Annotated in this window: 196 protein-coding genes and 1 tRNA gene (1 of these 197 cut by a window edge); 105 read left to right on the forward strand and 92 right to left on the reverse strand. The window is 35.9% G+C overall.

What is annotated here, in order from left to right:
• Positions 1-418: 418 nt before the first annotated feature.
• Positions 419-1,096 (forward strand): IS1 family transposase, encoded by a 678-nt coding sequence (locus RTX21_RS04005; protein WP_312765462.1) that lies wholly within the window; start codon positions 419-421, stop codon positions 1,094-1,096.
• A gap of 89 nt (positions 1,097-1,185) precedes the next feature.
• Here RTX21_RS04005 and RTX21_RS04010 read toward each other — a convergent pair whose 3' ends face one another.
• Entirely contained in the window at positions 1,186-1,536 is a 351-nt protein-coding gene (locus tag RTX21_RS04010; protein WP_312765464.1) for a hypothetical protein, read from the reverse strand.
• A 141-nt stretch (positions 1,537-1,677) separates the two neighbouring features.
• Here RTX21_RS04010 and RTX21_RS04015 point away from each other — a divergent pair, with 141 nt between their 5' ends.
• Positions 1,678-2,226, forward strand: coding sequence for a type 1 glutamine amidotransferase domain-containing protein (locus RTX21_RS04015; protein WP_312765465.1), 549 nt, complete (start codon positions 1,678-1,680; stop codon positions 2,224-2,226).
• Positions 2,227-2,304: 78 nt separating this feature from the next.
• Here RTX21_RS04015 and RTX21_RS04020 read toward each other — a convergent pair whose 3' ends face one another.
• Together RTX21_RS04020 and RTX21_RS04025 are read right to left on the reverse strand one after the other, a co-directional pair.
• The gene (locus RTX21_RS04020) at positions 2,305-2,679 is read right to left on the reverse strand and encodes a hypothetical protein (protein ID WP_312765466.1); all 375 of its coding nucleotides are present in this window, start codon (positions 2,677-2,679) and stop codon (positions 2,305-2,307) included.
• A gap of 119 nt (positions 2,680-2,798) precedes the next feature.
• Positions 2,799-3,263: an Lrp/AsnC family transcriptional regulator gene (locus RTX21_RS04025; RefSeq protein ID WP_312765468.1), complete on the reverse strand. Its 465-nt coding sequence runs from the start codon at positions 3,261-3,263 to the stop codon at positions 2,799-2,801.
• Positions 3,264-3,403: 140 nt separating this feature from the next.
• Here RTX21_RS04025 and RTX21_RS04030 point away from each other — a divergent pair, with 140 nt between their 5' ends.
• The 12 genes from RTX21_RS04030 (at position 3,404) to purH (ending at position 18,519) form a co-directional block, all read left to right on the forward strand.
• Positions 3,404-4,867, forward strand: a complete 1,464-nt coding sequence (locus RTX21_RS04030) for a CoA-acylating methylmalonate-semialdehyde dehydrogenase (protein ID WP_312765469.1) — start codon at positions 3,404-3,406, stop codon at positions 4,865-4,867.
• 39 nt (positions 4,868-4,906) lie between these two features.
• A complete protein-coding gene (locus RTX21_RS04035) occupies positions 4,907-6,256 on the forward strand; it encodes an aminotransferase class III-fold pyridoxal phosphate-dependent enzyme (protein WP_312765470.1) in 1,350 nt (449 codons plus the stop codon).
• A 19-nt stretch (positions 6,257-6,275) separates the two neighbouring features.
• A complete protein-coding gene (locus RTX21_RS04040; RefSeq protein WP_312765471.1) occupies positions 6,276-7,727 on the forward strand; it encodes an NCS1 family nucleobase:cation symporter-1 in 1,452 nt (483 codons plus the stop codon).
• A 36-nt stretch (positions 7,728-7,763) separates the two neighbouring features.
• Positions 7,764-9,143 (forward strand): dihydropyrimidinase, encoded by a 1,380-nt coding sequence (hydA, locus tag RTX21_RS04045; protein ID WP_312765472.1) that lies wholly within the window; start codon positions 7,764-7,766, stop codon positions 9,141-9,143.
• A gap of 27 nt (positions 9,144-9,170) precedes the next feature.
• On the forward strand, positions 9,171-10,037 hold the full coding sequence (locus tag RTX21_RS04050; protein ID WP_312765473.1) for a nitrilase-related carbon-nitrogen hydrolase: 867 nt from the start codon (positions 9,171-9,173) through the stop codon (positions 10,035-10,037).
• Positions 10,038-10,201: 164 nt separating this feature from the next.
• Positions 10,202-11,539 (forward strand): NAD(P)-dependent oxidoreductase, encoded by a 1,338-nt coding sequence (locus tag RTX21_RS04055; protein WP_312765474.1) that lies wholly within the window; start codon positions 10,202-10,204, stop codon positions 11,537-11,539.
• A 40-nt stretch (positions 11,540-11,579) separates the two neighbouring features.
• A complete protein-coding gene (gene preA / locus RTX21_RS04060; RefSeq protein WP_312765475.1) occupies positions 11,580-12,848 on the forward strand; it encodes an NAD-dependent dihydropyrimidine dehydrogenase subunit PreA in 1,269 nt (422 codons plus the stop codon).
• 174 nt (positions 12,849-13,022) lie between these two features.
• Complete coding sequence (locus tag RTX21_RS04065) at positions 13,023-14,267, forward strand: M20 family metallo-hydrolase (protein ID WP_312765476.1); 1,245 nt, start codon at positions 13,023-13,025, stop codon at positions 14,265-14,267.
• 65 nt (positions 14,268-14,332) lie between these two features.
• A complete protein-coding gene (locus RTX21_RS04070; RefSeq protein WP_312765477.1) occupies positions 14,333-14,869 on the forward strand; it encodes an NAD(P)H-dependent oxidoreductase in 537 nt (178 codons plus the stop codon).
• Between the two features lie 293 nt (positions 14,870-15,162).
• Positions 15,163-16,155: a phosphoribosylformylglycinamidine cyclo-ligase gene (gene purM / locus RTX21_RS04075; RefSeq protein ID WP_312765478.1), complete on the forward strand. Its 993-nt coding sequence runs from the start codon at positions 15,163-15,165 to the stop codon at positions 16,153-16,155.
• A 73-nt stretch (positions 16,156-16,228) separates the two neighbouring features.
• Positions 16,229-16,792, forward strand: a complete 564-nt coding sequence (purN, locus tag RTX21_RS04080; RefSeq protein ID WP_312765479.1) for a phosphoribosylglycinamide formyltransferase — start codon at positions 16,229-16,231, stop codon at positions 16,790-16,792.
• 209 nt (positions 16,793-17,001) lie between these two features.
• Positions 17,002-18,519, forward strand: a complete 1,518-nt coding sequence (gene purH, locus RTX21_RS04085) for a bifunctional phosphoribosylaminoimidazolecarboxamide formyltransferase/IMP cyclohydrolase (RefSeq protein WP_312765480.1) — start codon at positions 17,002-17,004, stop codon at positions 18,517-18,519.
• Between the two features lie 82 nt (positions 18,520-18,601).
• Here purH and RTX21_RS04090 read toward each other — a convergent pair whose 3' ends face one another.
• The 3 genes from RTX21_RS04090 to RTX21_RS04100 all read right to left on the reverse strand — a co-directional run bounded on the left by RTX21_RS04090 (position 18,602) and on the right by RTX21_RS04100 (position 24,310).
• Entirely contained in the window at positions 18,602-21,487 is a 2,886-nt protein-coding gene (locus RTX21_RS04090) for a T9SS-dependent choice-of-anchor J family protein (protein ID WP_312765481.1), read from the reverse strand.
• 109 nt (positions 21,488-21,596) lie between these two features.
• On the reverse strand, positions 21,597-22,736 hold the full coding sequence (locus RTX21_RS04095) for a tetratricopeptide repeat protein (protein WP_312765483.1): 1,140 nt from the start codon (positions 22,734-22,736) through the stop codon (positions 21,597-21,599).
• A 2-nt stretch (positions 22,737-22,738) separates the two neighbouring features.
• Complete coding sequence (locus tag RTX21_RS04100; RefSeq protein ID WP_312765484.1) at positions 22,739-24,310, reverse strand: helix-turn-helix transcriptional regulator; 1,572 nt, start codon at positions 24,308-24,310, stop codon at positions 22,739-22,741.
• 279 nt (positions 24,311-24,589) lie between these two features.
• Between RTX21_RS04100 and RTX21_RS04105 the strand changes: the two genes are divergently transcribed.
• Positions 24,590-25,753, forward strand: coding sequence for a proline dehydrogenase family protein (locus RTX21_RS04105; RefSeq protein WP_312765485.1), 1,164 nt, complete (start codon positions 24,590-24,592; stop codon positions 25,751-25,753).
• A gap of 45 nt (positions 25,754-25,798) precedes the next feature.
• Here RTX21_RS04105 and RTX21_RS04110 read toward each other — a convergent pair whose 3' ends face one another.
• Both RTX21_RS04110 and RTX21_RS04115 read right to left on the reverse strand, forming a co-directional pair.
• Positions 25,799-26,506 (reverse strand): hypothetical protein, encoded by a 708-nt coding sequence (locus RTX21_RS04110; protein WP_312765486.1) that lies wholly within the window; start codon positions 26,504-26,506, stop codon positions 25,799-25,801.
• A 17-nt stretch (positions 26,507-26,523) separates the two neighbouring features.
• Entirely contained in the window at positions 26,524-26,967 is a 444-nt protein-coding gene (locus RTX21_RS04115) for a nuclear transport factor 2 family protein (RefSeq protein ID WP_312765487.1), read from the reverse strand.
• Positions 26,968-27,057: 90 nt separating this feature from the next.
• On the opposite strand from RTX21_RS04115, the gene RTX21_RS04120 reads away from it, so the two are divergent.
• Positions 27,058-27,576: a YetF domain-containing protein gene (locus RTX21_RS04120; RefSeq protein ID WP_312765488.1), complete on the forward strand. Its 519-nt coding sequence runs from the start codon at positions 27,058-27,060 to the stop codon at positions 27,574-27,576.
• 21 nt (positions 27,577-27,597) lie between these two features.
• On the opposite strand, the gene RTX21_RS04125 is transcribed toward RTX21_RS04120, so the two are convergent.
• The 3 genes from RTX21_RS04125 to pruA all read right to left on the reverse strand — a co-directional run bounded on the left by RTX21_RS04125 (position 27,598) and on the right by pruA (position 30,599).
• A complete protein-coding gene (locus RTX21_RS04125) occupies positions 27,598-28,284 on the reverse strand; it encodes a hypothetical protein (protein WP_312765489.1) in 687 nt (228 codons plus the stop codon).
• Positions 28,284-28,889 carry a bifunctional nicotinamidase/pyrazinamidase gene (pncA, locus tag RTX21_RS04130; protein WP_312765491.1) on the reverse strand — a complete coding sequence of 202 codons (606 nt, stop codon included), beginning with the start codon at positions 28,887-28,889 and terminating at the stop codon, positions 28,284-28,286. Before pncA ends, RTX21_RS04125 begins: the two co-directional genes overlap by 1 nt.
• A gap of 84 nt (positions 28,890-28,973) precedes the next feature.
• Entirely contained in the window at positions 28,974-30,599 is a 1,626-nt protein-coding gene (pruA, locus tag RTX21_RS04135; RefSeq protein WP_312765492.1) for an L-glutamate gamma-semialdehyde dehydrogenase, read from the reverse strand.
• A 246-nt stretch (positions 30,600-30,845) separates the two neighbouring features.
• Here pruA and RTX21_RS04140 point away from each other — a divergent pair, with 246 nt between their 5' ends.
• The gene (locus tag RTX21_RS04140) at positions 30,846-31,754 is read left to right on the forward strand and encodes an AEC family transporter (protein WP_312765493.1); all 909 of its coding nucleotides are present in this window, start codon (positions 30,846-30,848) and stop codon (positions 31,752-31,754) included.
• Between the two features lie 74 nt (positions 31,755-31,828).
• On the opposite strand, the gene trhA is transcribed toward RTX21_RS04140, so the two are convergent.
• Entirely contained in the window at positions 31,829-32,464 is a 636-nt protein-coding gene (trhA, locus tag RTX21_RS04145) for a PAQR family membrane homeostasis protein TrhA (protein ID WP_312765494.1), read from the reverse strand.
• Between the two features lie 240 nt (positions 32,465-32,704).
• On the opposite strand from trhA, the gene dacB reads away from it, so the two are divergent.
• Both dacB and RTX21_RS04155 read left to right on the forward strand, forming a co-directional pair.
• Positions 32,705-34,078: a D-alanyl-D-alanine carboxypeptidase/D-alanyl-D-alanine-endopeptidase gene (dacB, locus tag RTX21_RS04150; protein WP_312765495.1), complete on the forward strand. Its 1,374-nt coding sequence runs from the start codon at positions 32,705-32,707 to the stop codon at positions 34,076-34,078.
• Between the two features lie 138 nt (positions 34,079-34,216).
• Positions 34,217-34,702 carry a DNA-deoxyinosine glycosylase gene (locus RTX21_RS04155; protein ID WP_312765497.1) on the forward strand — a complete coding sequence of 162 codons (486 nt, stop codon included), beginning with the start codon at positions 34,217-34,219 and terminating at the stop codon, positions 34,700-34,702.
• Between the two features lies 1 nt (position 34,703).
• Here the strand turns inward: RTX21_RS04155 and RTX21_RS04160 are convergent, their stop codons facing one another.
• The gene (locus RTX21_RS04160) at positions 34,704-35,429 is read right to left on the reverse strand and encodes a shikimate dehydrogenase (RefSeq protein ID WP_312765499.1); all 726 of its coding nucleotides are present in this window, start codon (positions 35,427-35,429) and stop codon (positions 34,704-34,706) included.
• A gap of 125 nt (positions 35,430-35,554) precedes the next feature.
• Between RTX21_RS04160 and RTX21_RS04165 the strand changes: the two genes are divergently transcribed.
• Positions 35,555-36,388, forward strand: a complete 834-nt coding sequence (locus RTX21_RS04165) for an aldo/keto reductase (RefSeq protein WP_312765501.1) — start codon at positions 35,555-35,557, stop codon at positions 36,386-36,388.
• A 191-nt stretch (positions 36,389-36,579) separates the two neighbouring features.
• Here the strand turns inward: RTX21_RS04165 and RTX21_RS04170 are convergent, their stop codons facing one another.
• From RTX21_RS04170 to RTX21_RS04185, 4 genes are read right to left on the reverse strand one after another with little or no spacing between them, the layout of a single operon-like run.
• Entirely contained in the window at positions 36,580-36,960 is a 381-nt protein-coding gene (locus RTX21_RS04170; protein WP_312765503.1) for a response regulator transcription factor, read from the reverse strand.
• A gap of 12 nt (positions 36,961-36,972) precedes the next feature.
• Entirely contained in the window at positions 36,973-38,829 is a 1,857-nt protein-coding gene (locus RTX21_RS04175) for an ATP-binding protein (RefSeq protein ID WP_312765505.1), read from the reverse strand.
• A gap of 34 nt (positions 38,830-38,863) precedes the next feature.
• Positions 38,864-39,181 carry a DUF962 domain-containing protein gene (locus RTX21_RS04180; RefSeq protein ID WP_312765507.1) on the reverse strand — a complete coding sequence of 106 codons (318 nt, stop codon included), beginning with the start codon at positions 39,179-39,181 and terminating at the stop codon, positions 38,864-38,866.
• Positions 39,168-40,853 carry an amino acid permease gene (locus tag RTX21_RS04185; protein ID WP_312765509.1) on the reverse strand — a complete coding sequence of 562 codons (1,686 nt, stop codon included), beginning with the start codon at positions 40,851-40,853 and terminating at the stop codon, positions 39,168-39,170. The genes RTX21_RS04180 and RTX21_RS04185 overlap by 14 nt, the downstream gene beginning before the upstream one ends.
• A gap of 338 nt (positions 40,854-41,191) precedes the next feature.
• Between RTX21_RS04185 and RTX21_RS04190 the strand changes: the two genes are divergently transcribed.
• From RTX21_RS04190 to RTX21_RS04220, 7 genes are all read left to right on the forward strand, one after another.
• Entirely contained in the window at positions 41,192-42,589 is a 1,398-nt protein-coding gene (locus tag RTX21_RS04190; RefSeq protein ID WP_312765512.1) for a DUF262 domain-containing protein, read from the forward strand.
• Positions 42,579-44,387 (forward strand): DUF262 domain-containing protein, encoded by a 1,809-nt coding sequence (locus tag RTX21_RS04195; protein ID WP_312765514.1) that lies wholly within the window; start codon positions 42,579-42,581, stop codon positions 44,385-44,387. The genes RTX21_RS04190 and RTX21_RS04195 overlap by 11 nt, the downstream gene beginning before the upstream one ends.
• A 214-nt stretch (positions 44,388-44,601) precedes the next feature.
• The gene (locus RTX21_RS04200; RefSeq protein ID WP_312765516.1) at positions 44,602-47,571 is read left to right on the forward strand and encodes a tetratricopeptide repeat protein; all 2,970 of its coding nucleotides are present in this window, start codon (positions 44,602-44,604) and stop codon (positions 47,569-47,571) included.
• A 195-nt stretch (positions 47,572-47,766) separates the two neighbouring features.
• Entirely contained in the window at positions 47,767-49,545 is a 1,779-nt protein-coding gene (locus RTX21_RS04205; protein ID WP_312765517.1) for a TonB-dependent receptor, read from the forward strand.
• A gap of 10 nt (positions 49,546-49,555) precedes the next feature.
• Positions 49,556-49,632, forward strand: a tRNA-Arg gene (locus RTX21_RS04210).
• Between the two features lie 410 nt (positions 49,633-50,042).
• Positions 50,043-50,549, forward strand: coding sequence for a nicotinamide-nucleotide amidohydrolase family protein (locus tag RTX21_RS04215; protein WP_312765518.1), 507 nt, complete (start codon positions 50,043-50,045; stop codon positions 50,547-50,549).
• A 69-nt stretch (positions 50,550-50,618) separates the two neighbouring features.
• A complete protein-coding gene (locus RTX21_RS04220; protein ID WP_312765519.1) occupies positions 50,619-51,170 on the forward strand; it encodes a ferritin-like domain-containing protein in 552 nt (183 codons plus the stop codon).
• 366 nt (positions 51,171-51,536) lie between these two features.
• Here RTX21_RS04220 and RTX21_RS04225 read toward each other — a convergent pair whose 3' ends face one another.
• A complete protein-coding gene (locus RTX21_RS04225; protein WP_312765521.1) occupies positions 51,537-51,989 on the reverse strand; it encodes a PA2169 family four-helix-bundle protein in 453 nt (150 codons plus the stop codon).
• Between the two features lie 86 nt (positions 51,990-52,075).
• On the opposite strand from RTX21_RS04225, the gene RTX21_RS04230 reads away from it, so the two are divergent.
• Positions 52,076-52,537: an SRPBCC family protein gene (locus RTX21_RS04230; RefSeq protein WP_312765523.1), complete on the forward strand. Its 462-nt coding sequence runs from the start codon at positions 52,076-52,078 to the stop codon at positions 52,535-52,537.
• Positions 52,538-52,641: 104 nt separating this feature from the next.
• Here RTX21_RS04230 and RTX21_RS04235 read toward each other — a convergent pair whose 3' ends face one another.
• Positions 52,642-53,505: an SDR family oxidoreductase gene (locus RTX21_RS04235; protein ID WP_312765525.1), complete on the reverse strand. Its 864-nt coding sequence runs from the start codon at positions 53,503-53,505 to the stop codon at positions 52,642-52,644.
• Between the two features lie 171 nt (positions 53,506-53,676).
• Between RTX21_RS04235 and RTX21_RS04240 the strand changes: the two genes are divergently transcribed.
• Positions 53,677-53,913, forward strand: a complete 237-nt coding sequence (locus tag RTX21_RS04240) for a DUF2911 domain-containing protein (RefSeq protein WP_312765527.1) — start codon at positions 53,677-53,679, stop codon at positions 53,911-53,913.
• Positions 53,914-54,199: 286 nt separating this feature from the next.
• A complete protein-coding gene (locus tag RTX21_RS04245; protein WP_312765529.1) occupies positions 54,200-54,796 on the forward strand; it encodes a Crp/Fnr family transcriptional regulator in 597 nt (198 codons plus the stop codon).
• Between the two features lie 11 nt (positions 54,797-54,807).
• On the opposite strand, the gene RTX21_RS04250 is transcribed toward RTX21_RS04245, so the two are convergent.
• The gene (locus tag RTX21_RS04250; protein WP_312765532.1) at positions 54,808-55,404 is read right to left on the reverse strand and encodes a Crp/Fnr family transcriptional regulator; all 597 of its coding nucleotides are present in this window, start codon (positions 55,402-55,404) and stop codon (positions 54,808-54,810) included.
• Positions 55,405-55,586: 182 nt separating this feature from the next.
• Between RTX21_RS04250 and RTX21_RS04255 the strand changes: the two genes are divergently transcribed.
• From RTX21_RS04255 to RTX21_RS04290, 8 genes are all read left to right on the forward strand, one after another.
• Entirely contained in the window at positions 55,587-55,949 is a 363-nt protein-coding gene (locus tag RTX21_RS04255; RefSeq protein WP_312765534.1) for a response regulator, read from the forward strand.
• A 356-nt stretch (positions 55,950-56,305) separates the two neighbouring features.
• Positions 56,306-56,536: a hypothetical protein gene (locus RTX21_RS04260; RefSeq protein WP_312765536.1), complete on the forward strand. Its 231-nt coding sequence runs from the start codon at positions 56,306-56,308 to the stop codon at positions 56,534-56,536.
• A 153-nt stretch (positions 56,537-56,689) separates the two neighbouring features.
• A complete protein-coding gene (locus tag RTX21_RS04265) occupies positions 56,690-58,159 on the forward strand; it encodes an ATP-binding protein (protein ID WP_312765538.1) in 1,470 nt (489 codons plus the stop codon).
• A gap of 4 nt (positions 58,160-58,163) precedes the next feature.
• Positions 58,164-61,772: a response regulator gene (locus RTX21_RS04270; protein ID WP_312765539.1), complete on the forward strand. Its 3,609-nt coding sequence runs from the start codon at positions 58,164-58,166 to the stop codon at positions 61,770-61,772.
• A gap of 11 nt (positions 61,773-61,783) precedes the next feature.
• Positions 61,784-62,149: a response regulator gene (locus tag RTX21_RS04275; protein ID WP_312765540.1), complete on the forward strand. Its 366-nt coding sequence runs from the start codon at positions 61,784-61,786 to the stop codon at positions 62,147-62,149.
• Complete coding sequence (locus RTX21_RS04280) at positions 62,149-62,979, forward strand: protein-glutamate O-methyltransferase CheR (protein ID WP_312765542.1); 831 nt, start codon at positions 62,149-62,151, stop codon at positions 62,977-62,979. Before RTX21_RS04275 ends, RTX21_RS04280 begins: the two co-directional genes overlap by 1 nt.
• Positions 62,980-63,552 carry a chemotaxis protein CheB gene (locus RTX21_RS04285; protein ID WP_312765544.1) on the forward strand — a complete coding sequence of 191 codons (573 nt, stop codon included), beginning with the start codon at positions 62,980-62,982 and terminating at the stop codon, positions 63,550-63,552.
• A gap of 23 nt (positions 63,553-63,575) precedes the next feature.
• On the forward strand, positions 63,576-63,941 hold the full coding sequence (locus RTX21_RS04290; RefSeq protein WP_312765545.1) for a response regulator: 366 nt from the start codon (positions 63,576-63,578) through the stop codon (positions 63,939-63,941).
• A 69-nt stretch (positions 63,942-64,010) separates the two neighbouring features.
• Here RTX21_RS04290 and RTX21_RS04295 read toward each other — a convergent pair whose 3' ends face one another.
• Positions 64,011-67,007 (reverse strand): LamG-like jellyroll fold domain-containing protein, encoded by a 2,997-nt coding sequence (locus tag RTX21_RS04295; protein ID WP_312765546.1) that lies wholly within the window; start codon positions 67,005-67,007, stop codon positions 64,011-64,013.
• A gap of 341 nt (positions 67,008-67,348) precedes the next feature.
• Between RTX21_RS04295 and RTX21_RS04300 the strand changes: the two genes are divergently transcribed.
• The 17 genes from RTX21_RS04300 to RTX21_RS04380 all read left to right on the forward strand — a co-directional run bounded on the left by RTX21_RS04300 (position 67,349) and on the right by RTX21_RS04380 (position 95,396).
• A complete protein-coding gene (locus RTX21_RS04300; protein ID WP_312765547.1) occupies positions 67,349-68,722 on the forward strand; it encodes a glycosyl hydrolase family 28 protein in 1,374 nt (457 codons plus the stop codon).
• Entirely contained in the window at positions 68,722-71,577 is a 2,856-nt protein-coding gene (locus RTX21_RS04305; RefSeq protein ID WP_312765548.1) for a glycoside hydrolase family 2 TIM barrel-domain containing protein, read from the forward strand. The genes RTX21_RS04300 and RTX21_RS04305 overlap by 1 nt, the downstream gene beginning before the upstream one ends.
• A gap of 2 nt (positions 71,578-71,579) precedes the next feature.
• On the forward strand, positions 71,580-72,902 hold the full coding sequence (locus RTX21_RS04310) for a rhamnogalacturonan acetylesterase (protein ID WP_312765549.1): 1,323 nt from the start codon (positions 71,580-71,582) through the stop codon (positions 72,900-72,902).
• 243 nt (positions 72,903-73,145) lie between these two features.
• Complete coding sequence (locus RTX21_RS04315; RefSeq protein WP_312765550.1) at positions 73,146-75,917, forward strand: glycosyl hydrolase; 2,772 nt, start codon at positions 73,146-73,148, stop codon at positions 75,915-75,917.
• Between the two features lie 128 nt (positions 75,918-76,045).
• Positions 76,046-76,849: a DUF4350 domain-containing protein gene (locus RTX21_RS04320; RefSeq protein ID WP_312765551.1), complete on the forward strand. Its 804-nt coding sequence runs from the start codon at positions 76,046-76,048 to the stop codon at positions 76,847-76,849.
• A gap of 279 nt (positions 76,850-77,128) precedes the next feature.
• A complete protein-coding gene (locus RTX21_RS04325) occupies positions 77,129-79,006 on the forward strand; it encodes a rhamnogalacturonan lyase (RefSeq protein WP_312765552.1) in 1,878 nt (625 codons plus the stop codon).
• A 42-nt stretch (positions 79,007-79,048) separates the two neighbouring features.
• Positions 79,049-80,206 (forward strand): glycoside hydrolase family 88 protein, encoded by a 1,158-nt coding sequence (locus RTX21_RS04330; RefSeq protein ID WP_312765554.1) that lies wholly within the window; start codon positions 79,049-79,051, stop codon positions 80,204-80,206.
• A gap of 190 nt (positions 80,207-80,396) precedes the next feature.
• Positions 80,397-80,855 (forward strand): hypothetical protein, encoded by a 459-nt coding sequence (locus tag RTX21_RS04335; protein WP_312765555.1) that lies wholly within the window; start codon positions 80,397-80,399, stop codon positions 80,853-80,855.
• A complete protein-coding gene (locus tag RTX21_RS04340; RefSeq protein WP_312765556.1) occupies positions 80,821-81,819 on the forward strand; it encodes a hypothetical protein in 999 nt (332 codons plus the stop codon). The genes RTX21_RS04335 and RTX21_RS04340 overlap by 35 nt, the downstream gene beginning before the upstream one ends.
• Positions 81,749-82,240, forward strand: coding sequence for a hypothetical protein (locus RTX21_RS04345; RefSeq protein ID WP_312765557.1), 492 nt, complete (start codon positions 81,749-81,751; stop codon positions 82,238-82,240). The genes RTX21_RS04340 and RTX21_RS04345 overlap by 71 nt, the downstream gene beginning before the upstream one ends.
• A 123-nt stretch (positions 82,241-82,363) precedes the next feature.
• A complete protein-coding gene (gene rhaT, locus RTX21_RS04350; RefSeq protein ID WP_312765558.1) occupies positions 82,364-83,452 on the forward strand; it encodes an L-rhamnose/proton symporter RhaT in 1,089 nt (362 codons plus the stop codon).
• A gap of 349 nt (positions 83,453-83,801) precedes the next feature.
• Positions 83,802-86,846, forward strand: a complete 3,045-nt coding sequence (locus RTX21_RS04355; RefSeq protein ID WP_312765559.1) for a TonB-dependent receptor — start codon at positions 83,802-83,804, stop codon at positions 86,844-86,846.
• A gap of 20 nt (positions 86,847-86,866) precedes the next feature.
• The gene (locus RTX21_RS04360) at positions 86,867-88,936 is read left to right on the forward strand and encodes a RagB/SusD family nutrient uptake outer membrane protein (RefSeq protein ID WP_312765560.1); all 2,070 of its coding nucleotides are present in this window, start codon (positions 86,867-86,869) and stop codon (positions 88,934-88,936) included.
• 162 nt (positions 88,937-89,098) lie between these two features.
• Positions 89,099-91,201, forward strand: a complete 2,103-nt coding sequence (locus tag RTX21_RS04365) for a bifunctional aldolase/short-chain dehydrogenase (RefSeq protein WP_312765561.1) — start codon at positions 89,099-89,101, stop codon at positions 91,199-91,201.
• Positions 91,202-91,285: 84 nt separating this feature from the next.
• The gene (locus RTX21_RS04370; RefSeq protein WP_312765563.1) at positions 91,286-92,566 is read left to right on the forward strand and encodes a sugar isomerase; all 1,281 of its coding nucleotides are present in this window, start codon (positions 91,286-91,288) and stop codon (positions 92,564-92,566) included.
• Between the two features lie 205 nt (positions 92,567-92,771).
• Positions 92,772-94,160 carry an FGGY family carbohydrate kinase gene (locus RTX21_RS04375; protein WP_312765564.1) on the forward strand — a complete coding sequence of 463 codons (1,389 nt, stop codon included), beginning with the start codon at positions 92,772-92,774 and terminating at the stop codon, positions 94,158-94,160.
• 84 nt (positions 94,161-94,244) lie between these two features.
• Complete coding sequence (locus tag RTX21_RS04380; protein ID WP_312765565.1) at positions 94,245-95,396, forward strand: alpha-hydroxy acid oxidase; 1,152 nt, start codon at positions 94,245-94,247, stop codon at positions 95,394-95,396.
• 168 nt (positions 95,397-95,564) lie between these two features.
• Here RTX21_RS04380 and RTX21_RS04385 read toward each other — a convergent pair whose 3' ends face one another.
• The 12 genes from RTX21_RS04385 to RTX21_RS04440 form a co-directional block, all read right to left on the reverse strand.
• Complete coding sequence (locus tag RTX21_RS04385) at positions 95,565-96,611, reverse strand: GntR family transcriptional regulator (RefSeq protein ID WP_312765567.1); 1,047 nt, start codon at positions 96,609-96,611, stop codon at positions 95,565-95,567.
• Positions 96,612-96,732: 121 nt separating this feature from the next.
• Positions 96,733-98,124 carry a hypothetical protein gene (locus tag RTX21_RS04390; protein WP_312765569.1) on the reverse strand — a complete coding sequence of 464 codons (1,392 nt, stop codon included), beginning with the start codon at positions 98,122-98,124 and terminating at the stop codon, positions 96,733-96,735.
• Between the two features lie 139 nt (positions 98,125-98,263).
• Positions 98,264-100,402 (reverse strand): hypothetical protein, encoded by a 2,139-nt coding sequence (locus RTX21_RS04395; RefSeq protein ID WP_312765571.1) that lies wholly within the window; start codon positions 100,400-100,402, stop codon positions 98,264-98,266.
• A gap of 91 nt (positions 100,403-100,493) precedes the next feature.
• A complete protein-coding gene (locus tag RTX21_RS04400; RefSeq protein ID WP_312765573.1) occupies positions 100,494-104,057 on the reverse strand; it encodes a DUF4450 domain-containing protein in 3,564 nt (1,187 codons plus the stop codon).
• Between the two features lie 209 nt (positions 104,058-104,266).
• On the reverse strand, positions 104,267-105,667 hold the full coding sequence (locus RTX21_RS04405; protein ID WP_312765575.1) for a glycoside hydrolase family 28 protein: 1,401 nt from the start codon (positions 105,665-105,667) through the stop codon (positions 104,267-104,269).
• 93 nt (positions 105,668-105,760) lie between these two features.
• Complete coding sequence (locus RTX21_RS04410) at positions 105,761-106,663, reverse strand: alpha/beta hydrolase (protein ID WP_312765577.1); 903 nt, start codon at positions 106,661-106,663, stop codon at positions 105,761-105,763.
• A 24-nt stretch (positions 106,664-106,687) separates the two neighbouring features.
• Positions 106,688-107,422, reverse strand: a complete 735-nt coding sequence (locus RTX21_RS04415) for a rhamnogalacturonan acetylesterase (protein WP_312765579.1) — start codon at positions 107,420-107,422, stop codon at positions 106,688-106,690.
• A 126-nt stretch (positions 107,423-107,548) separates the two neighbouring features.
• The gene (locus RTX21_RS04420) at positions 107,549-108,802 is read right to left on the reverse strand and encodes a glycoside hydrolase family 88 protein (protein ID WP_312765581.1); all 1,254 of its coding nucleotides are present in this window, start codon (positions 108,800-108,802) and stop codon (positions 107,549-107,551) included.
• Between the two features lie 257 nt (positions 108,803-109,059).
• Positions 109,060-109,713 carry a DUF1080 domain-containing protein gene (locus RTX21_RS04425; RefSeq protein ID WP_312765582.1) on the reverse strand — a complete coding sequence of 218 codons (654 nt, stop codon included), beginning with the start codon at positions 109,711-109,713 and terminating at the stop codon, positions 109,060-109,062.
• A 41-nt stretch (positions 109,714-109,754) separates the two neighbouring features.
• Positions 109,755-110,423, reverse strand: coding sequence for a DUF2461 domain-containing protein (locus tag RTX21_RS04430; RefSeq protein WP_312765584.1), 669 nt, complete (start codon positions 110,421-110,423; stop codon positions 109,755-109,757).
• A 62-nt stretch (positions 110,424-110,485) separates the two neighbouring features.
• A complete protein-coding gene (locus tag RTX21_RS04435) occupies positions 110,486-111,403 on the reverse strand; it encodes a T9SS type A sorting domain-containing protein (protein WP_312765586.1) in 918 nt (305 codons plus the stop codon).
• A gap of 89 nt (positions 111,404-111,492) precedes the next feature.
• Positions 111,493-112,224 (reverse strand): DNA-formamidopyrimidine glycosylase family protein, encoded by a 732-nt coding sequence (locus RTX21_RS04440; RefSeq protein ID WP_312765588.1) that lies wholly within the window; start codon positions 112,222-112,224, stop codon positions 111,493-111,495.
• Between the two features lie 72 nt (positions 112,225-112,296).
• On the opposite strand from RTX21_RS04440, the gene dgt reads away from it, so the two are divergent.
• Positions 112,297-113,652 (forward strand): dGTP triphosphohydrolase, encoded by a 1,356-nt coding sequence (gene dgt, locus RTX21_RS04445; protein ID WP_312765590.1) that lies wholly within the window; start codon positions 112,297-112,299, stop codon positions 113,650-113,652.
• 75 nt (positions 113,653-113,727) lie between these two features.
• Here dgt and lipB read toward each other — a convergent pair whose 3' ends face one another.
• From lipB to RTX21_RS04460, 3 genes are all read right to left on the reverse strand, one after another.
• A complete protein-coding gene (lipB, locus tag RTX21_RS04450) occupies positions 113,728-114,438 on the reverse strand; it encodes a lipoyl(octanoyl) transferase LipB (RefSeq protein WP_312765592.1) in 711 nt (236 codons plus the stop codon).
• A 109-nt stretch (positions 114,439-114,547) separates the two neighbouring features.
• A complete protein-coding gene (locus RTX21_RS04455) occupies positions 114,548-115,822 on the reverse strand; it encodes a T9SS type A sorting domain-containing protein (RefSeq protein ID WP_312765594.1) in 1,275 nt (424 codons plus the stop codon).
• 198 nt (positions 115,823-116,020) lie between these two features.
• The gene (locus RTX21_RS04460) at positions 116,021-116,812 is read right to left on the reverse strand and encodes a T9SS type A sorting domain-containing protein (RefSeq protein WP_312765596.1); all 792 of its coding nucleotides are present in this window, start codon (positions 116,810-116,812) and stop codon (positions 116,021-116,023) included.
• Positions 116,813-116,917: 105 nt separating this feature from the next.
• On the opposite strand from RTX21_RS04460, the gene RTX21_RS04465 reads away from it, so the two are divergent.
• From RTX21_RS04465 to RTX21_RS04500, 8 genes are all read left to right on the forward strand, one after another.
• Positions 116,918-119,053, forward strand: a complete 2,136-nt coding sequence (locus RTX21_RS04465) for a TonB-dependent receptor domain-containing protein (RefSeq protein ID WP_312765598.1) — start codon at positions 116,918-116,920, stop codon at positions 119,051-119,053.
• Between the two features lie 11 nt (positions 119,054-119,064).
• The gene (locus tag RTX21_RS04470) at positions 119,065-120,147 is read left to right on the forward strand and encodes an HmuY family protein (RefSeq protein WP_312765600.1); all 1,083 of its coding nucleotides are present in this window, start codon (positions 119,065-119,067) and stop codon (positions 120,145-120,147) included.
• An 18-nt stretch (positions 120,148-120,165) separates the two neighbouring features.
• Complete coding sequence (locus RTX21_RS04475; protein ID WP_312765602.1) at positions 120,166-121,047, forward strand: ABC transporter substrate-binding protein; 882 nt, start codon at positions 120,166-120,168, stop codon at positions 121,045-121,047.
• 92 nt (positions 121,048-121,139) lie between these two features.
• On the forward strand, positions 121,140-122,180 hold the full coding sequence (locus RTX21_RS04480; protein WP_312765603.1) for an iron ABC transporter permease: 1,041 nt from the start codon (positions 121,140-121,142) through the stop codon (positions 122,178-122,180).
• On the forward strand, positions 122,177-122,953 hold the full coding sequence (locus tag RTX21_RS04485; RefSeq protein WP_312765604.1) for a heme ABC transporter ATP-binding protein: 777 nt from the start codon (positions 122,177-122,179) through the stop codon (positions 122,951-122,953). The genes RTX21_RS04480 and RTX21_RS04485 overlap by 4 nt, the downstream gene beginning before the upstream one ends.
• 125 nt (positions 122,954-123,078) lie before the next feature.
• Positions 123,079-123,723, forward strand: coding sequence for a class I SAM-dependent methyltransferase (locus RTX21_RS04490; protein ID WP_312765605.1), 645 nt, complete (start codon positions 123,079-123,081; stop codon positions 123,721-123,723).
• Positions 123,724-123,835: 112 nt separating this feature from the next.
• The gene (locus tag RTX21_RS04495) at positions 123,836-124,858 is read left to right on the forward strand and encodes a ChuX/HutX family heme-like substrate-binding protein (protein WP_312765607.1); all 1,023 of its coding nucleotides are present in this window, start codon (positions 123,836-123,838) and stop codon (positions 124,856-124,858) included.
• A 79-nt stretch (positions 124,859-124,937) separates the two neighbouring features.
• Complete coding sequence (locus RTX21_RS04500) at positions 124,938-125,732, forward strand: ChaN family lipoprotein (protein WP_312765609.1); 795 nt, start codon at positions 124,938-124,940, stop codon at positions 125,730-125,732.
• A 123-nt stretch (positions 125,733-125,855) separates the two neighbouring features.
• Here RTX21_RS04500 and RTX21_RS04505 read toward each other — a convergent pair whose 3' ends face one another.
• A complete protein-coding gene (locus tag RTX21_RS04505; RefSeq protein ID WP_312765611.1) occupies positions 125,856-127,454 on the reverse strand; it encodes a S8/S53 family peptidase in 1,599 nt (532 codons plus the stop codon).
• Positions 127,455-127,586: 132 nt separating this feature from the next.
• On the opposite strand from RTX21_RS04505, the gene RTX21_RS04510 reads away from it, so the two are divergent.
• Positions 127,587-128,726 (forward strand): DegT/DnrJ/EryC1/StrS family aminotransferase, encoded by a 1,140-nt coding sequence (locus tag RTX21_RS04510; protein WP_312765613.1) that lies wholly within the window; start codon positions 127,587-127,589, stop codon positions 128,724-128,726.
• A gap of 8 nt (positions 128,727-128,734) precedes the next feature.
• A complete protein-coding gene (gene galE / locus RTX21_RS04515; protein ID WP_312765615.1) occupies positions 128,735-129,754 on the forward strand; it encodes a UDP-glucose 4-epimerase GalE in 1,020 nt (339 codons plus the stop codon).
• Positions 129,755-129,788: 34 nt separating this feature from the next.
• Here galE and RTX21_RS04520 read toward each other — a convergent pair whose 3' ends face one another.
• The 6 genes from RTX21_RS04520 to RTX21_RS04545 form a co-directional block, all read right to left on the reverse strand.
• Positions 129,789-130,445, reverse strand: a complete 657-nt coding sequence (locus tag RTX21_RS04520; protein WP_312765616.1) for an NAD(P)H-binding protein — start codon at positions 130,443-130,445, stop codon at positions 129,789-129,791.
• Positions 130,446-130,521: 76 nt separating this feature from the next.
• Positions 130,522-131,031: an isopentenyl-diphosphate Delta-isomerase gene (gene idi / locus RTX21_RS04525; protein WP_312765618.1), complete on the reverse strand. Its 510-nt coding sequence runs from the start codon at positions 131,029-131,031 to the stop codon at positions 130,522-130,524.
• 311 nt (positions 131,032-131,342) lie between these two features.
• Positions 131,343-132,119, reverse strand: a complete 777-nt coding sequence (gene rsmA / locus RTX21_RS04530; RefSeq protein WP_312765620.1) for a 16S rRNA (adenine(1518)-N(6)/adenine(1519)-N(6))-dimethyltransferase RsmA — start codon at positions 132,117-132,119, stop codon at positions 131,343-131,345.
• Between the two features lie 141 nt (positions 132,120-132,260).
• Complete coding sequence (locus RTX21_RS04535; protein WP_312765621.1) at positions 132,261-133,388, reverse strand: lactonase family protein; 1,128 nt, start codon at positions 133,386-133,388, stop codon at positions 132,261-132,263.
• Between the two features lie 64 nt (positions 133,389-133,452).
• Positions 133,453-135,768 carry a DUF5686 family protein gene (locus RTX21_RS04540; protein ID WP_312765623.1) on the reverse strand — a complete coding sequence of 772 codons (2,316 nt, stop codon included), beginning with the start codon at positions 135,766-135,768 and terminating at the stop codon, positions 133,453-133,455.
• A gap of 48 nt (positions 135,769-135,816) precedes the next feature.
• Positions 135,817-136,929 (reverse strand): lactonase family protein, encoded by a 1,113-nt coding sequence (locus tag RTX21_RS04545; RefSeq protein ID WP_312765625.1) that lies wholly within the window; start codon positions 136,927-136,929, stop codon positions 135,817-135,819.
• 167 nt (positions 136,930-137,096) lie between these two features.
• Here RTX21_RS04545 and RTX21_RS04550 point away from each other — a divergent pair, with 167 nt between their 5' ends.
• A complete protein-coding gene (locus RTX21_RS04550; RefSeq protein WP_312765626.1) occupies positions 137,097-137,741 on the forward strand; it encodes a uracil-DNA glycosylase in 645 nt (214 codons plus the stop codon).
• Between the two features lie 119 nt (positions 137,742-137,860).
• Here the strand turns inward: RTX21_RS04550 and RTX21_RS04555 are convergent, their stop codons facing one another.
• Entirely contained in the window at positions 137,861-138,280 is a 420-nt protein-coding gene (locus tag RTX21_RS04555; protein WP_312765628.1) for a hypothetical protein, read from the reverse strand.
• An 8-nt stretch (positions 138,281-138,288) separates the two neighbouring features.
• Positions 138,289-138,777 carry a DUF456 domain-containing protein gene (locus tag RTX21_RS04560; protein WP_312765630.1) on the reverse strand — a complete coding sequence of 163 codons (489 nt, stop codon included), beginning with the start codon at positions 138,775-138,777 and terminating at the stop codon, positions 138,289-138,291.
• An 87-nt stretch (positions 138,778-138,864) separates the two neighbouring features.
• Between RTX21_RS04560 and RTX21_RS04565 the strand changes: the two genes are divergently transcribed.
• The 4 genes from RTX21_RS04565 to RTX21_RS04580 all read left to right on the forward strand — a co-directional run bounded on the left by RTX21_RS04565 (position 138,865) and on the right by RTX21_RS04580 (position 142,735).
• Positions 138,865-140,124 (forward strand): mechanosensitive ion channel domain-containing protein, encoded by a 1,260-nt coding sequence (locus tag RTX21_RS04565; RefSeq protein WP_312765632.1) that lies wholly within the window; start codon positions 138,865-138,867, stop codon positions 140,122-140,124.
• 81 nt (positions 140,125-140,205) lie between these two features.
• Complete coding sequence (locus RTX21_RS04570) at positions 140,206-140,925, forward strand: pyridoxine 5'-phosphate synthase (protein ID WP_312765634.1); 720 nt, start codon at positions 140,206-140,208, stop codon at positions 140,923-140,925.
• Positions 140,926-140,941: 16 nt separating this feature from the next.
• Entirely contained in the window at positions 140,942-141,715 is a 774-nt protein-coding gene (locus tag RTX21_RS04575) for an alpha/beta fold hydrolase (protein ID WP_312765635.1), read from the forward strand.
• A gap of 78 nt (positions 141,716-141,793) precedes the next feature.
• A complete protein-coding gene (locus tag RTX21_RS04580) occupies positions 141,794-142,735 on the forward strand; it encodes an alpha/beta hydrolase (RefSeq protein WP_312765636.1) in 942 nt (313 codons plus the stop codon).
• A 96-nt stretch (positions 142,736-142,831) separates the two neighbouring features.
• Here the strand turns inward: RTX21_RS04580 and RTX21_RS04585 are convergent, their stop codons facing one another.
• Positions 142,832-142,963, reverse strand: coding sequence for a hypothetical protein (locus tag RTX21_RS04585; protein WP_312765637.1), 132 nt, complete (start codon positions 142,961-142,963; stop codon positions 142,832-142,834).
• Positions 142,964-143,038: 75 nt separating this feature from the next.
• Between RTX21_RS04585 and RTX21_RS04590 the strand changes: the two genes are divergently transcribed.
• From RTX21_RS04590 to RTX21_RS04605, 4 genes are all read left to right on the forward strand, one after another.
• On the forward strand, positions 143,039-144,043 hold the full coding sequence (locus tag RTX21_RS04590) for an NAD-dependent epimerase/dehydratase family protein (protein ID WP_312765638.1): 1,005 nt from the start codon (positions 143,039-143,041) through the stop codon (positions 144,041-144,043).
• Between the two features lie 9 nt (positions 144,044-144,052).
• On the forward strand, positions 144,053-145,819 hold the full coding sequence (locus RTX21_RS04595) for a long-chain fatty acid--CoA ligase (RefSeq protein WP_312765639.1): 1,767 nt from the start codon (positions 144,053-144,055) through the stop codon (positions 145,817-145,819).
• 103 nt (positions 145,820-145,922) lie between these two features.
• Positions 145,923-148,781 carry an aminomethyl-transferring glycine dehydrogenase gene (gcvP, locus tag RTX21_RS04600; protein WP_312765640.1) on the forward strand — a complete coding sequence of 953 codons (2,859 nt, stop codon included), beginning with the start codon at positions 145,923-145,925 and terminating at the stop codon, positions 148,779-148,781.
• A gap of 288 nt (positions 148,782-149,069) precedes the next feature.
• Positions 149,070-150,482, forward strand: coding sequence for an OmpA family protein (locus RTX21_RS04605; protein WP_312765641.1), 1,413 nt, complete (start codon positions 149,070-149,072; stop codon positions 150,480-150,482).
• A 55-nt stretch (positions 150,483-150,537) separates the two neighbouring features.
• On the opposite strand, the gene RTX21_RS04610 is transcribed toward RTX21_RS04605, so the two are convergent.
• The 5 genes from RTX21_RS04610 to RTX21_RS04630 all read right to left on the reverse strand — a co-directional run bounded on the left by RTX21_RS04610 (position 150,538) and on the right by RTX21_RS04630 (position 157,711).
• On the reverse strand, positions 150,538-151,305 hold the full coding sequence (locus tag RTX21_RS04610; RefSeq protein ID WP_312765642.1) for a hypothetical protein: 768 nt from the start codon (positions 151,303-151,305) through the stop codon (positions 150,538-150,540).
• A 98-nt stretch (positions 151,306-151,403) separates the two neighbouring features.
• Positions 151,404-151,841, reverse strand: coding sequence for a hypothetical protein (locus tag RTX21_RS04615; RefSeq protein WP_312765643.1), 438 nt, complete (start codon positions 151,839-151,841; stop codon positions 151,404-151,406).
• 110 nt (positions 151,842-151,951) lie between these two features.
• Entirely contained in the window at positions 151,952-152,530 is a 579-nt protein-coding gene (locus tag RTX21_RS04620; RefSeq protein WP_312765644.1) for a hypothetical protein, read from the reverse strand.
• Between the two features lie 99 nt (positions 152,531-152,629).
• Positions 152,630-155,542 (reverse strand): DUF11 domain-containing protein, encoded by a 2,913-nt coding sequence (locus RTX21_RS04625; protein ID WP_312765645.1) that lies wholly within the window; start codon positions 155,540-155,542, stop codon positions 152,630-152,632.
• A 555-nt stretch (positions 155,543-156,097) separates the two neighbouring features.
• Complete coding sequence (locus RTX21_RS04630; RefSeq protein WP_312765647.1) at positions 156,098-157,711, reverse strand: helix-turn-helix domain-containing protein; 1,614 nt, start codon at positions 157,709-157,711, stop codon at positions 156,098-156,100.
• Between the two features lie 582 nt (positions 157,712-158,293).
• On the opposite strand from RTX21_RS04630, the gene RTX21_RS04635 reads away from it, so the two are divergent.
• Positions 158,294-159,319 (forward strand): TerC/Alx family metal homeostasis membrane protein, encoded by a 1,026-nt coding sequence (locus RTX21_RS04635; protein ID WP_312765649.1) that lies wholly within the window; start codon positions 158,294-158,296, stop codon positions 159,317-159,319.
• 104 nt (positions 159,320-159,423) lie between these two features.
• Here RTX21_RS04635 and RTX21_RS04640 read toward each other — a convergent pair whose 3' ends face one another.
• Both RTX21_RS04640 and RTX21_RS04645 read right to left on the reverse strand, forming a co-directional pair.
• Positions 159,424-160,509, reverse strand: coding sequence for an MBL fold metallo-hydrolase (locus RTX21_RS04640; protein WP_312765650.1), 1,086 nt, complete (start codon positions 160,507-160,509; stop codon positions 159,424-159,426).
• Positions 160,506-160,868 (reverse strand): DUF2116 family Zn-ribbon domain-containing protein, encoded by a 363-nt coding sequence (locus RTX21_RS04645; RefSeq protein ID WP_312765651.1) that lies wholly within the window; start codon positions 160,866-160,868, stop codon positions 160,506-160,508. Before RTX21_RS04645 ends, RTX21_RS04640 begins: the two co-directional genes overlap by 4 nt.
• 180 nt (positions 160,869-161,048) lie before the next feature.
• Here RTX21_RS04645 and RTX21_RS04650 point away from each other — a divergent pair, with 180 nt between their 5' ends.
• The 3 genes from RTX21_RS04650 to RTX21_RS04660 all read left to right on the forward strand — a co-directional run bounded on the left by RTX21_RS04650 (position 161,049) and on the right by RTX21_RS04660 (position 164,499).
• The gene (locus tag RTX21_RS04650; protein ID WP_312765652.1) at positions 161,049-161,381 is read left to right on the forward strand and encodes a single-stranded DNA-binding protein; all 333 of its coding nucleotides are present in this window, start codon (positions 161,049-161,051) and stop codon (positions 161,379-161,381) included.
• A gap of 60 nt (positions 161,382-161,441) precedes the next feature.
• A complete protein-coding gene (locus tag RTX21_RS04655; protein WP_312765654.1) occupies positions 161,442-161,882 on the forward strand; it encodes an HRDC domain-containing protein in 441 nt (146 codons plus the stop codon).
• A 70-nt stretch (positions 161,883-161,952) separates the two neighbouring features.
• Positions 161,953-164,499 carry a phosphoenolpyruvate carboxylase gene (locus RTX21_RS04660; protein ID WP_312765656.1) on the forward strand — a complete coding sequence of 849 codons (2,547 nt, stop codon included), beginning with the start codon at positions 161,953-161,955 and terminating at the stop codon, positions 164,497-164,499.
• Positions 164,500-164,698: 199 nt separating this feature from the next.
• On the opposite strand, the gene RTX21_RS04665 is transcribed toward RTX21_RS04660, so the two are convergent.
• Positions 164,699-165,085 carry a hypothetical protein gene (locus RTX21_RS04665; protein WP_312765658.1) on the reverse strand — a complete coding sequence of 129 codons (387 nt, stop codon included), beginning with the start codon at positions 165,083-165,085 and terminating at the stop codon, positions 164,699-164,701.
• 34 nt (positions 165,086-165,119) lie between these two features.
• Positions 165,120-165,320, reverse strand: coding sequence for a hypothetical protein (locus RTX21_RS04670; RefSeq protein WP_312765660.1), 201 nt, complete (start codon positions 165,318-165,320; stop codon positions 165,120-165,122).
• 123 nt (positions 165,321-165,443) lie between these two features.
• On the opposite strand from RTX21_RS04670, the gene RTX21_RS04675 reads away from it, so the two are divergent.
• Both RTX21_RS04675 and RTX21_RS04680 read left to right on the forward strand, forming a co-directional pair.
• On the forward strand, positions 165,444-166,133 hold the full coding sequence (locus RTX21_RS04675) for a response regulator transcription factor (protein ID WP_312765662.1): 690 nt from the start codon (positions 165,444-165,446) through the stop codon (positions 166,131-166,133).
• Between the two features lie 34 nt (positions 166,134-166,167).
• Positions 166,168-167,532 carry an ATP-binding protein gene (locus tag RTX21_RS04680; RefSeq protein WP_312765664.1) on the forward strand — a complete coding sequence of 455 codons (1,365 nt, stop codon included), beginning with the start codon at positions 166,168-166,170 and terminating at the stop codon, positions 167,530-167,532.
• A gap of 5 nt (positions 167,533-167,537) precedes the next feature.
• On the opposite strand, the gene RTX21_RS04685 is transcribed toward RTX21_RS04680, so the two are convergent.
• Positions 167,538-168,377, reverse strand: a complete 840-nt coding sequence (locus RTX21_RS04685; protein WP_312765666.1) for a GLPGLI family protein — start codon at positions 168,375-168,377, stop codon at positions 167,538-167,540.
• A gap of 147 nt (positions 168,378-168,524) precedes the next feature.
• On the opposite strand from RTX21_RS04685, the gene RTX21_RS04690 reads away from it, so the two are divergent.
• The 5 genes from RTX21_RS04690 (at position 168,525) to RTX21_RS04710 (ending at position 175,735) form a co-directional block, all read left to right on the forward strand.
• Entirely contained in the window at positions 168,525-169,772 is a 1,248-nt protein-coding gene (locus RTX21_RS04690) for a TolC family protein (RefSeq protein WP_312765668.1), read from the forward strand.
• 17 nt (positions 169,773-169,789) lie between these two features.
• The gene (locus tag RTX21_RS04695; RefSeq protein WP_312765669.1) at positions 169,790-170,872 is read left to right on the forward strand and encodes an efflux RND transporter periplasmic adaptor subunit; all 1,083 of its coding nucleotides are present in this window, start codon (positions 169,790-169,792) and stop codon (positions 170,870-170,872) included.
• Between the two features lie 300 nt (positions 170,873-171,172).
• Positions 171,173-174,271: a CusA/CzcA family heavy metal efflux RND transporter gene (locus RTX21_RS04700; RefSeq protein WP_312765671.1), complete on the forward strand. Its 3,099-nt coding sequence runs from the start codon at positions 171,173-171,175 to the stop codon at positions 174,269-174,271.
• Positions 174,272-174,724: 453 nt separating this feature from the next.
• Positions 174,725-175,345, forward strand: a complete 621-nt coding sequence (locus tag RTX21_RS04705; protein ID WP_312765673.1) for a peptide deformylase — start codon at positions 174,725-174,727, stop codon at positions 175,343-175,345.
• Positions 175,346-175,393: 48 nt separating this feature from the next.
• Positions 175,394-175,735, forward strand: coding sequence for a phage holin family protein (locus RTX21_RS04710; protein WP_312765675.1), 342 nt, complete (start codon positions 175,394-175,396; stop codon positions 175,733-175,735).
• Positions 175,736-175,876: 141 nt separating this feature from the next.
• Here the strand turns inward: RTX21_RS04710 and RTX21_RS04715 are convergent, their stop codons facing one another.
• Positions 175,877-176,464 carry a Crp/Fnr family transcriptional regulator gene (locus RTX21_RS04715; protein ID WP_312765676.1) on the reverse strand — a complete coding sequence of 196 codons (588 nt, stop codon included), beginning with the start codon at positions 176,462-176,464 and terminating at the stop codon, positions 175,877-175,879.
• A gap of 134 nt (positions 176,465-176,598) precedes the next feature.
• Here RTX21_RS04715 and RTX21_RS04720 point away from each other — a divergent pair, with 134 nt between their 5' ends.
• Complete coding sequence (locus RTX21_RS04720) at positions 176,599-177,492, forward strand: SDR family oxidoreductase (protein ID WP_312765677.1); 894 nt, start codon at positions 176,599-176,601, stop codon at positions 177,490-177,492.
• 41 nt (positions 177,493-177,533) lie between these two features.
• Here the strand turns inward: RTX21_RS04720 and trpA are convergent, their stop codons facing one another.
• The 12 genes from trpA to RTX21_RS04780 form a co-directional block, all read right to left on the reverse strand.
• Positions 177,534-178,265: a tryptophan synthase subunit alpha gene (gene trpA / locus RTX21_RS04725; protein WP_312765678.1), complete on the reverse strand. Its 732-nt coding sequence runs from the start codon at positions 178,263-178,265 to the stop codon at positions 177,534-177,536.
• An 86-nt stretch (positions 178,266-178,351) separates the two neighbouring features.
• Entirely contained in the window at positions 178,352-179,530 is a 1,179-nt protein-coding gene (gene trpB, locus RTX21_RS04730; RefSeq protein WP_312765680.1) for a tryptophan synthase subunit beta, read from the reverse strand.
• Between the two features lie 24 nt (positions 179,531-179,554).
• Positions 179,555-180,088 (reverse strand): hypothetical protein, encoded by a 534-nt coding sequence (locus tag RTX21_RS04735; RefSeq protein WP_312765682.1) that lies wholly within the window; start codon positions 180,086-180,088, stop codon positions 179,555-179,557.
• Between the two features lie 8 nt (positions 180,089-180,096).
• Positions 180,097-180,564, reverse strand: coding sequence for an OsmC family protein (locus RTX21_RS04740; RefSeq protein ID WP_312765683.1), 468 nt, complete (start codon positions 180,562-180,564; stop codon positions 180,097-180,099).
• Positions 180,545-181,201, reverse strand: a complete 657-nt coding sequence (locus RTX21_RS04745) for a phosphoribosylanthranilate isomerase (protein ID WP_312765684.1) — start codon at positions 181,199-181,201, stop codon at positions 180,545-180,547. Before RTX21_RS04745 ends, RTX21_RS04740 begins: the two co-directional genes overlap by 20 nt.
• Positions 181,202-181,210: 9 nt before the next feature.
• Complete coding sequence (gene trpC, locus RTX21_RS04750) at positions 181,211-181,990, reverse strand: indole-3-glycerol phosphate synthase TrpC (protein WP_312765686.1); 780 nt, start codon at positions 181,988-181,990, stop codon at positions 181,211-181,213.
• Positions 181,991-182,049: 59 nt separating this feature from the next.
• Positions 182,050-183,036 carry an anthranilate phosphoribosyltransferase gene (gene trpD / locus RTX21_RS04755; RefSeq protein ID WP_312765687.1) on the reverse strand — a complete coding sequence of 329 codons (987 nt, stop codon included), beginning with the start codon at positions 183,034-183,036 and terminating at the stop codon, positions 182,050-182,052.
• A 4-nt stretch (positions 183,037-183,040) separates the two neighbouring features.
• Positions 183,041-184,438: a pyridoxal-dependent decarboxylase gene (locus RTX21_RS04760; RefSeq protein ID WP_312765688.1), complete on the reverse strand. Its 1,398-nt coding sequence runs from the start codon at positions 184,436-184,438 to the stop codon at positions 183,041-183,043.
• Between the two features lie 11 nt (positions 184,439-184,449).
• Positions 184,450-185,016: an aminodeoxychorismate/anthranilate synthase component II gene (locus RTX21_RS04765; RefSeq protein ID WP_312765690.1), complete on the reverse strand. Its 567-nt coding sequence runs from the start codon at positions 185,014-185,016 to the stop codon at positions 184,450-184,452.
• Positions 185,013-186,431, reverse strand: a complete 1,419-nt coding sequence (locus RTX21_RS04770) for an anthranilate synthase component I family protein (RefSeq protein ID WP_312765691.1) — start codon at positions 186,429-186,431, stop codon at positions 185,013-185,015. The genes RTX21_RS04765 and RTX21_RS04770 overlap by 4 nt, the downstream gene beginning before the upstream one ends.
• Positions 186,432-186,665: 234 nt before the next feature.
• Positions 186,666-188,216, reverse strand: a complete 1,551-nt coding sequence (locus RTX21_RS04775; protein WP_312765692.1) for a T9SS-dependent choice-of-anchor J family protein — start codon at positions 188,214-188,216, stop codon at positions 186,666-186,668.
• Positions 188,217-188,353: 137 nt separating this feature from the next.
• Positions 188,354-188,821: an acyl-CoA thioesterase gene (locus RTX21_RS04780; RefSeq protein WP_089769095.1), complete on the reverse strand. Its 468-nt coding sequence runs from the start codon at positions 188,819-188,821 to the stop codon at positions 188,354-188,356.
• Positions 188,822-188,957: 136 nt separating this feature from the next.
• Between RTX21_RS04780 and RTX21_RS04785 the strand changes: the two genes are divergently transcribed.
• The 4 genes from RTX21_RS04785 to RTX21_RS04800 all read left to right on the forward strand — a co-directional run bounded on the left by RTX21_RS04785 (position 188,958) and on the right by RTX21_RS04800 (position 191,976).
• Positions 188,958-189,308 (forward strand): ArsC/Spx/MgsR family protein, encoded by a 351-nt coding sequence (locus RTX21_RS04785; RefSeq protein WP_312765693.1) that lies wholly within the window; start codon positions 188,958-188,960, stop codon positions 189,306-189,308.
• A gap of 119 nt (positions 189,309-189,427) precedes the next feature.
• Positions 189,428-190,639 carry a DUF763 domain-containing protein gene (locus RTX21_RS04790; protein ID WP_312765694.1) on the forward strand — a complete coding sequence of 404 codons (1,212 nt, stop codon included), beginning with the start codon at positions 189,428-189,430 and terminating at the stop codon, positions 190,637-190,639.
• Between the two features lie 66 nt (positions 190,640-190,705).
• A complete protein-coding gene (locus RTX21_RS04795; RefSeq protein ID WP_312765695.1) occupies positions 190,706-191,566 on the forward strand; it encodes a hypothetical protein in 861 nt (286 codons plus the stop codon).
• On the forward strand, positions 191,566-191,976 hold the full coding sequence (locus RTX21_RS04800; protein WP_312765696.1) for a hypothetical protein: 411 nt from the start codon (positions 191,566-191,568) through the stop codon (positions 191,974-191,976). Before RTX21_RS04795 ends, RTX21_RS04800 begins: the two co-directional genes overlap by 1 nt.
• Before the next feature lie 59 nt (positions 191,977-192,035).
• On the opposite strand, the gene RTX21_RS04805 is transcribed toward RTX21_RS04800, so the two are convergent.
• The 10 genes from RTX21_RS04805 to RTX21_RS04850 all read right to left on the reverse strand — a co-directional run bounded on the left by RTX21_RS04805 (position 192,036) and on the right by RTX21_RS04850 (position 201,780).
• Positions 192,036-193,823, reverse strand: a complete 1,788-nt coding sequence (locus RTX21_RS04805) for an acyl-CoA dehydrogenase family protein (RefSeq protein WP_312765697.1) — start codon at positions 193,821-193,823, stop codon at positions 192,036-192,038.
• Positions 193,824-193,843: 20 nt separating this feature from the next.
• A complete protein-coding gene (locus RTX21_RS04810; RefSeq protein WP_312765698.1) occupies positions 193,844-195,019 on the reverse strand; it encodes an acetyl-CoA C-acyltransferase in 1,176 nt (391 codons plus the stop codon).
• 65 nt (positions 195,020-195,084) lie between these two features.
• On the reverse strand, positions 195,085-195,438 hold the full coding sequence (locus tag RTX21_RS04815; RefSeq protein WP_312765700.1) for a four helix bundle protein: 354 nt from the start codon (positions 195,436-195,438) through the stop codon (positions 195,085-195,087).
• A 37-nt stretch (positions 195,439-195,475) separates the two neighbouring features.
• On the reverse strand, positions 195,476-197,848 hold the full coding sequence (locus RTX21_RS04820; RefSeq protein ID WP_312765701.1) for a 3-hydroxyacyl-CoA dehydrogenase/enoyl-CoA hydratase family protein: 2,373 nt from the start codon (positions 197,846-197,848) through the stop codon (positions 195,476-195,478).
• Between the two features lie 165 nt (positions 197,849-198,013).
• A complete protein-coding gene (locus RTX21_RS04825) occupies positions 198,014-198,466 on the reverse strand; it encodes a MarR family transcriptional regulator (RefSeq protein WP_312765703.1) in 453 nt (150 codons plus the stop codon).
• A 144-nt stretch (positions 198,467-198,610) separates the two neighbouring features.
• Complete coding sequence (locus RTX21_RS04830; protein ID WP_312765704.1) at positions 198,611-199,558, reverse strand: ABC transporter ATP-binding protein; 948 nt, start codon at positions 199,556-199,558, stop codon at positions 198,611-198,613.
• A 77-nt stretch (positions 199,559-199,635) separates the two neighbouring features.
• Positions 199,636-199,722, reverse strand: coding sequence for a hypothetical protein (locus tag RTX21_RS04835; RefSeq protein ID WP_312766305.1), 87 nt, complete (start codon positions 199,720-199,722; stop codon positions 199,636-199,638).
• A gap of 38 nt (positions 199,723-199,760) precedes the next feature.
• The gene (locus RTX21_RS04840) at positions 199,761-200,012 is read right to left on the reverse strand and encodes a GxxExxY protein (RefSeq protein WP_312765705.1); all 252 of its coding nucleotides are present in this window, start codon (positions 200,010-200,012) and stop codon (positions 199,761-199,763) included.
• 86 nt (positions 200,013-200,098) lie between these two features.
• Positions 200,099-201,061 carry an iron chelate uptake ABC transporter family permease subunit gene (locus tag RTX21_RS04845; protein ID WP_312765706.1) on the reverse strand — a complete coding sequence of 321 codons (963 nt, stop codon included), beginning with the start codon at positions 201,059-201,061 and terminating at the stop codon, positions 200,099-200,101.
• A 14-nt stretch (positions 201,062-201,075) separates the two neighbouring features.
• Positions 201,076-201,780 carry a TlpA disulfide reductase family protein gene (locus RTX21_RS04850; RefSeq protein ID WP_312765707.1) on the reverse strand — a complete coding sequence of 235 codons (705 nt, stop codon included), beginning with the start codon at positions 201,778-201,780 and terminating at the stop codon, positions 201,076-201,078.
• A gap of 18 nt (positions 201,781-201,798) precedes the next feature.
• On the opposite strand from RTX21_RS04850, the gene RTX21_RS04855 reads away from it, so the two are divergent.
• The 9 genes from RTX21_RS04855 to RTX21_RS04895 all read left to right on the forward strand — a co-directional run bounded on the left by RTX21_RS04855 (position 201,799) and on the right by RTX21_RS04895 (position 208,668).
• Positions 201,799-202,929, forward strand: a complete 1,131-nt coding sequence (locus tag RTX21_RS04855) for a 2Fe-2S iron-sulfur cluster-binding protein (RefSeq protein WP_312765708.1) — start codon at positions 201,799-201,801, stop codon at positions 202,927-202,929.
• The gene (locus tag RTX21_RS04860; protein ID WP_312765710.1) at positions 202,929-203,552 is read left to right on the forward strand and encodes an ElyC/SanA/YdcF family protein; all 624 of its coding nucleotides are present in this window, start codon (positions 202,929-202,931) and stop codon (positions 203,550-203,552) included. Before RTX21_RS04855 ends, RTX21_RS04860 begins: the two co-directional genes overlap by 1 nt.
• A gap of 111 nt (positions 203,553-203,663) precedes the next feature.
• A complete protein-coding gene (locus RTX21_RS04865; RefSeq protein WP_312765712.1) occupies positions 203,664-204,167 on the forward strand; it encodes a hypothetical protein in 504 nt (167 codons plus the stop codon).
• 95 nt (positions 204,168-204,262) lie between these two features.
• Positions 204,263-204,880, forward strand: a complete 618-nt coding sequence (gene udk / locus RTX21_RS04870; protein ID WP_074234746.1) for a uridine kinase — start codon at positions 204,263-204,265, stop codon at positions 204,878-204,880.
• Between the two features lie 12 nt (positions 204,881-204,892).
• Positions 204,893-205,243 (forward strand): septum formation initiator family protein, encoded by a 351-nt coding sequence (locus RTX21_RS04875; protein WP_089873957.1) that lies wholly within the window; start codon positions 204,893-204,895, stop codon positions 205,241-205,243.
• 5 nt (positions 205,244-205,248) lie between these two features.
• Positions 205,249-206,415, forward strand: a complete 1,167-nt coding sequence (locus RTX21_RS04880) for a methylmalonyl-CoA mutase family protein (RefSeq protein ID WP_312765715.1) — start codon at positions 205,249-205,251, stop codon at positions 206,413-206,415.
• Positions 206,412-206,861 carry a DinB family protein gene (locus RTX21_RS04885; RefSeq protein ID WP_312765716.1) on the forward strand — a complete coding sequence of 150 codons (450 nt, stop codon included), beginning with the start codon at positions 206,412-206,414 and terminating at the stop codon, positions 206,859-206,861. Before RTX21_RS04880 ends, RTX21_RS04885 begins: the two co-directional genes overlap by 4 nt.
• A 100-nt stretch (positions 206,862-206,961) precedes the next feature.
• Positions 206,962-207,981: a pseudouridine synthase gene (locus RTX21_RS04890; protein ID WP_312765717.1), complete on the forward strand. Its 1,020-nt coding sequence runs from the start codon at positions 206,962-206,964 to the stop codon at positions 207,979-207,981.
• Between the two features lie 42 nt (positions 207,982-208,023).
• On the forward strand, positions 208,024-208,668 hold the full coding sequence (locus RTX21_RS04895; protein WP_312765718.1) for an alpha/beta hydrolase: 645 nt from the start codon (positions 208,024-208,026) through the stop codon (positions 208,666-208,668).
• Between the two features lie 13 nt (positions 208,669-208,681).
• On the opposite strand, the gene RTX21_RS04900 is transcribed toward RTX21_RS04895, so the two are convergent.
• A complete protein-coding gene (locus tag RTX21_RS04900; protein ID WP_312765719.1) occupies positions 208,682-211,087 on the reverse strand; it encodes a hypothetical protein in 2,406 nt (801 codons plus the stop codon).
• A gap of 111 nt (positions 211,088-211,198) precedes the next feature.
• Positions 211,199-213,418, reverse strand: a complete 2,220-nt coding sequence (locus tag RTX21_RS04905; protein WP_312765720.1) for an NADP-dependent isocitrate dehydrogenase — start codon at positions 213,416-213,418, stop codon at positions 211,199-211,201.
• Between the two features lie 167 nt (positions 213,419-213,585).
• Here RTX21_RS04905 and tpx point away from each other — a divergent pair, with 167 nt between their 5' ends.
• Both tpx and RTX21_RS04915 read left to right on the forward strand, forming a co-directional pair.
• The gene (gene tpx / locus RTX21_RS04910; RefSeq protein WP_312765721.1) at positions 213,586-214,083 is read left to right on the forward strand and encodes a thiol peroxidase; all 498 of its coding nucleotides are present in this window, start codon (positions 213,586-213,588) and stop codon (positions 214,081-214,083) included.
• 65 nt (positions 214,084-214,148) lie between these two features.
• Positions 214,149-214,721, forward strand: a complete 573-nt coding sequence (locus tag RTX21_RS04915; protein WP_312765723.1) for a Crp/Fnr family transcriptional regulator — start codon at positions 214,149-214,151, stop codon at positions 214,719-214,721.
• A 47-nt stretch (positions 214,722-214,768) separates the two neighbouring features.
• On the opposite strand, the gene tatC is transcribed toward RTX21_RS04915, so the two are convergent.
• On the reverse strand, positions 214,769-215,587 hold the full coding sequence (gene tatC, locus RTX21_RS04920) for a twin-arginine translocase subunit TatC (RefSeq protein WP_312765725.1): 819 nt from the start codon (positions 215,585-215,587) through the stop codon (positions 214,769-214,771).
• A 36-nt stretch (positions 215,588-215,623) separates the two neighbouring features.
• Positions 215,624-216,583, reverse strand: a complete 960-nt coding sequence (locus tag RTX21_RS04925; RefSeq protein ID WP_312765726.1) for a KpsF/GutQ family sugar-phosphate isomerase — start codon at positions 216,581-216,583, stop codon at positions 215,624-215,626.
• 187 nt (positions 216,584-216,770) lie between these two features.
• On the opposite strand from RTX21_RS04925, the gene recQ reads away from it, so the two are divergent.
• The 3 genes from recQ to RTX21_RS04940 all read left to right on the forward strand — a co-directional run bounded on the left by recQ (position 216,771) and on the right by RTX21_RS04940 (position 220,608).
• On the forward strand, positions 216,771-218,981 hold the full coding sequence (recQ, locus tag RTX21_RS04930; RefSeq protein WP_312765727.1) for a DNA helicase RecQ: 2,211 nt from the start codon (positions 216,771-216,773) through the stop codon (positions 218,979-218,981).
• 77 nt (positions 218,982-219,058) lie between these two features.
• A complete protein-coding gene (locus tag RTX21_RS04935; RefSeq protein WP_312765728.1) occupies positions 219,059-220,129 on the forward strand; it encodes a glycosyltransferase in 1,071 nt (356 codons plus the stop codon).
• Between the two features lie 20 nt (positions 220,130-220,149).
• Positions 220,150-220,608: a hypothetical protein gene (locus RTX21_RS04940; RefSeq protein ID WP_312765729.1), complete on the forward strand. Its 459-nt coding sequence runs from the start codon at positions 220,150-220,152 to the stop codon at positions 220,606-220,608.
• A gap of 54 nt (positions 220,609-220,662) precedes the next feature.
• On the opposite strand, the gene RTX21_RS04945 is transcribed toward RTX21_RS04940, so the two are convergent.
• The 9 genes from RTX21_RS04945 to purB all read right to left on the reverse strand — a co-directional run.
• Positions 220,663-221,289, reverse strand: a complete 627-nt coding sequence (locus RTX21_RS04945; protein ID WP_312765731.1) for a GDSL-type esterase/lipase family protein — start codon at positions 221,287-221,289, stop codon at positions 220,663-220,665.
• 27 nt (positions 221,290-221,316) lie between these two features.
• On the reverse strand, positions 221,317-221,700 hold the full coding sequence (locus tag RTX21_RS04950; RefSeq protein ID WP_312765732.1) for a ribonuclease inhibitor: 384 nt from the start codon (positions 221,698-221,700) through the stop codon (positions 221,317-221,319).
• Positions 221,701-221,715: 15 nt separating this feature from the next.
• Complete coding sequence (locus tag RTX21_RS04955) at positions 221,716-222,438, reverse strand: hypothetical protein (RefSeq protein WP_312765733.1); 723 nt, start codon at positions 222,436-222,438, stop codon at positions 221,716-221,718.
• A complete protein-coding gene (locus RTX21_RS04960; RefSeq protein ID WP_312765734.1) occupies positions 222,435-223,223 on the reverse strand; it encodes a DUF4097 family beta strand repeat-containing protein in 789 nt (262 codons plus the stop codon). Before RTX21_RS04960 ends, RTX21_RS04955 begins: the two co-directional genes overlap by 4 nt.
• Positions 223,224-223,271: 48 nt before the next feature.
• Positions 223,272-224,117, reverse strand: a complete 846-nt coding sequence (locus RTX21_RS04965; protein ID WP_312765735.1) for a HEAT repeat domain-containing protein — start codon at positions 224,115-224,117, stop codon at positions 223,272-223,274.
• On the reverse strand, positions 224,101-224,673 hold the full coding sequence (locus RTX21_RS04970) for an RNA polymerase sigma factor (protein ID WP_312765737.1): 573 nt from the start codon (positions 224,671-224,673) through the stop codon (positions 224,101-224,103). Before RTX21_RS04970 ends, RTX21_RS04965 begins: the two co-directional genes overlap by 17 nt.
• Positions 224,674-224,768: 95 nt before the next feature.
• Entirely contained in the window at positions 224,769-225,596 is an 828-nt protein-coding gene (locus RTX21_RS04975) for a GLPGLI family protein (RefSeq protein ID WP_312765739.1), read from the reverse strand.
• Between the two features lie 195 nt (positions 225,597-225,791).
• A complete protein-coding gene (locus RTX21_RS04980) occupies positions 225,792-229,487 on the reverse strand; it encodes a phosphoribosylformylglycinamidine synthase (RefSeq protein ID WP_312765741.1) in 3,696 nt (1,231 codons plus the stop codon).
• Positions 229,488-229,634: 147 nt separating this feature from the next.
• Positions 229,635-230,686 carry the 3' portion of an adenylosuccinate lyase gene (purB, locus tag RTX21_RS04985; protein ID WP_312765743.1) on the reverse strand. Its footprint extends 376 nt past the window's final position, so 1,052 of the gene's 1,428 nt are visible here — the last part of the coding sequence; its start codon lies off the right edge, out of view; it ends in the stop codon at positions 229,635-229,637.

A 230,686-nucleotide genomic window follows, 5' to 3' on the forward strand; every position in this document is an offset into this window, starting at 1 on the left:
AAAAATGTAGCATAAAGAGTATATAAATTTTGTCTCAAAAATAGTTGCAAGTTCAAAAATGTTGTTGAAGAAAAACTAAAGTAGATTAATTTATGGCAAAAATATTATTAGAAGGTTGGCGGAAAGGATTTGAAAAAGTTTCCTTAACAAAACTTCAAATTGATAAACTTAGAATATCTTTAAAAGGGTAATGTTCCAAACTTAGTGATGGTAATGATTTTGAAAATTAACTCATTGATAATCAGTGATGATTATAATTATAAAGTAGTTGAACGATGGTAGGTCTAGCGGTAGTGCTTAAGAAGTGTTGAAGTCTACTATTAATAGGTGTTAACAAAGGAATTGATATAAAATTCAAAGCAAAAGAGAGTAGGCAAAAGCCTGCTCTTGTTATTTTTGATGGACATAATAATACTTCATGCAATTAAAGATTTATTCGTGTTCCAAATGTGTTGGCAAAGAAAGGGACTTTGTGAAATATGGTAAAACAAAATGTGGCAAACAGAGATACCAATGTAGAAGCTGCAAAACCACAAGTGTTTTAAAATATACGTATCAAGCCTATCAGAAAACGATAAATCCACAAATTGTCCAGCTTATAAAAGAAGGCTTGGGAATCAGGTCTATTGCGCGAGTTCTTAGAATATCTGTAACCACTTTGCTTAGCAGGATTAAGCTAATATCCAAAAGGGTTAAGCTGCCGACTATCACGCTTCATCGATCCTACGAAGTGGATGAGATGAGAACTTTTGTCGGCAACAAGAAAAATCTATATTGGATCGTCTATGCTTTGGATAAGAAAACAAAAGATGTGATCAGTTTTTCTGTTGGAAAAAGGAACTACAGGACATTGTCAAAAGTTATCCGAACGGTTCAGGATTCTAAGCCTGTTAAGGTCTTCACAGATTCTTTGGTACATTACAAGTTCCTTATAGATCAAAAAGTTCATCAAATCAGGAAATGGGGAACTAATCATATTGAAAGGAAAAATCTAAGCATCAGAACTCACATCAAACGACTAAACAGAAGAACAATTTGCTTTAGCAGAAGCCTAGGTATATTAGACAATGTTCTGAAAATATATTTTTGGGCATGATCTTGTTCTCTTAAATGTCTCCATTACATGAAAGTAAATTTGATAAGAAGTTGGAGTTTTGCAGATTGATTTTACAATGTAAATAGCAATCAATTCAAAAACTCAGAAGCGGGGATCCTCGTACAATATTCACTACCGAGATATAGTGGATCTCCATGCTTCTCTGACCAGAAACCATCTAGTATGTCCTTATTACAACGATAGACTGCTACACCTTTGTAGATTCTGTTGTCATCGCCTTCATAATTGAAATTAATTACCAGGATGTCATCCCTGAAAAAACCTGTTCCATTCTGGATATGATCACCGATGGTCCATTTTGCCACAATCCGGTTATTTTTATCAATATCTAATGTTAATATACCGTGATAGGCAATGCCGTTATCATCTTGATTACTGCCTTCGACAGAATAGTTGCCAGCCAAATCTTCTATTTTCATTCTTTATAATTTTAAAGTAACAAATTTAATCAAAGTCAATCTTTAAGATCAGCATTCTTAACAAAGTTTATTATTTATATAGACTGCTCGGCATTATATTTTCTTTAGTAAAGGTATATTAATCACCAAAAAATAAATATTATGTCAAAGCAAATTGCAATACTCGCAACGGATGGCTTCGAAGAAAGCGAATTGAAATCTCCAAAAGAATATTTGGAACAGCAGGGTTGGACAGCACATATTGTCAGCCCAAGATCAGGAACAATAAAAGCCTGGGCAGAAAAGGACTGGGGAAAAGAGTATGATGTGGACAAAACTTTGGATGATGTCTCAGCCTCGGATTATGATGCCTTGGTACTTCCTGGTGGAGTGATCAACCCAGATCAGTTAAGGACAAACGAGAAAGCAATGTCTTTTGTTCAGGATTTCTTCGAGCAACATAAACCGGTTGCTGCCATTTGCCACGGTCCGCAGATTCTTATCAGCGCTGGTGCTGTAGAAGGCAGAAAAATGACTTCGGTCAAATCCATCAGCATTGATCTGAAAAATGCCGGAGCGGTTTGGGAAGATAGTGAAGTAGTGGTGGATAATGGCTTGGTGACTAGCCGTACGCCGAAAGATCTACCTGCTTTCAATGCCAAAATGGTAGAAGAGATCAAAGAAGGAAAACATGAAGATCAGAATCTTTAATCTCAAATTAAAAACCCTTGAAGAAAGATTTTCAGGGGTTTGCTATATCTATTAACTAACTTTTATTAATGATTGGGATTATAATCTAACTTCATTGATACTAAGTTGCTCCATTAATTTCTGAAGATTCTCGATATCCTTTAAAACCTTTTGATAAGAAGCTTTCGCGTAATCAGCAAAATTGGATTTAGAAGAGGGGTGCTGGTCTTCGGTTTCGAATGCGTTATTGATCTGTGGATTCTCTACAATATCGTCTTTGTAATTCCCCAGACATTCTTTAATAGCACGTTTTTTCTTTTTACAGGTGATATTCTTCTTCAGTTTTTGTAAAGAACTGAGCATATACGGATTATCATTGTAAGGAGTGCTGAAACCATTATCTGTATTGTCTTCGTGATAAACAAGATAGCGAATGTCGTTGCTCGGCTTAAGGTAGTTTTTGTCAAATATCATATCGCTGAGAGGTATTAAAGTTAAAATCAAATTATAAATAATATTTAAAATCTGATAACAATTTTAAGACCATAGATCTGTTTTGATGATAATTTGGACTTGTTTTTTCCTCAATGGTATTATTTTACTAGATCAAGGTCTGGCTGCGCATATTTGTGCACACACATATATAATGTCGTTTTTGTCTGGAAAACGCCCTCTATCTTTGCTATTTTCTGATTCACCAGCTGATGGAGCTGCTCGTTGTTTTTACTCATGATATCAACTTCAATATCGAATTCTCCTGCTGTATTGGCAAGAAAGCTGACCTCTGGCATTTTCATTAAAGTCTCAATAACATTCGGGATCAGATTGGCCGGACGCACAGAAACGGCAATATTAGCATAGGCATTGAAGCCTACATTCTGCGGATTGATTCTTCCCACGATCTGGATGGTTTTGTCCTCGATCAATTTGGTGACGCGCGTTCTTACATTGCTGATAGAAACCTTGAGTTTATCGGCTATTTCCGTAAAAGATGCGCGTCCGTCTTTCTGAAGCTCTTTCAAAATAAGATAATCCAATTCATCCAGTTTATTATCCATAAAAAATAAATTTTACACAAAACTAAGATATTTTTGCAAATTATTTTAGAATCATTATAAATTAAAGTCAAAATTGCAATATTTAAAAATTGTTCATTAGCTTAGCTTTTGTTAAAAATATTACTAAATAAATAATAAAAATGTCAAATAAATACGGAAAAGCTAAAAATTACATCAATGGAGCCTTTGTAGATACAATCTCCAACCGTTGGCTGAATGTAGAATCCCCGTTGACAGGAGAAGTGATTGCCGAGGTGGCTGTTTCTTCAAAAGAGGATTTGGATAATGCAGTTTCTGCAGCCAAAGAAGCTTTCAAGACCTGGTCGAAAACGCCAATCAAAGATAGAGTTCAGGTATTTTTCAGATATAAGACACTTCTAGAACAGAATATGGCTGAGTTGTCAGCATTGATTCAGGAAGAAAATGGTAAAACTTTCGACGAAGCACGAGCAGAAATTGAAAAAAGCATTGAGCTGACAGAATTTGCAGTCTCACTTCCTCAATTGACTCAAGGTGAAATTCTCGAGGTCAGCAAAGGTGTAGAATGCAGAACGGAACATTCTGCTTTGGGTGTTGTGGCTTCTATCGTTCCTTTTAATTTTCCATCGATGGTACCAAACTGGACCATCCCGAATGCAATTACATTAGGGAATACAATGATTCTGAAAACTTCAGAATTAGTACCATTAAGTGCTTTGAAAATAGTAGAACTTCTAAAACAAGCTGGACTTCCGGATGGCGTTCTCAATATAGTTCACGGTGATAAAGAGATTGTGGAAGCTATTTGCGACCATCCCGATATTGAAGCAGTTTCGTTTGTAGGTTCTACCAAAGTGGCAAAAATTGTCTATCAGCGAGCAACCTCAAATCTTAAAAGATGTTTAGCTCTTGGAGGTGCGAAAAATCATTTGCTGGTTCTGCCGGATGCTAATCCAGAAATGACGGCTGCTAACGTAACAGCATCGATGTCTGGTTGTGCGGGTCAGCGTTGTATGGCGGCTTCTGCGATGATTGCAGTTGGACAAACCGACCATATTATAGAAAAAATGGTGCAGGAAGCCAAGAATGTTGTCCCAGGCAAAAATCTGGGTTCCGTGATTTCCAAAGCTGCAAAAGAAAGAATAGAAGGCTACATTACCCAAGCTGAAAAAGATGGCGCAAAAATACTATTGGATGGCAGAAATTATAAGGTAGAAGGAAAAGAAAATGGCTATTATGTTGGTCCAACAATCATTGATTTTGTAACACCCGAAATGTCTGTGGCTACAGAAGAAATCTTTGGACCAGTTATCTCAATTATAAGAAGTAGAAATATAGATGAAGCCTTGAAAATAGAAAATGCCAATCCTTATGGAAACGCGGCCTCCGTTTTCACGCAAAGTGGAGGTCTTGCCAGATATGTGATGGAGAATGCTTCTGCAGGAATGATTGGTGTTAATATCGGAGTTCCGGTTCCGCGTGAGCCTTTCTCTTTTGGAGGTTGGAATGAGTCAAGGTTCGGAGTAGGCGATATCACAGGGAAAAGTTCCATTGAGTTCTGGACCAAACTGAAAAAGATGACCACCAAATGGAATCCCGAAGCTTCCATCAATTGGATGAGTTAGTCTAATCTCGAATTATCAATTTCAAATTTCAAATCAACAATGTCAGATACATTAGAAAATAAAATCAACAGACAGGAAGTTATAGACAATGCGCTCGATTATACGATCATGTCCTGGTCCAAACAAAAAGGGATTGACCCTTTTGCGATAGAAAGGGCAGAAGGAGTCTATCTATACGATTATAGCGGACAAAAAGTTATTGACTTTTCTTCCGGTTTGATGAATTCCAATATCGGTTATGGCGACCAGCGTGTGACAGTTGCGGTTGTAAAGCAAATGCAGGAAGTTGCTTTTATTTCGCCAAGCTGTGTGTCAAAAGTTCGAGGAGATTTGGGTAAAAAACTTGCACAGATTTGTCCGGGCGATTTGAATCGTGCCTTTTTCACTGTCTGCGGTGCAACTTCTAATGAAAATGCGATTAAATTAGCTCGACTTTACACTGGCAGACATAAGATTTTCACAAGATATCAGTCTTACCACGGTGCAACTATTGGTGCTATCTCAGCTGGTGGCGACCCAAGAAAGATTCCTGTTGATTCTCAGCAAGCGCCCAACTTTGTTCATTTTGATTTACCTAATGCCTATCGTTATGAATATGGCGAAGAAAACCTACTAAAAGATTCTATTGCATCATTAGAAAGACAAATCGAATATGAAGGACCAAATACAATTGCTGCGATTCTTCTGGAAGGCGAATCGGGAACTTCAGGCTGTTTGCAATATCCCAAAGGTTATCTTAAAAAAGTAAGAGAGATCTGTGACAAATATGGGATTTTATTAATAATGGATGAAGTGATGTCAGGTTTTGGAAGAACCGGGAAATGGTTCGGATTCCAGAATCACGATATCATTCCCGATATGATCGTAATGGCCAAAGGTCTTACTTGCGGCTATCTGCCATTGGGCTGTGTCATGGTTTCGGAGAAAATAGCTTCAAAATATGATGATGCTGTTTTGCCTTTAGGGCTAACTTATTCGGCTCACGCTGTCTCCTGTGCAGCAGCTATGGAAGTTATCAAAATATATGAAGAAGACAATCTGATAGAAAGAGCTGCTGAAATGGGAAAATATCTGGAATCCCGAATCGAGGAAATGAAAAAGATTCATCCTTCGATTGGCGATTTTAGAAATACGGGACTGCTTGGTTGCCTGGAATTGGTGAAAAACCGAGAAACCAAAGAACCAATGGCACCTTTCAATGCTAAGCCGGACGAAATGGTCGTGATGAACAAAGTAGCAGCCAAGATCAAAGAATTGGGAATGTACACTTTCGTAAGATGGGGATATATATTCATCGCACCACCATTGATCATTACAAAAGAAGAAATGGAAGAAGGATTGGCAATTATTTCTGAAGCGCTAAAAATTGCGGACGAAGCGACTTATTAATAATATTCAAAACTAAATAATGTCAGATATTAATCAGAATCCAATTTTTGATCCGAAACTTTATAATGAAGATTTGGCTCCGGTTTCTACAAGTAAAAGAACTTGGGGAACATGGAACTATGCTTCATTATGGATCAGTATGTCAATGTGTATTCCGACTTATATGCTGGCAAGTTCCCTGATAGAAGGTGGGATGAACTGGTGGCAATCTGTGTTAACCATATTTTTGGGAAATCTGATTGTTCTGATTCCAATGATTCTCAATGGTCACGCCGGAACTAAATATGGAATTCCGTTTCCGGTTTTTGCAAGAGCAAGTTTTGGAACTACGGGTGCCAATATTCCAGCATTATTAAGAGCAATTGTTGCTTGCGGATGGTTTGGGATTCAGACTTGGATTGGTGGCGTTTCGCTTTATCAAATTTTGAGAGTTTGGATACCATCACTTTCAGAACCAATGATTACGGGATTTTTTCCTCCGATATTGGAAATGATCTGCTTTCTGATTTTTCTTTTAATCAATATGATCGTTGTTTATTTTGGTGTGGAGAGTATTCGTAAATTATTGGTTTTCAAAGCGGTGTTTCTTCCTGTTGCTGCTTTTGCATTATTATTTTGGGCAATTTATTCAACGGAAGGTTTAGGACAAATTCTCAATCAACCTTCGAAGTTCCAAACATCAGCAGAATTCTGGAAGTTTTTCTTTCCGGCATTGACGGGAATGGTTGGCTTTTGGGCAACCTTATCATTGAATATTCCGGATTTTACAAGATATGCAACTTCGCAGAAAGCTCAGATCAATGGACAAATGATTGGCTTACCTCCATCAATGGCGGTTTTCTCTTTTATTGGTGTAGTTGTGACTTCTGCGACGGCAATTATTTACGGAACTACAATTTGGGACCCGGTAATTCTTGCAGGAAAATTTGAGAACAAAATTCTGGTGACTGTAGCAATGTTAGCTATTGCTATTTCTACGTTAGCAACCAATATTGCTGCCAATATAGTAAGCCCGGCCAACGATTTCGCCAATCTAAATCCTACAAAAATCAGTTTCAGAATTGGCGGTTACATCACTGGAATTATTGGTGTACTGATTTGTCCTTGGAAACTTATTGCTGACCCTTCAGGTTATATTTTCACTTGGCTGGTTGGTTATTCCAGCTTGTTAGGTCCTATTGGTGGAATAATGATTTCAGATTATTTCTTAGTAAGAAAAAAAGAATTGATTTTGGAGGATTTATATCAACAAGGAAAAACATATTCCTATAAAGACGGCTTCAATTCCAAAGCTATTATCGCATTGGTTTTAGGAATTCTACCAAACATTCCAGGATTCTTGGTAACAATTAAATTGATTTCAACAGATTCCGTTCCCGAATGGCTAACGAATCTTTATCATTACGGTTGGTTTGTCGGGTTCTTCATCAGTGGATTGGTCTATTTCATTTTAATGAAAAACAAAAGATAAAATTATTCAACTATCAATTATCATTTATAATCAGATATGAGCATTTTAATCAAAAATGGAAATATTGTTACAGCTTCAGAGAATTTCATCGGTGATATTTTTATCGAAGGCGAAACCATTTCTGCCATCGGAAAGAATCTGAAATATGAAGCAAATGAAGTAATCGATGCTTCCGGGAAACTGATTTTCCCTGGCGGAATAGATCCGCATGTTCACCTCGATATGCCTTTTATGGGAACCTTTTCCAGCGATTCTTATGAAACCGGAACCCGTGCCGCATTATTTGGAGGAACTACGATGGTTATCGATTTTATTCTTCAAACCCAAGGAAAATCACTACGGAATGCTTTAGACGAATGGAAATGCAGAAGCGATGGAAATGCCGTTGGCGATTATAGTTTCCATATGGCAGTTACTGATTTTAATGAAAATACAAAACCTGAAATCAAAGAAATTATAGATGAAGGAATTACGTCTTTCAAAACATTTATGGCTTACAAAGGCGCATTAATGGTGGATGACAGACAGATGATTGGTTTAATGGAGGAAGTCAAACAACAAGGAGGACTCATCAATGTTCATGCAACCAACGGCGATATGATTGATTATCTTGTTCAGAAAAACAGAAACGAAGGCAACCGCGCTCCGATTTACCATTACCTATCTCAACCGGAAGTAACCGAAGCAGAAGCCAGTGAGCGTTTTGTGGATATGACCAATTTTACAGGTTGTCCCGGTTATATCGTCCATCTCACTTGCGAAGGTGCGTTGAATGCCGTGAGAAATGCAACCAGAAGAAATCAGCACGTTTTTGTGGAAACCTGCATCCAGTATTTGATTCTTGATGCGAGTTTGTATGAGCAGGATTTCGAAGGTGCCAAATGGGTAATGTCGCCACCATTGCGAGAAAAGAAAGACCAGGAAACACTTTGGGCAGGAATCAATCAAGGATTGGTGAATGTGGTTGCAACAGACCATTGTCCGTTTTTCTGGGAACAAAAGTTATTGGGAATTGATGATTTTTCCAAAATCCCAAATGGTCATCCAGCCGTAGAAAACCGAATGGAACTGTTATACTCCGAAGGCGTAGATAAGGATAGAATCACGTTAAGCAGATTCGTGGAAGTGGCTTGTACCAATCCTGCAAAAATATTCGGAATGTATCCGAAAAAAGGAACCATTTCTATTGGTTCAGATGCCGATTTAGTGATTTTTGACCCGAATGAAAAGCACACGCTTTCTGCAAAAACACATCATATGAATGTAGATTACAGCGGATACGAAGGTTGGGAAGTAACAGGAAAAGTGAAAACCGTTTTGCTTCGTGGAAAAATAGCGATTGATAACAATGAATGTCTTGTAGAGAAAGGCTATGGACAATTTATCAAACGAAATAAAGTTTCGGACAAAATATAAAAAACTAATAATTCATAACTAAAAGCTATGTCTCGAATCATAAAATCAGGATTAATCCAAATGTCTCTCGCTAAAACAGAAGGAGAAGGGACCATTGATGAAATAAAACAGGCGATGCTGGAAAAGCACTTGCCTTATATTGATGAAGCTGGCGAAAAAGGTGTTCAGATTTTATGTTTTCAGGAGATTTTTAATACACCTTACTTTTGTCCCGGTCAGGATTCCAAATGGTATGAATCTGCGGAAACTGTTCCAGGTCCAACGACGGATTTGATGTCAGAATATGCCAAGAAATACCAAATGGTCATCATCGTCCCAGTCTACGAAAAAGACGGTGCAGGAATTCTTTACAACACGGCCGCTGTCATAGATGCCGACGGAAAATATCTTGGTAAATACCGCAAAAATCACATTCCCCAAACAGGTGGATTCTGGGAAAAATATTTCTTCAAACCAGGCAATCTAGGTTATCCTGTTTTCCAAACCAAATATGCAAAAATTGGCGTATACATCTGTTATGACAGACATTTTCCGGAAGGCGCACGGGCTTTGGGAGTCAACGGAGCAGAAATCGTTTATAATCCCTCTGCTACAACAGTCGGACAATCTCAATATCTATGGAAACTGGAGCAGCCTTCTCACGCTGTTGCCAATGGTTACTTTATGGGCTGCATCAATCGTGTCGGGATAGAAAAACCTTGGAATCTCGGCAAATTCTATGGAACATCCTATTTCGTGAATCCTTTGGGTGATATTTTCGCCTGCGCATCCGAAGATAACGATGAGCTCCTGATTGTGGAATTCGATTTGGATTTGATAGACCAGGTCCGCTCCAAATGGCAGTTCTACAGGGATAGACGACCTGAAACTTACGATGATTTGACCCAATTATAGAATTTTTATGGCAGCTTTATCCGTCCTCCATTCCCGCTATGTCACTGAGGCTCTCGAAGAGTCCACTCAGGCCGGGCTGCAGATCGTAGATAGAATAACCATTTGCCAATATAGAAACATCAGTGGAACAAAACTGAGAATCAAACACTGACAATTAAGAAAATATGATAGCAAACAGACGTTTAACAACTGAACAATATCAGGAGAATTTCACGGACATCCATCCGCCATTTGAAAATCGGGAAGGAGCCATAATAGAAGCCAATCGTTGTATTATGTGTTATGATGCACCTTGCACCAAGATGTGTCCGACGCATATCAACATTCCAAAATTTATCAAGCAAATTGCGACTGACAATGTGAAAGGTTCAGCACACACGATTTTCACAGACAATATTATGGGCGCAAGCTGTTCCAAAGTTTGTCCTGTTGAGAAATTGTGTGAAGGTTCCTGCGTTTATAATCTCCTTCACGAAGAACCGATTCAGATTGCGCGTCTGCAAAGATATTCTACTGAGAAGGCGATGTACAATAACTGGCAATTGTTTCAGAGAAAACCGTCATTAGGCAAAAAAGTGGCGGTTGTTGGCGCTGGTCCTGCTGGATTGGCTTGTGCATTCTATCTGTCAAAAGAAGGCGTCGATGTTACTATTTTTGAAAAAGAATCAAAAGGTGGTGGACTAATGACTTACGGAATCGCTGCATACAAAGTCACTCCAGAATTCTGCGAAGATGAGGTGAATTACATCACATCTATTGGAGGAATCGATATCAAATATAATAAGGAACTAGGGAAAGATATCCATTTGAAGGATTTGCAGGAAGATTATGATGCTGTTTTCCTAGGAATCGGTGTTGGTGTTGCGAGGCAATTAGATATCAATGGCGAAGATTCATTAGGTGTTGAAGATGCGATCTCGTACATATATAATCTCAGAACCAATGATTTTTCCACCATTCCGGTTGGCGAAAAAGTAGCAGTTATTGGGCTCGGAATGACAGCGATTGATGCAGCGACACAAGCAAAAAGGCTCGGAGCAAAAGACGTAACCATCGTATACAGAAGAACTGAAAAAGAAAAACCTTGCACCGATGTAGAATTAGATATCGCCAAACTAGACGGTTGCAATCTGGAATATCTGGCTGCGCCAAAAGAAATCATCTCTGAAAGCGGAAACGTAAAATCTCTCGTTTGCAGCAGAATGAGATTGGGAGAACCGGATGTTTCCGGCAGAAGAAGCCCCGTTGATACAGGCGAAACTTTCGAAATCGATTGCGATATGATTATCAAAGCTGCTGGACAAACACCTTTCGAAGACCTGATAAATTCCAGCAAACTTGAAAACAAATACGGAAAAGTCTCCGTGAATTCACAATATAAAACCAATTGGAGTGGTGTTTTCGCTGGTGGCGATTGCATCAACGGCGGCAAAGAGGTCGTGAATGCGGCTCAGGACGGTAAACTCGCAGCACGTTCCATTTTGGAATATATGATGAATTAAGTGATTCAGAATTTAAAACTTATAATTTAAAATTAAAAAGATGGCCGATATTTCTTGTGACTTTTTAGGTATAAAATCTCCGAATCCTTTCTGGTTGGCTTCAGCGCCACCAACGGACAAAAAAATAAACGTCATGCGGGCTTTTGAAGCGGGCTGGGGCGGTGTTGTCTGGAAAACTTTGGGCTCTCAGGTAAAAAATGTTTCTTCCAGATATTCTGCGATCAACTTTAACGGACAACGTGTTGCAGGTTTCAACAATATTGAATTGATTTCTGACCGACCGCTAGATATCAACCTAAAGGAAATCGTAGAAGTGGTCAAAGAATTTCCTGATAGGGCAATGATTATTTCGCTGATGGCGGATAATAACAGAGAAGCTTGGCACGAGATGGTAAAACGTTGCGAGCAAACTGGAGCGCACGGCTTTGAGCTTAATTTCGGTTGTCCACATGGGATGACGGAACGCGGGATGGGCGCTGCAGTTGGTCAAGACCCGGAAATTGCCGGCAGAATTGTAGAGTGGGTGATGGAGGTTGCCACTTTGCCGGTCATAACAAAGCTGACTCCAAACGTTCATTCCGTGGTTCCAACTGGAAGAGCCGCTGTGAATGCTGGAACCAACGCTTTGTCGCTAATCAATACCATTCAGTCCGTTACAGGAATTGATTTGGATAGTTTTGTCCCAAATCCCAATGTTGGCGGTAAATCCGTTTTTGGTGGTTATTGTGGCCCAGCCGTAAAACCGATTGCACTTAAAATGCTGACAACTATTTCCCAGGATTCAGCGACGAATAAAGTTCCGATTTCCGGTATTGGAGGCGTTTCCACTTGGCAGGATGCGGTAGAGTTTATGCTGCTCGGTTCGACCTCGGTTCAGGTTTGCACCGCTGCAATGAAATACGGATTCCGAATTGTAGAAGATTTGAATGAAGGTCTAAGCAATTGGATGGACGAAAAAGGTTTTGAAAAAATCACAGATTTCATAGGCAAATCAGTTCCAACTATGACCGAATGGGAAAAGCTCGACCTCAATTTCCACATTGTTGCCAATATCAATCAGGACAAATGCATCCACTGCGGATTGTGTCATATTGCGTGTGAGGATACTTCTCATCAGGCGATTTTCAAAACCGACGGAATGCCATACAACGATTATACGATCAATGAGCCGGAGTGTGTTGGCTGCAATCTTTGCAAACTCGTTTGTCCCGTGAATGACTGCATCACGATGGAAGAGAAAAGAGTGGCGCCGGATTACCTCAATTGGGTTCAGTTCCAGGAACGCGGACTACCGTTGAATAGTCATTAGGAATATTTGGGTGCCAATTTCCGCCCTCAATTCCCGCTTTGTCACTCTTAGGCTCTCGAAGAGTCCACTCAGGTCGGGGCGCAGATTCGTCATCAATCAACATTTGTAGAAATTTAGAAATAAAGTCAACTTATTGAAATCTAAATTTTTATCATTAATTTTTAATTCAGCACAATGAACATCAACTCTTCACGCCTGGAAAACTTCTTCACCGAAATGAGCAAAATCGGAAAAATAGGTGAAACCGGAACCAACAGACCTGCGCATTCTCCGGACGAGAAAAAAGCATTTGAACTCACTTCATCGTGGATGAATCAAGCAGGAATGACAACAAGAATTGACAATTTCGGAAATCTCATCGGAAGATTAGAAGGAACAAATCCTGATTTGCCAATTTTAATGGTCGGTTCCCATCTCGATTCTCAGCCTTACGGCGGAAGATACGACGGTGTTGCAGGCGTTCTCTGCGCGATTGAATGCACAATGACGATGCACGAAAAAGGATTGAAGCCAGAAAGAACTTTAGAAATCATTTCTTTCGCAGACGAAGAAGGTTGGCGTTTTAACAAAGGTTTGTTTGGTTCACGAGGGATTTTAGGAAAATTAGAAAAAGACGAACTTCAAAGAGCAGACGCAAACGGAATCACAAGAGAACAGGCATTAAAAAGCTTTGGTTGTGATATTACGCAATTCAAAGAATCGGAATATAGAGACGGAAGCATCTATTGCTATCTCGAACTTCATATTGAACAAGGTCCTGTTTTGGATATTCAGAAAAAACCAATTGCTGTAGTTTCAGGAATTTCAGGACCAATTTGGCTAACCGTAAAATTGAAAGGAATGGCTGGTCACGCCGGCTCTGTTCCGATGCCAATGCGAAATGACGCTTTGGTTGGTGCTTCGGAAATTATCATTGCACTTAATGAAATTGCCAATCAAGTTCCGGGAAATCCAACTGTTGGAACTTGTGGAACAATCAAGGTTTTCCCTGCTTCACGAAATATTATTCCCGAAGAAGTAGAATTTACGCTGGATTTGCGTGACATCGATTTGGAAAGAAGAAACCGTTACGAAAGACAATTGCTGGATAAAATTGATGAGGTTTCCAAAAAACACGGTTTATCTTATGGAATTTCAGAAGACTGGAAATCAGAACCGCGTTATTGCGCCGATTGGATTAAAGACATTATCAGAAATAACTGCGAAAAGATTGGATTACAAGATACTCCAGAATTGATGAGTGGACCTTTCCACGACGCAATGGCAATTTCTTATGCCTGCGATTACGGGATGATTTTCGTTCGATGCAAAGACGGAATCAGTCACAATCCATTGGAGTATTCTTCGCCAGAAGATTTGGCAATCGGAGCAGAAGTTTTGTATGGAAGTATTTTGGATATACTTAAAATCAAAAATTAATATCCTATATCAATTCATTTCAACTTTAAAGTCTCTAAATTTGCCACTTTAAAATTTAAACTGAAATGAAAATACTAGCATTCGGAGCGAGCAACTCCAGAGAATCCATCAACAAAATATTAGCAGAATACACCGCAAAACAATTCGACGGAGCAGAAGTGGAAGTTCTGGATCTGAACGACTACGAAATGCCAATCTTCAGTGTAGACAGAGAAAAACACGATGGGATTCCAACTTTGGCATTGAGATTCGCTGAGAAAATTGATGCATCAGATTTGTTGATTATCGCTTTTGCTGAACATAACAGTACATACACAACAGCGTTCAAAAATATTTTCGACTGGGTTTCCAGAATCAGGGACAGAAAGCATTTTGGCGAAAAACCAGTATTTGTTTTAGCGACTGCAACTGGTCCTGGTGGTGGGAGACACGTGGTTGCAGCATTTGAAGCAAGAGCTAAATCTAGTGGTGCAAACGTGCTTCAAAGTTTCTATTTGCCTAAGTTCAAAGAGACTTTTGATATCGAAAAAGGTATTATTGATGAAGAAAAGAATGCTGAGTTTCAGGAGAAATTATCTGCTGTTAAAAATTTTTTTGGATAAGGTTTTGGATATTAGTGTTAAGAATGCTTAACTTTGTAGCAAAGAAAAATGAAATTTAATCCGATGAAAATCCCACAAGTTCATTTCCAACAGTATTTTGATTCTTGCAAAAAGAATTACACAAACACCTCCGAACTTGTGAACTAAAATAACGGCCGACATATCTTTAAGATTGTCGGCTTTTTTATTTGATAAAATTGAAAAGTAAAGTTTGAAATAAATCTAATGAATTCCAAGATTCTTTCGGGTGTCAAAGCCTGAAAGAATCGAAAGAATCGAAATTCTGAAAGTAAATGAGCAATACCTATAAATCAGCCGGTGTAGATAAGGAAGAAGGTTACAAAACCGTCGATAAAATCAAATCTGCCGTTGCTGAGACCCACAACAAGAATGTTCTTAATAATCTTGGAAGCTTCGGTGCGTTTTATGAAATCGCTGGTTACAAAAATCCGGTTCTGGTTTCCGGAACAGACGGTGTAGGAACCAAACTGAAAGTGGCTTTAGATTCAAAAAAATATGATTCTATCGGCGTTGACTGTTTCGCGATGTGTGCTAATGATATTCTTTGTCACGGCGCAAAACCATTATTTTTCCTGGATTATCTGGCTTGCGGAAAGTTGGATTCTGACATTGCTGCGGAAATCGTTCTTGGAATGGTCAATGCCTGCAAGGATAACAATTGCGCTTTGATTGGTGGTGAAACTGCCGAGATGCCGGGGATGTATCAGCCAGGCGATTACGATGTAGCTGGATTCTGTGTAGGAATTGTAGAGAAAGACCAGATTATTGACGGCTCCAAAATCAGAAAAGGAAACAAAATCCTTGCAATTCCAAGTTCTGGATTTCATTCCAATGGGTTTTCTTTGGTAAGAAAGATTTTTCCAAATTTTGAAGAAGAATTCGAAGGAAAACCTTTGTATGAGACTTTGCTTGTGCCGACAAGATTATATTACAAAGACATTCACAAAGTACTGGAAGAAGTTCCTGTATACGGAATTGCACATATCACAGGTGGCGGATTGTACGAGAACGTTCCGAGAATCATTCCGGAAGGACTTTGCGCCACTATCGATGAATCTAAAATCAAAGTTCCAACTGTAATGTTGGAATTGGAAAAACGAGGAAACATCGATAGAAAAGAAATGCACGGAACTTTCAATATGGGCGTGGGAATGGTTTTGGTAACCGATGAGAATCATGTTGACAAAATCCTTGACCTTTTGGAAGATGCTTACGAGATTGGAGAGATTACAGAAGGAAACGAGAAAATCAACTTAACTGTATAAATGTATTGACGTAGAAAGTATTTACGATTTTAAAAAATCATTAATACATTAATACTTTTTACATTTTACAATAATGAAGAATATTACCATTTTAATTTCCGGTTCAGGAACCAATCTTCAGAGAATCATTGACTGCATCGAGAACGGAGAAATCCGAAATGCAAAAGTGAATCTAGTCATTGCAGACAGAGAATGTTTCGGATTGGAAAGAGCAGAAAAACATAACATTCCGAATCTATTGATCAAACGTGGAAAAGACTTTTCCGAAAACTTAGAAAAATCAATTCCTGAAAATACAGATTTAATTGTTCTGGCTGGTTTTCTATCCATCTTGAAACCAGAATTTTGCGAAAAATGGAGTGGAAAGATTATTAATATTCATCCGGCTTTGTTACCAAAATTTGGAGGAAAAGGAATGTGGGGACATCACGTTCACAATGCTGTGATTGAAGCTGGCGAAAAAGAAAGTGGAGCAACCGTTCATTTTGTGACTTCAGGAATCGATGAAGGCGAGATTATTCTACAAGGGAAATTTGATATTAATGAAAATGATAATGCAGAAACTTTAGCGCAAAAAGTCCATCAAACCGAATATGATATTTTCCCAAAAGCCATCGATTTGGTTCTTAATAAATAAAATTAATTTAGTTAAAGTGAAAAATGATATTTTGGTTCGTAAAATATTTTTATATAGTAGTTTATGAGTTTTAATTCAAATTAACTTTAATTTTTTAAAACGAATCTAATAGCTCCGTTGGAGCAATCTAATAATAGAAATCCGGAGGTGAAAGAACCGGTAAATCACAGTTTGAATAAAACTGTAAAAAGTAAAATTTGAAAGAAAAAATGAGTAAAAAGAGAGCACTTATCAGCGTATCTGATAAAAGTGGTTTGGTAGATTTTGCCAAATTTTTGGAAGCTAACCATTACGAGTTGATTTCCACAGGCGGTACTTTCAAACATTTGAAAGAAGCTGGACTCAATCCAATCCAAATCGACGAAGTAACCGATTTTCCAGAGATGCTGGATGGAAGAGTGAAAACTTTACACCCAAAAGTTCACGGTGGATTGTTGGCAGTTCGTTCCAATGAGGAACATATGAAAACGGTTCAGGAGTACGAAATCGGATTGATTGATATGGTGATTGTGAATCTTTATCCGTTTTTTGAAAACGTGAACAAGGATATTTCTCTTGATGAAAAAGTAGAATTCATTGATATTGGTGGACCTTCTATGTTACGTTCTGCAGCTAAGAATTTTAATTCGGTTACAGTTTTGACGGATGTTGATGATTATCAAATCGTTAAAATCGAAATGGAACAGAATGGAGATACTTATCTTGAAACCAGAAAAAAATTAGCTGGAAAAGTATTCAATTTGACTTCTGCTTATGATGCAGCGATTTCCAGTATGCTTTTGGATGAAGAATACCCAACTTACTTAAACGCTTCTTATAAAAAGGTTTCTGACCTTAGATACGGCGAGAACCCACATCAATCTGCAGCTTATTATACTTCGACATTCGAAAATGGTGCAATGAAAGATTTCGAAATTTTGGGAGGTAAGGAATTGTCTTTCAATAATCTTCGCGATATGGATTTGTGCTGGAAAGTTGTCAATGAGTTCAAAGAAGAAATGGTTTGCTGTGCAGTAAAACATTCTACGCCTTGTGGTGTTGCAGTTGGAACTACAGCTTTGGAAACTTATGCTAAAACTTTCGAATGCGACCCAATTTCTATCTTCGGAGGAATCATCGGAATGAATTATAAAGTTGATGCATCAACGGCGGAGGAATTGAACAAAACTTTCCTTGAGATTGTTATGGCAACAGATTTTGACGAAGATGCTTTGGAAATTCTTAGAAAAAAGAAAAACCTTAGAATCATCAAAATCAAAAACTCAGTTACAGATAAACAAGTTTGGGTAAAAATCGATGGTGGAATGTTGGTTCAAAATGCTGACAACCAATTCTCAACAGATATCAAACAAGTCACGGAAAATGCTCCAACTGATGAACAAAGAAAAGCTTTACTGTTCTCACAAAGAGTTGTGAAATATGTGAAATCCAACGCTATTGTGGTTTCAAATGGTGTACAAGCGATCGGAATTGGTGGTGGACAAGTGAACAGGATATGGGCCACGCAACAGGCGATTGAACGAGCTAAAGAGAAATTCAATGGTGAGTTGGTTTTGGCTTCGGATGCGTTTTTTCCTTTCCGAGATGTAGTAGATTTCTGCGCGCAGAAAGGCATCAAAGCGATTATTCAGCCTGGCGGAAGTATGAAAGACAATGATTCTATCGAAGCGGCGAATGAGCACAAAATCCCAATGTTATTCACTGGAATGAGACATTTTCTGCATTGATATACTTTTGATTTTCAATTCATCTATAAAAAAACAACCCCAACTGAATGCCAGTTGGGGTTGTTTTTATGGTTATTAGTTATTATTTTTTGATAACCTTGAATGATTTTACATTGGAAGCTGTTTTGATATTCACAATATAAACTCCGGAAAGTAAATTTCTCATATCGATATTGGCTGTTTTTGCTTTAGGTTGCTCAGATTTAACTATGCTTCCTGCAAAATTGTATACCGAAATATTCTCGATCGTATCGCCGTTCATTTTTACCGTCAGGTTATCGACAACAGGATTTGGGTAATACTGAAGTCCGCTATCTTTCGTATTATCTGCAGTTCCAAGTTTCTCTTCAACCGTTATAACAAAGCTGCAGCTATCAATCACCTGTCCGTTGAAAATCAGGTTGTGTTTGACCGTTGTTTCTCCTACAGGGAAAATTGCGCCTGAAGGTAACCCTTGTGTCAATACTGAAAAGACTCCCGTGGAAGCACCTTCACAAGCAAAGGTCAAATTGTAATTGACTACAGCACCGATGTTACCTGGATTTGTATAAACTGTCATATTTCCAGGACAAGTATAATCACATTCTGGTGGATCTGGCAGACCAACCATGTAAACCTGAACATCATCTATCAATGCTCCTGTTCCTTTTGCTGCCAATGAGTTAAATCCTAAATAATAAACCCCGGAAGAATTTGGCGTGAAGGATATAATGGCTTCTTCGTACTTCGAACTGCTTACATTTTTGCTCCAGATAACATTGTCTTTTTGTACATATGCATAAGCTTTATTAGCAATGCTCAAACTCATTGGAACGTTGTTTCCAATAGACCTGTACTTGAATTTGATCAGAATTTCCTTTCCGGCCTGTAGATTCAGTCCTCTTGAGAAATACCAGGAATTGGCATCAAAATAATAATTGAATTTTTGAACAGCATGCGATTCTCCTGCAGCAGGATATGTCGAATCGATCATCCATTGATTGTTTCTTGATATGGATTGCGTAATCCATTCATCTTCTGTTTCAAATCCGTAATTATAAGGCAGGTTAACCTCAGATCCAGGATTTGGTAAAGTTGTGAAATAAACAGGTCCTGCCCATGAACTGAAGGTGTCCTCTCCACAATTAGCTCTTACATAAGCTTCGTAAACTGTTTCCGTAGACAAACCTTCTACATGAACCTCTGTATTACCAACAGCTGTTCCGGAAGATGGAGTGCCGGTACCGGCAGGCTGTACTACATATTGGTATCCATTTGCGGGTTGTGTAAGGAGGTCCCAAGTCAGGTCTACAGTTGTTTGTCCGTAATTGGCTTTTAAATTGGATGGCTTTGCACAGTTCGGGCAGGAAGCGATTATTGGCGTACTGATGTTTTGCTCGCTTGCACTTCCCACAATATTACCGCCGGAATCCAAGATCTCATAACTTGTTTCCCATCCGCTATGGCTTCCTCCGTTCCAAACAGTAGTAATAGCATCACCAGAATTTATTTTAAAAGGGAAATCCAACACATCACCAATCGGTAATGTTATGTCCGGAAATACAGGGTCACCATTGACAAACAGACTCATCGTATTGTAGTTCCAGCCGTCTCCCTCAGAATCTTTGATACGAAGGATATATTCGCAGGGAGAAGAATCTTTGTCAGAAACTTTTACATTGTCAAACATAACATAACCATAATTTGCGTCAGAATAGGCTTGGTATCCTAAATAATAAACGCCATTATCCGGAACAGTGAATGTTACATTAGCAGTGTTGTAAGTAGTACTTTGGATAAAATCATTATTCCAGATCTGCGTGGCGTTTGCAGAGGGGAACGGGTCTTTGCTCACAACTACTTTCATTTTTTGAGGATAATATTCATCCTGGCTGGATCTGTAGTCGAACTGCAAAGTGATTTCCTTACCTGCCGGAAGATTAATTCCTCTGGAGATCACCCAGGCGTCGGAAATATTCTCGCTGTCATCGTGCATCAAATAATTGTTTCCGTCAGATGGACCATACAATCCTCCGGGACCTGAGTTGAAATCACCTTTTACCCAAGGTTTTCCAACTGGCGGTTCAAGAAGTGTCCAATGGCTATCTCCTTCAAAACTCTCATTATAAGGCAGATTTACAGGGACTGCCGTTGTGGCCGGATAGGTTTTGAAAACGACAGGGCTGGACCAGTTTCCGTACAGTGAGCCTGGGGTACAGACAGATCTTACATACAACTCATATTGGGTGTTTGGCTGCAAACCTTCAGCAATTGTAGAAAGACCTTGTGCAGGAGTTCCAGCCTCGGTAGGAATACCTGTTCCCGGCGTCTTAATTACATATTCAAATCCTGCATCCGGAGTTGAAGCACTTTGCCAAGATATATTTGCCGTCGTCTGTCCCGGAACCGCTTTTACACTTGTTGGTTTTGGACATAATTCTTCGTATAGATTAATATTATCCAAACTTAAATATCCCAGATTTGGGTCCGGATAAAAATAGAAGCCCACATAGTAAGTGCCGGTTTGGGGAACTTCAAAAGTTGTGTGTGCGTTTTGATACTTATTGATCTGGATTTCTTCATTTACCCATAATTCTGTAGAATTTTCCAGAACAGGAATGGGCTGCTGCTTCAGAACCACTTTTAACTTGACTGGAAAAAGGGTGTTCAGACTGGATCGGTAATCAAAATCCAATGCAATTTTGTGTCCTGCTTCAATTTTAATAGCTTTTGTGATGAGCCAGGCTGACCCTCCATTTTCGTAATCACTCTGGACACGTGCATAGTATTGACCTTGAGAAGGCTCATAAACGGTACTGGTCTCGTCTGTTATAACCCAAGGATTGCCTGCTCCTGTGTTGATGTTGTACCAGTAATTTTGTTCAGTTTCTGTTTCGAAGCTATTGGAATACGGAAGTGATACCGGATCCGTCTGCCCGAAAGTAAATAGAAAACTCAACAAAGAAAAAAAAGTTAATGCTTTGTTCATATAATTCATTTTGCAACAAACATAGAACGGAAGCCTTATAATTCCTATTTTTATACTTTAAAAATGAAGAAATATTCATTGTTTTTGAAAGAACTTTGAGAATATATGATCAGGAAGAATGCTTGTTATCTTCGGAGATCTGTTTTTTCAGTTTTCTGATCTTGCTTTTGGTTTGTACTATTTGATAGACCACCAAAACTATCAAAATACAAAGAACGATGATGATCCAATATTTGGCAGTATTGTTATTTTCAGAAATTTCCTCAGCAGTTTGTTTTACGATAATTTCGTTTACGGATCTCTTTTTTGCATTAATGTCGGTATTGGTTTTCTGCTTATAAAGGTTCAGATAGAAGGTATGATTTTTAATGTCGTTTAATGCATAATAATTTTCGGAAATATATTTATAAACTTCTGGGTTGGCATTTTCTACTTTGTTGGATTTTAAAATCAGGATTGCCTTGTCAAATTCTTGTTTGGCCTTTCCATAATCTTTTTGCAGAAAATTGATTCTGCCTAAGCCCGCCAGACTTTCTGCGTTCAGAAGAGCATAGTTTCCATTGATGGCATATTGCAGTGATTTTTCAAAGGATTCTTTCGCAGCTTTTAGTTGATCCTGCTCCAAAAAACATCCTCCAATCTCGTTATAGATATCAGCTATGGAAAAACGTAGCATGTCCCGGTTTTTGAGTGCCGGTATGTAAACTTCCAGTGCTTTTTCATAATAGGTTTTGGCAAAGTCACAACCTAACTCGTCTCGGTAGATCAAAGCTTTTAAGAAAAGAATGTTGCCCTTGTAAAACTTCAACGAGTCGGGTAGAGGATGTTTCTCTATCAGTTCATAGGCTTCATCCGCATAGTATTTTGCTTTGCTGTAGATATTAAGATTATGGTATTTTTCACCGATAAATCCTGCAACCTGGATCTGCGTTGGATAATCATTTGTTTTCTGCGAGATTTCTCTTGTTTTAAAGGCATATTCTATGGCTTTTTCATAATCTTTTTTCACAGAATAGCTGCTGCCAATGATTGTAAGGATAGAAATTTCCATTTTTGGATTTCCCCTATATTTTTTATAGAGTTCTTTTCCTTGCCGGATTACCTTTTCCGGGTTTGAGTTCATCAGGAGAAACAAAGAATCCAGATGAGGTTCATTTTTATTTTGTGCAGAGAAAGTCTGTGAATTGATTATAAAAAGAACACACAAGGCGATTAATACATTTTTTATTTTTTGAATAAGTATTTTCATGATCAATTGGCTATGGAAAGTTCCTTTTTAATAAAGCTGATGAACTCTTTAGGTGGGATTCCTGTTACGGTTTTAAATACGGTTGAAAAAGAAGTATGCGAAGAAAATCCGCTTTCCTCGGCAAGATAGCTGATCTTGTAATTCAGAAAAGATGGTTCGTTACGGAGTTTGTTTATGATGTAATTGATTCTCAGTTCATTGATGTAGGAGTTGAAATTTTTTTGTTTGTGCTTATTGACAATTTCCGAAAGATACCTTGTATTGGTGTCAAGCTCTTTTGCAAGAGAGTGGAGTGTGAGACTTTTTTTTGTGAAATCTTTTCCATCTTCGAAAGCAAGAAGTTTTTCCAATAGTATCTGTTCGGTTTTTTCCGGGATAAGCTGTGGCGTTTTGGACATCTCTTCAACATCCTTATCTGTAATGATAATCTCCTCTTCTTTCTGCGTCTTTTTTAGCTTACTGATGTACTCTTTATAATAATTATAATTTTGTCTGGTCCTGAATCTGAACCAAAATACAAAACCCAGTACAAGAAAGGCGAATCCAATCACCCAGATCAAAATATAATTGGTTTTGTATCTCTGATGGTCTTTTGCTTTGAAATCACTTTCAGTGAGCGAAAGTATAAGGTCGCTCGCTTTTTGCTGGGCCGAATTGATGGATTCATTCAGTTCAAGGTATTTCAGATTATGAAGTTGATATTTGGTATTGTTACCTTCTGACAAGTAGAACTCCGCCAAAAACTGATGGATGTTCTTCTTTAAAACTATATCATTGACTTTTTCTGATAAGATCAGAAGTCTGGGAATCTCAATGAGATATTGCTGTTTGTTTTTTTTAATGAAATTCGCTTTTGCAACATCTAACTCGGCATAAGCCATAAAATTTTCTTCCAGACCTGACATTGTAGAGAGCTGTAAGGCTATTTCAGCATATTGCAGAGATCTGTCCCATTGCTGATTCATGCCATATGCTTTCGCTAATTGATCATATGACCAGGAGACTTGATAGGGAAATCGGGTTGAAAATTTTTTCAGAAGTGCATCATCAATGACTTCTGTGGCTTTTAGATATTTTTTTTGTTCACAGAGCAGGATGGATTTTGTCGTCAGAAAATCAATATACAGGCTGGTTTTTTCTGGGTTATCAGTAAAATTGTTATCGAATTTTTTTTCAATCAGGTTCAGCCTTTCCTCTGCTTTGGGAATTACGCCCAATTTTCTGTAAAGGTCACCCAAGATAAGATTGGTGCGCAGCAACTCAGTAGAATCATCATTAACAGAATTTAAATGAAGGGATTCTAAAAGTGCGTTCAGCGCGACAATGTAATTTCCCTGCAAGATTTGGGCTTCTGCTTTTAGATTCAAAGCGTTGGAACGTTCTTCATCGGAATCTGCATTGATGGAAAGATATTCGGAAATTGTAATGGTCTTTTCGGGATGTGAGTACAGATTTACTAGTGCATTTTTGTAGATATCTTCGTTTTCTGATTTTTTTTGAGAGAACACATAAATGCTACAAGTCAGCGTAAGCAGAACAATAAACTTGTTGGTATATAGAATTTTTTTTTCCAAAAACACATTCCTCAATCTCATTGCTGCAAAGAATATAATTTACAAATATAAGGTCAGAAAAGCCAATTCCCGATAGTATCCGCATGATATTTTTGTTAATTATTGTAAATTATCTTTTATAAGGCTGATTTTGTGCAATTTTCAAATCCCGTCTTTGAATTTCGAAAATATTTTCAGTCCGGTAAATTATAGATTTTTATAAAAATAAGATGATAAAATTTAGCTTTAAAATTCATTTTCAATTCGAAATAATATTTACTTTTGGGACAAATTCCGGATATGAGTATTTTCAATGATACAAAGCTCGCATTTGCCGATAAAACGGATGCTCAGCTCAAAAAAGCCTATTGGATGTTCAAGGCGATCGAACAGCCTGCGCTGACCAATATTGGCGTTTCTCTTCTCAATTTTACCGTTAAGAACAATTTTCCGTTTGTGGATGGGATTGTAAAGCAGACTTTGTTTGAGCAGTTTTGCGGTGGCGAAACGCGTGAAGAAAGTATGAAAGTCGTGAAACAGATGTTCAAACGTGGTGTTGGAAGTATCTTTGATTACTCGATTGAAGGAAAAGAAGAGGAAGAAGTTTTTGATGCGGTTTGCAAAGAGATCAAAGATATTGTTCGTTTTTCTGTTGGAAATCCAGCGATTCCGTTTATAGTTTTCAAACCAACGGCTTTTGGCAGAATTGATATTTATGAAGAAGTCGGCAAAGGAAAAGAATTGACAACCAGTCAGAAAGAAGAATGGAATAGAGTAGTCACTCGTTTTGATGAAGTGTGTAAACTGTGTTATGAAAGCGATAAAAAAGTAATGGTAGATGCCGAGGAAACCTGGATGCAAGATGCTGCTGACCAGCTTTGTGAAGAAATGATGGAGAAATACAACAAGGAAAAAGCCATCGTTTGGAACACCATCCAAATGTACAGAACCGGTCGTCTGGAATATATGAATGCGCATCTGGAAAGAGCCAAAGAAAAAGGTTATTTCATTGGTTATAAGATTGTTCGCGGTGCTTATATGGAGAAGGAAAGAAAAAGAGCAGAAGAGCAAAATTATCCAGACCCAATTCAGCCGAATAAACAAGCAACCGATGATAATTATAACGCCGGGATCGATTTTGTCATGGGACATTTGGACAAAGTCTCTGCATTTTTCGGGACACACAATGAAAAGTCATCCGAATTGGTAATGGACAAAATGAAAACTAAAGGATTAGAACACGATAATCCACATATCTATTTTGGACAGCTTTACGGAATGAGTGATAACATTACTTATTATTTAGCCGACCAACATTACAACGTCGCAAAATATCTGCCTTATGGACCTGTGAAAGACGTTGTCCCTTATTTGACGAGACGTGCGCAGGAAAATACTTCTGTTGCCGGACAAACTGGTCGGGAATTGGGATTGATTAGTAAAGAATTGAAGAGAAGAAAATAGAAATTAAGAAATCCGCTGTGAAGCGGATTTTTTTGTTTTTAAATTCTAAGTTATATTTTCATTTTCTTGCCATTCATTTTTATCATTATACATTTGAGATATTTTAAAATCATTGAAATTTGAGTATAACGTTGTTTTTGGATAACCGTGCTTTTCTTCTTTACCTATCCAAGTTAAATGAACTAATGCAAACTTATTATCAGAATTAGGTTTTCTTATTTCAAATAGGACATTATCATTTCTTATATCGTGGAACAAAGCTGAAAATTCGGTGTCATATAGTAGTTGTTTTTTCGATTTATTTGTGAAATTAAAAAATGATTTAATTTCAATGCCAATTTCTTTTTTGAGTTCATCTTCAAAAGTGGTTTTTTGCTCAATGGTCAAAAAATTCCAAGGCTCTTCTATAAGATTAGTATTTTTTAATGAGAGACTATGCAGAATTTCATTATCAATACCAATAATATCAATTCTTTTGGGTAAGTTTGGTAATTCTTCTATATCATCAATAGTATAGCCTCCTTGTGGGAAAAGAAATATTCCGTTTTCAAGTTGAACATTAAGCCTTAATGCATACCACTTTTTATAATTTGGTTTACTTGTTTTCCAAAAATCCCAAACATCTTTTTGTATTTTTTCAAAATAAAATTTATTTGGAATAAATTCACCAAATAATCCGCCCATAGCTTCATCACCAATGTCTAAATCGACATTTCCAATTAATTGTTTGTGCGAATATACTTTTCCCTTCAAAATTTTAATAATACTAATTATTTCTTCTTCTCCGCCTTCACTGCCTGTCTAGCCAACAATTTCCAGCCACTTTTAGTTTTCTGCCAAACGTACAAAATATCCAGACTCACTTCTCCTTGCTCTTTTCCCAAGTCGTGAGTTTGTGCATACAAATGATTACGAACAATAGCTGTTTTATCTACAATTTGAATCGATTGGTTGGTATTCTCAATGGATAAGAAATTTGACTTCTTGCTGACCAGTTTTTCTACAAATTCCTTGGCATCATCAATATGCCCGCCTGAATGGCCATAAGTCAGTTCTGGCAGAATCAAAGATTCTAGAACAGCTTTGTCTCCGCTAATCATTGCTGATCTGAGTTTTTCAGAAGCTTCGGCAACAGCTTGCTGGTCATTGTTTTTCTGTGCAAACAACATTGATACAGCCAAAAAGCTGAATGCTAATAATAATTTCTTTATCATAATTACTTTAATATTAGAATCAAAGATAATGAACTTGATGATAATAACTATTGAACTAATTTTTTATCTTTATTTTTTAAAATTTAAAATTTGAATCCAATCCTTGACATTGTTGTTCGCTCGCTGGTGGTTTACTTTTTTATGGTTATCGCCGTTCGTGTTTTTGGAAAAAATCAGTTGTCACAGCTTAATGCAGGTGATGTGATTCTTTTATTATTGATAAGTAATGCAGTTCAGAATGCGATGGTTGGTTCCAACAGCAGTTTGCAGGGTGGAATTGTAGCCGCTTTGGTGTTGTTTGTCGCAAATTTTGTTGTGAAGAAATTTATTTTCAAAAATCAAAAAATCCGTGAGTTAATAGAAGACCATCCATACATTTTAGTAAAAGATGGAGTAGTGTATCAGGAAATTCTAAGAAAAGTGCAAATCTCCGAAGACGAATTGGAAGAAGCTGTTCACGAACACGGAATTGAAAATGTGGCCGATGTGAAATTGGCAATTCTTGAAGTGGATGGAAATATTAGTGTGATTTCAACCGATAAAAATACGGAGCAAACTCATTATTCCAGACATAGAACCAAACTGAAAAGGAAATTCAGGAATCAATAAAAAAACTGGATAATCCCATTCTTAATTGTTTTTGAACATAAAGAATATTGTCCAAAAGATTGTAAAAACCATACTGATTATCAGGATTCGTTTACCGTGCCGTCGGTCACTTTCGTTGAAGTAATACACACGCTCACCATTGGGAAGCTGTTTCTGCAATTTCAAAATCGCCAGACTGATTCCGTAGCTGATGAACAATAAAAAGCCAATGACAAAAGAAGCAAGACATCCTATTATTGCGAAAATGTATCCAAAAGTAATCAGGTTTTTGACGTCCTCAGGCTTCTCATAATTATTTTTAAGTGTTTCCAGACGTTCTTGATTGATTTGATTGACTTCAGCTTCCGAGATTTCGATACCACGTTCTTTTAGTAACTTTTTGGTAACTTCATAATCGAATTCATTCCATTCGTCCTTCTTGAAAATTATGTCTTTCAATTCTTCATCACTGAATTCTTTAAGATAATAATCCTCTGGAATTTCAAGGTTTTTGGAGTAATAATCCGTAATGATTTGCTCAGCCTTTTCAAAATCGGCGCGGTCAATCAAAATCTGATATTCTATTTTACTTGGGTCATTGACAAAGGTTGCGTCAAAATACTTTTCGTTATCAACCTGTTTGAATGGAATGTAATGTTCTTCCAATATCTGAGCGATTTCATCAATAATGGATTTATTAATACTCTTTCTGAATACTGAATTTTCCATTATGCTAAAATTGTTATGCCTTTCTCCACCAAATCATAAATCGTATTCTTGGCACTGTCTGGTTTTACATTCACGGCTTTTGTTCCATTGAAATGTAAACAAGTGATAAATCCTGCATTGAAAGCGTCAATCGCAGTGAATTTTACACAATAATCCAAAGCTAATCCAACAATCTCAACCAACTGAATATCGTGATATTTCAAGAAATCTTCCAATCCGGTTTTCATAAAATGATTGTTGTCTTGGAAACCGCTGTAGCTGTCAATTTCCACATTTTTTCCTTTCTGAATAATATGTGTGACTTTATCACGATTCAAATCTTTATGAAACTCTGCCCCGAAAGTTCCCTGAACACAATGGTCTGGCCACATAAACTGTGGAACGCCATTTAGAGAAATGGTTTCGCCAACATTTTTGCCATTGTTTGAGGCAAAACTTTTATGATTTGCTGGATGCCAGTCTTGGGTTAGAACGATTTGGTCATACTCGTTTTCTTTCATCAGAAGATTGATATAAGGAATGAGGCTGTTAGCTTCTGGAACAGCTAATGCGCCACCTTCACAGAAATCATTTTGAACATCAACTATGATAAGAGCTTTTTTCATTGAATAAATTTTGTAAGAAGTTAGATGATGGATGATGGAAGTTTTTTCCGAATTGGAGATCATCCATCACCCATCTTCCATCTTCTATCCTAAATATGGATATTTATAATCTTTTGGAGATACAAAAGTTTCCTTGATACTTCTTGTAGAAACCCAACGTGTCAAGTTCATTTTAGAACCTGCTTTATCGTTTGTTCCAGACGCTCTGGAACCTCCGAAAGGCTGTTGCCCTACAACTGCTCCGGTTGGTTTATCATTGATATAGAAGTTTCCGGAAGCATTTTCCAAAGCTTTGTAAGCCTCGTCAATTGCATATCTGTCTTGCGCGAAGATAGAACCTGTCAAAGAATATTGAGTTGAAGTATCAACCAATTTCAAAGTATCTTCCCAGTTTTCGTCTTCATAAACGTAAACAGTTAAGATTGGACCGAAGATTTCCTCAACAATACTTTCGTAATAAGGATTGATGGTTTCGATAACAGTTGGATGTACGAACCAGCCTTTTTTGTCATCATATTTTCCACCGATGATTACGTTAGCATCGTTCGAAGCTTCAGCTCTGTCGATGTAACCTTTACATTTCTCAAAAGAATTTTTATCGATAACCGCATTCACGAAGTTGGAAGGATCTTCAGGAGAACCAATTTTAATCGTTTTGATTTGAGCTTCCATCACGGCTTTTATATCATTCCAAAGAGATTTTGGAACATAAGCTCTGGATGCTGCAGAACATTTCTGTCCTTGATATTCGAAAGCACCTCTTACCAAACCTGTTGCAACTGCTTCAATATTCGCAGAAGGATGTACCATTACGAAGTCTTTTCCACCAGTTTCTCCAACGATTCTCGGGTAAGATTTGTAGTTATGGATATTGTCGCCAATCATTTTCCACATCCCTTGGAAAACCTTTGTAGACCCTGTAAAATGAAGACCTGCAAAGTCTGGGTGAGCCAAAACTTTCTCCGCAGTTTCTTTTCCGTCTGTGAAAATCATATTGATAACGCCATCCGGCAAACCAGCTTCTTTCAGAACGTCCATAATTACTTTTGCTGAATAAACCTGCTTGTCAGAAGGTTTCCAAACCACAACATTTCCCATCATTGCCATACAAGCCGGCAAGTTTCCGGAGATTGCTGTAAAGTTGAAAGGCGTCACTGCAAAACAGAAACCTTCAAGCGGTCTGTATTCTACACGGTTCCAGATTCCTGCATCGGAAACCGGTTGCTCCGCATAAAGCTCTGTCATAAATTCTACATTGAAACGTAAGAAATCTATGAATTCACAAGCTGCATCAATCTCTGCCTGATGAACATTTTTAGATTGTCCAATCATTGTTGCAGCGTTGATAACATCTCTATAAGGTCCAGCCAAAAGGTCTGCTGCTTTCAAGAAAATCGCAGCTCTGTGTTCCCAGCCCAATGCATTCCACTTTGATTTTGCAGCAAGCGCAGATTCGATAGCTTGGTCAACGTGGGACATATCGCCTTCGTAATAGAAACCGAAATCGTGCTTGTGGTCTTGTGGCGAACTTAATTGTATTTTTTTATCTGTTTTAATATCTTTTCCACCGATTACCATTGGGATTTCGGGTTTTTCTTTCCACATTTTTTTATAAGTGGCAATCAGGCTTTTTACCTCGTCAGAACCTGGTGCATAAGAATTGACAGGTTCGTTTTGTGCAAAAGGCACTTGAGAAATGGCTTTAGACATAAATTTAATTTTTAATTTCCCCAAATTTACGATAAGGATTTCAGAAACACAATCTAAAGCCATTGTTTTATCTTATTAAAGGGATTGTCTATTTTAAGGTTTTGGAAACCATTGTTTTAATGATTTGTCAATTTTAAATTCAATGAAAAATGATGCAGTTTTATAATTAATTATTGATAAAAGTCGTGCCCGATTTTTACGAGATTCACATTCTAGCGATTACCTTTGCACGATAATTTAGAACGAATGATAAACTTTTTGTTGATAGCGATTTGCATTTTGGCAGGAATGATTTTCAAATCAACCAAAACCATTCATCCCGATGCACATAAAGGCATCAATACCTGGATCATCTATCTCGCATTACCCGCCGTTTCTTTCAAGTATTTGCCGAAAGTCCAATGGTCAACAGAAATGCTTTTCCCCATTCTGAGCACGGTTTTAACGACTCTTGGATGTTGGGTTTTTATATTGATTTATAATAAGATGAAGAACTATTCCGCGAGGTCTATAAGTTCTATGAAGCTGGCAAGCGGTTTCAGTAATACATCTTTCATTGGATTTCCATTGATTGCTGCTTTCTATGGCGAACAATATCTCAGCATTGCCATTATCTGCGACCAGACAATGTTCTTTATGCTTTCCACAATGGGAATTGTTGCTGCTTTGAAGGGTGGAAGCAAATCGGGGAACGTGAGTTCAAAGTTTGTTTTAAAGAGACTTTTGACATTTCCTCCATTTTTAGGGTGTATCAGTGCATTGATCTTATCCCCATTCATCAATCTTGATTTTGCAGAACCTTTGTTTGATAAACTGGCTGCCACAGTCGGCCCTTTAGCTTTGTTCTCGGTTGGATTACAATTGAAATTCAATGGATGGAGAAAGCTGATTCCACAGATATCAACATCTTTACTTTACAAATTGATATTATCGCCCATCTTAGTTTTAATTGCTGCCTTGATTTTCGGAATCAAAGGTGATGTGGCGAAAATCAGCATCTTCGAAGCGGCGATGCCTACGGTTCTCACGGCAAGTGTTTTCGCGGAACAATTCAGGCTGAATGCAAAACTGGTCAACCTGATTATCGGAATCAGTATTGTTGTTGGTTTTGTAACAACAGGAATTTGGTTTCAGATTACTGAGTTCTTATTCTAAGTACAGGACTCTCGCAGATTTTGCAGATTGAGCAAAACTGATCTGAAATATTTGCCAAATCAGCGAGAAACTTTTCACGGAATAATACAAAAAAAAACTGCGCAAAAGTGCATAATACTACCACCTAAAACGAACAGATGCCAAATGGGATGATAGAATGGTTTCTTGTCTTTAGCATAAAAATAGATTCCGAACGTATAGCACAATCCTCCAAGAATGATCAACGTCAGTGCACCTGTGGACAGGTTTTCTATCATTGGTTTGATAGCGATAATGGCAGCCCAACCCATCAATGCGTAGAGAGAAAGGGAGATTTTTTCATTATTCCTGAGTGGAGAAAATTTAAAAATAAAACCAATCAACGCCATTCCCCAAATTACACCAAACATACTCCAGCCCCATGCACCTTTCAGTCCGAGAAGTGCAATGGGCGTGTAGGTTCCAGCGATGAGAAGGTAGATGCTGAGATGGTCAATCTTCTGGCAGATCTTTTTCCATTTCAGTTTATATACTGCGTGATAAATGGTTGAAGCAGAATAGAGTAGTATCAAGCTAATTCCGAAGACCAAAGAAGACGCAATCGCAATTCCACTGCCGCTAATGACTGAATAGTAAATCATCAGAATCAATGCCACGACGGAAAGTACAACTCCGAGACCGTGTGTGATAACGTTATACAATTCTTCTTTTTTGCGGTTCTTCTTCGGCATCTTTTAAATTTTAAAGTAAAGTTAGGGATTAAGTTTTTTCCAAAGCTGAGAAAATGTTGTTTTTAACAAGAATTTAAATGTTGTGAGGATAACATTTCTTGTGATTTTTAATTTGTAAATCCATCAATAAACTTGACTAACGGAGGTGTTAGGAGATTACAACCAAGCTTGGTTGTAACCTCCGAAGATTATTTGTTTTTATAATATCTAAAATTCCTTAGTTTTGATAAAAATTCAGAAATGAAGAATCTTTTCATCGTTCCAATATTATTTTCTCAAGTTGTTTTCTCACAATCGGTTTCTGATAATCTGAACCAATCTGTGAAAGAAATGTTGTCAACTTCCAACGCTTTGTCGGCCAATCTTTCGTTTTATGTCTCGGACGAAAATGGAAACTTGGTTTATGAATATAATGGGAACAAAGGACTTTCCACAGCCAGCACGCAGAAGATTTTCACATCTGCTGCGGCTTTGGAAACATTAGGGAAGAATTATCAGTTTAAAACAACTGCTTCATATTCCGGGAAGATATCTAATGGGAATCTGGACGGCGATTTTTACATTACGTCCAATGGCGACCCGACTTTGGGAACCTGGCGTTATGAGAACTATAAACCAGAGAATTTCAAACAACAATTATTAAATGCTATAAAGAAATCCGGAATCAAGAAAATATCAGGTAATCTGATCGTTGATGATTCTTATTTCGATTTCCAGAGTACGCCCGGTGGATGGCCTTGGAACGATCTGGGAAATTATTATGGCGCAGGAACTTTTGGGGTGAACTGGCGGGAGAATCAGTTTGATATTAATATCAATGGCAATCAGTTTAAGAGTTTTTCCTACGATTTGTACAATGTCAATTGGATAAATGAACTGAAAACTGGCGGAAGCTCTGACCAAAGTCTGATCTTCACAGCTCCACATTCTGAAACTGCTTTGATTAGTGGATTGTTACCTGCTGGAAAAATTACCACAGTTTCTGGTGCAACACCTAATCCACCAATGCAATTAGCGATTGAAATTAAGAAGCTGTTAGAAGAAAATGGAATTTCTATTTCCGGAAAAGTAACGACTTATTATAATGAAAAGATTATTGGGAAATCAGTTTCAAAAGCACCAACTCAGAATCAAATCTTCGAATATAGATCGCCAACTTTGGATAAAATCGTCTATTGGTTTTTGAGAAAGAGCATTAATATTTATGGTGAAACTCTTATCAAAACAATTGCGAAGGAGAAACGAAATAATCCAAGTTTCGAGACTGGTGTAGATTTTCTGAAGGACTTTTGGAAATCGAAAGGTATTAATCCAATGATGATAAACTTTGCTGATGGAAGCGGTCTTTCTCCACAGAATTACGTTTCGGCAAAAGCGCAGGTACAAGCTTTGTTGTATGCGAAAAAACAAAATTGGTTTGATGCTTTTTACGAAGGTTTCCCTACTCAAAATGGAATCAAAATGAAAAGCGGAACTATCAAAGACAGCAAATCTTTTGCAGGTTATCAGACTTCCAAAAATGGCAAGAATTATGTTTTCTCAATCATTCTCAATAATTATCAAGGCGGAAGTATCAGTAATGCATTGTTTAAAGTTTTGGATAATTTGAAATGAAATTTAAAAACGCAAAGGCACAAAAATTGAATCAAAATGATACTTTAAGTCACAAAGATTTAACTTCGTTAAATAGACACTTTACGACTTTTATTATTAATCAATTAAATGAATTTTGTGACTTTGCGATAATAAAATATGAGTAGAATCAATTCTTTTCCACCGATTTTAGATGAGCAATCAGAAATTCTGATTCTCGGCTCAGTTCCAGGTGTTAAATCTTTGCAGATACAGCAATATTATGCGCATCCGCAGAATCAATTTTGGAAACTGATGTTTCATCTTTTTGATAAGTCATTTTCATTGGATTATCAAGAAAGAATAGATCTATTGAAAGAGAATAAAATTGCGCTTTGGGATGTCATTGAAAGTTGTGAACGAAAAGGAAGTCTGGATACAGAGATCAAAAATGAAATTGATAACGACATTCCTCAGCTTATCAACAATCATCCAAATATCAAAATCATCTTCTGTAACGGACAAAAGTCTTATAAAAACCTCATTAAAATTTTAGGCAAAAATTTTAAAATTCCGATTAAAGTGTTGCCTTCTACAAGTCCGTTACATACAGTAAAGTTTGAAGAGAAATTGGAGAGCTGGAAAGTCATTAAAGATTATTTGTAAATCAACTATTCCAGATCTGCCAAGCCTTTTCTGCCTGCTGTTCCAGCATATAAAATCCGTTGAGTGTCGTTGCGCCTTTTTCTGCAGCTTTCCTTAGAAAAGCAGTCTCAGAAGGATTGTAGATCAAATCGATAACGTAATGTTTATCTGTTATTGCATCAAAAGGAAATTGAACAAAATCGTCCACATTTGGGAACGTTCCAACCGGAGTTGTCTGGATGATCACTAATGAATCTTTTACCAAATCTTCACTCAGGTTTTCAAAATTGATTTCAGATTTTCTGGAAACAGTTTGGTGTTCGATGTTATGTTTGTCAAGAATGTATCTCACAGCTTTTGCAGCGCCGCCATCACCAAGAATCAAAGCTCTTTTGTGATGGTCTTTCTTATTGATCAGAAGTGTTTTTTCGAATCCAAAAGCATCTGTATTATAACCGATTTTTTTACCGTTTCGGAAACTTACGCAATTCACCGCACCAATCTGAAAGGCTTCGTCGCTGAGTTCATCAAGAAAAGGAATAATGGCTTGTTTGTAAGGAATTGTGACATTCATTCCAACAAGATTCGGGTTTTCTAAAAAGGGCGAAACATTTTCAATTTCCGAGATATCAAAGAAATTATATGAATGATCTTTTAAAAATAATTTTTTGAATTTTTCCTCGAAATATTTTTTTGAAAATGAGTAAGAAATATTTTTCCCAAGCAATCCGAATTCCTGTTTTTCCATAGTTCAAATTTAGGAAATATCATTACAAGAATCATTATAATTTTTTGATTCTTCCATTAGCTGAATTATTTTCAGAACTAATTCTGATGGCGTAATTTTGGCTTTCGAAAAATCAAATTTTTAAAATGAAAAATGTAATTCTAAATAACGGAACTGAGATTCCGGAAATAGGTTTTGGAACCTGGCAAACGACGGAAAGTGTTCAGAAAACTTTAAAAACGGCTTTGGAAGCTGGTTATAAACATATTGACACAGCTGATATATATGGAAACGAAGCTGAAATAGGAGAGGCTATTGAAGAATCGGGAATTGCAAGAAAGGATTTGTACCTTACTACGAAAATATGGAATAGCAATAGGAGTGCAGATGGCGTAAAATATTCCGTAGAACAATCGCTTAAAAAACTGAAAACCAATTATCTTGACTTATTATTGATTCATTGGCCAGCGAATGCAAAACAATTTGAAAATTGGAAAGAAATCAATGCGGAAACTTGGAAAGCAATGGAGGGGTTTTATAAGTCGGGAGTTGTAAAAACCATCGGTGTAAGTAATTTTATGTTGCCACAAATCAAAGCATTGTTGGAAACTGCAGAAGTAATCCCGGCCGTGAATCAGATAGAATTTCATCCGGGTTATGTCCAGCAAGATGTCGTCGATTTTTGTAAAGAAAAAGGAATTGCGATAGAGGCGTGGAGTCCAATTGGTTCCGGAAGACTGCTGAAAGATGATGATTTGAAAGCTATTGCGGATAAATATGATGTCTCGCCTGCCATTCTTTGTATACAGTTTTGCCTGCAATCTGGTGTGATTGCCTTGCCTAAATCAGAAAATCCGACCAATATCTATAATAACTTGCATTTCGAGAGATTCAAGATATCGGAAAGTGATATGAAGGCACTAAAAACATTGAAAGAAACTGGTTTCTCCGGTTTGAATCCAGAAACAGTTGATTTCTAAATCCATATTAAAAATAATAAGATCCGTTTTAATTTTTAAAGCGGATCTTTAATTTATAAATGAATTCGAATTTTCAGATATTGTAAATTTTCTACGTTTCTTAATAACATAGAATTATATTACATGCCTTTACGATTGTCGAAGCAATAGGTCAATTCAATTTTACAAGAATAATGAAACTGCCAAAAAAATCATTCAGTAGATTTGTTCGAATAGTATCTTATTTTTTCTACAATTTCTCCAAGGTCAAAGGGTTTCGGAATAAAATCTATCGCACCGCTTTCTATTGCAGAATCGCCCAGACCTCGACTTGCAGACATTATGACAACAGGAATGTTCTTGAAGTCCTGATGCGCTTTTATCATTTTGCAGATATCGCGACCGTCCTCGCCGGACAACCACATATCCATCAGAATGACATCCGGTTTTGATGAAATTGAGAGAGAGTTGAACATCTCTGATCCTTTTTCGTAATTATCAACGTCGTACCCTTCCATATTGAGCATCAATTTAACTGAATCTAAAATTGCTGGACTGTCGTCTACGACATATATTTTTTTTGAATTTGGCATTTTTATTAAGTATTATTTGTGTTTAGGGATCTCAAAACAAAACTCAGATCCTTTTCCTTCAACAGAATTTACAAAAATCCTGCCACCGCTTCTTTTTATAATCTCGGATGAGATATATAATCCCAATCCAAGTCCTGGAAATGTATATTCTTTGCTTCCGCTGACTCTGTAATATTGTTCGAAAACCTTACTTTGTTTATCCTCCGGAATACCGATTCCATAGTCTTTTACACTAAAATGCACACACCCTTCGTCGGTTAATTTTGTTGTGATCCGTATCTTGTCCGAATCAGGAGAATATTTGATGGCATTGCTTATGAGATTGGTCATTACTTGCGAAATTCTATTCTTATCGCCGGTAATTGTTCCGATTGATTCCGCTTCGACATATATTCTGTGCCGTGTGCTCATCTGTTGTTCTTCAACAACTTCATTCACAAGCTCATCAAAATCGAATTCGCTTCTGTTGAGAAGGATTTTCCCATTCTGTATTTTTGTGACATCCAGCAGATCATTGACAAGACTCGTGAGCTTGTTGATCTGTTCATCCATTTTCATCGCAACATCTGCATTTTTATTGTCGTCTTGTCTTCGGAGATTTTTTTCCAGAAACTGGGAATAGAGCTTTAGACTGGTCAACGGTGTCTTCAGTTCGTGACTTGCAATGCCAAGAAAGTTGTCTTTCTGTTGCTGAAATTGTTTGAATTCGTTGATTTCTGTACAGGTTCCGATCCATTGTATTACTTCTCCATTTTCATCTTTTATAGGAACTGCTCGTCCTAAAAACCATTCATATGAATTTTCTTTTGTCCTGTCCCGGAACTGATATTCGATTTCATAGCCTTGCTTATTTTTCTGGCTGGTTTTCCAAAGGCTGATCGCTCTTTTATAATCATCGGGATGAAGGATTTTGCTTGCTGCATTTTCTCTGGAATCTATACCCTCAAATCCTGTGTAATCGTACCATTTTTTATTATAATAATCTATGTTTCCGTTTTTGTCAGCGGTCCAGATAATGATCGGCAAACTATCTGCAAGGTTTTTATACTTTCCTTCGTTTTCCTCAATTTTCTTTTTCGCAATTACAAGGTCGGTAACGTCGGTTGCAAAGTTCAATATTGCATAGACTTTTCCATGGTCATTGATGAGAGGTTTGTAAGAAAAATTATAATAGAAGGTTTCGAGTTTACCGTCTTTTTCCAGTAATACTTTGTCTTCTGTGGCAGAATAAGTTTTACCAGTCCTGAAAACATCTTTTAAAATGTCCAAAAACGGTTGACCTTCCAGCTCTGGGATTCCTTCGTGTATTTTTTGCCCAATTACAGATCTTGTCTTTCCCCAAGCGTCCAGCATTTTATCATTCGCAATTTCGATGATAAAATTTTCGCCTTTATAGAGAGCTATCGCGTAATCGGACTCTTTGATTAGATTTTCGAATTTATATTCAGTTTCTGCGAGCTTGGTTTCTGCTAAAACCTGATCTGTAACTTCCGTGGCAACCACACTGATTCCGATGACCTCTGTTTCATCATCATTATAAATGGGTGCGTAAATGAAATCAAAGTAACATTCTTCCGTTTTTCCGTTTCTGACAAGGTATGCGAGTTGTTTATAACCTTTATAGGGCTTCCCTGTTTTCCTAACATTTGAAAGAATCTCCATAAATGGCTGTCCCTCGAGTTCCGGCAAAGCATCTATTAATTTTGAACCGATGATCTCTGCCGGCTTTCCCCATAAGTGAAGCATTTGAGGATTGGCAACCTTGACGATAAAATCATCACCTATCAACATTGACAAAGCTACGGGAGCCTGTATAAGTAGTAGCGCAAGAGAATCTTGAGAAATATTGGTTTTGATGAAATTCTTCATTGTAAAATAGACAATAAATTTACTGCAATAATGCTTATTTTGAAAATTTTTGTTTTCCTATTAATAATTCGAAAAATAATCTGAAATCTGATGTCAACGACCAAATCGGATATTTGAATGTAGAAGGTGTATTCCGTTCAAATACTGCATGGCTGAACCAAGCAAATCCATATCCGAAAATAGGACAATACCATAGAAATCGTTCTTTTCCAGACTGTAAGACATAAAAAATAACCGCAAAAACTAATAAAATTCCAAGGAAATGAAACGCTCTAGTTAGCGGTTTACTGTGTTCTGTAAGATAAAACTGATAAAATTCCTTATAGGTTTTGATTTTATTAGGAGATTCCATTTTTGGTTTGATTTAGTTTGCTGTTCTTATATCCATAAAGGAAATAAATTATCAAACCTATAGCAAACCATAGTCCAAACCAGAACCAATTCTCATGGCTCATCCCGGTTAACAGATAAAGACAAGAACTAAGCCCGATCAAAGGAATCAATGAGAGATTTTTAACGATAGCTAATCCACATAAAGCCAAATTTATAATGATAAAAATAATGATAGCCAAACGGAATTCGCCTTCGTTGGGGTCATTGATATTAGTTAAATTATGGAAAAATTCTGGCTGGTAAAAATAAAAAAATACTAACCCACCGATGAAGATCAATGGAAAGAAAACCTTACCATTGATATAAGGCAAATGGAATCTGCCTTTGATCTTTTCTTTCGGAGGTAACATGAGGACGCCACCACAAACTAACACAAAAGCGAAAATAGTTCCGATACTCGTGAAATCTAGAATGAAGGTTTTATCTGTAAATAGAATTGGTATGCCGACTACGATGCCTGTAACAATCGTTGCGAAGGAAGGGACTTTGTTTTTGCTGTGAACTTCCTGAAATTTCTTAGGTAAAAGGCCATCTCTCGACATTGCCATCCAGATTCTCGGTTGTCCCATTTGGAAAACCAGAAGCACGGTCGTAATCGCAACAATCGCAATCAATGCTACAATGAATTCCATCCAGGGAAGATTAAGGTTTGATTTATCAAATACGAAAGATAATGGATCTCCGATTCCGTCAAATTTTCTATAATCTACCAAACCGGTTAATGTTAAAGTTAAAACGATATAAATAACTGTACAAAGCCCAAGGGAAATCAGCATTCCTTTTGGCAGGTCTTTTTGAGGATTCTTGGTTTCTTCTGACAAAACCGAAATCGCATCAAAACCGATATAGGCAAAGAAAACACCAGAAACCGCAGACATCACACCAGCAAAGCCGTTCGGCATAAAAGAACCGGAGGTTGGGGTAGAGGTGGTTGGAAACCAATTTCCCGTATTTACATAACCAACGCCGACTGCAATTACTAAAAGAATAACAAATAGTTTTAGAATGACAAAAAAGTTATTGAAGTTCTTACTTTCCTTTATTCCCTGATAACAAAGCCAGGTTATTAAACCATTGATTATGAGCGCAGGGATGTCAACGATAATTTTCAATCCACCAATAATTGGTGCCGATTTCCAAGCGTTGATAAGTTCTCCGTTACTGGAATTGTTAATAAAAGCTTTTTTGGCCTCGGTATAACTACAAGTGAGATAATCCGGAATGTGAATCCCGATTCTTTCCATAAAGCTGGTAAAGTAATCTGACCAGGAAAAGGCAACATAGATGTTTCCGAAAGAATATTCCATAATCAGAGCCCAGCCGATAACCCAAGCTATCAATTCCCCAAAACTGGCATAAGCATAGGTGTAAGCACTTCCTGCGGTCGGAATCCGGCTAGCAAATTCTGCGTAACAAAGTGCAGTGAAGGCACAGGCAAAACCACAGATCAGATATAAAACAATGACGCCCGGACCGCCTCGGAAAATAGCTTCTCCCAAACTACTGAAGCTTCCTGCACCAATAATGGCAGCGATACCAAAAAATACAATATCCCAAGTGCCTAAAACCCGATTCAGTTGTCCGTTATCTGTATTTTCTGCGTAGTGTTTTCTTCTGAAAAGTGAACTCATATAAGGTTAAAATTTTGTGAAAGGAACAAATGTAATAAAAATTTGATGGTTTTGTTAAAATTTGTTAAGTGAATATTGGATTTGTTTCCCCAAAGAAACGCCAATATTATTTTGAGTATAAAGTCAATGAATTTCTTATAATGTATTCAGATTACTCTTTGTTAAATAGAAGATATTATTAGTTAATTGGAAATATTACACTTCGCAGCTTAAAAAAGATTGTGTTAATTTTTATTATGAATACGGATTATAAAGCCAAATTCTGAAAATGCGATTTTTTTGAAAATGGGGAAATTCGGATTGTACTTTTTATATATTTGAGAAAAAATTAGTAACCTATGAATTTTATACCTTATTTGGAAGAAAAGGTTCTTGAGCAAATTGGAACTTTCGATTTAAAAATTCCAAAATATCAACGTCCATACAAATGGAGAAAAGAGCACGTTATACAGCTACTTGATGACCTCTATGAAAACATTTATCAAAAACCTAATAACAAATATAGAGCAGGAAGCATCATTATACATCAGGATGGCAACGATTGTAATGTTGTTGATGGTCAACAAAGATTGACAACATTGACGCTGATTTTTCTATTCCTTAAAAGACAAAAGAATATTAGTTCTGATCTTAAATTACTTTTTGGAACAAAATTTAAAAATATAATTTCAAAAAACAACATTAAATATAACTATAAGGTCATCGAGAATTGGTTTAATTCCAAATCGTTTGATAATAAAGATCTACAATATTTTGCAAAAAAAATTGAGACTCAATTACAATTTGTGCAGGTCACAGTAAGTAAACAAGATGAAGCTTTTCAACTTTTTGATTCGCAAAATTCCAGAGGCAAAGCACTTTTTCCTGAAGATTTACTCAAAGCTTTTCATCTCCGGGAAATGGAAAAGGATGGATATCCAGAAATAGATTTGGAAAAGTATTCGATAAAATGGGAGGATTACATTCTAGACGAAAAAAAACTGATAAATATTTTAGGCCATCATCTTTTTCGAATCAGAAAGTGGACAAAGGGAGATAAGGAATATTCTTTTTCAAAATTTCATATTAATGAGTTCAAGGGAATTAGTCTGAGCTCAAAAAATATGTATAATTATGATTTGCCTTTCAGAGTCTTAGAAGGTTATAGCCAAAATACTCAGAATGACCGTTTGTTGAGAAATTTCCACATACCAAACAAATATCCATTTCAGCTTACAATGCCAATCATTAATGGAAAAAACTTTTTTGAATATGTTTTTCATTATTTGGAGCTGAACGAGGAGTTGTTTTATAAAACAGAAAAAAATAGATTCAATAGTTTTTATAATCAATTGTGTTTTGGAAATAATACACAGAAATATTTATCGGAAGATTTCGAATATGAAAAAAGTTGGAGAACTGGTGATGTGAAAGTTAGAAATCTATTTGAAAATATTTGTTTGCTGTATGTAGATAGATTCGGAATTGGAAATTTTGATAAGGTTTATTTTGAAGAATTTTATAAAAATGCCTATCAATTGAGATTGGATAATAAAGCGATTAGCGATAATAGTATATTAAATTACAAAAAAGGACAAAAGTTTTTCAAATCAATACCTAATTCCTATTCGCCGGAAGAACTGCATAGTGATTTATTTTGTAATTATTTTTCTGAAAAAAAATGGGCAGAACAAGATTTTGTAAGCAGTACAGAAGATATTTATGGATATTTAAAAGGGGGAAAAAATGCAGGATAAAAGACAAGAAGCAATTTCTATAGAGAACATACTTTTTGAGGATCAATATCTTGTTCCAATATATCAGAGAAATTATGAATGGGAAAAAGAACAAATTTCTAAGCTGATTACTGATATCAAAAATTTTGATGGTAAATATTACTTAGGAACATTAGTAACATCAAAAACATCAAATGGTCAATTTGAATTAATTGATGGACAACAAAGACATACGACCTTAAATCTTATCAAATACTATTTAAAAGAACAAATAGAACAAAATTTCACCGAAAATAAACGCTATAAAAAATGTTTTGAAACTCATAATATTAATTTTCAAGCTAGAAAAGAATGTAAATTCTTTTTTGATAAACTTGTGAATGGTACAAACAGTCTTCCAGAAAATTTTAAATCTAAGAATCTTTTAAATGGAATTAATATTATAAAAAATATTTTTATTGAGGAGAAAATTGATATAGAGAAATTCGCAGATAAGTTTTTTGATAAAACATTTTTATTCAGAACAGAATTGCCGGAAAACACAAACCTTAATCATTATTTTGAGATAATGAACAACAGGGGCGAACAACTGGAAAAACATGAGATTCTCAAAGCGCAACTGATGGGAATATTAAAAAATGATAATAAGGAAGACTTTTTCTCTGAGATTTGGGATGCTTGCTCGGATATGGGAGATTATATCTGGAACAATTTTAAAAGAGAGTTTTCACTGAAAATATTTTCTAAAGATATTTTTGACTTCGATAGTCTCTTGCATGAATTTAATGAAATATCTAAACAACAAGAAGCCAATAATGATATCGATTTTTACGGATTAGATGATATTATTGAAAGTCACAATATCTCTGATAAATTTTCTCAGGAAGAACAGGAAAAGACTGCAAAATTCCGTTCTGTTTTGGACTTTTCAGAATTTTTAATTTATACTTACAACAATATCAATCTTACAGAAAATACCTATGATGATAAAAAGCTTCTAGAAATTTTCAAGGATTATGTCGATTCAGAAAATTTTATTATAGAACTGCTGAAAACAAGGATCTATTTTGATAAATATGTTGTAAAACAAGTCCTTAATGCAGATGATAAAAATCAAAATTGGGGAATCAGGGATTTTGAAACTAAAGACAATATTTATAATCTAAAAGAAACTGCTTTTGAAAATAGTAAATATGAAGATAAAATAGAGATGCTACAATCTATGTTTTATTACTCGGGAATCGCAAATATAAAGAAAGAGTGGCTTGTGAACCTTCTCAAAGAACAACCAAAGAGTGATGAGGAAATTTACAATAATTTGTTGCGATTGTTTCATCTCGAAATAAATAAAATAAACATATCTGAAAAATATCCCGAAATAAATACAAAGACTTTTTATTATATTGATTACATGCTTTGGGAAACGTACTTCAATTTCTTAAAAGGAGAAACCAATTTGGACAAACTGCCATTGGCCATCAAAAATTTGGGCGGAAAAATTAACAAAGATTTATTTTCTAATTTTAAATTTAGACAGCTAAATTCTAAAGAACATCTATTACCACAATCGCAAGCTAATAAAGAAGAAGAAATTGTTCTAAATGATCTAGGTAATCTTTGTCTGATCTCAGCTTCCCAAAATTCTTCTGCAAATGACCAACATCCGAAGTATAAGAGAAGAGACTTTCAAAGCGATAATTCTAGCTTAAAAAGATTGATTATGTTTGCAAATTTTATTGAAGATGAATATTCTATAAATAGTATCAAAGCACACCAAGATGAAATGGTAGAATTTTTAGATTACTACAAAAAAAATTAACTCAAAATCCTCACTTTCAGAAAGTGAGAATCTTAAACCAAAACTCTTTACCAGTCAGTTATATTTAATTCCCAATAAAATTCCGTCAAATAATATCTTTTCCCTATTTTCGTTGAAAAAGGAACAAACTTTGTTGAATATGCGTCTTTAACAGCAGTTTGTCAGTCTGAGGCTCTCGAAGACAATAAAAGGATTTAAGAAAATTCAATCATCAATGAATTCAAAAAAAATATTAATAGCTTCGATGTTATCGCTTTACGGGATTTCCGAGGCACAACAATCTCGATTTTTCACCCAAAAAGAAGACTATCAATTCGGATTGGCGGAGAATCTTTATCAAACCAAGGTTTACAACGCCTCACAATACGAATATTCTCAACAATATTTTTACAATCAAAGTCTAAGCAATTCCAGAAAAGAAGCATCACTGTTTTTTAGCAATGTGATCGGCGTGATTTTGCAGCAGCAATATGCAGAAGAAGGCTTGAATGCTTTTATGAAAGAATATCCGAAGTCTGCTTATTTTGCTCAAGCCAACGGACCTTTAGCAGATTATTATCTGGCAAAAAAAGATTTTGAAAAAGCTTTGGAAACTTTGCAGAAAGTCAATCAATACCAGCTGAACAAAGAGGAAAATACACAGCATATTATGAAGCTGGGTTATGCTAAGTTTATGACAGGAGATTCGGCCGGAGCAATTGAAGCGTTGGAAGAATCTTTCAAAAATGCTGATGAGAATAGCAAACCTGCCATTTCTTACATGTTGGGACATCTGTATTATGCAGACAAGCAAAATGAAAATGCCTTTATCTATTTCGACCAAATCAAAAATAATGAGGAATATGCACATTTGGTGAAGCCTTATTATGTACAGATGTATTACAATCAGAAGAAATATGATTTGGCAATCTCCGAAGGAAATGAAATCCTGAACAACGGAAAAACAACAGCTTACGATACAGAAATCCATAAGATAGTAGGGGAGAGCTACTTTATGAAAGGGGATTATCAATCGGCTTATCCACACTTGAAATTATTCCTTGATAAAGAACAAACGCCGTCTGAAACGGATCTTTATGAAATGGGATTTGTTTCTTCTCAAGTGGGAAAAAATGCCGAAGCAGTTGGTTATTACAACCAATTGATCAGCAACAATTCTCCTTTGGCACAAAACGCTTATTATCAGCTCGGGAATGCTTATTTGCAAAACAATCAAAAACAGGAAGCGCTTTCTGCTTATCGTAACGCGTCTCAGATGAACTATGATGCTAAAGTTCAGCAATTGGCTTTGGAGCAATATGCAAAATTAGGTTACGAATTAGGAAATCCATTTGAGAATTCATCAAAAGTGATTCAGAGATATTTGGATAAATATCCGAATTCTAAATCTCAGGAAATGAGGTCTCTTCTGGTTAAATCCTATTTATATTCCGGAGATTATAAAGCGACTTTGGATGCTCTTTCAAAACTGGACCAGAAAACCAATGAGACAAAAAAAATAGAGCAGGAGGTTTCCTATTTATTAGGTTCTGAAGAATTTAACAAAGGAAATTTTGATGTGGCTGAAACTTATTTAAAGCGCAGCCTTCAATTCAACTTAAATAAAGAATTTTATAAGAAAGCGCAATATTGGTTAGGTCAAACTTACTATCAAAAAGGCGATTATAAATCTGCTATTGCAACCTACACAAAGCTCGAAAACGAAACCGCGGAAGGCTTTCCAGAACGTGAGCAGTTGGACTATGATTTAGGTTATGCTTATTTTAAGTCTAAAGATTTTGCGCAGGCGCAGGAATATTTCAAAGAATATCTGAGATTCCCGAAACAGGAATTCAAAGCGGATGCAGAATTGCGTTTGGCTGATACTTATTATGCGAATAATCAATTGAATGAAGCTTTAGATATTTATAATAAAACCGAAAACGCCAGCGATTACACTTTGTATCAAAAAGCTTTGGCTTTAGGTTTCAAGGGCGATACAGTTGCGAAGATTTCTGAATTGAAAACATTGATTTCAAAATACCCGAATTCAGAATATGTGGATGATGCGAGTTATGAAATAGGTTCTGCTTATGCACAGAATGATGATTTCAGTAATTCCAATTCATACTTTGATAAAGTTATCAAATCTAGTCCGGATAAAGATTTGGTAGCAAATTCTCAGATTTACAGAGCTCAGAATTTAATTGATTTGAATCAGAATGAAAATGCTATTGTTGAATTTCGACAATTAGCAAATCAGTATAAAAATACAGCTTATGCAGACAAAATTGTTGCAGCTGCAAAACCTGCTTTTGTAAAAAATGGCGATGTTGCAGGCTATGAACAATTTGCAAAAGGTCTGAATATTAATGTTTCCGGAACAGAAATCAGTGAAATCAATCTGAATCTTGCACAGGAAAGTTTCTCTAAAAAAGATTATACAAAAGCGGTTTCTTATTACGAAAAATACCTTGACCAAAGCCCAAGTGGCGATAATCTTTTCAAAGCGCAGTATGAGTTGGGCGAAAGTTATTATCAGTTGAAAAAAATTGATAAAGCACTGTTACCATTGCAAAACGTAGCTGATTTCCAAAACGATTATCAGCAGGAAGCTCAAGTTAGGTTAGCCCAGATTTATCTAGCTCAGGATAAAGTAGCAGATGCTAAAAAATATCTGGAACAGAATGCGAATTCCACCAACGTAACGGTTAAAAACTTCGCTTCGGTTGAGTTGATGAAAATCTATGCGGACGAAAAGAACTTTGCTGAAGCTGAAAAATATGCAAATGCGGTACTTTCTAACACAAAAAACTCAGCAGCAACTTTGGAACAAGCGAAAGTCATCAAGGCGAGAAGTCTGATGAATCAAGGAAAAGACAAAGATGCGCAAACGGCTTACGCAGTCTTAGAAAAGTCATCAAATACGGAAGTCGCTGCGGAAGCTTTGTATGCGAAAGCTTTTTATCAGAATAAAGGAAAGGCCTTCAAATCGTCTAATGAAACTATTTTCAAATTAGCTAATAATTATGCTTCGGAAGAATATTGGGGCGCAAAAGCTTTGGTCCTGATGGCGAAAAATTATCTGGCTCTGAAAGATAACTACCAGGCAAGTTATACTGTGGACGAAATCATCAATAACTATGGTGATTTCCCAGAGATTGTTGCTGAAGCAAAAGAAGTAAAAGCGCAGATTAAGAAGTAAATGAAATATTGGCTTTGTTTTTTAATCGCAAAGTCGCAAAAATTAAATAATAGAAATGTTGAGAGACGCAAAGATTTTATCTTCGATAAAATTGGAATTTTAAGATTTGAATCTTTCTTTGCGACTTTTAAAAAAGTTTTTGAATCCAAACAAATTGCGCCTTTGCGATTAATTTGATTTTAAATAAAAATTTAAATGAACAAACTAAAATATATCGCCGTTTTGGCATTTTTGGGAACAGTCGGAATCTCGGAATTAGGTGCTCAAATCAAAGAAGAGCAATTGATTCTTAATAGAAAAAGAGAACCGGAAGTCAAGAAAATCGAGAAGAAGAAAACATCTGTTGTTCAGGAAAAAAACTATCCGCCGGATAGCAAGAAAAAGGAGGATTCACTCAATCTGAAATATGATATTGTGAATGTTCCGCCAGTTTCGGATTTCAAAACAACAGAGATCCAAGGCGAAGATATTTCTCCAAAATTCTCCAATGATTATCAGTCTAATTATTTCAGATTAGGTTATGGAAATTATGGGAAGTTTCTGGCTGACGCTAATATCTCAGGAAAAATTCAGGAGAATGTAGAGATTGGTGCCGATGCGCATTATCTTTCTACAAGCGGTTTGAAAAAGGTTTATGATTGGGATTCCAAGCAAAATGAAGCTAAAATAGGTGTGTTTTCCAACATTTATACAGAAACCGGAAAATTTAATATTGATGCTAATTATGCATTCAATAATTATAATTATTATGGGATTTATGCTTTGACACCATCAAGCAATGATTTGGACTTGGAACAGAAAGTCAACAAATTCAGTGTGAATGGTTATTACGACCATTATTCCAATGATATTCTGAATAACGTTCGTGTGAAATCTTATTTCTTGAGCGACCATTTTGGAGCGAGTGAAAACTATGCGAATGCAGAATTGAATTTGTCAAAGCACGATTTTTCTGTTTACGATGATATCACAGCTAATGGAGATTTGGGAATCAATCTGGAAACAGTTAACTCTAAATTTGATATCCTGAATAAGAATAATAATAATCAATTCAATTTTACATTGTCACCAAAGGTTACTTTTTACAAAGGCGATTCCTATTTGTTGATTGGCTCTGATTTCAGCTTCCTTAATTCTAAAAATTCAAGTAATATTACTGAAGAATCAAAGAATAATAAATTCTATTGGTTTCCAAAAGCAGAAGTTTTGGTAGCTGCAGCGGATGAATTCAAATTTTACGGCGGAATTGATGGCGGTTTAAAACTCAATACTTACGGGAATTTGTTAGATGAAAATCCATTCTTGATTTCTGATTTGATTTTAACACCCACTGAAACCAAATATCATTTCTATTTCGGTTTGAAAGGTGATGTTGACCAGACTTTCAAATATGATGTTAATGCAGGATTCAGCAAAGTGAATAATGCTCAGTTTTTCTACAATAATAATTTGTTTGATACTAATATCACTGCTGACAGAAAAGGTTATGATTATGCAAATACTTTCAGTTCAATCTATGATAATGGAACTTTGATGGAAGTAAAAGGAGATTTACAGGTTTTCCCGATGGAAAATCTGACTGTTGATGCCGGTTTGCATTTTATGAAGTATAAGCTAGATAACCTTGAAGAAGTTTATTATAAGCCATTATTCCAGTTTAATCTTGGTGCAAAATATACGATGCTGGAGAAAAAACTGAATCTTGGTTTTAAAGCTTATTTTGTAACAGACAGAACATCAAATTCTTATGATATATCTACAAATCCTTTAGGCTTCGGATATATCTCAAATGAAAATATAAATGAGAAAGTTGGGGGATATGCAGATTTAAATCTTTCTGCAGAGTATAAAATTCACAAAAATTTCAGTATTTTCGCACTTGGAAATAATCTTCTAGGTGCCAAATATCAGAATTATCTGGGCTACAAAGTCTTGGGAGCGCAGTTTTTAGGAGGTGTGAAGATTAATTTTTAAAATAAGAAATGGCTTCGTAGTTCAACTGGATAGAATATCGGATTTCGGCTCCGAGGGTTGGGGGTTCGAACCCCTCCGAAGTCACCATTGGGAGAAAGCATATCTAAAGATGCTTTCTCCTTTTTTATTCTGTAATTGATTGTTAATAAGTATTATCTGAGTAAGTGTAGAGTTTAAAGTGGTATTCGAATGCCATTTCGTGAATTCCCAGTTTTCAGCTAAAATTGACACAGTATACAACTTTTAGTTTCATTATCACCATTTACCAAAGACCAGTTCGTCGCATAATCATCGATTCTAGAATTGAATCTAAGAAATTAATAAGCTTTAAAATCATTAAAAAAAATTTTATTTACGTTTATAAAAGTGATTCAAATCATAAAAATATTAAATAATATTTCATTATGCAGTTTGATAAGACAATAAGCTTTGGCAAAGGAATTGTTTGGTATAAATGACTAAACTATTCTTTTTCAGTAACTTCAAATTACATTATCATGGAATCATCTAATTTAACTTTAAATAAGATTGGACAACATCTTCTTAGAAGAGGAGAAACTATTTCAATCGCAGAAAGTGTTACTTCGGGATCACTTCAAATGGCTTTTTCACATATTCCACAGGCAGAACAATTTTATAAGGGCGGATTAACCGCATATAATTTGGAACAAAAAGTCAATCTGTTAAATATCGATCACAACGAAGCTAAATCTGTCAACTGCGTATCGAGAAATATTAGCGAACAGATGGCTCTCAATGTTGCCAAACTTTTTAATACAGAATGGGGAATTGCCACAACAGGATTTGCTACTCCTGTAGAAGAATCCAGAGGTGAGATCTATGCTTATTACGGTATCTCTTATAAAGGGACAATCATCAGAAGTGATAAAATAGAACTTCATCCAATGACAAAAGCAGTGGATGCACAGAATTATTTTATGGAGTATGTTATCGGCTGTCTCAGATGTGAAGTAAAAAGAGAACATTTCGAAGTAATAGCTTAGAATGTAGGATTAATTAATAAATGTTTAAAAATCAAAATTCAAAATATTAATATTAAAAAAGTAAAAATTATGGCAACTACTACAAAAACTACAGTTAAACAAGCTGCTGTTAGAAAAACGCCGGCAAAAAAAGATGCGGCAAAGGAATTGAAAGACCTTTTTGAAGATGGTCTCAAAGATATCTATTGGGCTGAAAAAGCACTTGTGAAAGCTCTGCCGAAGATGCAGAAAAATGCAACCGATGAAAAATTAAAAAATGCCATTGCCCAGCATCTGATTGAAACTGAGGAACACGTAAGCCGATTGGAAGAATGTTTCGAATCTATGGGTAAAAAAGCACAGGCTAAAAAATGTGATGCAATGCAGGGTTTATTAGATGAAGCTGATAGTATTTTAAAAGAGACAGAACCTGGAACTGTAAGAGATGCTGGGATTATTGCTGCTTCTCAAAAGGTAGAACATTATGAGATTGCAACCTATGGAACATTAGCTGCTTTCGCAAAAGTATTGGATGAAAAAACCTCTCTAAAAAATCTTCTGGCAACATTGGAAGAAGAAAAACAATGTGATCAGTCCTTGACTAAATTAGCTGATACCAATCTGAATTCTAAAGCAAAGTAAATATTTACTAAAATTTTAAGTAAGCACTTCAAGAAGAGAGCAATTTTATTGCTCTCTTGTTTTTTGGTCAGGATTAATGAAATCATAATAGAAAAAGAGAGACATCTAATTATCTGCAGACCTTCCGCATCTTCCAAATGAAAGCCGGATCTATAGAATATTTTTATTCTGATAGTGCGACGTCAACATTTCTAATTGAAAAAGAGATTGATTATTTAAAAGTTGGAATATATGGGAAGAAACAAAATCCCAATAAAAAGAATGCTGAATTTTAAATAGAATTAGAAACTTCCTAGTGACTATCGGTGCTTTCTTAAATTGACAAAAATACAATTGAAAGAACTTGCTGATGGGGATACTTGTTTTTTAATTGATTTCGGCATTTAAATCATCCAATTTTTTATAAGACGCTTTGAGATGATGCAGATGATCCAAGACAATACCAGCAATTTCAGGAGTCAAATTACCATTGTCCAAAGCTTTTTGATATGCTGAAATTGCAGCTTCTTCACCATCAATAATATCCTTAAGACCGCCATCGTCAGACATCATATTCAGATTATTTTTAAGTTCAATCCAGTTTTGATGAATAGAACCAAATATCGTGGGATGGTCATCAGGTTTGCCGCCCAGATTATAGATCATATTGATAAGCTCATCTTTCATTTTATAGGATTGTCTAAGCTTATGATCATACTGCTCTTTAAGATTGGAATGTATCTGCCATACATTCTCCTCAATTGCTGAATAACTTCTAATCCTGTCATTGGCAATATGAAGAAGATCATTTAAAATGTTAATATCTTTTGAATTGTCCATAATTTCTAATTTTAGGATTTTAAAAAACAATTACTATGCCTATAAAATGGTATGTTTGTTGAAAAGGCTAACTCAAATGAAGTTTAATGGTTTATCAACTTGTGAGGGAACAATTTTTAGAATGCAGTCTTGATGAAGCGTGGCAATTTTTCTCTTCACCTTACAATCTTCCCCGTATTGCTCCTCCTGAAATGGACTTTAAAATCGTATCAGATCTTCAGACAGATAAGATTTACGAAGGCTTGAAAATAGATTATACCGTTCGTCCATTGTTTCATATAAAACTTAAATGGAAAAGTGAGATTAGGGGATATGAGTCCCATTACAGTTTTATTGATTATCAATTAAAAGGACCATACAAGTTCTGGAGTCATTATCATGAGTTTATACCATCCAATAACGGTGTTTTGATGCGAGATATCCTAAAGTATGAAATACCGTTTGGAATCTTCGGTGATTTCATCAATTTCATTTTGATTAAACGCACACTTAATTACATATTCGATTATAGGAGAAGTATCATTGATGTATTATTTAATAAAAAATGATTTTGCTTTCCTATCCTCATAGTCTCGGGTTTTTGATAAATAAACAAAACTTAATTTTGAAGGATTGAATGAAAATTCAAAGTAGTTTTAATATAAATTCTAATTTAACCATTAACGATTTCTCCACCATTAGGATGTAAGACCTGTCCGCTGATATATCTCGAATCTTCGCTTGCCAAAAATAAGAAACAAGGCGCCACTTCATTAGGCATTCCGGCACGTTTCATAGGAGAATCACTCCCAAATTCCGAATTCTTTTTTGGTTTAAATGATGAAACTATCAACGGAGTCCAGATCGGCCCGGGAGCAACAGCATTCACCCGGATTCCTTTATCAACAAGATTGGCAGAAAGGCTTCTTGTAAAAGAGATTATTGCACCTTTTGTAGCAGAATAATCAATTAATTTTGGACTTCCCCTGTAAGCAGTAACAGAAGATGTATTGATGATACTTGAACCTTTTTTAAGATAAGGCATTGCATGTTTGGTGATCCAAAAATAGGAGAAAAAGTTATTTTGAAATGTTTTGGATAGCTGCTCTGTCGATATATCTTCTATAGAATCAGCTTCCCAGTGCAATCCTGCATTATTTACAATAATATCAATTTTTTTATGGTTCTTTATGACGGTTTCGATAATCTTCTTACAATGATTTTCCTTTCCCAGATCTCCTTTTATCAAAGTACATTTTCTTGAGTAAGCTTCGATTTCTTTCTGTGTCTGTTTAGCATCTTTTGTTTCGCTGAGGTAAGCAATAACAATATCTGCACCTTCTTTTGCAAAAAGTAGAGCTGTTGCTTTCCCGATTCCGCTATCGCCTCCTGTGATCAAAGCAACTTTATTTTTTAATTTTCCTTCTTTAGGATATTTGATTGGATCGGTTTCAGGAATAGGTGTCATATTCTTTTCCAAACCCGGTCGTTTCTGTTTTTGCTGAGGTCTTATCTTTCTCTTAGTTTGTTTTTCCATTTTTTACTTTTCGTAATAATTACAAATAATGTGCTAAGAGAAAATGATTTTATAAATCATTAGTAAAAAATATGTTGCCTTTTCTTTTAGAGCTTCAAGAAAAACGATTTACTTATATTTGGCTTACAAAGCAAATTCAAATGTTCAAAAAAGCAATCACTGTATTTATCCTTGTTATTTATACAGTTTTTTCTTAATCGAAAAGAATCTGGGACATGGACTGCGATTTTCAATAAAGAATCAAAACAGTGGGGCGCTTACAAATACCAGGAAGCACAAGATGCTTTGCGTGTTGATGTAAAAACTAAAACTTTATCGGCTACACAAGAAACATTAGTTTATAAAATAAGTAAGAAAGGATTCACGATGGATTGGGATAAAATATCAGTTCCTGTAGAGATCAAATAAATTGAAATATAAGAAACTGAAATCCCGTTAATTCGGGATTTTTTGTTTAGAATTTTTGAAATGTTCCATAATTATTTATCAATTTTCAATATGACCCAAGTCATAAAGTTCTATATAAGTTCTCTTTAATTTTGAGAATACTAAAGAGAAACTATGATAAACTTATATTCAATACCTATTCTATATTTATTCAGATCATTATTAGCATTTTGCTAATTTCAGTAGTTGTAGCAAAATATTTTGTGATTTCAGTGTTAAAAAAAATAAGAGAATAGTTCAGATTGATATGGTTATTGAGGAAAGTATCATCAAATCATTTGGGGGGAAATTAAAAGATTATAATTCGTCGGAGATCATTTTTTCTGAAAAAAGCAATGCTAATTATTATTATCAGATTGTAGAAGGAAAAGTTAAACTGAATAACTATAACGAGGACGGTAAAGAAACAATCCAAACAATTTTGAAACCAGGACAAAGTATAGGAGAATCTTTACTTTTTCTGGATAAAGCCTATCCTGTAAATGCAATTGCGATCACTGCTTGTAAGGTGTTCCGGGTTCCCAAATCCAAATTCTTTCAAATAATTGATAAATTTCCGGAAATTCAGATCAAGATCATCAATAGTTTATCAGATTCGATGTACTTCAAATATGTTATGGGACAAATTTTCAGTGCACAAAATCCGGCAACAAAACTTCGTGTACTGATGGATCATCTCAAAAGCTCGGAAAAAGATCTGAGTGCTTTTTCTTTTCAGGTACCACTTACAAGGCAGCAAATGGCAAGTCTCACAGGACTACGCGTAGAGACTACAATTAGAACGCTTAAAATAATGGAAAAAGATAATATTGTGAAAATTACAAATCGCAAGATTTTTTATTAGTGTCTGATTTTTCAGTAATATATTTTCCCTTTAATAATTTTCAATGCTCCTTCTTTTTCAAAATTTTTAATATGCCTGATAACGGTTTCTACCCTCAGGCCAGTCATTGCAGCCAATTGTTGTCTGGTCAAAGGTATCTGAAATGAATACTGATTCCTGTCCGGACTGAAGCTTTTATGATAATCTAAAACACCTTTGATCCTGACATTAGCATATAAAGAAGAATTATTTTCTAGCATTATATATTTTTGGTAAAGGCGTTCTGCAAGAAACTTGTTGATATCTCTCGAAATATTGGGATGGTCATCCAAAAGTTGTATGAATTTTGGTTTTGATAGCCTCAAAACTTTCACATCTTCAAAAACAACAGCATTTACGGGGAAAGTATGGTCAATAAACAGCAACATCTCGCAAACACTTAGACCATGATTAAGAATGGCGAAGATAAGTTCTTTGCCATCTTCATTGTAATGGTTTAGTTTGATGCTTCCTGAGATGATTTGGTAATAATTTTTTGGAGTTTCAAATTCATTGAAAATAACTTCTCCTTTTTTATAATTTTCAATAGTTGCCCCATAACTTACAAGGAGCTCTTCCGGAATTAACATAGTTTAAAATTCATTAGTTTATTTGATATTTCTATGAAGTAATTTCTATGCCGAAAATGATTTTCTCATGATTTTTAATGAATCCCAATTATGATTCAAATCATAAATCATCAAGGTATCTTATATATAAATTTGATAGCTTTGATAAGAAATATTTTAATACAACTGGCAATTCGATCTAAATGAGCAAAAAGAGAATTTTAATCTTTGATGATGATATTTCTATACTGGAAGTCATATCAATTATCTTTCAGGATAATGGTTACGAGGTTGAAATAGCAGAAACTGTAGATGACATTATTTCAAGAGTGGACGGTTTCTTACCAGACCTCATCATTATGGATATTTACATTCCCATTATTGGTGGGATAGAGGCCGTAAAACGATTAAAAAGCCACGGCGCTCATCATGGGATTCCCGTCATCTTCATTACAGCAAAAAATGATGCGGCTGTTATATCATCCCAATCATCAGCAGTAGATTACTTGTCCAAGCCTTTTGATTTGGATGAATTAGAGAAAAAGGTTGAAAAATGGATATCCTGATTTTAAATGTAAATAGAACTACATCCAGTGACAAAAGCATTAGTTGCTCAGAAATATTTTATGGAAATGTTATCCGACGTTTAAAATGCGAGGCGAAAACAGACCATTTACAAATGATTTTCTAAACAATCATTTCAAATATTCATTCGTAATTACTACAATCCACGAACTCAGACTTCAAGATTCGATTCAATACAGATTATCTACATGTTAATAAATCTAATTGTCGACTACAATTACTTTCGGAAATAATGTTCAAAGTATGATGTGTGATCATATTTAAATATTTTTATTGATTATCACTTCGATTGGTAAAGAAATTGTATACTGATTTTTCAAATTTCAAAACTATAATTATGGATATAGAAATCTCTTATTTTGATTTTAAGAATTTGTCGCCTCAAGACCAGTACCAATTGGTTAAAACACAGGGTCAAATCATCAGTGAAAGTTCAAAGAATGATTTACGTTTTGTTATTTATAAACTGGGGTCTTTTTTAGTTGAAATCACTTACATGCAGCAAAATAACAAGCTGGCAAGTTTCAACGTTTATCAAAATAATTATATCCAGTCGCAAAGTGCATAATTTCAAATTGTTATAGATATAACGATAAACAATTATAGACTAATATTCAACACAATATTTATAAATAATTAAAAATTGCGTTCTGCTAAAAAAAATCTCATTATTTTTGAAATTAATGAAAACGAGAAATGACTCACTTACAATACTTATCTTATGATTTTAATAGTTGATGATAATAAAAACAATATTTATTCTTTAAAAAAACTATTAGAGTCCCAAGGTTTTAAAATAGATACAGCGGAATCGGGCGAGGAAGCATTAGGAAAAGCGTTGAAAAACAATTACTTCCTAATTATTCTTGATGTCCAGATGCCGGGAATGGACGGTTTTGAAGTGGCGGAAAGTTTTGCGGGCTATAGTAAAACCAAAGATATTCCGATCATTTTTCTTTCTGCAGTCAATACGGAAAAACAGTTCATAGAAAAAGGTTATGCATCCGGAGGGATCGATTATGTTACAAAACCGATCGATCCGGAGATATTGATGCTGAAAGTCAAAACTTTTTATAATCTTCAGGAAAGCAGTCTCGCTCTCAAAAAGAATCATCAGAATCTGGAATTGGAAGTAAAAGGCAGGAGAGAGTCTCAGGTAGTGATGAAATCAGAGATCGATCATTTCCATCTGATGCTGGAAGCTTTGCCACAGATCGCTTTTACTTTGGACAAAGATGGTAAAGTAACATTCGTGAATGCCAAATGGTATGATTATTCAAATTCCAAATCACTGTTCCCGGAAACTCATCCGGATGACAAAGATATCCTGAAAGAGTTTGAAAGGGCTCGAAAAAAGCATAAACCGCTTGAACTGGAGATCAGAATCAAACATTTGAGATCCGCTAGTTTTAGATATCATTTGCTCAGAATGACTCCTGTTTTTGAGAACGAAACGATTAAAAACTGGGTAGGAAGTTTTACAGATATCGATGATCAGAAGAAAGTAGAGAAGGAAAAAGATGAGTTTTTAAGTATTGCAAGCCACGAACTGAAAACACCATTGACAAGTATAAAAGCCTATGTCCAGCTGATGGACCGCAAGCTTAAATTCGACCCGGAAACTCCGGAAAAAAGCTATGTAGACAAAGTTCTGACCCAGATTGAAAAACTTAACAGTTTAATTACTGATCTTCTTGATGTTTCCAAAATCGAAAATGGTAAACTGAAAATCAATAAGAAACCCACCAATCTCGAAACTGTCATTCAAAATTCAATCGATACGATTTTGCAAACACATGATAGCAATAAGATCAATATTGAACGCCACGGACCAAAGCCTGATATTTTGATTCCTCTCGATGAAATGAGAATAGAACAGGTGTTGCTCAATTTCTTAAGTAATGCCATCAAATATTCCCCCGACAATCATCAAATCTTTGTTTCTACATTTATTGATGAAGAAAATGTCCGAGTCAGTGTAACGGATTTCGGAATCGGAATCCCAGAGTATAAACAGCCTTCCGTATTTCAAAAATTTTATCGCGTGGAAGAATCCTCAGTACAATTCCAAGGTTTGGGAATTGGCCTATTTATATGTTCTGAGATCATTGAACAGCACGATGGAACTATCGGCGTTTCCAGTGAAGTCAACGAAGGTTCCACGTTCTATTTTACCTTACCATTAAATTAATTTTATGCCTAAAAAAATTATACGTAATCTGCAATTTGGTGTTGGTCTATCTCTTTTGATATTGCTTGCCAGTTCATTAGCTTCATATCTGAGTATCCAGAACCAGATGGAAAATCGGGAAAGATCCTCTCAGAGCCGGCGTTCTATAACTGCGGTTAAAGATGTTCTGATCGCGCTTTTAGATGCTGAGACTGGAAACAGAGGTTATCAGCTGACCGGGAGAGAAGCTTTCCTGGAACCCTACAACCGAAGTGTTTCTGAATATACACAAGCAATAAATAGGGCAAAAGAAATAGAAATAACAGATAAGCTGCAATTGAAAAGAGTCGAGGATCTGCAACAGAATGCCAATAATAGCATGGAAAATCTGAGGCAGTTTGTCATCAATAGACGCAATGGATTATTGATGACACAAGAGCAGATAACTTCCAGCAAGATCTATATGGACAAAAGCAGACAGATTGTTGCTGATTTTGTCAAATATGAAGAAAGTCAATTGGTGATCAAAAATAAGGCACTTAATAATTCTTCCAATACTACAGTTTTATTCATTATTTTTTCTGCGCTTGCTGCGGTGATCGTTACGATTTTCTTTTATACTAAACTAAGAAGTGATCTCATCAGAAGAGATAAACTTGAAAAAGAACTCACAGCTAAAGATCTGGAAATCTCCAAGAGAGTTAGCATCATCAAGCAAGTTGCGAGTAAAGTTGCAAGCGGAGATTATGATATACAGCTTTCCGATCGAGGAGAAGATGAACTGGGGGATATCGTAGAATCTCTCAATCATATGACCTTGTCTTTGAAGACTTCTTTCAAACAGATCAGTGAAAGTGAATGGAGGCAAAAAGGATTGATATTACTTAACGAATCCCTTGTTGGAAACAAAACCGTAAAAGAGGTTACGGATAATGCGCTGGACCATTTTATTTCTTACGCAGACTGTGTCAACGGAGCTATATATCTTTATGAAGATGAGAGACTGAAATTATACAATGCTTCCGGGCTTGAAGAACATATGAAGAAAAGCTTCTTGCCTGGCGAAGGTTTGGTTGGACAGGCATTTGTCAAGGAAAATACAACTGTATTCAATGACCTTGATGATAAAGATTTTGTCGCAAGCTTTGCAAGCAGTAAGATCAAAATTAATGGTATAATTCTAATTCCGATTATACTCGGAAGACAAACGTTCGGGGTTTTAGAATTGGGCTCAACACATAATTTCGATGAAGCTAAAATCGATTATTTTAATGAAGGTGCCAGAAATATCGCTATTATCCTAAGTGCGGCCAAAGGACGAGAAAAAGAACAACGTTTGCTGGAAGAAACACAAGCTCAATCAGAAGAATTGCAAGTTCAGCATGCCGAATTGGAAAATCTCAATACAGAATTGGAAGCGCAGACTCAAAAGCTTCAGGCTTCGGAAGAAGAGCTGAGGGTCCAGCAGGAAGAACTTTTGCAGACCAATACAGAATTGGAGGAACGTTCGAAATCATTAGAAGAAAAAAATCATCTGATCGCTGAACGAAATATTGAAATACAGAAGAAAGCAGAAGAATTGGCGCTCAGTACTCAATACAAATCAGAATTCCTCGCAAATATGTCCCATGAATTAAGGACGCCGCTTAATTCTATCCTGCTATTATCTCGTTTAATGGCAGAAAATCCGGAAGAAAATCTCACAGAAGATCAGATAGAATCTGCAAAAGTGATCCAAAGTTCCGGAACCAGTCTGTTGACATTGATAGATGAGATCCTGGATCTTGCAAAGATAGAATCCGGAAAGATGAATCTGGTCAATGAGCAGATTCTGCTGGAAGATGTTACCAGAGATCTAAAGAATCTTTTTATGCCGATCGTTAAGGAAAAAGGCGTACAATTCAATGTAGATATTGATGATTCTGTAGGTAAAAGCTTAAAGACCGATCGCTTAAGATTAGACCAGGTATTAAGAAATTTACTTTCAAATGCTTTCAAATTTACCAAAGAAGGTTCAGTGGATCTCAATATTTTCGAATGTCCTAAAAATTCCGATTTTATTGTTTTCTCAGTAAAAGATACTGGAATGGGGATTCCTGAGGATAAACAGAGACTGATATTCGAAGCTTTTCAGCAGGCTGATGGTTCTACACAAAGAAAATTTGGAGGAACGGGATTGGGACTTTCGATCAGTCGAGAGCTTGCGAAACTTCTGGGTGGAAAAATTACTCTTGAGAGTCAGTTAGGTAAAGGAAGTGACTTTAGCCTTATTATCCCGAAAGAACCGTTAGATTCTGCTGAGATCATTTCTGCCGAAAAAAGTCTGATCGAAGTTATTTCTCAGGATGTAGAAGATATTAAAGCAATAATTGAAACAGATGACGATAATATCGCCTCGATCAGTCATATAGAGATTCCCGAAGAAATCGAGGATGATCGTAACAATATCTCAAAGGGCGATAAAGTGATTCTGATAATCGAGGATGACACACATTTTGCAAAAGCACTTCTGAAGTATGCGCATGTTAATAATTATAAGGGCGTTGTGATCGTAAGAGGAGATCATGCACTTTCTGCAGCTTTGGAATATAAACCTGCGGCCATTCTGCTTGATATTCAGCTGCCGGTTAAAGATGGCTGGCAGGTGATGAACGAATTAAAGACAAATAGCCAGACAAAACCGATCCCTGTCCATATGATGTCCTCTTTACAGGCCAAAAGAGAAAGTCTGATGAGAGGTGCTATTGATTTTATTAATAAGCCGGTAGCAATGGAAGAGATGGACAATGTATTCAAAAAAATCGAAGATGCATTGAAACGATCGCCGCAAAAAGTATTGATTGTGGAAGAAAACGCCCAACATGCAAAGGCTTTATCATATTTTCTTAGCAATTACAACATATCATTATCCGTAGAAAACAATGTGGAGGATAGTGTAAAGGCTTTTCAAAAAGATAATGTGGATTGTGTGATCGTTGATGTTGGTTCAGCAAGAGGAAACAGCTATCAGATTGTGGAAAGGATAAAAAGTTACGAAGGTCTGGAAAATCTGCCGGTTATTATTTTCACCGAACGCAATTTGACACAATCCGAAGAACTTAAGATCAAACAATATGCCGATTCTATCGTCGTAAAAACGGCCCATTCCTATCAAAGGATCTTGGATGAGATAAGTTTGTTCCTTCATTTGGTGGAAGAAAACAATCAATCTGGTGAATCAGGAAGGGTCAAAAATTTAGGAACTTTGACAGAAACGTTAAGTGGAAAAAAAATCCTGATCACCGATGATGATGTGAGAAATATCTTTTCGCTGTCAAAAGCGCTCGAAAAATACAAAGTCGAAGTTGTTCTGGCAATGGACGGAAAACAGGCCTTGGATAAAATTGAGGAAAATCCTGATATCGATGTTATTTTGATGGATATGATGATGCCGGAAATGGACGGCTATGATACCATTAGGGAAATTAGAAAAATGCAGGATTTCAAAGATCTGCCGATTATTGCAGTTACGGCAAAATCTATGATTGGAGACCGTGACAAATGCATCCAGGCAGGAGCTTCGGATTACATTACGAAACCTGTTGATATCGATCAGTTGCTGTCGCTTCTTCGGGTTTGGTTATATGAAAACTAATAGTCATAAAGATGGATAGAAAGGTCTTGATCGTAGATGACGATCCCAGAAATATATTTGCTCTCAAATTGACCTTGAAAGCAAGAGGATTTGATATTGAAACCGCTTTGGGTGCGAAAGAAGCCATTGAAAAATTAGAGAATGATAAAAATATTGATTTCGTCCTGATGGATATGATGATGCCAGAAATTGATGGTTATCAGGCTATTGGGATGATAAGGAAAATCGATAGGCTTCATCATATTCCTATCATTGCTGTTACAGCCCAGGCAATGGAAGAAGATCGTCAAAAATGTATTGATGCTGGTGCCACAGATTATATCAAGAAACCTATCGATGTGGATCAATTGTTGAATGTTATAGAAAAAGTTTCCTGATGTTAGAGCCGAGTATTGTTAAAGATGAAGAATTAGAATATCTCATAAAAGATATCTACGATCTGTACGGCTATGATTTTTCGATGTACAGCAAAGCTTCCTTCAAAAGGAGGATTAACAGGATCTGTGTCATTGATAAATTTGCCAGTTTTGCAGAATTACGATATATAATCATCAGTGATCAGGATTACTTGAAACGCTTTGTGGAAGAAATTACGGTAAATGTGACGGAGATGTTTCGCGACCCCGATTTTTTTCTAAGTCTTAGAGAAAAGATATTGCCACAATTGGGTACATATCCGCTCATCAGAATCTGGCTTGCGGGTTGTTCTACGGGTGAAGAAGCTTATTCTGTGGCTATTCTGCTGAAGGAAGCAGGATTGTATGATAAAAGTCTGATCTATGCGACAGATATTAACCCATCTGTTTTGGAAACGGCACGTGCAGGCGTTTTTCCTATTCAACAGATGAAATTATACTCGGAGAATTATCAACTTTCCGGAGGTAAGGAAGATTTTTCCAAATATTATACGGCCAATTATGATGTCGCAAGGTTTGACAGGTCACTTCAGAAGAAAATGATCATCTCTACACATAATTTAGTTTCAGATAGCTCCTTCAATAGCTTTCAACTGATCATCTGCAGAAATGTCCTGATTTATTTTGACCGGATGCTGCAAGAGCGCGTATTCAAATTATTTGACAACAGTTTGGAAAATCTTGGATATCTTGCGCTTGGATCCAAAGAAACTTTGCGGTTCTCGGATTTGGGAAAGCAATATCATCAGATCGATGATCAGCGCATTTGGAAAAAAACAGAACAATTATAAATGGAAGAATCAGGTTTTAACATAGAATTGGTAATTATTGGCGGATCTGCGGGCAGTCTGCCGGTTATACTGAATATGTTGAAAAACCTGAATGAACCTATAAAATTTGCTATTGTCATTGTCATTCATCGCAAGGCTTCCGGATTGAATATTCTACCAGCATTATTACAACAGGTTTCTGATATCAGGGTTACGGAAATTGACGATAAGGCGGAAATTGAAAATAATAATATCTATCTGGCTCCAGCAGATTTTCACCTTTTCTTTGATGATAAAAAAACGATGTCTCTGGACAGATCGGAAAAACTTAACTTTTCTCGTCCATCCATTGATGTTTCCTTTAATTCGGCTGGAGAAATATTTGGCGAAAATCTTCTTGCTATTTTATTGTCCGGTGCCAATTCCGATGGTGTTCAAGGTCTTAAGTTTATTAAAAAAATGGGCGGGCGAATCTGGATCCAGGACCCTGAAACAGCAGAGGTCAATTATATGCCGAAAATGGCAATGGAGATCATTAAATATGATGAAATCATCACGCCGGAAGATCTTCCAATAAAATTAAATAGACTGTAAAAAATAAATACTACCAATATATTATGAGTAAGAAAAAAGTTCTGATCTTTGATGATGAAACTTCCATTTTAGAAGTGATTTTTATCGTTCTGAATGATCTTGGATATGAAGTTGAGATCTCTGAAACAGCAGACGATATTATCCAAAAAATATCAGACTTCCAACCTGATGTGATTATTATGGATAATTGGATTCCTGTAATTGGCGGGGTAGAAGCGACTAAACTTTTGAAGGCGCATTCCGATTATAAAAATATCCCTGTAATTTATATTACTGCCAATAATGACATTGCCTTTTTGGCAAATGAGGCAATGGCAGATGATTACGTTCCTAAGCCTTTTGATCTTGAAGATCTCGAAGGAAAAATTTTAAAATGGGTTAATTCCTAAAATGATATAACAAAACTCCTTTTCAATTTTTTGAAAAGGAGTTTTTTATATGAAAAATTTGATTTGATTCTATTCAATTATAACTTTAAAATTACTATTCAGATTTTCTCCTGAAATATTTAAAATATAAGTCCCAGAAGTTTTTCTATTAGCGATATTTAAAATAAAAATACCTTTTTCATTAGAATTTATTTTTTCACTAAGAACAATCTTTCCTATCATATCTAGCAATGTTGCGGTCAAATTAGATTTTTTATAATCTGGAAGCTGTATAGAGATCTGGTCTTTCACAGGATTTGGATAGATAATCCCTTTTTTAGAAAGGAATTTATCAGTTCCAGTGCCTAATGTTGCCTGGCTATACAAGGCTTGTACTTCCGAAAGAGATAATGCATAATTGAACATTTTCAACTCATCAAACGCACCTTTATAAGGAGCCGGTGCTGTAGTTGACATTAATTCCAATTCACCAATATTTCCAATGATCAAATCACTGACTTCCCCAATTCCCGTAACAGCTGTTTCGTCGCCTTCCGCACTCAAAACACCATTAGTATAAATTCTCATTTTGTGAGCAATAATGTCTCTCATTATTACAACATTCACCCAATCTCCGGTGAAGTAATTGGTGATTGGTGAAGTGATTTCTTTTTTAGTTACATCATCATCAATTGCAAAACGTAACTGACCTCCTTTTATCTCTACGTTATAACGTTTTCCTGTTGCTCCTGTCGTTGTATTTTTAGTAAATGAGCCTTTACAAAGTACATAGAGGCTTGTAGATGATGAAGTCGGAATCATACTAGTTGGCGCTTTCATCCAAAAAGAAACGGTGAAAGAATTTTTATCAAAGAAGATATGGTCTTGATTCGGAACGCTTGCAATGTACATATTGCTCGGAGAGGTCGCCAGATCAAGAGCGTAATTTTCTTTTCCTTGGATTCTGACATTAGAATTATCATAAGCTGCGTCCAATATTCCATCGTTTTCATAATCAGTTATATCCGCAATTTTTTCTCCTTCAAGAGGAGCTTCCTTGAATGGCCAATGACCGACAAGACTTGGAGTTAAAGTATGAAAGTTCCAAACATCACCAGTTGCGGTACCTTTTTCATTAGAAGCATCAATTCTCCAATAATAAGTAGTTGCAGGACTTAATCCTGTCAGTTGATAAGAGGGCGAAGCTGAATAAGTTACATCTGCTATTTTACTTAAGCTTGATGCATTAGTTCCAAGATAAACTGAATATTTTGTTGTATTGGTGCTTCCTGACCATTTCAAAAGTAGATTTCCGCTGCTTAATTCTACATTGTTATTTCCATTTGTTGGAGCAGGATTAGTGGTTCTTGTTGGAGCAGAAGGAATTGGTGGAGTTGTAATTGATGCAATCGAAGTATAAACTGAAGATTCTGTTGCATTAATTGCTTTAACTCTATAATAATATTGAGTATTTGGATTTAAACCAGCTTCATTATAACTGATAACGTTAGCACCTAATGTTGCGATTTCTGAAAAATTAGTTCCATCTGTTGAACGTTCTAATATATAATTGGTTTCGTTAGTTGAATTATCACTCCAATTAACTGTAAAAGAACTTGTTGGCGGAACTTCTGTTGTTGCAACATTCGTAAAATTAACATCTGTCGGCGGAATAATAAAATCCGGCGGAGTCTGATTGGGTAAACTGTTGATATAGACCTCGATGTTAAGATATGGAGCATTCGTTGTACTTACATTCAAAGCATCAGGATTATATTTATCCAATCCGTTCGCATCTTCCCAAGCATCTGGCATTCCGTCATTATCTGTATCCAAAGGAGCTGGTGCGCCATAAACGTGTCCCGCACCACCATTAGTAAAACCAAATTGAGATTTAAGGTCAGACTGAACATAAACATAGGTTGCCGTCGTTCCTTTTGACTGCAGATCAGAAATCATCAGATTTTCCACCTGATCACGTCTTGGATAAGAAGCACCGACATTCATAATCGCTTTGTCATAAGCTTGTTGAGCGGTTAATGTTGGATTTTTCATTGGATAATCATAAGGCTCCGATTTAATGGAATTGATATCACCCGTAGGAAAACCTGTCAGATCCGAAGGTACCAAAGTTCCGTTCAGGATTCCGTCTTTATTGTTATCAAAATAATTTCCTGAACCGTACAAAGAGAAATTGTCATTTCCTCTGTTGAAAGGCGTTGTGACAGTGTTACTCGTATTTGGTCCGCCAATGAAATAATTATTGATTATATTCACATCCGAAGTTCCGGCTGAATCTCCACCCATGATATAAGCATCTCCAGATTCTGTATGTCCGTAGGTATTGCCATAATTTCCCCAGTTATAGACAATGTTATTGACGAATTCATTGATGCCTTTTACTTTATTGTTTCGGGTTTTGTTGCAGATATACAAGTTTCCGATCAAGCTGATTTTCCCACCGGAAGGTTGCATCAATCCACCAGCCGAGTGATTGTGACGATGCAAACCTTGCCCAATAATAGAATTCTGGATCGTTATATTATCAGGGCTATCACCTTTATTATCCCAGTTGATAGAGAAAACTTCGTCCGTTCCCCAAGTGAAGGACATGTGGTCAAAGATCATATTTGCTCCATTAGCAAGCCCAGATGTATCCTGACCTTGAGTTGTACTTCCAAAACGGATTCTTATATAACGGGAAATCGTATTGCTCGCACCTGTGAAAGTAACTCTCGAACCAAGAAGGACAATACCTTCTCCAGGCGCAGTTTGTCCGGCAATAGTTGTATTTTTTGCAATAACGATTTGAGATTGAGTATTAATAATTCCCCCAACCTTGAATATAACAAATCGTCCTTCTTTACTCACCGCATCACGAAAAGAACCGGGTCCGCCGTCGTTCAGATTGGTTACTAGGTAAATCTCAGGATTGGCAGCACCTCTTGCTCCTGTGGTGTATCTTCCAAAGCCAGTTGCATCAGGAAATGCCAATGTTTGCGCATCAAGATAAGTAATTGTCGAAATGGCGCCACAAAACATAAATAACTTAAATATTCGCTTAATGGGTAGAATTTTTTCTTTCATAATAATTCTGATTAATTAGAAATTGGGCTTTTGTTGTGATGGAAAATTAGAAACAACCACTAAGATGACTGTCCTGTCGAATCCTGTTAATTATCAGATTGTTATGATTTTTGTAAATTTTATATTAATTAAATATGAACTGAAATTAAGATTTAATCAATGTTTGAAGATGATAGATTTTGCAACAGATAAAATGTTTTTAGAATTAAAATTTAACATTAAATCAAGGAAAAATAGGTTTTGTAAATTCATTAAGATTTTATTGACAGGAGAGGGCAGGATGCTCCAACTCCTCAAAAACTATATTTTTATTTTCGTTTATTAGCTATACAAAATCGATTATGAAATTTCAAAATATATCAAAGCTTTTCTTAGCTTTTTCACTTCTTTTTTCTTTTTCAGCTTTAAAAAGTCAGGACAAATTCCCAGACGGAACTACAATCCCAAAATGGTTCAAAGAAAATAAACCAACGGACATCAATAAATTAGGTAAGAAATATATTATCACAGATTTTGGAGTAAAGAATGATAGCACAATTCTTCAGACAAAACAAGTTCAAAACATTATTGATGAAGCTTCTAAAAACGGAGGTGTAATTGTCGTACCAAAAGGAACTTTTTTAATTAGTTCAGTTTTCTTTAAACAGGGAACACATTTATATTTAGAAAACGGTGCAAAACTAAAAGGAAGCGATGATATCAATGATTTTCCTGTTGTGACAACCAGAATGGAAGGACAAACTGTAAAATATTTTCCAGCTTTGATTAACGCAGACGGATTAGACGGTTTCACAATTTCAGGAAAAGGAACACTTGACGGAAACGGCTTAAGATTCTGGAAATCCTTCTGGAAAAGACGCGAATGGAATCCTAAATGTACCAACATGGACGAAATGAGACCTAGAATTATCTACATTTCCAATTCAAAAAACATTCAGATTGAAGGAATTACTGTGAAAAATTCACCATTTTGGAGTACGCATTATTATAAATCTCAATTCGTAAAATTATTAAACCTAACAATTTTAGCACCGAAAGAACCTGTAAAAGCACCAAGTACTGATGCAATTGACATCGATGCCTGTTCAAATTTCCTGGTTAAAAATTGTTATATGTCGGTAAATGACGATGCCATCGCTTTAAAAGGAGGAAAAGGTCCAAAAGCTGATGTTGACCCGAATAACGGAGAAAACAGAAATATCATTATCGAAGATAATACTTTCGGATTCTGCCATTCTGCGCTCACTTGCGGAAGCGAATCGATTCACAACTACAACATTATTTTCAGAAATTCTACAGTGAAAGATGCTTCAAGATTATTACACCTGAAAATGCGTCCCGACACGCCTCAGCATTATGAATACATTACTTTAGATAACATTAAAGGAAATGTAAAAACTTTCATTTACGCAAAAGGATGGAATCAGTTTTTTGATTTGAAAGGTGAAGCAAGGCCGAGAAAAGGATTGGCCAATAATATTACCATCAAAAATATAGATTTAAGTTGTGAAACAGCGTTCTCTATTGAAAAATCAGATTTATTTGATTTGAAGGATTTCACTTTTGAAAATTTAAAAATCAAGGCTTTAAAACCCGAAATGGAAAATTTAAGTAACATTCAAAATTTAAAGCAAACCAAAGTTAATGTGACGAAAGTAGCTTCTCTTAGGCAATCCTACGATAAAAAAGACGACTCCGACATTGCTGCAAAATAATGAGTTATTCTTCCAAAATATTCGCTTTTTTATGTGTCTGTTCACAGCTTTTGTTTTCTCAGTCTAAGGAAATTCAATTCCTGAGTGGGAAAGATGCTGAGCACACAAAAGAGTGGGATTTTTGGATAAATTCTGGCAGAAAATCCGAAAGCTGGAGCAAAATAAATGTCCCTTCACATTGGGAGCAACAAGGTTTCGGTTCTTACAATTACGGACGTGATTATGTAACGTACGGTCGGAATTTTAAATTTCACGATGAAACAGGTTTATACAAGCATAAATTCACAATTCTAAATTCCTGGAAAGGAAAAACCATCAACATCGTCTTTGAAGGTTCAATGACTGATACCGAAGTGAAAATCAATGGAAAATTGGCTGGAGAAATTCATCAGGGTGCTTTTTATGAATTTAAATATGATATTTCCGATAAAATTCAATTCGGAAAAGAAAATGTTTTGGAAGTTAAAGTTTCCAAAATGTCGACTGATAAATCGGTCAACAATGCAGAACGATTGGCTGATTACTGGATTTTAGGTGGAATTTTCCGCCCTGTTTATTTAGAAGCAAGTTCAAAAGAAAATATTTCGTGGACAACGATTGATGCTAAAGCAGATGGAACTTTCCGCTCAAATATTCATCTGAATGGAATCCAAAATGTCAATAATTTAAAAGTAGAACTATTTGATGTTAAAAATAATTTGGTCGGCGAATATCAGGTTCAAATTCAAAAAGGAGATACTTTAAAACAGATTCAGTTTTCCGTTAAAAATCCAAAACTATGGACAGCTGAAACTCCTAATTTATACAAAGCAAAATTCACTTTAAATAAAAACAGAAAAAATATCTTCCAAACCGAAGAAAAATTCGGTTTCAGAACGATTGAAATCCGAAAAGGTGATGGAATTTTCATCAACGGAACAAAGGTGAAAATGAAAGGCATCAACCGTCACGTTTGGTGGCCGGAAACCGGAAGAGCAGTTACGGAAAATATAGATTTAATGGATGTTCAGCTCATCAAAGAAATGAATATGAACGCCGTTCGATGTTCGCATTATCCGCCAAATAAATCATTTTTAAAAATTTGCGATTCTCTTGGTTTATATGTGTTGGATGAACTAGCGGGCTGGCAAAAAAAATACAGCACAGTAGTTGGAAGAAAGCTTGTGAAAGAAATGGTAACGAGAGATACCAATCATCCGTCCATTATTTTTTGGAGCAACGGAAATGAAGGCGGACATAATTTTGATTTGGATGCAGAATTTGCAAAATACGACTTGTCAAATCGTCCAGTCATTCACGCGCATCACAAGCCCGGAAATGCTTTCAACGGAATCGACTGCAATCATTACGAAGATTATTACAGCACAAAAAATATCCTCGAAGGTGAAAATATTTACATGCCAACCGAATTTTTGCACGCTCAGGATGATGGAGGCGGCGGAACTTCTTTAGCCGATTATTGGGAGCTTCATTGGAGTTCCAAAAAAGGAGCGGGTGGTTTTTTGTGGGCGTTTGTTGATGAAGGTTTGGTGCGAACAGATTTCAACAATCAAATCGATGTTAATGCCATCAATGCGCCCGACGGAGTTTTAGGACCGCATCGTGAGAAAGAAGGAAGTTTTTATGCGATTCGGGAAATTTATAGCCCTGTAAAAATTGATTTGAAAACGCTTTCAAATGATTTTAACGGAAATATTCCTGTAGAAAACCGTTATCATTTTACGAATTTAAAAGACTGTCAGTTTGAATGGAAATTAGTGAAATTCAAAACACCGTTTTCTTCTGAATCTGGTTTTGATTTGATTAAGACTGGAAAAATTGAATCGCCAAATATTCAACCGACTGAAAAAGGAACTATCAATTTAAATCTTCCTGCAAACTGGAAAGAAAATGAAAGTTTATTATTGACAGCAACCGATTCTTTCGGAAAAGAAATTTACACTTGGACTTGGAAATTGAAGTCGAATGATGAAATTTCAAAACAGTTTTCAAAGTCTTTAATTAAAGAATTTCCTGTTTCTGTTGCAGAAAATGATGTTGAATTTATCTTAAAATCAGACGAAAAAGAATTCGCCATTGGGAAAAAAGATGGATTATTAAAATCAGTCATTGTCGATAAAAAAGGTAAAAGAATGATGTTCAAAAACGGACCTGCTTTCGTAAACGGAACAATGGAATTATCGTCCATAAAATCTTTTGTAGAAGGAAAAAATCAACTGATTGAAGTTAATTACAAAAACGGAAATAAAATTATTTGGAAACTTAATCCCAACGGAATTTTAGAATTAAATTATGAATATTCTTTGTCAGGAGATTGTCAGTTTTCAGGGGTAAGTTTCGATTATCCTGAAAATTATGTCATCAATGCAAAATGGCTGGGAAAAGGACCTTATCACGTTTGGAAAAACCGTTTGCAGGGACAGACTTATAATGTTTGGCAGAATTTAAAAAACTCAATAAGAACCGGACAATCGCCGTGGATTTATCCTGAATTTAAAGGTTATTTCGATGATATCTCTTGGTTACAGTTAAATACTGCAGAAGGAAAAATAACGGTTGGAACCAAGGAAGAAAAAATGTTTGTCAGACTTTTTGATTTTTACGGAATTTACGGTGCAGAAGGTTATCCGAAACTACCAAGCGGAAATATTTCATTTTTGGATGCCATTCCGCCATTGGGAACTGTTTTGGCGTTTAATATTAATGATAAAACCGAATCTTTAGGATTGGAAAGCGAACCAAATCATCTGAACGGAAAATTTAAAAGAACCTTATATTTCTATTTCGGTTTGCCGGATTTGGGCGATGAAAATAAACAGTTTACAATGCCAAAAGAAAATATTTTAACAGATTAATAATGAGAAAGGAACTGTCATTTTTAATACTATTAATCTGTTCATTTTATTTTGGACAGCAAACCAGTTTCAAATTTGATTTTGGCGGAGACAGAGTGGAGAAAGGTTTTATTCCCATTACTTCAACTTCAAAATTCGACAGAAAGGTTGGCTACGGATTTATGGATATTTCAGGTTTAAAATCTGTTGACAATGGCGGAAATGCTTTGATGGGAGATTTCATCACAAGCGACAAACCTTTCTATTTTTCGGTGGCTATTCCCGAAGGAAATTATGATATTCAACTGAATTTAGGCGATACAAAAGGAACTTCGGAAACGACAGTTCGTGTAGAAAACCGTCGATTGATGTTAAGTGATGTCAAAACCAAACAAGGCGAAATTGTTGAAAAACAAATCACCGTTCACGTAAAAGACAGCATCATCCGAAATCAAAACGGCGAAAAAATCGGAATTGTAAAATTGAAACCACGAGAAACAAAATATCTGCATTGGGACAATTTACTGACGATTGAATTCAATGATAAAGCTCCGAAAGTTTGTTCGGTAATTATTCAACCCAACAAAACGGCGAAAACTATTTATTTAACGGGAGATTCAACCGTTGTTGATGCTCAATATGAACCGTGGGCTTCGTGGGGACAAATATTACCGTATTTTTTTGTTCCAAATGAAGTCGTGATTGCCAATTATGCCGAAAGCGGAGAAACTTTAAAAGCCTTCGAAGACCGCCACCGAATCGATAAAATCTGGAATAAATTGAAATCCGGAGATTATTTATTCATTCAATTTGGGCACAACGACCAAAAAGCAGGAAATAGTACGAAATCCGGTTACAGAAAGAGATTAAAAGAATGGATTCAAAAGGCAAAACAATTGGGTGCAATTCCGGTTTTGGTAACCTCAATGAACCGCCGAGTTTTTGATGAAAACAATAAAATTGTCAATACCTTAGATGATTTTCCTGATGCAATGCGAGAAATTGCAAAAGAAGAAAAAGTGGATTTAATCGATTTAAATGCATTAAGCAAAACCCTATTTGAAGCAATGGGACAAGAAGAAGCAAAAAAAGCATTTGTTCATTATCCCGCAAGTGCCTATCCAAATCAACCAAATGCTTTGGCGGACGATACGCATTTTAACCCTTATGGAGCTTATGAATTGGCGAAATGTGTCGTAAAATCTATCGTTGACCAAAATTTACCTTTAAAGAAATATATTTCAAATAATTATAAAAATTTTAACCCAAATAAACCCGATGATGTCGAAAAATTCCACTGGCCAGAATCTGTTTTTATGGAATCTTTAAAACCTGATGGAAATTAAAATGTTGTGATTAAAAATATGCAGTTTGCCATTCAGAACGAAACAGAGTGGAGTGAAGTATCTCAATTTTAGATAGATTTCTCGTTCCTCGAAATGACAAACGTTAAAAGCAAAGATTTCAAAAGCTTAAGTGTTCTTCTCAAAAGTCGAATAACAAACTTAAAAATAGCTAAAGTGTCAAAAACTTTTGTGCCTTTTGACTCCGTCGAATCTGCGATTTGTGATTAAATAAAAAGTTGAAAAATGAAAATTAAAAATATAGTCAAACTCAGCGTTCTCTGTTTTGCCTTCGGAAATCTTTCCGCACAAAATCCGTGGCCAAAAGCGACCAACACCGCTCAGCCGTGGACACGTTGGTGGTGGATGGGAAGCGCCGTTGACGAAAAAGGTCTGGACAAACAATTGACAACCCTCTCAAAAGCAGGTTTTGGAGGCGTTGAAATTGTCCCGATTTACGGAGCAAAAGGCTTTGAAAACAAATATATCAATTACCTTTCTCCGGAATGGATGAAAATGTTGAAATTCACGACAAATAAAGCCAAAAGCCTGAATATGGACGTGGATATGGCAGTCGGAACAGGCTGGCCAATTGGCGGATCGCAGGTTAATGAAAATGATGCGGCAACAAAGATGATTGTTCAGAATTACACGATTCAACCAAATGAAAAATTTTCTGAAAAGATTGTTTTAAAAGATGAAAAGCAGAAGAATTTAAAAACTGTAAACCTTGATATTGTAACCGCTTACAACGAAAAAAATGAAGCTGTTGTTTTAACGGATAAAATCAACGCTGATGGCTCTTTAAGCTGGAAACCAAGTTCAGGGAAATGGACAATCTATGCCGTTTTTGTGGGTAAAACTTTACAGAAAGTAAAACGTGCCGCTCCAGGTGGCGATGGCTATACATTAGACCATTTTTCGCCTGATGCGACGAAAGATTATCTGAAAACTTTCGATAAAGCTTTTGGAAATTCAAACTATGGAATCCGTTCGTTTTTTAATGACAGTTATGAAGTTTACAATGCCGACTGGACTGCGGATTTTAAAGATGAATTTAAGAAAAGAAGAGGGTATGACTTAGCTCCTTACATCAAATATTTGGTAGAGGATAATGAAAGTGAGATTGCAGGAAGAATAAAATCGGATTACCGTGAAACAATGAGCGAACTGATTCTTCATAATTTTACAGAAAATTTCACCAATTGGGCGCATTCTAAAAACTCAAAAAATACCAATCAGGCTCACGGTTCGCCGGGAAATTTGCTGGATTTATACGCTGCAGTCGATATCCCAGAATCTGAAACTTTTGGAAGTACAAAATTCGATATTCAGGGTTTGAGAAGAAATTTAGAAGACATCAATACAAAGGAAGTTCCCGATATCAATATGTTGAAATTCGCTTCTTCAGTAGCCAATATTACCGGAAAACCTTTGATTTCCAATGAATCTTTTACTTGGCTGACAGAGCATTTCAAAACGTCTTGGTCACAGGTAAAACCTGAAGCCGAGCAGATTTTTCTATCAGGAATCAATCATATTTTTTATCACGGAACAACTTATACGCCCGCTGATTTTCAGTTTCCGGGTTGGTTGTTTTATGCTTCGACCAATTTCGTTCCTGAAAATTCTTTGTGGCCGAATATAAAAGGACTAAATTCTTATATTGAAAGAACACAATCTGTTCTGCAAAGTGGAAAATCAGACAACGAAATCCTGATGTATTGGCCGGTTTACGACCAATGGGCGAATCCGAAAGGAAAAGATGTGGCGTTCAAAATTCATAATATTGAAAAGTGGCTGCACCCGACTGTATTCTACGAAAACCTTGAGAAATTAGGAAAATCCGGTTATTCTCTAGATATGATTTCGGATAAAATGATTGGCGAAGCACAACTTGAAAATCAGAATATTCAGGTGGCGAAAAATGGAGGTTCTTACAAAATTTTAATTATTCCTCAACTGAATTATTTACCGGAATCTACTCTGAAAAATATTTTAAACTTATCTCAGAATGGCGCTTCTGTGATTTTTCAAAGCGAGCCAAAAAATGTTCCGGGAAATTTTGAATTGGAAAAAAGAAGAAACGAATTACAGTCTTTATGGACCAAAATTCCTTTTCAGCAAGACGGAAATTTAAAATCTGCAACCTTTGGGAAAGGAAAAATTGTGTTGAGTTCTGATGTTGAAAAAGGGTTGGAATATTTAAAAATAGAAAGAGAAAAACTGAAGGATACAGGATTGAAATTTGTCAGAAGAAAATTCGATGGTGGGAAATATTATTACATCGTCAATCATACTTCAAAAGAAATCAATCAGAATATTCCATTGAATTTTATCGGAAAACAGGTTGCCTTAATGAATCCTGAAAACGGAGAATTCGGAATTGCTGAAATTCAGAATAATTCTGTAAGAGTTCAGCTAAATTCAGGAGAATCATTAATTATAAAAGCTTCAGAAACTCCGGACAATTCAATTCCAAAATGGAAATATATTGAACAGACAGATGCCCCGATTGTTTTAAATCAACCTTGGCAACTGACTTTCAAAGAAGGCGGTCCCGAACTTCCGAAATCAAAAACTTTAGACAAACTTCAGCCTTGGACAAATTTCACAGAAGATGCTTCGACGCAGAGTTTTTCAGGAACTGGAGTTTATACAACTTCATTTAAATTAAGTAAAAAAGCAGACGATTTTGTATTAAAATTCGACAAATTATACGAAAGTGCAAAAGTCATCATCAACGGACAGGACGCAGGAATCGTCTGGAGTCTTCCGTTTGAAATCAACGTCGGAAAATACTTGAAAAAAGGAAAAAATACCATTCAGATTGAGGTTTCAAATTTGATGGCAAATAGAATCCGTTATATGGACCAGAATAAAATCCAGTGGCGAAATTACCACGAAATCAATTTTGTAAACATCGATTACAAACCGTTCGATGCCTCTAATTGGAAAGTACAACCATCAGGTTTGGATGGCGAAATTCAATTAATTCCTGTATATTTCTCAAAATAATTTAAAAAAAGGAATTAATAAATGGAGACACTTCGACAAGCTCAGGGTGACATCTCTAATAATAAACGTTATATTTAGCGTTGTCAGGCTGAGCTTGTCGAAGCCTTTTAAAAATAAAATAAAGATTTATGAATAAAAATATCGTAAAAACATTAGCATTAGGAACGCTCCTCACATTCGGATTTTCCAATGCGCAGAACAAACCGAAAGTCGTTTTAGACAACTTTTTCAACAACGAAAAAAGAGAAAACAAAGAAACCAAAGTTCTGGAATCTTGGCACTATACGTGGAATGATACAACAAACGGCGGCTTTTCTATGTTAGGCGAACTTTTTCAAAAAGAAGGTGCAGAAATTTCAACTTTAACAACAGCTCCGTCTAAAAATGATTTAAGAAATGCCAATATTTATATCATCGTTGACCCGGATATCGACAAAGAAGCGTACGGTGGAAAAGCCAACCTGATGGATGCAAAAACGATAAAAAACCTCGAAAAGTGGGTGAAAAACGGCGGTGTTCTTGTTCTTTTAAGCAACGATAACGGCAATTCTGAGTTTGAACATTTCAACAAATTGGCGGAAAAGTTCGGGATTTATTTTAACGATGACAGCATCAACAGGCTGAAAGGCAGAGAATTTGAGAAAGGTGCAGTCTACGTAAAACCGGGAAATGAAGTTTTTTCAGAACTCAAATTATATATGAAAGAAGTCAGCACTATTTCGGTAAAAGTACCTGCGAAGCCATTTTTGTATGCGGAAAATCAAGTTATTGGTGCCATTGCAAAAGTGGGAAAAGGAACTGTCTTCGCTTTAGGTGACCCTTGGTGTTATAATGAATACATTGACGGAAAAAAGCTCACCGAGGATTTTTCCAATTACGAAGGAACCGAAGAATGGGTAAAATGGTTGCTGAAGCAGGTTTCGAAAAAATAAAATAATCTGTGCAATCGATTAACCTTTGCAGTTATTGCGAGGAGGAACGACAAAGAAAACTGTTCGAATAAGTTCAGCAATTTCAACGGATTGCTTCGTTCCTCGCAATGACGATTTGCGTTCAGGTCGTGCGGCGAAAGATTCAACGTAGAAATCTTTGTCAAATTTAAAAAACCCTTGACAAGGATTAATATCAATAGAAACAGGCTTTAACCCGTTAAAAAAATGAGGTTTCCAATTCGGCTTTAGCCCAACTTATAAAGTAAAAAGGTTTTACATATGAAAATCAAATACATCTTCATAACATCCGCCCTATTTCTGTCGCAGTTATTTTCTGCTCAAAGACAAATGGAATATCTGAAAAGAGGAATTGTTGCAATTCCTGCAGAATCAGGTGTGTTTGTAAGTTGGCGACTGCTCGGAACAGAAGCTCAGAATACGCATTTCGATGTGTATCGCACAGAAAATAATCAGACCAAAAAGCTGAATGAAAAACCTTTGCTCAACGAAACCAATTTTCTAGATAGAACCGCTGACAAAGGAAAGAATTACACTTATTTCGTAAAATCAAATACGCAACATCAGGAAGTTGACCACGATTTTGCAAAATACACCGCGAATCAAAAACCTTATTTTTCAATTCCATTAAAAACTCCACAAGGTTACACGCCGAATGACATTTCCGTGGCCGATTTGGACGGAGACGGAGAATACGAAATCATCCTTCATCAAACCGGAAGGTCGCACGATAACAGTCAAAAAGGAGAGACAGACCCGCCGATTATTCAGGCTTATAAACTGAATGGAACGTTTTTATGGGAAATTAATTTAGGCAAAAATATCAGGGAAGGAGCACATTACACGCAGTTTTTGGTTTATGATTTGGACCAAGACGGAAAAGCGGAAATCGTAATGAAAACTGCCGACGGAAGCAAAGACGGAAAAGGAAAATATATTGGTGACCCAACCAAAAATTATGTCAATGAAAACGGAATGATTCTTTCCGGACCGGAATTTCTGACGGTTTTTGACGGACAAACCGGGGCGGAAATTAATACAGTAAATTATGAAGTTCCAAGATTCGCAGGAAGCTTAAATCCTACCAACGAAGAAATGACCGAAACCTGGGGCGATGCCAAAGGAAACCGTATCGACCGTTTTTTAGGAGCAGTAGCTTATCTTGACGGAAAAACTCCAAGTATAATTATGTCAAGAGGTTATTATACAAGAACAGCGATTGCAGCTTGGGATTATAAGGATAAAAAACTCAGTCTTCGCTGGCTTTTTGATACGGAAAGTTCTGAAGAAAACAAACAATATCGCGGACAGGGAAATCATAATCTGAGCATTGCCGATGTTGATAATGACGGAAAAGATGAAATCATTTTCGGAGCAATGACGGTGGATGACGACGGAAAAGTATTGAACAGTACAGGTTACGGTCACGGCGATGCGTTGCACGTCGGAGATTTAGACCCAAGCAATCCCGGGTTGGAAATTTTTGATATTCAGGAAAGGTTTGATGATGCAGGAGCGCATTTCAGAGACGGGAAAACAGGAAAAGTTTTGTGGAAATTACCGTCAACCGTTTACAGTCAGACAAGTAAATTTCAGGGTCCGGGAAGAGGTTTGTCTTTGAATATCGACCCTCGCTACGAAGGTTCGGAATGTTGGGCAGCCGGAGCTGGACTGAAGGGACTTTATGATGCGAAAGGAAAAAAGATTAGTGATAAAAATCCAGCTGTTAATATGGGAATTTATTGGGACGGTGATTTTTTAAGCGAAATTTTAGACGGAACCGTTGTTTCAAAATGGGACTGGAAAAAAGAGAAATCAAATGTCATATTGGACGCCAAAGATTTCCAGTGCGAATCGAATAACGGCACCAAGAAAAATCCGGCTCTGGTTGCCGATTTATTCGGAGACTGGCGTGAAGAAGTAATGTACAGAACTGCCGATAATCAGGAATTGAGAATTTTCAGTACAACCATTCCGACGCAACATCGATTGTATACTTTGATGCACAATCCACAATATAGATTGAGCATAGTTTGGCAAAACGTGGGATATAATCAACCACCACATACAGATTATTATTTAGATGAATCGGTAAAGGAACTACCGAAACCGAATATTGTTACTGTAAAAACAAAATAATTACTGTCAATTCAAAATCAATTTAAAAAATAAATCAATATAATGAAAAGACTATTCACAACAGGTTTTTTTGCACTCATTATCGTAGGAATGACTTCCTGTTCGGTACAGAAAAATACGGCGTCAAAAGTTGAATTACCAAACAAAAAAGAAGTTCTGGAAGTTTCAAGACGAGCCAACCAATATTTTATGAACAAGTGGCCGGATACAAAAAAAGAAATTGTCGGGAAAAAAGTCTGGCCAAGTAATCTTTGGACGAGAGCGGTTTATTACGAAGGTTTGATGGCGTTATATTCTGTTGACCCAAAAAAGGAATATTACGATTACGCAATGTCCTGGGCAAACAACCATAATTGGGAACTGCAGCGTGGAACGTATACCCGAAACGCCGACCACCAAGCTTGCGGACAGACCTATATCGATTTGTATGAAATCGATGGAAGAAAAAATCCCGAAAGAATCAAAAATGTCAAAGCGGCGATGGACAGTATGATTGCGACCAATAAAGTGGATGACTGGTGGTGGATTGATGCGCTTCAGATGTCGATGCCGATTTTCACAAAGTTGGGTAGAATCACGGGCGAGCAAAAATACTTCGATAAAAACTACGAAATGTATGCCCACACGAAGTACAAAGAAGGTGGAAACGGCCTTTACAATCAGGCAGACAAAATCTGGTGGCGCGACAAAGGTTTTCTTCCACCGTACAAAGAACCCAATGGTGAAGATTGCTATTGGAGTCGTGGAAACGGTTGGGTAGTGGCAGCATTGGCAAAAACACTTCACGATACACCAAAGTCTGACCCTCATTATCAGGAATATCTTCAGGATTATAAAGATTTGTTGGCGGCTTTGTTGCCGATTCAGCGGGAAGACGGTTTCTGGAATGTGAGTCTTCACGACCCAACGAATTTTGGCGGAAAAGAAACAACGGGAACGGCACTTTTTGTTTACGGAATGGCGTATGGCGTCAACAATAATTTAATCGACAGAGAAACTTACCTTCCGGTTTTGGTTAAAGCATGGAACGCTATGGTAAAAGATTCTGTTCAGCCAAATGGATTTTTAGGTTGGGTGCAGGGAACCGGAAAAGAACCGAAAGACGGTCAGCCTTTAGCAATCGACAAAGTTCCTGATTTTGAAGATTATGGTTTAGGCTGTTTTTTATTGGCAGGAAGTGAAGTTTATAAGTTGAAATAAATTAATATTCAATTTTATTTCAAAATATCAATAGATATGGGCAGTGTCATCCTGAGCGGAGTCGAAGGGAGCTTATTTTAAAGTTTGAAAAATCAGTTTAGCTTTAGATAAAACCAATAATAAGTTTTGATTAAAGCCATTTTTGAATTATACATCCTATTAAATCCATTCATTTTAAAAGCAACAGTCTATGAATATTAAAATTAGTTATAAGCATCTATGGAAGATTCCAAACAAGCTTCTCAAATCTTTTAGAATTGAATGTAAATTCAGCCTATTGCTTTTTCTTCAGGCTTTTTTAAGGGAACAATTTTCATTTTTCAGAGTAAGCGCCTTTGCTGTTTTTTTTCTTTCAATATCATATATTAATGGACAGATTAACAATGACTTCACGATTATTGTTCCGGCATCCGACTTTGTAGATGAAATTCCGAAAGGCAATTATCTCACCAACGCCAAAGAACAAAAACAGGAATGGCTCTTCAACAATACTGGGATTTTACTGAATTCCGAGACCAATCTGATGACCAGACTTAGTGTTCCGGAAGCAGGTGATTATCATCTTTTTGTCCGAAGCAGCGGTAATGAAAAAAGCGCTTTTAAAGTCATAGTTAATGACCAGATTACCCATAGGAATTTTTGGTCGTGATGAGATTGGTTGGCAGAATGGAGGTGTTTTTAAGCTGAGAAAAGGCATTAATGATATTAAAATCACCAGAATCCGTGGTGGAGCAATGTTCGATGTTTTAGCATTCAGTAAAAATCCGAATCTTAAAATTGAAGATATTCAGCAAAAACAGCTGAATGAAGATGTTGTTCTCATTAAAGAATATAAAATCCCGGAAAGCAATGCTGTGAAATTTGGTGACGTGAATGGCGACGGAAAAACAGATTTTCTGGTTTTGGAAAGAGATTTTTCAGCAACGGTTTATGATAATTCCGGGAAAGAACTTTGGCATTGGAAAGCGCCTGAAGAATATTCGAAAGAACGTTCTGAGTTTGAAGCGCCCGGAGTTCTTTGGGATTTTGATGATGATGGAAATGCCGAAATTGCACATTGGCGGATGATTGACGGTAAAGAATTTCTAGTCATTGCCGACGGAATCACTGGAAAAATAAAATACAAAACCGAATGGCCGACTCAGCCGCTTCCTCACGTTTATAATAATTTTCGTCTTGCTGTTGGAAAATTCACTAAAAACCGTCCGAATGAACTGGCCGTTTTTACCGATATGGGAAATACAATTAACATTACGGCTTATGATAGTCGGTTAAAAAAACTCTGGCAACACACCGAAAAACGCAAAAAAGACAATCTCGGACATTACATTTATCCCGTTGATTTGGACAAAGACGGTATTGATGAAGTTCTTGTCGGCTCACTTTTACTGGATGCAAAAGGAAAAGAAATCTGGAATAAGTTTGATTTGCTGCCGGATAATCACGACCACGCCGACAGTTATAAGTTTGCTGACATCAACGGAGACGGCAAAACAGACCTTCATCGCCAACAGCGAAACCGGGATTTTTATCTGCGACGGAATGACGGGAAATATCATCTGGCAGAATGTTGCAGAACATACGCAGCAGATTCAGGTTGGGAATTTTCTTAAAAATATACCCGGACTACAGGTCGTTGCCGGCGCACGAACTTATGGTAACCGGAAACTTGGCGAACCTTATCTTTCCAGTCAGCTATATTGGTTTAATCAAACGGGAGATTTTCTTTTTAAATGGCCGGGGAATCCTATCAACAGCAATCCCGATTTTGTAAAAGGTCTTTGGAACGGCAAAACTGAACAGCTTTTCTGGTATAAATTTCTGATTAATGACAACGGGAAAGGACAACTTTATTTTCCCGACCCGGTTTTCCATATGTTCGATTTTACGGGTAACGGTGCGGAAGAAGTCATTACGCTGGGTTCAGGATATTTACGAATTTGGGAAAGTAAAACGGCTGAAAAATCGGGAAAAGATAGAAAGAATGATGAATTGTATCTTAAAAATACCGTGGTAAATCATACGCATTACTAAAATCATCAACATTTTCGGATTATTTTTATACATTTCGCAACTGAATTTTTCGTTTGCAGGACAGAACAAGATGCGCAATCGATTTCGTCTTGTTAATTTTCAGATTCAACAATTAGAATAATTATGAATGCACTATTAGGCGTTATTTTCCATTTTTTAGGTGGCTTTTCATCGGGAAGTTTTTATTTGCCGTATAAAAAAGTAAAAGGTTGGCAATGGGAAACCTTTTGGTTGATCGGTGGAACTTTTTCGTGGATTATCGTTCCGCCGTTGGCTGCATTTCTTACGATGCCTAATTTTTGGGAAATCATTCAGAGTGAATCTTCATCCATTTTGGGACTTACATTTCTCTTCGGTGCGCTTTGGGGAATTGGCGGTTTTATGTATGGTTTAGGCGTTCGTTATCTGGGCGTTGCGCTGGGAAGCAGCATTATGTTGGGATTGACAATGGTTATCGGTTCGCTCGTGCCATCAATTTACTATGAATTTTCTCCTCAAGCAGGAAAAGATAATATTGGCTTGATGTTTTCCAGCACTTGGGGACAGTTTGTTCTACTCGGACTTTTGGTCTGCGTGGTCGGAATCATCATCAGTGGAAAAGCCGGAGTGATGAAAGACAGAGAACTTCAGACCGAATCTGTCGATCCACACGGTGTTCAGACAAAAACAGAATATAAATTCGGTTTGGGATTAACGGTTGCGATTATTTCAGGAGTTTTGAGCGCCTGTTTCAATTTCGGACTGGAAGCCGGAAAACCAATGGCAAATGTTGCCAACGAAGCCTGGAAACTGGCAAATCCCAATCAAGGCGAATTTTTGTTTCAGAATAATGTGACCTATGTTGTTGTCCTTTGGGGCGGGATGGCTTCCAATCTTATCGGCTGTCTTTATCTTGCATTTAAAAATAAATCTTATACTGATTATACCAGGAAAAATGTACCTGTTGTAAAAAATATCATTTTCTGTGCATTGGCCGGAACGATGTGGTTTTTACAGTTTTTCTTCTACGGAATGGGCGAAAGTAAAATGGGTAACGGCCCAAGTTCGTGGATTCTACATATGGCATTTATTATCCTCATCGCCAATCTTTGGGGTGTAATCATCAAAGAGTGGAAAGGTGTTTCACGCAAAACCATTTCAACAATTATTATTGGGATGATTGTAATGTTTATCTCAATTTTGATTGTGGGATATGGGAACTCTTTGAGATAATGCTCATACAATTTTTATTTGATTCTTAATTTTTTTCTTATACAAATTCATTTCAATTTAAATGAAAACTGAGCGCTGATTTTTATCAGTGTTCTTTTTTATAATTAATGTTGATTTCAGAAAATAATCCGAAAATTATTTCTAAAATTGAAAATAGAAACAATTTCACATTAACAAATTTATTTTGAATATTTATTTATAATTATTAGTATTTTGTTTATGTGTTTGAAATAATCATAAAAATTTATGATAAATTATTAAATTAATAATGCAGGACAATGCAGGATGCCAAACTTTTCCTAACAATGTACTTTGGCAGTATTAATTTAATATTACTAAAAATTAACATATGTCTTTAATCATTAAACACAAAGCGATAAAGGGAATCGTATTTCCGGCATTTTTGCTTTCGTCTGCTTTTCTTGCTGGTCAGGAGACGGTCAGCGATACAGCACAGGTCAGTACCAAAGTTATTGATGAAGTGGTTGTCATCGGTTACGGAACGGTTAAGAAGTCTGACCTTACAGGTTCGGTTTCCTCGGTTTCTGCAAAAGAGTTGGCTGCGACGCCGGCGATGAATGCATTGCAAGCTTTACAGGGTAGAGCAGCAGGTCTTAACATTGTGACGGCAAGTGGTGCACCTGGTGCTAATGCCAATGTGACCGTGCGTGGAGGAGCATCTATTACTCAGGGAACAGAACCTCTATACATTGTGGATGGTTTCCAATTGGATAATGCACTTAATGTCATCAACCCGAATGATATTGAAAGTATTGACGTACTAAAAGGTGCTTCTGCAATCGCTATCTATGGTGCGCGTGGTTCCAACGGTATCATCGTTATCAAAACAAAAGGTGGAAAGAAGGGCAAAACAATTATCAACTATAATAATTTTACTTCATTCGATACATTATCCAAAAAACTGGATATGCTTACCAATGCAGAAGATTATGTAAAGTATCAGTATGAGATGGCGAACCTGGCTGGTAGAACGGCTCAGTGGAGTAGTTATTTCGATAATAATCTACCGCCAGAAACTGCGGGTTTTTACACAGGTGTGTTTAACAGAATCAGCGATAGATATACTAATGCAAAGACGTTGGACTGGCAAGAGAAAATGTTGGGAGGTTCTGGTGTAACCACCAATCATAACTTTAATTTTTCTGTCGGAAACGATAAAACGCAAGCCTACGTGAGTTATAACTATAACAAGCAGGATGGTTTACTTGATAACTTCAGCGAGACCAGAAACTCATTAAGGGTGAATATCAATTCTGAACTTTACAAAGGCGTAAGAGTCGATTTTAACACCAATTTTAATTCTAATTCTCTTAATGGTGGCGGAGCTTACTCAGGAATGAAGAAGATCTTGCTTCAGCCTATTGTAGGAGGAACCCGTTTCAGTCAGGACGAACTTTTCAATACGCAGACTTATGGGGACTTTACAGCATTAGACCCAAGTTACGATACAGAAAATCCATTCGTAGAACTACAAGCCTCTACATCCAATGCCCGAGCAAGAAATTTTGTAGCGAATGCTGGTTTGGAAATCGATTTTTTGAAGAATTTCACATTCAGAACAGCCGGTCAATATAACTGGAGAAATACCAAATCAACATCGTTCTCCAATGAGAATTCTAGGGCTAATCTTACGGATCCTGTAACTACCGGTATTAATGGAAAAATTGGAAACAGTGAATCTTACGGTTATCAGATTACCAATACCGTGACTTATACCAATACCTTCGGCGATAAGCATAAGTTGAACGCTTTGATTGGTCAGGAACTTGTGTATTCGCAATCAGAAAGCAATAATTTAACTTTGATTAAATTTCCTTTCCCTAACTTCGGATTAGATGATATTTCCACAGCAACTGTATCTGATAAATCAACTGACAGAAGCAGTACTGGTCTAATGTCTTACTTCGGAAGAGTAAATTATAACTATGATGATAGATATTTATTAACTGCCACTATCAGGAGAGACGGATCGTCCAAGTTTGGGCCCAATAATAAATGGGGAACATTTCCATCAGTAGCTGGAGCCTGGAGAACCTCACAGGAAAGCTTCTGGCAGGATTCTAAAATTAATAATGTTATTAATGATCTTAAATTCAGAGTAGAGTATGGTGTGACAGGGAATAATGACATCGGAAATAACTTGTTCCTAACGACTTATTCGATTACGGATTATCCTATGAACAATACAACAGGAACGCCTGTTTATGTAACAAGTTCCAATCTTGGTAATCCAAACTTGAAATGGGAAGAGATGAAATCAACCAACATTGGCGTTGATTTGGGATTATTCAATAACAGAATCAAACTGACATCGGAATGGTATAACAACATTGTTGATGGAATGCTTATGTCAGCGGTTCTTCCTACTTCAACGGGGTATTCCAGACAATATCAGAATATTGGAAGTATGAGAAACAGAGGTATCGAATTTACTTTAAATACCACCAATCTAAAATCAGAAAACATCCGTTGGACTACAGATTTTAATATTGGGCACAATCGTTCCAAAGTACTTTCATTAGAAAAAGGAAGAGATTCCAGAACCTTCAGTGTTGGAAGTAACAGAGCAGGAGTGGTTACGTATTATGCTACTGTGGGAGAACAATTGGGTGAGATGTATGGTTATGTTTATCAAGGTGTTTACACAACAGATGATTTTATCCAGAATGCTAACGGAACGTATGGTGGTCTGAAACCTGGGGTTGTAAAGCCAGCTACAGGAACGCCAAAACCTGGTGATATTAAATTCGCTGCTGATAACGAAGCTGGTGATCAATTTACCAGAAAAATGGTAAAGATTGGAGATGCAACTCCTGATTTTATAGGAGGTATCAGTAATAACTTTTCTTACAAAGGTTTTGACTTAGCTGTCTTTATGAAATTCAGTGTAGGCGGAGATGTCTATAATGCAACTAAACACAGTTTAAGTCCATATGCTTTGTTTCAAAACGTTCCATCGGAATTTGGGACTAATTTCTATCACTTAATTGATCCTAATACAGGGCAGCAAACAACTAACATCGTAAGACTTCAGGAACTTAATCCTAATGAAGGTTCCCGCCTTTGGAGCTTGAGTAATACCAATACGCAAACGATTACCTATCCGTCATCTTATTATGTAGAAGATGGTTCTTATCTAAGAATTGCACAGTTAACATTAGGTTATTCCTTACCTAAAAATTTCCTTAGAGACGTCATGGTAACTAATGCAAGAATATATGTAACGGTTAACAATTTGGCTACAATCACAGGATATTCTGGTTTTGATCCGGAAGTGTCCGCGGCCAGTGGTGTGACTGTAACGCCTGGTTATGACAGTTCTGCATTTCCAAGATCAAGAAGTTATGTACTTGGTATCAACTTAACATTTTAATTTTTTTAAATTGATTCAAAATGAAAAATATATTTAATCAACATAGATTTATAAAAAAGGCAGTGGTGATGTCTTCAGTTGTTATGGCTGTTATGGTCACCAATTCCTGTAGCGATGATTTTTTGGATCAGCCTGCTTACAATAATACAGATTCAGACAAGGTTTTTGAAAATCTTCAAACGGCGGAAATGTTTGTTCTGGGTTGTTACAGAGGTCTTGTTCCTACAGAGATGTTCTATCAGTTGGGTGCAGGTGATACAGTGAACCATTCTTTGGAAGCACTCAATAATTCAAAATATAATATCGGAAATTATAATTATGATGCATATACTCCTTTTACGGTAACAGGTATCTATTCTGCAATGTATGCTGTTATAGAACGTACCAATATTGCAATTAACCAATTGGGAAAGATGCCTGCAAGTGAAAAACGAGACGCATTGATTGGAGAGGTTAAGTCTATCCGTGCTTTTTGTTATTATAATTTGATAAGAATCTACGGCGATGTTCCTGCTGTATGGGAACCATTGGAAACTCTTGATCCGAATGATGAAAATACTTTTTATCCAAGAAGAGCTTCACGTGACGAAATTTATGACAGAATTGTCGGTGATTTGCAGGAGGCTGCGGTGGCTGTTCCAACTTTAGCGCAGAGTGGTTTCGGAACTACTGAACGTTTGTCAAAAGAAGGTGTCAATGCACTTTTGGCGAAAATTGCGCTTTATGCTGCAGGATATTCATTACGTTGGGAGTTAAATACCTCTAATCCAGGAGTTGTATCTCGTCGTGCGGATAACGCAAGAATTAGAGAACTCTACCAAATTGCAGATAATGCTTGCGCAGCGATTATTAATGGAGGTACCAAAAGTCTGGTGCAAAGTCAAAGTGGAAAAAGTGGCTTTGAAGCGTTATGGTTCAACTTTGATCGCAGAAATTTTGGAGCAGTCAATTCCGAAATGCTTTGGCATATTGCATCGTTGGGTCAAAATACCAATTCTGCATTTCAGGTTTATGCGCATCCAGGCTATCGTGGAGGCGTGTTTGGGTCGCGTTCTTCTCAACAATTTATATTACCATCTTACTATCTTTCATTTAATCAAAATGATACGCGTAGAGATGTGACTTGTACGTCCTATAGTGTTTATTTTCTTGATGCTGGAGCAGCTGGCGATACATTTGTAGATGTTGGTACAACTTATTCTGCTATTATGCCAGGTAAATTCAGATTGTCTTGGTCTGTAGAACCACAGGCTGCTGCAGATAGAAACCTCAATATTCCAATTCTAAGGTATGCCGATGTTCTTCTAATGTATGCAGAGACTCAGAATTATCTTAACAACGGACCTACAGCAGCTGCGAATGCTGCATTGATGGCGGTGCGTACAAGAGCAGGTGTTGGGACATTGCCAATGCCAGCTGGACAGAATGACTTTTTAAAAGCAATCGTTCAAGAAAGGAAATGGGAATTTGCCGGTGAGTTTATGCTTCGTACAGATCTTATAAGAACCAACAGCTTGACAACGGAAATCGAAGCTACAAGACAAGATATGAAAGATCTAACAAGAAGAATTGGTAAATATGCTAATGTTGCAACCTATAGGCTTTATAAGTTCCATAAGAATTCTCAGGTTTATGGCGATCCATTTTTAGCTTTGCCTTACATCGATATTACCAATCCGACTGAAATTAACACAATTAAAAATGTTCCAACAAATTCTGCCAACTTTGCTGCTTATCAAGCGTCATTGGCAGCAATTGTTACAGCTCACGGTGTCTCTTATCAAGCTGGGGATCAATGGTATCCAACACAGATGTTCGAAGCTTATACCAGTACTTTCAATGGGAATGCAAGAAAAGCTGTAGGTTTCAAAGCAGGATTTAATACTTTGGGAATGGGTAACAATATGTATTCCAAGCCTTTCGGTTATGCTGAGAACGGAAATGCATATCCTGGTTGGGTAGAATCTGCTAATGATGGATTGTTCTTTGGTTTCCAGACCAACAAAACAGAATTATTGCCTTTTGCTGCACAGTCTGCAGGACACCCAATGATAGATAACCCAAATCTTACCCAATTACCAGGCTATTAATCTTTTATAAATTAGAAAAGGTTGGATTTAACATCAATTATCTTAGGTTTGATGTTGAATGTTATTTTAAATTAACTTTAAATCTAGGCTTCATCAGTATAGTACGGGATGCCGTTGAAAATCCAACCTTCTAATTTTGAAGAAAAATTTAGAAATATAATAATGGAAAAAGTAAAAACTTTTAAATACGTAGACTACTTGTGGGATGATGAAAAAGCGGCTTCTTTCGGAGATGATCAGGTTGCTTTATTTTTGTATCGTTCAAATATTTTGGGTGCAGACCTAAGAATCACCAACTATGGAGGAGGAAATACAAGCTGCAAAACCATCGAAAAAGACCCTTTAACGAATGAAGAAGTTGAAGTAATGTGGGTAAAAGGTTCAGGTGGTGACATCGGAACGTTGACGAGAAAAGGAATTGCCGGTTTGTACACAGAAAGATTGAGAAATCTTAAAAATGTATACGAAGGTTTGGCAGACGAAGACAGAATGGTTGGGCTTTTCAATCACTGTATTTACGATTTGGACAGCAAAGCGCCTTCAATTGATACGCCACTTCACGGACTTCTTCCATTCAAACATATCGATCACCTTCATCCTGATGCTCTAATTGCAGTAGCGGCAGCAAAAGACAGTCAGGCGGTAACTAAAGAAATCTGGGGAGATACTCTGGGATGGGTTCCTTGGCAAAAACCGGGTTTTGATTTAGGTTTGCAATTAGAGAAGTGTCTGAATGATAATCCTGGAATCAGAGGAATCGTTTTAGGAAGCCACGGTTTATTTACTTGGGGAGATACTTCTTACGAATGTTACATAAATAGTTTAGAAGTTATTGAAACAGCTTCTGAATATATCGCTAAAAAAATCGAAGAAAAAGGTCAGGTTTTTGGCGGACAAAAAGTAGAATCTCTTCCAGCTGATGAGCGTAAAGAAAAAGCAGCTCAGTTAATGCCTTTATTGAGAGGTTTAGCTTCTTCTGAAAACAGAATGGTGGGTCATTTCACGGACAGTGATGTTGTGTTGGAATACATCAACAGTAATGATTTGGAAAGACTGGCTCCACTTGGAACGTCTTGCCCGGATCACTTCTTAAGAACCAAGATTCAGCCTTTGATTTTGACTTTAGATAAAAATGAAGATTTAACTGATTCTAAAGCGATTTTACAAAAATTAAATCCACTTTTTGAGCAGTACAGAAAGGAATACAAAGACTATTACGAAACCTGCAAACATCCAAACAGCCCTGCAATGCGTGACCCGAATCCGGTCATCATCATTTATCCGGGAGTGGGGATGTTCAGTTTTTCAAAAGATAAACAGACGACTCGTGTTGCAAGTGAGTTTTATATAAACGCCATCAACGTTATGCGTGGTGCAGAAGCTATTTCTGAATATACTTCACTACCAAGACAGGAAGCTTTCGACATCGAATATTGGTTATTGGAAGAAGCAAAACTTCAGAGAATGCCAAAAGAAAAACCGTTGTCAAGAAAGATTGCCATCGTAACCGGAGCCGGAGGCGGAATCGGACAGGCAATTGCAGACAAAATGGTTGCTGAAGGTGCTGTTGTAGTGTATACAGACTTAAATACAGAAGCTGTAGAATCTGCAACTTCAAAATATAACAAAGATCAGGCAGTTGCTGTTCAGTGTGATGTGACAAGTGAAGAAGCGATTGCCAATGCGTTCAAGGAAACTGTTTTGGCTTTCGGTGGAGTAGATATCATCGTTCATTCAGCTGGTTTGGCGATTTCCAAATCTTTGGAAGACACGACAGCGAAAGACTGGGATTTACTGGAAAGTGTTTTGGTAAAAGGCCAGTTCCTGATGTCAAAAAGCGGTGTCGAAATTATGAAAAAGCAAAATTTAGGCGGCGACATCGTAAATATTGCAAGTAAAAATGGCTTAGTTGCAGGTCCGAATAACGTAGCTTACGGAACTGCAAAAGCAGCTCAACAGCATATGACGAGATTATTGGCAGCAGAATTAGCAGCAGATAAAATCCGTGTGAACGTTGTAAATCCTGATGGAGTTATCGTTGGAAGCAAAATCTGGGAAGGTTCTTGGGCAGAAGGTCGCGCAAAAGCAAACGGAATTACCGTTGAAGAATTGCCTGCTTTCTACGCCAAAAGAAATCTTTTAAACGAGATTATTCTTCCGGAAGACATCGCCAACGGAGTGTTTGCGTGTGTTGCAATTTTAGATAAAAGTACAGGAAATATCATCAATGTAGACGGTGGAATGGCCAATGCGTTCCCAAGATAAATTAAATTTTTTAAAAGGTTTTTATTTTAATAAATTGAAGGCTTGCTTCTGGTAAGCTTTCAATTTTAAAATTTTTAAAATATAATGATTATAGAAAAAGATATCATTGAACAAAATAACAAAAGCGAGGTCGAAAACTTCAATTCTGACTTCGCCTATTTATCCGATAAACTGACAAAATCAGGAGCAAATGTTTCTGAGATTGTTAACAAAATTGCTGAGTTCCAGATAGCCATTCCAAGTTGGGCTTTGGGAGCTGGAGGAACTCGTTTCGGAAGATTTTCTTACGGAGGAGAACCTTCATCTTTGGAGCAAAAACTGGATGATGTTGGCTTGATTCATGCGCTTACACATTCTGCAGGAGCGGTTTCACTTCATATTCCTTGGGATATCCCGAGTGATGTGAAGGCAATCAAAGAAAAAGCAGTTTCTCATGGACTTGTTTTTGACGCAATGAATTCTAACACTTTTCAAGACCAGCCAAACACAAAACATTCTTACAAATTCGGTTCTTTGAACGCTGCGAACGAAGATGCAAGGGCTTATGCTGTTGAACATAACAAAGAAGTCATTAGAATAGGAAAAGAATTAGATTCAAAAAGTTTAACAGTTTGGTTAGCGGATGGCGCAAGTTTTCCGGGGCAACTTAATTTCCAAACAGCTTTGTCAAAAACTGAGCAGAGTTTGAAAGAAATATATGCAGGAATGCCGGAAGACTGGAAGTTGTTCATCGAGTACAAGCCTTACGAACCGAATTTCTATTCAACAACAATCCAGGATTGGGGAACGTCTTTTATGCTGGCAAATGCTTGCGGAGAAAGAGCGTATACTTTGGTAGATCTTGGTCATCATTTACCAAATTCAAACATCGAACAAATCGTTGCAACCTTGATGTACAAAGGAAAATTGGGAGGTTTCCATTTCAACGACAGCAAATACGGAGATGATGATTTAACAGTTGGTTCCATCAAACCCTATGCTTTATTCTTGATTTTCAACGAATTGGTGTACGGAATTGAGAACAATCCTCAGAATCCTTATCCGGCTTGGATGATAGATGCGAGTCATAATATCAAAGACCCTTTGGAAGATCTGATCCAGTCTCTGGAAGCGATTCTGATTGCTTACGCACAAGCTCTTTTGGTAGATCAGAAAGCATTGAAAAATGCTCAATTGAATAACGATGTCGTTCATGCACAGGAGATTTTGCAAAACGCTTACAGAACGGATGTTCGTCCGTTATTAAAAGCGGCAAGATTGAAAACCGGAGCAGCACTTGACCCGATTTCGGCTTACAGAAACCTTAAAGTAAGAGAAACATTGATCTCCGAAAGAGGTTTTGAAACCAAAGCAACAGGATTGTAAGATCCTATTTAAAATTGATAATTTCAACTTTTAAGAATTAAAGGTTTTTATTATAAGTAATTTATTCTTTAACCATTAAGGCAGAGTTTAGTTTTCCTAGACCTAAACGCTCCTTAATGGTTTTTAAAAATTTTAATCCAGTTATTAAGATAGTTATGAAATAATTTCGAGACTACTTTAATATTCAAAATAATTCATTGCAAGGATGTCCAAAAAGAAGAAAGTAACCATCGTATTTGATATTGGAAAAACCAATAAAAAATTCTTTTTATTTGATAAGAATTATCAAGAAGTTGTTCGGGAATATACAGAATTACCGCTTACGACCGATGAAGATGGTTATCCCACAGAAGACCTTCCTGCGTTGCAAAATTGGATAAAAGATAACTTCAATGCGATTCTTGATGGTGAGAATTTTGAAGTCAAAGCCATCAATTTTTCCACATACGGAGCAAGTTTCGTACATCTGGATCAGAAAGGAAATGTTCTGACGCCGTTGTACAACTACACAAAACCGATTGAACAGGATATTCTTGATTTGTTCTATGAAAAACACGGTGATAAACTGAAAATTTCTCGTGAAACTGCGTCTCCACAAGCAGGAATGCTGAATTCTGGTCTGCAATTGTTTTGGTTAAAATACAAGCATCCGGAAGTATTCAGAAAGATTCGTTACAGTCTACATTTACCTCAATATTTATCCTATTTATTTACCGGAATTTGCGTTTCGGAATTCACATCTATCGGTTGTCACACCAATCTTTGGGATTATGACAAAGCTGATTATCACGATTGGGTTTATGAGGAAGAAATCGACGTTTTGTTACCACCAATTGTTCCAACTTCAGCAAGTATCAACACGTCTTACAGAAATCAGAAAATCAAAATTGGTGTTGGGATTCACGACAGTTCTTCAGCGCTTTTACCTTACATTTTAAGCAAAAAAGAACCGTTTTTATTATTATCAACAGGAACCTGGAGTATTTCGCTCAATCCTTTTAATGATGAAAGTTTGACTGATGAAGACATAGAAAACAATTGCCTGAATTATATGCGAATCGACGGAAAGCGTGTGAAAGCTTCCCGATTTTTTATGGGAAATGAATATAGGATTCAGGTTGAAAAATTGTGTGCTTATTATGGAAAAGAATACGGTGCGCACAGAGAAGTTCAGTTTGACCAGGATTTATATTTACATTTGATGAAGCACAAAGCGGTTTATTTCCGTTTTGAAGGTATCGTTCTGAAAAGAAAAATGATTACCGAAACGGATTTGAATTCGTTTTCAACATTTGAAGAAGCCTATCATCAATTGATGATAGAGTTGATGGATTTACAGATTCACACTATAACGAATGCTATTGGAAATTCTGACATCAAAAATATCTATATCGATGGGGGCTTTACGGATAATGACGTTTTTATGAAACTGATGTCGCATCACTTCCAGCATTACAATGTGATGTCCACGCATTCGCCGTTGGGTTCAGCTTTGGGCGCTTCAATGGTCATTTCGAACAAAAAAATCGACGAAACATTTCTACAGCAACATTATCAGATGAAAGTGCTTCAACCGTTAATTTTTAATTTATAAAATATTTAGTTGTTAGTTAATAGTTGTCAGTTGATGGCAAATCTCAAAACCTAACAACTATCAACCAACAACCAACAACTAATTATGGCATTTCCATTTGATATAAGATATGCTTCGCTCGAATTATTAATTGAAAGAGCTCAAAAAAGAATGCCCCGTTTTGCATTTGAATATCTGGACGGAGGCTGTAATGAAAACATCAATCGTGACCGAAATACAAGCGAATTACGTGACGTTTTGCTTCGTCCACAATATTTGAATAATAACTATGCGGAAGCCAATATGGAAACAGAATTGTTTGGTGTCAAATATTCTGCGCCATTCGGAATTTCGCCAGTTGGTTTGCAAGGTTTGATGTGGCCTAATGCTCCGGAGATTTTGGCTAAAGCCGCTTTCAGACATAATATTCCATTTATTCTGAGCACAGTCACGACGAGCAGTATCGAAAGAATCGCTGAATTAACCGAGGGAAAAGCTTGGTTTCAGTTATATCATCCGAGAGAAGAATGGCTGAGAGATGATATTCTTGACCGTTGTGAAGCTTCTGGTTATGATGTGCTTTGTGTACTGTCCGATGTTCCGACGTTTGGTTACAGAGCCAAAGAAATCCGAAATGGCCTGGCAATGCCACCACAACTGAATTTTAGAAACGTGTCTCAGGCATTGGCAAAACCACAATGGTGTCTTGAAATGCTGAAACACGGAGTTCCCAGTTTTAAAACCATGGAAAAGTACATGGATAAAAACATGAACGTGAAACAGTTGGGACAGTTTATGAACTCGACTTTTTCCGGCAGGTTGAATTCTGATAGATTAAAACAAATCCGTGATAAATGGAAAGGAAAATTGGTCATCAAGGGTGTTGCTTCTGATGAAGATGCGGCTGAAGCGGTACGTTTAGGCTTCGACGGAATGATTATCTCCAACCACGGCGGAAGACAGTTGGATGCTGGCGAATCTACAATTGCTGTGGTGAAAGAAATCAGCGAAAAATATAAAAAACAAATCAAAGTAATGATGGACAGCGGTGTGAGAACCGGTCCGGATGTTGCCCGTGCTTTGAGTTGCGGTGCTGAATTTATCTTTATGGGCAGAACTTTTATGTACGCAGTTGGTGCTCTTGGCGAAAAAGGCGGAGATCATATTATCGAGATGCTGAAAATGCAATTCCGACAAATCATGGAGCAGGTTTGCTGTGAGAAACCGGAAGATTTACAAAATTTCAGAGTAAAATAATTAGTTGTTTGTTTAAGTTATTCTACTCAGACGGGCTTTTATCAAGTCCGTTTTTTATTTGAGTTCAGAAAATTCTATTAGATTTTAAAGTTGAGCTCCGTAGGAGCGAAATGTTTGTAGATAATAGCCAAAAATAAAATGATGATCTCGGTAGGAGCGGAACAAAAATCATAAAGACTCCCTTTCAATAAATTTGAAAACATTATTGACCTGTTCTTTTTTATTCTTCAAAACCATATAAGCCGCAGACTCTGCCATAGCTTTGAAATCCGTTGTGACGACGGTGATTCCCAGTAGTTCTTTCAGTGGTGTTTCGTTATATGAGATGATTCCGATGTCTTCGCCCAATTTCAGATTTTTCTGTCGGATTTGCTTCACCAGATTCACCAGATCACGCTCCTGAATGGTAATGAAAAGGTCTTTGTCCTGAAGTTCCATATCAGGGTAGATTTCGTCCAGGATTTCGTAATCCAGTTTGTAATCTTTGCAGAATTTCTCAAAACCATGAACAATACGAAAAGGGTAGGGATGAACCGACTTTGCAGGATAAACCAGAATCAGTTTCTCATATTTTTTGATTTTTTCCAGACCTTCCTTCAAGGCATTGTAGATATCGTGTTCAAAATCCTGGAAGATCGTTCCGTATTCACCGGAGATATTCGGTTTGGTATTGTCCAGAAGCAAAAGCTTGTTCTTCGGGATTTTCTCGATGATGTCAATAATTTCCTTTGTAGAACTTGTATGTTTGGAGTTTTCGTCGCGGAAATGCGGCATTATCACGTAATAATCATAGACACCGAGATTCTTTTTCAAAGCATTGATGAACAGCGTTTCGTCGCAATGATAAATGTACATTTCCACATTGCCTTTGCTCCCAATTGCATCCACAAAATAATTGTAGATCATCATTTTATAAGTGCTGGACTTATTGATCAGGAAAAAAATGTTGATGTTGTCGCTTTTATTGATTCTCGATATATAATAATCTTTTCCTTTTACAGACTCGATGATTTGCCTTTTTCTGAGTTCTTTGTAAGCCTTTTCCACCGTATCTCGTGATAAGAAACAAGATTCGCTGAGCTCATTGATAGACGGGATTTTTTCCCCGATTTTGATGTCTCCAGCATCTATTCCATTGAGTATAGAGTCCACAATCTGTTTGTATTTCGGCACTCTGGAACTTTCATTAATATGAACTTCAAATATTTCAGACATCGGATTAAGCAATGATAATGTATTATGTTTACGAATTAAAGTTGAGTTATTAGTGTTTAAAAATCTAAGACAAGTTACAAATTTTATATCAATTGGTTAAATTTCTATTTTAATTAAATTATCAACGAACTAAATCATTGATATAGACCTCAATATTGAGATAGGCATTTTGTTCTTTATTGAATTTCAACGCATCCGATGAATCATTGGGATCAAGTCCCATTTCGAGTTCTGCTAAATCCGGAATGCCATCAAAATCTGAATCTTTCGGAGCTTCGGTTTGTGGAAAATCACCTAAGCCATTATTTGAAAGTGGAAGGTCATTTTCCGTGAAAACATAAAGTCCTTTTTTACCTAAAGATTTGACCTCTGAAATAATTAAATCATCCACTTCATCACGATTGGGGAAACTGGATCCAGCATTTTTGATGACATAGTCATAGGCTTGAGAAGCTGATAAATCAGTTTTTGAATCAGGATAATGAAACGGTGAATCCATAAAAACTACTGGTGTTTCACCTGGAAAACCTTCGGAATTATGCGGAATCAATTGTCCATCCAAAATACCATTTTTATTATTGTCAAAATAATTTCCGGATTCGAAAAGATGGAAAGTTTTCGTCCCTCTGCTAAATGGCGTTGTCCTGTTTTCTGTGTTTAAAGGTCCTTCTATAAAATAATTATTGATGATATTAACTTCAGATTTCTGAACAGAGCCGCCCATAATGTAGCCATCACCTGAAACCGTATGACCTTTTGTGTTTCCCAGATTTCCAAAATTGTAAATGATATTGTTAATAAACTCATTCTTACCTTTAACTTTCGGATTCCTTGTTTTGTTGCTTGCATAAAGCGATTTGATGATGCTGATGCTTCCATTTGTCTGAATCAACCCGCCTGCAGAATGATTGTAGAGATGTAATCCCTGCGCAATAATCGAATTTTGAAGCGTAATGCTGTCGGGCTCTATTCCGCGTTCGTCCCAATTGATGGAAAAAACTTCGTCCATCGACCAGGAAATTGAAAGATGGTCCAGAATTATATTTTTACCGTTGGAGATTCCGGAGGCATCCGTGTTATTAGAAGGTTTGTTTTTATTTCCGAGTCTGATTTTAATATATCTTGCAATAGTTTCATTTGAACCACTGAAAGAGACTTTCTGACCATACAAAACAATCCCTTTTCCGGGCGCAGTTTGTCCTGCAATCGTTGTATTTTCGGCAACTGTAATGGGAGTTTCCAGATTGATAATTCCGGTCACGGAAAAAACGACAAACCTTCCTGGTTTACTCACAGCTTCTCGAAAAGAACCTTTGCCATAATCATTTAGATTACTGACAATATAAATTTCTGGTTTTGCAACGCCTCTTGCACCTTTTGCAAATTTCCCAAATCCTTCTGCTCCGGGAAAAGCAATTGCTTTCTCAGAGGATTCTGAAGTTTGACCAATTAGTTGAGTTTGGGAATACATAAGAAAAATGGCGCTTAGAGCAACGATGATATTTTTTTTCATAAGTAATAATGAGCCAACAATTTATCATCTTAACATCGTAAAATTATCCTGCACTGTGCTGTGAAATTTTGGCAAAAAAAAGCCTGCCATTTCTGACAGCCTTCAAATTAAAAATATGAACGTAAAATTAAAGTAATGTTTAAGGCATTTTCTTAAACCCTTCCGCTTTTATTTTCCAGGTTCCATCTTTCGGAAAGCCTGGAAATTGTCCTGTAGAGTTGTCCCAACCTTCGAGCATCATCGCAACCGTAGTTAAAATACCACCATTTCCGGGAAGATAAATTCTCAGGCGTCCATCCTGATAATTGTGACCGTTTTTCAGATATGTATTGGTTTGAATGTTCATGAAAAGTGCATCCAATGCTTTATTGGGAAGTCCTAATCTTGCGGCTGTCATTGCCGTCATAGGAAAATCCCAACCCCATGTATGTTCCCAGTTCCATCTTTCCCACACAATATCCAGTGTATTTTTCATGATTTTTTTATCCAGTTTCGGAGATTCCGGAACCATTCCTAAAGCGCCTAAAACAGAAGGGTGATCTGTCATCCATTTTGGAAAAGTGAAAGAATCTTTCGCTGATTCAGTCGATAAATAAACACCATCCTGAACGGGAAGTGGCGCTAATTTGTTAATGACATCATCCCATTTTTTATCTCTCGGTTCGCCCAATCTTTCTTTCCATTGTTGCGCCACTTTGAGTGCCCAATCCCAATATGCTACTTCATAAGTTGGGTTATACGTATCTTTTGCAGGAAAAACTTCCTGCGCAGGAATGACGCCTTTTCCTAAATTATAGCGGTTTTTTTCTTTGTCATAAGTTGCAAAATCAGCCATAAATTCAGCTGTTGCATATACTAAATCTTTATATTTTTCTAAAACTTTTTTGTCCTTATTGTGACGGTATAAAAGTTCAGTCATATAAATCAAATGCGGTTGCTCCCAAATCAAAAATGCGGCTACAGAAGACGGGCTTTCATTTCCTTCGTTATCCGACATTTTAATCCATCGAACACCTTTATAACCTTGTCTTTCCGCTAATTTCTTTGCTTTTTCGAATGACCTGAAATAATAATCCAATTGCTTTTCCATAATTTCTGGTCTTCCCCACAAAGCGAAGTGAACGCCGTGCCACCAATGCATTTCTGTGTGTGGTTTTCCATACCAACTGTTGAATGTCAAGCCTGTTTCCTGCGGCGGATTACTTCCTCCACACTGAACTTTCGTTAAATATTCAGATAAAATGATTCTGCGTTCCAATTCGTTGGCTCTTTTGTCAGTACTTCCTTCAAAATCTACTGCTGCACCGCTTTCCCAGAAGTTTTTCCAGCCGGAAATACTTTCTTTTTCAGCATCAACAAATAAGCTTTTTGATGTTTTCTGATTTTTCTCTGAAAACTCAACAGTCAGTTCAAGGGTTTTGTTTTTTGACGAAGGTTCGTAAACAAAATGATGTTTTCCAGCTTCACTTAATTTTCCATCCGTAAAATATAGTTGTGTGAAATAATCCGCAGACTGCAATTTATGTTCAATCAATCCTTGAGTTGAGTTTGACGAAATCAATTTTGTTGAATGCCTATCTGCGTTTCCATAAAAAGCCGCTTCATCCAAAAATTGTCCGCTCGGATAAGGATATTTTGCGAAAACTTTTAGTCTTTTTTCCTTTACCAAATCCGATTCAATTTTAACTCCGATTTTATCTGAATTTTGAAACGAAGCCGTCCAAACTTTTACAGGAATTCCTTCTAAAGAGAATTCGCTTGTAATAATTCCGGTCCACAAATCAATTTTCTGATTGATATTCTGTAAATCTGAAATCTGCGCCTTTTTACCGTCTTTTTTTGTCAGTTCAATTCCAACATTTCCCAACTGCAAACGATGTTGATTGACTCTGAAATATTCAACCGCTTTTTTATTGCGTTCCGGTTCTTTGATTTGAACACTGTACAAAGCTTTTCGACCATCATTATTGAAATCGTAAGGCTTTAAAGTTTCCTCAAACTTGTAATTTTCAGTATTCGGAAAACTGTTCCAGCCCCATTCCGACTGGGTTCCGAGAGAAACTCCATTCTTATAATATTCAGGGAACGACTGCATTCCGGTAATGTCAACGGTGTACGCAAATTTCCCGTTTCCAACCGTTAAAGTTGATAAAGTATCTGCTTTTGTATTAACCACATTATGTCGCTGAACGACTTTTTTACGGTCGATTTTCTGAGCATTCAGGGATGAAAATCCAATGCAGAAAAGACTCAGATATATTGCAATTTTTTTATTCATTATATAGATTTAAATCAATTTTATTTTGTTAGCCACGAATGCACGAATGTTTTTGTGAAGCATTTTGCTATTCGTGCATTCGTGGCATTAATTATTTCAAAACCGTCGCACTCATCATTCCAATTACCACATCATTGCTCACTGCCTTCAGTTTCACAGATTTTAATTCTTTATTCGGGTCAATCGGTAAGTCCAGAATCGTTGCAGAACCACCATCAACCTGACGGTCTGTAAATCCTTTGATGCTCGAATATTTACTTAAACTTCCACCTTTATATAATTCGCCCGTTTTCAGTTTTACTCGATACGGAATTTTATCATCCGGAATTTCAAAAGCAAAATTATCATCAAACAAATCCTGCTCAATCGGCCACCAATTCGTTGGATTTTTCAGTTCCAATTCTGAAGTTGAGCCATCAACATAGTGAACGGTAATTGTTCCATTCACAATCTGTGACTGCATCGGATTCGTAGAACCTGCCATCAGAAAATACATTTTCTTACCTTTTCCATTTAACGGAATTTCAATCGAATGCGGATAATTGTCCCACTGACTTGCAAATGCAATATTTTTATCAGATTTATCAATTAAAAAAGGGATTCCAAGGAAATCAACTTTGTTGTTTTTTCTTTTGCTCATCAATCCCGAATCATCGATGTGAGCCGTAATTAATGGATAACACCAGTTTCCGATTCCCTGCCACGGAAGCTGTAGAGTAGGGACTTTTAATCTTGGAGAAAGGTATTTCTGATTGAAAATCTCAGTCACTTTTTCATTATATTTTGAAGCCAACGAAATGTTAATAAACTGACCTTGATTTTCAATTTCCCAATCAGTAATTTCGATATTTTGTTTGATTTCATTATATTCAAGCTCGATAGAATTGGTTCCTTTGCTTAAATAATTTGCAGGAATTTCAATCGATGTATCTTGATTTTTCTGAATGCTGAATGTTTTATTTAAACTATTAACAGTTAGTTTTCCGTTAATTGGATTGGATGATTTTGACTGAATTTGCAGTTTTTTATTAACCCATTTAGTCTCCAAAGGAAAACGGATGTCGACATTCACAGGTTGCCACCAAGTTATTCCGTTTTGCTCAACCTGAACGAAAAATGTTCCTTTTCTTTCTTCCTGAATTAAATTGAACTGATTTCCGTTTCGATTTTTAACTAATTCCTGTGGGTCAAGAATATCTTTAATTTTCTTTTTTGAATCGAAATTCAACTGAAGATTTTCCGAAATATAATTAGTAAAATCTGTCTGTTCGTTTTTCAGTTCTTCAACGGAATAATTAATTTCAATCTTAAAATCTTTTCCTTTCGGCGTTTCAAACTGGATGATTGGCTGTAAAATGGAATTAGGTTTAATTTTCCAATCAACATTTTTACCATTCACTTTTACCGATTTGATGTTAGAATAATTTACAGGAATCTGCATTTCCAACGAAACAGGAATCTGATATTTTGAATTAAATAAATATTCAGTCTTTTTCGAAGTCCTTTTAAACTGATAATCCCAATCCGGAAGCTTCAATTCGGCAGAATTCCAGTCTTTCGGGAAACCAGGTTTAATGCTGATTTTATTTTCAAGCAAATTTGGATAAACCCCGAAAAGTCCTTCCGTCAAAGTTCTTGATGCAACACCAATCGGGTCGGCAAAATCCCGGTACAATTCTCCACGAAACGCATCGTAATGTGAAAGCTGTTCAAAATTCCCCGGACTGATGCCGTAATACATTGACTCAACCAAATTTCCTTTCCAAAGTTGGTACGCATCCTCATTTCTTCCGGCTTGCCAATACGCCAAAGCGGTCTGTAAATTTTCCGCCAAAGCGACGTTATTAATCGACCAGTCGTAAGGTTGCCAGTTGGTCGTCGCCAACGTAAAATAGTCCTTATTATCCGCACCTTTCACCGTAATAGGAATTTTCGGGGTGTAATTATTAATGTATTGTAAGTTCTGATAATCCTCAAATTCATTCAAAATAAACGCATCGGAAACGTGATAAATCGACCATATTCCAGGTTTGTCGTGAACGATTTGATTTCCTAAAGCATCTTTAAATTCAGAAAAATAGCCTTTGTTTTTAATCCAAAGCTCGTTTTTCATTGCCTTTAAAATCGCATCAGCTTCCTGTTTATAAGGTTGAGGATTTTCGCCAATTATTTTCGCCAGTTTTGCCATTTCACGGTTGGCTCTGTAATTATAAGCCGAAGTATGCGTAACTTTTCCGCCCGAATATTGAAGCGCATCACTCGCCCAAATCGCCGCATACGCATCATACAAATTGCCACGTTTGAAATTCCGTTTTTCCCAATCCATATGGCTAACCATTGTTGGCCACATTTTTTTCAGAAATTCCTTGTCTCCCGTGTAATTGAAATGCGAAAACATCTGGTCAAAAAATACCAAATTCATATCGTAATGATGTGATTTTGTGTTGTCATTTGGATTTCTCGAAATATAGCCGCTCGAAAAAACGGAAGTTCCCATACTTTCTTTATGTCTCGCCAAATGTAGCAACGTATCCATTTCCACAGGTGCAAAATCGGGTTTTAAAACCTGAGAATTGGCGTAGCTTTCAAAATGTTCTTTCGCTCGGTCGTGCCAACTTAAGGCATCTGCTGTGTAAGCTCCACGCCAGGCATTTAACCGCATTCTCCAGGCAACAGCGCCGTGAAGGAAAGTCGGGCTTTCCCAGATTCCGTCTGCTGCGACCGCTAAATTGGCCCCGAAATTATTTAAATCTGCATCCGGAGTTTTTAACTGAATTCGATTAGTTAATATTAAACGAGCTTTTTCAGCTTTGTTAAAGATATTTTTCAATTCTTCATCAGAAAAATTCTTAGCTGATTTTCCTTTTGCAATTTGGATATAAGCCGGATTCTTTTGAGAAGAATAGGAAGCATAAACAATCGGAGATTTGTCTGTTTTATTTTGAGTAAACTCAGTCAGTTTTTCTAAAGTCTGAGCATCGGTTTGCTGTAAAGAATTAACGTTTGAAAAACTTCCGCTGACAACCTGAGTTGCTTTTTTCTTATCTAAATAATTTAACTGAAATTGATTTTTATTAATCTGAAACTGATTATTCAGACAATATTCAGGCAACAGATAAAATCCGGATTCCGGGTCTGCGCCGATGTCGCCGTTTCTGCTGAAAGTCGTTCCGCTTGCGCCGCCGTAAACTGCATAGATTTTTGTTGAAGAATCTATATTGACAGTTTCCATTTTTACCACCAAACCTTCTTCTTTAGCTTGAGCTAAAACTGTTAATTTCAAACTTCCGTTTCCAAGAATTGGATCTTTGATTTCGTATAACATTGAACCCGGTCGATAACGGGTTTCAATCTTATCAGCATTAATTAATTTCTTAATTGAATTTCCTTTGTGAATGATGAATTGAAGATTTCCGCCCATTCCCGGAAGATACAATGCAAATTCCGGTAAATCTCCCGCTTCAACTCTCGATGCACGATTATCTCCGTACAACGCACGATTGAATCTGTATTTTCCGTTGACCAATAAAAAATCGCCTTTGTCTTCTTTGTAATGCAGTTCACGCTCGTTGTTCTGCCAATGTTTAGATTGGGCAAAAGAATGAGAGAGCGCCGACAAAACAATCAGTCCGGCAAATAAGGTTGTTTTTCGCATTTTATTTTATGTAGTTTTGAACACTAAGCTCACAGAGTTTTTATTATAATTATTTGAATAATTTCAGTCTCACAAAGCCGCTTCGCTTAAAAAAGCATCATAAGTTTTACTAGGAATCTTATATAAGCGAAGCGGCTTTGTGGACTTTTTAGCAATATAATTTTAAAAACATTGTGTACTTTGTGTTCATTTGTACAGAATCTGAATTATTACGGTTTTAGTTCGGTTAAAGGCTGCCCGTTAACGGTTACATTTTTCAACGTCACATTTTTCATATAATCAACCTTGTAAGGAATCTGAACGCCAACCATTTTAGCATTAATCATTGTGAAATCCGTTACGGGAGAAGATTCGTAAGCATCAGAAAAAACCGCATATTTTCCTCCTTTATCAACCGTTAGATTTTCAACCCAGATATTTCTCATTGTCGGAATATGATTTCCAGGCTTTTCGTAATGCATATTGAAACGAACCGCTGCTTCTTTATAAGCACCCACTTTTGTGTTGTAGAAAAATACATTTTCAATTGTTCCGCCACGACTTGAGCTGGTTTTAATTCTTAATGCTCTGTCCAGATTTTTACTATCCATTACATTTCCAATCGCATAGATGTTTTTTGCCCCACCTGCAATTTCACTTCCAATAACGACACCGCCGTGACCGTCTTTCATTTCACAGTTTTCGATGATGTGGTTTTCGGCAGGTCTTCCGATATCTCTTCCGTCCTCGTCTCTTCCGGATTTGATGGCGATACAGTCGTCTCCTGTGTCAAAATAAGAATCTTTAATCCAGACATTCTTACAGGCTTCTGGGTCGAAACCATCGTTGTTTGGTCCGTGGCTGATTACTTTTACTCTTTCAATTAAAACATTTTCGCACAAAACAGGATTCAAATTCCACATTGGAGAATTTTTAACCAAAACATCCGCCATATAGAAATTTTTAGACTTGTAAGGTTGAACGAAATTTGGTCTTAAATACCATCCGTCACCGAAAATTCTTTCTCTTGCAGGTTTTCTCTGCGCCATATATTCGTGAAGTTTTGCACGGGCAGGATTTTGTCTTCCCGGACGGGTTTCATTGTAACCATATTTTGTTGCACCACACCAAAACCACCAATTGTCCAAATCTGCATTTCCATCTAAAGTTCCTTTTCCTGTTACGGCGATGTTTTCTTCTTCATAGGCATAAATCAATGATGAATAATTCATACATTCCATTCCTTCCCAACGCGTGAAAACGATAGGGTAGTCGTTGCTGTCCTGACTAAACAAAATCGTAGAACCGTCGCTTAAATGAAGATTAACATTAGATTTAAGATAAATCGCACCCGTTAAGAAAACCCCGTTAGGAACAACAACTCTTCCGCCGCCTTCCGCATTACATTTTTCAATTGCTTTTTTGAAAGCTTCCGTATTTTTTGTTTTTCCGTCTCCAACCGCACCGAAATCGGTAATTAAATAATCAACTTTTCTGAATTCAGGCTTTTTGATTTGCTTTTTTAATGCTTTGATTTCTTTTAAAGGTTGCTTTGCGGAAGTCCACGGTTTATATTGAGCACAAAGTGAAATTGAGACTGATGTTAGAAGTATATAGATTAATTTTTTCATAAAGATTTAGATTCAAATTTTAAAAACAATTTCTTTTATTGCAAACTAATACTAATGCTGGGAAGAATTATCCTGCACTGTCGGTTACAAAATTTACTTTGGTTGAAATAAGGTCTTAAGCCAATCAGAGCATAGTTTTTTCCATTGGTCTGTGAGTTCAGATTTATTGGTGATTCCGATTTTGTGCTCGCCTTCCGGGAAAATAAACAGTGCCCCCTTTACTTTATTTTTGGTCATTGCCTGATAATATAAAAGGCTGTTCATCACTGAAACCGTTTTGTCATTTTGAGCGTGAATCAGTAATGTTGGGGGCGTTTTATCAGTAACCCGATTCTGCATAGAATATTCGCTGATTTTTTCCTGAGATGCATTTTCCCCAAGCAAACTATTGCGGCTTCCTACGTGTGCGAATTCCCCTAAATCGATGACCGGAGAAACTAAAATCGCAAAATTTGGAATTGTAGGAATGGATGTCCAATCGACTTTTAGTTCTGTATAGTCCGTAGGAATATTACTTACTGACGCAGCCAAATGTCCACCAGCGGAAGTTCCAATTACTCCAATTTGTTCTGGTGAAATGCCGTATTGAGTTGCATTTTTTCTAATATATTTAATAGCAGCCTGAATATCCTGCAACGGCGCAATTTCTCGCTGTTTGACATCCAGAGAAATAGGTAAACGATAATTCAGTACAAAAGCTGAAATTCCTAGAGTATTGAACCATTTTGCAATTTGGAACCCGTTCAAATCATAAGTTAGTTTGTAGTAACCACCACCCGGAATAATGATTACAGCCATAGGTTTCCTGTCTTCTTTTGGTGGTGAGAAGGCAAAAAGTTCAGGTTCTTTTATCTGTACAATTCGTCCGTCTTTTTCTTCGGTTTTTAATTGTAATCCTTTTGAGTTTGGCATTTGACCTTTTGGCCAGAGCGTAATTTTTTCCTGAGCAAAAATTGAGTTTACAATTAAAATCAAGAATAATTCGAACCTTTTCATTGTCAATCGGTTAATGATAATGAGTTATTTGATGTATTTTTCTAATCCAGTATTTAAAGTTTTCAGAGCGTTGACAGCAAGCTTTGCAACTGTGTTTGCGCCTAACTTAGACAAGTGCGTGTCATCTGCTTTGTCTTTGTCATAATAAGGATTTTCGCCTGCTTTGAAATGAAGATGGAGTAATTTTGATTTTTCAGGACCTGCAGAAATTTCCATTTGCTCAGTCAATAATTGCATATCAACGAAAGGAACTTTCATAGCATCCGCAACTAATCTTACCACCAAAGGATATTCTTTGTGTGTATCAATTAAAACTCCATTCTCATTGAAATTTCTTCTTGTGATTGAGGTCATCAGAATCGGAGTTGCACCTTTGGTTCTGGTTTCAGTCACATATCTTTCCAGATTGGCTCTGTATTGTGTGTAAGGATTGGTAAATTTTGTAGAATCTTTCAGTTTTTGGTCGTTATGCCCAAATTGAATGATAACAAAATCTCCCTTTTTGAGCTGCTTCTCCACCTTGTCCCAACGACCTTCCGTTCTGAAACTTTTCGAGCTTCTACCATTCATTGCGTGATTTTGGATTTCGATTCCGGTTGTGAAAAACTGAGGTAAAACTTGTCCCCAGCCGTGTTCGGGATTTTTTTCAGGATTGTCTTTGTTGGACATTGTTGAATCACCAATTAAAAATAATGTCGGTTTCTGAGCCCAAATCATTAATGACAGAAACAGAAATAGGATTGAAAGTTTTTTATTCATTTTGAAATTGTTTAACATTGAATCGCACGCAGCCCGGCTTGAACGGAGCTCTTTTTGTGAAGCAAAGCGGAACAAAAAAGCGGGAGTGGAAGACGGAAAAGCTGCCCTAATTTAAATAATTATAGTTTATTTCTCGAATTCTAAACTTGCCAAAATAAAAGGCCCTGTTCCTTTCCCGTCATTGGAACGGATTTTTTCATTGACGTAATATTCGTAAGAACCGTCTCTATAAGGTTTTCCGCCTAAACCTGCAACAGCACAACATTTATTGAGATTGACAACACCATTTTCGTCAACAGTAATTAAATTTTTGATAATTCCATCGTAACCTTTTTTAGCAGGAGCTTTATAAGGTTGTGGCAAATAGCCTTCGTTCACAGATTTGATAATGGTATAAACAAACATTGCTGAAGCGCTTGCTTCCTCATAATTACCATTTTCCAAAGGCTTATCCAAAACCTGATACCAAAGTCCAGATTTTTTATCCTGAACTTTTATGATTGCATCAGCGTAAGATTTGATATAGGAAATGATTCTTGCTCTTCCAGGATGGTCTTTTGGCAAGGAATCCAAAACATCAACCATTGCCATTCCGTACCAACCCATTGCTCTACCCCAAAAATTAGGAGAAAGTCCTGTTTGTTTATCTGCCCAAGCTTGCTCTTTGCTCTCGTCCCAAGCGTGATAAAGCAATCCTGTTTTTTTGTCCAAAAGGTTTTTCTGAACCGAATCAAATTGAAAAACGATATCGTCATACGCTTTCTCAGCATCTTTTCCTTTGGTAAAATCTCTTGTATAGTGCGTGTAAAAAGGCATTCCCATATAGAGTCCGTCCAGCCAAACCTGGTATGGATATATTTTTTTATGCCAGAACGAACCTTCTTTGGTTCTGGGTTGTCCGTCGATTTGTAAACGTAGAGCCTGAAGCGCTTTCAGGTACTTTTCTTTTTTCTCTTTTTCGTAAAGATAAAGCAATACGTTTCCGCTATTCAACATATCGATATTATACTTTTCCAGCTCATATGTCTGAATGGTTCCATCTTCATTAATTAACTTTTCTCCGAAACCACTGATGTAATTATAGTATTCTTTCTTGCCGGTTTTTTCGTATAGTTTCTCTGCGCCGTCTAAAACAATGGCAGAAGGATAGGTCCATTTTGGACTCTTGCTGAAGTCCAGCATCCAAGCTTCTGGAAAACGATGCATCTCTGAGAGGAGCATTCTTTCTGACCAATTCAGATTTGTAGGAACAACTTTTCCTGATTGGGATTTTGAAGTTTCTGTTTTGGTTGTCACTTTTGATTGTGCAGAAACCAATAATATTCCGGAACTCAATGTTGTGAAAGCGAGAATTTTTATCGTATGATTTATTAAATTCATTATTTTAAATTTTGACATTGATCTATCGCAATTTAAATTAATTGGATTTACTGATCATCCTGCACTGTCGGGATAGTAAAAATTCATTTATTAAAATTAAAGATATTTTTGAGTTTTAATTCTGAGTCAGAATTGTCTGATTGTTGATGAAGGAGAACACCAAACATTGGCACTTGTATAATAGGGTAGTCGATTCCTGATAATTTGGTAATATCATTGTTCCAATTCATTTTTGTAAACAGAAAATTAAGATTTTACTATTTCGAGATTTGTTTCAACCTTATATTCTTAAAATCTATAGCAGAACCTTCATAGTTCAAAGAAATTCTGCCCTCGGTAGAAGTAGCTTCCGTTGCTTCGTTGACAAGTTTTCCATTAAGGAATTGTGTGATTTTTCCATCAACAGATTTGATAATAATAGAGTTCCATTCGCCGTAAGGTTTTTCATTCTCCGAGAATTTAGGAGAAGTGACACTTGCTCCGGCCTCAACTTGTTTTCCATTGACTTTTGCAGTTACCTGATCCAGAAAAATAAAATCTCCGGTCGTATTTTCCTTAATCTGAAACTGAATGCCTTTTGGCCAAACTTTGTCGGGAGAATTTGTGGGAATGTTGTACATAACACCACTGTTCATTTTGCCTTTTGATTTGTATTTCTCATCTAAGTTCCATCGGTAGTCCAAGGTCAGTTCGAAATTAGAATAACTTTTTTTCGACATCAGATAGCCAATGTTTTCGCCATGCATTCTTATGATCCCATCAGAAAATTCATAAACTTTGGTTGGTTCCTGTTTTTCGGAACTTGTCTTGGTGTAGGCGTACCAATCATTCTCAGACCACGTTTTTTGCTGGACAGCACAGGAATTTAAAATAAAAAGAAAAAAGAGAACAAAAATTATTTTTTTGAACATATGTTTAGGTATAACAGAGTATATGAAAAATAACTTGTTAATTATTTCTCTATAGCCTCATTCAAAAACTCATTAAAAGGATAGATTTCTTTAAAGATTTTAATAGTATTCTTCACAAAATTTTCATCAAGAACATCTTCATCCGATAAAGCATGAAAAACCGTAAACTGTTTGAATTTCAGATAATCACCCATCGGGTCTTCCTTACCAAAACTCTGAGGAACTTTCACCAGTCTGTCTCCTCGTAATTCGAGGTCATCTTTAAATGATTTTTTATTGATGATTTTTAAGAAGTCTTCACTTTCGGAACTGATTTTTTCTCGGATAGCTTTCAGGTTTTTTGTTTCGGTCATATAAACACCGCCAGCAAGGAATGATTTGCCAGGTTCTATATGAACATAATAACCCGCACTGTTGAGTGTTTTCGGACCTTTTTCTACAAGAGAGGCTCCGATATTGGTTTTGTAAGGTGTTTTATCTTTGGAAAATCTGGTGTCTTTGTAGATCCTGAAAATACAGTTTTTAGCTTCTAATCTTTCCACACTTTTATCAAACTCGGAAATGCCGGAAATAATTTCGTTGACAACATTTTCGACATTTTCTTTGGCCTTCAAATAAAGGTTTTTATTTTCATTGAACCAATCTCGATTGTTATTGATTTCGAGTGTGGAAAGGAAGTTCAAAGTTTCCGGATTTATGATGCTTTTCATCAGAATAATATTTTGATTAAAATTAAATAAAAAATCCTGCTTTATCGGCAGGATCTTCAATTTTATTGTTTGATGAATTTCGAATTGTAAGTTTTGTTTTTATCTGTTTTGATATCAATTAGATAAACACCTTTTGACAAACTTTCTACATTGATCTCACTTTGATTGGATAAGGTTTTTACCTTTTGTCCTGCAACATTATAAATGCTGACCTCGCTGATGTTTTCGTTGTTTGGAATATTGATTTTCAGAAGATCTTTTACAGGATTTGGATAAAGTTTGATATTGTCTTTTTTAACATCAGTAACAGCCATTACTTCATCATTGATTTTGATATTGTCAATATAAGCACCACCTGAAAAATTGTCATGAAGAAGATTAATTCCTATAATATTGGTTTTGGAGAAGTTTGGTATAGTATGAACTAAGGCACCATCAACATAGAATTTGATTTCATTTTCAGAAGTGACAGATTTCAGTTTATACCATCTGTTGGCTTCCCAGTTGAAATTGGTACTTTCGTACTGATAATCTTCATTTTTCACGACTTCTAAAACACCTAAAGAATTAAAAGCGAAAATAGAAACAGGCATACACTCATCGGTATCAACAACACCAAAGATCCCAAAATCAAAATTGGATGCTTCTTTTTCTGTAATAAGTACATCCATTTCTATTGTGGTATTCTTATAATCGTACGCATTATCAAACAATTTTGCCGCACCAAAGATGGGGAAGAAAAGAAAGTTTTCGTCTAAATCAACATCTATTTTTATGGACTGAGTTCCTTCTGACGCTTTTTCAGTAGTTATTACCTGATTGTTGATTGGCTCATCATCACTGTTAAGTGTAACTTCCCATCCATTTTGTCCGTTGATATTTCCAGTCACATAACCTTCCGAAGCTTCAAAGGAAATAGTTTGTTGGGCAAATATTAATGATGAAAATAGTGATAAAAATAAAAAGTATTTTTTCTTCATAAAATTAAATTTTGCCAATGATAGGGAAAATAATATTCAAATCAAATCTTTGAGCAATACAAAACCTTTTTGAGACGTATGTTTTGGTTTCAATACAATTTTTGGTCAGTTTCACAAAAAAAACTTGCACGTTTAGATTTTCCGGTAATTTTCTTTGTTAAAGGTTTTCCGCAGAATGGACAATTCTTTTGTTCATATACTTGAAATTTCTTTCTTAGTACACCTGAGCGTTTCCATTTATAAAAATCAAAACTGAAATTTCTAGCTTCTGCAATCAAGTCATCGAGTTTTTCAGAAGGAAGATTTCCAAGAAGACTTTCTGGTTGGACGGCAATTCTGAAAAGAGCTTCATTCTTGATAATATTACCGACTCCCGAGAAAATATCCTGATTCATCAATGCGTCACAAACCATCATTTTGGGATTGGATATCAGTTTATTCTTAGCTTTTTCAGAATTCCAGATGTCACTCATCACATCCGCTTCCCAATCAATGGTTTTCATAAAATCGTATGGCAAAAGTTTTACCGAACAAGTGTAAAAGAATGCTTTACCATTTTTAAAACTTAATCCTAAACGAAGATTGCTATCAGGCTTTGTCTGTTCATCAATTTCATAGGAGCCGAACATCAACAAATGGATCCTAACATTGATCTCATCAAAGACAAGATAGGTTTGTTTGCCATAAAGTCTGATTTCTTTCAGTGATTTTCCAAGAAGTATTTTTTCTTCTATTTCTGATCCGCCAACAGCAATAACTTTTTCTCCAACAAATTTCTGGATATCTTCTTTCATCAGAACTATTACAGGACCTTCTGGCATTGCAAAATTTTTTCAGGAAAAATCAAATATTGTTCCTTTAAAAACAAAATATGCCTTATTTTTGAATCCATTATGGATTTGAATTCAATTTTTACCAATCAACGTACAGGAAATAATCCGCATACTAAAGCTTCCAGAACCGATTTCCAGAGGGATTTTGATAGGATTATTTTCTCTTCGGCATTCAGAAGGCTGCAGAACAAGACTCAGGTTTTTCCACTTCCGGGAAGTGTCTTTGTACACAATCGTTTGACCCATTCTTTGGAAGTTTCTTCCGTCGGAAGGAGTTTGGGAAGTGTGATTGGAGAATTCATCCATGATAATTATGAAAGTGATCTGACTGAGGATTCTAAAAGTTTTTATCTTCATAATCTCAGTAATGTTATTGCAGCAGCTTGTCTTTGTCATGATGTTGGAAATCCTGCTTTCGGACATTCCGGAGAAGATGCGATTGCCAGTTATTTTGACAGAAATGAGAGAGATTTGAAATCAAAATTCAATGAAAAAGAATGGGCCGATCTGGTGAATTTTGAAGGTAATGCCAATGCTATAAGAGTTTTAGCCCAACAGCAACAAGGAAAAGATGCAGGCGGAATCCAATTGACCTTTGCAACTTTGGCAAGTATTGCAAAATATCCTTGTGAAGCGATTGCTAAAAAGAAAGGAATCATCCATCGTAAGAAATTCGGTTTTTTTCAGAATGAGAAAGATATTTTTCTTGATATTGCCAAAGGAACCTCCATGATTCAGGAAAACGAGAATCCTTATATTTTCAAAAGACATCCGTTTGTTTGGCTGGTAGAAGCCGCGGACGATATTTGTTATAACATTATCGATATGGAAGATGCGCACAGATTGGGCATCGTCTCAACTGCTGATTGTAAAAATCTCTTTTTTGAATTGATCAAATCCGAGACAGATGATATTGATAGAGTAGAACGTAAACTGAATTCTATTGGTAATGAGAATGAACAGATCTCTTATCTGCGAGCTAAGGTCATCAATGCTTTGATCAATAAATCTGTAGAGTTTTATAAAAGTAATTTTAATACAATTTTGGATGGAAATCTGGATAAAGGACTTCTCGATATTTATAGATTTGAAAATAAAACATTACAGGACATAGAAAGCTTTTCGATTGAAAGGATATATAACCATAAAGCTGTTGTGGAAATAGAAAATGCCGGTTATAATGTGATGTACGAGTTGCTTGATCATTTCATTCCATCTATTTTAAAGTCGCCTGGCGAGAGAAAATCTTATGATAATAAAGCTTTGAAACTTCTTCCGAAACAATTCTTTTACGAAGATGGGACGGATTATCAAAAAGTTCTAGGTGTTATTGATTTTGTTTCCGGAATGACCGATAATTTTGCAACCGACCTTTACAGAAAGATCAAAGGAATCGATATTGGAATGACGATGTAATTGAGATTTTAAATTATGAATTATAGATTTTAGATTAATGCAATTTAAAATTTATCATCTAAAATCTATAATTTTTTAAGCTAATTCGCAGCCAAAAACATCTGCAAAGTGTTTTTTGATCTTTTGTTTGACTTCTTCAAAATCTACTTCCCTTTCAAGTTCACGTTTCATAGAAGTGACTTGTTTATCAGTGATTCCGCAAGGGATTATATATTCAAAGTAGCGCATATCTGTATTGACATTCAGAGCAAATCCGTGGATTGTGACCCAACGAGAAGCTTTTACGCCCATCGCGCAAATCTTTCTTGCGTAAGGCTTTCCGACATCAAACCAAACACCCGTTTCTCCAGGAGAACGTTCGCCTTTTAAGCCATATTCTGCAATTGTTCGGATGATGACTTCTTCCAGATCCCGCATATAACGATGGATATCTGTGTAGAAATTTTCCAGATCTAAAATAGGGTAGCCAACAATCTGTCCAAATCCGTGATAGGTAATATCGCCACCACGATTTACTTTGACGTAAGTTGCTTCGATTTCCTTAAGCTTATTTTCATTGGCCAAAAGATTTTCCTCGTGACCACTTTTTCCAAGTGTATAAACGTGCGGATGTTCTACAAAAAGTAAATGGTTTTCGGTCGTTTTCAAATCCTCAGGATCTTCCCGGTTATGAATTTTGATATCGAGATTTTGTTTGAGTAATTCTTCCTGATAGTCCCAAGCTGGCTGATAGTCTTTGATACCAAGGTCTTGGAACTTTACTTTTTTATTGATGAGGGAATTCACTTTGATTGGAATTATTTATACAAATTTACTCATTATTTTACCAAACTACAAGAAACGGAAAAACCACCCGTAGGTGGCTCTTATAAAGAATAAAATCTGAAAATATGGCTTACTTTACAATAAGCTTTTTGGTTTCCGTCTGTCCTCCATAAGTGATCTTTACCAAATAAGTTCCTGTGGAAAGCTTATTGAGGTCAACCTCTTGTGTAGAGAAGCCAGACTTGTTTATGATAGACGTTTCATATACTTTTTTTCCTGAGAAGTCGAATACTTCGATGTTTCCATTTTTAGAAGCTGCTTCTTTCACATCAAATAAGATGTTGACTTTTTTGTCTTCTTTAGTCGGATTTGGATAGATTCCGAAAGTTCCTTTTTTACCAAAATCCGCTACAGCCAATTCGTTTGTTACATTTTTGTATTTGAAATACATGTTGCCAGTCGTAGCACCACCGTTAGAAGTGAAATACAATCTATAATAGTTGCTTCCTTCTTTGATATAATAAACTACATCTGTATATACGCCAGTTGTCGGCTTCCAGGAATGTCCAATTGTAGTGATGTTTTTTGAAAAAGAAGCTTCAGCAGGCGCATTGTTGACAGAAGTTGCCTGGGTTTCCGGTCTCACGTAGGCAACACTAATATTTGGAGATTGGATAACTCCGGATAATCTGTACATCAAAATATTGTTATAGAAGGTAAAATATCTTGTGAACATCAGGTCCCAGTTGGCTTTTGCCGGCTCCAGGTTATCTACTTTAGCTCCTGTTGTAAAAGAAAAATAGTTGAAGAAAGCATCATCTGTTCCGTTGGCTATCGTTCTTGTTTCTGTCGCATCCCAAGAAGTTCCGTTCCATTTGGAATATTTGAAAGTGTATCCTCCGAAATAATCTGTGATCATAAATTTCACATAAGAAGGATTGGTTCCAAGATATTTCAATACAAATATCACTTTTCCATCAATGTGATGGGTCCCGCCATTATATTCTCCCCAGCCGTATGTTGCAGAACCTTGCTCAAAAGCACCTTCTTCTATTGAATTTGTTTGGTCAGGGTTATATAAAGGTTCTCCCCATGAACCGATGTTTGCAATGTCGATATTATCCCAATCGGCCGGATTGCTGGAAGCTTGGTAGGTTTCTATATTCTGTGCATCATTTATCCTTGACCCAAACCCAAAAGTACTGTTTCTATAAAAAGCTACATCCCAGGTGTTGGCTGGTTGAGAAACGATATTATTGGCTGAAAGATCAAAGAATACTCTGTTTGAGTAATTAGGCCCTGTTGTAAGCTCTACCTGAGTATAACCTAATTCATCTGTTTGGGATAATACAGTTTGGCTAACCGAAAGAGAAAGTGCCGCTGCAAAAAATAGTTTTGTTTTCATATTATAAAATAGTTTAATTTTATTATTTAGAATGATTCTACAAAACTAACAATTAATTTTTATTTAGAATTATTAAAAATTAAAATATTTAATGAGTTGATAAAAATCATATTTTTCTTCTTTTTGTCTTGAAGCATAAAAAAGCCTTTTAAAGTTTTATTAAAAGGCTAGGATATAATTTGGGAAGATGTCCGGCTATTATTTCTTGATGAATTTAGATTTTAGAGTTTGTCCATCTTTGTTCTCGATAACTACGAAGTAAACGCCTGTTCTCAATCCACGGATGTCAAAACTATTGTCATTGATTTTGCCTTCTGTGGTCAATTGCCCGGCTGCAGAATAGATTTTTGTCTTTGAAAGAGCGAAAGGAGATATAAATCTCAATGTTGAGTTGTCCACAGATACGGCAAGTTTCACATTGCTTGAGCTGAAAGCACTTTCGTTAACTGCTAAATTCGTATCATATTTTACATTATCAATTTGTAAAGCAGTATGTGCAGCAGTCGGCGTATGTCTTATAACCAGGTAAGTTCCTGTAGACAAAGGGACATTCACCTTTACATTTTGAATAGTTGTGCTTGTAATTTGTATTGGGTCTCCTACGGCAACGAAGGTTGTCATATCAGTAGGGCTGGATGCCACACCAACCTGAACTGTTGTAGTACCAGGTGAAGAAGCTACCAATCCTGTGTCAAAAGAGATGGCCTTGTCTCCGGCTGGAGCAACTATCTGAGGAGTTACCAGATATAATGGTTGATTCGAACTGCTTCCGGGATAAGCTTGAATAACTTTGTTGGTGGCATCTGCAGCAACAACAATCATCATAGGTTGCGGAGGAAACGGTCCCGTTGGTAAAATGGCGGACCATCCGTTTTGAGGAAAAGTTGTATTACCAGCTGTAAAATTGTTGAAATCTTCGTTGATTGCTGATAATTGTGCTTGTGCAACTACTGCAAATAAGGATGCGGCTAAAAGTAGTTTTGCTTTCATAGGTTTTATTCAGATTTTATTGTTATTTAGAATTATTCTACAAAAATACGAATTTATTTTTAATGATTCTAAATAAAATCTTATCTTCGCAAAAATTTTTTTTCAATGAAGAAACGAACGATGAGCCTTCTGTCTATAACAATTTTGAATTTGGCATATGCACAGAAAGATACTCTTAATCAAAAAAATATTGAAGAAGTCATAATCACGGGGCAGTATACGCCTCAATCTATTAATAAATCTATCTATAAGGTAGAGGTTATCTCAGCTGAACAGATCAAAAATATGGCAGTGACCAATGTTGCCGAAGTTCTCAATCAAAATCTAAATATTTTAGTTTTAAATTCCCGCAGCTCGGGTAATTCTGAAGCTAATATTATGGGTTTAAGCGGTGCCTATACCAAAATTCTTATAGATAATATTCCTGTCGTTAGCGATGAGGGGATGGGAAATCTGGTAGATTTGACAAAAATTAATGTTAATAATATTGAACGTATTGAAATCGTAAAGGGTTCAATGGGAGTAGAGTATGGAAACAATGCTGTGGCGGGTGTTATCAATATTATTACTAAAAAGAATTATGGTAGAAAGGTTACTGCTAATATTTCTCTACAAGAAGAAACTGTTGGAAAAGATTATGACCTCTATAAAAAAGGAAATGGAAGACATGTTCAGAATTTAAATCTTGGATATAGAATTAATGATAACTGGCAAATTACTGCCGATATTAATCATAATGATTTTCAAGGTTTTAAAGGTAGTCTGAAAGGGTATAAATATTTCTCAGAAGGTAATGATAAATTACGAGGTTACGAATGGCAACCAAAAGACATGATTGTTGCTAATGCAGCCATAAGATACTCAAAGAATAAAACATCATTGTTTTATAAAGTTAATTTCTTGAATGAAACGATTAATTATCGTGACTCACAGGTTTTGCCTGAATATCTTGGCAATGGCAACCAAACTTTTTTGGCAAAAGATATTGATTATTTTACGAGAAGATGGATTCATCAGTTTAATATCCTGACTCAAATAGGTTCAAGGATTAATTACTCCGGAGATTTTTCTTATCAGATACAAGAGCGACAATCCCAAGATTATCAATATGATGTTCCTAATAGAATTGTTTTTTCTAAGGATGCAAAGGAAACTTTTTACAAATCAGAATTATTGTACTCCAGAGGGATGTTCAGTAATTTTCTTAATAGTGACAAATTCAATTTTCAGATTGGATATGAGCTGGATAGAACTAAAGGTTTTGCTGATCAATCAACTTTTCCCGACCAAAATAATAATCCAGAAGGGGGAAATGTAAACCGGGTAATCTTTAATTATGCTAATTTCCTTTCAGCAGAATGGAAAACAACAGACAAATTATCTTTCAGACCAGGAGTCCGTTTGGCCTTGAGTGATAAGTTTGACAGTCAATTCAACTATTCATTAACTGGTAAGTATAGCTTTAATGAGAATTCTAACTTAAGGGGGATTTTTGGTTCTGCAAATAGATTCCCGACCTATGAAGAACTTTACTCTTATTTTGTAGATAATAACCATGATTTGAGAGGGAATGAAAATCTTACTCCCGAAACAGGATATTCTGTAGGATTATTTTGGGATTATCAAATCAAATCTTCCGGTAACTGGAATTATAATATAGGATTAAGTGGCTTATATTTAGATGTGGCTGACAGAATAGAAAATATAAATCTTGGTGGTAATAAAGTTACTTATCTTAATGTTGACAATTATAGATCTTTACTATTCGGAGGTGGTTTAGATATTAAAAAAAATAATTTTTCATTCAACACGGGGGTATCTTTGATGGGTGTTTCCCAAGAATTGAATACCGGTTCAATAGAATCTTCCAATGATTTTAATTATTATACAGAAGTAAATGCAGCTGTCAATTACAGACTTTCTTCTCTCAAAACATTATTTGCCTTGTATTACAAATATACAGGCAAAAGAAAAGCTTTTGTGTATCAACCAGGACCTACGGTGGCTGATTCGGGACAATATGTTCTGGGAGATGTACAGGATTATAATATGATGAATTTTACAGTAAGCCAGCCATTTTTCAATAATCATTTTGAAGTTGCATTAGGAATCAAGAATATATTTGATGTGACAACTATTACAAATACTACATTATCTGCGGGTGCTCATAATTCTGCAGCTTCTAATCAAAACTTGTTTTACGGTAGAAGCTATTTTACTCGTTTAAACTATAATTTTTAAGAACATAGAATATGAAAAAGTTATTATTATATATGTCAATAATTTCTGGTCTTTTATTTCAATCATGTATAAATGATAACGAAGACCCTATTCCTATAAGTGGTGTTGGAGATGTTATAAGTCCAAATGTAGGAGGTGCAACACAACCAAACCAAGTTTGGTTTGATCTTAGTTCAGGTACAGAAACTATTAATAATAGAACGGATTGGGATTTAGGCTTTTACAATGGGAGTCAGTTTAAGGTTGTACTCAATAGCTCTATAATGATGGCTGCAGCAAAAATTCCAAATGCAACAAATATTGATGCTGTTAATGAATCTGATGTTACAGTATTGAAAACTCAAGTCCAAGTTGCGAACTTTGATCCAAATAATGTTAATTACATCGATACAGTTACAGGAGAATATGCTACAGGATACACAGCAATATCTGAAATTGCAGTCAATGACGCTGATAATGCTATTTATCTTATAAATATGGGAAAAAATATTTATGCTGGCGATGTTCCGATAGGATCGGTCGCAACAGGAGGAGAAGATAGAGGTTGGATGAAAATTCAAGTTGTTAGAAATGGAAATGGATATAAAGTAAAGTATGCAACTTTAAATGAGACGAATCATCAAGAATATATTATAACCAAAAATTCTGATTATAATTTCAATTTTTTTAGCTTGAAGAATAATAATGAATTACTCATTCAACCGGGAAAACACAGCTGGGACCTTTGCTTCACGGTATTTACAAATGTGATTACAGGTGCAGGAACATACATTTATGCAGATTTCGTACTAAGTAATATATTAGGTGGAGTTGCAGCTTACGAAGTAAAAGTAACAGCACCAACAACAGGAGCGGAAGCGTATAATAATTTCACTAAAAATGATATTGATATATCAAAGTTTATAACAAATGACCAACGCGCTATTGGTGCCAATTGGAGAAATCCTGTAGGTACGAATGGTTTGGAAACTTATGGAGACCGTTTCTATGTTGTTCGCGATGCAGAGGGCTACTATTTCAAAATCAGGTTCACAAGAATGACAAGTACAGAAGGTGTTCGTGGCTACCCTCAATTCGAATACAAACCACTTTAATCAAACCAAAATAAACCTATGAAAAATATCAGAATAGCTGTTCTTTCAGCACTGCTTTTAGCGGGTTTTTCTTGCAAAAAAGAAGATTCTAAAGTTGCTAAACCCGAAGAAACAAAAACAGAAGCTCCAGTTTCTAATCAAAAAATAGTAAGCATCAGTGGTGGTGTAACAGAGATTGTAGCAGCTCTCGGCCACGGAAAAGAAATTGTTGGAATTGATGTTACAAGCACTTATCCTGAAAGTTTGAAATCTACCGCAGAAGAACTGGGTCACGTTCGTTCTATGACCATCGAACCAATTATGAAGCTTAACCCAACTTTGATTTTAGCTTCTGATAAAGACATTAATCCTGATTTATTAGAAAAAATAAAAGCCTCTAAAATCCAAACTGAGTTATTTAAACAAGAGTTTTCAATTGATGGAACTAAGAAATTGATTGACCAAGTGGCGAAAGCTTTAGGCAATACAAATCAGCAGGCATTATTAAATAAAATCGATGCGGATGTAAAACAAATCCAGCCAATAGCTAAGAAACCGAAAGTCCTTTTCATCTACGCAAGAGGAAATATGATGATGGTTGGTGGGAAAAACACGCCAATGGCAAGCATTATTGAGATTGCTGGCGGAGAAAATGCTGCTAACGATTTCGAGGATTTCAAACCTTTGACACCGGAAGCAGTTGTCCAATCCAATCCTGATGTATTACTGTTCTTCACAAGCGGATTACAAGGCTCTGGCGGAATAGAAGGTGCTCTTAAAATGCCTGGAGTTCCTCAAACCAATGCGGGTAAAAACAAGAAAGTGATTGCACTTGATGGTGGATTATTATCATCTTTCGGACCAAGAGTTGGCGAAGCAGCATTAAGCTTAAACAAATTATTAATCGAATCTTTGAAGTAACTTTTCTTCCATTTCTGGAACCTAAGAAAAGTTTAATAAATAACAGAATTAAGTCTTGATTCTTTCATCTTGATTCTCTAAGTCTTATTAATTTGAAATCAAAAAGTCTTACATTTTACGCCATCATCGGTATTATTTTATTAATACTGATGATGGTTTTAGCTTTAAATATTGGAGTTTACGATTTTGGTAATTCCTCTTCTTACGAAGTGTTATGGAAGTTTTTAACTAGTGATACTTCATTATCATTAAGTGAAAAATACGTGATTTGGGAAGTCAGAACTTCTCGAATAATAATGGCAGTTTTAATAGGAAGTATGTTAGCAGTTTCAGGAACTACGTTGCAAGGGATGTTCAAAAATCCTTTAGCAACCGGCGAATCCATTGGTTTAACATCTGGAGCTACATTGTTAGCTGCAATTGCAATCGTTCTCGGACATACTTTTGAACAATATCTTCCGGAAATCATAAGAAATTCCTTAGTCGGCGTTTCTGCATTTGTAGGTGCTTTTTTAGCAATGGTCAGCGTTTACAGAATTTCAACAAGCGCAGGAAAAACAAATGTAGTGATGATGCTGCTTTCCGGAGTTGCTATTACATCTATTGGTTTTTCGATCACAGGATTCTTGATTTACATTTCTAAGGACGAACAACTTAGAGACTTAACATTCTGGAATCTAGGGAGTTTAGCTGGTGCAACTTGGACAAGAAACATTATTTTATCAATTGTCTTATTGTTTTCTTACACTATCATATTACCAAAAGGAAAGGCCTTGAACGCAATGTTATTGGGAGAAAAAGACGCACAGCATTTGGGAATCAATGTCGAGACTTTGAAAAAACAAATCGTATTGATAACTTCATTAATGATAGGAACGTGTGTCGCATTTTCGGGTACAATCGGTTTTGTGGGACTTATTGTACCTTACATTTTGAGATTGTTATTCCGTTCGGATTATCATTTCATTTTGCCACTATCAGCAATTTGTGGAAGCATATTGTTATTGCTTGCGGATACAATCAGCCGAACAATCGTTGCGCCTTCGGAATTACCAATCGGGATTTTAACATCATTGATTGGAGGTCCGATTTTCATTACGATTTTAATCAAATATAAAAACACACTAAGATGATAAGAGGACATAAGATAAATTATCAGAGTCAGAATGTCAGCATCTTAAAAAGTGTTGATGTCAATGTCGGTTACGGCGAATTCTTGGCAATTGTTGGCCCAAACGGAGCAGGAAAATCAAGCTTATTAAATGTCTTGGCTAAAGAAATAAAAACCGATAAAAAGCAGGAGATATTCTTCAAAGACAAAATAATTTACGATTGGAAACTCGAAGAATTATCAAAGCACAAAGCCAAGTTTTCTCAGCATAACGCTCAAGATATCCCGCTTTTGGTCAAGGATGTTGTGATGATGGGGCGTTATCCATACTTCGGTTCTCAGCCGACTTTGGAAGATATAAAATCGACGGAAATTGCTATGGTGGAAACTGAGATTATTCATTTTCGAGAAAGAGATTACAACTCGCTTTCCGGAGGTGAAAAGCAGAGGGTTCATTTGGCGAGAGTTCTGTCTCAGTTGGATAACGAGATTGCGCACAGGCTTTTATTTTTGGACGAGCCACTCAATAATCTGGACATCAAACACCAACACAATACATTAGAATTAATTAAAAAATTTACTCAAAATAATAACACTGCAGTCGTTGTTTTACACGATTTGAATTTAGCTGCCGGTTTCGCAGACAAAATTCTGTTGATGGAAAAAGGTGAGGTTTTAGCTTACGGTGCTCCGGAAGAGGTTTTTACGGAAGAGAAAATCAGTCGTGCTTACAACTTTCCATGTACCATTTGCAAACATCCGGTCAACGACAGTACAATGATTTTATTTGGTTAAAAAGCTTACAAAGAGATTAATTATGGCAGCTTAATCCGCCCTCCGTTCCCGCTATCCGCCTTCAGCGGATGAGCTCCACTCAGGTCGGGCTGCGTAAGATTCTCTGTTATAATAAAAACTAAAAAATGACAGAACAAGAACTCAAAATATTAGCAAAAAACCTAGCAAATCCCGAAGGAGATATTGGAAAAGAGGTCGCAAAAATGATGAATGAAACCAATATTTCTATGACCAAGGAAACCATCAAAGCTTTGCATTTAGTTGATAATGATAAGGTTTTGGAACTCGGTCACGGTAATGCAGGGCATCTTTCTTATCTTTTGGATTTTGCAGAAAACATTCAATATACAGGTTTAGAAATTTCTGAAACAATGAAATCCGAAGCCGAAAGTATTAACTCAAAATATCTTTCTCAAGCAGAATTTCATTTATACGACGGAAACAAAATTCCTTTTGAAAATGAAACGTTTGATAAAGTAATGAGTGTCAACACGATTTATTTCTGGGAAAATCCTGTAGAATTCTTCAACGAGGTTTATAGAGTTCTTGAAAAGAATGGAAGTTTCGTTCTAACGTTTGCGAAAAAGGACTTTATGAAAACATTACCTTTTACATCAGACTTCAAATTATATATTTACGAAGATGTGGAAGAATTGGTAGCGCAAACCAAATTCAAAAGAGTGATTCGCTCCGACAAAGAAGAGTTTATCTTGAGCAAAACAGGCGAACCTGTAAAAAGAGAATACAAAGTTTTAACAATCAAAAAATAATTTCAACTTATATAAGCGAAAGCGTGAGCCTTACAACAGCTAGTTTTAAAAAAAAACTTTGTGCGCTTTGTGTTAAAAATATTATCAATAATTAATCAAAAAACAAATCAATATGAGTACAATAACAAACGATTTAAAAGAAAAATGGGAAGCTCTGAAAGCAGAAAATCCACACCTTAGAATAAGAAATGCAGCAGAACAATTAGGCGTAAGCGAAGCCGAACTTTTGTTGACTAATGTTGGAAATGGAACTACAGTTTTAAATTCAGACTTTTCAGCACTTCTTCAAGAAATTGAAAAGTTGGGGAAAGTAATGGCTTTGACAAGAAATGACGAATGTGTACACGAGAGAAAAGGTATTTATTTGAATCCGGATTTCAGCAATCCTCACGGGCAGGTTTTCGTTGGAGAAGACATCGATTTGAGAATCTTTATCAATTCTTGGAAATTCGGGTTTTCTGTGGTTGAAGGCGATAGGAAAAGCTTCCAATTCTTCGGAAAAGATGGGTTAGCTCTTCATAAAATCTATTTAACAAACAAAAGCAATGAAGCAGAATTTGATGCTTTAACAGAAAAATATAAAGCTAACGAGCAGTCTGCAGAAATCGTAACAGAACCAATCGCTCCAAAACCTACAGAAAAAGCAGATTCTGAGATTGATGTGGCTTGTTTCCAACAAGCTTGGAAAGACTTGAAAGACACACATGATTTCTTTATGATGACCAAAAAATTCGGAGTTAGCAGAACGCAGGCTTTAAGATTAGCACCAGAAGGTTTCGCTCAAAAAATCGATAATTCTAAGGTTGTGAATGTATTGGAAGATGCTTCTGAAAAACAGATTCCAATAATGGTTTTCGTTGGAAACAGAGGTATTATTCAGATTCATACAGGCGAAGTAAAAAAGACGCTTTGGCATCAGCAATGGTTCAATGTAATGGATCCAGATTTCAATTTACATCTTGATACAACTAAGATTGGAGAAACTTGGATTACGAAAAAACCAACGGAAGACGGCGAGGTAACTTCAGTGGAAGTCTTTAACAAAGACGGTGAATTTATCGTTCAATTCTTTGGGAAAAGAAAGCCGGGCAATCCTGAACTTCAAGAGTGGAAAGACTTGGTTGCAGGTCTTTAAAATTAGAATATAATTATTATTAATCTAGTCGTTTTGAAGTTATAATTGACTTTAGAACGACTTTTTTATTTATTTGGATATGAGAAAGTTAATTCTATTAATTGCGATAATAAGTTTAAGTAATATAAATGCTCAAAGTTTTAATGCTTTTAAATTTTATAATAAGAAATCTAAAGAGATTTCTTCAAAAGATTTAATCAAAGAATTGGCAGATTTTGATGTTGTTTTCATTGGTGAACATCACGATAATTCTATCAATCATTGGTTGGAAAAAAGAATTACTAAAGCTCTTTTTGAAAAGAAAAAAGGACAGATTATTTTAGGGGCAGAGATGTTTGAAAGAGATAATCAGCAAGCTTTAAATTCTTATTTAGCAGGAAAAATCGATGCTAAAAATCTGAAAGATTCTGTAAGGCTTTGGAAAAATTACGAAACCGATTACAGGCCTTTGGTTGATTTTGCTAAAGACAAAAAACTGAATTTCATCGCAACGAATGTTCCAAGAAAATATGCTTCTCAAACTTCCAAAAACGGCATCAATAGTTTAAATGAATTGCCAGAAGCTGAAAAAAAATATATAGCGAAATTACCGATAGAAGTAACTTTGGAGACGCCAGGTTACAAAGAAATGAAATTTCTAATGGGCGACCACGTTGACGAAATAAAATTAATGAATTTCATCTCAGCCCAAGCCATAAAAGACGCTACAATGGCAGAATCAATTTTTCAAAATCTGCAGTCCGGAAAGACTTTTATCCATTACAATGGCGATTATCATAGCAAACAATATGGCGGAATCTATTGGTATCTGAAAAAGAAAAAATCCAAACCTGAAAATCACAGTGATTTCCGTTTTCGAATCGGAAAAATCTGAATTGTCTTTACCTGAAAAAGATTTTGTTCCAACAGAATTCAATCTTGTGATTCCGAATGATATGACGAAAACTTACTGATGATTATAAATAAAAAACGCTAAGAAAATCTCAGCGTTTTTATTTTATTCTTTAATGAATTTCTCTATAGAGTCCCCTGAATCTGTCTTGATTTTTAAAAGATAATTTCCTTTTACAAGTTGGGAAATATTGATCTTATTAGAAAATTCTGTTTTGATCAGTCTGCCCAGATAATCATAAACTTCAACAGAGCTGATTTTTTTATCGGAAGTAATATTGATAATGTCTTTTGCAGGGTTTGGGTAGATTTTGGTTTGAATTTTATTTACATCATTCACTCCAAGATAGGATTGATAAGTTTTATAAAAATTCAGAATTCCGTAGCCCATTTGCGAAGTTGGGTTTGGATAGAGGGATGCATTTTGCCTCAATTTTGTTTTTATTTCTTCTAATGGTGTACCTACAGGTAAAGCTTGTAAAAGACAGGCAACACCACCAGCTGCCACAGGATTGGAAAGAGAAGTTCCGCTAGCTTGGGTAACTTGACTCCCATAAACCGTATAAGTGTCGGTTCCTCTTGCGCTTCCGTCTGGTTTTATCACACCTGCGGAATTTGGCCCAAAAGAAGAAAAACTGGAAACGTTTCCTTGACTTGTAACGGCTCCAATTGTGAAAACTTTTTCATTATCGGCAGGAGTTCCTAAGTAATGCCAAGCACTTGCGCCACTATTGCCGGCAGAAACAGTTAAAAAGATTCCCTTTTCAGCAGCGATTTGTGCACCTCTTGCGATGAAAGATGTTTTTCCATTCATATCAGCATAAGTGTAATCATATCTACTGTCGTCAAAATCTGTATATCCTAATGAAGTAGAAATTATATCTACGCCTTTTCTGTCAGCTTCTTCAGCAGCTTCTATCCAGTAAAGTTCCTCCTCAGGAACTTCATTAGCGCCATCTTCCGAAGCATAAAGATAGAAATCTGCATCTGGAGCAGTTCCCACGAATTGTCCGTCTAAATATCCACCGATTGCTCCCATACAAACAGAGCCATGCGTGTTAAGAGCAGTGTTGTAGATATCTGAATTTTTACTGATGAAATTGTAACCACCTTTGATTTGTCCATTGTCACGAAGTCTTTTATAAGCATTTCCAGTATCTACAGAGGGAAAACCAGTATCGATAACTGCGATGGTCATCCCAGCTCCTGTGAAACCGGCAACATGGAGTGCACGAACATTGATCTGGTTGATCTGGTTCAGACCGCCGCCGTAATTGAAAGTTGTCAATGCATCTCGGTTACTGAACTCCTTGAACTTTTCAATTTTTTCTTTTCTGATTCCACCACTCGGATTTTTAACAAAGCTTTCCACATGGTCAACGTATGTTTGTTGAGATAGCGTTTGAATCTGTGCGGTAGTAGCATTCACAGCAACACCATTCAGCCATTTTGAATAATCGGTGACTGTAAAGCCAAGATCTTTAATATTCTGAATGTATGTCTGTTCTATCGGAGCATCCTGATCTGTCAATGAAATTCCAAGTTTGGTTCTCCTGTCGAGAGATTTTTGTGTAAGTTCAGATAAGGGATTAGAATAGAATGATGTTTTGTTCGGTTTATCTTTGAAGAAAACAAAAACCAGCTCTGTCTGAGCATTGACTATTAAAGACAAGCCTGCTGATAAAATTGTAAAGATTTTTCTCACGTTTCGGGGATTTTGATTTTTTAAACTGATAAATAAATGTAAATTTACAAAATAATGGTTCTGCTTAGAAAGTTGTATTTAATTATTTTAATTCAATGTATAAGAATCCTTTAAAAATTTAAATATTTGATTATGAAGAAAATCCAAATGGTTGATTTACAAAGCCAATATTATAAAATTAAAAGTGAAGTTGACAATGCAGTTCTGAATGTGATGGATTCTGCGGCTTTTATAAATGGTCCGGAAGTGAAATCCTTTCAAGCTGATTTGGAAAATTATTTGGATGTTAAACATGTGATTCCTTGTGCCAATGGTACAGATGCGCTTCAGATTGCGCTAATGGCTCTTGATTTGAAAGAAGGAGACGAAATTATCACTGCTGATTTTACATTTGCTGCAACAGTGGAAGTGATTCATTTATTACAATTGAAATCGGTTTTGGTAGATGTTGATTATGATACCTTTACCATTGATACAGAGGCAATAAAAAAAGCAATTACACCAAGAACAAAAGCCATTATTCCGGTTCATCTTTTTGGACAATGCGGAAATATGGAAGAAATCCTGAAAATTGCGAAAGAACATAACCTGTATGTAGTTGAAGATAATGCACAAGCAATTGGTGCTGATTTCATATTCTCTGACGGAACAGAGAAAAAATCCGGAACAATGGGAACAATCGGAACAACATCATTTTTTCCTTCTAAAAACTTAGGCTGCTATGGAGATGGGGGTGCAATTTTTACTAATGATGATGAATTGGCGCATAGACTAAGAGGAATTGTAAACCACGGAATGTACGAGCGTTATTATCACGACGAAGTTGGCGTTAATTCCAGGTTGGACAGCATCCAAGCTGCGATTTTGCGAAAGAAATTACCAAACTTAGATTCTTACAACGAGGCGAGAAGAAAAGCTGCCGATTATTACGACGAAGCCTTTGCCGACAATGAAAATATCTTGACTCCGAAAAGAGCAGAAAATTCCACGCACGTTTTTCATCAATATACTTTGAGAATCTTAAACGGGAAACGAAATGAGTTACAACAATTCTTGACAGAAAAAGAAATTCCTGCGATGATCTATTATCCGGTTGCGCTTAGAAAACAAAAAGCTTATTATCAGGAAAGTGATCCAGCCGATTTTGTGAATACAGATAAATTACTAGATCAGGTTATTTCTCTTCCTATGCATACAGAATTGGATGAAGAGCAATTGAAATATATTACAGATTCTGTTTTGGAATTCTTTGAAAAAACTAATAACTCATAATTAATTAAATGTCCATACTTGTAACAGGCGGTCTAGGTTACATCGGTTCTCACACGGTTGTAGAACTTATTAATCACAATTTTGATGTCATTATTGTAGATGACCTATCAAATTCGGAAAAGTTTATCCTTGATAATATCGAAGAAATTACGGGAAAACGTCCGATATTTTATCCTTTTGATTTAAGAAGAAAAGAATTATTGCAGCAAGTTTTCGAAGCACACGATATCGAAGGTTGTATCAATTTTGCGGCTTCAAAAGCCGTAGGAGAGAGTATGACTGAGCCTTTGAAATATTATGAGAACAATTTGTTTTCATTAATTAATGTTCTTCAGGAATTCAAAGAAAGAAATATTTCAAACTTTATTTTCAGTTCGTCTTGTACGGTTTACGGTCAAGCCGACCAAATGCCGATTGATGAAAATACACCTCTGAAAGAAGCCGAATCTTCTTACGGAAAAACCAAACAAATGGGCGAAGATATCCTGAAAGATTTTTCTCGAGCTTATAACAAAAGGGTTACTCTATTAAGATATTTCAATCCGATTGGTGCACATCCAACAGCTTTGTTAGGAGAACTTCCGGCAGGAATTCCAAATAATTTGGTTCCTTATGTGACTCAAACAGCTGCGGGAATCAGAGAAAAATTGAGCATTTGGGGAGACGATTATCCAACGGAAGATGGAACTGCAGTTCGGGATTATATCTATGTTGTAGATCTGGCAAAAGCGCACGTTGCAGCTTTACAGAAACTGATACATTCCGAGGAAGAAACTGTTTTGGATATTTACAATCTCGGAACAGGAAAAGGTTCTTCGGTTTTAGAAGTGGTAAAAGCATTCGAATTGGCAAATGATGTTCCCGTTCCATATCAGATCTGCCCAAGAAGAGAAGGCGATATTACAGTAGCTTATGCCAATGCAGACAAAGCCGAAAAGGAACTCAATTGGAAGTCTGAAACGTCTTTGGAAGAAGCGCTTAAAACCACTTGGGAATGGCAAAAATATCTGAAAGATAGAAATAATTAGAAATATAAATCCAATCATATTTGATTGGATTTTTTTATTGTGTTTTCTTTTCTGCAAAACTAAAAATACTGTGGAGCTTAATCTCGGAGAAACTGTTTGATTTGATTTTAGAAGCTACAATCATTGCTTTGGCTAATATTTCGGTAGGCAAAGGCTGTTGACTTTTGAAAAGCCCCAATTTATTAAGAAATTTAATGGCTTTCAAACCTGTGATCTCTGCACTTCTATCACTATTTTTTCTTTCCAGCATTCCGGGTTTGAAGATAGTTGTCTTATTGAATTTTAAGTTCTTCACAGCTTCTTCCAATTCACCTTTTATTCTGGAGTAGAAGATTTTAGAATCAGGATTGGCGCCGTAAGCAGAGACCAAAATATAATCTTCAACCTGATTTTCTTTTGCCGCTTTGGCAAAATTGAATTGATAATCGTAATCAATGACTTTTTGGTTTTCTTTACTGCCTGCTGATTTCAGAGTTGTTCCAAGACAAGAAAAAGCCACATCGCCTTTTACAAGATGTTTCCATTCTTCCGGATTATCAAAGTCTATGATGTGTGCTTTGACTTTTTCATTATGAAAATCCGAACGTCGTCTCACAAAAATATCAATCTCATCAAAATCAGAATCTTGACAAAGTTGATTCACAAGGTCGTTTCCCGTAGCGCCGGTTGCACCAATTACCAAAGCTTTCATAAATAGAGATTTGATAATAAAGTTAAACAATTATTTTGAATCTCGATTAACCTGCGAATTACAATCTAAACCTATATCAATTCAACTGATTACGATATTCGGCCCAAATGATTTTGAACCATTCTGTAAAGTTGTTTGGATTTTCGGCAATTTCCTGTTGTAGATCAGAGATGGAAACATATCGAATCTCAGAAACTTCATCAGGATTCAAATCAAATTCGCCATCGAAGTTTCCTGTGAAAACATGATCCAGTTCGTGTTCCCAAAGTCCTTCTCCAACATCTGCTTTATATATAAAATGAAACTTTTCCGTCAATTCACAATCTATTCCCAGTTCTTCTTTTATACGTCTTTTCGCTGCATCCAGATAAGATTCGTTCAATCTCGGGTGTGAGCAACAAGCATTGGTCCATTGGTTGGGCGAATGGTATTTTTGGACGGCACGTTTCTGCAAAAGCATTTCTCCCTTTTCATTGAACAGAAAAACCGAAAATGCACGATGCAAAAGTCCATTTTCATGCGCCTGCATTTTTTCCATTTGTCCCAAAACTTCATCCTGAGGATTGACCAATACCACTTTTTCCATAACACAAAAATAAGGATTTTAAAACAAATTTTTAGGAGCTTATCCCGCTTTCCGCTATATCTTTTTTTGTTTTTAGACATTTTTGTCTTTGAATTGAACTAAACGCACAAAAACAAAAAAGGATGCCGCTGCAATCGGGGCTATGGGATTTATCTTTTAATAAAGTGTTAGCCGGTAATAGAACATTATCAAACCATTTTTTCATTCCTGAGGAATCTAAACTTCGCTGTCGAGATTTCTCTGGAATGATAATATTGGGTTTTATAATTTAGTTTTCCGATAAACTCTCAAACTCTCAAACTCTCAAACTCTCAAACTCTCAAACTAGACTTCCACTCATTCGCAAAACCAATAAAATCTGCAACAGACAATTCCTCCGCACGGATGTCAAGGAAAGGATGCGATTTCATATTTTCAGGAATACCGAGAACTTTCAGTGCATTGCTCATCTTTTTCCGTCTCTGCCCAAATCCAGCTTTCACAATTTGTTTGAAAAGAACTTCGTTTCCAGCCAATCCTTCTTTCAGATTTCGGGTCATTCGGATAACGCCGGATTTTACTTTTGGTGGTGGATTGAAAACATTTTCGTGAACCGTGAAAAGATATTCCACATCATAATAGGCCTGAACCAAAACAGACAAAATTCCGTAGTCTTTTGTTCTTGGTTTTGCCGCGGTTCTTTCGGCAACTTCCTTTTGGAACATCCCGCTCATTTCCGGTACAAACTGGAAATTGTCAATAATTTTAAACAAAATCTGAGATGAGATATTATAAGGGAAATTCCCAATCACAGCCAATTCTTCATTGAAAACCTCCGGAATATTGATTTTCAAAAAGTCGCCAACAAAATGTTGTTCTTCCAGTTTTGGATAATGTTTTTTAAGATAATCGATGGACTCATTATCGATTTCCGCCACATAGATTTCTGATTCTTTTTCAAGAAGAAACTTTGTAAGAACGCCCATTCCGGGACCGACTTCCAATAATTTTTTGTAACCTTCAAAAGAAAGCGAATCTACAATGTTGCGTGCGATATTCTGGTCTGTAAGAAAATGCTGGCCAAGATGTTTTTTTGCTCTAACGTCCATTTTGCAAAGATAGAATTATATTTAACGCAAAGTCGCAAGAATAGCTTGGAATCTAATTATAAAAAAGTCGCAAATGAAAACTTTGCGACTTTTTAGCATTATTATTTATAAAAAAATTGCGACTTTGCGTTAAATTCAATATCAATACATCTTAGTTTTCACACAAGTCACATTTTTGATTTTGACTGGTTTTCCAATTTTCTTCAACATTCCGGTTTCTAAGTTTCTTTTGAAAACGGTTACATCTTGCGAAATAACATTGGTCACAATAATGAATTTTCCAGTTTCATCTATTGCAAAAGTTCTCGGATGTTTTCCGCCTGTTTTTTGATATCCGATAGATTCTAATTTTCCATCATTTAAAACTTTGAAAATCGCAATATTGTTTTCTTTTCCTCTGTTGGTCGCATAAAGGAACTCTCCATCTGGCGAAATATGAACATCAGAACTTTCAAAACCTTCTTTGATTTTATCAGGATGCGTTGCAATTCTCTGGATTTCTTTCAGCTTGTTATCAGAAAAATCATAAACTGAAATCATCCCAGCCAATTCCTCAATAGAATAAACCAATTTTCCATCTTTGCTAAAAGTGATGTGCCTCGGTCCGCTACCTGGTTTTGTATTGATGAACGTACTTTGGCTATCAATCAAAGGTTGCTTCTGATTCGCATCAAAAGGATATTGCAAAATTTTATCTGCGCCTAAATCGGCAAAAAGCACCGTTTTGGAATCGGGTGTAAAAACAACAGAATGTGTGTGTGCTTTTTCTTGCCTTTTCGCATCAACGCCACTTCCTTCTGTGAATGTAAAATGTTGTGCGATTGAATCTATCTTTCCATTTTCCAAAAGCGGAAAAATGGAGATAGTTGCTTGATTATAGGTTGCATTGATTAGCCATTTTCCATTTTTATCAACATTCACATAGACAGGATTTTCCCCACCGGTTTTTTGTTGATTTAGGAAAGTCAAAGTTTTTTTATCTGCATCAAAAGCGAACGAACTTACAGTTCCATAATTCGGAGTTTTAGCATCAGATGAAGCGTAAATATATTTTCCGTTAGGCGAAATCGTAATATAACCTGGATTAATCACATCAGATGACGAAGTTACTTTTGTTAATTTTCCGCTTTCCATATCAAGTTCATAAACGTAAACAGCTTCAGAAACTTTTTCCCAATTGTAAGAACCAAAAAATACAAATTGCTTTTGAGAATAAAGACTTGTAAAAATTAAAAAACTTAATAGTAAAGCGATTTTTTTGATTTTCATTGATAAAATTTTGATTGGAAAATTAGGCATACTGCAGACTTAAAACTGCATAGTCACAAATTTCCTAAAAATTCATCTGGAAACCAAACTGAACCCCGAATTTTCTTACATCTGTATTGGTCGTTTTATTATTCAGGTAATTTCCTCTCCAGTTAAAATCAACTCTCAATATTCTGAAATTCCCCCAACCGATATTTTCTATACCAAAGCCATATTCATAATAAGGTTTGTCAGGAGCAGTCAATTTCAAACTTCCTGCATTCATGTCGATGGTTTGCTGTTTCAGGCTTCCAACTCCGGAACGGAAAAATGCAACCTCTCTTAGTTTCAATTTTTTAATCAATGGAATCTGAGACAAAATCTTTCCGTTGAAATGATGTTCCAAAAACAAAACCGCATAAGAATCAGCAACGAATTCATAATAATTCATTAAAGAAAAAACACCTCTTACCAAGCCATAAGATTGGTTGGCAGGCAAAACATTTTGTAAAGCGAGTGGGAGAGCGTCAAAGTTTTTCCCAACTTCCACATTTGCAAACAGTCTTCCCCAGTTTCCTAAGATCACAGGCTGATAATAATAAAACTGAAGTTTGTTATAATTAAAATCTGAATCAAAAACGCCTCCAACACCTTTGGTATATTTAAGGATCAAAGTTGGATTGGTTGCCAAAGCGGTCATCTCGTATCGGTCAACACCGTAAGTGGAGAATTTGATTCCAGGTCTTGCGATAATGGTTGCAGTCAGTCTTGTATCGTTCAGATCATTTCTAAGAACGCCTTGTCTATAGTAATCGATGTTGAATAAATTGGAATCAGCAGATTTAATATTTTGAGTTGTTGCATCCAACTTGATCTGGAAGTTTTTCCAAGGCTCTATACTTGTGAAAAAATTGTATTGTTTCACCGAACTCATAGACGTTGTTTCACCGCTGTTTAGAACAGAAGAAGACGCAAACGAACGTGTCATAATTCCTTCGTCAGTCGTCAATTGAACTCCAAGCTGCAAAACGTCTTGTCTGTAACCGCCACCAATTTGGAAACGATTGGTTTTATTAAACATATATTTTGCTTCACCTCCGAATTTCCATTTTTCATCACGGAAACCATAAGCGGTGTAAGCTTGGATTCTCCACATGTCATTCTTACCAAAGTAAGTTCGGGCTCCAGCTCTTAATCTTAAACCTTCGATATCATTATATCCCCAAGTCTGAAAGATATTTCCAAAATCCAGCCATTTTCCAAAATGAATATAGCCTGTATTACCAATCTGGACCAGTTTTACAATCCTCTTATATTTCGGAACATTTTCCAGTTCGTCATACATTTTGTAGATATTCTGTTCGCTTTCGGTCAGTTTTTCGGTTCTGTTTTCCTGCCAATAATTTTCGTCTTTATCAACCAGATAATCTTCAGGAATATAGACCTTATTAAGAAAGGAATCATCTATCCCTTTATCAAATTCATAATTGGAATAATTCGCAACACGCTTTGCGATCACACTTTTTGCGCCATCTCTATCGTTGAGGACAAGATTAAGCGTAGTCTCGTTTCTGGTCGGAATAAAAGTGGAATCATCCGGATTATCGAACTCCAGATCAGTAGCAATATTTTTAACAAAATTGATGTTGATCCTTTTATTAGTTTCCATCTCCACTTTCATCACATTATATTTGTCCATCGAAATATAAAGTCGACCTTTCAAAGCCAATGCTTCAGGATTTTTTGGAGTGAAACGAATCTCGTAGCTTCTTACCGTATTGACCTCGATCGTATCGGTAATATTATAATCAAAAACGCCGAAACCGTCTGTGGAAACAGGACTTGTAAAACCAAGATTTAGATAATTGATGGTGTTATCATAAATATTGATGTCCTTATACATATTCTGAATGGTCTTCGCAACGATCTGATTGTTTTTAAGTCCGGAATTTCTAATGGCCAGAAGATCTTTCCTTTCTTTTTTAGGATTGTTTTTCCCGTAGATCTGGGAGATACTTTCTGTTATGAAAAGTGGTAAAACTGCTTTTCCTGCAATCTCAGAAGAATCGTTGTATTTGAAAATGATAGAATCTAAACCTCTGAATACTTTCTTTTTTGTAAAAGAACTATCTATATTATCTAATCTAAAATCGATCTTCTCGTAAGTTTTATATTTGTAGTCCTTGTGCAGAAGAAGCCCGTTGGACTTCTTTTTTTTCCAAACTTGCTGCATAATTGCATAGGCTGGATTCTCTTTTTTATTTTTATATTTCTTTACCGATTTAATGGTAACACTTTCAATTTCGTTCTCTTTTTCGGTTTGCGAAAAAAGCAATCCGGAACAACAAATCAGAAAAAATGAAAGAATAATTTTTTTATCAAACATCGAGTCTTCGAACATTAAGCTATTAGAACTAAAATTTTATTAAAATATTATGTGTGTAATGAATTATTTTCCTTTTTCATAGAAAATCACATTGACTGGTGCGCAAACAGGTATGGATTTCTTTGTAGGAGCAAGTTCCCCCGACTTCAGATCTCTGCTGAAAATGTTGATTCTATTCGTATCCTGATTCGCTATCAAAACCAGTTTGTTATTGGGGCTGATGGCAAAATTTCGCGGATTTCTGCCAGTCGTTTTGATCTGCTGAATTTTTTTCACTTTTCCATCTTTCAGAATTCTGAAAGTGGTAATGTCATCTGCATCATCACGATTCGTGACATATAAAAACTTTTCATTATCAGATAAATGAATATCAGCTGCCCTGAAATTGAACCTAACTTTTCTTGACAACAAAGTTTCTTCCTGGATCAATTGTATTTTTCCGTCATCAAAGCTTAAAACCGATAGATCTCCGCTAAGTTCCTGAACAAGATAAATCAGTTTTCCGGATTTGTTGAAAGCTATATGGCGCGGCCCGGAACCTTTTTTCGCATCAAACTCGCCAACTTTTTCCAAGACTTTTTCTCCGGTTTTGTTGTATTTGAAAACATAGATCTTATCTAAGCCTAGATCATTTGCCAACACATATTGGCTATCCGGAGAAAACTGAACCTGGTGGATGTGTGATTTTTCCTGTCTTTTTGGATCCACGCCTACACCTTCGAACTTGATATTCTGAACGACATCGGATAATTTTCCATCAGCATATCTTTTGAAGACATTGATGCTTCCGCCGGAATAATTGGCAACAATTACATTTTCCTCATCAGAAATCAAAAAGCAAGGGTCTTCACCTTGCGTTTTTTTCTCATCTTTTTTTATTAATCTGCTTTCGTTTTCATCAATTTCAAATGAGGTCACTGTACTTTTATCTCCATTTTCATTGACCGAGAACAAGAATTTTTTATCCGGACTTAAACTCACGAAACTTGGATTAATGATATTCTCTGTACGATATTTGAGATTATATTTATAAGTATTTTCATCAAAATCAAAAATATGGATTCCGCCGCTGCTGCACTTATCACTATTGGTGTAAGTTCCGACGATAATTGTATTTTGCGCAGATAAATTAGCCATAAATATTGTTGAGAAAATAATACTATTCCAGATTTTCATTCTAATTTGAGCTATTTTTACAGATAAATGTTAAATTTTGCCCGAATTTATTACATTAAAAATTAAGCCAAAGACCTTTTAAGAGAAATTAACTTTAATTCACAGGAAAAGTCAATAGATTTGCTTTAATCGATTTGTAAAATCTAATTTTGTAAAAATATCTGAAAATGACCTGGAAAGAAGTTTTGAAACCGATCAAAGAAAGTGACTATTTTGAAGATCTTTGGAATAAGGTAAAAGTTGAATATAACTCTACCAAATGTTTTCCTCCAAAAAATGAGATTTTCCGCGCTTTGGAATTGACGGAATTCGATGACGTGGAAGTCGTGATCATTGGTCAGGATCCTTATCATAACGATGGGCAAGCCAATGGACTTTGTTTCTCGGTTTCTGAAAGTGTTACAGCACCACCTTCGCTTAAAAACATCTTCATCGAGTTAAAGGACGATATTGGAATAGAAAGGAAAAACAAAGATCTTCAAGATTGGGCGAAACAAGGCGTTCTCCTTCTGAATGCGACTTTGACAGTGCAGGCACATCAGCCAAATTCGCACAAAGACCTTGGCTGGGAAACTTTTACCGATTATATCATCAAGCAGATCTCTGATAAAAAACAAAATGTAGTTTTTGTTCTTTGGGGTGCATTTGCACAGAAAAAATCTGTATTGATCGACCAAAGCAAGCACTTCATTATCCAATCCGCGCACCCATCTCCGTTTTCCGTTCACCGAGGTTTTTTTGGAAGCAAACCGTTTTCAAAAATCAATAATTATCTTTTGGAGAAAGGAAAAAAGCCTATTGTTTGGGGATAATTTGGGTTTGAGAGTGGGAGAGTTTTTAGAATTTTTTCATAAAAGAAAATAATAAAATTCTAAATTAAAGATAAAAAAAGAATTAACTTTTAAAATCTTGTGACTTTTGTGGTTAAGGATTATTCTTCTTTCTCATATTTAAATGTCACGGATTCGCTTTCTTCTTTTCCGCCGGGATACGGTTTTAGATCGGTTAATGTAAATCTATACCCTGAAAAACTGAAAGACTTGCTTACATTCTGTTGTAGGAAATCTCTTGTCCCAACTTGAAAATTGGTTTTCTGGTTTCCAACAGTTCCTTCTACGTCGACCTTTGCAATGCCTTCCCAAATGCAAGTTACATCAACTGGACAACGGCTGTCCTCTGCAATGTTCCGGAATTCCAGACTTATCTTGGAATTTGGGATTTTTGCCGATTTATTGATTCCGATTGTGATCGTATTATTTCCATTCTCAGAAGTCTGCGTTTGTGACTGTGTTTTGCAGTTACTCACCAATAATAAGATCGGAGCGAATAAGAGTGATTTGAAATTCATCATTTACAATTTTAAAAGAAAATATAATAACCAACAACCAAAAACATTGCCAGTCCAACCATCAAACTAAATCCAGTTCCATAAATAAAACCAATAAAAGCACCTTTCATAGAATTGAAAGCTTTTTTTCGGTCGTTCATATCGTGCAATAATTCTCCAAGAAAAACACCTAGTAACATTCCTATCAGAAATCCTAATGGAATCGGTATAAAAAATAATCCCAGAAGAGTTCCTATAAAAGAACCAATGCTTCCGTAGCGTGTTCCTCCATATTTTTTGTTGGTTTTTGCGGGGATAACATAATTCAGAACTGTGGAAACAAGCGTCAGGAAAACAAAGATCCAGACATACATCATTGGCATATTATTTTCTGTTCCAAACTTGAATATCAGTAATCCGCAGATACTCAACAGTAATCCGGGCAGAACTGGGAGAAATGTTCCCAGCATTCCTACAAAAAGTAGAACCAAAGCGATAATGTCGATAAAAACAGAATCCATAGTTTTTAAATTTATTTAAAAATACAACATTCAAAGTAATGCCAAAAGATTTTTTTTATCCTTAAATTTGTGAAATAATTCCTATAAATGAAAAATGAACTCATAGATTATAAAGATTTTCTTCAGCAAATCAGTGACGAAATTCATTTCTTCTGCAAAGATTTCTTTCCTGATGAGTTTGTGTTGGCGAGTCAGATCACCTTCAAATTTGCGCTTCTTATTTTTCTGATTTTCATTGTAGCCTTTGCCCTAAAAAACGGAATCAATCTCGTCTTCAAATATTTTTTTGACAAGGAGAAATATCCTGTGATGAAGTCTATTTATAAGGCTAAAGTCACTAATTCTGTGGCTAATATTTTGGCTTTAGGATTTGGGAATTATGCTTTGTTTTCTATCTTTTACAGACATCCGAAAAGCTTTGTTTTTCTCGAGAGATTGATTGGGATTCTGATTGTTTTGGTGATTGCCAATATGGCTTTCCGTTTTATTAAAGTCTTGCAGAATTATTATTTGATTCAGCAAGATTACTATAAAATTATTGCCATTAATTCTATATCTCAAACGGTTAGGATTTTCGGTGTTTTTATCTTTACAGTAATTGCCGTTTGCGTTTTATTCGGCATAAGCGGAACGACTGTTTTGGGAAGTCTTGGAGCAATTACTGCTGTGATTGTTTTAGTTTTCAGAGATACGATTTTAGGTTTTGTTACAGGAATTCACGTTGCGACTTCCAAGAATCTGAAAGTTGGAGACTGGGTTGCGATTCCTAAATATTCTATCGAAGGTAATATCGAAGATATCGATTTGCTGACCACTAAAATTAGAAATTTCGACAAAACATTATCTACGATTCCGACTTACGATTTGCTAACCACAGAGATCAAAAATATGCAGGTGATGTCCGAAACCAATACGAGAAGAATCAAAAAATCGATTGTTTTCAATATTAAATCCTTTAAGTTTCTTGATGATCAATTGTTCGGAGAATTACTGAAAATCAATTTGATTCACGATTACCTGCTGGAAAAAAAGAAAGAGATAGACCAACAAAAAGTAAATCTTGTTAATTCCGATGAAATCATCAATGGTCAACAACTCACCAACATCGGAACTTTCCGAAAGTACGCAATGAGTTATCTGAAAAACAATCCGAATATTGACCAAACCGGAGCCTTGATGGTGAGACAAATGGAAATCACACCGCAAGGAATGCCGCTGGAAATCTATTGTTTTTCAAACGATTCGAAATGGGAACATTTTGAGCAAATTCAGGCCGATATTTTTGACCATCTTTTGGTGGCATCCAAGGAATTTGACTTGGAAATAATGCAGGTTCACAAAATTTAAAAATAATCAGTTGACGGTTGATTGTTGTTAGTTAATGGAAAAAACTGACAACTAACAACTAACAACCAAAAACCAATAAAAATGACAAAATTAAGTGTCAATATCAATAAAATTGCAACGTTAAGAAATGCCAGAGGCGGCGATGTCCCAAGTGTAACTCAGGTTGCTTTGGACCTGGAAAGATTCGGAGCGCAGGGAATTACAATCCATCCAAGACCGGACGAAAGACATATTACCAGAAAAGATGTTTATGATCTGAAACCTTTGGTGAAAACCGAGTTCAATATCGAAGGAAATCCTCACAAACCTTTTATTGATATGGTTTTGGAAGTGAAGCCAGAACAAGTGACTTTGGTTCCTGATGCTGATAATGCGATTACTTCCAATGCAGGCTGGGATTGTGAAAAGAATCTTGATTTTTTGAAATCTGTTATTTCTGAATTCAAAAATGCTGGAATAAGAACGTCAATTTTCCTTGACCCGAATCCGGAAATGGTGAAATTTGCGGCTGAAACAGGAACAGACAGAATTGAACTTTACACAGAAGCCTATGCAACCAATTATCCTAAAAATAAAGAATTGGCTATAGAATCGTACTTCAAAACAGCTGTTGTTGCGAGTGAATTTGGTTTAGGAATTAATGCTGGACACGATTTATCTTTGGAGAATTTAAAATATTTCTCAGACAATATTCCAAATCTTCTGGAAGTTTCCATAGGTCACGCTTTGATTTCGGAAGCGCTTTATCTTGGTTTGGAAAATACGGTTCAGGCATACTTGAAGCGATTGGCAAAGTGGTAATTATATTTTATTATTAATGGAGATTTTACATTCAAAAATATACGGAGAAGAGAGAACGGAAACACCACTTTTGGTATTCCACGGGTTGTTTGGAATGCTTGATAATTGGGGAAGTTTCGGCAAAGAATTCGGAGAATTGATGCCGACGCATTTGTTGGATCTGAGAAATCACGGCCGCAGTTTCCATTCGGATTCTATGACGCACGATGATCTGTCCAATGATATCCTGAATTATCTTGATGCTCATAATATTCAAAAAGCCAATTTGTTAGGACATTCTTTAGGAGGAAAAGCCGTAATGCAATTTGCTATTAATTTTCCTGAAAGAGTTGAAAAACTGATTGTTGCTGATATTTCACCAAAAGCTTATCCTCCACATCATCAGGGAATTATAAAAGCTCTTCAAACGGTTGATTTCTCTACGGTTGGATCTCGTCAAGATGTTGAGAAAGTTCTTGGCGAATATATTCACGAGAAGTTTGTGATTCAGTTTTTGATGAAGAATTTGTATTGGACAGACGAGAAGAAACTGGCCTGGAGATTTAATCTTGAGACGTTGGCTGAAAAATATACAGAGTTTGTTTCCAATGCGATTAGGTTCGGTGTTTTCAATGGTCCGACTTTATTCATTGCGGGAGCTAATTCCAATTATATTCTTCCACAGGATGAGTTTTTAATCAGACAGCAATTCCCGAATTACAAACTCATCAAGATCAAAAATGCAGAACATTGGGTGCAGGCTAATAATCCTGTTGATTTCAATGCTGCAGTAAGAGATTTTCTTCTGTAATTAATTTCAAAATATAACTTATATGGATTTGATGGTATAAGCCTTGTATTATCAAATCCATATTTAATTTATGTTTGTATGAAATGGTCGATTTCTGTTATTCTCATTTTTATTTTGTCGTTTACCAATGCTCAGAAAAAACTTTCTGAAACTTTAAATTACAAAGATGTTACATACAAAATAAAAGATACAACTCAGCAGAAACTCGATATTTATCTTCCTCAAAGATCTGATAAAAAATCCCCGGTTCTCGTTTTTGTTCACGGTGGTGGTTGGGCACAGGGAAACAAAGCCTTGAAAGATGATTATTACCTCAGTGATTTTGTGTTGAGATTGGTCAAAGCAGGTTATGCGGTTGTTAGTATTAATTATACTTTGCTTAACGAAAATACGCATTTCCCAGCACCAATTGAAGATACTAAAGAGGCCATTCGCTGGATTCGGGTCAACGCTGGAAAGTATAATTTTGACTCAGAAAATATAGGGGTCTGGGGCGCTTCGGCCGGTGCGCAAATTGGATTGATTGCAGCCAATACAGATGATTCTCAATTTTCAGAACATTCAGATTTTCCCAACTATTCGGCAAAAGTCAATTATTTTATCGATTATTTCGGACCGTCTGATATGAATAAGTTGTTTCGTACAAAAGCGCCGGGATTTGTGATTTTTATTTTTAAACTGATTTTCCCAAAGATTTATGACATCAGGAACAAACTCGTTTTCGGATTTACAGGTTATGATATTAAAGGGCAAAAAGATGAAGCTATGAATGGTCTTAAAATCTATTCACCAATTACTTATATTAATAATTCTTCCGTTCCTACATTGATGATTCACGGAACCAAGGACAAAATCGTTCCTTATTCACAATCCGAAATTTTAAAAGAAGTTCTTGATAAAAATAATGTGAAAAATGAATTGATTTCTATCAAAAAAGGAAATCACGGATTGAATGAAGATTCTGACCACGAATTGATGTTTGAAAAAACTTTTAAGTTCATCAAGGAAAATACACACTGATTTCTGATTGATTTCACTTTATGGTATTAAGGTTTTTACAAGAATTAAGTTATCTTTGTAGAATCAATTTCAAATGAAAAAATACCAAGAAACCATTTATAAAATCATTCTGATTTTTTCTGCCATCATCAATCTTTTTTTGATTGTACTGATGTTTCTCGTTCTCAGGGATTCGTTTTCCGGAAATGGAGAATGGTTTTTGGAAGGCAGAACTTTTTGGTTTTTCATTGGAGTCATTTTGGCTTATTCGGTTTTGAATTCCGTTCTTATTGTTAGACTTTTAAAGCTTAAAAATTCTTAAGAATGATTTTAGTAACAGGCGCAACGGGGATTTTAGGCAGAGTTATCACTTTAGAATTGCTAAAGCAAGGCAAAGATGTTCGTGCGACAAAAAGAAAGTCAAGCAATCTAAAGGAAGTCAGAGATTCTTACCGATTTTATACAGACCAGCCTGATTTTTATTTCGATAAGATCCAATGGATAGAGACAGATTTTGATTCCATTGAGTCTTTGGAAAATGCTCTTGAAGGAATCGAGGAAGTTTATCATTGCGCTGCAATTGTCAGCTTCAATCCGAAAGATGATAAAAACCTTTATAAAACCAATATAGGAGGGACAAAAAATCTTCTTTATGCCGTTGAAAATTCATCAGTCAAAAAGTTTCTTTTCGTGAGTTCTATTGCTGTTTTGGATGGTTTTAATGAAAACGGAATGATGGATGAAAATTCTGATTTCAATCCGAAATTGGAACATTCTGGCTATTCGATTTCAAAACATTTTTCAGAAATGGAAGTTTGGAGAGCTTCGGCAGAAGGACTTAATACGGTTATCATCAATCCGGGTGTAATTATCGGAACAGGAAATTGGGGAAATAGCAGTGGCGATTTATTCAAAAAATCGTCTCATTCCAGAACTTTTCCTGGCGGAACAGCGTATGTGGATGTAAGAGATGTTGCGAAAATTGCTATCGAATTGATGGAAAAAAATGCTTTTGCAGAACGTTTTATCATCATTTCTGAAAACGAAAAATTCCGTTTGGTTTCTGATAAAGTAAGAACTGCGCTTGGAAAACCAAAAGCTAAATTGGTTCCTGGGTTTATTTACAAAGTTTTACCGATTATTTCTTTTCTTTTCGGATGGTTATTTCCGATTTTGAAATTATTAAGTAAAAATAACATCGAAACGGTAAGAACAGATTCCAAAGTTTCTAATCAAAAAATCACAGAATCCCTGAATTACCACTTTATTCCGGTTTCTGAAAGCATAGATTTCCATCTCAAAAATTATATGGGATCTCTTAAATCATAATTATCATTAATGAGCAACGTTACTAGTTTTCTTCAAAAAAACGTTAACCTATATCCAACTAAACCAGCTTTAGGTTTCAAAAAAGACCACGAATGGAAAGAGCTTGGCTGGTATCAACTCAAAAGATTGGTATTTAAAACTGCCAATGCACTTATAGCCAATGGCGTAAAAGAGAACGACAAAGTCTCTATCTATGCGGATAATTCTGCCGAGTGGATCATTTTTGATCTGGCAATTATGGCGATTGGTGCGGTTACAGTTCCTGTTTATTCTACCAACGGCGAAGACCAGGTTGAATATATTATCAAGGATTCCGGAGCGGAAATTATTTTTGCAGGAAATCAGGAACAATATAATGTGTGTCAAAATCTTTTGAGCAAGGGTATATCGCTCAGACAGATCATTGTTTCTAAAAAATATATCAAGCTAAAGGAAAATTCTTCTTACTTGGAAACTTTCATCGAATCAGCATCTGAGGATTTGGAAATTGTTGAAAGAGGAGAAGATGATTTGGCAACGCTGATTTACACATCTGGAACAACCGGCGTTCCGAAAGGTGTGATGATCACGCATTCCAATTTCCTAAAAGCGTTTGATGCACATATGGAGTTTTTCAAGTTCAAGCGTTTTGAGGAAGAACATTCTTTGGCATTTTTACCTTTGACACACGTTTTCGAGAGAAGCTGGACATTGCTTTGTTTACATTTTGGAGCAAAAGTCAGTTTCTTGGAAAATCCAAAACTGATTGCTTTTGCATTGACCGAAGTGAAACCAACAATGATGTGTTCTGTTCCAAGATTTTATCAAAAAATCTACGCTGGACTGAATGAAATGGTTAATTCCGGTTCAGATTTGAAAAAGAAAATATTCATTTGGGCTATTGAGAACGGAACATTATTTTCTGAGAAAAAACGATTGGGCCAAAGTATTCCTCTCGGATTGAGTATTAAAAATAAAATTGCCAATGCTTTGGTTTTTGGTAAAGTGAAGAAAAAGTTGGGCGGAAAACTTTGGTTTATGCCTTGTGGAGGCGCTTCTATTTCAGCAGAAGTGACACAGTTTTTTGATGCAATGGGAATTCATATCACCGTTGGTTACGGTATGACGGAAACTACAGCAACAATTACCGCTTTTCCTTTTAAAAAATATAAATACGGAACAGCAGGGAAATTATTAGGAGATTCTCAAATTAAAATTGGTGAGAATGATGAAATCCTAGTTAAAGGAAGTGGTTTGATGAAAGGTTATTACAACAAACCGGAAGAAACAGCGAAAGTTTTTGATGAAAACGGCTGGATGAAAACAGGCGATGCCGGCTTTATGGATGATGAAGGCAATCTTGTGATTACAGACAGGATCAAAGACCTGATGAAAACTTCCAACGGGAAATATATCGCACCACAACCGATTGAGAATATGTTTTCGAATAATAGTTACATCAATCAAATCATGTTGGTGGCGGAAGACAAACCTTACGTAACTGCTGTCATTGTCCCGAATTTCGAATCGATGACGGAGAAAATAAAGAGTTTGGGCGTGACATTTACTAATTGGGTAGAAGTTGTGAAAAACGAAAAAGTGCTTTCTTTTTATCATCAATTAATCGATGAGATTCAGAAGGATTTGCCTGGTTTTGAGAAAATCAAAAAATTCGTTTTGATGCCTGCTGATTTCGAAATTCAAAGTGGTGAGATCACACCAACCCTTAAAATCAAAAGAAACATTGTTATCCAAAAATATAAAAATCTGATTGACTCAATGTATCATCACGAATAAGTTCTAATATAAAATCTCTGTGCAAATAGGGATTTTTTATTTTTACAAAATTCACTAAATTTACAAACCAATTTTATTAAAATCTAATTTTCTAAAGTATATAATGAACACACAGCAATTTGTAAACCGCCACATCAGCCTTAATGAAAGTGATAAAGCGGAAATGCTAGACAAAATCGGGGTTAACAGTATCGATGAACTGATTTCTCAAACCATTCCGGATAGTATCAGACTAGAAAAAGACCTGGAGCTTTCTGAGCCACTTTCTGAGTACGAAATGTTGCTTCACTCCAAAGATCTGGCATCTAAGAATGTCGATTTTGATACGTATATCGGATTCGGTTATAACAATACGATCCTACCTTCTCCGATCCAAAGGAATATTCTTGAAAACCCAAGCTGGTACACAGCTTACACGCCTTACCAGGCAGAGATCGCACAAGGCAGACTGGAAGCGCTCCTTAACTTCCAGACCGTAGTTTGTGACCTAACAGGTTTTGCAATGGCAAACGCTTCACTTTTGGATGAATCGACTGCGGCTGCAGAAGCAATGCATATGTTCTTCAATAACAGAACAAAAGACCAAAAGAAAAACAATGCGATTAAATTCTTTGTTTCTGATCTGGTTTTACCACAAACGATTTCTGTTCTTAAAACAAAGGCAGAAGGTCTTGGAATTGATATTATTGTAGGAAATCACGCCACACATCAGTTCAATGATTCTTATTATGGAGTATTATTGCAATATCCGGGGAAAAACGGAATCGTTCTGGATTATACGGAATTTATTACTTCAGTAAAAGGATTCGATTTGCAAGTGGTTGTAGCTTGTGACCCGATGTCTTTGGTCAAATTGAAATCTCCAGCTTCTATGGGTGCTGATTGCGCTGTTGGAACTACTCAGAGATTTGGTATTCCAATTGGTTATGGAGGTCCTCACGCTGCGTTTTTTGCTTGTAAAGATGATTATAAAAGAGATATTCCTGGAAGGATTATCGGTGTTTCTCAGGATATGTACGGGAAACGTGCATTGAGAATGGCACTTCAAACCAGAGAACAGCATATCAAAAGAGAAAGAGCAACGTCTAATATCTGTACAGCACAGGTTCTTTTAGCTGTAATGGCTGGGATGTACGCTGTTTATCACGGTCCAAAAGGTCTTAATTTTATCGCTGACCAGATTCATTATAAAACTAATGCTTTAGCAGATGCTTTGAGAATTTTAGGTTATGATATTGTAGATGAGCCGGTTTTTGATACTGTTAAATTCAGACTTCATGAGGAAGAGAAAACATCTTTAAGAATGAAGATGAGAGACCAGAAAATCAATCTTAATTATTTCTCTCAAGGGATTGTAAGTATCTCTATTAATGAAACCACAACGGTTGAAAAACTAAATAGATTGGTTGAAGCTTTTGCTCAATTCAAAGCTAAACAAGGTTATAAACTGACACTTAAAGAAGAATATTCTATTCCGGCAGAATTGTTGCGAACTGATCAAATTCTCAAAGAAGAAGTGTTCAATAAGTATCATACAGAAACTGAATTGATGCGTTATATCAAGCGTCTTGAAAGAAAAGATCTGTCTTTGACGCATTCTATGATTTCTTTGGGTTCTTGTACAATGAAACTGAACGCTGCAACGCAGATGATTCCGTTGTCTTGGGCAGAATGGGGAAGTATCCATCCATTTATCCCGACAGAACAGGCTGGTGGTTATCAGGAAATGATAAAACAATTGGAAAAAGATTTAGCTGAAATCACAGGATTTGCAGGAACATCATTGCAGCCAAATTCAGGTGCCCAAGGTGAATATGCAGGACTAATGGTTATCCGCGAATATCATAAGAATAGAGGAGAAGGTCACAGAAATATCGTGTTGATTCCCCAATCTGCACACGGAACCAATCCGGCTTCTGCTGCAATGGCAGGAATGAAGATTGTAGTTGTAAAAAATCTTGAAAATGGAGAAATCGATTTTGAGGATTTGAAAGCGAAAACTGAACAGCATTCTGAGAATCTTTCTGCGGTAATGATTACTTATCCGTCAACTTACGGATTCTTCGATGCGAATATCAAAGAAATCACCAAACTGATCCACGAACACGGCGGACAAGTTTATATGGACGGTGCCAATATGAATGCTCAGGTTGGATTCACAAGTCCAGGGAACATCGGAGCAGACGTTTGTCACTTGAATCTTCATAAGACTTTTGCAATTCCTCACGGTGGTGGTGGTCCTGGTGTTGGTCCAATCTGTGTTGCTGAACATCTCGTTCCATTCCTTCCAACCAATGCGAATATCCCTGTAGGAACAAAAGATGCAATCGAAGGTATCTCTGCTGCACCTTATGGTTCGGGATTGATTCTGAATATCTCTTACGCTTATATCAAATTATTAGGAACTTCAGGTTTGAAAAAAGCTACTGAGTATGCGATTCTTAATGCTAATTATCTTAAAGAATTATTGGCAGAACATTTCCCAATTCTTTACGCAAACGCAAATGGTAGAGTAGCACACGAGTGTATCGTGGACTTCCGTCAGTTCAAATCTTTGGGAATTGAAGTGGCTGATGTGGCAAAAAGATTAATGGATTATGGTTTCCACGCTCCAACAGTGAGTTTTCCTGTAGCCGGAACATTGATGATCGAACCAACTGAATCTGAAAGCAAAGAAGAAATCGAGCGTTTTGCAGAAGCATTGATCAGCATCAAAAACGAGATCGATGAGATTGCCAATGGCGAAGCAGATGCTACAAACAACGTTCTTAAAAATGCACCACACACCGAGCAATTGGTTATCTCTGATAATTGGGACAAACCTTACGGAAGAGAGAAAGCGGCTTATCCATTGGATTGGGTTAGAACACACAAGTTCTTTGCTACTGTTGCAAGAGTGGATGAAGCTTATGGCGACAGAAACTTAGTTTGTACCTGCGAGCCAATTGAAGCGTATATGTAAGCTTTGATTACGAATTTTGATTTATTGATTATAACAGAGAAACTCTCCAAAATTGGAGAGTTTTTTTATGTTAATAAATCAATGTAATGCAATGAATCTAAGAAAGTTGATTTCATCTGAAACTTAAATGTTATGTTTTGAATAATTCAAAAAAATAATTAAATATTATTATTGGTATGGTAATTGAATGTTTGAACGCAACTTGCCTAATAATGATATATTAGAAAGATAGTATGATTTTTATAGATTATACTTTTACACTTAAAAACAATTAAAATTTATTTTTTTATGAAATCAAAATTTACAATTTTGTCACTGGCTTTGCTATGCCCGGCCGTGATGTTCTCACAGGAAATGACACAAACTACAGCTACTACAGAATCGACAATGATGGACGATTCGCCGAGATTCAATAGCTGGTCAATCTCTTTTGGTGGTGGTGTCCCACTGATGCAGCACGCTGACCTTAGGTCAATCCAGAGCGGTAATACGCTTGTAGGTTATTCCGCCTATTTCAGTATTGATAAAGCAATTTCTCATGCTTTTGGCCTTAAACTTCAATACGATAGAGGGGAAATTAGACAGGGCTATTTCAATACTAAAGATCAAGCTCCTGCTGACGCCTCAACAAGTCTGCAAGTAGCTGGGAGGACTCAGTATGATGCAATTTCATTATTAGGTGACATCAATCTTAGTAACCTTTTAAGAAGAGTAGATAGTAAATCTGAGTTCAGATGGGCTATACACGGATATGCGGGTGCAGGACTCCTTGCTTATCGTGCTTATCAGAAAGATGAATTTGGGCAGAGAATGATGACTGAAAAGAAACCTTTCAAATTCAATTCAATGTTTGGTCAAGCTGGTGCAGGACTTAAATATAAAATCAGTAACAGAATCGATATCGAGGGTAGATTGATGTACGTTATGACCGGCGACGATGAGTTTGATGGCGGAGGAGACCAATATAGCGCAGTTAATAGCATAACTGCCAAACATTCAGATAACTTCTTCAATGCTACGTTAGGTTTAACACTTAATCTTGGTAGCAGAAGCAATCATCTAATGTGGCATGATCCGCTACAGGAAGCATACTCTAAAATAAATGAGCTTGAGAATAAAGTTGACAACTTCGAAGTTTGCAAAGCTGGTGATAAGGATAATGATGGCGTTTGTGACGATTGGGACAGACAGCTTGATACGCCTGCCGGTGCAAGGGTAGATGGCTCGGGTGTTGCTTTGGACGTGGATATGGACGGCGTAATTGATTTATATGATAAATGTGTGACGGTGCCTGGTCCTGTAGAAAATGAAGGCTGTCCTGTAAATAACAATAATGGTGTAGTATCTGGTGATGAAACAGCACTTTCCGGAGTAGAATTTGATCTTAATTCGGACAGGATATTACCAAACAATACACCGATTTTGAATAGCGCTATTGGCTATATCAACTCAACAAATAGCTCATATACAGTCGTTGGGGCAACAGATACAAGAGGGACGGAAAGTTATAATCAAACCTTATCAGAGAGAAGGGCAAATAATGTAAGACAATATCTGATCACAAACGGTGCGGATGCGTCCAAACTAGAAGCGAGAGGAAATGGTAAATTTGACCTGAAATATCCGGAATGTGATCCAGCATCAAAATGTCCGGAATGGAAAAACAGAGCCAATAGAAGAGTATATTTTAAAGCAAAATAAATTTTAATTTTCTATTGAAGGGCCGCCGGTAATGGTGGCCTTTTTTATTAATCTCCTATTTAGAATGCTTTTGGAAAAATTCCACGATATTTTTCAGAGAAGTCTTTGGGAATTCATGTCCTGAATTGCTCTCCTGCAATACCAATTCCGTGTTGCCTATTCCTGAGAACAGTGTTTTGTCACCATCTGTTTTTCCTTTTTCTGTGATTCCAAGATTGGATTTGACAATTGGGATAGACTGCTCCTGGCTTTTTGGAGAAACAATCCTATCATTGTTTCCGATGTACATCCAAACAGAGAGTGGAACGGCGCCGGAAATCATCTCACCACCCTGAGCCGATGCGGAACAGATCGCTGTGATTTTGTCGCCTCTCATTTTCCAAAGAACATTCACGAACCTGGCGCCGTTGGAATGACCGATAAGATATATTTTTCTATCGTCAACTTTGTAATTTTTATGAATGTCAGAAAAGACCTCATCAAAAAATTTGATATCTCTGCCTTCCAGATCATTGGTGAAGATCTGCCAGCCATTCATTTTTCCTTTCGGGTCCAAGCCAGGAACTGTTCTACCTGGCAGGCCTTCCATAAAAATCACTAAAGCTTCCTTATAATAATTCTGAACATCTATTCTTCTGCTTACAAAATTGGCATTGCCACCGTGTCCATGAAAAACAAAAACCACCGGAATCTTATCAGATCTTACAGCAGGTTCATAGATGATTGCTTTTCGGGAAGTGCCGTCGATATTATAATTCTTTGTGTTTTGAGAAAAGACAAGAATGCTGAAACCAAACAAGAAGAGAGAAAACCATAGTTTCATAATTGTAATTTCTTGTTTGGATTACTTTTTAAAGGTCAAAGTTAAAGCTTGATAAATATATTCATATTTTTTCGGCATTGGAATTCTTTAAAATTAATTCATGACAATTCTTTTTCTTTATCAAGGGATGCAAGGATCTGCATACGTTGTTCTGAGTTGAATCCCATCAGTGACATTCTAAAAACATGTAATTTCCCTGATTCAGAAGTGGTAACATTTAAATAAATGGTATTTTTTTTTAGATAAGAATTCTTTAATAGATCTATTGGGAATTCTAATGCCGGGAATACAAAACTGTTTGCCCTAAGTGGGTGCTTTTTCTTGATCGTGATAACATAGCCTGAATTTTCATATTCGGTATATCTCAACTTTGCAAGAATCACAACTATAATAATCAATAATAGCAATGAAAAAAAGAAAAGAAAATCTTTTTTTCTCAGCATCAGATGCCAAATCAAGATGATAACATTCATGGGAATCAATATCAAAAGGGCAGTTCCTATTGTCTCGATATTTTTTTTATTGCTTACTTTCATTGACTTAATAATAAATAAAGCCAGATAGTCAAAAAACACAAATTAAAGGATAAATGATATCTCTTATAAAAACGACTATCTGGCAGATTTATAAAATAATAGAATTATGATCAAGGTTTCCAAAATGTCCAACCTTCGCCATTAAAAAGTGCGAGTCTTTTAGCCCCACTTTTATTGATGTATACGAGCATTCCAGGTGCTGGATCAGGAACATCGTCAGTATTATTCACCATAGGTAAGACCATTGCTTTGGTGTCGGATTCTAGCACTAAAACTCCTTCTGCGCTAGTTGTATCTGCTCCAATAATAACTTTGGCAGAAGGTTCCTCGGCGACCACAGCCGAAGTTGGCTGAATATTGATGGCTGCAGAGATGTCAGCCGTATTACCATTACTTAGGTCTATCCATCCATCAGGCGATTCCGTAGAGGTCACTCCGTTGTAGTACTTTATTTTTGCTTTGGTAGCATCTGTTGCATCTAATATCAATGTACCTTCTACCAGACCAGATCCGGAAGGCACTGTTCTGACATACGGAAGAATGATACCTTTGTTCTGTCCCGCAGCAAATTCTAACAGTACAGATGTTTTTTGTCCTGCCGGAACTGTTCCAGTGGTATTTCCGATAATTACTTGTGAAAAACTAAAGTTGTAAAAGGTTAAAGAAATTGTCAAAAATAAATTTTTCATTTTGTTTTCATTTGTTTATTTCTACTTAGTGATCTTCTAACTAGACTTAATTAAATATTGATTTTTATCTATTGTTTCTCATATATCAAAGAATTGAAATTATGGACAAGCGGGCTTATTGAAACAACTCCAAACACCATCATGATAGATCTTTATACATTTTACTGTAGTGTCATAGACCATCATACCTTCTTGGGGTTCAGTTATTTTAGGAGTAATGACCGTAGGACTAGTTTGTCCCTCGATATCAATTGTTGAAAGTCTGGTAATCACAAATCCTTTTGTATTGGACTCCAAAGCAATATGTCCTGATTTTCTTGCCATTGGCCAATTGTCAGTATTATCGCTTCCTGCTCTTTTTAATAGAGTGATCCCTGTTTTCGTATCCGGACCATTACCAGTGATCACTGGTGGTCTGTAGCAAGCACACGGAGCGATATTCAATCCGTAACCATAACCATCCATGATAGTAACACCCACGACATTTTGTGTAACCGTGATATTATTTGTCGCTGAATGATTCCAAGTAATTGTGTTCAGTGTATTACCATTTGTCAAGACAAGAGGAAATAAGGGTCCGTATGAAGCCTTGCTACCAAAAAGTGAGATTGCTCCTGATGGACTAATAACTATACGAATCAAAGGATTTCCTGCGTTTCCTCTCATTTGCCAAATAGCTGCTGCTGATCCATTATTGGTTGTATTAGTTTCATATTGATCTCCATCAGCAAATTGGACATTGATACCGGATGTCCCGGAAGATTGAAACTGAAGTTCCTGCGTGGCAATGAGAGTTCCGTTTATATTTAAATTAAAAGAATTGTCCAGTTCATATATATCAAGCACAAAACCATAATTAGAAGGAGGTTGTATCACATTCTGAGTTATAAAAGGTTCTGACGAATCAGAATAATTCCATTGAAAAGTATTACCATTGACCGGCTCGGTACATACTTCTCCAGGAGTGAACGAAACCGTGTTATTTGTCAAAATATTATTACAATTTCCTCCCATTCCATTATTGGCACATTCATATTCAGCATCTGTTGGCGGAACCCCAGGTGTTGTGTTTGTGGCATCGGGATCGGTAACATCATTAGGTCGAAGGATCGATGCTTGTGTCTGTATGTTTCCTGGAGCTGCTCCATCCGTAACAGTTACTGTAATAGAATAGGTAATTTCACACCCATTGGGAAGGTCTAGCTCTGATGAATAAGTATGGGTAGAAGGGTTGTATGTTAATACTACAGCTTGGCCACCACAAGAGTTCCCTGCAAAAATAAATGATTTGGGGTCTAACCCAGAAGGCAGAGTAAAAGTAAAAGGAGCATTTTGGACATCGCTTGGACCATTGTTTTTTACCTTTACAGTATATGTCAGGTCGTCTCCTGTAGTTATGTTGGTCTTATCTACTGTTAGTGCTGTAACTTGCAGGTCAGCAGTCTTGACGGCTACCGAAGTGTCTGATTGAGCTATTGGTCCTTTTATGTATGACCATGTGTCTATCGATTTTTCATTTCCAAAACCATTACTAAGACTGGCGGTTGGTAGCGGGTTTGTATTCCCTGTTTGTTGACCCCACATATGACCACCGGTTCCAGTAGGTCCACTTAATGAGCCATTAACACTAGTATTGAGAGGATTCGAAGCTTTACCTTGATTGTTGACAGAAGAGATTGTGATATCAGTATCATTCCAATATACACGAAAACGTTCATTAGACGAGTCTAAACCATTTAAAAGTTCCAATATGATACCCGACGGATTGATTTCCATGTCTATATAGGGAAAATGGACCTCAGCGCCACGTAGCTGTACTTTTATGTCGATAGGCTGATCTCCTTGCGGCAAAGCATTTTCATTCCCGTCTTTGCCATCCCAAAAAACAGTATTAGCGCCAGCATCTGCAATTCCTGTCAATGTCCTTGTTGCAAAACTTGCCGGAGTGGATGAACTTTCGATACTGATCGTATATGATCCTAATACAGCAGCGTTGAAATTAATATAACCTCCTTTGATACTGCTTACTTGTCCTGGTGTACTTTCTGCTCCCACGAGTGCCACATTGTTCACGGTAGGGATTATAATATTATTTTTAAGCCATGTACTATTTCCAGGGACACTACCACTTGCACTTGTCGGCATATCGGTTGCAGGTTGGGCATAGAATATTTTATGGGTTATATTCTGTGCTGTGTCAGCGGCTGTCGGTGGCTGGACATAAGATGCTATACCACTTGAAAAATCCATACTCTTATAGAGGTTGTTATTTCCGGATATGAATCCACGGTTGTTGACGAAAAAAGTAAAACCAACACCATTACTGCCGTTATTATTCACTCTATAGATGTAACCATCCTTTGTTAATGCGAATAATTCGCCATAAAATCCTGAAGTTTGACTACTGCTTATATGGAGATTTACAACATTGGTATAAACACGTCCAGAAATCCATGCGCCTGAAGATTCTACTGAAATATCCCAGGCAGCGATTAACTCGGTACTGGTCCCTTGAGTCCAATTAGAATTTGCTGCAATACTAGTAACAGAAGGTGAACTAGATGAGCTAACATCACCTGTCGGCAAAAAATCTATTTTCCAAATCCCTACCTGGTCAGATGCTGCCGTTCTGTTAAATGTAGAATATCGATTGCCTCCCGTTCCTTGTGAAGACAATCTAGGTCCGGCCAATTCGGCGGTCCTGCTACCTATCTGTCCTGTTGTATTGTTAGCCGATGTATATACGGTACCGTTGGGGGCTGTCAAAGTAATTCTTCCATTCCCAATTCCCTGAGCGCTGGAGGCAACATGTAGTATTTCACCTGCTTTCACATATGCATAATGCGTTCCTGTTGTTTTAAAAGGCCAGGATGCCAAGGTTGTTCCGGAAGTTCCATTATAAGAATTACTGTATAAAAATGCTCTTCCTCCCAAAACGCCACTTGGATAAAGATTTTTTGATCCATCTGCGAAGAGATAATTGCTGATTACCAGAAATAAGATAGTCAGCATAATTTTCCAAATATCAAAAATTTGTAAAGCTTTTAGTTTCATTTTTGTGTTCATTGTGTATTAGAATATAAATATATTTTCAGTCTAATTATTTGTATTATAAACGATTGGGAAGTGTGTAATATAGATGCATACAATAATGTTCTGTATTCTTTATGACAGAATCCAATACGGATGCTCTGGTGACCAAAGTATGATAGAGTTTATTTTTGAATAAGCTGTTGATAGCTATTTGGTAAACCAAAAGAGCCGAATCGTATTTGTTTAAAATCAATCCATGAAAACAAGATGTTATATTTAAAAAATACTTTTCCCAATCTTAATTATTGGGAAAAGTAAATAGTCTCTCCATCATTTGCATTGTATGGTATTTTAAAAACTTTTTTGCGAAAATACAGGCAGGCAGGGACGTTAAACAAACAATGTTAAGTGCGTATTCGGGAAAATGAATGACTAAAAATGGTTGAAAATAAAAAAAAGGAACAGCCTTATGCTTTATAAATCAGCACTATACATTTTCATGATAAAGAAAATTTGTTTTTATAGCTTCATTACTTATTTTGCAAAGAAATCAGGGTTCTTTTTTAGATGTTCGATGAATTGCGAAGGCGATAGTTCCGTTATTTTTCTGAATGCTGCAGCGAATTTGCTTTGGGAAGAAAATCCAACTTCTTCGGCTAATGTAGAAATTTTGTATTTATGATATTGAGGATCATTCTTCAATTTATCGATGATGTACTTTATGCGTAGCTCATTGATATAATTTTTAAAATCTTTCTTTTTATATGTATTCACAACATAAGAAAGATATTTTGTATTTGTATTACAATAAGAAGCCAAATAAGGAAGGGAAACAGTGCTACGGGTAAATAATTTTGATTGTTCAAACTTCTCAAGTTTAAGCAATATTTTTTTCTCTGTGGCTGGGGTCATCATCATGTTTTGTTCAGGGTCTTCTGACTGATTGTCAGGAGAAGATTCATTAAGGTCTTCGTCATGGAAATTCTTTGGAGGTATTTCAATATTCAGATCTTGGGCTTTTTTCTGTTTTTCCATAGCCTGTATGACCTTATCGAATTTATTTTTTTGTTTTTTTCTATATAAAAAAAAGTAAGTGATTCCAGAGATAATAAATAATAATGCAATCCAGATCAAAATGCTTTTTTTCTCCGTTTCTTTTTTTATATCATCATTCTTTTTGATAAGTTTTGAAACAGAATCACTTATGAATGAAGAAGAATTGGTTGAGATCTTTTCAACAATCGAATCTTGTTTGATTTTGCTTTCCTGAAGTTTATCGATATCCCTGGTCAAAGAATAATATTCTTGAGAAGTTTCGTAAACCTCATTTTTTAAACTCAAATATGGTGATTCTTCTGCAAGACGTTTGGCTTCATCCAATCTTTTTTTTGCTTGCTTCACATCTTTTTTGGCGATAAATATCTTCGCAATACCATTTAGGACAAGAGCTTTCATAAAGTTATCCTGCATCTGTTCCAGATTTTTGAGTGCTACATCATAAAAATCAAGTGCTTTATCGTATTCTTTGACACGATAATAAATCAAGCCTAAAAGCTGATTGTTATTGGCTATTACGAAAGGATTGGTCTGGCCATTCAGGTCAAAATATTTTTGAGCTTCCAAAACATAAGAAATCGATTTTTTATAATCCTTCATCTCAAGTTCATAATAGGCTTTTTCCTGCATAATAAAGCCCATCGTTTGATCGACAATTTTTTGGTCGCTGATCTTTTTTGTGGCTTCCGTCGTTTCATCGATATACTTTTTGGATTGCTCAAAAAGTTTCAATTGACGATACTGTGAAGCGAGAAAACCTGATATCTTGGCTTTCCATATGAAATCATCATTATCATTGCTTATCTGCTGCGCCCTCACAGCATATCCAATAGCTTTTTTGATATCACCAGATTGTTGTAATAACGATGCAGACAGCATTAGGCTTTTTACCTTGAACCTAGGAGTCTCTGAAATACTGAATAGCGAATCAGCAATTTTCAAAGCTTTGGGAAAATCTTTCTGGGAAATATCAATATAAGTTTTTGTATAAATCTTATTGTATTCTTCAGGATTCTGTGCGCTAATTTTTGCAAAAATAATGGTAATTAAAAAAATGAAAATTTTTCTCCAATTTTTTTGATATAAGCTCATCTATATTGTGTTATGAAAATAAAATTCAAATTTAATAAAGATGTTGTGTGCAAAAAATATAAAGGTCGATTTTCTGTAAAATATGTTGATCCTTTTTCGGTAAAAGGACTTGTTGAAATTTCAAACAAATGCTTAATAAACAATACTTTATTAGTAATATAATCAAGTCATAATTATTTTCTCCATATCACACTATTTCGTCTCTTATTCTTCGGAATCTATTTGCTAACAGGCAATAATTGTATTCAGAATAAGGAATTCAGATCTTGAGAATCTTATTAATTTTCACATAATTGAAAAAATCACCAGTTTTTAACCTTTTGCCAGAATATTTTCAAGTATTTTAAGGTGTAAAATTGTGACACGTTTTTATGATTTTTTTTACAGATTACTTGTTTTTTCTTTCAACAGCTTTTTCTATATTTAAGCGTTTTTTAAAGCATAGTATAATATTTACTTTTTTGGATTTTTAGAAAATGTAATATTGACTTTTCAAAAGTAAGTTCAAATGAGATTATATTATAATAGTTTTGGGAAAGTCAGGATTTTGAGACAGCGGTCTTAAAAAAATAAATTATAAATATGGATAAGAGTGTTATCGATCTGCATCCAAGTCTTGTGATAGGCTTTGCAATCGTTGTAGTGGTAATGTTATTACTGGACCTTGGGGTTTTTAACAAAAAGGCACATGAGGTGTCTTCTAAAGAAGCTACGGTCTGGACAGTTGTCTGGATTTCTCTATCAATGGTCTTTTCAGGCGTCGTGTATTGGGTCTTCAATCAGGATACTGGTGGACATGCTTTAGCAATAGAAAAATTTACCCAGTTTCAGGCTGCCTATTGGATTGAGAAAGCTTTGTCTGTTGATAATCTATTTGTATTCATTTTAGTATTTGGTTTTTTCAAAGTACCAAGACATCTTCATCATAAAGTACTATTTTGGGGTATCATTGGCGCACTGATTTCTAGGGCAATCTTTATTTTTGCCGGTGTCGAGCTTATCGAACTTACTTATTTACCAGATATGACTATTTTTGGTCATATCGTTAAGATCAATGTTGTGATGACCCTTTTCGGAATCTTTCTGATCTATGCTGGAATTAAATCTTGGGGTGGAGGAGATAACGATGAAGAACAGGATTACAGTGAAAGTGCGGGAGCTAGATTGGTCAAAAGCTTCTGGAAAATTTCTGACAACTATGATGGTGATAAGTTTTTCACAATACAAAACGGAATAAAAATGGCAACGCCACTTTTAGTTGTTGTTGCGGTAATCGAATTTACAGATGTATTATTTGCAGTAGATTCTATCCCTGCTATATTTGCAATCTCTAAAGATCCATTCATCCTTTATACATCTAACATTTTTGCAATATTGGGATTGAGGTCTTTGTATTTCCTGTTGTCTAATTTTATTTATATGTTCAGCAAATTACCTTATGGACTTGCAATTATTTTGAGTTTCATTGGTGTTAAGATGTTGATTTCTCCTTGGTACCATATTTCATCTCCTGTATCATTAGGTATTGTAGGTGGAATACTGATTTTATCTGTTGTTATTTCGATTATGTTTCCCGATAAAGATGTTGATAAAAAAGAAAGAGTTTAATAATACTGAAATAATAAAAAGAGCCGAATATATTCTATTCGGCTCTTTTTGAAAATTGAAATTTGTTTATTAAATAAGTAAATTATCGAAAAACACATGAAAAATCAAAATTTCCACCACTCAGAAAAACTTTGAGAATCATTATCCAGATCCAGTTTTTCACCAATTAAAGGTGTGAATATTTTGAAGTTTTTATCTTTAGAATTTTCTGACACTTTTTGCAAAGGCTCGTTCCATGAATGTTGGGCCAAAGCGAATTTTCCGGAGTGGACAGGCAAGACATTTTTTACATTCAGCTCTTCTGCTACTTTCACAAATTCGTCTGGCAAAGTATGGATATATCGCCATTTTTCGTTGTATTGTCCGTTCTCAAGAATTGCCCAATCAAAAGGACCGAATTTTTCTCCAATCTCTTTAAAATGAAAATCATATCCGCTATCACCACCAAGAAAAATTTTCTTTCTCGGAGTTTCCAGAACAAATGAAGACCAAAGTGTATTATTCCTTTTGAATCTTCGTCCGGAAAAGTGTCGTGCTGGAGTAGACGTGATTTTAAAACCATTCGTTATTTCTGCATCTTCATACCAATCCAATTCGATAATTTGGTCTTCATCAAAATTCCATTTTTCAAAATGGGAACCAACTCCCAATCCGCAAATTACTTTATCAATTTTTGGCTGTAAACTTTTAACTGTTTTATAATCAAGATGATCATAGTGATCGTGAGAGATAATCAGAAAATCGATATCAGGAAAATCTTCCGCAGAATAGATATCCGTACCAATAAAAGCTTTTGTAGTTCTCGGAATTGGCGATGCATTTCCACTGAAAACAGGATCTACCAAAAACCGTTTTCCATCCAACTGAAAATAATAAGAAGAATGTCCCATCCAGACCAGGAAATTATCTGAGATTGGCTGCTCCTTCAGATTCAGTTTTTTTGTTGGTAAGAGAAAATTTGGTTTTTTATTTTCAGTTTTATCTGTTAGAAACTCCCATAGAACTTTTCTCATTGTGAAACCTTCTGCTAAAGAAGGTGTGAAACTTAGATTTTGAAAAATACCATCTTTATAATTAGGCGATTGTTTCATTCTTATAAGACGTTTTCCTTCGGCTTTTCCTCCAAATACAGGAAGGTTGTAAACATAAATTGCTAAAGCCAAAAGCAGGATGAGAAAAGTAATGATCATAATTTATTCAGTCGTTTTTTTACTAATAATAACCATTCGTTATCAAGGGTCTTGTAGCCTTGTTCATAAACGAAAAAGTATTGTGAGCCGTTTTTGTACGTTACGATCTGTGTGATATATTCAAAATCGAAACCGGCACTTAGTAACTTAAGACGATTGATTTTTGTTTTTCCTTCAAAATTATGTTCAGAAAGTATGCGATAATTTTTGCGGAGCTTGTTGTTGACGTTCCGCATATGGTTTGTAGAAGTTTTGTTTTGCTTGTTGTTAAAAGCGTTTCGACAGGCATCGGAACAGAATTTCTTATCCGAACGTCCGATGATTTTGTCGCCACATTCCGGGCAGGTTGGGTTTTCCATTTTTTGTGTTTGTTTTTTATAAAGATAAATAAATTAAATTCATTTACAAACGATTACAAACGGATATAAATACTTTTTAACCGAATCAGGTTTCCTTTTGTTGAAAATTTGCATCAAGGAAATCGGGAAACACGACAACACGACCCGATTTCAGATGTCTAATTTTTAAATATTATTACTATGTCGTTAAGAAACAAAGTGACACTGATTGGTCACACAGGGAAAGAAGTAGAAGTTTTCAACTTCGAAAACGGAAACAAGAAAGCAAATGTTACACTTGCAACCAATGATTTCTACATAAATGCTGCAGGCGAAAGAGTAGAGGAAACGCAATGGCACAATTTGGTAGCTTTTGGTAAAACAGTCGATATTCTGGAAAAATATGTTCCGAAAGGAAAAGAGATTGCTATCGAAGGAAAATTGACTTATCGTTCATATGACGATAAAGAGGGAACAAAACGATTTTTGACTGAGATCAAAATTGATGAATTAATTCTTCTGGGTTCGAAGTAATCACTAAATCTTGGCGAGCTTCTAAAGTTTGTCAAGATTTTTCCTATTAAAAATATTATTATGAAAATCAAAGTTTTGAAAATAAGAATTTCCGAGGAATCCCAAACTTCAGATGAATCATTAGTTAATGATTTTATTTCCAGACATAATATTGTGAACATGAATTCAAAATTAGTTCAGGATGAAATCAATTATTGGTCTGTTTTGATTTACTATCAGGAAAAATCTGAACAATCCAACTCAAATAAGATGAGTATTGATTCAGAAGAAGAACTTTCTGAAGAAGAGAAAATCATTTATAATAAACTAAAAGATTGGAGATTCGAAAAGTCTAAAGAGCTTCAACAGCCTCCGTACATTATTTTTCACAACAAACATCTGATGTCGATTGCGAAATTCAAACCATATAATTTGCAAGATATGGAACAAATAAATGGTTTGGGAGAATCCAAAATCAAAAGATATGGCGCAGAAATTATTGAGATTTTAGAAAATGCTTAGAGTTGAAAATTTAAGATAAAATAACATTTAAGGATATTGAGATTCTAAGTTTATCTCTTATTTTTGTTTTATGCTAAACAATCAGAAAATTGAAAAATTCAGGCAAATTGTAGAAAATAAATTTCAGATATACAATTCACTCTTTATGAGTTTGCCATATGATAAAATGACAAATATAGGGATGTTGCTCCCCTTTCTTGCTGAAGAGAGCAAAGAAGGTTATCAACAAGGGAAATCTCCTGAAGAGATCGTAGAAGAGTTTTTTCAGAAACATACAGAGCTGAAGACTGAAGATCAAAAGTTAGAATTGCTTTTCAAGATCATTCAATACATAGAGAGACAGGTAGTATTGTTTGATAGTATAGAAGATGCTGCTTTTCAGAAACTACATTCGGAAAGTGACCCGGGAACGGTTCTCAATCTTTATGACCGTGCCAATCAAGAACATCATATGACTGCGATCAGAAAGAAAATGGATGATTTTGCGATCAAGATTGTTTTTACGGCTCACCCGACTCAATTCTATCCAAATGCTGTCCAGAGAATCATCCACGATTTGAGAGATGCTATTATCAATGATTCGGTAACACAGATTGATACATTGCTGCAGCAATTAGGAAAAACACCTTTTGTGAATAAGGAAAAACCTACACCTTTGGATGAAGCGATGAGCATTATCTATTATTTGAGATATGTTTATTATCAAAGTATTGGAGAGCTTTACAAGAAAATAAAACAGACTTTTGGAACGTCTAATTTTACCCCAAATCCAGATATAATCCAGTTAGGATTTTGGCCGGGAGGTGATAGAGACGGTAATCCTTTTGTAACATCTGACATTACTTTGAAAGTTGCTGAAGAACTGAGAATTTCGATTCTGAAAGATTATTATGGACACTTGAAAATTGTACGGAGAAGATTGAGCTTCCGTGGTGTCTCAGATATTTTGAAAGCCATCAGTCAGAGAATCTATGATGCTATTTTCCAGGAAGGTGTAAAAGTCTCTGCAGAAGAAATCATCACCGAACTTAATAAAGCTGAAAAAATTCTTGTAGAAGAACACAACGGACTTTTCCTAGATGTTTTGGATGATTTCAGAGATAGGGTAAGGATATTCGGAACTCACTTTGCAACTTTGGATATTCGGCAGGATAGCAGGATTCATCAGAATGTGATCAATGATATCTTTAAAAAAGTTATTAATGAGGATATAAATTCAAAAACAAACGATGAGAAAATTCAATTGTTATTAGATTCAGGTGTTGTTTTAGATCCTGAGGATTTTGAAGATGATATGACAAAAGAAACCCTTAGGAGTATTTATAATATCAAATTGATTCAGAAAAATAATGGCGAACGAGGTTTGCACCGTTACATTATTTCAAATTCCGACGAGGTGAAAGATGTTATGAACGTTTATGTAATGATGAGATTATGTGGTTATTCTGAAGAAGATATCAATATCGACATCGTACCACTTTTTGAAACAATGGAAGGTCTTGATAAGTCTGAGCAAGTGATGCAGACTTTGTACAATGATAAAATTTATCAGAAACATCTGAATAAACGGAACAGAAAACAAGTGATCATGCTTGGATTCTCCGACGGGACTAAAGATGGCGGTTATCTGAAAGCCAACTGGCAGATCTATACTTCCAAAGAAAAGCTGACAAAAGTATCGGAAGATAACGATATCAAAGTTATTTTCTTTGATGGTAGAGGTGGACCACCAGCGAGAGGTGGTGGAAAAACACATGATTTTTATGCTTCTCAGGGTAAAACCATTGCCAATAACAAAATCGAACTGACAATACAAGGGCAGACCATCACCAGTGTATTTGGAAATAAAGATCAGGCTAAATTCAATTTTGAACAGCTGTTGACAGCAGGTATTGAAAATGATGCATTCAAAAGCTCCAAAAAAGAACTTAATGAAAAAGAAAGAGCTTTGATCTCTGAATTGGCAGACATCAGTTACAGAAAATATTCTGACTTAAAAGCACATCCAATGTTTGTTCCCTACCTTCAGGAAATGAGTACTTTAGAATATTATGGAAGAGCCAATATTGGAAGCCGACCAAGTAAAAGAGGAGCAGGTTCTGAACTGAAATTTGAAGACCTGAGAGCTATTCCATTTGTTGGGTCATGGGCACAATTGAGACAGAATGTCCCTGGTTTCTTCGGCTTCGGATCAGCTTTGAAGGATTTGAAAGATGCAGGAAGATTTGATGAGATCAAAGAGCTTTATAAAGGTTCGGATTTTTTCAAGACCTTAGTTCTCAACTCTATGATGAGTATGAATAAGACCTACTTTCCACTGACTTATTATATGAGAAACAATGAGAAATTTGGAGAGTTCTGGAACATTCTCTTCTCCGAATTTGAATTGTCTAAAGCAATGATGCTGGAGCTGACCGGCTATAATATCCTGATGCAAGAAGAACCTATTAATAGAAAGTCCATCAGAATCCGTGAAAAGATCGTACTTCCACTATTGAGTATCCAGCAATATGCGCTGATAAAAATACAGAAAGAAGAAGGTAACAGAGAGAGTTATGAAAAACTCGTAATGCGATCTTTATTCGGAAATATCAATGCTAGTAGAAACTCTGCTTAAAAAATACATAAACCCTTCAAAAATTTTGAAGGGTTTTATTTTTTATAATTTATTTGACGATTTTTATTCAAATATCTATTCACAAATTTAACTCACTTTAATGTTATTTTTAATTTGGAAACTTTTTACATCAGATTTTTCAATGATTTTTAATCTGACTTTGTCAGTGGTTATTTCTGTTTTTATCGATGATATTTAACTATTTGATTTCTTTTATCAGCCCGATTATTTCTAAAAAGTTATCTTCTTTTTTAAAATTTTTAATTTTTTCAATTATTTCAGGATAGTCTTTGAATAAGATCAATAGTTGTTCTTTCGCATTCTCATATTTTTTTTCTTTCATTCGAATCAGGTATGGATATGCATACAACTTTCCATATTTATTCTGAGAATCCTGAAACAAAAAATTACTATAGTTTTCCATTGCTCCACCAATTGGATTATAACCAGTGATAATAACTAAAAATATATTGAATTTTCCCTCAGAAATTACCTGCCCAAATGTTTCTTTAATTTCTATTGGCCTTCCAACTAAAGCATAAGTATCAGCAAACGCTTTGAAATTAGACAATGTTACAAATTTCATATTTTCAGAAGAGAAACCTAAAACATCACTTGGCTTATTTTACAGGTTTTTCTTTTTCATTTTTACGAAATTTCAAATCACTTGTCTGGCTTGGGAACCATTTCAATTCTCCATCAACAATTGATGAATCTTTTAGAGTGAGGCTTCCTTTTGTAAATTCTTTTGCGAAAGAATAGTCTTGTCCAAATGAAAAAATATAATTCAAGGCTAAAAATAGTGTAAGTAAATGTTTCATATTAGATAAATGAAAAATCAGTGATTTTATTATTAACAAATTACTGAAGTTATAATTTTAAAATCAAAAGTTCTTCCATTTTCTCTCTTCTCAAATTACTTTTCCCCATATTTGTAAAAATAAATGAATCACATAATGCAGGCATTACTTTTAGAGGATGATTCGGTTCTGTCATCGGAAATTGCACTTTTTTTGGAATCCAAATCCATCAAAACTGACAAAGCAGAGGATGGTGAAAAATTCCTCGATATATTTTCTAAGAAACCTTATGACGTTTTTCTTTTGGATATTAATGTTCCTAAAATCAACGGTTTGGATATTTGTAAAACCATTCGTGAGAGCAATTCAGAAACACCAATAATCATTATCTCGGCGTATGACGGAATCGAGGAGAAAAAAGAAGCATTTCTGAGAGCAGCTGATGATTATCTGGTAAAACCATTTTTATTGGAAGAATTATTACTTAGAATTAATTCTCAAATGAGAAGACTGACCCCGAAAACGGAAGAAAAAGAAAAAATCGTGGTCGAAGATTTGATCATTTATCCCGAAGACAGCAAAGTTTTCCGTTCTGGAGAAGAGATCAGTTTGACCGTGAAAGAATTTCAATTGTTGGTTTTATTAGCCAGAGCAAACGGACGGACACTTTCTAAACAATATATCTCGGACGAAGTTTGGAAAAACCAATTCCAGTCCACAAACAACGCCATAGAAGTTTACATCAACTTCTTAAGGAAGAAAATAGACAAGAATTTCAAAACAAAACTTATCCACACAAGACCAGGTTTCGGATATTACCTAAGCTCATTATAAAAAAATTAATAATTCATCATCTATAATTAATAAAATGTCTTTGAAACGTAAAATTGCATTTAGTTTAAGTATCGCATTTTCCCTGATCTTTGGGATAATGATGTTTATTGTTTACGTTTCATTCAACGACTTCCGCAGGGACGAGTTCAAGGAAAGATTCCAGAAACGTCTTGTTTTCACGGTTAACTTCATTGAAAAGTCAGGTGATTTTGAAAAAGAAGCGCCCATTTTCTTTGATGAAAATTCAGACAATGTTCTTTTGAACGAGAATATTATGATTTTCGGAGCAGAAAAGAATTTGGTTTACAGCACTTTAAAAGACAAAAAAATTACTTGGGACCAAAGCTTATTGGAACGTTTGGACACCGAGAAAACGATTTATAATGAACGTTCCATTCCTGAGATCTATGCTGTTTTAAGAAATATCAAAGGTGAAAATTATTACATTTTGACTAGTGCTCAGGATGTTACAGGGCAGTCAAAACTTGACTTTTTGAAGTACACTTTGATTTTTTCTTATTTCGTAAGTATTATATTGATTTGGTTTTTCAGTTATTATTTGGTTTCTAAATTCCTTGAACCATTGGAAATTCTAAAACAAGAAATATCAGATATCAGCGTTCACAAGCTTACTTCGCCCATTGTTGTTAAGAATTCTAATGATGAGATTGGCGTTTTGGCAAAATCATTTAATCTGATGACCAGTCGATTGGACGATGTTTTCCAATCACAGAAAGATTTCAATTCCAGTGCAGCGCATGAGATGCGAACACCACTGACGAGAATGGCTTTCCAGTTGGAAAATTTGATTCAGTTGGAGAGTCATTCTCCAAAAACAAAAACTACTTTGCAGCAAATGTTGCAGGATGTCTATCAATTATCGGACCTTACAAAATCCTTGCTTTTATTATCAAAATTTGATAAAGAAGGTATCGCAAGTGTTTATGAAGAAGTGAGAATTGACGAAGTTGTTTTTGACGCTTTCGAGACTGTTCATCGCAATTTCCCGGATTTCAAAATGGATTTCTTGATTGATGAAGAAAGCATTGATGATTCGATTTTGACAGTAAAAGGCGTCAAATCTTTATTGGAAATTACGTTCATTAATTTATTCAAAAATGCAGCTTTATATTCAGACAATCAGGAAGTTGATATTTCTATTAAAGAAACTGATTTTCGAATTATTGTGAAGGTATTTTCCGTTGGGACTACCATTCCTGTTGATGAAAGAGAAAAACTTTTCGAAGCTTTTATGCGAGGAAGCAATTCCCATAGCAAAACAGGTTCTGGATTAGGTTTACGAATTGTAAAACGTATTTTGGAGTACCACAAAGCGGATATTTCTTACACGTCATTTTCCGACCACGAGAATCTTTTTACTGTTAATTTTAGAAAATAAATATTTTATTTCGGATAATGAACGGCTTTGTCCAGTTCCAATGGATTATAATATTTTTTGATGATTCCCTGCATATTTTTAGTCTCTGCATTGAGTTCTTCCAAACTATGAACTTCCCTTCCGCCGATGTTAATTTGTAGATTCTTGTTGTCTTTGCTAAAGTTGATTCTCTCAAAAGCAAATGGATCATTATAAAATTCTATCATCAGTTTTCTGATCTGCTTTTCTGAAACGGCGATGGCTTTATTGCCAAAATTACTTTCCATAAAGTCGTCCGTAGCGGGATTCCCCTTTATTTTTTGACTTTTTACAAGATTATAAATGAAATTATTTTTGTGATCTCTGATTTCAAAAACCAATCCCGGAAGTCCTTGAAATTTAAAAGGACCTTCATTGAGAGGGATTTCTTTGTTAAACCAGGCGATCCAGTTCCTTCCTCCAAATTTTGCTGTTGCTTTCTGTAAAGTGTAATTCTTAACTTTTTTGGTTTCGTTGGAAATTACCCAGTTGATTTTATCATTGGTTTTAAATGTATAATAGCCAAATTTTATATTGATGAAATTTTCATTTTCGGCAGAATTAAGTTTTCGTTTCACAATTTGTCCTGTCATATCGATATATCTATTATCCATATTCCCAAATTTTTTATTGAGAGAATCTGCAATCAGAAGATCACGCCCGTAAAATTTCACATCTTTTGTGCTGATATCCAGTATCATATTGACTTTCAGGTAATCTAAACTTGTCGAATCATATTTGTATTGCAGCTCATAAATAAACCTGTGGGTTTGAGCATTGGTAATAGTAAAGAATAATATAGTAAGAAGAATTATTAATTGTTTCATTCTGAGATTTAGTGTTTTAAATTTATTAAATATAACAAATAATCTATTGGAAATATTAAATTCGGAATAATTAAGCTTTTTTTAAGCCGCATTTAAGTCCGTTTTAATCTCGGAAAGCCATTTTTGCAAAACCAAAACGAGATAAGAATGAACAAAATTACAACGCTGGTGTTATCCGTTTCGGCATTTGTATGTCTATCCGGGCAGCAGCAGATGTCTCTTCAGGATTGCGAATTAGCATTTCAAAAGAATAACCTCCAACTTCTTGCCGCACAATACAATATCAGTATGGCAGACGCCGATATTATTCAGGCAAAGATCTGGGAACTTCCACAAATCGAAGGTTACGTGAATGCTGTCAATCCTCAGGACAAAAGGTTTTTTGATATCGGTAGAGCCAAAGGTGTGGAAATCACACAATTGATTTATCTGGGCGGAAAGAAGAAAAACGAAATCCAATTTGCAAAGTCCAACAAAGAACTGTCACAGTTACAATTCAATCAATTATTAGTTGACCTTCGTTCGCAGCTTCGGGAGACCTATTACAATTTGATTTACGAACAAAAGAAGCAAGTTAGCATTGATGCTCAATTGAAGTATATGAATGAGCTTTTGGCAGCTTATAAAGTTCAGACAGACAAAGGGAATATTTCACTCAAAGACTATGTCAGATTGCAGAGCATTGTCATTCAATTGAATAATGACAGAATCGAAATCAATAATAATATATTGGCTTTGCAGCAGAATTTGAAAGTTCTGACCGGTAATCAGGAAAAAGTAATTCCCAACTTACCAAAACCGGAGGAAAATGAGATCCTGGTTTCACAACCGTTCGGAGATTTGACTGTCCTTCAGGAAAAAGCTTTGCAAAACAATGCAGACTATCTCTATAATCTCAAATTGATTGACAACAGCAAGCTTTATGCGCAATGGCAAAAGTCGCTCAACACACCGGATTTGAATCTTGGCGCCGAATATGACCAAGCTTCCGGAACTTTCAATAATGAAGTTAATCTGAAAATCGGCATTCCGATTCCGCTTTGGAAAGTGAATAAAGGAAATGTTGAAAAAGCAAAATATGCCATTCAGCAAAACGAAAAAAACTCAGAATATCAAAAACTGAATCTCGAAACACAAGTAGAATCGGCCTATCAGACCTGGAAAAATCAATACGACCAATACTTTGAATTGAAACCTGTTGATTTGGAAAACCTAGAGACTGTGTACAATGGCATTTTGAAAAACTTCCGCAATGGCAATGTCAGCCTGATAGACTTCACCGATTTTATGGAAAGTTACAGGCAAACGGTTCTGCAGGTTTACGAGATGAAAAAGCAGATTATGATTTCCGCAGAAAACCTGAATCAACTAGTACAAACCAAAATCTTTTATTAATGCTAATGAAATTTGAAATGAAAAAAATAATTGCACCAATTATCCTTTCAGCAGTTCTGCTGTCTTGTTCCAAACAAGAAGAAGTAAAGCCAGAAGAAACAAAAGGTTTTGAGCTCAGCCAAACGATGCTGAAATCTACAACATTCGCAAAAGTTGAGAAAAAATTCATCGAGGACGAATACAGTTTCTACGGAAAAATCTCAGCAGATAAAAATAAATACATCGACATTTTTCCATTGGTTGGCGGTAACGTTCTGAGCGTGAATGTAGAATTGGGAGATTACGTGACCAAAGGTCAAGTCTTGGCAACAATCAGGAGTACCGAGTTGGCGGAAGTGCAGAAAGATGTGAGCGATGCCAAAACGGATTTGACCGTTGCAGAAAACAACCTTCGTGTTGCCAAAGAAATGTATGCTGGAAAATTGAACACCGAAAAAGACGTTCTGGAAGCCGAAAGCGAAGTCAAAAAAGCCAAAGACGCACTCCGCCGTTCGAACGATGTCAGCACCGTTTACAACGTCAAGCGTGGTAATATTTACAGTGTGATTTCACCAATCAATGGTTACATCGTCCACAAGGATATCAATAAGGATATGGAGCTGAGAAGCGACAGAAGCGAGAATATTTTCGATGTCGCCAATACTCGAAATGTTTGGGCAATAATGAACGTGAACGAAGCGGATATCGATAAAATCAATCTCGGAATGAAAGCCCAGGTTTCCACATTGTCATATCCGGACAAAGTGTTTTACGGACAGATTGACAAGATTTTCAAAATCATAGACCCGGATACCAATGCTATGCAGGCGAGAGTAGTTTTGGACAACTCACAAGGTTTGTTGATTCCGGACAGCAAGGCGACAATTCGGGTTTCATCAGCAGAAAATGCAACGGCTCTCGCCATTCCTTCCAAAGCTGTGATTTTTGACGACAACCGATACTTCGTCGTGGTTTACAAATCACAGACCGACATCAAGGTCAAAGAAATCAAGATTTTGAAACAAAATTCAGAAACGACTTACATTTCCGAAGGCGTTGCCGAGGGTGACAGTATCGTCACTACCAATCAATTATTGATTTACCGCTCTTTGAATAACTAAATTTTGGGCGTGCCCCTTTGTCCCGACTAGGTCGGACAAGCGGAATCGGTCTGCGCACAGCCGCTTTTTTGTTTGTCATCCTGAAGTTCTCGAAGGATATTTTTACAGAAAACAAAAAGAGCTCCGACAATTTGCTCCGCCCTCACGCAATTGCAATTCAATTTAAAATAATTGGATACGTTATAAAGAACTTTTATAAGCGTAAGCGCCTTTGTGAACCTCAGAAGCAGTTAGTTTAATAAAAAATCTTTGTGTGCTTTGTGTTCAAATTCACAATAACACCCAATTAAATCAAAACGTATGAACAAATTCATCAAAAATATCATAGCATTCTCACTCAAAAACAAAGCCTTCACATTCATTTGGGTAGCGATTTTGGCGGTTGCAGGATTCATCAGTTTCAAGAATATGCCGATTGAAGCATTTCCTGATGTCACCAATACCCAAATCGTCATCATTACCCAATGGAACGGGCGCAGCGCAGAGGAAGTAGAACGTTTCGTCACCACACCGATTGAACTGGCAATGAGTCCGGTTCAGAAAAAGACCAGCGTCCGGAGTACCACGATGTTTGGACTTTCCATTGTCAAGATTTTATTCGAAGATGGCGTGGATGACATCTTTGCCCGAAATATGGTCAACAACCAGTTGCGAACGGTAAGTTTGCCAGAAGGTATCGACCCGGAAGTTCAGCCACCTTATGGTCCAACAGGAGAGATTTTCCGATACACGCTGGAAAGTAAAGACCGAGATTCCAGAGACCTTTTAACTTTGCAAACTTGGGTGGTTGACCGAGCGCTTCGAAGTGTTCCCGGCGTTGCGGACATCAATGTTTTCGGAGGTCAGGATAAAGTATTTGAATTGAGCATCGACCCAAGAAAATTAGACAAATATAATCTTACACCAAGTGAAGTTTTAGAAGCCGTAACCAACAGCAACCTGAATGTCGGTGGTGATGTCATCGAGAAGAGTGGACAAGCTTATGTTGTTCGTGGGATTGGTCTGGTCAAATCAATTTCAGATATAGAAAATATTACCGTTCACAGTGACGGCGGCAACCCGATTTTGGTTAAATATGTAGCCGATGTTCACGAAGGTTCTTTGCCAAGAGTTGGTCAGGCTTCATTGGATAATGAAAAAGATACGGTTGAAGGAATCGTGGTAATGCGAAAAGGCGAGAATGCCCAGGAAGTTCTTTTGGCGGTGAAAGCTAAAATCGATGAGCTGAACAACAAGATTCTTCCCAAAGATGTAAAGATGAAAACCTTCTACGACCGTCAAAACCTTATGGATTTCACGACAAAAACTGTGATGCATAACCTTTTAGAAGGTATCATTTTGGTAACCGTGATTGTCCTTATTTTTATGGCAGACTGGCGAACGACTTTGATTGTTTCCATCATCATTCCATTGTCATTATTGTTCGCATTTTTCTGTCTGAGGATGGCGGGAATGAGCGCCAACTTATTGTCATTAGGAGCAATAGATTTCGGGATTATCATAGACGGTGCCGTCGTAATGGTTGAGGGATTATTTGTAATGCTTGACCACAAAGCGCATAAATATGGGATGGAACGCTTCAACAAAATGGCAAAAGCAGGTTGGATAAAACAAACCGGAACAGGACTCGGAAAAGCGATTTTCTTCTCAAAATTGATTATCATTACCTCATTATTACCGATATTTTCTTTTCAGAAAGTAGAAGGTAAAATGTTCTCGCCATTGGCATTTACATTAGGATTTGCATTATTGGGTGCATTGATATTCACATTGACTTTGGTTCCCGTAATGTCGCATTTACTATTGAAAAAGAATGTGCGTGAAAAAAACAATCCTTTTGTAAATTTCTGGGACAAATATGTAATGAAAGGTTTCAAATTCACTTTCAGAAATAAGAAAATCAGTTTGCTGGTTTCAACAGTTGTTTTAGTCATAACATTATTCTCGGCCAAATTCCTCGGAACCGAATTCCTCCCTCAGTTGAATGAAGGCTCACTCTGGATTACTGCAGAAATGCCGATGAGTTCATCACTTAAAGAATCTTTGAAAACGGCGGATGTTCTCAAAAAAGATATTATGAGCTTCTCAGAAGTGACGGGCGTTCTGGCACAAACGGGTAGGAGTAATGACGGAACCGACCCGAATGGATTTGGATTTGTGCAGTTTGCAGTAAGCCTGAAACCACGGGAAGAGTGGAAACGTAAGATCACTTATGATGAACTGGTGGAAGAGATTGATAAAAAACTGAAGAATTATCAGGGAATCACATTCAATTACTCTCAGCCGATTTCCGATAACGTTGCGGAAGCTGTTGCCGGCTTCAAAGCAGAAAACGGAATCAAAATCTATGGTGATAATCTTCATACACTTGATAGGCTGGCAGAAGAAGTTCTGGCATCCATCAAAGATGTGGAAGGCGTGAAAGAACCGGGAATTATCAAAAATATTGGTCAGCCTGAGATAAGTGTGGTTTTGGACAGAAACAAAATGGCAGCTTACGGTGTTTTACCTGCTGATGCTCAGGCGGTTTTGGAAATGGCCTTTGGTGGAAAAACAGCATCAGAAATGTTCGATGGTGAGAGAAAATTTCCAATCAGGCTGCGTTATGCAGAAGATTACAGAAAGAACGAAGAAGATATTGCTTCTCTGATGGTTCCGACTCAGGATGGTGCGAAGATTCCGTTGAAGGAAATCAGTACGATTGAGAAAGAGAATGGAGCAGCATTTATTTATCGGGATGATATCAAACGATACATTGGGGTTAAGTTTTCGATTAGGGACAGAGATTTAGGCGGAACGATTGCCGATGCTCAGAAGAAAGTTAAAAAGATCAAATTGCCGGACGGTTACTCGATTGGGTGGACAGGACAGTTTGAGAATCAGCAAAGAGCAACCAACCGATTGGCGCAGGTAGTTCCTATCAGTATTCTCGGGATCTTCTTCCTATTGTTTATCCTTTTTGGAAATATGAAAGATTCTCTTTTGGTTTTGGCCAATGTGCCTTTTGCCTTGATTGGCGCTATCATCGCACTGCATTTGACGCATATGAACTTCGGGATTTCTGCCGGAGTAGGGATGATTGCCTTGATCGGGATCTGTATCCAGAATGGTGTGATTCTGATTTCAGAATTCCATCAGAATGTCAAGAACGGTTTATCTCTCGATACATCCATAATGGAAGGTGTAAAAGTAAGAACCAGACCAGTTGTAATGACCGCTTTGATGGCATCTATCGGTTTGCTTCCTGCAGCGTTGTCTACAGGGATCGGTTCCGAATCTCAGAAACCTCTGGCGATTGTGATTATTGGAGGATTGATTACTGCAACAGTTCTTACGCTTCTTATTTTCCCGATTATCTTCTGGATTTTCAATAGAAGAAAAAATGAAGTGATAGATTAAGAGTTAAGAATCTCAGAATTAATTTGAGTTATAGTTGTTACATTTTTCTCTCTATTATTTGCGTTCCTCAAGGATTATTCCTGAGGAACGTTTTTGTTTACTTTGATTAAATCTCAAAAACGTCCGTATGTTTTACTAAAAACATCAAGACCTTTTCACTAAAACAACTTGACCTTTTTAGTAAAACATCAAGTTGTTTTTGATGCCATCTGCAAATGTACTATCCATCGGACTTGGCGAAGGGCATTTTTGAGCTTTGAAACAGCTTCGATTTTACTTAAATCTTTGTAGTAATTTCTCACTTTCTATCGGGCGAAGCGCACTCCGAGTTGAGTGGAAATCCTTTTTGTTTGTGCTCAATTTCTATTGATTCGGAACGTTCTGCAAAAAAGATTGGGAACGGAGCGTGGATAAAGGTGCCCAAACTATTATCTTTGATTTTAAAATTGAATTATGCGAAATTTCACTTTCCTTTTATTACTTCTGATAGGTTTCCTCGGATCTTCCCAAAAGTTTTCTAAGGACGAAAAAGAACTCATCTTGGCGGGCGATGTGAAGTCAGCCTTGCCAATCTACCAGACGGATACCGAGGAGCAACACAAGGTTTTGCTAAATCAATCAGAAGATATCTCGCCAAAGGATAAAACTTTGCCGTTTTTGATAGACAGAATGAGATTGGCTTTGGCTGGAACAGGCGGAGGTGTAGGGATTGCTGCGCCACAGGTCGGAATCAATAGGAGAGTGGTTTTGGTTCAACGCTTTGATAAAACAGGACTTCCCGTAGAATATTTTATCAATCCGAAAATTGTTTGGCGTTCGGAACTTATGAACAAAGGACCGGAAGGCGACCTTTCCATAGAGAACTTCCGAGATGCTTTCTACAGAAGTTACAGCATCCGTCTGGAGTATTATGACCTTGATAATAAGAAGCACGACGAAATGGTGGAAGGTTTTACCGCCGTGATTTTCCAGCATGAGATAGATCATCTTTCGGGTATACTGATTCCTGACAAACTGGAGAAAGAGAAGGATCTGCAGTATAATGAGGTAAAAGTCTATAAGCGATACAAATAATAGGTCTGATTTTTGAATGAGATTGTCTAACCAATTAAATTATAAACTATGAACTTTATTATCCGTTTGCTGATAACAGCCATTTCAGCATTTTTGCTTAGTAAGATCCTTTCAGGAGTACACTTTGACAGCTTTGGTTCTACCATTATTTTTGCTATCGTTCTAGGACTTCTGAATCTGATTGTCAAACCGATTTTATCGATTTTATCATTACCGATCACGATTCTGACGCTTGGCCTGTTTTCATTCGTCATCAATGCATTGATCATACTTCTAGCCGCATACGTAATGGGAAGTATGCAAGTGGATGGCTTCTGGTGGGCGCTGCTTTTTAGTATTTTGCTGTCGCTGGTCACTTCGGCATTTTCGACGATATTCGAAAGAGATTAAAAAAAAACAAAAAAGAGTTTCAAAATTTTGAAGCTCTTTTTTATTTGGTTTTTATCTCTCGCAGATTTAGCTAATTGAGCAGATGATAGAATTTGTTCAATTAGCTAAATCTGTGAGAATTTTTATGTATATCCTTAATGTTTACAAAACAGTTTTTAAAATATTTCTTCGGACACGCGACAAGGTTTCCCTGGAAAGTCCCAAATAGGAAGCAACCATATGCAGAGGAACACGATTGAAGATATCAGGATAAGTGTTGATGAAATCCAGGTATTTTTCTTCCGGACTGCTACTGATATTCATCAAAAGCCTTTTATGGATTTCCATCGATTTTCTTGTCAGGATGTTTTCTACAAAAATATTAAGTTCAGAGATTTGTTCTCTTAGTTCCGCAAAATCTTCTAGATTGAAAGCGAAGATTTCCGAAGCTTCCATTGCTTCGATATTGAGTTTTGAAGGCGAATTATTGTAGAAACTTTCGGGGTCGGTGGTCCAGGACATTTCGTTCACAAACTGAAGAATATGTTCATTGCCATCTTCAGAGATTGAATAATTCCGCAAAAGTCCTTTGGCAACAAAGATTTTCAAATTACAAACTTCGCCTTGTTTACAAACAATCTCTTTACGCTGGAGTTTTATCAGTTGACTTTTATATAAGATGAAATTGAACTTTTCTTCTGTAAAATCGGGTAAAACTCTCTGAAAGTAATTTTTAAGAATCTCTGACATTTTCTAAACTGAAATTATATTTAAAATTAATTCTTTTTATTGGATTAATATAAAAATTGTGTCAAATGACCTCGTTTTTGAGATGCTTTCACTACTAAATTTGTATTAGAAATTAACAAACAAAATTTAAGAATATGAAAGTATTTGTAACAGGAGCTTCAGGATTTGTAGGCTCAGCAGTTGTAAAAGAATTATTAGCAAATGGTCATCAGGTAGTAGGTTTAGCTCGCTCGGAAGAATCTGCAAAATCCATCCGAGAAGCCGGAGCAGAAGTTTTGATGGGAGATTTGGAAAGTCTAGATATTCTGCAAAAAGGAGCAAGAGAGGCGGATGGCGTTATTCATACGGCTTTTATCCACGATTTTTCTGATTATCAGAGTAATGCACTCAAAGACCAAAAAGCAATCGAAGCAATGGGAGAAGTTTTGAAAGGAACCGATAAACCAATTGTGGTAACAGGCGGAACCTTGGGACTTCCACTTATCGACGGGAAAATCACAGAAGAAAGTAAAGCGCCGGCAGAATCAATCAGATTTTCTGAAAAAGCTTTTGTGGATTTATCAGAATATGGCGTTAAAGCATCTATTGTCCGTCTTTCCCCGAGTGTTTATGGTAATTCTGAATTGGGTTTTAAAGGAGGTTTTGGAGTGATGATTACTGAGTTAGCGAAGTCTAAAGGATTAGCAGCTTATATTGGTGAGGGTAATAATGTTTGGCCGGCTGTTCATCGTGCGGATGCTGCAAAGATATTTCGTTTAGCACTTGAAAGAGGAGAAACTGGAGCGAGGTATAATGCCGTTAATAATGATAAACCATTGTCAATGAAAGAATTTGCAGAACTGATTGGTGAAAAACTTGATATTCCTGTAAAATCATTATCTCTAGAAGAAGCACCAGAATATTTCACTTGGATGACTTACTTTGTGCAGGAAGATTGTCCGGCAACAAATTTACAGACCAGGGGAAAATTAGGATGGAGTCCTTCTGAGAATAGTTTTGTTGAAGAACTGAACCAATATTTCTTTTAATAACAAAAACAGTCTTACTTCCGAAGTAAGACTGTTTTTTATTAATTTTTCAAACTTCTGATAAAGCTTTCTGCTTTCTCTTCCCAATCCTGATTTTCCAGCAGAATCTTCACAAAGGCAGTTCCGATAATGCCGCCTTGTGCTTTTTCTGTTACATTCTCAAAATCTTCTTTACTCTTGATTCCAAACCCGATGAAAACAGGGTTTTTCAATTCTAAAGAAGCTAATCTGTCCAGATAATTTTCGTTCTTGAGAAAAGCATTGTCGTTTCCTGTTGTGGAAGAGGAACTCACGGCGTATAAAAACCCGGAACTCAAAGAATCCAGATATTGGATGCGTTCTTCCGAAGTTTCGGGCGTTACCAGAAATGTGAAATTCAGGTTGTGTTTTTTCAGGATTTTACCGTATTGTTCAAATGCAACCGGTGGCAAATCCGGAATAATCAAACCGGAAATACCGACTTCTGCACATTTCTTACAAAAGTTCTCGAATCCGAACTGAAGAACAGGATTCAGATAACCCATCAATATCTTCGGAATCATAACAGATTCTTTGATTTCTGCCAATTGTTCGAATAGCTTTTTGATGGACATTCCGTTTTTCAATGCCAGAGAATGAGCCTCCTGAATCACAGGTCCATCTGCGACAGGGTCAGAATAAGGAATCCCGATTTCCATCATATCAGCCCCAGATTCCTGAATCAGTTTAGCGATTTTTCCCGTGTCTTGCAAAGTTGGAATTCCGGCTGTGAAATATATGTTTAGTTTTTTCATTTTGTTTTATGTATTAAAGTATTCACGTAAAATGTATTGACGATTGAGAATCATAAATGCATTAATACGTTTTACATTTTACAGATTTAAAGATGTTTCAAATAAGTTTCCATATCTTTGTCACCGCGTCCACTGAGACAAATCACGACAATATCATTTTTCTCAAACTTCTTTTTGTCGAACACAGCCAAAGCGTGCGCACTTTCCAAAGCCGGAATAATGCCTTCGATTTTTGTCAGTTCAAAAGCTGATTTCAAAGCTTCATCATCATTAATACTGAAAAATTCTGCTCTTTGTTGATTAAAAAGATTGGCGTGCATTGGACCAATCCCAGGATAATCCAAACCTGCAGAAATCGAATGTGGTTCAATGACTTGTCCATCTTCGGTTTGCATTACAAGACTTTGACTTCCGTGCAGAATTCCTAAAGTTCCAAGAAAAGTAGTAGCAGCAGATTTCCCTGAATCAACACCTAAACCGCCCGCTTCCGCTGCAATGATTTTCACATTGTCTTCATTTACATAGTGATAAAAAGTTCCTGCCGCATTACTTCCGCCACCAACACAGGCAATCACATAATCAGGATTTTCTCTTCCTATTTTTTCATTCAATTGCTCTTTGATTTCTTTTGAAATAATTGATTGAAATCTAGCTACCAAATCTGGAAATGGGTGTGGGCCAACTACACTTCCGATAATATAGTGCGTTGTGGAAGGATTATTTATCCAGTCTCGCAAAGCTTCATTCACAGCGTCTTTTAAGGTTTTTGAACCTGAAGTTGCTGGAATTACAGTCGCTCCCAACATTTTCATTCGGGCAACGTTTGGCGCTTGTCTTTGAATATCGATTTCGCCCATATAAACGATGCATTCCAAACCAAGCAAGGCGCAGGCAGTTGCCGTTGCAACACCGTGTTGTCCGGCTCCTGTTTCTGCAATAATTCTGTGTTTTCCTAATTTTTTAGCGAGCAAAGCCTGTCCCAAAGCGTTATTGATTTTATGCGCTCCGGTATGATTCAAATCTTCTCTTTTCAGAAAAATTTGAGTCTGATATTTTTCGCTCAGATTTTTAGCAAAATAGAGTGGAGTAGCACGCCCAACATAGTTCTTCAACAAATCCTGAAATTCATTTTGGAATTCTTCTGACTCGATGATTTGTAAATATTTTTCCTGTAATTCGGCAACGTTCGGATAAAGCATTTCGGGGATGAAAGCACCGCCGAAATCGCCGTAGTAACCGTTTTTATCTGGGTTTTGAAAGTTCATTTATTCTTAAATTTTTCTAAGTCGTTATACTAAAATTGCTTTATTCTGTTCATTCAGACTTCGCAATATATTGATGTTTTCTTCGGAAGTCTTGATGATTAAAATATCATCGTCATCGGAATCTATCCATTTATTATTATCAAATTCTGTTATGAAAATTCCATTTCCATAAAGGATTTGGATATCATTCCTTTCATAAAATGGTCTTAATTCCAATTTACAAAATCCTATGGTTTCAATTTCTCTCTCTTTTAAATTGGTCATCATTTTATTAAGCAAAAAACTGCCGTATCCTTTTGTTTTTTCTACAGAAACCAATCCGACAAGTTCAGCAAAACTTTGTAGATTCTCTTGTATTTCTAGTTTAAAATCAAAATTGATTCTTGCCAGCGAAACAATTCTGTCATCGTTTTCTAAAAAATGAAATTCAGAATTTTCAAATTTCATTTTGAAACTCGAAGAATCTAAATCAAGCCAATCTTCTATTTCCCAGGATTTTAAAATTAACTCGATTTCGTTATCTGATAAGTCTTTTGAGCGTTTAATAGAATATTGCATTTCCCAATTTATTTTGCTGTTATATCTGGATGATGCTTCACTTCAAAGTTCAAAGAATTGGCAATGAAACAATATTCATTCGCTTTCTGATGAAGTTCAACCGCTTTTTCAATCATTTCTTTTTCAGCAACAACAATCCTTGGTTTCAATATAATTTCACTGAATTTCCCACTTCCGTTTTCATTTTCAATCATTGTTCCTTCTGCAAAATCTTCATATTCCAAAACCAGAATTTTGTTCAAAGAACAAAGATGAAGATACCACAACAAATGACACGAAGAAACCGAAGCTAACAGCAAATCTTCAGGATTATGAAGTCCTGGATTTCCTAAAAACGCAGGGTCGGATGAGCCCAAAATATCAGCTTTTCCATCGACAGAAATTGTATAATTCCTTTGATAAGAACGATAGTTTTTCGTGGATTCGCCGGTGTTTCCTGTCCAGACTATTTTATTTTTATATTGATGATGCTTCATTTTTTATTAATGATAAAAATACTTTTACTTTTTCTAAATCTTTATTTCCAGCTTCGATTTCAAATTTTGAGTTAATATCGAGTGCAGTTGGTTGATGGTTGATAGTTGTCAGTTGATTGAAGTTTTCTAATGAGATTCCGCCACTTAAAAAATAAGGAATTGGAATTTCGATATCATTTAAAATATTCCAATCAAAGGTTTTGCCTGTTCCGCCAAATGCTTTGGAATCTGTGTCAAACAAAAGATAGTTGATTGTTGTCGGTTGTTGGTTGATGGTTTTTTTTAATTCTTCTGATGTTTGATTTCCTATTCTAATGACTTTGATAATTTTAACGTTTTCACCTATCATTTGCCTTAATAGCTTTATATATTTTTCATCTTCATCACCGTGTAACTGAATTATATCAAGTTGAGCTTCCGAAGCTATTTCAGAAATTCCCTTAATGCTTTCATTCACGAAAATACCAACTTTTCTCTGATGATTGATTTCTGAAATCTGCTCCAAACTCAACTGATTCAGAACATATCTCGGAGATTTTTCATAAAAGATAAATCCCAGAAAGTCAACTTTCAACTCAACCAATTCTTTAATCTGATTGAGTTTTGTTAATCCACAAACCTTTAATTGATATTTCATCTCTAAAACTTAATTTCCAACTTCTTGAATGAATTTCCCAAATTTTTGTCCCGGATTTTCATTCTTCATAAAGTATTCGCCCATCAAAAACCCGTCGAAACCTTTTTCTTTCAGGAATTTAAAATCTTCTTCGTTGTAAATTCCGCTTTCTGCGACTGACAAAATATCGTTTGGAAGCTGGTTTTTCAAATCTACGGAATGTTGCAGATCCACTTTGAAATCTTTCAAATTTCTGTTATTGATTCCTACGAAATCGACATTTTTGTTGATATGCTTTAGTTCTTCTTCGGAATGAATTTCCAACAAAACTTCGAGATTGAGAGAATGGGCCAATTCTGTAAATTCTGAAACCTGAGTCGGAGAAAGGCAAGCAGCAATCAATAAAATTACGTCTGCTCCAATTGATTTGGCTTCGTAAAACTGATATTCATCAACCATAAAATCTTTTTTTAAAATCGGAATATTAATGTGATTTCTGACACTCAAAATATCCTCAAAACTTCCACCGAAAAAATCTTTATCTGTCAAAATGGAAATCGCACTTGCTCCGAATTTTTCGTAAGCAGAAACAACATCTAAAGGTGAAACTTTATCGTTGATAATGCCCTTGCTTGGTGATTGTCTTTTAAATTCCGTAATGATTCCGGATTTTGTTTTGATGGTTTCTTTTAATGAAAAAGTTGGTCTGCCAAAAAACTCTGAATCTTTCAGTTGTTCAACAGGAATTTTGGATTTTGCTTCTGCAACTTCCTGTTTTTTTCGTTCGATGATTCTATCTAAGATGTTCATATCCTTATTATTGAACCTTCAAGGTTTTAGAAACCTTGAAGGTTTGGTTTAATTTTGGTTTAATTAATAATATTTTTTAAACTCTGTAATGCTTTTCCACTTTCCAAACTTTCCTTTGCCAAAGCTAAACAATCGTCATAATTTCTAAACTTTCCAGTATTTTCCAAAGCGATGGAAGCATTTGCAAGAACGACGGAATTTTGCTCTTCGGTTCCTTTTCCCTGGAGAATTTGGAGGAAAATTTTTGAAGCTTCTTCTTTCGTATTGCCTCCGAAAATACTTTCTGGAGCGATATTTTTGAATTTCAAATCTTCTGCGGAATATATTTTTTCGCCAGATTTATTGAAAGTTTTAGTGTCGCCTGTCAAAGAAATTTCGTCATAACCATCTAAAGCGTGAACGAGCATAAACTCGCTTTTTTGTTTTTGCAAAAGATATTGATAAACTCTCGCAATTTCGAGATTTGCCACGCCAATCATCGTAAAATCGGGACGTGCAGGATTGACTAGCGGTCCCAAAAGATTGAAAAAAGTTTTCAAACCTAGCTGCTTTCTGAAAGGCGCAACGGATTTCAAAGCGGGATGAAACAGCGGTGCGTGAAGAAAACAGATGTTTCCTTTTTCCAAATCGGCTTTCAAATCTTCGGAATTATCTTTGAATTTGTAGCCTAATTCTTCCAAAACATTGGACGAACCAGAAATTGAAGATGCACCGTAATTACCTTGCTTAGCCACCTTCTGTCCAGTTCCGGCAACGATGAAACTAGCCAAGGTTGAAATATTAAAAGTGTTTTTTCCATCGCCACCAGTTCCGACAATATCAACCAAGTCGTTCGTTCCCAAATCGATAGGTTTTGCTAATTGAAGTAATGCTTCTCGGAAACCTGTGAGTTCTTCCAGCGTAATCGTGCGCATCAGGAAAACGGTGATGAAGGAAATGACCTCGCTTTCGTTGAATTTATTTTGTGAAATTTCAATCAGAATCGCTTTGGCTTCAGCTTTCGTCAAAGTTTGGTGATTGAAAAGATATTGTAGGATTTCTTTCATTTTTCTAATTTTTTAGCAAGTCTTTCATTAAACTGAAAACCAAATCGACATCGGATTTTTCTGTTCTCCAATTGACTAAAGCACTTCTGACGGCTTGTTTTCCGTCATAAAACGTTGGCGTGAGAAATACTTTTTGAGTTTTATTTAATTGATCCAAAAATTGTAAAACTTGTTCCGAATCTTGATTTTTCAAAGTAAAACAAACGGTGTTCAATCTGACAGGCGCAAGCAATTCAAAATCGTCGTCGTTTTTCAAAAGTTGTCCGAAATATTGAGATAAATTGATGTTGCTCTCAACAATTTCTTTGAAACCATCTTTCCCGTAAGCCATCAGCGAAAACCAAACCGGAAGCGCTTTCAGTCTTCTGGAATTTTCAGGCAGAAAATTGAGATAACTAAACTTTTCCATCAGGTCGCCAAGATATGGCGCACTGGAATTTTGGAAGGTTTCAACTTGCTCTAATTTATGTTTTTCCTTAATGAAAAAAGTAGCGTTTTCGTAAGGAACATTCATCCATTTATGATTGTCTATCGTAATGCTGTCCGCATTATCCCAACCTTTCAGATAATGTTTTTGATGGTCTGAACATATTGCAAATGCACCAAAAGCACCGTCGATATGCCACCAAAAATTATATTTTTCTCTCAGTTTTGAAATGGCTTCGAAATCATCATAATCAACTGTGTTTACTGTTCCTGCACTGGAAATTAAAATGAAAGGATTGCCATTCAATTGCTGAATTTTTTCTTCCAAATCATTGATGTCGACACATTCTCTATTTCCGTTTTGGATTTTAATTTTTGTGATATTATTGCTTCCAATTCCTAGCATAGAAAGGGATTTCACGGAAGACGAATGTGGAACGGCTGACAAAATATTGATTTTTTCGGTGATTCCATCTTTCGCAAAATCCTTGCCCAATTGTTTACCAATCCATTGTCTGGCAACAGCAAGGCAAGTGAAATTGGACATTGTTGCACCGCTCACAAATCCGCCCAGATAATCTTTTGGCAATTCGAAAAAATCTAAAAGCATCTCGATTGTTTCCATTTCGATTTGTCCGGAAATGTCTCCAGCGCCGTTCAAAGCTTGCGTATTTTGGTCATAAATACTGGTCAGCCAATCGCCCATAATCGACGCTGGAGTGGTGCCACCAGTGACAAACCCCCAATATCGGGGTCCCGAAGAAGCGACCATCAGAGGCTCCAAACGCTCCTTAAAAATCTTGAAAGCTTCCTCTGAGCCTTGTCCATTTTCTATGAATGGAATTTCTTTTGGCAACTGATGATTCAACTGCGTTGGTCTTTCAGAAATATTTTCCAAATATGATAAACCTTGTTCTTTGACCTTTTGCAAAAGATTCTCGAGGTTTTTCAAATCTTTTTCTAATAAATGATTCATTAAAACAGAAATTATTGAGTTAAAAAATTGTCCAAAATCTTTTTACCATCGGGTGTCAAGATACTTTCCGGATGATATTGAACGGCGTGAACATCGTAGGTTTTATGTTTCAAACTCATAATCATTCCGTTTCTGTCAACGCTTGTGATTTCTAATTCGGCAGGGAAATCATCAGGATTTACAGCCCAAGAATGGTATCTACCAACTTCTAAAGTTTCGGGAAGATTATTGAAAATTTTGTGCGGATTGGTTTGAATCGATTCTGTGGCAACGCCGTGATAGATTTCGGAGAGGTTAATCAAACTTCCACCGAAAGCTTCCGCAATCGCTTGCTGGCCAAGACAAACTCCAAATATGGATTTTGTTGATGCATATTTTTTAATCACATCTAACAAAATTCCTGCTTCTTCCGGAATTCCGGGACCTGGAGAAAGAATGATTTTGTCGTATTTTTCGATTTCCTCCAAAGGAATTTGGTCATTTCTGTAAACATCTACTTTTTCGCCAACAATTTGTTCTATGATTTGAACGAGATTATAGGTGAAACTGTCGTAGTTATCGAAGACTAATATTTTCATAATTTTTCTGCTTTAATGATTGCTTTTTTCAAAGCACCTAATTTGTTATTGACTTCCTGAAGTTCACTTTCTGCAAACGATTTCGCTGTGATTCCAGCGCCGGCCTGGTAAAATAAAGTATTGTTTTTACTCAGGAAAGTTCGAATCATAATGGCTTGATTGCAACTGCCGTCGAAGCCGACAAACCCAATGCAACCTGCGTAATAACTTCTGGAAGTTTTCTCGTGCTCGTCAATTAACTGCATTGCGCGGTATTTTGGAGCACCACTCAAAGTGCCTTGTGGGAAAGTTGTTGCAATCATTTCGTATGGATTTTGGTCTTCTTTAACATCGGTTACGACTTCAGAAACCATATGAATCACGTGTGAGAAAAAATGAATTTCCTTCAGTTTGGAAACCGTTGTATTTTTCCCGTGAATGCTCAAATCGTTTCTTGCCAAATCTACCAACATCGTGTGTTCTGCATTTTCTTTCGGGTCTTTTTTGAGCTCTTCTGCGGATTCCAAATCTTTTTCAACGTTTCCTGTTCTTTTGAAAGTTCCTGCAATCGGATGAATAATAGCTTTTCCGTTTTTGATAATCAGTTGACTTTCCGGACTTGAACCCATCAATTTATAATCACCATAATCGAAGAAAAATAAGTAAGGAGAAGGATTGATATTTCGTAAAGCACGATACACATTGAACTCATCACCTTGGAATTTCTGTTCAAATCTTCTGCTCAAAACCAATTGAAAAACATCACCACGGAAACAATGTTTTTTAGCAAATTCTACAGATTCCAGATATTCTGCATCGGTTAGATTTGAAGTTTCTTCTGAAGTAATCTCGAAAGGGAAAACTGGTGCATTTTTTTGATTGATAATACTTTCCAATGTTGAAAGTTCTGATTTCAATCCATTGATTTTATTTTCAATCAAGAACATTTCGTCGTTGTGATGATTGATGGCAATCACATATTGATAAAGGCGATAACGCATCAACGGGATTTTATTTTCTTCCGATTGTTCCTTGAATTTAATATTTTCAAAAAACGGAATCGCATCATAACTCGTATATCCGAAAAATCCTTGTGCTTGCTTTCCAATCTCGTGGTTTGGTTTTTCAGATTTGAAGCAATTGGAGAATTCCTGCATCAAATCAGACAATTTCTCTTTTTCTAGATTGATTTTCTGAGGATTTTCAAGTGGAAATTTCAGTTCAGCTTCGTTGTAATTTCGGATTTCAATTCCGGCAATGGCGTTGACACAGATGAAAGAAAATGAATTTTCAGAGTTCTGATTTCCTGCACTTTCCAGAAGAATTGTATCACGAAACTGGTCGCGAAGGCGAAGGTAAATCCCGATTGGCGTGAACAAATCTGCTAATTGAGATTTGACAACGGTTTTTATATTGATGATGTTTTCCAAGTTCATTTTAAATAATTTTCATTTTTATTAAAGCTTGTCAAAGTCATTAATAAAAAAAGACTTCAACAAAAAATGTCGAAGTCTTATTATGATTGAGTTATAGTTAGTTCAGAATTTTAGAACACCGATAATCCTTTCAGACCCGACAAAGAGTTTGAAAGCCACCACCAGTTATTGTTCATTGTTTTCATTACAGCAAATTTAGAAATGATTTTTAATTCTGCAACTATTTTTCTCAACTTATTTTATAACTTTTTGAGAAGTCGTTGATTTGTTGGTTTCAATCTTCACCAAATAAGAACCTTTTGGATAATTTTTAAAATCAACTGTGGTCGTATTTCCGTTAAGTGTTTTAAGCAATTTTCCGTCTAAAGAATAGACTTGAACCGATTTGACTGTCTCGTCTGTTTTGATATTCAACTGGTCAACAACAGGATTAGGAAAAACTTTGATGTTGGTTTTGTTAACATCATTCACAGCCAAATTGCTTTTTGAGAAACTGATATTATCCAATCTCAAAGCTGTAGTTGTCGTAACTTTTGGCGTCGTATTTCCGAATCCAATATAGTAAACTTGGTCAGCTGTTGCAGTGTAACTAACTGTATGCTCTGTATAAATTTGTTGAGAAACAGTTTGGGTGCTTAGATTTACAGTGATATTACTTTTGTCCGGCGCACTTGCTACAGCCACTTTCAAAGTAGCTGGTTCAGCAGATTCGTTTCCTATTGATGTATAATATTTTGCTGTAACCGTTTCTCCATTTTTCAAATAGATTGGATAAGAGAAAATCCAGTCATTTTTTCCAGCAGCAGAAGTGCTCGTATTGTTATAAGCGTAACCACTTCCGTTTTGTGCAACAGATTGATTATCTCCCATCAACCAAGTTGTGGAAGCCCAACCATCAGAATCATATTCGCCGTAATTCTCAACCGTTTTTTCGAAATCATAAGAATAAGGTAATTCTGTAGGTGTCCAAACTGATTTTGGTCCAGCCCAACCAGAACCACAATCCGCATTTTTCAAAAAGAACTGGTATCTTTTTCCTGCTTCTAAATTATCAAAACTCTTAGTTGTAGAAGAAGTAATTCCTTTTGAAGAAACTGATGTGTCAAAAGTCGTCAATCCTGTATCATAACTATTAATTCCGCTTGTTGCCGACCAATCAATTGTTACTGAATTTGGTTTAAGATTTGAAACTGAAAATCCGTCTAATGAAGGCATAACGCAATCAGCAGATTGACTGACATATAAATCATCCAAAGCCAAATAAGTTCCGCTATTCGTGTTGTTAACAAAAGCAAGATAGATGGTTTTTCCTTTGTAAGCAGACAAATCTAAAGTATGAGATGCATAGTCAAAAGGTTGTTCAGCATCAATCTGTGTAAGAGGTGTGAAAGATTCTTGATTGTTATTAGTTTCTGAAACCTTTACAGCATAAGAATCTGTGTAATCGAAATCGTAAGATTTTCCTTTCCAGTAAAGTGTTGGCGTTCCAGTGTTAGGAATTGTAATTGCTGGTGTAATCAACCAATCGTTTGCCTGACCTTCAGGGTCATAATAAGAGGTACTGAAAGCGATTTTGTTATCATAACCATCGTAAAACTGAATCCAAGCTTCTGTGTTGAATTCCTGTACTTGTCCCCATTCTGGAACCGTTAATCCATCTGCATTGATTGTTTTGAATTGAGACAACGGCGTCCCATTATTATTCTCGAAACCTGCATTGAAAACTTGTGCATTGATATTAACCATTAATGATAAGGCTAATAAACTGATAATTTTTTTGTTCAATTTTATAAATTTATAAATCCGGGGCAAAATTATGTATTGTCAAGTTTATAAAATAAATCAATTGAGTAATTTTATTCAATTTATAACTAATATGAATTGCTGATTCTTAAATATAAATTGTTTAAATTATTAATTCTTCAAAGGAAAGGTTTCATTTCGTCTTCAATATCTTTTCTGAGATTCATTAGTTTTTTAGCATATTGTTCTAGTTGTAATTCCTTTTCCGTAGTAGGAATCCATTTCGGAACTTCCATTGCTTTTCCATTTTCATCAACTGCTACAAAAACGATAATACAATGTGTTTTCTTCTCGAATTGTTTCTCTTTTACATTTCTGGAAAATACATCAATAGCAATATGCATACTTGTGCTTCCTGTGAAAATGACATGTGATTCTAATTTGACAATTTCTCCGATTTTAATCGGTTGATAAAAACGGATTCCGCCGACATAAACTGTTACACAATACGTTCCAGACCAATTGCTGGCGCAGGCATAACCTACTTGGTCTATCCATTTCATCACGCTTCCGCCGTGCACATTGCCTCCAAAATTAACGTCTGTTGGTTCAGATATAAACTGAAACGTCACTGGTTTGTTTTCCATTTTATTCTTATTATGTATCAAAAATAGGGAAGAAATTTTAGATTATAACTTCAATATTTATGTTTTATTCCTTTGACATTTGCATTAAATTTGTAATTCTCAAATTCTATTTTTAAATCTCTTGACTTTAACAACAATGAAAAAAGTATTCTATCTCAAAACCTGCGGAACCAACAAGAAAATAATGACGCCTCTTGACCTTTCCGATTGGGAACTGAGAGAAATAAAATCTCAACCTGTAACAGAAGCCGAATTGGAAGAGATGTATGAGAAATCAAAATCTTATGAAGCGCTTTTTAGCAAAAAATCGACACAAATTAAAGAAAGAGGAATTGATGTGAATACTCTGAAAGAAAAGGATTTTAGGAAATTGATTCTTGACCATTACAGTTTTTTGAAACGTCCGGTTTTCATCACAGATAATGAAGTTTTTGCAGGAAGCGATAAAAAGAATCTTGAAAATCTAAATGCATTTTTCGAGAAATAAATTATCGCAAAGACGCAAAAGAAATTTAAATGACTGTATTATAAAAGTCGCAAAGTTTTGCGTCTTGAAAAGTTCAATTACCAGATAAAATTTGCGTCTTTGCGATTAAAATATAAAAAATGAAACGTTCCGGAACTGCAGATTTGCCACTTCATTACGGTCAGGTTCCGCCTTGGCTATACGAACGTATGGCCAGACTTGGGCTTGCGATTGTGGAAGTGATTCTTGCAGATTACGGAAAAGATGAAGTCTTGCGAAGATTAGCCGACCCATTTTGGTTTCAGAGTTTTGGAGCGGTGATGGGAATGGACTGGCATTCTTCAGGCATTACGACTTCTGTGATGGGTGCGTTGAAACGTTCCATTAATCCGAATTCTAAATCTCTTGGAATTTATATTGCCGGTGGAAAAGGAAAATTCTCCAAAGATGCACCGAATGAATTGCTGAAAATTGCAGATTCGACGGGGTTGAATGGCGATGAATTGGTACGTTGCAGTAAGTTGTCTGCGAAGGTTGATAACACGGCTATCCAAGATGGTTACCAGCTTTATCTGCATAATTTTATTTTGTCTGACCAAGGGAATTGGGCGGTTGTCCAGCAAGGGATGCACGATTCTGACGGAACGGCGAGACGTTACCATTGGCTGTCGGAAAATGTAACTTCTTTTGTCAATGAACCTCACACTGGAATCTCTGGCGTTAATCGTGGAAATATTCTCAACCTCACATCTTCTGAAGCAGAACAAAACAGAAACGGAATAGTTGACATCACAAAAACCGATTCCGAGAAGTGGATGCAGGATTTCCAGCGGTTGATTTTGCCGGCTCATCACGAGGTTTTGGCAAGTGATGTTGATATGAAAAAGCTCGGTAATATTCTTTGGCTGGCAAGAGAAAATGAACCTGAGAATTTTGAAGATTTGCTGATGCTGAAAGGCGTTGGCCCACGAACGATGCAGTCTTTGGCTTTGGTGAGTGAAGTGATTCACGGGGCGCCTTCCAGATTTACGGACCCTGCGCGTTTTTCTTTTGCGCACGGCGGAAAAGACGGTCATCCGTTTCCTGTTCCGACCCAAACTTATGACGAAACGATTTCTATCCTAAAAACCGGAATCGAGAAAGCTAAGTTGGGTAATACGGATAAGAATCTTGCGATTAAGAAACTACACGAAATAGCTGTGAGAACCGAAGAGCAATTCACGCCGGATTTTAATCTTGAAAAAGTGATAGAAGAGGAGCAGCAAAACTCCTGGCGATTTGGTGGGAAAACTGTTTTTGGTGATGCGAAGCCGCCGAAAGGGAATGATGGGATACAATTGAGTTTGTTTTGATTTTTTTCTTAAGTTAGTATATTTTTATGAACACTTTGGAGTTTTACAAAATATTTGATTTTTAAGATGAAAAAAACAGTAATAAGTGAATTTGAAATCAAATTGGAATTTGATAAAAACACTGAAAATCCGAGTAGATTATTTAGGTCATTTGCTGAAATTATAGAAGATATCAGGTCTTTGGATACAGTACTTGCTAAGTGTATAAATACTAGCGTGTCAACTAAGATGTTCCTTAACGATATTGAAAAAGGTTCACTAATTGCAAAATTATGGGATGAATTGATAATTAATGAAGAAGATAAATTAGATGATTTAGAAGACCCTAAAAAAGTTTCAGTTTTTATAGATAAATCTAGAAGTAAAGCTTTAGAATTTCTACAAAACGGTAAAAGTAGTGTTGAAGATTTAGATAAGCTTTCATCTGATATTGAAGTTATAGCAAAAGAAGAAGAACTTGATACAACCTTTAATTATGGTAGTCCAGATATTTTAGAACTTGCAAAAAGCCTTAATAATATTTCAGAAACTACAAACAAATTATCTGAGAATGAAAAATTAATTTTTAGTAATAATCAAAATTCTTCAGAAGAATTAACCAATAATATAGCAAAAATCAATATTGAAGATGTTGAGAAAGCATTAACAGCTGAAGAAATAAATAATGATTCTATTGCATTTTATAAAATCAAAAAACCAGATTTTTTAGGCGATTCTCAATGGGAATTTAAGCACGGAAATAAATCAATTAAAATAAAAATTTTAGATGAGGATTGGCTTGAAAAATTTAAAAATGGTCAAGAAATTGTTGTTCCAGGAGATTCTTTAAAAGTAAAAATTAAACAAAATTTTAAATACAATAGGAATGGCTACCTAATATCAGAAAAGACAGAAATTATAAAAATTTTAGGAATAATCAAAAACTAATGAAATTAGAAAGAAATATTTTTTATGTTTTAACATCTGAAATTATATTCACAATTTTACCTCTTATTGTTATTGCAATTGTTAGATTGTATCAAAATCAGTCTGAACTCATTTTTTATAACACAGAGTGGGTTATGATGGCAATAATTCTATTTGGTCAATCTATAGTAAAATTCTCTTCTGGTATTTCCAATTCTAAAAGAAAATTTAGATGGCAATTAGTTGCATTGATAATTACAAGTATTATATCGTTTGGTTTAATTCCCTCTATTGTTATCTTAATTATAAATTTACTAAGTAATGATTTCAATCTAACATTATATATTTTTCAAATCATATTCTTAGTTATTTCTATTTTTACATTTTACATCATTGGTTATTTAGGTCAAAAATTAATGGACGAAAAATAATAAAATAAAACTGCCTCAGAAATCTCTGAGGCAGTTTTGGTTATAATTAAATTGATTATTTAGTAAGAACCTTTCTCGATAAAATGAGCGGCAACTTTTTCTGTCAAAGCAATTGGATTTGGTGTGTTCACGTATTTAGTAAAACGTCTTAAACCAGCTAACATCATTCTTTGCTCGTCGCCTTCTGAGAAAGAAACGATACCTTCTTTGGCGTTGGTTGTGATGATTTCAACAGCTTTGTAAAGATTCAATCTTGCCATTGCTGCTTCTACAGAATCTGTTGAGAAATGTTTCTCCGCTCTCAGAATTGCTGATTCTGCCATATAGATTTGGTTCAGGATTTCGGAAGCGTTTAGTAGCAAATGCTGCTGCTTCTCGATGTCCATCATATATTTTTGAAGCGCAGAACCGGAAACCATCAAGAATACTTTCTTCAAATTCTTAATCACTTCTTTTTCCTCAGACATATATTCTGAATAATCAGGAATGTCAAAAGACGGAATGCTCATCAATTCTTTAGCGACGTTTTTCGCAGGTGTTAGCAAATCGATTTTGCCTTGCATCGCACGTTTGATTAACATCCCAACTGCTAAAAGTCTGTTGATTTCATTGGTCCCTTCGTAGATTCTGGAAATCCTTGAATCTCTCCAAGCAGATTCCATAGGTGTATCTTCTGAGAATCCCATTCCACCGTAGATTTGGATGCCTTCATCTGCTGTATGCTGTGCTAAATCCGACACGAAAACCTTCAGGATAGAACATTCAACCGCGAATTCTTCCACACCTTTCAGTTCCGCCTGCTCGTGGTTCATTCCGCCAGCAACCAATTCTTCGATTTTGTCTTCCACATTTTTTGCCGCTCTGTAAGAACCAGCTTCACTCACGAAAGCGCCCGTTGCCATCTCTGCCAATTTCTTACGAATTGCTCCAAATGTATTGATAGAAACCCCAAATTGCTTTCTCTCCGTAGAATAATTCAAAGAATAATTAAGGATTCTTCTTTGTGCATCCAGACAAGCAGCAGCCAATTTGATACGACCAACGTTAAGTGCATTAAGAGCGATTTTGAAACCATTGTTTCTTTCGCCCAAAAGGTTCTCAACAGGAATTTTCATATCATTGAAGAAAACCTGACGCGTAGAAGACGCACGGATTCCCAATTTGTGTTCTTCTTCTCCGAAAGTCAGACTTTCCGGATTTTCCAATTCAGAACGGTTGATGACGAATCCGGTGATGTTTTTATCATCATCAATCTTAGCGAACAAAGTGAACGTATCGGCAAATCCCGCATTGGAAATCCACATTTTTTGTCCGTTGATGATGTAATGTTTTCCGTCTTCGGAAAGTTTTGCTCTTGTTTTTCCGCTGTTGGCATCAGAACCTGCATCAGGCTCAGTCAAACAATACGCTCCGAATTTAGTTCCCGCAGCCAAATCTGGAAGATATTTCTGCTTTTGTTCTTCAGTTCCGTATAGCAAGATAGGAAGTGTTCCGATTCCTGTGTGCGCGCCATAAGCCGTTGCCAATGAACCGGTCGTTCCGGAGATGTAATCGCAAGCCAGCATTGTAGTCACGAATCCCATTCCCAAACCGCCGTAAGCTTCCGGAACAGCGATTCCCAAGAATCCCATTTCCCCGATTTTACGCATTACTTCTTCCGTGTAAGCATAATCTTTTTTCTCGAATCTTTCCTTATTCGGAACGACTTCTTTATCTATGAATTCCTTGGCAGAATCGCGAAGCATCTTTTGTTCTTCGGAAAGTTCCTCGATGGAAAATATTTCGTTTGCAGTGATTTCCTTTACAAGAAATTCGCCGCCGTCTAATGTTTTAGTTTCAATTGACATATTTTTTTTGGATTTTTAGTTTACAATAATTCGAAAACACTCGCTGCGCCTTGACCAGTTCCAACGCACATTGTCACAACGCCGTATTTGCTTTGTCTGCGTTTCATTTCGTCAAGAAGTTGAACCGTCAGTTTAGTTCCAGTACAGCCAAGTGGATGTCCAAGTGCGATTGCGCCACCGTTTACGTTTACAATTTCAGGATTGATGTTCAATTCTCTTAAAATGGCAACGGATTGAGAAGCAAAGGCTTCATTCAATTCAAATAAATCGATATTCGATTGTTTAAGACCTGCCTGTTCCAAAGCTTTCGGAATGGCATACATTGGTCCAATTCCCATAATTCTTGGTGGAACTCCAACCGTAGAATAGGAGAGAAGTCTCGCCACTGGTGTTAGGTTTAATTCTTTGACCATTCTTTCGGACATTACCATTGTGAATGCCGCACCGTCAGAAGTTTGAGAAGAATTACCAGCTGTTACAGAACCATTCGCTGCAAAAACAGGGCGCAATTTTGCCAAAGCTTCGATTGAAGTATCAGCTCTTGGACCTTCGTCTTGCTTGAATGCATATTCTTTGGTCTGAATTTTTTCTTTTTCATCAAGGAAATTATATTTCACATCAATCGGAACAATCTGATTTTCAAATTTTCCTTCTTGGATGGCTTTCATTGCTTTTTGATGAGAGTTGTAAGCAAACTGGTCTTGTTCTTCACGACCCACTTTGAATTCATTAGCAACCGCTTCTGCTGTCAATCCCATTCCCCAATAATAATCGGGATTTGATTTTGCTAAATCTGTATCTGGGATTGGTTTGTAACCTCCCATTGGGATATAAGACATACTTTCTGCACCACCAGCGATGATACATTCTGCCATTCCAGCTTTGATTTTCGCTGCAGCAATCGCAATCGATTCTGAGCCTGATGCGCAATATCTGTTGACTGTTACACCAGGAACTTTGTCTGTATCTAATCCCATTAATGAAATGAGTCTTGCGACATTAAGTCCTTGTTCTGCTTCCGGCATTGCACAACCGACAATCAAATCGTCGATGCGAGCTGGGTCAAGATTTGGAACATCCTTCATCAGACGTTCTATTACAGTCGCCGCCATATCATCCGGGCGTGTAAAACGCAAAGAACCTTTCGGCGCTTTACCAACTGCTGTTCTGTATCCTGTTACTATATATGCTTCCATTGTTTTTGTTGTATTTACGTATTAATGTAAAATGTATTAATGATTTTTTGTACTGGTAAAATGTATTAATGATTGAATTTTTGCTTCAATTTTGCCAACATATTTTGAATATGTTTGATTTCAGAATAAATGATATTAAAATCATCGTTTTGAAAGAATCCCAAATCATTAGCAATTAATATTTGTGTTTCAAATTCGAATGATGAACCTAAAGCAATATTCAGAAAATGAGAAAATTGAGCATTTGTATCTCGACCAGCACCTTCAGCGATGTTAGACGGAATTGAATATAAACTTCTCCTTGATTGTGAAGTCAATCCAAACATTTCGTCCTTTGGGAAATTGTTAGAAGCCAAGTAAAATATTTTACAAAGTTTCATTGATTTTGTCCAAACTTCTAAATCTCTAAAATTGTGCATCGTTAATACATTAATACTTTTTACATTTTACAAAAATCTAATTCCTTACCGGCTTTCCTGTTTTCAACATTCCACCGATTCTCTCAAGCGTTTTTCTTTCTCCGCAAAGTGAAAGGAATGCTTCTCTTTCCAAATCCAAAAGGTATTGTTCAGAAACTTCTGTCTGTTCAGAAAGATTACCGCCGGTCATTACATAACCGATTTTGTTAGCGATTTTTCTGTCGTGTTCTGATGCGTAACCCCCTGCAACCATTTGGTCTGTCCCAACGTAGAACATTCCCATTGCTTCGTTTCCAAGAACTTTAACTTTCTCAGGAACCGGCGGTGTATATCCTAATTCGTCTAAAACAATCGCCTGACGTTTAGCTTCAGCAATCTGTCTGTCTTTGTTGACGACGATGATATCTTTATCTGTCAAAATTCCCATTTGCTTAGCTTCGTGAGCAGAAGTTGCCACTTTTGCTGTTGCGATATTCATAAAGTAATTTCGAAGATGATTGGTTTTAACATCATCAGGAAGCGTTCCTTTAAGCGCTCTCAAAGCAAATTCCTTGGTTCCTCCACCTCCGGGAATCAAACCAACACCGACTTCAACCAGACCGATGTAAGTTTCCGCTGCAGCTACGATTTTGTCCGCGTGCATAGAGAATTCACAGCCACCGCCAAGTGTCATTCCGAAAGGTGCTGCGATAACTGGAATTGATGAATATCTCAACTTCATAGAAGTCTGCTGGAACATTGCGATTGCCATATTTAGTTCGTACCAATCTTGTTCGACTGCCATCATCATTACCATCGCGAGATTAGCGCCGACTGAGAAATTATCAGCTTGATTTCCTACGACCAAACCTCTGTAATCTTTCTCAGCAATATCAATAGATTTGTTTAATCCTTCTAAAACGCCTCCTCCAAGAGAATTCATTTTTGAGCGGAATTCGAAGTTCAAAATGCCGTCGCCAAGGTCGATTAATGCAGATTCAGAATTAGACCAAACTGTTTTTTCTTTTCTGATATTATTAAGAATAATGAAAGCATCCTGACCTGGAATTGGTTCGTAAGTTTTCGTATTCTGATTATAGAATAATTGCTTTCCGTTTTCTAATTTATAGAAAGATTCGTTTCCGGAAGCCAGCATGTCCTTAACCCAATCAGCTACTTTGTAACCTTCGCTTTCAACCAAATCGATTCCCTTTTGGATTCCTAAGAAATCCCAGTTTTCGAATGGTCCATATTTCCAAGCGTAACCGGTTTTCATCGCATCATCGATAGAGTAGAACACATCCGTTATTTCCGGAACTCTTTGAGAAACGTAAGCGAAAAGCGAAGCGAAATGTTTTCTAATCAATTCTCCGGCTTTGGATTGGTCTTTCAACAAAATCGGTAAACGGTTTTTCAAACTTCCAGCTTCTTTAGCTGTTGTAACGATAGAAAGTTTTGGCTGTTTTGTCGGTTCGTAGCCCAGAGTTTCATAATTAAGAACGAAACGATTCACATTTCCGCCAGCATCTTTTTCTTTATAATAAAATCCTTTTTTAGCTTTATCGCCAAGGAATTTATTTTCAATCAGGAAATTCAAAGTTTTAGAATCTTTAAGCGCCTGAACCATTTCATCGTCTTTAAGATTCGCTTGAAGTCCTTTGGTTACATTGAAAGCTGTATCTAAACCAACCAAGTCTCCCAATTTGAAAGTTCCGGTTTTTGGACGATTTAACAAATCTCCTGTCAGGGAATCAGCTTCTTCAATCGTTAAACCGATTTCTTCTGTCAATTCCATAATCTTCGCCATTGAATAAACACCAATTCTATTTCCGATAAAACCCGGTGTGTCTTTACAAAGAACCGTCGTTTTTCCAAGGAATTTCTCGCCGTAAGACATAAAGAAATCAATCACAGATTGGTCTGTTTTCGGACCTGGAATCACTTCAAATAATTTCAAATATCTCGGTGGATTGAAAAAGTGTGTTCCACAGAAATGTTTCTGGAAATCTTCTGACCTTCCTTCCGACATCAAATGAATCGGAATTCCCGATGTGTTAGAAGTTACCAAAGTTCCTTCTTTACGAAGTTTATCCACTTTTTCAAACATCGATTGTTTGATGTCCAGTCTCTCGACAATCACTTCGATGACCCAATCCGAATTTTTGATTTTCTCCAAATCATCTTCGAAGTTTCCAACTGTAATTCTGGAAGCAAAAGATTTGTCATAGATTGGCGAAGGATTACTTTTCAAAGCGTTGTTAAGATGACCTTGCGCAACGCTGTTTCTTGTTTTTTTGTCAGCATTTTCCGAATCTTTCGGTGGCATATCCAACATCAAAACCTGAATGCCGTTACCCGCTAAATGACAGGCAATTCCGGAACCCATCACGCCGGAACCAAGAACCGTAACGTGTTTTATTTTTCTGTTCATTATTAGATAATATTTTTATGATTTCATTTAAGCTAAATTTTATCGCAAAGGCGCAGATTTTTTTTATTTTGATTCTTTTCAAGGCACTATAAAATCGAAGATTTTATTTCTTTGCGACTTTTAAACATTTTGAAAATCATTTTTTGCGACTTTGCGGTAAACTATTTATTTTTTATGATTTAGTTCGTTTGCGATTTTCAGGATATCTGTCATCACTTCTTTGAAAATTTCAAATTTTTCAGGAGCAATTCTTTCCAATATTTTTTTATTGAAATTAACAACAACTTCTTTTGAAAGATTTCTGGAATTGACTCCTTTTTCCGTTAGTTTGATAATCACTTCACGTTTATCAGTCGTGGTTTTTTCTTTGTAGATATAACCATTGTCTTCGAGAAGCTTGATGATTCTCGTCAAAGAAGTAGGTTCAATCGCCATTTTGGGACCAAGATTAGTACTCCTTGTTCCTTCTTTCGGGTCAATTTTAAGTAATGTAAGTGCTTGAACTGCAGTTGAATTGTACAGAGAAGCTTGGTCCGAATACATTTTCGAGACCGCTAACCAAGCCGACTTTAACATTAAGTCAACACTTTCGACTTTTTCTGAATTTTTCTTTTCCATAACTAGCATATTGAAGTGCTTTTTACAAATATAAAAAAAATACTATGCATGCATAGTATTTTGATGTTAAGTTGTTTAAAATATTGATTTGCAATCGATTAATTGTTATGCAAATCTTATTAAATAAAATTGAAGAAAATCTATTTAGTCAGAATTACTTGTTTTAATCAATGTTTGCAGAGACTGTTTAATTTCGTATAAATTATGACAATTATCATAAAAATCCTCCGAATTTAGTTCCCAAAATTCATTTTTAAACGTCAATTTGATTTTTCGCAAATCTTGAGAGAAGTTTTTTTGAAGATAAGAAAACATTATTTCTTTCTCTAATTTCGGTGCATCGATTTCTGGAGCGTGAAAGGTTTGATTAAATTCCAAAATCTTTGGTGTAATCAATTCGGGATTGTTGAGGATAACTTCTTCCGAAATTCCGCCGATGAGTTTTTTATCTTTTATCCACCAGATTTTATCAGAAAATTCCTTTGCCAATCGCCAATCGTGTGAAGAAAACAGAATCAGTTTGTTTTCTGATTTTGCTAGATTTCTTAGAAGTGAGAAAATCATCAATTTGTTTTCTTCATCCAAATGTGTGGTCGGTTCGTCTAGAATAATAAATGGAGAATTCTGAGCTAAGGCTCTTCCAATAAAGGCTTTTTGAAGATTACCGTCAGATAATTCGGTTAGTTTTTTATTCTGATGTTCTGATAGATTGAGTTTGTTTATGATATCAAAGATTTCCTGTTTATCAGCTTCATTCAATTTAAAATAATAAGGATAATGAATATACTTTCCTAAAGAAATTAAATCTGTGACCGTATAGTTATCCGGAATTTCAGATTTTGAAAAAACAATCGCAATCTGAGAAGCTATTTCATTTGAATTCAGTTTTTGAATTGATTTTCCATTAATAGAAATTTCGCCTTTCAACAGTTTATTTTGTCCAAGAATAGATTTGATTAAAGTGGTTTTTCCAATACCGTTATTTCCCATTAAAAGACAAACTTCGCCTAATTCCAAAAAAGAACCAATCTCTGAAATCAAAGAATTTGTATAACCGATTGTTGCTTGTTTTATTTCTAAGAAATGCTTCATTTTTTTTTATCGCAAAGGCACAAAGTTTTTTTACTATTATTCTCCTTAAAAGTCGCCAAGGTATATCTTCGATAATTCTAAAGATTGTTTACAACTCTTTTTACTCCATTTTTATAGAAATCTGTTCTGAAGTTCATTAATAAACCTAATCTATAATTTGTCATTTTTAGATAAGTTAGAATTTGTGCTTTGTGAATATCATTCAATAATCAACAGTTTTTATTTCTAAGATTAATTTATCTTCTACCAATAAATCAATTTTAAAAGCATTCTCAATTATCAAATCATCATAAATTATAGGTAATGATTTCTGCTTTTCGACTTTTAATCCAAATTTTTTAATATCGTGAAAAAGACATTCCTCATAAACGTTTTCAAATAAACCTGCACCAAGTTTTTTGTAAATTTTAAATCCTAAATCAACGACAATTTTTGCCAATTCATTTTCATCCATTATGTTTTTTTATCGAAGATAAAAACTTTGCGCCTTTCATCAGTTTTACAAATCAATTTTTTGCGCCTTTGCGATAAAACTATTTATTACTTTTTCATCAACATCAACAATATCACAGGAATACCAAAGAATGTTGTGATGATATTAATCGGGAATTGGCTTAGTTCCGAAATAATCGAGAAAACCTGCATTATGAAAACACCCAAAATCATATTCAGTATCCATTGATGCCAAAGTTGTGTAGGCTTCCAAATCATTCTGCAAAAATGTGGAACAACAACTCCAATAAATAAAATAGGTCCTAAAAAAGCTGTAACCGAAGCAGAAAGTAGTGAAGATGCTACAATAATGCTGATTTTTAGTTTGGATTGACTAATTCCGAAACTCTGTGAGTAAGCAGTTCCAAGAGCATTTCCGATTAATGGTTTTATAGATTTGAAAGTAAAAATTAATCCAATAATAATTAAAATTGTAAGAATCAAAATTTGAATTAAACTTGCTTGATTATTTGCTCCAAAAGTCCAAAGCATATAATTCTTTAAACTTTGACTTTCCACATAAAACTGAAGAAAAGAAACAACAGCTCCAGCCAAAGCCGAAATCAAAAATCCGAAAATAATGATGAAACTTTTATCTCTGAATCGATTCGAAAATAACAGCAAAATCATCATCAGAACAATACTGCCAATGATTGATGATAAACTGATAAAACTATTCTGCAAAAAATCCGGAATCAGAATATTCTGTGAAAAGAAAATATAAAATGCGACAAATAAACTGGCAACCGAAGTGATTCCCAAAACATCAGGACCAGCTAAAGGATTTTTAAAATATTCCTGCAAAAGAAATCCGCTTGTAGGAATCGCAATTCCAGCCAAAAGCATTGCTAAAGCCCGATTAATCCTAAACCCTGCAATTTGAAAATTCTCAGATTCTGAATTGAAAAAATCAGAAAAACTAAGTTTTGCAAAACCAATATTGAGATTGATGAAAAACGCAATAATCGCCAAAACGATTATCAATATTACCAGAATAGGAAAGCGTTTCATCAAGAATTAATTTGTTATTTCAAAGATTTTTTCGGTCCGGAAATTCCTGCTTTTTCTTTATTCTCAACAATTTTTGCAGTGGAATTGTGAGCCAATAATTTTTCGATTTTCTGATTCAACATTTCTTCACTCATAGAACCAACGGTTTCGTCAGATTTATCACCTTTTCTAATTAAAGTAAAAGGAATTGCTTCTCCATTCCAAGACTGGAAATTTTGCTTGAAAAACTCTTGATTCAAAAGTGTTCCGTTCAAAAGAACAATATTTTCTCTGATGTTGTATTCATCTGCAAAATCGCTGACCGCTGACGCCCAATCGGATTTGTTATCAAGACTTACAAAAGTGAATTTGACAGGTTGATTAGCTAATTCTTCCATTTTTTTTCTGAAAAACGGTATCTCGTGCATACACGGTCCACACCAGGTTGCAAAGAAATTAGTCACATAAAGTGTATCGGAATGATGTGACTTTAAAACTGTTGAAATTTTTTCTGGAGATAATTCTTTCAGTTGCGCAACATCTGCTTCAGTTTTTGTAGGCTCAATTTTTATTGAATCTTCTTTTGCTTCTGTATCAGCAACTTTTTCATCATTTTTTTTACAAGCTAAAAAGCTGAGTGACAAAATGGAATATATCAGGAATTTTCTCATAGTTTTTATTTTATCTGGAATTGAAAACCAAGCGATGCTATTTAGATTTTTTCTTTTGTCAATTTTCATTAAATTTGATTCTTGACAATGGAGAATCAATTAACAATCGCAAATCAACCTCAGTTTCACAGGCTAAAAATAGCTAAAAAACGGCAATTGACAAAAAATACATTTGCTTTGGAATTGGAGATTGCTGAAGAGCTGAAGACGAAATATCAATATCAAGCCGGACAATATGTAACATTGAAATATCACTTCAATGAAAGAGAAATTCAGAATAATTATTCCTTTACATCAGCACCTTTTGAGGATAAAATTGAATTGGCAATTAAAATCAATGGCGACGAAAGTTCCACTAATTTTCTATTTCAGAATTATCATATTGGCGACGAAATCTCAGTAAGTGAACCTTTGGGACGATTTTTTATTCCTTCAAAGCCCAATGAGAAAAGGACAATTTTAGCGTTTGCTTCCGGAATTGGAATAACACCAATTTTGAGTCACATTAAGAATATCCTCCACGAAGAACAATTTACCAGAATTTTTCTTTTTTATGGGAACAAAAGTTATGAAAATATTGTTCTGAAGGAAGAATTGGAAGATTTACAAAAAGAAAATGCGGGAAGATTCGAAGTTTACTATTTTTTGTCACAGGAGCCAATTAAAGATAAATTGTTTCAAGGTCGCTTGGATGAAAAGAAAATTTCATTAATCATTAATCAGATTCTTCATCTCGACGAAGATGACGAAGAATCTACGATTTGGGACAGTACGGATAAGGTTTTGATTTGTGGTCCGGGTGCGATGATAAAATCTGTTGCCAATGCTTGTTACAGCCACGGAATTCCGAAAAAGAATATTCATTTTGAATTGTTTGAAGCTTTTAATGATGATATTTATCCAACTGAAAAAGAGTTTCCTTTGATTGAAAATGTGAATATCAAAATCAAATTCAATCATATTGAAAAGGACGGAATTGTTCTAAAAAATAATGAACGGAAAATCCTTCAACAGTTATTGGATTTAGGTTACAAATTGCCTTATTCCTGCAAATCCGGAATCTGTGGAAGCTGTCTTTGTTATCTGAAAAATGGAGAAGTTGATATGACAGAAGATGAATATTTGACTGAAAATGAAAAACGTCAGGGAAAAATTTTGCCTTGTGTTTCCATTGCAATGAGCAAAGATGTATATTTAGATTTTGATTTGTATAACTAATGTTGAAGAAGGTTGCTAATTTTGTGAAGATTATTTTCCGGCTTGTAGAGCTTGGGGTTTTGCTATTGATTTTAGCGAACTTCTGGGTTGTTGCTCTCACAAGTGGAAGAACTTATACAAAAATCAGCAAAGTTCCATCGAGAGATTGTGCTTTGGTTTTAGGAACTTCTCCTAAAATGCGTTCCGGTGTTGCTAACCCTTATTTTACGGCAAGAATGGATGCTGTTGGAACACTTTATCATCACGGAAAAATCAAAAAAATTATTGTCAGCGGTGAGAAAAGTGAAAATTATGATGAACCTGCTGCGATGAAACGTTTTTTAGTTTATACCGAAGGCGTTCCGGAAAATATTATTATTGAGGATCCGAAAGGTTTTAATACCCATAAAAGTATTTTACGTTGTAAAAATATTTATGGTCAAAAAAATGTGATTATCGTTTCACAAGGTTTTCATAACCTGAGAGCGCTATTTTTTGCTCGAAATAATGGAATGAATGCACTAGGTTTTGATGCGCAAGACGTAAGCAAAAACGAAAGTTTCTATAGAAATCACACCCGTGAATTTTTCGCAAGAGTTTTGGCTGTTTTCTATTATGTTTTGGGGATTTCTCCTGAAGAATAATATTCAATTTTATATAATTACTTGATAAATATTTCTCGATTTCCATCTTGGCAGATTCTTTGTAATTTATTTGTTAATACAGACAATGTATAACTTATAAAATCGAAGAAAATGAAAAATTCAATCAAAATAATTTTAGCTGCTTTTGCAATTAGTGTGGTATCTTGTGTTGCGTCAACGGATTCATATAGTTATAATAATGACCCTTATTCTATGGGTTATTCTGATGGTTATAGAGACGGTTATTATCAATCACCTGATGGTTATTGGTATGCTCCAAACGTGGTTTATCTGGATTATAATAACAATTATTACAGAAATGGAGTTGTGTATAATTCCAATTCCAGACTGCGAAATAACATTGTGATCTCACCAAAAAGAAACTCAATGCATAATGATAATATTAGAATTCAACCTGTTAGAAGCCAGAGAAATAGCGGAATGATCAATACCAATCAAAATAATGTGAGAACTCAACCTGCCACTGGAAATCAGAATAATATAAGAGTTCAGCCAACAAGAAGGAATCAGAATAATATCAGAACAACTCCGCAAAAACAGGTTCAACCTCAAATTGAAACCCGTTCCACCGAAAATAGCGGAAGACGAAAATAGAAAGAGCTGCAATTTGCAGCTCTTTTTGTGAAAGGATTTTAAGTTTTATTTGATTCTAAAAAAAAAATTATAGTATTTTTGTAAAAAATGTAGAGATGCTCGTGATAGGAATTGCCGGAGGAACAGGTTCCGGAAAAACAACCGTTGTTAACAAGATTCTTCAACAACTTAATTTAGAGGGCGTCAACGTGCTTTCTCAAGATAATTATTATCACGATAATCCTAATTTGACTTTGTCAGAAAGAGAAGTTCTCAATTATGACCACCCAAAATCAATTGATTTCGACTTGATGTTGCAGCATGTGAAAGCGCTTAAAAATCATCAAAGCATAGAACAACCAATTTATTCTTTCGTGACCCATTCCAGAACGGGTGACCACGTTACCGTTGAACCGAGAAATGTTTTGATTGTAGAAGGTATTTTGGTTTTGACGAGTAAAGAATTATTGAAAGAATTTGACCTAAAAGTTTTCGTTCACGCAGATTCAGATGAAAGATTGATCCGTAGAATTCGCAGAGACACACAGGAAAGAGGAAGAGATTTGCAGGAAGTTTTACACAGATATCAGACGACTTTGAAGCCGATGCATCAGGAATTTATCGAACCTTCTAAAAATGAGGCAGACCTGATTGTTCCCAATATGAAACAGAATTCTGTGGCAATTGACTTTTTAACGACTGTGATTAATAATTCGCTTAAAAAAGTTCATTAATCTTAATTCATTATGAAAGAACTCATCAAAGATATCAAGAAAAAATCGCCGACGCTTAAGTTTTTCCAGACTTATGTCTTCAACAAATACGTGCTGACATTGGTTGGATTTTTGGTGTGGATGATATTTTTTGACAGCACTTCTTTCTTGGTAATCAATGAGCTGAATGGCGAGATCAAACGTTATGAAAATCAACGAGAATTCTATAAAACGGAATATGAAAAGAATGACAAATTCTATCGTAAGCTGATGAACAACAAGCAGGAAAAAGAAAAATACGCCCGCGAAAATTACTTTATGAAAAAACCAAACGAGGAGATTTTCATATTGGTAGTAGACAGTTCTAAAATCGCAAAAAAATAATACAAATGAGTTTCATAGAAAATAAACTGGAAGATTGGGAAATGCTTGTTAAAAAGCAGCTCAAAACAGACTATATTTATGAAATTCTTTCCAAAGATAATCTGGAAAACATCATTGTAAAACCCTACTATCAAAATAATTCTGATACTAAAATTCTTCCAAAAGTAGAGGAAAGTACACATCTTGTTGCTGAATATCAGGATGGTTTGGACGAACAAGCTTTTGCTTTTCTTTTGAATGAAAATGTGGAAGGCTTGGATGAAAAAGCAATTTTTATCAATAATCCCGATTTATCTGAACATATTTTAACAGAAGAGAGCAATCGCTATTGTTCTTTGATCGATGTTTTTTCTGATGATAAAAATGCTGAAATCAAGGAACATTTAGCAGGCGAATTATTATCCAAAGCTTTTGAAAGGCAGATTTGTATCGACGTGAGTTTGCATCAAAATGCTGGTGCCTCTATCATTCAACAATTGTCTTTTGCTTTGGCGAAATCTAAAGAATTAGTAGAAAAATTTGATTCAGAGATTCTTGAAAAATTGGTTTTTCGATTTGCAATTGGTTCCAATTATTTTTTCGAAATCGCTAAAATCAGAGCTTTCAAATATCTATTTAATCAGCTTTCCAAAGAATTTGAGAAAGATTTGATTCCCTATATTTTTGCTGAAACTTCATTCAGAAACAAGGCTAAAAATGATGCAGAAAACAACCTGATTCGTTCCACTTTGGAACTCGCTTCTGCAATGATTGGAGGCGCCGATGCGGTTTTTTCCAATGATTATAAAATTGAAAATCAGACAGAACTTTCCAAAGAAATTTCTTTCAAACAACAGATTGTTCTAGCTTATGAAAGTATCATCAATGTTTTTGAAGATGCAACTTCCGGAAGTTATTTTGTAGAAGATATTACGCAGCAATTTGCAGAAAAATCTTGGAAATTGTTCCTTGAAATTGAAGAAAAAGGAGGTTATCTCCAATTCTTGAAATCAGGAGAAATCCAGAAAATGATTTTTGAGCAAGCTGTGAAAGAACAAAATTGGGTAGAGGAAGGGAAAATCAAATTAATCGGTGTTAATCTTTATCCTAAATTAGAAAAGAAAAAATCTGTAGAAGAACTTTACGATTTTAATGAAATCAAGGCTGTTCGTTTGGCTGAAATGTTTGAATGATGAAAGAACATTTTAAAGACCTTTTAGAATATAATTTACATTTTAATCAGTTATTGATTCAGAATTTTATGGAAAATAATTTGGTTTGGTCAGAGAAAAGTAAAAGCCTTCTCAATCATATTCTGAATGCGCATCAAATCTGGAATGCAAGAATCCTTAATCAAAGAACATTCGAAGTTTGGCAAATTAATTTTGATGAATCTTTGCTGAAAATCAATTCAGATAATTTTAATAATACTTTGGAAATCCTTAATCAAAAGGAATTGACAGAGATTATTTCTTACAAAAATTCAATAGGAAAAGAATTTAATAACACAATTCAAGAAGTGCTATTTCACTTTCTCAATCATTCGACTTATCATCGTGGGCAAATCGCACTATTGATGAAACAAGGTGGTTTGGAACCAATCAATACAGATTATATTTTCTACAAAAGAGATTTGTAAAATCCTCAATTTAAAATTACATTATTTTCAATTTTCGGAAATATTAATTCATAATTCGTAACTCTTAACTAAATCACTATCTTTGCAAAAATTTTAGAAAATGAGCGGAGACGGAAATCAATCAGGTAGAAACAGAAAACCAAGAACTTCTGGAGGTGGCAGACCTTCCGGAAACTCCCGTAGCTCAAGCGATAGTAGAGGAAATTCTGGAGGAAACAGACCAACAGGTAATTCTCGCGGACCTAAAACCAAAAGAGGTGCAGACCGATTTGACAGCCGTGACAAATATGAAAATGGCGATAGAAAATTTGGTCCTAAAAAAACTTTTAGCAGAGCCGAAAAAGACGAAGATAAAACTAGATCTTTTATTCAGAAAAGAAGATTCGAGAAAATAAGTAAGGAAGTTTTCAAAGATACCATCAGACTTAATAAATATATTGCGAATTCCGGAATCTGCAGTAGGAGAGAAGCGGATGAACTGATTACACAAGGTCTTGTGGAAGTGAACGGAAAAGTGGTAACAGAAATGGGTTACCAAGTTCAGAAAACCGATAGAGTTGTGTTTGACGGACAAAACATCACGCCGGAAAAACCTGTTTATGTTCTATTGAACAAACCAAAAGGTTATATCTCGACAACCAAAGATGATAAAGCCAGAAAAACGGTTATGGATCTGACTGCGAATGCTTCTCCATACAGAATTTTTCCGGTTGGAAGGTTGGACAGACAAACGACTGGGGTTATTCTTCTGACGAATGACGGTCATATGACGAAAAAGTTGACGCACCCGTCTTTCAATATGAGAAAAATCTATCACGTTACGCTGGACAGAAAATTGACTAACGATGATATGAAATCGATTGGTGAAGGAATCCGTTTGGAGGAAGGTGTTGCAGAAATCGACAGCATTTCTTTCATCGAAGGGAAACCTAAGAATGAAATCGGAATCGAAATTCATATTGGTTGGAACAGAGTTATCAGAAGAATTTTTCAAAAACTAGGTTACGAAGTGGAAGCGCTTGACAGAGTAATGTTTGCCGGACTGACCAAGAAAAATATCAAACGAGGACACTGGAGAATCCTTACGGAACAGGAGGTGAACAACTTGAAAATGTTATAAATCATAAGGCTGAAATTTTTCAGTCTTTTTTTATATTTATGTATGAGTAAAATTTATGTTTTCAGTGGTTTAGGTGTTGATAAAAGAGTTTTTGATAATATTAACTTTGAAACTTTGGATGTTGAATTTATAGATTGGATTAAACCTTTGGAAAATGAAAGTCTGGAAAATTATGCTCTTAGAATTTCGAAGAAAATTAATTATGTAAATCCAATTTTGATAGGATTATCTTTTGGTGGAATGTTAGCTGTTGAAATTTCCAAAATCATTAAAGTAAAGAAAGTCATTCTGATTGCTTCCGCAAAAAATAAATTTGAGCTTCCTTTTGTTTATAGATTATTTGGGAAATTGAATCTCATCAAGTTAATTCCAAAAAAGATTTTCAAACAACAAAACTCATTAACTAATTGGATTTTTGGAATTGAAACTGATTCTGAAAAACAACTTTTGAAAGAGATTTTGCAAGATACAGACCTTGATTTTTTCTCTTGGGCTATCAATGAAATCGCGAATTGGAAAAATGAAGCTTATCCTGAAAACTATTTTCATATTCATGGAAATAAGGATAGAATTATTCCAATCAAAAATGTGAAAGTTGGTTTTGTAATTGAAAATGGCGGACATTTTATGACAGTGAACAAAGCTGAAGAGATTGAAAATATTATAAAAAAAGCTTCTCAGATTTGAGAAGTTTTTGGTTTTATTTTATTTCATCATAAAAGAGAAGTCTATCATCCTTATCAAAACTAATGATTATAATTTCACGATTTTTAGCCTCATCATTATTGAAAAATATTGCTCTTGCAGGAAGTCCGGATTCTGGAGCTAGATTTGGATTCCAATAGAGTAGCTCTCGTGTGTCTTTTGTTACTTTTTTGTATGCATCGCTTGTAATATCTGGTTGCTCAAATTCAGCGGCTTTATCATAACCTCTCAAAATTGTTTTATTATTTTGTTCTTTTTTATTGTTTTTGTCATCAGCAAGCATATTTCCTCTTTTGGTATATATTGCTACAGCATTCCCAACCAATCCATCGTTTTTTAAGATTTTTACCATTGCAATATTGCTGACAGGAAGAGAATTGATCATACCAGCATCTACCGGCATTTCATCTAAAAATAATTGAGCTTGAGAGCCACGGATACTAGGAACATAGTTTCCTGAGTTATCCATTGTGAAAGTCAATCCTGCAGCTCTTCCTTGCAACCATTGCATAATATTGAGAGAAGCTTGGGCATCTTGATTTTCATTTACCAGATCAAAAATTGTAGCATTCATACTGCTGAATCTTCCACTTGATAATTCTTTGTCTAATTTTTCTTTTAAATCAACTTTTTTTGCTGTTACTTTTACTTCTTCAATAAGAGTTTCGTCATTAGCCGCTTTTAGAATCTGTTGATTTTTTTTATTCTGAAGTGCTTTTGCAACGTCAGAACTTACTTGAGAATTCTGTGCAGAATCTACCAAACGATAATTGGTAGCTGGCAAATTACCTTTGTAAATAATATTGTTAGTCAAAGGTTGGAAATAGATATTCACATTATCAGATTCCGAGACTTTGCTTTTATCCTGATTCAAGTAATAAGAAATAGTCAAAGGTTCATCAAAATAAATATTATTGAGATAGATAAAACCACCATCATCCGTTACAGCCTGGGAAATTCCTTTATCAGTTCCGCCTGTATTAAATAATAGATTGACACTTTTATTTGGAATGATCCGACCATTATTAGTTACTTTTCCTTTGAATGACAGATTGGATTCCGGCTTGTACTTGATTTCAGGCATTTTTCCAGCCAAAAGAGAATCCCAATCAAATCTTTTCCAACTCTCTGAAATCAACAAAGCATCCAAAGCATCTGTATTGGCATTCTTAGAAAAATACTGTGCAGGCGCAAAAATAGAAGATGGGAAATCGCCTGTCAGCCAAAGTGCACTTAAGATATTATTGTTATTTGTATTTTCGGTCTTAGTATTTTCTTTGACCAAAACCGTATAGCTCGGATAATCTGCATCAGGCTCTAACTCGAAACTGTTAAAAGCACGCGGGTCATTATTAAGAGAAGTAGAGGCAAAAGTTGGTTGCTCGATCACCAGATTTTTTGGCTTAACGAAACACAATCTTTTAGCAACAATTTCTTCTTTATCATTAAAAATCACCAACTGCAACACCGCATTTTTATCATCACTGATTTTTGTAGGAATTTTACTGGAGATCTCTGCTGAAGAATTTTTGATATTAGCTCTGTAAACCATTTGATTATTGATGATCCCGACAATGCTATGACCTTTCAGACCTTCCGGAAGATTATTACTTTTCAATGTATAATTGATTCCGCCGTTATCGCTTGCTATCTGAAGATTTATCCCGGCATTAGATACGGCTGGCAAAGCAATCGTTTGTTTAGTTCCTTTGTTGTCTTCAACAATGACTTTGTAGTTTTTACCGGCTTTTGGTGTTAGAGTAAAAGCACTGACGTTTTGGTCAAATCCTTTAAAGCTTACTAATTTCTCAGCAGGTTTTTCAGTATCGATAACATAACCACTCCAACTTGCTGGTGGAACGCCTTGAGATAATAGTCTTACAGCAAATTTAGTATTAATATTCTCAATAAAAGTTCCACTTTCCGGAAAAGCATTAGCCGTCCATTTGGTATTTTTATCAAGAACTAATCTTTGTTCAGATTTTGGATTATAAATCGGAACTTGCTTCATAAAATTGAATTCCTCTGGAAAATTAGCCATCCAAGCTGTATAAGCTCGGAAGTAATAGACATCTTCCTTCAAAGCTTCAGTCAAAGCAAAAGAACCATCGCCTTCACCATTTTTCAGAGCAATTGTTCTTTTATCTACCAGATTTTTGCTGCGGTCATATAACTCTACAAACAGCGTATTAGAAATAGTTGAACGTCTATAACCATCGAACACAAAAGATTTGAAATAGATATTATCTCCAACAACGTAACTGTCTTTATCCAGAAGAACATAGGCTTTCTCCTGCGTATAATTTTGTTCCAGATTCTGAATAGCTTTATCTATTCTTCCCTGAGCTTTAAACGGCAAAATTCCAACAACATAAATAAAAAAAATAAAGATTTTTTTCATATCAAAAAGCTTCATAAATATTAATTTTAATTTCTTTCTGCAAATTAATTAAACAAAAGAAAACCCTCGACATTTGTCAAGGGTTTTATATAATTTTTAACAAGGATTCTATTAAATTTCTTTCAAAATCTTATTCAAAGTTTCAGAAGGTCTCATCGCTTTGTCAGTTTTCTCGAAATCTGGTCTGTAATAACCATCGATTTCCTGAGCTTTACCTTGAGAACCAATCAATTCTTCATTGATTTTGCTTTCGTTCTCTGTCAAAGCTTTTGCAACAGGCGCAAATTTCGCAGCGATGTCAGCATCTTTAGTTTGGTTTGCTAAAGCTTCCGCCCAATAAGTTGCCAAATAGAAATGTGAACCTCTGTTATCAATTGTACCTAATTTTCTTCCTGGAGATTTGTCTTCTGCCAGGAATTTTGCGTTTGCCTCATCCAAGGCATCAGCTAAGATTTGAGCTTTTGTATTGTCTTGTGTTTGTGCCAAATGCTCTAAAGAAGCTTGCAACGCCAGGAATTCACCAAGAGAATCCCATCTCAAATAACCTTCTTCGATAAACTGTTCGATGTGTTTCGGCGCAGAACCCCCAGCTCCTGTTTCGAACAATCCGCCACCGTTCATCAATGGGACGATTGACAACATTTTCGCAGAAGTTCCTAGTTCTAAAATAGGGAAAAGGTCGGTCAAATAATCTCTCAACACGTTTCCAGAAACAGAAATGGTGTCTTTGCCTTCTCTTGCTCTTTGCAAAGTTTCGGTCATCGCATCTTTCACATCAAGGATTTTGATATCTAATCCGGTTGTGTCGTGGTCAGCCAAATATTTATTAACCTTTTTAATCATTTCTCTGTCGTGCGCTCTTGCTTGGTCTAGCCAAAAAATCGCAGGAGTTTCAGACAATCTAGCTCTGTTTACAGCCAATTTTACCCAATCCTGAATTGGTGCATCCTTGGTTTGACACATTCTGAAGATGTCAGATTTCTCCACTTTTTGCTCAAGTAAAGTATTTCCATTTTCGTCAAGAACTTTGATAGTTCCGTCCGTCTCAGCTTGGAAAGTTTTATCGTGAGAACCATATTCTTCGGCTTTTTGAGCCATCAAACCAACATTCGGAACAGAACCCATTGTTGTTGGGTCAAGTGCTCCGTTTTTCTTCATATCATCGATTGCAGCTTGATAAAAACCTGCGTATGAACGGTCTGGAATAATTGCAACTGTATCATCTTCTGCACCAGCTTTGTCCCACATTTTTCCGCCATTTCTGATCAATGCTGCCATAGACGCATCAACGATGATGTCAGAAGGGACGTGGAAATTCGTGATGCCTTTGTCGGAATTTACCATTGCTACTTTTGGACCTTCAGAAAGAACTTTGTCGATATCAGCTTTGATTTCTGCTTCCTGAGGGATTCCAGCGATTTTATCGTAAAGATTTTGCAATCCGTTGTTTGGATTGATGTCTAGAGATTTGAAAATCTCAGCATATTTAGAGAAAACATCTTTGAAAAAAGTCTCAACAATTGCTCCGAAGATAATTGGATCGGAGATTTTCATCATCGTTGCTTTCAAATGCGCCGAAAGGATTACGCCTCTTTGTTTTGCTTCATCGATTGCAGTTTGTACAAACGCTTTCAATGAATTGAGATTCATTACAGAAGAATCAATTACTTCTCCAGCTTTAAGGTTTGCGAAATCTTTCAGAACTTTTTGAGAACCATCATTCCCGAAGAATACAATTCTGAATTTAGAATCGTTTTCAACAGTCGTAGAAGTTTCAGTCCCGTAGAAATCGCCGCTGTTCATATGGGCCACGTCGGTTTTGCTGTCAGATGCCCAAGCGCCCATTTTGTGAGGGTTTGCTTTAGCATAATTTTTAACTGCTTTCGGTGCACGTCTGTCAGAGTTTCCTTCTCTTAGAACAGGATTCACTGCAGAACCAAGAACTTTTGCATATTTAGCTTTGATTGCTTTTTCCTCATCATTTTTTGGTTCAGCAGGATAGTTTGGAACTGCGAAACCTTTAGCTTGTAATTCTGCAATTGCTTCTTCTAATTGAGGAGCAGATGCAGAGATATTGGGTAATTTAATAATGTTTGCATCGGGAGTTGTCGCCATTTCGCCCAATTCTGCTAAAGCATCTCCAATCTTTTGGTCATCATTCAAAAACTCTGGAAAGTTGGCCAGGATTCTGCCTGAAAGTGAAATGTCTTTTGGAACGATGTTAACATCTGCAACAGAAGTGAAAGCCTGAACGATAGGCAAAAAAGAATGTGTTGCCAACATCGGCGCTTCATCCGTAAGCGTGTAGATAATTTTTGATTTTTCTGACATTATAGTATTTGATTTTATTTACTGTTTTTTCAAAACATACAAATTTAGGGATTTTTGTTAAATTTGAATAGTGATTTATAACATATCAAGTTAAAAGTTTATTAAAATCTTAATTAATTTTTGATTAAAAAAAATCTAAAGATTAACTTTGAAGAAAATATAAAACAATGTCACAAATTACATTCAAAGGAAATCCTATCAATACAGTTGGGACTTTGCCGGAAGTTGGAACTATCGCTCAGGAATTCACATTAGTCGGAGCTGATCTATCAGAAAAGCATTTGGCTGATTATACCGGAAAAAAAGTATTACTGAATATCTTCCCAAGCATCGACACAGGCGTTTGCGCTGCATCTGCAAGAGAATTCAACAAAGAAGCAAGTTCTTTGGAAAATACCGTTGTCATCAACGTTTCCAGAGATCTACCTTTTGCATTGAATAGATTTTGCGCAGCAGAAGGTCTTGACAATGTAGAAGTATTGTCAGATTTCAGGGGGAATTTTGGAGAAGATTATGGTGTGACTTTGGACGATTCTCCATTGAGAGGTTTGCTAAGTAGAGCAGTTGTAGTTTTGGATGAGTCAGGCACTGTAATTTACACAGAACAAGTTCCGGAAATTGGACAAGAACCAAATTATACAGAAGCTGTAAACGCTTTGAAATAATTTCTGAATAAAATTATTCTTTTATAACGGGAAATCTATTATTTTAGATTTTCCGTTTTTATTTTATGGACATATTAAAAAGTATCTATCAGCATCCCGCATTTTCTGAAGAAGACCTTAATCTTATCTTCGAAAAGCATGAAAAATTACATTTCAAGAAAGGCGAATTTTTCCTAAAAGAAAATGAAGTTTCGAATGAATATTTCGTTTTAGAAACGGGCGTTGCGCGATCATTCGTTTTTGACATTGATAATAATGATATCACGATCAATTTCTTTACAGAATTTGATATTATTATAGAAGCCTCATCTATTTTTCAGAGAATTCCGTCGATAGAAAACATTCAGGCGGAGACAGATTGTACTGTTTGGAAAATAAATTATGATGATTTTCAGGAATTATTTTTGACAATTCCCGCACTTACGGAATGGGGAAGAGCGTGGATGTCTTATCAATTATTCTATCTCAAAAATCGTTCTGTTGAGATGATAACCAAATCAGCAACAGAGCGTTATCTGGACTTAATTCAGGAAAAACCTGATGCCCTGAAATTTGTGCCACTTAAAAACATAGCTTCTTATCTGGGAATTACGGATACATCTCTCAGCAGGATCAGAAAAGAGATTGTGAAAGGATAACAAAAAAATCAGCAATATAACTGCTGATTTTTTATTTTATATCTGAGTTAATTTCCGTTTTTCAGATTTTGCCTTTGAATTTTTTTATAAATAAAGTTTGACATCAGAACACTTATTTCATAAAGTATGACCAGTGGGAGGGCTGCTGCCATCATACTTAGAACGTCAGCAGGTGTAATGATCGCTGCAACCACCATTATCAGAACAATAGCGTGTCGTCTGTAAGTTCTGAGGAATTTTGGTGTCAGTATTCCAATTGATGTCAAAATATAAACAGCAATTGGAAATAGAAACACAACACCCATCCCAAGAGTGACCTGTAAGAATAGAGTAGTATAATCTGACAGATCGAAAAGCTGAACGATATTATCCGAAACTTTGAACAACAATCCGAAATTGATCGCGAATGGCAATATCAGAAAATAGCCCGTCAAAACACCGCACATAAAGAGGATCCAAATAGAATTAATATAGAAAATAGAATTCTTTTTTTCTTTAGGCATCAATGCCGGACTTATGAATTTCCAAATTTCCCAAACGATGTAAGGAAAAGCTAAAACCAATCCTGAGAAAATAGAAACCGCCATCATGACATTGAACTGTTGAAACAACTGCTTCTGCTGAACACTGAACTGTGCCGGTAAAACAAAACTGTCATTGCCCGTCAGCTCTCTGGAAAAATGATTCACAATCCGGAACGTCAAGAAATCATTTCTTGTAGGCCCGAAAAAAATATGGTCCATTACCCAATTGATATTGAAGCCGACAATGACCGCCAAAATAACAATTGCGAGAATAGACCTTACCAAATGTGCTCTTAGTTCTCCGATATGTCCAAGAAAGGACATTTCCTTTTCTTCACTCATTATTTTATAAAGATAAATGATTATTGATGAATGATTTTAATTGATTCCTTCGTCCAATAAAGTATGGATATCAATGATTCCGTAATATTTCCCGCCGTTTGTAACGATTAATTGACCAATATTATATTGTTTCAAAATTTGCATGGCTTCTTTTGCGAGATTATCCTTATCGATGCTTTTAGGATTTTTGCTGATGATGTCAGAAGCTTTTACTCTGGAAATATCATCCTGGTCAAGGAGCATTCTTCTGATATCTCCGTCCGTGATCACGCCGACAATGGTTTCGTTTTCAATAACAACAGTTATCCCGTGTTTTGAGCCACTTACTGATATGATAACATCTCTGATGCTTGATTCCGGAGAAACTTCCGGCTTATTCTGAGAAACAAATTGCTCCACTTTTGCCGTCAGATTTTTACCAAGACTTCCACCAGGATGAAACTTCGCAAAATCAATATCCTTAAAACCTTTCAGTTCCATCAAACAAACCGCCAAAGCATCGCCAAGAGCCATTTGAACTGTTGTAGAACTGGTTGGTGCCAGTTTATTTGGGCAAGCTTCTTTGTCAACGTGGGTATTCAGAATAATATCAGACACTTTTCCAAGTTTACTTTCCGGATTTCCTGTCATTCCGATCAAAACAGAAGAATACTCTTTCAGAAACGGTAAAAGATTAACGATCTCCGGAGAATTTCCGGAATATGAAATGCACAAAACAATATCCTGTTTCTGAATCACTCCCAAATCTCCGTGAATAGCCTCTGCTGCATGTAAAAACTGAGAAGGTGTTCCTGTAGAGTTAAGCGTTGCAACAATTTTGTTTCCAACGTGCGCAGATTTTCCAATGCCAACGACAATCAGTTTTCCTTTTGACTCATTAATCGCCAAAACGCTTTTGACAAAGCTGTCATTTAATCTGTCACGCAGTTTTTGCAATTCGTTAATTTCTATATCTAATGCCTGATGGGCATTGGAAATGATTTCTTTTGGATTCAAAACTTTTAAAAATGTTTGATTATTTTTTTAAATAATATTTATTTTGTATCTTCACGCTAATATTTTTAACAAGGAATGAAGTTTTCGGGCTTCATTTTTTTATCCACTGAAATCAAGGATTTTCTTGTTATATCTTTAGTCGTATAACTTTCAACAAAATGCAAATTTAGCAAACAATATCTTAAGGATGGACACAAAAGACATCAACTTATCTGCAGAACTGAAAAAATATTTTGGTTTTTCCAAGTTCAAGGGACAGCAGGAACAGATTATCAAAACTCTTTTGGCGAATAATGATGTGTTTGTATTGATGCCGACAGGAGGCGGGAAATCTCTTTGTTATCAGCTGCCAGCACTTATTTCGGAAGGGACAGCTATCGTTGTTTCTCCTCTGATTGCATTAATGAAAAACCAGGTTGACGCTGTTAATGGGCTGTCATCGGATGAAGGTGTGGCCCACGTTCTTAATTCTTCTCTCAATAAGTCACAGACAAAGCAAGTTATGGATGATATAACAGCTGGCAAAACCAAGTTGTTGTATGTTGCTCCGGAATCTCTCATCAAAGAAGAATATCTCGAGTTTCTTAAAGAGGTCAAAATTTCTTTTGTTGCCATTGACGAAGCGCATTGTATCTCGGAATGGGGACACGATTTCCGCCCGGAATATAGAAATCTGAAAGGCATTATCGATAAAATTGCCGATGTGCCTGTCATCGCTTTAACTGCGACCGCAACACCTAAAGTACAAGACGATATTCAAAAAACTTTGGGAATGAACAATGCTTCTGTCTTCAAAGAAAGCTTCAACAGAGCCAATTTGTTCTATGAGATTCGTCCAAAAGTGAACGTGGATAAAGAGATAGTAAAATTCATCAATCAACATAAAGGGAAATCTGGGATCGTCTATTGCCTTAGCCGAAGAAAAGTAGAAGAATTTGCTCAGCTTTTGCAGGTCAATGGCATTAACGCCTTACCTTACCACGCAGGTCTGGATCAAAAAACAAGAGTTCTCCATCAGGATAAATTCTTAATGGAAGAGGCGGACGTAATTGTTGCAACCATAGCTTTCGGAATGGGAATCGATAAACCTGACGTTAGATTTGTGATCCATTATGATATTCCGAAATCTCTGGAAAGTTATTATCAGGAAACCGGACGTGCAGGCAGAGACGGAGGCGAAGGTTATTGCCTGGCATTTTATGATCCTAAGGATATTGAAAAATTAGAAAAGTTTTTAGCTCAAAAACCTGTTTCCGAAAGAGAGATCGGACTTCAATTGCTGAATGAAGTGGTTGGCTACGCCGAAACATCGATGAGCAGGAGACAGTATCTTCTTTATTACTTTGGGGAAAAATTCGACCCGATAAAAGGCGAAGGCGCAAAGATGTGCGACAATTCACAAAATCCACCAAAACTGAAAGATGCGACACAAGACCTGAAAAAAGTTTTGACAATGATCAAGTCTTTGGGTGAAAAATTCCGTACTAAAGATCTGATCTCCATTATTGCAGGAAAAGAATCTGCTGTTACCAAATCCTACAAATTGGAACAAACTGATTTTTTTGGTTTTGGAAAAACAGAAAGCGACAATTATTGGAAATCGATTATCAGACAGGCCACCGTACAGGACTATCTGAAAAAAGATATTGAAACCTATGGTGTTTTGAAGCTTTCTGAAAAAGGAAAAGAGGTCATTGACGGTAAATCTAAAAGTACCTTCCAGATTGCCGAAGACAGGGAATATGACTTGTCTCAAATCAAATCCAAAGCAGATAGTGAACAAGTACAGACCCAATCAGGAGGAGGACTTGATCAGTTATTATTTGGGCAATTGAAAGAACTTCGTAGAACTGTAGCCAAAAAACACGGGATTCCACCGTATACGGTTTTTATGGATCCAAGTTTGGAAGATATGACTGTCCAATATCCGATAACCGTTGAAGAAGTGGCAAAGATCTATGGTGTAGGTGAAGGTAAAGCGAGAAAATACGGGAAAGAATTTGCTGATTTTATCAAAAAATATGTTGAGGACAATGATATAGAAAGAACTCAGGATATGGTAATGAAACAAGTGGCAAACAAATCCAGCCACAAAGTTTTTATCATTCAGAATACAGATAAGAAAATAGATCTGGAAGATATCGCAAAAGCAAAACATCTTTCTATGACGGACCTTCTTTCTGAAATGGAAAGTATCATCTATCAGGGCACAAAACTTAATATCGATTATTATATTGATGAAAATTTTGATGAAGATATTGTCGAAGAATTTATGGACTTCATGAAAAATTCTGAAAGTGACAGTATGAAAACTTTGCTTGCAGAATATGGTGATGATCTGACGGATGAAGAAGTGAGAATCCTCAGAATCAAATTCATAAGTGATGTAGCCAACTAGAATATAATAAAATGTCGGATTTTTTTTCGACATTTTTATTTATAGGATTTACCATTTCGGTTTTGTAATTTTGAGATATGAAAAAATCTATCATTTTCATATTACCCGATCTGGAAACCGGAGGAGCTGAGCGAATAATTACAACGATCGCAAATCACCTTCCGAGAGACAAATTCTCTCCTTCAATTCTTTTATTAAGGAAAGAAGGAGCTTATCTTGATTTTTTGAATCCTGATGTGGAAATCATTGATATTCAAACTCCCAGAATCAGACATTCTCTAAAACCAATTCTCCTTGAGATCAAACGCAGAAAACCCGATATTGTTTTTTCCGGTTTTGGCGAAGTTAATGCTTACCTGTCATTATTTATAAGATTATTTCCTAAAACCAAATTCATAGCAAGAGAGACCAATGTCGTTTCTCAGCACGTTACCAGAAAAGAGATCAGATTTTTCTACAAATTCTATAATGGCTATGATAAAATCATTGCACAGAGCAATGATATGCAATATGACCTTGTCAAAAATTTTGGTATAAAGAAGAAGAAATTGATCAAAATAAATAACCCGGTTGACATTGATTTCATTGAAGAAAAGTTAAATATATCGGAACGTCCGATAGAGTTTTCTCATCAGCATAAGAATGTGGTTGCTATAGGAAATCTCTCGGCCAGAAAAGGATTTGATAATCTTTTGAAAGTTTTCTCCAGATTAAAGAGTCAAAATATCTTGCTTCATATCCTAGGTGACGGAAAAGATAAAGAAATGCTTTTGCAGATGAAAGAGATGTTAGGATTAGACCACGTTATTTTTCACGGTAAGAAGAGTAATCCATACCAGTATCTCAAGTATGCCGATCTGTTTGTTCTATCCTCACGTTATGAAGGTTTTCCCAATGTTCTTTTGGAAGCAGGAGCTTGTGGTATCTATTCTTTAGCCAATAATTGTCAAGGGGGAATTAATGAGATTATTCTAGATCAGATCAACGGTGAAATAGCAAATATAGAGGATCATGATAGTTTTGCTGAAAAAATAAAACACGCTGTATATAAAAGCAATAACAAAGAAAACATAAAAGAGTCTATCAAAAACAGATTTTCAAAAGATATTATTATGGATAAATACGAAAATCTTCTTTGGAATATTTAAAAATTCAAATTAATTAAGTTATGATGAAAAACGTTTATATTTTATTTTCAATATTAATTTTAGCAGGTTGTAATTCATCGGTAAGACCGGGCGACTCAACACTTAATGAAGAAGTCCCTTTTAAAGAAGCAAGGAATTACTTTGTGAAAAATAATATCGATGCTGCGCTTGACAGTCCGAAGTTTGAGAACCAACAGGAATTTAAAAAAGTATTTGGTATGGCCACAACCATGGGAGAGAACGGCAAACCGACACCAATTGATTTTTCTAAAGAATTTGTAGTGGCTCAAATCGAAGATCCATCAACTCAAGCTATAGAACTGAAGCCAGTTTCGATCAGAAAAAACAGCAATATTCTAGAGATCAAATATCGTAAGGTTGTTGGAGAAAATCGGTCTTATACTTCCCAAACTTCAATGGTTCTGATTATTGATAAGAAATATGATTCAGAAGACATTAATATTGAAGAGATACTTTGATGTATTTTTAATCTCTTTTAATCTTATCAAAGGCGACTATCTCTAAGTTTTAGGTTAAAGATATTTTTCAATGATTGGAATTGCAATCTCAGCCATTACGCCATAACCTTTTTCGTTAGGATGAACACCATCCGCCGAAAGCAGAATTTCTTTATCAACAACAACTGAAGAATAAAAATCTATGTAATGTAAAGCGTTTTCAAAAGCAATATCTGTCAGAATCTGATTATAAACCAAAACATCTTCATTATCTCTAATTTTCCCAGTTGGCTGAATTATCTTATCAACTTTATCAGAAAAAGGAAGAATACTCACCAAATAAATCTCGTTGGAATATTGCTTTGCTTGTTGAACAGCAGTTTCAATATTAGTTTTGAATTGTTCCGGATCAACCAACTGATTTCCACCTTTAACCGCTAAATCATTAGCTCCATAACCAATAAAAATGATATTTCCATCAGCGGAATTTCTTGCTGCCATTTCGTGAGGCATTCTTTTTAAAAGACCTTCGGTTGTTTCACCACCGATTCCAAGATTGAAGAGAATTAATTCATTGCTTCCTTCATTGTATTTTTGCAAAGCATATCGTTTCAAGATATCGACCCAACCTCCAAAAACACCATCGTATTCTCCGTAAGTGATGCTGTCACCGAAGAATAATCCGTACATCATTTTCTTCATTTTTATCTAAATTTTCTACAATTAAAACTAATCCAAAATTAGTCTAATATTTTTGTGTGATTCTATAATTTCAGTTAAAATTTCGAATAAAGTTTGTCCATTTCCATCAATAAAATCATCTAGTTTTTGTTGAATTAATGTTACATTGAAAGGTTTTCCTTGTTTGATTTTATTTTCGTAAAAATCCTTAGTCAAATCAAAACCCAAATCTTCTTTCGATTTCTCAGAATCTTTCCAAGTAATATCAAAATCAACACCGTAAAGAATGTCGTCAAAACTATCCAAAGTCCCGACTTTCCAATCTTCATCTTTCATAAAAAGTTCAGAAACCTCTTCATAAAATCCTTCCAAATCTGAAAAATGACCGCCATTGATGACAGTCATTTTTTTATTATTGATTTCGTTTTTCATTGATTGTTGCAGATGTTATTTCCTCAGATAGATATTCCCATATTTGGATTCAAGACTGTATTGTGGTCCGTTTCCTAATGTTGTCGTAACTAAGGTATGAAAATCATCCGAATCTTTTCCGGCAAATTTGGTTTCTAAATTAGAATAGATTTGCCCATAATAAGTTTCAGCAGAAAGTTTTCCCATATTTTTTTCTGCAATCGTAGCATCGATACCACCGTAAGTTGCATTAACACTGATTTCTCCACCAAAATTTTTAACTTCTACCAATCCGTATTTTGCTTCTACTTGGGTTTTAAGAGATTTCGGAACCCTGATTTCCAATACAATATTCATATCAACGCCATTGGACATTGTGTTGAAAGTGACACCGTTGGTTTTACAATATTGTTGGTAATCTTCTTCGGTTTTGAAAGTTAATTTCTCATTGCCTTTATGAACTGTTATCCTATGCGGAATTTTATCCATTTCAGAAATATTTCCTTCTATAACAAGAGCGTTTCCTTCTTTTGATTCTTTGATTTGAAAAGCTTCATTGTTTTCATTATCATTGATATTGACAGTTCCCGAAATCTGAACTTCATCTTTGTCCCAAGTGCTGATTTTAATCAACTGAGGATAATCGAATTTCAAAGATATGTTCTGATTTTTAGTCGTAGAAAAACTTTTGTTAATCGTTGTTTGCGCTGTAATGCTTCCGAAAACGTAAACCATTACAAAAATAATTAGCCTTTTCATTTTGCTCTCAAATAAATTTTACTGTAATCTGAACGAACTTCTATATCCGTTCCACCGCCATTCACTTTTCCGACAAGGTCATTACCAAAACGAACTAAATCATCTTCCGTTTTCTTCTCTTGCTCAATTTTAAAATCTGGAGATATATACATTTCGCCATAAGAAGTTGTCGCTTTAAGATTTGCTTTTACGGATTTTGGAAGAGTGACATCCGTATGACCATAAACCGAAATAATGGATAAAGGACCTTTCACATTTTGACTAAAAACGGCTTCCACATTTCCATAGATAGATTTTACAGTTGCAGGTCCAGTAATGTTTTCTAACTGAACGTTATTGTAAGTCGCAGCAATTTCGATTTCATTTTGCATATTTTTGAAAACAACTTTCCCGCCGTATTGAGATTGATGTTTGAAGGAAACAATCACATTCTCAGGAACCAATATTTTAATAGATGGAGCTGAGATTTTTTTCAATGGATTAACTTCCAAAATACCGTCTTTTTCAGAAACATTGATTCCAAGTCCTGTGTTATCTACAAGTCCTAAAGCATTGATTGCCTGAAGTCCTTCTGCACGTTTATCTTCTGCAGGAACTTTATCTTCCAAAGAGAAAATGACTTCATTTCCTTTGTAACCTTCAACCGTTACTTTTCCGAGATTAACAAGCAATTTTCCTTTGCTTTTATTGACTTTGTATGTCTTCGTATTTTCTTTTGTCGAATTTTCCTGCGCTTGGAAGGAAACTGTCATCAAAGCAAATATGATTAAATATATCTTTTGCATAATGTTTAATTTGTTAATAATTTACTGAGTTTATTTATTTAAAAGCTTTTAAAATTTCATTATTACAGCATAGGCTTCATCTTTTACAAATTTTGCTGTTGTTGGGTCTTTAGCGAGTGCTAAAAGTTTTGTGTTAACTTCAGAACTGAGTTCAGATGATTGCTTTTCAGCCAAAAAAGAAATCAATTCTTTCTGAACCATTGGGTCATTTTGTTGAACAAAAATCTGTTGAATTTTATCTGTTATAACCGGATTTTGTTTTTGTGTTTCTAAGGCTGAAACCGCAGCTAATCTTACATTCGTGTTTTCATCTGAGATGGCTTTTTCAAAAAGCAAATCGATTAATTTTGTGTCATAATCTGATAAATTCTTTAGCAAAGCTATCCCTTGCAATCTGGAACTGGCAGAAAATTCATTATCCATTAGTTCTATTGCGTTTGTTTTATCAAAATGATTTTTATCCTCAATATTATAATTCGAGACAAAATCCTGATTTTCTTCTGATTTTTTTAAATGATTAATACTTTTATTTGCAAGAACTTTTGCAGCGTTTTGTTTTAGTACAGTTTGATTTTCTGATATGTTTGAATGGTTTTGAGGAATTGAAATATTATCTAAAGTTTCATCTTCTTTTTTCGGAGTTTGCTTTGTTGCAAAAGAAGTTTTATTAATTTCTTTTTCTTGATTTAAATTAAAGATTACAACGCTTAAAATAATTGTGACTGAAGCTGCAATAGACCAATTTTTCAAAGAAAATATTGAACGTGTCTTTGCTACAGATGGAGTAGGACTCTCCAGTTTAGACATTATTTTGTCAAACATTTCATCCGGAGCTTCGAGATTGTCAAATTCATCTCGATGGTCATTAATATATTTTTTAAGCGAATCTTTCATTATAGTGTTTTGGATTTAATTTCTCAAAAATTTTCTTTTTAGCACGATGGTAATAGCTTCTTACCGTTCCGTGTGGTATATTTAGAACTTTTGCTATTTCTTCCTGTGGCATATCCTCGAACAGATAAAGGTTAACAATTGTTCTGGTTTGCAAAGGAAATTCAGCGATAATATTTTGAAGTTCTTTTACACGAGATTCCATAGCCAACTTTGCCTCCAACTCGTCATCTTCTATGTCCAATATTTTATCATCTTCAATTTCAGTAAAATAGATTTTATTTTTCCGAAGAAAATTGAGCGATTGATTGATAGCGATTCGCTTTATCCAACCTCCGAAACTTTCCACATTATTCAGGGATTTGATTTCAGAAAATGCTTTCACAAAAACCTCCTGAAGAATATCCTCTGCATCTTCTCTATCATTGACGATACGATAGATGGAATTGAAAACAGCTTTAGAATAACGATGATAGAGTAGAGAATATCCCGAATTGTCTCCGGAACCGCATCGTTCCAACAATTCTTTGTCACTGATATTTTCTGTTTTTGTCTTCAAAAAGTTATTCGTTTTTTTATGGTTCTATATAATAGACGCAAACCAATTCCAAATGTTACAGTTTTTTATATTTTTTTCTGATTTAATGGAAGGTTTTATTTTTGTGGGTATGTCAATGCCTTATCAATTTCAATAGGGTTGTTATGTTCCCGAAGATATTTTTGTCTTGATTCGGTCAATTCTTTAAATTGACTGATGTCTTTTATATCTACACCATTAATGCTAAAAGTTGCATTAGGATTTTTCTTGAATTCATCACGAGTTTTGTGATATGGGTCTTTATATTCGTTCATCAATAGCTTTTCTATATTTTTTTGGGTTGTTTTTATTGGTTTTTGACCATAAAAACTTTCAATAAATGGCGTTTTATATGTAGAATTCAATTTAAAACTTTTCACTAAGGTAAAATCAAAATTATTTTGTTCATCATATATTTGAAAAATCACTCCTGGCAAACCACGAAATTTATATGGTCCTTCAGAAATATTTATTTCTTTACAAAACCAAGCTGTCCATTGTCGCCCACCAAAAGTTGCTGTTGCTTTTTGCAAAGTATAATTCTCAAATTTTTTGGTTTCTTTTTCGAGATTCCAATTTATTCTGTCATCCGTGTTGTAAACAAATACATCATTGATTAATGTGTAATTGCTATTGGTGTTAGAATTTTTTACTCGAACAACAACGGGAGTAGAAGTATCCCAAAGTTGACTATTTTGTCCTTTTGTAATATTGGTTGAGTCAATTGTAACGTAATGATAGTTATAAAATTTGACATTATCAGGATTTATATCCAGAGTCATATTTTCTTTTTTAAACTCAGTTTGATTAGGGTTTTGCTTAAATTTAAATTCATAAATAAAGCGATGAGTTTGTGAATAAATGATTCCAAAACTAAAGGTAAAAATAAATATAAGATTTCTCATAATAGAATTAGTGGCATTTTGTAAACTATTACAACTAACTACTTAATAGACACAAACCAATTCCAAATGTTGCAGATTTTTATATTTTTTCTGATTTTTTTAATAATTGCAACTTGTTTATATGAAAAAGGAAAATGACTGCCATTTCTGACAGTCATTTTTTTTTATTGTTATTTGAATAACTAAACTTAAGACTTATTTAAAATATTCGACTCCGTTTTTGAAGATGTTGTGGTAATTTGCTGTTGGAATATTTTTAAACAATCCTTCTGCAAAACGTTCTGGATGTCCCATTCTTCCGAAAATCTTTCCGTCTGGGCTAGTAACACCTTCTATTCCGAACAATGAATTATTTGGATTGAACGGCATTCCGTGAGCGATGTTTCCTTCTAAATCTAAATATTGCGTTGCAATCTGTCCGTTTTCATACAACTTCTGAATTTCCGCTTCCGAAGCCATAAAACGACCTTCACCGTGAGAAATCGGAATTGTGAAAACTTGTCCTTTCATTCCTTTTAACCAAGGCGATTCGTCATTCACAACTTTCACATTCACCATTTGAGAAATGTGTCTTCTGATTGCATTGTGAGCCAAAGTAGGAGAGTTTTCGTCCAAATCTTTGATTCTTCCGTAAGGCAGTAATCCTGATTTAACCAACGCTTGGAAACCATTACAAATACCGATAATCATTCCGTCTCTGTCAAGCAATTCGTGAACGGCATTTCTCATCTTTTCATTCTTCAAAACGTTAACAATGAATTTTGCAGAACCGTCCGGCTCGTCACCTGCTGAGAAACCTCCTGAGAAAGCCAAAATTTGAGAAGTTTTAATTTCTTCCACCCACGCATCAATACTTTCATCCAACAACAGGTGATTGATGTTGATTAATGGCAAACTGCTAACAATTGCACCTTCTTTCGCGAAAGCATTCAACGTATCGTACTCACAGTTTGTTCCCGGGAAAACCGGCGCGAATACTTTTGGCTGAGCGATTCCGTGTTTTTTAATAATGATATTTCTTGGGTTAATTGAATTTAATTTCTCATCAATCGCAACCGTAATTTTTTCTTTTTCAACCGTTGGGAAAAGATTTTCAAAGGTGTTTGTATTAGCTGATAGAAGTTTCTCGATTGAGAATTCAACATCATTAATTTTAATAACATTTGAATTATTAACTTCTCCGATTAACTGAAGGTTTACAGAACTTAATTCTTCTTTAGATTCAATAATTAAGCTTCCGATATTTTTAGCTAATAAAGCAGTTTCATCAACTGTAATTTCTGCACCTAATCTGTTTCCGAAGCTCATTTTAGCCAATGCTACTGAAACTCCACCTTCTTTAACCGTTTTAACTGAAACGATTTTTCCTGCTTTGATATTTTCGAAAATTAATTCATAAACCATTTTTAAAGCATCGTAATTCGGAAGTCCGTTTTCCTGAGCGATATGATTGAAGAAATAAACTTTATTTCCTGCATTCTTAAATTCAGGAGAGATAATGTTTGATTTTTCTCCGTTAGCACAAGCAAAAGAAATCAAAGTTGGCGGAACATTCAAATCCTGATAAGTTCCACTCATTGAATCTTTTCCTCCGATTGCTGCTAAACCGAAATTAATTTGAGCATCATAAGCTCCCAACAATGACGCCAAAGGTTTACCCCATTTTTCAGGATTCTGACCTAATTTCTCAAAATATTCCTGGAAACTGAATCTGATATTTTTGTAATCGCCACCCATTGCAACGATCTTCGCAACACTTTCTACGACTGCGTAAGAAGATCCCAACAAAGAATTCTGCTTAGAAATTTCCGCATCGAATCCCCAACTCGCCAAAGAAACTGTTTCGATATTTTTTGCTCCGATAATTGGCAATGTCTGAACGCTTCCTTCCATTAAAGTCTGCTGATATTTTCCACCTAAAGGCATCGCAACCGTAGTCGCACCAATCGATGAATCGAACATTTCCAACAAACCTTTTTGAGAAGCTACATTTTTATCGGATAAGATTTTTAAGAAATTCTCTTCATTAAATGTCGGAGTTTCTTCTTTTACTTCATTAAGATGAGTAATTTTAACTTCCTGACTTTTTGAACAACCATTCGTATCGAGGAATTCTCTTGAAAGGTCAACAATTTTATCGCCTTTCCAAAACATCTGCATTCTTCCGGAATCTGTCACTTTCGCAACTTCAACAGCCACAATATTTTCAGCTTCACAGAATTTGATGAATTTTTCTTTATCTTTTGGCTCAACCACAACTGCCATTCTTTCCTGAGATTCGGAAATAGCAAGCTCGGTTCCGTTCAAACCTTCATATTTTAAAGGTAAAACATCCAGATTAACTTCCAAAGAGTCAGCGATTTCACCGATGGCTACAGAAACTCCCCCCGCTCCGAAGTCATTTGATTTTTTAATTAATCTCGTTACTTCAGGATTTCTAAATAATCTTTGGATTTTACGCTCTTCAACGGCATTTCCTTTCTGAACTTCAGAACTCATCGTATGGATAGAAGTTTCGTCCTGTTCTTTTGAACTTCCGCTTGCTCCACCAACACCATCACGACCGGTTGCACCACCTAAAATAATGATAGAATCACCAGCTTCAGGCTTTTCACGTCTTACCCAATCCACAGGAACGGCTCCGGCAACGAAACCGACTTCCATTCTTTTTGCTTTGTAGCCTTTATCATAGATTTCGGAAACCATTGTAGTCGCCAAACCAATTTGGTTACCATAAGAAGAATATCCGTTTGCAGCCTGTTTTGTGATTGTTTTTTGAGGTAATTTCCCCGACAAAGTTTGGTCAACTGATTCCAAAACATCAGCAGCGCCCGTCAATCTCATCGCCTGAAAAACAAAAGAACGCCCAGACAAAGGATCTCTGATTGCTCCACCTAAACAAGTTGAAGCTCCACCAAAAGGCTCGATTTCTGTCGGGTGATTGTGTGTTTCATTTTTAAATAATAAATACCAAGGTTCTTTTTTACCGTCGTATTCAGCTTCGATCTGAATCGTACAAGCGTTGATTTCATCTGAAACCACCAAGTTCTCCAGATTGCCTGTTTTGTGGAAATATCTTCCGCAAACTGTCGCCAGATCCATTAAAGAGATTGGTTTTAGTTCGCGTCCTAAGAATTTTCTTTTTTCGATATAATCATTGAAAATCGTTTCCAAAGTATGTTTAAACTGTCCTTCAAATTCAATATTTGACAATTCTGTTTCAAATGTTGTGTGACGACAGTGGTCGCTCCAATACGTGTCTAAAACTTTAAGTTCAGTTTCCGTAGGATTTCTCTTTTCCGATTTAAAATATTCCTGAATGAATTTCAAATCATCCAACCCTAAAGCAAAACCGTGATTATTATAGAAGTTAATCAGTTCTTCAGTATTCCAATTAATAAAATTCTCGTGAGTTAAAACTTTTGACGGGGTTTCTTCCGCCGGAATATTTAAAGTTGATAAATCTTTTTCCTGAGATTCTACTTTATTGATTAGAAGGTCTTTGATTTTAACTAAATCAGATTCGGAAACGCCTTCAAATTCGATTAGCTTTCCGCTTCTTACTTTAGACCTCTCATTTCCAGTCAGTAAAGCTATACATTGTTGAGCAGAATCTGCACGCTGATCGTATTGACCAGGCAAGAATTCTAATGCGAAATGAGTTCCTTTTGCAGGATTTTCTTCGATTAAAATATCAGTAACCGGATCTACAAAAGTACTGTTGACCACTTTTTCGAATTCGCCATCGTTTAATCCAAAAATATCGTAAACGTTATACACTTTTACGCTTTGGATCGACGGAACAACCGCTTTTACTTCATCAAAAATTTTTGGACTTTCTACATCGAAAATTCCTCTTTTTTCTACGAAAATTCTTTTGTTTTGAGACATTAGATGTCAGATATTTATTAGATTTATTTTTAATTTAAAATTTGTCATATAAGAACCTGTTTTATTTTTAGCATAGATTCCTACGGAATGACAAACAGAGCTTTTTACTTCAAATAAAATATGCAGCCCAAAAAGACTGCATAGTTATTATACTTTAAGGTCCGCTTTCAAGCCAATCAAATCCTGATTAGCATCAATAATCGGCTGAACTTCATTCGCAATGAACTCTTCTGTCTGGATTGGCGCAAAACCGATGAAATTTTTCGGGTCGAGAACTTCTTTTAATTTTGATTTATCCAATTTTAAAGAATCATCATTCAAAATTCTTTCGATCAAATCATTTTCTTTTCCTTCTTCTTTCACTTTTTTGGAAGCTTCCATAGAATGAACTCTGATCACCTCATGAATTTCCTGACGGTCACCACCAGCTTTTACTTCCTCCATAATAATGTATTCAGTTGCCATAAAAGGCAATTCTTCCATAATATGTTTATTGATTCTGTTCGGATAAACAACGATTCCGTTCATGATATTATTCCAAATTAATAGAATTGCATCAACAGCTAAAAATGCCTGAGGAATCGTCAATCTTTTGTTTGCAGAATCATCCAAAGTTCTTTCAAACCATTGTGTTGAAGCTACCATTGCAGAACTTGTCGTTAAAGACATTACGTATTTTGCCAATGCTCCGATTCTTTCGCTTCTCATTGGATTACGCTTGTAAGCCATTGCAGATGAACCAATCTGGTTTTTCTCGAATGGTTCTTCAATTTCTTTTAAGTTTTGAAGTAAACGTAAATCGTTTGTAAATTTATGTGCAGACTGAGCAATATTTCCTAATAAAGCTACAACCTTAGCATCGATTTTTCTGTCATAAGTTTGTCCGGAAACTCCGAAAACTTTTTCAAAACCGAATCTTTTTGATAATTCTTTATCCAAATGCTTGACCTTAGAATAATCTCCATTAAAAAGTTCAAGGAAACTCGCAGCGGTTCCTGTTGTTCCCTTCACTCCTCTGAATCTTAATGTTTCTAAGAAGAAATCCAATTCCTCGATGTCAAGAACTAAACTTTGTAACCAAAGTGTAGCTCTTTTTCCAACAGTCGTTAACTGAGCCGGTTGGAAGTGTGTGAATCCTAAAGTCGGCAAATCTTTGTACTGAATGGCAAAACCAGAAAGATTTTTCATCACGTTCACCA

This window comes from Epilithonimonas sp., from assembly GCF_032054305.1.
Classification (GTDB): domain Bacteria; phylum Bacteroidota; class Bacteroidia; order Flavobacteriales; family Weeksellaceae; genus Epilithonimonas.

Coding starts and splice junctions, on each gene's coding strand:
- RTX21_RS04115 (WP_312765487.1), bottom strand. CDS start 26,967: ATGATAAAGAAATTATTATTAGCATTCAGCTTTTTGGCTGTATCAATG.
- recQ (WP_312765727.1), top strand. CDS start 216,771: ATGGACACAAAAGACATCAACTTATCTGCAGAACTGAAAAAATATTTT.
- RTX21_RS04635 (WP_312765649.1), top strand. CDS start 158,294: ATGGATAAGAGTGTTATCGATCTGCATCCAAGTCTTGTGATAGGCTTT.
- tatC (WP_312765725.1), bottom strand. CDS start 215,587: ATGAGTGAAGAAAAGGAAATGTCCTTTCTTGGACATATCGGAGAACTA.
- RTX21_RS04690 (WP_312765668.1), top strand. CDS start 168,525: ATGAACAAAATTACAACGCTGGTGTTATCCGTTTCGGCATTTGTATGT.
- RTX21_RS04665 (WP_312765658.1), bottom strand. CDS start 165,085: ATGAAATTTGTAACATTGTCTAATTTCAAAGCGTTTGCTGATACTTAT.
- RTX21_RS04260 (WP_312765536.1), top strand. CDS start 56,306: ATGGATATAGAAATCTCTTATTTTGATTTTAAGAATTTGTCGCCTCAA.
- RTX21_RS04465 (WP_312765598.1), top strand. CDS start 116,918: ATGAAGAAACGAACGATGAGCCTTCTGTCTATAACAATTTTGAATTTG.
- RTX21_RS04835 (WP_312766305.1), bottom strand. CDS start 199,722: ATGACAAATTATAGATTAGGTTTATTAATGAACTTCAGAACAGATTTC.
- RTX21_RS04595 (WP_312765639.1), top strand. CDS start 144,053: ATGAGCAACGTTACTAGTTTTCTTCAAAAAAACGTTAACCTATATCCA.
- RTX21_RS04125 (WP_312765489.1), bottom strand. CDS start 28,284: ATGGAAAATTCAGTATTCAGAAAGAGTATTAATAAATCCATTATTGAT.
- RTX21_RS04330 (WP_312765554.1), top strand. CDS start 79,049: ATGAAAAGACTATTCACAACAGGTTTTTTTGCACTCATTATCGTAGGA.
- RTX21_RS04385 (WP_312765567.1), bottom strand. CDS start 96,611: ATGTCTGAAATATTTGAAGTTCATATTAATGAAAGTTCCAGAGTGCCG.
- RTX21_RS04955 (WP_312765733.1), bottom strand. CDS start 222,438: ATGAAAAGGCTAATTATTTTTGTAATGGTTTACGTTTTCGGAAGCATT.
- RTX21_RS04035 (WP_312765470.1), top strand. CDS start 4,907: ATGTCAGATACATTAGAAAATAAAATCAACAGACAGGAAGTTATAGAC.
- RTX21_RS04780 (WP_089769095.1), bottom strand. CDS start 188,821: ATGGAAAACAAACCAGTGACGTTTCAGTTTATATCTGAACCAACAGAC.
- hydA (WP_312765472.1), top strand. CDS start 7,764: ATGAGCATTTTAATCAAAAATGGAAATATTGTTACAGCTTCAGAGAAT.
- RTX21_RS04890 (WP_312765717.1), top strand. CDS start 206,962: ATGAGCGGAGACGGAAATCAATCAGGTAGAAACAGAAAACCAAGAACT.
- RTX21_RS04840 (WP_312765705.1), bottom strand. CDS start 200,012: ATGGATGAAAATGAATTGGCAAAAATTGTCGTTGATTTAGGATTTAAA.
- RTX21_RS04285 (WP_312765544.1), top strand. CDS start 62,980: ATGGAAGAATCAGGTTTTAACATAGAATTGGTAATTATTGGCGGATCT.
- RTX21_RS04815 (WP_312765700.1), bottom strand. CDS start 195,438: ATGCACAATTTTAGAGATTTAGAAGTTTGGACAAAATCAATGAAACTT.
- purM (WP_312765478.1), top strand. CDS start 15,163: ATGAGCAATACCTATAAATCAGCCGGTGTAGATAAGGAAGAAGGTTAC.
- RTX21_RS04860 (WP_312765710.1), top strand. CDS start 202,929: ATGTTGAAGAAGGTTGCTAATTTTGTGAAGATTATTTTCCGGCTTGTA.
- RTX21_RS04570 (WP_312765634.1), top strand. CDS start 140,206: ATGACAAAATTAAGTGTCAATATCAATAAAATTGCAACGTTAAGAAAT.
- RTX21_RS04250 (WP_312765532.1), bottom strand. CDS start 55,404: ATGTTAATTCCGGAAGAGCTCCTTGTAAGTTATGGGGCAACTATTGAA.
- RTX21_RS04185 (WP_312765509.1), bottom strand. CDS start 40,853: ATGAGTTCACTTTTCAGAAGAAAACACTACGCAGAAAATACAGATAAC.
- RTX21_RS04275 (WP_312765540.1), top strand. CDS start 61,784: ATGGATAGAAAGGTCTTGATCGTAGATGACGATCCCAGAAATATATTT.
- RTX21_RS04620 (WP_312765644.1), bottom strand. CDS start 152,530: ATGAAAAATTTATTTTTGACAATTTCTTTAACCTTTTACAACTTTAGT.
- RTX21_RS04720 (WP_312765677.1), top strand. CDS start 176,599: ATGAAAGTATTTGTAACAGGAGCTTCAGGATTTGTAGGCTCAGCAGTT.
- RTX21_RS04800 (WP_312765696.1), top strand. CDS start 191,566: ATGAAATTAGAAAGAAATATTTTTTATGTTTTAACATCTGAAATTATA.
- RTX21_RS04790 (WP_312765694.1), top strand. CDS start 189,428: ATGAAACGTTCCGGAACTGCAGATTTGCCACTTCATTACGGTCAGGTT.
- RTX21_RS04140 (WP_312765493.1), top strand. CDS start 30,846: ATGATAAACTTTTTGTTGATAGCGATTTGCATTTTGGCAGGAATGATT.
- RTX21_RS04165 (WP_312765501.1), top strand. CDS start 35,555: ATGAAAAATGTAATTCTAAATAACGGAACTGAGATTCCGGAAATAGGT.
- RTX21_RS04565 (WP_312765632.1), top strand. CDS start 138,865: ATGAAAAATGAACTCATAGATTATAAAGATTTTCTTCAGCAAATCAGT.
- RTX21_RS04625 (WP_312765645.1), bottom strand. CDS start 155,542: ATGCTGACTATCTTATTTCTGGTAATCAGCAATTATCTCTTCGCAGAT.
- RTX21_RS04290 (WP_312765545.1), top strand. CDS start 63,576: ATGAGTAAGAAAAAAGTTCTGATCTTTGATGATGAAACTTCCATTTTA.
- RTX21_RS04015 (WP_312765465.1), top strand. CDS start 1,678: ATGTCAAAGCAAATTGCAATACTCGCAACGGATGGCTTCGAAGAAAGC.
- RTX21_RS04885 (WP_312765716.1), top strand. CDS start 206,412: ATGATGAAAGAACATTTTAAAGACCTTTTAGAATATAATTTACATTTT.
- RTX21_RS04675 (WP_312765662.1), top strand. CDS start 165,444: ATGAATCACATAATGCAGGCATTACTTTTAGAGGATGATTCGGTTCTG.
- RTX21_RS04760 (WP_312765688.1), bottom strand. CDS start 184,438: ATGAATCATTTATTAGAAAAAGATTTGAAAAACCTCGAGAATCTTTTG.
- RTX21_RS04785 (WP_312765693.1), top strand. CDS start 188,958: ATGAAAAAAGTATTCTATCTCAAAACCTGCGGAACCAACAAGAAAATA.
- RTX21_RS04875 (WP_089873957.1), top strand. CDS start 204,893: ATGAAAGAACTCATCAAAGATATCAAGAAAAAATCGCCGACGCTTAAG.
- RTX21_RS04545 (WP_312765625.1), bottom strand. CDS start 136,929: ATGAAAATCTGGAATAGTATTATTTTCTCAACAATATTTATGGCTAAT.
- RTX21_RS04415 (WP_312765579.1), bottom strand. CDS start 107,422: ATGAATAAAAAACTTTCAATCCTATTTCTGTTTCTGTCATTAATGATT.
- RTX21_RS04865 (WP_312765712.1), top strand. CDS start 203,664: ATGAAAAATTCAATCAAAATAATTTTAGCTGCTTTTGCAATTAGTGTG.
- RTX21_RS04645 (WP_312765651.1), bottom strand. CDS start 160,868: ATGGAAAACCCAACCTGCCCGGAATGTGGCGACAAAATCATCGGACGT.
- RTX21_RS04705 (WP_312765673.1), top strand. CDS start 174,725: ATGCGAAATTTCACTTTCCTTTTATTACTTCTGATAGGTTTCCTCGGA.
- dgt (WP_312765590.1), top strand. CDS start 112,297: ATGGATTTGAATTCAATTTTTACCAATCAACGTACAGGAAATAATCCG.
- RTX21_RS04945 (WP_312765731.1), bottom strand. CDS start 221,289: ATGAAGAAAATGATGTACGGATTATTCTTCGGTGACAGCATCACTTAC.
- RTX21_RS04020 (WP_312765466.1), bottom strand. CDS start 2,679: ATGATATTTGACAAAAACTACCTTAAGCCGAGCAACGACATTCGCTAT.
- RTX21_RS04535 (WP_312765621.1), bottom strand. CDS start 133,388: ATGAAAATCAAAAAAATCGCTTTACTATTAAGTTTTTTAATTTTTACA.
- RTX21_RS04510 (WP_312765613.1), top strand. CDS start 127,587: ATGAAGAAAATCCAAATGGTTGATTTACAAAGCCAATATTATAAAATT.
- RTX21_RS04805 (WP_312765697.1), bottom strand. CDS start 193,823: ATGTCAATTGAAACTAAAACATTAGACGGCGGCGAATTTCTTGTAAAG.
- RTX21_RS04590 (WP_312765638.1), top strand. CDS start 143,039: ATGATTTTAGTAACAGGCGCAACGGGGATTTTAGGCAGAGTTATCACT.
- RTX21_RS04715 (WP_312765676.1), bottom strand. CDS start 176,464: ATGTCAGAGATTCTTAAAAATTACTTTCAGAGAGTTTTACCCGATTTT.
- RTX21_RS04090 (WP_312765481.1), bottom strand. CDS start 21,487: ATGAACAAAGCATTAACTTTTTTTTCTTTGTTGAGTTTTCTATTTACT.
- RTX21_RS04795 (WP_312765695.1), top strand. CDS start 190,706: ATGAAAAAAACAGTAATAAGTGAATTTGAAATCAAATTGGAATTTGAT.
- RTX21_RS04700 (WP_312765671.1), top strand. CDS start 171,173: ATGAACAAATTCATCAAAAATATCATAGCATTCTCACTCAAAAACAAA.
- RTX21_RS04355 (WP_312765559.1), top strand. CDS start 83,802: ATGTCTTTAATCATTAAACACAAAGCGATAAAGGGAATCGTATTTCCG.
- RTX21_RS04105 (WP_312765485.1), top strand. CDS start 24,590: ATGAGTATTTTCAATGATACAAAGCTCGCATTTGCCGATAAAACGGAT.
- RTX21_RS04245 (WP_312765529.1), top strand. CDS start 54,200: ATGGTTATTGAGGAAAGTATCATCAAATCATTTGGGGGGAAATTAAAA.
- RTX21_RS04095 (WP_312765483.1), bottom strand. CDS start 22,736: ATGAAAATACTTATTCAAAAAATAAAAAATGTATTAATCGCCTTGTGT.
- RTX21_RS04195 (WP_312765514.1), top strand. CDS start 42,579: ATGCAGGATAAAAGACAAGAAGCAATTTCTATAGAGAACATACTTTTT.
- RTX21_RS04345 (WP_312765557.1), top strand. CDS start 81,749: ATGACGGGAAATATCATCTGGCAGAATGTTGCAGAACATACGCAGCAG.
- RTX21_RS04740 (WP_312765683.1), bottom strand. CDS start 180,564: ATGAAGCATCATCAATATAAAAATAAAATAGTCTGGACAGGAAACACC.
- RTX21_RS04320 (WP_312765551.1), top strand. CDS start 76,046: ATGAATAAAAATATCGTAAAAACATTAGCATTAGGAACGCTCCTCACA.
- RTX21_RS04575 (WP_312765635.1), top strand. CDS start 140,942: ATGGAGATTTTACATTCAAAAATATACGGAGAAGAGAGAACGGAAACA.
- RTX21_RS04685 (WP_312765666.1), bottom strand. CDS start 168,377: ATGAAACAATTAATAATTCTTCTTACTATATTATTCTTTACTATTACC.
- RTX21_RS04475 (WP_312765602.1), top strand. CDS start 120,166: ATGAAAAATATCAGAATAGCTGTTCTTTCAGCACTGCTTTTAGCGGGT.
- RTX21_RS04170 (WP_312765503.1), bottom strand. CDS start 36,960: ATGCCAAATTCAAAAAAAATATATGTCGTAGACGACAGTCCAGCAATT.
- RTX21_RS04560 (WP_312765630.1), bottom strand. CDS start 138,777: ATGGATTCTGTTTTTATCGACATTATCGCTTTGGTTCTACTTTTTGTA.
- RTX21_RS04580 (WP_312765636.1), top strand. CDS start 141,794: ATGAAATGGTCGATTTCTGTTATTCTCATTTTTATTTTGTCGTTTACC.
- rsmA (WP_312765620.1), bottom strand. CDS start 132,119: ATGGACGTTAGAGCAAAAAAACATCTTGGCCAGCATTTTCTTACAGAC.
- RTX21_RS04375 (WP_312765564.1), top strand. CDS start 92,772: ATGTCCAAAAAGAAGAAAGTAACCATCGTATTTGATATTGGAAAAACC.
- tpx (WP_312765721.1), top strand. CDS start 213,586: ATGTCACAAATTACATTCAAAGGAAATCCTATCAATACAGTTGGGACT.
- RTX21_RS04710 (WP_312765675.1), top strand. CDS start 175,394: ATGAACTTTATTATCCGTTTGCTGATAACAGCCATTTCAGCATTTTTG.
- RTX21_RS04640 (WP_312765650.1), bottom strand. CDS start 160,509: ATGATCATTACTTTTCTCATCCTGCTTTTGGCTTTAGCAATTTATGTT.
- RTX21_RS04490 (WP_312765605.1), top strand. CDS start 123,079: ATGACAGAACAAGAACTCAAAATATTAGCAAAAAACCTAGCAAATCCC.
- RTX21_RS04325 (WP_312765552.1), top strand. CDS start 77,129: ATGAAAATCAAATACATCTTCATAACATCCGCCCTATTTCTGTCGCAG.
- RTX21_RS04225 (WP_312765521.1), bottom strand. CDS start 51,989: ATGGACAATTCAAAAGATATTAACATTTTAAATGATCTTCTTCATATT.
- dacB (WP_312765495.1), top strand. CDS start 32,705: ATGAAGAATCTTTTCATCGTTCCAATATTATTTTCTCAAGTTGTTTTC.
- RTX21_RS04670 (WP_312765660.1), bottom strand. CDS start 165,320: ATGAAACATTTACTTACACTATTTTTAGCCTTGAATTATATTTTTTCA.
- RTX21_RS04880 (WP_312765715.1), top strand. CDS start 205,249: ATGAGTTTCATAGAAAATAAACTGGAAGATTGGGAAATGCTTGTTAAA.
- RTX21_RS04520 (WP_312765616.1), bottom strand. CDS start 130,445: ATGAAAGCTTTGGTAATTGGTGCAACCGGCGCTACGGGAAACGACCTT.
- RTX21_RS04830 (WP_312765704.1), bottom strand. CDS start 199,558: ATGAAGCATTTCTTAGAAATAAAACAAGCAACAATCGGTTATACAAAT.
- RTX21_RS04425 (WP_312765582.1), bottom strand. CDS start 109,713: ATGTTCAAAAAAATAATTTTTGTTCTCTTTTTTCTTTTTATTTTAAAT.
- RTX21_RS04065 (WP_312765476.1), top strand. CDS start 13,023: ATGAACATCAACTCTTCACGCCTGGAAAACTTCTTCACCGAAATGAGC.
- RTX21_RS04180 (WP_312765507.1), bottom strand. CDS start 39,181: ATGGAATCTCCTAATAAAATCAAAACCTATAAGGAATTTTATCAGTTT.
- RTX21_RS04850 (WP_312765707.1), bottom strand. CDS start 201,780: ATGAAAATTGACAAAAGAAAAAATCTAAATAGCATCGCTTGGTTTTCA.
- RTX21_RS04380 (WP_312765565.1), top strand. CDS start 94,245: ATGGCATTTCCATTTGATATAAGATATGCTTCGCTCGAATTATTAATT.
- RTX21_RS04430 (WP_312765584.1), bottom strand. CDS start 110,423: ATGAAAAGCATCATAAATCCGGAAACTTTGAACTTCCTTTCCACACTC.
- RTX21_RS04965 (WP_312765735.1), bottom strand. CDS start 224,117: ATGAAAGATTCGCTTAAAAAATATATTAATGACCATCGAGATGAATTT.
- RTX21_RS04915 (WP_312765723.1), top strand. CDS start 214,149: ATGGACATATTAAAAAGTATCTATCAGCATCCCGCATTTTCTGAAGAA.
- RTX21_RS04230 (WP_312765523.1), top strand. CDS start 52,076: ATGGTTTATCAACTTGTGAGGGAACAATTTTTAGAATGCAGTCTTGAT.
- RTX21_RS04420 (WP_312765581.1), bottom strand. CDS start 108,802: ATGAATTTAATAAATCATACGATAAAAATTCTCGCTTTCACAACATTG.
- RTX21_RS04550 (WP_312765626.1), top strand. CDS start 137,097: ATGACCTGGAAAGAAGTTTTGAAACCGATCAAAGAAAGTGACTATTTT.
- RTX21_RS04235 (WP_312765525.1), bottom strand. CDS start 53,505: ATGGAAAAACAAACTAAGAGAAAGATAAGACCTCAGCAAAAACAGAAA.
- RTX21_RS04190 (WP_312765512.1), top strand. CDS start 41,192: ATGAATTTTATACCTTATTTGGAAGAAAAGGTTCTTGAGCAAATTGGA.
- RTX21_RS04745 (WP_312765684.1), bottom strand. CDS start 181,201: ATGAAATATCAATTAAAGGTTTGTGGATTAACAAAACTCAATCAGATT.
- RTX21_RS04460 (WP_312765596.1), bottom strand. CDS start 116,812: ATGAAAGCAAAACTACTTTTAGCCGCATCCTTATTTGCAGTAGTTGCA.
- RTX21_RS04855 (WP_312765708.1), top strand. CDS start 201,799: ATGGAGAATCAATTAACAATCGCAAATCAACCTCAGTTTCACAGGCTA.
- RTX21_RS04680 (WP_312765664.1), top strand. CDS start 166,168: ATGTCTTTGAAACGTAAAATTGCATTTAGTTTAAGTATCGCATTTTCC.
- RTX21_RS04400 (WP_312765573.1), bottom strand. CDS start 104,057: ATGCGAAAAACAACCTTATTTGCCGGACTGATTGTTTTGTCGGCGCTC.
- RTX21_RS04395 (WP_312765571.1), bottom strand. CDS start 100,402: ATGAATAAAAAAATTGCAATATATCTGAGTCTTTTCTGCATTGGATTT.
- RTX21_RS04265 (WP_312765538.1), top strand. CDS start 56,690: ATGATTTTAATAGTTGATGATAATAAAAACAATATTTATTCTTTAAAA.
- RTX21_RS04605 (WP_312765641.1), top strand. CDS start 149,070: ATGAAATCAAAATTTACAATTTTGTCACTGGCTTTGCTATGCCCGGCC.
- RTX21_RS04050 (WP_312765473.1), top strand. CDS start 9,171: ATGTCTCGAATCATAAAATCAGGATTAATCCAAATGTCTCTCGCTAAA.
- purN (WP_312765479.1), top strand. CDS start 16,229: ATGAAGAATATTACCATTTTAATTTCCGGTTCAGGAACCAATCTTCAG.
- RTX21_RS04650 (WP_312765652.1), top strand. CDS start 161,049: ATGTCGTTAAGAAACAAAGTGACACTGATTGGTCACACAGGGAAAGAA.
- RTX21_RS04810 (WP_312765698.1), bottom strand. CDS start 195,019: ATGGAAGCATATATAGTAACAGGATACAGAACAGCAGTTGGTAAAGCG.
- RTX21_RS04555 (WP_312765628.1), bottom strand. CDS start 138,280: ATGATGAATTTCAAATCACTCTTATTCGCTCCGATCTTATTATTGGTG.
- RTX21_RS04310 (WP_312765549.1), top strand. CDS start 71,580: ATGAGAAAGGAACTGTCATTTTTAATACTATTAATCTGTTCATTTTAT.
- RTX21_RS04040 (WP_312765471.1), top strand. CDS start 6,276: ATGTCAGATATTAATCAGAATCCAATTTTTGATCCGAAACTTTATAAT.
- gcvP (WP_312765640.1), top strand. CDS start 145,923: ATGAACACACAGCAATTTGTAAACCGCCACATCAGCCTTAATGAAAGT.
- RTX21_RS04895 (WP_312765718.1), top strand. CDS start 208,024: ATGAGTAAAATTTATGTTTTCAGTGGTTTAGGTGTTGATAAAAGAGTT.
- RTX21_RS04495 (WP_312765607.1), top strand. CDS start 123,836: ATGAGTACAATAACAAACGATTTAAAAGAAAAATGGGAAGCTCTGAAA.
- RTX21_RS04735 (WP_312765682.1), bottom strand. CDS start 180,088: ATGCAATATTCTATTAAACGCTCAAAAGACTTATCAGATAACGAAATC.
- RTX21_RS04660 (WP_312765656.1), top strand. CDS start 161,953: ATGCTAAACAATCAGAAAATTGAAAAATTCAGGCAAATTGTAGAAAAT.
- RTX21_RS04435 (WP_312765586.1), bottom strand. CDS start 111,403: ATGAAGAAAAAATACTTTTTATTTTTATCACTATTTTCATCATTAATA.
- RTX21_RS04960 (WP_312765734.1), bottom strand. CDS start 223,223: ATGCAAAAGATATATTTAATCATATTTGCTTTGATGACAGTTTCCTTC.
- pncA (WP_312765491.1), bottom strand. CDS start 28,889: ATGAAAAAAGCTCTTATCATAGTTGATGTTCAAAATGATTTCTGTGAA.
- trpC (WP_312765686.1), bottom strand. CDS start 181,990: ATGAACATCTTAGATAGAATCATCGAACGAAAAAAACAGGAAGTTGCA.
- RTX21_RS04975 (WP_312765739.1), bottom strand. CDS start 225,596: ATGAGAAATCTTATATTTATTTTTACCTTTAGTTTTGGAATCATTTAT.
- RTX21_RS04440 (WP_312765588.1), bottom strand. CDS start 112,224: ATGCCAGAAGGTCCTGTAATAGTTCTGATGAAAGAAGATATCCAGAAA.
- RTX21_RS04205 (WP_312765517.1), top strand. CDS start 47,767: ATGAACAAACTAAAATATATCGCCGTTTTGGCATTTTTGGGAACAGTC.
- trpD (WP_312765687.1), bottom strand. CDS start 183,036: ATGAAAGAAATCCTACAATATCTTTTCAATCACCAAACTTTGACGAAA.
- RTX21_RS04900 (WP_312765719.1), bottom strand. CDS start 211,087: ATGAAAAAAATCTTTATTTTTTTTATTTATGTTGTTGGAATTTTGCCG.
- RTX21_RS04365 (WP_312765561.1), top strand. CDS start 89,099: ATGGAAAAAGTAAAAACTTTTAAATACGTAGACTACTTGTGGGATGAT.
- RTX21_RS04200 (WP_312765516.1), top strand. CDS start 44,602: ATGAATTCAAAAAAAATATTAATAGCTTCGATGTTATCGCTTTACGGG.
- purH (WP_312765480.1), top strand. CDS start 17,002: ATGAGTAAAAAGAGAGCACTTATCAGCGTATCTGATAAAAGTGGTTTG.
- RTX21_RS04155 (WP_312765497.1), top strand. CDS start 34,217: ATGAGTAGAATCAATTCTTTTCCACCGATTTTAGATGAGCAATCAGAA.
- trpA (WP_312765678.1), bottom strand. CDS start 178,265: ATGAAAAAACTAAACATATATTTCACAGCCGGAATTCCAACTTTGCAA.
- RTX21_RS04820 (WP_312765701.1), bottom strand. CDS start 197,848: ATGAACAGAAAAATAAAACACGTTACGGTTCTTGGTTCCGGCGTGATG.
- RTX21_RS04845 (WP_312765706.1), bottom strand. CDS start 201,061: ATGAAACGCTTTCCTATTCTGGTAATATTGATAATCGTTTTGGCGATT.
- RTX21_RS04935 (WP_312765728.1), top strand. CDS start 219,059: ATGAAAAAATCTATCATTTTCATATTACCCGATCTGGAAACCGGAGGA.
- RTX21_RS04370 (WP_312765563.1), top strand. CDS start 91,286: ATGATTATAGAAAAAGATATCATTGAACAAAATAACAAAAGCGAGGTC.
- RTX21_RS04215 (WP_312765518.1), top strand. CDS start 50,043: ATGGAATCATCTAATTTAACTTTAAATAAGATTGGACAACATCTTCTT.
- RTX21_RS04315 (WP_312765550.1), top strand. CDS start 73,146: ATGAAAATTAAAAATATAGTCAAACTCAGCGTTCTCTGTTTTGCCTTC.
- RTX21_RS04905 (WP_312765720.1), bottom strand. CDS start 213,418: ATGTCAGAAAAATCAAAAATTATCTACACGCTTACGGATGAAGCGCCG.
- RTX21_RS04485 (WP_312765604.1), top strand. CDS start 122,177: ATGATAAGAGGACATAAGATAAATTATCAGAGTCAGAATGTCAGCATC.
- rhaT (WP_312765558.1), top strand. CDS start 82,364: ATGAATGCACTATTAGGCGTTATTTTCCATTTTTTAGGTGGCTTTTCA.
- RTX21_RS04695 (WP_312765669.1), top strand. CDS start 169,790: ATGAAAAAAATAATTGCACCAATTATCCTTTCAGCAGTTCTGCTGTCT.
- RTX21_RS04655 (WP_312765654.1), top strand. CDS start 161,442: ATGAAAATCAAAGTTTTGAAAATAAGAATTTCCGAGGAATCCCAAACT.
- trhA (WP_312765494.1), bottom strand. CDS start 32,464: ATGCCGAAGAAGAACCGCAAAAAAGAAGAATTGTATAACGTTATCACA.
- RTX21_RS04405 (WP_312765575.1), bottom strand. CDS start 105,667: ATGAAAAAATTAATCTATATACTTCTAACATCAGTCTCAATTTCACTT.
- RTX21_RS04585 (WP_312765637.1), bottom strand. CDS start 142,963: ATGAAAAACCAAAAAGTTCTGCCTTCCAAAAACCATTCTCCATTTCCG.
- RTX21_RS04005 (WP_312765462.1), top strand. CDS start 419: ATGCAATTAAAGATTTATTCGTGTTCCAAATGTGTTGGCAAAGAAAGG.
- RTX21_RS04980 (WP_312765741.1), bottom strand. CDS start 229,487: ATGTCTCAAAACAAAAGAATTTTCGTAGAAAAAAGAGGAATTTTCGAT.
- trpB (WP_312765680.1), bottom strand. CDS start 179,530: ATGAACTTTCAAAACCCAGATAAAAACGGTTACTACGGCGATTTCGGC.
- RTX21_RS04770 (WP_312765691.1), bottom strand. CDS start 186,431: ATGAACTTGGAAAACATCATCAATATAAAAACCGTTGTCAAATCTCAA.
- RTX21_RS04500 (WP_312765609.1), top strand. CDS start 124,938: ATGAGAAAGTTAATTCTATTAATTGCGATAATAAGTTTAAGTAATATA.
- RTX21_RS04825 (WP_312765703.1), bottom strand. CDS start 198,466: ATGGAAAAGAAAAATTCAGAAAAAGTCGAAAGTGTTGACTTAATGTTA.
- RTX21_RS04335 (WP_312765555.1), top strand. CDS start 80,397: ATGAATATTAAAATTAGTTATAAGCATCTATGGAAGATTCCAAACAAG.
- RTX21_RS04270 (WP_312765539.1), top strand. CDS start 58,164: ATGCCTAAAAAAATTATACGTAATCTGCAATTTGGTGTTGGTCTATCT.
- RTX21_RS04540 (WP_312765623.1), bottom strand. CDS start 135,768: ATGTTCGAAGACTCGATGTTTGATAAAAAAATTATTCTTTCATTTTTT.
- RTX21_RS04295 (WP_312765546.1), bottom strand. CDS start 67,007: ATGAAAGAAAAAATTCTACCCATTAAGCGAATATTTAAGTTATTTATG.
- RTX21_RS04305 (WP_312765548.1), top strand. CDS start 68,722: ATGAGTTATTCTTCCAAAATATTCGCTTTTTTATGTGTCTGTTCACAG.
- RTX21_RS04055 (WP_312765474.1), top strand. CDS start 10,202: ATGATAGCAAACAGACGTTTAACAACTGAACAATATCAGGAGAATTTC.
- udk (WP_074234746.1), top strand. CDS start 204,263: ATGCTCGTGATAGGAATTGCCGGAGGAACAGGTTCCGGAAAAACAACC.
- RTX21_RS04765 (WP_312765690.1), bottom strand. CDS start 185,016: ATGAAAATATTAGTCTTCGATAACTACGACAGTTTCACCTATAATCTC.
- RTX21_RS04630 (WP_312765647.1), bottom strand. CDS start 157,711: ATGAGCTTATATCAAAAAAATTGGAGAAAAATTTTCATTTTTTTAATT.
- RTX21_RS04470 (WP_312765600.1), top strand. CDS start 119,065: ATGAAAAAGTTATTATTATATATGTCAATAATTTCTGGTCTTTTATTT.
- pruA (WP_312765492.1), bottom strand. CDS start 30,599: ATGTCTAAAGCCATTTCTCAAGTGCCTTTTGCACAAAACGAACCTGTC.
- RTX21_RS04940 (WP_312765729.1), top strand. CDS start 220,150: ATGATGAAAAACGTTTATATTTTATTTTCAATATTAATTTTAGCAGGT.
- RTX21_RS04950 (WP_312765732.1), bottom strand. CDS start 221,700: ATGAAAAACGAAATCAATAATAAAAAAATGACTGTCATCAATGGCGGT.
- preA (WP_312765475.1), top strand. CDS start 11,580: ATGGCCGATATTTCTTGTGACTTTTTAGGTATAAAATCTCCGAATCCT.
- RTX21_RS04340 (WP_312765556.1), top strand. CDS start 80,821: ATGACCAGATTACCCATAGGAATTTTTGGTCGTGATGAGATTGGTTGG.
- RTX21_RS04610 (WP_312765642.1), bottom strand. CDS start 151,305: ATGAAACTATGGTTTTCTCTCTTCTTGTTTGGTTTCAGCATTCTTGTC.
- RTX21_RS04070 (WP_312765477.1), top strand. CDS start 14,333: ATGAAAATACTAGCATTCGGAGCGAGCAACTCCAGAGAATCCATCAAC.
- RTX21_RS04615 (WP_312765643.1), bottom strand. CDS start 151,841: ATGAAAGTAAGCAATAAAAAAAATATCGAGACAATAGGAACTGCCCTT.
- RTX21_RS04280 (WP_312765542.1), top strand. CDS start 62,149: ATGTTAGAGCCGAGTATTGTTAAAGATGAAGAATTAGAATATCTCATA.
- RTX21_RS04390 (WP_312765569.1), bottom strand. CDS start 98,124: ATGAAAAAAAATATCATCGTTGCTCTAAGCGCCATTTTTCTTATGTAT.
- RTX21_RS04175 (WP_312765505.1), bottom strand. CDS start 38,829: ATGAAGAATTTCATCAAAACCAATATTTCTCAAGATTCTCTTGCGCTA.
- RTX21_RS04300 (WP_312765547.1), top strand. CDS start 67,349: ATGAAATTTCAAAATATATCAAAGCTTTTCTTAGCTTTTTCACTTCTT.
- RTX21_RS04455 (WP_312765594.1), bottom strand. CDS start 115,822: ATGAAAACAAAACTATTTTTTGCAGCGGCACTTTCTCTTTCGGTTAGC.
- RTX21_RS04220 (WP_312765519.1), top strand. CDS start 50,619: ATGGCAACTACTACAAAAACTACAGTTAAACAAGCTGCTGTTAGAAAA.
- RTX21_RS04410 (WP_312765577.1), bottom strand. CDS start 106,663: ATGAAAAGGTTCGAATTATTCTTGATTTTAATTGTAAACTCAATTTTT.
- RTX21_RS04255 (WP_312765534.1), top strand. CDS start 55,587: ATGAGCAAAAAGAGAATTTTAATCTTTGATGATGATATTTCTATACTG.
- galE (WP_312765615.1), top strand. CDS start 128,735: ATGTCCATACTTGTAACAGGCGGTCTAGGTTACATCGGTTCTCACACG.
- RTX21_RS04010 (WP_312765464.1), bottom strand. CDS start 1,536: ATGAAAATAGAAGATTTGGCTGGCAACTATTCTGTCGAAGGCAGTAAT.
- idi (WP_312765618.1), bottom strand. CDS start 131,031: ATGGAAAAAGTGGTATTGGTCAATCCTCAGGATGAAGTTTTGGGACAA.
- RTX21_RS04025 (WP_312765468.1), bottom strand. CDS start 3,263: ATGGATAATAAACTGGATGAATTGGATTATCTTATTTTGAAAGAGCTT.
- RTX21_RS04030 (WP_312765469.1), top strand. CDS start 3,404: ATGTCAAATAAATACGGAAAAGCTAAAAATTACATCAATGGAGCCTTT.
- RTX21_RS04160 (WP_312765499.1), bottom strand. CDS start 35,429: ATGGAAAAACAGGAATTCGGATTGCTTGGGAAAAATATTTCTTACTCA.
- RTX21_RS04360 (WP_312765560.1), top strand. CDS start 86,867: ATGAAAAATATATTTAATCAACATAGATTTATAAAAAAGGCAGTGGTG.